Below are 174,702 nucleotides of genomic sequence, written 5' to 3'. Positions count from 1 at the left end.
CGGTCGGGGTGTAGGTGTTGCTGCCGTTCTGGGCGTAGGCGTCGGTGATCCGGTAGGTGACCGGGCTGGCGGCCTGGCCGGAGAAGCCGAGTACGGGCGTGAACGTGATCGTGGTGCCGGAGAGGACGTAGGTGCCCTCGGCGGTGGTGACCGTGTTCGCCGGCGTGGCGCCGTCGAGCAGGGTGGCCGTGCCGGATGCGGGGATGGTGACGGTGGTGGTCTGGTCGGCGGTGCCGACGCCGGTGGAGGTCAGCGCCGGCGGGGTGGGTCCGCCGGGTTTGGTGACGGTCGGGGTGTAGGTGTTGGTGCCGTTCTGGGCGTAGGCGTCGGTGACCCGGTAGGTGACCGGGCTGGCGGCCTGACCCGAGAAGCCGAGCACCGGCGTGAACGTGATCGTGGTGCCGGCCAACGTGTAGGTGCCCTCGGCCGTGGTCACGCTGGACGCCGGCGTGGACCCGTCGAGGAGGGTGGCCGCGCCGGAGGTGGGGATGGTGACCGTGGCGGTTTGCGCGGCGGTGCCGACGCCGGTGGAGGTGAGCGCCGGCGGGGTGGGTCCGCCGGGTTTGGTGACGGTGGGGGTGTAGGTGTTGGTGCCGTTCTGGGCGTAGGCGTCGGTGATCCGGTAGGTAACCGGGCTGGCGGCCTGACCGGAGAAGCCGAGCACCGGCGTAAAGGTGATCGTGGTGCCGGACAGGACATAGGTGCCCTCGGCCGTCGTCACCGTGTTCGCCGGCGTGGCGCCGTCGAGGAGGGTGGCCGCGCCGGAGGTGGGGATGGTGACGGTGGCGGTCTGGTCGGCGGTGCCGATGCCGGTGGAGGTGAGCGCCGGCGGGGTGGGGCCGGTGGGCTTGGTGACGGTGGGCGTGTAGGTGCTGGAACCGGTCTGGCCGTACTGGTCGGCGACGCGGTACGTGACCGGGGCGGCCTGACCCGAGAAGCCGAGTACCGGCGTGAACGTGATGGTGCTGCCGGACAGGGTGTAGGTGCCCTCTGACGTGGTGACGCTGGTCGCCGGTGTGGCGCCGTTCAGCAGGGTGGCGGTGCCGGACGTCGGGATGGTGATCGTCGTCGTCTGGTCGGCGGTGCCGATGCCCGTGGAGGTCAGCGCGGGCGGGGTCGGGGCCGCCGGCGGCGACGTGTAGGTGTACTGATCACCGGGCACCGTGGCCGAGGTGGCGATCGGTGTGGTCACCGTGACGTCCACGGTGCCGGTCCCGGCGGGTGCCGTGGCGGTGATCTGGGTGTTGCTGTCCACGGTGAACGACGTGACCGCCACCGCACCGAAGTGAACGGCGGTGGCGCCGGACAGGTTGGTGCCGGTGATCACGACGGTGGTGCCGCCGAGGGTGACGCCCGTCGCCGGGCTGAGCGACGTGACGGTGGGCGGGGGAGAGTTGACGACCGTTGCCGTCGCCGGTGTGCTGTCGCCGGTGGAGGTGGTGGTGTCGATCGTCGTCGAGATGAAGTGGCCGAACGCGGAGGCCGTGTAGAGGCCGTCGGGCGCCGGGATCGTCGCCTGGAACGTCAGGTTGCGCGTCGTGCCGGCCGCGACGGTCAGCGTGCCGAGGAACGTCGCCGTGGTGCCGCTGACCGTGGGATCGGTGATGGTGGAGCCGTTCCAGGCGCTGGTGCCCGCCGTGACGGAGACCGACGCGGGCAGGGTCACGGTGATGTCGTCGAGCGTGACGTCGACGGTGCCGGCGTTCTGCACCGGAACGGTGTAGGTGACCGTGCCGCCGCCGGGGAGCCCGGCCGGGGAGACGGTGAGCCCGAGCGTGGTGTTGTTGACCGGCGGGGGAATCGGGGAGAGCGCCGTGTAGGCCGTGTCGGTCTTGGTGTGCTTGATCTGGTTGCCGCTGCTGATGTGGTTCATCGGACTGACCGGCGTGCTCGTGGCCGTGGTGCCGGTGACCGCGAACGTGTACGTGGCGACGTAGTGGGTGTCGGACTGGGCGAGGCCGGTCGGGAAGAGGTTGTCGGTGATCGTGGTGCTGTTCCCACCGGTCATCACGATCGACGAGCCGACCAGCCGGAACGCCCCGGCGGGCCAGGTCGAGTACGAGGCCGGGGAGGCGGCGAACGTCGCGGGGTTGTTCATCTGCCCGGTGTCCCCGATGACCGTCACGGTCAGCCGGCCACCGAGCTGAGGCGTGCTCGGCGAGGCCGTCACGGAGGTGACCTTGTTGGCCGCCGCTTCGATGTCAGTGTCGGAGGTCAGGGAGAACGAACTGGTGCACATCGCCGCGCCGGCCAGGTCCGGGCGGGTCGTGTAGACGCTGAGCGTGTGCGTCTCGGCGCTGGTCACCTTCTCGGTGGCGGTGAGGTAGAAGAACGCCGTGGTGGAGGCGCCCGCCGCGACCCGTCCGGGATGCGCGAGCCCGCTCTCCGACGTGGCCAGCTTGATCTTCGCCGTGCCGCCGAAGCCGCCGAGCTGCACCCAGAGGTCGGAGTAGGCGGAGCCGGTGGAGTTCGCGATCCGGTAGCCGGCGTACATGCTGTTGAGCGTGGTGCCGGTCTCCAGGTAGAGCACGGGCGAGGAGACCCGGGTGACGGTGACCGTGCTCGAGCCGCACGTGGGCGGTGGCACCGCGGCGGCCGGACCGCCGGAGCAGACGAACGGCAGCGTCGCCGCCAGGACGAGGACTGCTCCGACCGAACGCAGGATCCGGCCGCCGGAGATTCGTGCCATGTGGGATATCCCGTCACATAGTGTGCAAAGAAACCCACTCAGTGTAATTTCGTGAACACGAACTGAAGTCAGTTATGGCCGGAGTGCCGCACGGCCGGCTGCTGGCCCTTCTCCACCACCACGAACTGGCCCATCATTCCCCGGTCCTCGTGGTAAAGCGTGTGGCAGTGGAACATGTACGGCGTCGCCGGATCCGCGTAGTCGGCGAACCGCGCGATGATCTCGAAACGCACTCCCGGCGTCAGGTAGATCGTGTCCTTCCAGCCCGCCAGCTGCGGCGGCGGCGCCTTACCGTCCATTGTGGACACCTGGAACTGCACGTCGTGCACGTGGAAGCTGTGCGGCTCCCCGTCGTTGCTGGTCACCTTCCACACCTCGACGCTGTCCTTCAGCACGGCCGCGTCGACCCGTTCGTGCTCCATCTTGCGGCCGTTGATGCTGTGGCCGCTGAGCGTGAACGTGCGGCGCTGCGCCGCCGTCGCCGGGTCGAGCCGCGGCACGTCGACCAGCCGCGCCGGCACCTGCGGGCGGGCGGCGAGCGTGGGAGCCGCGCGCAGTTCGAGGATGTCGAAGGAGTCGGCGCCGCCGTTGAAGCGGTCCGCGATGCCGCCGAGCCCCAGTTTCGGCGGGGTGCTGCGCAGGATCGCCCGTTCGCCGGCCCGAACGGTCACCACGATCTCGGCGCGCTCACCGGGGGAGAGCATGATCCGGTTCGTCCCGTGCGGCGCGCTCAACAGGCCGCCGTCGGTGCCCACCAGCGCGAACCGGCGGTCGTCGGCGAAGCCGAAGTCGTAGGAGCGCACGTTCGAGCCGTTGAGCAGGCGCAGCCGCACCCGCTCGGTCGTCACGTCGAGGAACGGGTCGACGGTGCCGTTCACGGCGATGGTCCCGCCGAGGATGCCCGCGCCGCTGAACGCCGGGTTGGACTCGTCCAGGCGCCCGTCGCCGTCGAGCCGCTTGTCCTGCACGATCACCGGGATGTCGTCGACGCCGTACTCGTGCGGCAGCGCGCCGACGGATGTCGCGGGGTCGTCCACGATGAACATCCCGGCGAGCCCGCGGTACACGTGCTCGGCGGTGGTCCCGTGCGGGTGCGGGTGGTACCAGAGCGTGGCGGCCGGCTGGTTCACCGTCCAGGTGGGTGACCACGTGCCGCCGGGGGCGATCGACTGGTGCGGGCCGCCGTCCATCGCGGCCGGCAGGTGCATGCCGTGCCAGTGCACGGAGGTCTCCTCGGCAAGCGCGTTCGAGACGTTGACCAGCACCTTCTCGCCGCGGGTGGCGCGCAGGGTCGGGCCGAGGTAGGAGCCGTTGAAGCCCCAGGTGGGGGCCGCGCCGCGGCCGAAGTCGTGACTGCCGGCCCCGGCGCGCAGGTCGAACACGCGGCGCCCCTCGGCGTCGACCGTGGACGCGGCGAGCGGCGGGATCGCCAGCCGGTTGCCGAACGCCACGTTGCCGACGGTCGAGACCGACTTCGCGCTCCACAGCCAGGTCACGGCCGCGGTGCCGGCACCGCAGCACAGGACTCCGAGTACGGCCAGCGTGACGAGCACGCGGCGGACGGCGGTGTTTCGCACGGTTCTGCGCTCCCCGATAGTAAGGACATCTACATGTAGCGTGTCTTCATGTCGAGCCGTCGTACATCGGGGAGCGCTCCTCGGGGCGATCCCCGAGTCGGGCCCGCACCCCGGCACGGATACTTGGCCGGTGGAGCTCGTCGACGCCTACGTCACCCGGCTCGGCCGCGCGCTGCGTGGCCCCCGCCGGGCCCGCGCCGACCTGCTCACCGAGGTGCGCGACAGCCTCGTCGACGCCGCGGAGGCGTACGGGCGCGCCGGCTACGACGCGGACGCCGCCGCCCGGCGCGCGGTCGAGGACTTCGGCGAGGTGCGCGAGATCGCGGCGGGTTATCAGGTCGAGTTGGGCATGATCCAGGCCCGCCGCACGGCCGTCGGCATCCTTCTCGCCATCGGCGGCCAGCCCCTTTTCTGGAACTACCTACGCCCCCACCTGGGCACCACGACCGCTTCGGACTCACCCGGCCCGCTGCACACGGTGATCGACGTCCTGATGGAGTGGTGCGGCACCGCCACCCTGCTGGCGGCGGCCGCCCTTCTCCTGGCGATCCGTCTCGCCGGTCACTCCACCCGGGTCACCCGCGCGGCGGGCCTCCTGGCCAATGGTGCCGGTGTGCTCTTCGCGCTGCTCGGCGCCACGATGACGCTCATCGGCCCAGGCGCCGCCGACAACGTGCTGTGGCTGGCCGTGGTGCTGCTGGTGCCGATGCTCGTGCTGATCCGATCGGGCCACCGCTGCTTGAGATCTGGGTAGACGCGGACGCGGCAGCGGAGTGGCCGGTCACGCGAAGCGGACCGGCCCGGAGCGGTGCGGCTGGGAACTACGGTCACGCCCCCGACGGACGTGCGACATGAATCTTTAGAGCGCCCCCGACGGACGTGCGACATGAATCTTTAGAACTTCTTCGACGACGACCGCGAACGATCGCCACTCCACGCGCTCGGCGGCGAGGGTTTGAGAGCCCTCCGAGGTCAACCTGTACGTCCTCCGCTTGCGGCCGCCGACGGTGGCCCATTCGCTGTGCAGGAGGCCGGCGCGTTCGAGGCGGCGTAGCGCGGGATAGAGGGTGCCGGTCGGCAGGTCGAGGGCGCCGCCGCTGGCCCGCTGCAGGGCCTCCATGATCGCGTACCCGTGCCGCGGCTCGTCCTCCAGCACGGCGAGGATCATGGCGTCGAGATGCCCACGCAGCACGTCCGGCTTCATGTAGCCAGGCTACCTACCTGACCCGCGCGGCCCACCAGCCCAACGAGAGGACGCCCGCCACCTCGGTGAGCACGAGCACGCGTTCGACCGCGCCCAGCGGGATCGCCCGCCACCAGCGCACCCCGGTGAACGGCTCCGCCACGAACGCGTACACGATCGGCGCGAACGCCAGCACCGAGAGGATCCCCAGCACCAGCGTGGCGCGGGCATGGTGGCGCCACCGCTCGTGCGTGAGCCACGGCGACCCGATCAGGACGGCGGCCACCGGCAGGCTGAGGAACGCCACCAGGCTCGCCACCCGGTGGATGTCGCCGGAGGCGCTCGGTCCCACTTGCCAGTTGTGCTTCGGCCAGTACACGACCGCCGCCAGGCTCAGGCTCCACAGCGCCAACGCCACCGAGCCCGTCGAGCCGGGCGCCAGCACGTTCGCCCTGATCAGGGCCGCCTGGATCGCCACCGAACCGGCCACCAGCAGCAGCACGCCGAGGTTGAACACCCAGCCGTTGCTCTCGTGCGCGTACTGGCTGATCGTGCGCCGCACCGGGTCGACATAGCTCGACGGCGGCGTGACGTGCAGTGCCGCGATCACGACGACGGCCAGCGCCGTGGCGACCGAACCGGAGAGGCTGAGCAGACGAGTCACAGGTGCTCCAGGAGGGCGTTCGCGACGGACTGCCGCGCCGCGTCCGCCTGCGAACGGCGCCAGTCGGGATGCGCGCGGTTCGTCAGCAATACCAGCACGATCTTGCGAGCGGGTGCCACCACCAGCGAGACCCCGGTGAAGCCGGTGTGCCCGAACGCCCCGCCGCCGGCCAGCCCACCCATGAACCACCGCTGGTCGACCTCCAGGCCGAGACCGTGCGACGAGGTGCGGTCGGGGCGGTTCTCCGGGTCGACGGCCCGGATGCCGCGGTTGACATCCGTCGTCATGAGCCTGATCGACTCGGCGTTCAGGAGGGTGGTCCCCGTGAGCGCGTGGCCGAGGAGCGCCAGGTCGTACGCCGTCCCGAACATGCCGGCGTGCGCCGCGATCCCGCCCATGGCAAGCGCGTTCGGGTCGTGCACCTCGCCGAGTCCGCGCCCCACGTCGGTGGCCACCAGCCGCGGGCTCCGCGCCGGCCGGAAGCCGGTGTCGCGCATGCCGAGCGGATCGGTGACACCGGTGCGGATGAGCTGTTCCAGCGGCTCGCCCGTGACCGTCCGCAGCAACTCCCCGAGAACGAGCAGGTTGGTGTCCGCGTAGCGGAAGACGGTGCCCGGGGTGTCGACCGGCCGGACGGCGAGGATCTTCGCCCGGCGAGCCGCCGCGTCCGGCAGGCCCGTCAGGGACACGCCGTCGGGGAGACCGCCGCTGTGTGCCAGCAGCATCCTGATCGAGACCCTCCGGTCGAACTCCCCGAGGTACTCGGCCGCCGGCGCGTCGAGGTCGATGCGGCCGCGTTCGGCCTGCTGCATGACGACCGTCGCGGTGAACACCTTGGTGATCGACGCCAGGTCGAAGATCGCGTCGGGGCGCATCGGGACGCGCCGTTCGGCGGGCAGCTCGGTCGGCCCCGGCCCGTACCGAACGGCGTCACCGACGGCCGTGTGCACGGTGATCACGCCGTCGACGACGGCCAGGACGACGGCGCCCGCGTAGGTGGGGTAGCGGGGGCGGTCGGGCGTGGGAGCGAGGTACCGGGCGGCCGCCCGGGTGACGGCGTCGGCGTAGGGGGCGGGTTCGGTGCGGAACGGGCCGGGGCCGGCGGGCGGCCGGCTCGCGGGCTGCGCCGGGCTCGCCGGCTGGGCTGCGGCCGCCTCGTCGCCGGTAGCGGGCGGGTGCTTCCGCGTGCGGTCGCGGGCGGCGCGCACCACTGCCGTCGTGCCGGCCGCGGCCGCCGCCGCCGCGCCGGTGGCTGCCGTCAGGGCCGCTCGCCTGGAGATCCGCACACCGTCCATCCTCCCGCGCCGCCGGCCCTGGGCGGTGCCGCCGATCATGGGAGGGCGGAAACGTCAGACCCGGCCGGTATAACGGGCCGCATGGAGGAACGCCATCGGATGACCTTTGACGAGGCGCTCGGCTTCGCGCTCGACCTGCCGGAGTCGACCCTGCGGGAGAGCCGCGACGGGCTCGTCAGCCTGCGGGTGCGCGATCGGGCGTTCGCGTACTGCAACGAGGGCGAGGGCGTGCTGACCCTCAAGGCGCTGCGGGAGGAGCAGGAGGCGCTGGTCGCGAGCGATCCGGAGGCGTTCGGGGAGTCGTGGGGCTCCGGCCGGTACGCCTGGGTGAGGGTGCGGCTGCGGTGCGCGTTCGCGGACGAGGTGCGCGAACTGATCACCGAAGCCTGGCGGCACTCGGCACCCCGCCGGCTGGCGGCATCCCTCGATCGGTGAGTCGTCCCGGCCGGTCCGCTCGGGTACGGTCCCGTCCGTGTCAGGTGATCCCGAAACGGCTTCCGCTTCCCCCGGACGGGGTGCCCGGCGGGCGCCCTCCCGCATGGGGGCGTTCTGGCGGGGACAGCGGCGCTGGTGGCTGCTCGGCGGTGGCGCCGCCGTCCTCGCGGCGCTCTCCGTCTCGGTCGTGATGGTGCAGACCAGCGGCGCGGCGTGTGCGGCGGCGATCCCGCAGGCGGCGGCCAAGGCCTCGGGGAAGGCGACGTTCTACGCCGCCGACGGGGGCGGGAACTGCTCGTTCGACAAGGTGAGCAGCCCGCTCGTGGTGGCGCTCGGGCCCTCGGAGTACCGGGCCGGCGCGGCCTGCGGCTCCTACCTGGATGTCAACGGCCCCAAGGGAAGCGTGCGCGTCAAGGTCACCGACCAGTGCCCGGAGTGCGCGGCCGGCCACATCGACCTGAGTCGCGAGGCGTTCGAACGCATCGGCAATCCGGTCGACGGCATCATCCCGATCACGTACACGACGGCGCGCGACCCGGCCGTTCCCGGACCGGTGACGGTGCGGGTGAAGGAGGGTTCGTCGCAGTACTGGCTGGCGCTGCGCATCGACAACCACGGCAACGCGCTCACCTCCGTCGAACTCCAGTCCGGCGGCGGCTTCCAGAAGCTCCCGCGCACCGACTTCAACTACTGGATCGACGAGAACGGCGCCGGCGGCGGGCCGTTCACGCTGCGGCTGACCGACTCGACGGGGCGCCAGACGACCGTCCCGGGCGTGAAACTTTCACCGGAGAGCGTCCAGCGGACAAATGTGAACATGTACTCGGGCGCGGCCGGGGCGGCACCCCGCGCGACGACCGCGCCACCCGCCGCAACGCCCGCCGGCAGCCCGTCCGCGCCGGCGTCGGCCTCCGCGCCGCCGACCGCCGGTGACAGCCCGGCCGCCGCCGATCCCGCGCTCGCCGCACCGCCGGCCACCGACCCGAAGCCCGCCGACCGCGACGGCGGCTGCGGCGGTTAGCCCACCTCACGCCGTCGCCGATCTTGCAGTTGTGATGGGCGCATAACGCCACCCAAGCGGGCAATCCGGGCGCCACAACTGCAAGATCGACGAGCGGAGCCGCCGGGTCGGCATAATTCCCCGCGTGTTCGTACTGCTGCCGCCGTCCGAGGGTAAGCGCGCCGCCAGCCGGGGGAAGGCGCTCGACCTCGCCGAACTCTCCGCGCCCGAGCTGAACCCGGCCCGGGAGAAGGTGCTCGACGCGCTGACCGGCATGAGCCCGGACGAGGCGCGCGCCGCGCTCGGCCTGAGCGCCGGGCAGGACGGCGAGATCGCCCGCAACGCCGCGCTGCGAACGGCCCCGGCCGCGCCTGCCGCGAAGGTCTACTCCGGCGTGCTGTACGAGGCGTTCGACCCGGCGACGCTCACCGCGGCCGCGAAGCGGTACGCCAACCGGCGGGTGCTCGTCTACTCCGCGCTCTGGGGCGTGGTGCGCCTCGGCGACCGCATCCCCGCGTACCGCTGCTCGGCCGGTGTGCGGCTGCCGGGCGTGGGCGGGCTCACGGCGTTCTGGCGGAAGCAGGATCTGGCCCCGCCGCCGGGGCTCGTGCTCGACCTGCGTTCGACCGGATACGCCGCGATGTGGCCGCCGGACGGGCGGACGGTGACCGTCCGGATCCTGCACGAGCGCGACGTGAACGGCGTCCCGCAGCGCTCCGTCGTCAGCCACTTCAACAAGGCCACCAAGGGCCGGCTGGTGCGCACCCTCGCCACGCGGAACGTGCTGCCGCGCAACCGGAAGCAGCTCGTGGAGGCGCTGCGGGACCTCGGGTACACGGTCGAGGAGACGGACGCGGGCGTCGACCTGGTGGTCACCGAGATCTGAGCGTGCTGGCCCGAAAGCCGTCGTGTGCAAGGATCGGGCCATGCATCGGGTGGTCGTGTTGGCGCTCGACGGGGTGTTCCCGTTCGAGCTGTCGATGCCGGGACGGATCTTCGACAGCGTGCCCGGCGGGGCGTACGAGGTGGTGACCTGCAGCGTCGACGGTGGGCCGGTGCGCACCTCCTCCGACTACGGGATCACCGTCGGGCACGGGCCGGAGGCGCTGGCGACCGCGGACACGGTGATCATTCCGGCCTTCTCGGTGAAGGCGCGCTGGTTCACGGGGCGGGAGCTGCCGGAGCCGGTGCGGGCGGCGTTCGACCGGATCCGACCCGGCACGCGGATCGTGTCGATCTGCACGGGGTCGTTCGTGCTGGCGGCCGCCGGGCTGCTCGCGGGGCGGCGGGCCACGACGCACTGGCGGCACACGGAGCGCTTCGCCGAGCTCTTCCCCGACGTCGAACTCGACCAGGACGTCCTGTTCGTCGACGACGGGGACGTGCTGACCTCGGCCGGGGCCGCCGCCGGCGTGGATCTGTGCCTGCACATCGTCCGGCTGGACCACGGCGCCGCCGTCGCCAACCAGGTCGCCCGCTACCTGATCGTGCCGCCGTGGCGCGACGGCGGGCAGGCGCAGTTCATCGAGCGGCCGGTACCGCCGCCGTCGACGTCCTCGACCGCCGCCACCCGCGAGTGGGCGCTGGAGCGGCTGCACGAGCCGATCGCCCTGGTCGAGTTGGCCCGCCACGCGCGCACGAGCGTGCGGACGTTCACCCGGCGGTTCCGCGAGGAGGTCGGGGTCAGCCCGGCGCAGTGGCTGATCAACCAGCGTGTGGACCTGGCCCGCCACCTGTTGGAGACCACCGACCTCGGCGTGGATCACGTGGCTCGCCGCGCGGGCTTCGGCACCGCCGCCTCGATGCGCGCCCATCTCAGGGACACGATCGGAGTGTCACCCTCCGCGTACCGCCATACCTTCAGACGCCATGTCGAACGCCATCAGGGCAGCATCACCCGCTAGGCAGCGCACGTCCGGTCGCACGCCGACGCCCTCCCAGTTCTCGCCGGTGACCGGATGCACCGAGCGACCGGTGGGGATCGTCGCCTCGAAGTGGTCGGCGAGGCGCAGGCCGATGCGGGGGTGCGCGCCGCCGCGGGTGGGTTCGCCGATCAGGGTGGCGCGCCTCATCTGCTGCAGGTCGTACGCGAGCGCCTCCCCGCCGGAGAACGTCTTCGGCCCGATCAGCACGTACAGCGGCCGTTCGGCGCCGTAGCGGGGGCCGGGCAGGTAGGCCGACGTCCACGCCTGACGGATCCGGTCGGTGGCGCGTTCGTAGATGCCGCTCAGCTCGACGGGCTCGGTGCCGGTCAGGTAACCGGCGACCAGCGCCACGGTGCCGGGCTCGCCGCCGAGGCACTCGCGCAGGTCCAGCACGAGCGCGTCGGTCCCCTTGAGCAGCGTGAACGCCGCCGCGACGGCATCGCCGACGAGCACCGACGGGAAGAGTAGCGGCCGCACGGCCAGGTAGCCGACGTTGTCCTCGCGCACCTCGACCCGGGGCAGGCCGCCGCCGTGCCGGTCGGCGAAGCGGCGCATGGTGTCCAGGTCGGTCTCCTCCTCGCCGTGGCCGGCGGGGAGCGGCGTCTCGTGGTGCAGCACGCGCAGGTGCTTGTCCCCGTTGACGGATTGGAGGTCGGCGGTGACCGCCGCGGCGAACCCGGGAGCGTCGCGCTCGGCATCCGGATACCGGCCGGCCCGCAGAACCGGACCCAGCTCGGCCGCCACCTCCGGGAACACGTAGTGCGCGTCGAGCAGTCGGATGAGTTCGCCGATCATGAAAATGCCCCTCCCGTAGTGCGTTCAGTGCACCACGGGAGGGGTTTAAGAGTCAATGACTCTTGACGCTTTATGGGTTACACGTGCGCGTGGTACCGGTCCTCGTTCGGCATCATCACCCAGAGCACCAGGTAGACGATGAACTGCGGACCGGGCAGCAGACACGACAGCAGGAACAGGAGCCGCACCGTCAGCGGGGACATCCCGAAGCGGCGGGCGAGACCGGAGCAGACCCCGGCGATCCAGCGGTTGTCACGGGGTCGGACGAGGTTGGCCATTGCTATTCACTCCCTGAGGTCTGGCTCGTTCGGCCATCGACCTGACTCAAAGTTACCCAGCCGGCCCATTCCTATCCTCAGCACGAAGGAGTAGTGCGCCCGTATCTTCAGGTGGGGGTGCTCCCTACGGGAATGCGGAGCGTGCGCCGCCGGACCAGGGCGAGCACCAGCGCCGCGACCAGCGCCACCGACACCACCAGGAACGGCGCACCCACCGCGCCCCGGTCCGCGACCGCACCCGCCACGGCCGAACCCACCGCGCTTCCCGTCTGGCCCGCGGTCATCAGCCAGCCGTACGCCTCGCCGGCGGTACCGGGCGGGGCCGCCGTCGCGACCAGTTCGTCGGTGGTGGCCAGGAACGGGGCGAGCGGCAGGCCGAAACCCAGCACCACCACGGCGAACCAGCCCAGCGAACCGATCGTCGCCAGCGGCACGGACGTCACCGCCAGGGTCGCCAGCAGGCCCACGTACGCCGTGCGCAACGGCACGCGCCGGCCACGCGCCGCCAGTACCGCCCCGCCGATCAGGCTCCCCAGCGACCAGACCGTCACGAGCACACCGGCGCGGCCCGGCTCGCCCAGCTCGTTCGCGAACGCCGGCACCAGCACCCACATCGCGCCCAACGACGTCAGGTACAGCGAGTGCACCCCGAGAATCGTGCGGATCGGCGCGGCCGCGATCGCCGAACCCCCCTTCGCCCCGTCGGGACGCTCCGGCGCGAGGCCGGACGGCACCGCCGCCACGGCGCCGAGGAGGCCCAACGCCCCGACGGCGCACGTGGCGAGCACGGCCGCCGGCGCGTCGGCCAGCGCCACGAGCCCGGTCACCCACAGCGGCCCGCCCAGATAGAGGAACTCCTGCGCGATGGCGTTGAGGCTGTACGCGCGGGTGAGGCGTTCCGGCGGCACCAGCCGGGCGATCATGCTGCGGCCGCTGCTCATCGTCGGCGGGGTGCAGAGCCCCAGCAGTGCGCACCCCACGACAAAGCCCACCGGGTGCGTCACGAACGCCAGGCCGACCTGCACCACCACGAACGGCACACCGGTCGCGGAGAGGATCGCGCGGTGCCCGTTCGACGAGAGGAGCCGACCGAAGAACGGCGCCGAGACCGCGAGGCAGACCGAGGCCGCCGCGGCGCCGGCGCCCGCCACCGCGAAGCTGTCCGTCCGGTCGTGACCGAGCAGCACGAGCAGCAGCGGCCGCATCGCGACGGGCAGGGTCGCGAGCGTGTTGGCGACGATCAGGAACGGCGTCCGCATCCGCCCTACGCTAAACGGACCGTGACCTCCACGCTGCCGAGCCGGTGCCCGTCGGCGGGGCGGCCGCGCGGCGGATGCACCCGCGCGGCGGCGAACTGCGCGGGACGGCGTTCGCGCAACAGGTCCCGCAGCGCCTCGGCGCGGCTGCGCGCCACGAGCGGGCTGTCCCCGTAGCCGACCAGCGTCACCTCGGCCACGCCGCGACCCGCCACCCGCCGGTCGAACTCCGCCACCGCCGCGTCGGCGTCGAACGACGACTCGAAGACGACGGTGAACGACACCGGGCCGTCCACAGTGGACTGTTGCTTCCGGGTGGCGCGGACCTCCGTGGCGGGCGGCGCCTTCGTGGCGGCGGCCGGCAGGCCGGCGGGCGGGGCGAGCGCGTGCTGCCGGCCGGCGCCGCTGAGGAACAGCGCCAGTGCGCACAGCAGCAGCACCAGCGCGCTGATCCCGATGCGCAGCAACCATCCCCGCAGCCGTCCGTCCGACGTGGACGGTGCCGGTTCGGGGTCGGTCAGGCCCAGCTCGCGGCCGGCCTCGCGCAGGGCGGGCAGCGCCAGCGGGTCGCGACCGCCGCGGGCCCGCAGGGCCAGCAGGCCGCCGTTCAGGGCGGTGCGCCGGCTCTCCGGCGGAACTCCGTGCGCCGCGAGCCCGTCGAGCAGAGCCGCGAGCCATCGGGCCGACGCGCGCCGGCCGGCGGCCGGGACGAGCGCGCGGCGCGCCGTCGCCCGCTGCGTCAACGCCTGTGCCGGTTCGTGCAGGTCCGTCGCGCCCAGCGCCGCCGCGTGGGCCAGCACGTCCGCGGCCGTCTCCGGAGCCATCGGGCGGGCCCGCGTCGCCGCGTCCAGCAGCAGGCGGGCGGGCTTCGGGGCGCGGCGCAGTTCGGCCAGGGCGCGCGGGCTCACCAGACCCTCCGCGTCGAGGTCGGCGACCACCACGCCCGGCCGGGGCGGGAAGAGTTCCGGCTCGGACGCGGGGGACAGGCCCAGGCGGCGCAGCCAGTCGTGGGTGGCGCCGAGGCGTTCGGGGTCGCCGAGCACGCCGCCGGGGCGGGCGAGCTCCCGCATCAGGGCCACCCGGTTGGGCCGGTGCGGCTCGAACTCCGTCAGCAACGCCGCGAGGTGTTCCGCCCAGCCGGGCCGGTCGGCCGGCGGCAGGCCGAGCACGTTGTCGGCGACCGTGCGCTGCAACGACACCAGGCCGGCCAGCGCCGCCACGCGCAGCGTCGGGACCTCGTCGCGTTCGAGGTAGCGCAGGGCGTCGGCCGGGTGGCGTTCGGCCCAGGTGGTCACCAGGTCCGGGCGGTTCTGCAGGCGGGACAGGCCGGCGGTCGTGGGCGCCGCGAGTACGCCCGCGACGTCTTCCGCGGTCAGCGAGCCGAGTTCGGTCGCGATCTCGTCCAGCAGCGCCACGAGCGTCGGCGCCGCGCTGCGCCCGATCACCTCGGCGAGGTCGTGCTGCGTGCCGGTGAGTGCGTGCCCGACCAGGTCGTCGAACGCGTTGATCCGCCGCGCGTCCTTCAGGAAGCGGTGCAGTTCCCCGGAGTCCGGGGTCGCCTCGACGGTGTGCGTCCCGTCCAACGGCTGGCCGGTCACGAGCGGCGGCGCCGTCGTGGACTCCTCCAGCGCGCAGGTCGACCAGGTCCACGCCGCGGCGACCGGGCGGGGCAGGACGCTCAGCACCGCGCGCAGCACCCCGGCGACGGCCGTGGGGGTGCCCGGCACGACAAGCAATGGGCGTTCCATCGCCAAAGCGGCGAGAACGTCGGACAGCACGCGTCGGTCCGGCTCGCCGTCCGGAAGCTTCTCCTCGGCGACGGCCCGGGCGCCCGCCACCCACACCTCGGCCGCGGGGTGTTCCTCCGGCGCGAACGCGAACCGGACCTCACCCGCCGCCCCGTACCCGGGACCGCGCCCGCGAACGGCGAAGCACCAGTGCCCGCCGAGCCCCTCGACGGCGACGTGCCGCAGGCTCCACACCGGGTGCGGAACCGTCTCGGTGGCCACCGCCGGCAGCGTCGGCGCGGCTTCCCGGAATGCTTCCGACCCCTCGGCCGGCCGCACGATGGTCAGGTCGATGTCCGTCATCTCTGCGAGGCCTTTCCGGGCCACGGAAGCGGTGATTCGGCAATCACCATAGGTGGCAACGGGTCCACCGCCGCAATGGCTGAACGGACGGAGCGCATCCGAAAGAGACGACCCGTCAGCCGATTGAAGTTCACTCCGATTCCGACGCGACATTTGCTCGGGTAATCCACGCTGCCCGAACGGGTGGGCGCTTGCGTCGTTCGGTCGAGCTGCCGAGCATGGTTGCGTGTCCTCCGGCACGGAACGGCGGCTCGTGACGTGCGACCATGGAGCGTTGACCGACGTTGATCAATAAATCCCGTTGAGGGGAGCCGGGCGTGGTCGAGGATTTCGAACCCGAAGGCACATTCGAAAATGTGTTCCTGATTTTTCTGGATTCCGCGGGTCATTCCAGCATCGTGTCAGCCAATCCCCGGGACCGGGCGGCACGCGCGTTCGACATGCTGTACGAGAAGGTCGTCGCACGCCTGACGTCGGTCGCGCGGGACCGGCGCTGCGAGCGGGCGCACGTCTGGCGCTGGGCGGGCGACGGCGGCTTCCTCGCCGTCCACGACGCCGACGAGAGCATCGCGCTCGACGTGACGCTGTCGTTCGCGTTGAAACTGCTGGAGATGGACCTGCGGCACCTGCGCGACGAGTTCGAGGACCTCGGCATCGGCGGCGAACTGCACCTGCGCCTCGCCGTGCACCGCGGCACGATCAACTACCGCGGCGTGGGCTTCGAGGGGCGCATGTACTCGCCGGACATCAACTTCGTCGCGCACCTGGAAAAGGTGGCGCCGATCGACACCGTCACCGTCTCGGAGGACGTGTACCAGGTCGCCGGCGACTTCGCCAAGCGCTTCGAACGGGCCGGATCGTTCGAGGGGCGCGACGTGTACGTGGCGGCCACCGGTCCCGGGCCGCGCCGCCCGGGTGACGCCGACCGGGCCTGGCTCGCCACGCACGGGCTCGCCGGCGCGGTGCCGATCTTCGGCCACCACGAACGCCCCAGCCAGGTCGAGAAGGCCCGCCTCGTGCGCGCCGCCGTGCACGAGATCGTCGACATCGGCAGCGCCATCCGTACCGGCGCCCGCTACCTCGTCACGACCGAACGCCCCGCGTACTTCCGCGACGCGGTGCTCGACTTCCTGGACCGTGGCGGCCGGTACCGCTGCGTGCTCATGGATCCCGACTCGGAGTCCACCCGCAACCTGTCGCTGCAACGGGGCGAGGACTTCCAGGCGAAGATCAAGGATGCGATGGTGTCGTTCCAGCGGTTCAAGGAACGCTACGGCTCCCGCGCCGACGGGCTCGAGGTGTACCAGACCGGGGCGTGCCCGACGATGGGCTGCGTGGCCGTCGACCTGGGTCAGCCGCACTCGGTCGTGCTGCTGTCGCCGTACATGACGGTGCCCGGCACGTTCGGGGCACTGGCGGAATTGGCCGAACTGCCGCACTACGTGATCGGGGTCCGGGCCGGCACGCTGTACGAGAATGTGCGGCGGATGGTGCGGGCGTTCCAGGAGGAGGACGTCACCCGGGTGATGTAAACCTTCCGTCCCGCGCGACCGAAGTTACGAAATTGCGTTCCTTGGGCCTCGGTACGTCCGTCCCGAGGCCCAATTTTTTTGCGAACCTCTTTCACCGTATATTGTCGATGTATTCGACGCCTGTGGCGCATGCCTCGATCGGCGTTGTGTCAGCGCGTCCAGCGATCATGCTCGGTGTGCAGGGGGTTCGGTGAGCGAAGTGGCCGGACGCCGGGATCCGGCAACCGAACTGCGAATGGGCCTGGTCGACGCGTTGGTCAGCCTGCCCTTTGCGAGTTCGCTCGCTGACCGGCGATTGTTGATCACGTTGATCCGGCAGGACAGTGAGAGCTTTCCGGATGTGCGGGAAAGGCCGGAAGCGCGTCTGCACATCATCGGTATCGTCATCGCCTGCCTCGAACATCCGCCGAGCCTGCGCGCGCTGCACTCGGCCCTGCGGGCGATGGCGCCGGAAGAGGCCGCCGCCCGCCGCGCCTGTCGCCTGATCGAGACTGCCAGCCTCGCCGGCCTGCTGCCGGACATCGAGATCCGGCGGGCGCGTGAACTCCTCAAGAGCGCCGCGGACCTGTCCGGGGCGGCGAGGTGGCGTTCCGTGCCGGCCGAGGTCTCGCCGAGCCTGGTCGACCGTTCGGTTGGCATCCTCCACGCGTTCGACCAACTGGTCGCCGAGCCGGCGACGCCGGCGGTGTTGCCTCCCGCGCTGCTCCTGGTGTCCCGCGCGGCCGAGGTGACCAGCGGCCCGCTCGCCGCCGCGCTGCGGCGATGGCTGCATGAGCAGCTCGACTTCCTCGGTCTCGGGGAGGCATACCACGAGCAGTCCTCCGACTCCGAAGAGCCTCCGGCGAGCGGTCGGGGGTCGCTCCCGGATGCCGAGAACCGATTCGTGGCCGGAGAGGAGGTCTCCGGCCACGAATCAGGCACAGCTGGACAAGCGAACATATCGTCACAAAGTGGCGTCGATAGGAGCGTCGTCGTGCCAGCTGGCCTCGAACGACGGGGCGCCGACGAGGAGGACCGAGATAACATGCCTTCCGCTACTTCCACAGCACGCATCGCGGACCAGCTTCCGCAGGTCTGGGGCGATGTGCCGCCCCGCAACCCCAACTTCACCGGCCGCCAGATATTGCTCGACCGGTTGCACGCCGACCTGCGCGTCGCGCGCGAGACGGCGGTTCTTCCGCAGGCCCTGCACGGCATGGGCGGCGTCGGAAAATCGCAGGTGGCGATCGAGTACGTACATCGTCACAGCCGTGAATACGACCTGATCTGGTGGATTCCGGCGGAGCAGCCCGGACAGATTCTCGCCTCTCTGACGAAACTGGCCCAGCGCCTCAACCTGGATGTCAGCCCTGAGGCCAACAGCGCCGTTCCGGCCGTTCAGGAAGCACTGAGCACCGGCAAGATCCCGTATCAGGAATGGCTCCTCGTGTTCGACAACGCGGAGTCGTTGCAGGAGGTGCGCGCGTACTTCCCGACGGGTGGCGCCGGCAAGATCCTGGTGACGTCGCGAAACCCGGAATGGCGGGCGGTGGCCCGTGCGCTCGAGGTCGATGTCTTCACCCGGGACGAGAGCAAGCGCTTCCTGACCACCCGTACGCCGGAGCTGTCCGAGCACGACGCGGACCGCCTCGCCGAAGCGCTCGGCGACCTCCCGCTCGCCGTCGAGCAGGCCGCCGCGTGGCACGCCGCCACCGGGATGCCGGTCGACGAGTACCTCCGCCTGCTGGAGGACAAGCGCATCGAACTGCTCGACGACACGTCGTCGCCGGACTACCAGATCTCCGTCGCCGCCGCGTGGAACGTGTCGCTGGACAAGCTGGAAGAGGTCAACCTGGCGGCGCTGCAACTGCTGCAGGTCTGTTCCTTCTTCGCCCCGGAGCCGATCTCCCGGGGGTTCTTCGCCGGATCGCCGCCGTCCCTGATCGCGGACCCGCTGGACGAGACGCTGCGTGACCCGATCAAGCTCGGTCGGGCGATCCGGGACATCCAGCGGTACGCGCTGGCGAGGTTCGACCACCGCAACAACACGCTGCAGATGCACCGGCTGGTACAGGCCGTCCTGGTCGGACGTCTCAACGGGCTGCAGCGTGACCAGATGCGCCGCGGCGCGCACACCTTACTGGCGAACGCCAATCCGCACAGCCCGGCCCGACGGACCCGCTGGGCCGGGTATCAAGCGGTGCGGCCGCACGCGATGGCCTCGCGGATTGTGGAGTCCGACGACCCGATCGTGCAGGAACTCGTCTACGAGATGGTCGAGTTCTTGTATCACTGGGGCGATCACGAGGGATGCCTGGAGTTCGCCGAGGAGGCCTACCGGCACCGCCTGCGGATCTTCGGCGAGGACAGCGGACAGGCGCTGCGCCTGGCGCGCTATCTCGGCTTCGTGCGGACCGTCCTCGGGCATTACCGCGAGGCGGACGAGCTGTTCCGGCGGACCCTGGCTCTCCACGTCGAGCAATTCGGTGAGGAGGACGAGGGGACGCTGGAGGCGAAGATGATGGTCGCCTACTCGCACCGCACGGCGGGCCGCTTCGCCGAGTCCCGCGAGCTGGACGAGGAGGTGTACGCGGTGTGCTGCCGCATTTTCGGCCGCGACGATCCGGTGACCCTCCGGTCGGCGAACAATCTGGGTGTCAGCTACCGGCTCACCGGCGACTTCGCGGCCGCGCGCAGACAGGACGAGGAGACCTACCAGCGCCGATGCGAGGTGCTCGGCAGCGACGACGTCGAGACACTGTCCGCTCTGCACAATCTCGCCATCGACATTCGCGAGTTGGGCCTTTACGTCGAGAGCCGCCGCCGGCAGGAGGAGACCTACCGCAGCACCGTGAGCGCGTTCGGTCTCGACAATCCGACCGCGATGCGGGCCGGGCGAAACCTGGCGGTTGCCCGACGAAAGGCGGGCGATCACACCGGTGCGCGCGCGCTCAACGAAGAAGTGAGGGAGCGGTTGCGGCGGCGCTACGGTGAGGACCACCCCGACACGATGGCCGCCACCCTCAGCCTGGCGGTCGACCTGCGCGACGACAACAAGTTGGAAGCGGCCCGCAGCTTCGGTGAGGTCACGGTCGACCGGTACCGGCGCAAACTCGGGGCGAAGCATCCCCACACGCTGTCGGCACGCGCCAATCTCGCGGTCGTTCTGCGCCTGCTGGGAGACGTCGGCGCGGCACACGATTCCAACCGTGAGATTCTCGAACTGCTGCTGGCGGCGCTGGGTCCCGACCACAACGTCACCCTGATCTGCGCGACCAACCTCGCCAGCGACCTGTTTGTGCTCAACCAGGCGCAGGAGGCGTACGAGCTCGACACCGACACCCACGGGCGTTCGGCTCGTGTCCTCGGAGCGGACCACCCGTCGACCCTGGCGGTCGCGGCCAACCTTTCCCTCGACCTGCGCGCGCTGGACCGCGAGCAGGCTGCGGAGTTGCTGTACGCGGACACCATGACACGCTTCCGCAAGACGCTGGGCGACCGGCATCCCGCGACCCTCAACGCCGCTCAGAACCTCCGGGCGGACTGCGACGTGGACCCGCTCGGGCTGTAGCGAGGGTCAGCGGTGGGCCCGGCGGTCGTCGTCGGTGAGCCACTCGGCGACCGCCACGGGCGACAGCGGTGACTCGTGCCGCAGAGCCGCGAGGTAGACGGCGCGGACCAGTTCCGGGTTGCGGATCATGGTGCGCCAGCCCCGTGGAGCAGACCGGAAAGCGGACGCGGGTCGTCGCGTCAGAGCGCGACGACCCGTTCCGAGGGTGCGTGTTCGTGCAGGAACGGCAACACGTGCAGCAGCCCACCGAGCTTGATGTGCTGGAACTCGTGCACCAGGCTGACCGCGAGCGTCACCGGATCGGACGCGGGGAAATGAGCGCGGCGCCGAATCCGTCGCCCGTCGAAGCGCTGCGCACCTCGCGGATTCGGCGGGCGGTAGTGGGCCGAGCGGGGCGAGTTCGACAAAGTGCGGAATGGGCAGTGCATGGCGCTGTGGCATGGCGCGAGAATTGTTGGACATCGGTCGCCGCGTTACGCTCGCTAGTCCGCCCGCCCCGGCGGGCCGGTCCCGATATTGTTCCGCGGCCGCTGAACCTGTACCAGTACACGTTGCACGGACGGCGCCAGCAGCTCTTCGTCGAAGGTGCGTAGAGCGGAGATCGGAAGGGTGGTGAGATCGATCAAGTCCGTCTCCAACTCGTTTGGCGATGGCTCCACGGTGCCGATTCCTCCTAGCCGGGTGTCCTCGGTGGTTGGCTGTGCACTGAGCCGATTCAGGCCGGAGCGGCGTTGCGGCAGGCCGAAGTCGAACGAGGTTGCTCCAATTTACAGGCATGAGTCTTCGGTGAACCACCCCGATCGATTCCGGAGATCATCGAGGCGGTCGTATGTTGCCGACTGAGATCACCGTCGGGCTGGTGGCGGCGCTTCCGCGCGAGTCGGCCGCCCAACGGATGACGATTTCCGATCTCGAACCGGTCCGGATTCCGGGAGATCCCAACAAATATTGGTGTGGGTCGATGCCAAGTGCGGTCGCCGATCGGCCGCACCGGGTCGTCTCCGCGCTGTTGGCCCAGGACGGCACCCGCAATGCGGCCGCGATCTGCACCGACCTGATGCGCAGCTTTCCGAACGTGCGCTGCCTGCTGATGTGCGGCATCGCCGGTGGCTTTCCCGCGCCGCACGACCCCGAACGGCACATCGGGTTGGGCGATGTGGTGACCTCCGCCGGCGGCGTCGTCGACTACGACCACGTGCGCACCGTCAACGGGCGGGACCGCATTCGACGTTCCACCGAGGGCCTGTCGAAGACGCTGCTCCGCGCGGACCGCGAGCTGGAGACCAGGGCGCTCGCCGGGGACGAGTCCTGGACCGGGGCGCTGCGCGAGTGGGAGGCACGCGCCAGCGGGGAGTTTCGGCGCCCGAACGCCCGACCGGGTGTCCCGCGCGTGCACCGGGCCGCGATCGGCAGCGCCGACCGGCTCCTGCGCGACGCCACCAAACGGGACCGCCTCGCGCGGCAGCACGGCATCCGGGCGGTCGAGATGGAGGGCTCCGGGATCGCGGTCGGCGCCGACCTGCACGGGGCGCACTGGTACATGGTGCGGGGCATCGCCGATCACTGCGACGGCAACAAGGACGACACCTGGCACGGCTACGCGTCCCTGGCCGCGGCGGCGTACACGAGCGCGCTCCTGGCCGAGGTCGTGCCGTTCGGGACGCAGGGCGCGTCGCCGTCGCCGAACGGCGGCTCCGTCGGTGGGCTGGGCGCCGTCGTCGAGGCGCTGCTGAGCCTGGCCGTCATGGAGGACGACCACCAGCGGCGCGCGGTCGTGGCGGAACTGCCCCGGCCGATCCGCACCTCGGTACCCGCGCACCAGGTGGCACGGCTGCACGTCATCGCGATCGTGCGCACCTGCGAACGGTTCGACAACGGGCGCGAGGCGCTGATCGACGCGCTGCGGGTGACCGTCGGCGACATCCCCGAACTCGACCTCGTGATTTCGGTGATCCGATCCCACTGGTCCGGGCCATAGCAGCACCGGCGTGTGTGGTCCACGATGGACGGACACGCATGGGAGGCGCGGCATTGGCGGACAGTGACATCACCACGGGTCGGCTTCTGCTGCTGGAGTACGAGCGGATCAAAGAGGAGCAGCGCAGCCGGATCACGTTCCGGGACAACACTTTTTACGCCACGCTGGCGACGATGGCGGCCGTCATCGCGGCCGTGCTGCAGGCCGGTGGAACGCCGTCGCTGCTCCTGCTGATTCCGCCCGTCTCGATCGTCCTCGGGTGGACCTATCTCATGAACGACGTCACGGTGTCGGCGATCGGACACTACATCCGTACCGAGCTGACCCCCCGGCTGACCGCGATCGTCGCCGACGATGAGGCGGTGTTCGGCTGGGAACGCGCGCACCGCGCCGACGACCGGCGGGTGTCCCGCAAGGCGCTGCAACTCGCGATCGAGTTCATGATGTTCGTCGTCGCGCCGCTGATCACGCTGGTCGTCTACTGGCTCAACGACGGGCCGCACCCCGGCCTGCTCGCGGTCTCCGTCGTGGAGGCCGTCGGGGTGCTCGTTCTCGCCGTGCAGATAGTGCTCTACGCGGACTGGTCGCGATGAGCGAGGACTTTCACCCGCGGTCGTTCCTGGCCGGGCTCGGGGCTACCGAGATGGAGGTGCTGCGCCAGGCGGGCACCCCGCGCGCGTACCGGCCGCGGGCGACGCTGGTGCACCAGGGCGACCCGTCGTCGCACGTGCTGCTGCTGCACGAGGGCTGGGTGAAGATCACGTCGACCTCCCGCAGCGGCGAGGAGGCGATCCTGGCGCTGCGGGGGCCCGGTGACGTTCTCGGAGAAATGGCGGCGATCGACGACGGTCCGCGGTCGGCGACGGTGATCGCGCTGGTCGCGGTCCGCGCCATTGTCGTTTCGGGGGAACGCTTCGTGGAGTGCCTCGCGCAGCATCCACCGGTGGCCCTGTCGCTGCTGCGCCACATCTCGGCCAACCTGCGCGAGTCCGACAGCCGGCGGCTGGAGTTCGTGTCGGCGAGCAGCTCAGGGCGGATCGCGGCGCTGCTGCTCAAGCTGGCCCGCGAGCACGGCCGGCGGCACGGCGACGCGATCGTCATCCAGCTCCCGCTCACTCAGCGCGAACTCGCCCTCACGGCGGCCACCTCGAGGGAGGTGGTAGCGCGTACGCTACGCACATTGCGGGAGCGCGACATCGTCCGCACCGAGCGTCAGCGGATCGTGGTGCTGAAGCCGACCGTCCTTAAGTCATTAACCCGCAATGTGTCATCCGACACATAGCGTGTGTGTCTGAAGACGCATCGGGCGCTCCGGTTCACGGAGACGCTGCCGGGCATGACAATCACAGTTGAGCAGGGTCGATGGCTGTTGGGCGCACCGCCCACGCCACGTCCCCTACCCCGCCGCCGGATCGGATCCGGCTTCGACTTCGATGTCGACCGCCTGCGCCTGATGGTCCTCGCCGCCCTGTTCGCCATCCTGTTCGTGATGTCGCTATGAGCCCGCGGCGTGGCGGTGCGGTGCCGCCTGGACTGAGCAGCGCAGCGACGGGGGAAGGCGGCACCGTGAGCGCCGTCGCGACATCGGGCGGAAAGCGATGAGCGCCCAGCCGATCGGGATCTTCACTGCCGCCGGGTCCTCCTCGGCCGTACGACGGAACGGGAGCGTGTCGGTGAATCGCCGGCTACCCGACCGGGCACGCGATCCGGTCGCCTGGCAGATGCTGTCCGACATCGGGCTGCGCCGCGTTCTCGCACCCGGCGCCGTCCTGTCCACCGACTCCGAACGCGGCGGCGTCGTCGTTCTCGTCGAGGACGGTGCGGTGAAGGTCGTCGGCGTCGCCGAGAACGGCAACATGGCGGTGCTCGCCGTGCGCTCCGCCGGCAGCCTCATCGGCGAACTGGCGTTCGTCACGCCGGAGCGGCACCTCACCAGCGTCATCGGGCTGCTGCCCGCGACCGTGGTGACCGTGCCGGCCGCCCGGCTGTCGGCCGCGCTGCAGACCCGCCCCACCAACGCGCTGCTCCTGCTGAACAGCGTCACCGCGCGGGTGCACGAGGCCGACCGGCGGCGCGTCGAGTACGCCTCGTACAGCGTTCCCGAGCGGATCTGCCGGGTGCTGGTGGACCTCGCGGACCAGTTCCGGTTCAACGGGGGGCTGGGCCGGACCGTGATTCCCTTGGTGCAGCAGGACTTGGCGGGACTCGCCGGCGCCTCGCGGGAGGCGACCGCGAAAGTGCTTCGCCGGCTGCGGGAAGCGGGGGCCATCCGCACCCAGCGTTCCCGCATCGTGATCCTGCGTACCGATCTGATAGTGACCGGAAGTTACCAGTAAGCGCGGGTGCTGGCGTGGCGGCCCGGAACGCCGGTAAGGTGCGCACTCGGCGCTCTAAGCAGGGGCGCGTCCATCGCGGTGCCGGTACTCTGACGGCGCCGCCTGTGGGCGGCCGCGCGCTCGTAGCTCAGTGGATAGAGCAGAGGACTTCTAATCCTAAGGTCGCAGGTTCGAATCCTGCCGGGCGCACAAATTCATAGCCTGTGGCCCGCCATCCTGTGGCGCATCGGCGGTCTCCGCTGTCCACTGTGGACTTATGAGGGTCTCGTGACGCTCCGCGAGCAGCGCCGCGACGGCTGCCGATAATTGTTCGGCCGTAAGCGCCTCCAGTGCGCTGTCCAGCCCCGGAAGGCCGTCGGCGATCCCGGCCTCCCGGAGAATTCTGAGCTCCGGTCGGCTCTGTCGTGGGTGCCCGGTCGGAAGGGACGGCCGAACGACCGGCTTCGCGGGATCTGAGCCGATTCCACGTGGACCTCACGGTCGGTGCCGCGCGCTCGGTCAGCCACCTCCGCACATGCGGTGCGGCGATGGCGGCGCCGAGAAGGAGCAGGGCGCCGAGCACCTCCGCCGCCTGCTGCGACTGTTCCGCGGGTGGCGGAGGGGTTTCGTCGGCCTTGCGCAGCGTGACGCTGCCCAGCTTGTTGGTCCCGTCCTCGCGGCCACCGCTGTCTCGTGGCGATGGCCGAGGTATCGGCCGTTCATGTGGTGTGGTGGCGGTTCTTGTAGTGGTTCGAGGCCAGGGCGGCGCCGGATGCGAGCGCGACGAGCCCGAACGCGGAGCCGACGACGAAGCTGCCGGCGGCGGAGGCCACCACGTTGGCGGCGACAGCGACGGTGAGGACGAGCCAGAGGCTTGCGCGGTAGATGTTCATGCATCAAACGATAGGGAGCGGAGTGGTCCGCATCGATCCAGTGGGCTTGCCGATCGGGGTGCAGCAGGCTGTACCTAGTCGGAGTGGTGCTCGCGGGTGGCGGTGCGGACGTGTGCGCGTTCGCCCTGTTTGCCGACGAGACTGAGGAACTCCACCGGACCCGCCCCGGTCGCCCCGAACCAGTGTGGCGTGCGGGTGTCGAACTCGACGGCCTCGCCGGGGTTCAGGATGAGGTCGTGCTGCCCGAGGACGAGCCGGAGCCGGCCGTTGAGGACGAACGCCCAGTCGTGGCCCTCATGGGTGCGAAGGTCGGGTTCGGCGTCGTCGCGTCCGGTGGGCAGGACGAACTTGTAGGCCTGAATGCCGCCGGGGCGGCGGGTCAGCGGCAGGATGGTGGCGCCGTCGCTGGTGTGGATCGGGCGCATGTTGATGCGCGGGTCGCCGGTCGGCGGTGCGTCGACGAGTTCGTCGAGGGTGACGCCGTAGGTGCGGGCGAGGGGCAGCAGCTGTTCGAGGGTGGGCAGCCGGAGGCCGGACTCGAGTCGGGACAGTGTGCTGATCGAGATGCCGGTCTGCGCGGCGAGGTCGTTCAGGGTGATGTCCCGCCGCTGGCGTAGCTGCTTGAGCCGGGGTCCTACCGCGCTGAGTGTCCGGTCCGTCGCGTCGTCCATGCCCGCCAGTTTTCCATTTGGCAAAGAACTTTGCCGTGGTGCATTCCGGTACTGATCATCGCCGCATGACGCACACGTTCGACAAAAATTACTGGGACCGGATCTGGGAGGGCGACCGGGCCGCGGCGATGGCCGCCGGTCAGCCCATTCCCCACCTCGTGCGGGAGGTCGGCGACCTGACGCCCGGGACGGCCCTCGACGCGGGCTGCGGCGCCGGCGCAGAGGCGATCTGGCTCGCCACGCGTGGCTGGCGGGTCACCGCGGCGGACATCGCCCCCGCGGCACTCGCGCACGGCGCCGAACGCGCGGCGGCCGCCGGCGTCGCCGGGATGGTGGAGTGGGTCGAGGCGGACCTGTGCGAGTGGGCGCCGCAGGCGCGCTTCGACCTGGTCACCACGCACTACGCGCACCCCGCGATGCCGCAGCTGGACTTCTACGACCGCATCGCGGCGTGGGTCGCCCCGGCGGGCACGCTGCTCATCGTCGGCCACCTGCACCACCACGAGCCGAACTCCGGGCACGGGCACGGCGGCAAGGAGCCGCCCGCCGAGGCCTCGGTGACGGCCGCCGACATCACGGCCCGACTCGACCCGCTCGAGTGGGAGGTCGTGACCGCCCAGCAGGGGCACCGGACCCTGACCGGCCCCGGCGGCCACCCGGTCCCGATCCACGACGTGGTCGTCAACGCCCGCCGCCGCTGATCCGGAGGAATCCCATGAGCATGCACGTGTCCGCGGTCGGTCCCGCCGACCCGATCATCGACGACCCACGCCGGCGCCGCGCCGTCCTCGTCGCGGTGTGCGTGGCGCTGATGGCCGTCATCGCCTCGGTGACGGGTCTGAACGTCGCGCAGGCCGAACTGGCCGTCGAGTTCGACGCCTCGCAGAGCGAGGTGCTGTGGATGATCAACCTCTACACGATGACGCTCGCCGCGCTCCTGCTGCCGCTCGGGGCGCTCGGCGACCGGCGGGGCCGCAAGCCGGTGCTGCTGATCGGCCTGACCGTCTTCGGTGTCGCGAACGCGCTCGCCGGCCTGGCCAGCTCCGCGCCGCTGATGCTCGGCTCGCGGTTCCTGGCCGGTGTCGGGGCAGCGATGATCATGCCGGTCACGCTCGCCGTGATCACCTCGACGTTCCCCGAGAAGGAACGCGCCAAGGGGATCGGCGCGTGGACCGCGGTGGCCGGCGGGGGCGGCATCCTGGGCATGTACCTGTCGGCGCTGCTGGTCGACGTGGCGACCTGGCGGTGGCTCTTCGTCCTGCCGGTCGCGCTCGTCCTGGCGTCCCTCGCGATGATCGTGCGAACCGTCCCGAACTCCCGCGCGGACGCCGAACACCGCTTCGACACCGTCGGCGCGGCGACCTCGGTCGTCGCGGTGCTCGCACTGATCTTCGTGCTCCACGAGGGCCCGGTGCACGGGTGGACCGAACCCGCCACGCTGCTCGGCCTCGTCGGCGGTGTGGCGGCCGCGATCGGGTTCGTGGCGTGGGAGCTGCGCCGGCCGGCGCCGCTGCTCGACGTGCGGCTCTTCGGCGAACGCGGCCTGGCCGTCGGGTCGCTCGCGCTGCTCGCCGTCTTCGGGGTGCAGGCCGGGATCTTCGTGGTGCTGTTCCCGTTCCTGCAGGCGGTGCTCGGCTGGTCCGCGCTGCGGGCGACGCTGGCGATGATGCCGATGGCGCTGCTGATGATGTCGGCCTCCGGCCTCGCGCCACGGTTGGCCGCCCGGATCGGCAGCCGCGCGACCATGGCCTCCGGGGTGTTCCTCGGCGGCGCGGGACTGGTCCTGATGGCGAGCCTCGTCTCCGTCGACGGCGGCTACCTCTCCGTGCTCCCCGGCATGCTCGCCATGGGGCTGGGGATGGGCCTGTCCATGACGCCCGCCACCGAGGCGATCACCGGCGCGTTGCCGCCCGAGCGTCAGGGGGTCGCGTCGGCGCTCAACGACGTGACCCGCGAGTTCGGCACCGCGCTCGGTGTCGCCCTGCTGGGGGCGGTTCTCTCAGCCGGGTACCGGAGTGCGATCGACTCCCGGCTCGGTGGCGTTCCGACCGACGTGGCCGAGACCGCCCGCGCCGGTGTCGCGAATGCGGTCGCGGGCGCCGACGGTGCCGGCCCGCGGGCCGAGGCGCTGGTGGCGGCCGCGAAGGAGTCGTTCGTCGACGGGTGGCAGCGGGCGATGTGGGCCGGAGCCGTGGTCATGGTCGTCCTCCTCGGCTACGTGCTCGTCCGCGGCGCCCGGCGGGTGCCGGTCGTGGTCGCCGGTGACAGTGCTCAGGCGAACAGCCGGGTCAGCGCGTCCGGGCGGTCCAGCGGAACGATGTGACCGCAGCGGTCCAGCGTGACGCCGCGAAGGTGGTCGGTGAGCGGTTCGAGTTGACGGTGCAGGCGGTGCGCGACGACGCCGCCGGCGACGGCGACGGTGGGGACGCGCAGCCGCGAACCGGCCACCGCGGCGCGGATCAGTTCGGTGTTGCGGTCCATCGCGCGGTAGAAGCCGAAGCCGGCGCGCAGGCGGGGCCGGCCGCGGTACGCGTCGACGAGCGCCGCGCGCAGCCCCGGGTCGGCGACGTCCCGCAGGAACCAGCCCAGGTACTCGTCCTCGCGTCCCTCGACGAGGGTCTCGGGCAGTTCCGGGACGGCGTGCAGGCCGAACCACCAGGGCGGCGCGTCGAAGCCCCCGGCGAGCCCCGGCAGGGTTCCCTCCATGAGCACCAGCCGGGTGACCCGTTCGGGATGGCGCATCGCCAGCAGGAAGGCGGTGGGAACGGCGGCGTCGATCGCGGCCACCTCGAGCGTGTCGACGTTCAGGTGATCGAGCAGGCCGATCAGGTCCGCCACGGCCGTCGCGGCGTCGAACCCGTCCCGTGCCGGCGCGCTGTCGCCGATCCCGCGCAGGTCGGGCGCGATGATCCGGCGCCCCGGCGGCCGCACACCGGCCCAGATCCGGCCGGTGTGCGGCCATCCGTGCAGGAGCAGCAGCGGCGCCCCGGTGCCGTCGACCCGCACCGCCAGTTCGGTGCCGTTGGTCGCAATCCGCATCGCTTCGGTCCCGTCGGTAGCGTGGGCAGTCGCGATACACCTTGGGAGAGCGCGCGTGGACGAACAAGAAGGCACCTCGCCGGTACCGGGTGAGCGCGGGGTAACCGGTGACCTGTTCAGCCCCGCCTGTCCGACCCGCGAACTGCTCGACCGGATCGGTGACCGCTGGACGTCGATGCTGGTGAAGGTGCTGGCCGAGGCGTATCCGGGGGAGTGCGGCTTCGCCGAACTGCGCCGCGCCGCACCCGGCATCTCCCACAAGATGCTGTCCCAGACGCTGCGCGGCCTGACGTTCGACGGACTGGTGCACCGCCGCGTCGAGCCGGCCGTGCCGCCGCGCACCTGGTACTCGCTCACCGCGCTCGGGCACACGTTGGAGGGGCCGCTGGCGCAGGTGCGCGCGTGGGCGGAGGCCAACATGCCGGCGGTGCGGGAGGCCAGGCGTCGCGCGACTGCCGAGTGACCGGGGGAACGTCGTGTTGCGGTTGGCGTTCGGCGCACGGGACCTGGCCACCATCAGGTTCGCGTTCTCGCCGCTGTGGGAACTTGTCGCCAGCGTGCGCGTGATCAAGGACCCGGCGGCGCACCCGATGCACGCCGTATGGCACGCGCAGGTGCGCGGCCGGCTCGCCGACGTGGGGCCGGACTGGCCGATGCTCTCCGATCTGGTGCCGGTGCCGACCCGGATCATGGCCGGCATCCTCACTCCGCCGCCGGCCGTCCCCGCACCCGACCTCGAACTGGAGCTCTCCTCCATGGTGGGGCTGGCGCCGGAGGACGTTCGCGGCATGCTGGACGAACTGTCCGGGCCGCGGCCGGCCTCGCTGGATCCGCTCTACGCCGATCCACCCGCCGGGCTGCGGCGGCTGGCCGGAGTCGTTCGGCGGTACTGGGAACTGATGCTGGCGCCCTACTGGCCACGGATCCTGCGACTGCTCGAGGACGACGTGCTGTACCGGGCGCGGCGGCTGATCGAGGGTGGCACCGACCGGCTCTTCGCCGACCTCGACCCGCGGGTGAACTGGCGCGACGGCGCGCTGCACGTCGTCAACGCGCACGTGTCGCGCACGGTCGACCTGGGCGGGCGGGGGCTGCTGCTCGTGCCGTCCGTGTTCGTGTGGCCACGGGTGTTCGCCCGGATGGATCCGCAGTGGCAGCCGACGCTGCGCTACCCGCCGCGCGGCGTGGGACGGGTCTGGGACCGCGACCGGCGCGACCCGCCGGAGGCGCTCGTGGCGGTGCTCGGCCGGACCCGCACGTTGTTGCTCACGCGGCTCGACTCGCCCGCCTCGACGACCGAACTCGCCCGGGCGACGGGGCTGGCGCCGGGCGGGGTGTCGCAGCATCTGACCGCGCTGCGGGCGGCCGGGTTTGTGACGGCGCACCGGCGCGGTCGTTACGTGCTGTATTCGCGCACGAGCGTATCCGAATCATTGTTGAAGCCATTTTAGAAACGCGTGTCTCACTTTTCTGCGACCGGTGTCGCAGCCTCTGACCTGCGGTTTCTTTAGAAAGAATTAGCGACTCTTCAACCTTGCTTTTCTTCCGTTCGCGCATCCGCAAATGCGCTGCACGGTGGTGGGGAAACGAATACCTCCCACGTTCAGCAAGGAGCGTTCACGATGCGGAAGCGGTATGTCCTGACGGCCGGCACAGCGGCAGCGGTCATCCTCGGCGGCGTGCTGGCCGCACCGTTCGCCTCCGCGTCCGAGGTGCCCGGCAGCAGTAGCCGCGCGAGTGCCCGCGAGGGTGCGTTCCAGCGGTGGTTGGAGTTCTGGCGGGATCGGCGGGACGACGCGGGCAACGGCGGCCAGGACAGCGGCGGCGAGACGGATCCGGGCACCGGGACCGGGACGCAGCCGGGCACCGGCGAGGAGAGCGGCGGGGGACAGGCCGCCGGCTGCACCGACGTGCACTTCGTCTTCGCGCGCGGCACCGGCGAACCGGCCGGGCTCGGCAGCGTCGGCGGCCTGCTCGACCGTGCGCTGCGCGACGCGGTCGGCGACCGTTCGTACTCCTCGCGGGCCGTGGACTATGCGGCCGCCGCCGATCAGCGCAGCGCCGGCCCGGGCGCCACCGACATGAGCAACCACATCAAGGAGGTCGCCGCCAGGTGTTCGGCGACGAAGTTCGTCATCGGCGGGTACTCGCAGGGTGCCAGCGTGACCGACATCGCGATCGGGCTGCGCGTCGGCCGCACCACCGGTGAGACGATTCCGACCGCGCTCGCCCCGCGCGTGGCGGCGGTGGTCGTGTACGGCAACCCGCTCGGCATCGGCCGCCAGACCATCGAGACGGCGAGCGAACTCTACGGGCCGAAGGCGAAGTCGTTCTGCGCCACCGGCGACCCGGTCTGCGGCGGCGGGGGCAACTTCGCGGCGCACCTGGCCTACCTGCGCAACGGCGACGTCGGCCTGGGCGCGGAGTTCGCGGCGGGCAAGCTCTAGATTTTTCTTGTGTAGCGGTTGTTGAGGCGCACGGGTTGCGGCATCGATCCGGATCCGCTTCCCTCGCAGGTGATCAATCCACCACGCACGGGGGCGCAGGGTGGGTTCATATCCTGCCGTCCCCGTGCGCCTCGACCATGGGGGACCGCACGTGATCAAGCGTTTCAGCGCGGCACTGACGGTGCTGTGCGCCGCGTTCGCCGTCTCGGCCGTGGCGGCACCCGCCGCGTCGGCCGAAACTCGGGCGCCGCGGCCGGACACACTCACGATCCCGGGCGACAACTACTACCCGGAGAGCATCTCGGCCGCCGCGGGCGGCGACCTCTACGTCGGCAGCATCGTCACCGGCGCCGTCGTTCGCTTCCGGCCGGGGGTGTGGACGTCCGAGGAGTTCCTTCCCGCGGGAACGAACATCGGCACCGCCGGCGTCCTCGTCGACGACGCGCGCAAGGTGCTCTGGACCTGCAACATCGACCTCAGCTTCCAGACGCCGACGTCGCTGCGGGCGTTCAGCCTGGCGACCGGTGAGCGGGTCGCCGAGTACGTCTTCCCGGACCGCGGCGTCTGCGCCGATCTCGCACTCGTCGGCGGTGCGGTGTTCGCCACGGACACCACGGACCCGACCGCGTCGCCGGCCCTGCCGGGGCGCATCCTGCGGCTCACCACGCCGAGCGGCACCTCCGCCAAGAACGGCACGCTGAGCGTGTGGTCGGCCGACCCGCTGCTCACCGGCGGCCAGGCGGGGCTGCAGATCAACGGCATCGCCTACGACGGGCGCGGCACGGTCTTCGTCACGAACTACAGCAGCGGCAAGCTCGTCAAGGTGCGGCTTTCCGCCGACGGTTCGGCGGGCGCGGCGGCCGTGATCCCGCTGGATCGCGCGTTCGTCAACCCGGACGGGATCCGCATGCTCGACGCGTACCGGCTGCTGGTCACGGAGAACCCGGGCCGGCTCAGCACCGTCGACGTGCGCACCGGAGTGTCCACTGTGGTCAGTGACACCGTCGACCAGCCGACGTCGGTCGTGCGGGTGGGCCGCGACCTGTGGGTCGCCGAGGGGCAGGTGCTGCGGCTGCAGCGGGGCGAGGCGCCCCGGATCCCGTTCACCGTGCGGCGGGTGCCGGCGCCGTTCGGCTGGTGAGTTCCTGAACGCGGGCGGCGGGGTGTGCGTGGGGCCGCCCCGCCGTTCGTCCGCGCGGGCCTGACCGGTCGCCCGACGCCGGCGCGACGCGGTGCCGCCAGGATGTGGCCGGTGCGCCGCGCGGTTGTCTGCCTGGTCGCGCTCGTTCTCGTGGGAACGCCCACAGCGTGCGCGGCTCCCTCCGCGCCGCCCGCGCCCGCACCACCCGCGGTGTCGGCCCCGCCGGAGGCCGGCGCGCTGGGCACCACGCAGTACCCGTCGCCGGCCGTGGTCCCGTCGTCGGGCGGCCCGGCCGCGCGGCGGTCGACGGGCTGGGAGATCACCGTCTACTACACGGCCGTCGAGCGGTTCCACGACGGGCCGGCGGAACGGGTGATCGGCTGCCCGCGCCTGGAGTGCCGGCGCGGCGACGCGGACCTGGGCACGTACCCGACCTCGTTCGTCCGGGCGGTGCACGACGAGGGCACCGGGCGCACCGCCGGCGGCCGCTATCTCAACTGGTCCTCGGACGTCGGCTACTGGCTGGACACCGCGCCGCGCGACACGGCGGGGCGGGCGTTGACGCCGTTCGAGTCGGCTGCCGCGGACCCGGGTGTGCTGGCGCGGGGCACCCGCTTCGCGATCGTCGACTGTGGACGGACGAGGATCGCCGGACCGGTCTGCGCCAAGCTGTCGGCGGCGCGGTGGACGGTCACCGACGAGTTCACCCCGGGCCTCGGCGGGAGCCGGCACCTCGACGTGTACCTCGGCGAGGAGACCGGCCCCGGGTTCACGGACTCGGACTGGTACACCACCCTGGACGGGGCGACGATCGCGATCAGTCGATGATCAGGTCCGCCACGGTCACGACCGCCAGCACCGCGCAGACGACCGCGCCGGCCCGCCGCACGACCGACGGCCGGACCCGCGCCAGCAACGCCTTGCCCAGCAACGCGGCCAGCCCGGAGACGGTCAGCAGCGCCGCCAGCGACCCCACGAACACCGAGACCGGATCCGCGTACCGGGCGGCGAGTCCGGCGGTGAACAGCTGCGACAGGTCGCCCCACTCGGCGAGGAACACGACGAGGAAGCTCACGCCGACGGCCCGCAGCCCGGTGGCGCCCTCGCGGATGCGCCCGCTGCTGAACTCCTCGGACTCGTCGCCGCCGCGCGCCTGCCGCCACAGCAGCACCGCCCCGACGGCGAAGAGAACGGCGGCCGCGGCCGTCACCGGCGTGCGGGGCAGCTGGGCGAGCAGCCCGCCCGCGGTCACGGCGAGGGCGCACTGCACGGCGAACGCCAGCGCCACCCCGATCCACGCGGTCAGCGGCCGGTAGCGCGTGGAGAGCACCAGGGTCGCCACGAACGTCTTGTCCGGCAGCTCCAGCAGTAGCAGCGGAACGAACGTGGTGGCGATGACGGCGAGATCGAACACAGTTGCCGCCTTCCCGGCGCGGAGCCGGGGAAACGCTCCTCAGGCTAACCTTACCCGGTGCGAATCCGCAGGCGAGCCACCCTTCCCGAGCCGCCCGAGCCGGGCACCGTGCTGGCGGGTGCGGCGGCCGTGGGCCTGCGTTACGGGAGCCGGCCCGTGCTCGAGGACGTTCACGTGGACGTGGTCGCGGGCGAGGTGCTGGCGCTGGTGGGGCCCAACGGTGCCGGCAAGTCCACGCTGCTGTCCGTTCTCGCCGGCGATCGTGCGCCGGACAGCGGCGCGGTGACCGTGCACGGCCGTCCCGTGGGGGAGTGGAGCGCCGCGGATCTGGCCCGGCGCCGGGCCGTGCTGCCCCAGCACCACCTGCTGTCGTTCCCGTTCCCGGTGGTGGACGTGGTGCGCATGGGGCGGGCGCCATGGGCGGGGACCCCGGCCGAGGCCGAGGACGACGCGCGGGTGGCCGCCGCCCTGGAGGCGACCGGCGTCTCCGATTTTGTCGAACGTCCGTTCCTGTCGCTCAGCGGCGGCGAACGGGCCCGGGTGGCGCTGGCCCGCGTCCTGGCGCAGCACACGGCGCTGGTGCTGCTCGACGAGCCGACGGCGGCCCTGGACCTGCGCCACCAGGAACTGGTGCTGCGCGTCGCCCGCGACCGTGCCGCCGCCGGCGCCGCCGTTCTCGTGGTGCTGCACGACCTCGGGCTCGCCGCCGCGCACGCGGATCGCGTGGCCGTGCTGGACAGCGGGCGGGTCGTCGCCGACGGCGCGCCGGCCGAGGTGTTCACGGCGGAACTGCTGTCCACTGTGTACGGTCACGCGGTCGAGGTGTTCCCGCATCCGCGCACCGGGACCCCGCTGGTGCTGCCGGTCCGCTAGGAGTCAGCCCCAGCCGCCGGCCTTGGCGCGCGTGCGGCGCAGCAGCCAGAAGAAGCACGGGCCGCCGACGAGCGCGGTCAGCACGCCGAGCGGGAGTTCCTGGTAGTCGATGATGGTGCGCGCCGCGAGGTCGCCGCCGACGAGCACGATCGCCCCGCCGAGTGCGCTCGCCGGGATGACGATGCGGTGGCCGGGCCCGGCGACGATGCGCACGAGGTGCGGCACCACCAGCCCGACGAACGCGATGATGCCGCAGAACGCCACCGCGCCGGCCGTCAGCAGGGCGGTGACGGCGATGAGCGTCATCCGGAAGCGTTCGACGTCCACGCCGAGGTGGCGCGCGGGGCGTTCGCCGAGTGCGAGCAGGTCGAGCTTGCGCGCCGCGGACATCGCGACCGCCAGTCCACAGAGGACACACGGGGCGACCACGCCGGCGGCCGCCCAGGTGGCCTGCGCGAGGCTGCCCAGGTTCCAGAACGCGATCGCGCGCACCCCGTCGTCGTCGGTGAGGAACATGAGGAGCCCGAGCAGCGCGCCGGCGGCGGCGTTGACCGCGATGCCGGTCAGCACCAGCGTGACGACCTCGGTGCGCCCGTCCGAACGGGACAGCGCGTAGACGAGCAGGGTGGTGAGCACCCCGCCGGCGAACGCCGCGGCGGCCACGCTCCACGGCCCGAGCGCCGACGCGCCGGTGACGATGGCAGTGGCGGCGCCGACGGCGGCTCCGGAGGAGACCCCGACGATGCCCGGCTCGGCGAGCGGGTTGCCGAACACGCCCTGCATGAGCGCACCCGCGCAGCCGAGCGCCATCCCGACCAGGACGGCGAGGCTCACCCGGGGGAAGCGCACGTACCAGAGGGCGTTCTCGCCCTGCGGGGCGCGCGGCATCGGCCCCAGGTCGAGCCCCATCCGGTGCAGCAGCGAGCCGAGCACCTCGGCGGGCGGCACCTTCACCTGTCCGGTGCCGGCGGCCACGAGACACAGCAGCGCGAGCCCGACCGCAAGAACCCCGAGGAGTGAAGCAGTCCACTGTGGACGGATCCGTACGTCGGTCGTCGGGGCACCTACCCGCACGAGTGCACCGCGCGCGCCAACGCCTGAACGGCCTGCCCGGTGCGGGCCCCGAAGCTCAACAGGATCCCGTCGTCCATGTCGACCACGCGGCGCGCGGCACCGGCCGGCGTCTGGGCCACCCCGGGCAGCTTGAGCAACCCGTCGACCCCGCCCACGGAGTGCAGCCCCTCGGTCATCACGAGCAGCACGTCCGGCGCGGCGTTGATGAGCCCTTCACTGGTCAGCGGCTTGAACTTGGTGATGCCGATCGCCGTTCCGGCGTCCTCGGCGCCGATCGCCTCGATCATCGCGTCCGAGCCGGCGTCCTTGCCCGCCAACAGAAAGACGCCGGCGGTGCCGCGCACGTACAGGAACGCCACGCGGGGCTTCTTGGCGGCCTTCGGCGCGCCGGACTTCGCCGAGGCGATCTCGCCCTCGACGCGCTGCACCAGTTTCTCGCCCGACGCCTGAACGCCGAGCGCTGCCGCGATCGCGCGGATGTGTCCCGAGATGGCGGGCAGCGTCTGCTTGTCGTCCACGAACACCACCGGAATGCCGGAGCGCCGCAGCTGCGCCAGCACCTCCGCCGGGCCGATGCTCCGGTCCGTGACGACGACGGTCGGGTTGAGCCGCAGGATGCCCTCGGCCGACAGGTCGTGCCCGCCCGGCGTCACCAGTGGCAGGTTCGCCGCCGCCGGGAACGTCGTCGACGTGTCGCGCCCGACCACGCGGTCGCCGAGCCCGAGGCTGAACACGATCTCCGCGATGGAGCCGTAGAGGTTGACCGGCAGGATGCGGCTCACGTCGGTGACGGTGACCTTCTCGCCGTCGGCCGAGTCGACGGTCACCGGCAGCGCGGGCGTCGCCTTCTCGTCCAGCGGGGTGACGTCCGCCCGGTCGAGCTTCGCGGTCGCGGGGCCGCACGACCCCGTTTGCGCGGCCGGTGTGCCGCCGGCGTCGGTGGTGGTGCCCGCACAACCGACCACTGTGGACAGACACAGGAGCAGGGCCGTACCCAAAGCCGTTCGACCGAATCTCATGAACGCCTCCGGCGCCGCGACAGCACCGCGGCGGTGAGTAGCAACAGGATCGCGATCCCGATCCCGGTCCACCAGCGCGACGCGGACTCGCTCACGCTGACCCGGGTGACACTGAGGTCCGGCGGCCGGGCGTCGCCGATGCTGGGGGCGGGGAGCGCGGCGCCCGGCGCGGGGACCGAGGAGGCGGGCGCGGCGCCGGCGTCGGGGACGGCCCGGGTGCTGCCGGCGGGCGCCGCGCCGGGTCGGGTCGTGGCGGCCGGCGGCACGGCGGCGCCCCCGCCCGTGCCGAAGCCGACCGGCACGCGGACGTCCTGCGAGCGGTCGCTCGTGCGGGTGTGGTCGGCGCGCGTGACGACGGCGCATTTGGCGGTGCGGCAGTCGGTGTCGGCGTTGAGCGCGGCGGTCAGCCGCAGCGTCACCCGGAACGTCCCGCCGGGCCCGTACGGCTGCGCGAGTCCCTCGCCGTAGGCGGGCGGGTGGGACGAGATCCAGTGCGAGGCACCGGTGGAACCGGACGTGTCCGCGCCGCCGCCGCACGGGCCGGGCACCTGACCCGCCCCGTTGTCCACGCAGAACGCCACGTAGATGCCCTTCTCGACGTCGTAGCCGGAGCCCTCGACGGTGACCGTCTCGCCGCCGGCGGCGAGCCCCGCGGTCTTCGAGACGGTGAGGCGTTGACCGGCGCCGCCGGTGCCGGTCGTGTCGGCGCGGGCGGTCGCGGGCAGCACGACGAAGGCCGCCGCCAGCGCGACGACCACAAGCGATCTGGCCATAGTTAGGCGAGCCTAACCTTTGCTTCGGCTCGCGCGGAAGTGGTCTACGCCGCTCTATGAGATTCGTTCAGGTAAGGCTAACCTAAGCCCGCACAACGAGAGCGGGCGTGTCGCCGCGGGGCGCCCGATAGGCCTGGACAGCCGGCGCCCGTGCGGCGACACACCCTGCCACCCGCTTCCGAAAGAGGTAAGGGATGACGCAGACCAGACTACGTGCTCTGGTGACGGGCGCGGCCACGGTCGCGCTGCTGGCGGTCGGTACACCCGCCGTCGCGGCACCGGCCACAGTGGACAGTGGATACCTGGACTGGGGCTTCAAGGCCTCGTTCCGCGCATACGTCAACAGCGGCAACGGCACGCCACCGATCGCCGCCTCGGGTGGTGCGACCATCAACAGCAACGGCACCTTCCGGTTCCCCGTCACCGGCGGCAGCTACGACGCCGACAACGGCGCCACGTCGATCACCTACGGCGGCACGGTGGTCTTCTCCCACCCGGCGCACTTCTTCAAGATCACGCTGTCGAACCCGAGCCTCGTGCTCAACGGCGCGACCCGCGTGCTCAAGGGCGACGTCGTCCTGGAGACCACCGGCGGCGGTGTCCCGCCCGTCTCGGTCGTCCAGTCCGACATCGCGACCATCGGCGCCGGAACGCCCACAGTGGACGGTTCCACCGTCACCTTCACGGCCCTGTCCGCGACCCTGACCGAGGCCGGCGCCAGCGCCTTCAACGGCTTCTACAGCGCGGGAACGGCGCTCGACGCGGTCAGCAGCGCGGTGACGCTCGCCGGCGGCACCGACCCCGGCACGCCCGGCGGCGGCACGGCCCAGCAGGAACTCGCCGTCGAGATCCCGAACGGGCCGCTGAGCCTCTCCTCGACCGGCGGCACCGTCACGCTAGCCGGCGGCTCCATCGGCGGCACCGCCGCCGGCGCCCTCAACCCGAGCACCGTCAGCGACCTGCGCGGCACGAACGCCGGCTGGAACCTCGTCGGCCAGGTCGAGGACTTCACCGGCAGCGCCGGCACCATCGGGGCGGCAAACCTCGGCTGGACGCCCACCGCCACCGCCGCGAACGGCTCCGCGGCCGTCACCCCGGGCGCCACGGCCACCGGCCTGAACACCGGACGCACGCTCTGCAAGGCGGCGGCCGGCGCGAGCGCGGGCGTCTTCACCTGCGGGGGAGAGCTGTCGCTCGCCATCCCGGCGACGGCGGCGCCCGGTGCCTACACCGCGACGCTGACGCTCACGCTGTCCTAGTAAGGGGTTGTCTCGAATGAGGGCCGGCTCAGCCGTATTACTCCTCCTGGTACTGCTGTTTCCGGCCTCGCCGGCCCTCGCCGATGACACCGGTTGGGCGGTGCAGCCCGCGGGCGGCACCGCCGGCCGCAGCCACTTCGTCTACGACCTGGTCCCGGGGCAGGTCGTGGACGACGTCGTGCGGGTCAGCAACCGCTCTTCTTCCGCGCAGACCTTCACCGTGTACGCCACCGACGCGTACACCACGGTCGACGGGGCGTTCGACCTGCTGCCCGCCTCGCGCAGGCCGACCGACGTGGGCGCGTGGATCGCGTTCGGGCAGCGGGCCTACACCGTCGAGGGCGGCGCCTCGCTCGACATCCCGTTCCGGCTGACCGTGCCGACGAACGCCGCTCCGGGCGACCACGCGGGCGGGGTGCTCGCCTCCCTGGTGACCACCCGGACCGGTGGCGACGGCCAGCGGGTGAACGTCGACCGGCGCATCGCCGCCCGGGTCTACCTACGCGTCGCGGGGGATCCGCGCCCCGCGCTGAAGGTCGAAGGGATGCGGGTCTCCTACGACAACCCGCCGCACCCGTTCTCCGGCGGCACCATGACGGTCACCTACGACCTGCGCAACACCGGCAACCTGCGGCTTTCCGGGGTGGCGCGGGTGCGGCTGACCGGGCCGTTCGGGGTGGGGCTCGGCGCGACCCGCGACATCGCCGTCCCCGAACTCCTTCCGGGCGCGCGCATCACGGTCACCGAGACGGTGCGCGGGATCGCCCCGGCCGGGTACGTGACGGCCGCGGCGACCGTTGTTGCCCGCGACGTACCGGTCACGACCTCCAAGACCTCGCTCTGGGCGGTGCCGTGGACGGTCCTCGGTGTTGCCGTGTTGCTGCTCGCGTGGGGGTGGCGCTCGTCGATCTTGCAGTTGTGGTGGTGGCTTATCGGTGGGAAGCGGCGCAAGTCGGGCGCCACAAGTGCAAGATCGCCGAAGAACCCCGCCGGCTCAGCGCGCGAACGGGCCGTTTAGCGCCGCCCACTGCAGCAGCATGATGGTCTTCGCGTCGGCAATCTCGCCCGTCTCGATCATCTTCAGCGCGTCGGGGAAGTTCAGTTCGAGGACCGTGATGTCCTCGCCGTCCTCCGTCAGGCCGCCGCCGTCCGACGTGCGCGCCGCGGGCGTGTAGGGAGCGGCGTAGAAGTGCAGGCGTTCGGTCACCGAGCCGGGGCTCATGTACACGTCGAACACGTGCTCCAGCTCGCCCACCGTGACGCCCAGTTCCTCCTCGGCCTCGCGCCGGATGGCGACCTCCGGTGCGTCCTCGTCGAGCAGGCCGGCCGCCGCCTCCACGAGCATGCCGTCGGGGTGGCCGTTGACGTAGACCGGGTACCGGAACTGGCGACCCAGCAGGACGGTGCCGCGTTCGGTGTCGTAGAGCAGGATCGTGGCGCCGTTGCCCCGGTCGTAGGTCTCCCGCTGCTCCGTGCTCCAGTGCCCGTCCGCATGCCGGTAGTCGAACGTCGTGCGCCGCAGCACGTGCCACGCGCTGGCGATCAGTTCGACGTCGCGGACGCGCACGTTCGGGTTGCCGGTGAGGTCGCGACCCACCCGGTCGAGGCCGGTGCGGCCGCGGGCGTCGGGACGGTCGAGGCCGGGCGTGCCACTCATGATCCCCACGCTATATCTTGCCCACCGCGAACGCGGCCGCCGGCGCGGTCGAGTCGTGGTAGTTCGTGTGGATGCCGCCGGCGGATCCCACGGGCGACTGGCAGACGTTGTCGGCGCCGTTGCAGTAACTGCGGATCCGGCCGTTGAACCGGGAGAGCTGGCCGGCCGGGCGGGGGAAGACGCCGTTCGTGCCCTTGGCGTAGGTGCCCGCGTTGTACGGCTCGCTCCCCCGGAAGCGCGGATCCCCGAACAGCACGACAGCACGGACCTTCGCGGCGTCGGCCGTCCCGAGGGCGGCGAGCGCGTCGCCGATGACGATGGCGCCCTGCGAGTAGCCCATGAGGATCAGGCAGCTGCCGGCCGGCTCGGCGGCGACGAGCCGCTTCACCTCGGCGACGCCCTTCGCCACGCTGCCGGTGATGTCGGCGGACGCGGGATAGTCGACGCCGGCGATCGTGAGGGGCACGTCGATCGTCGTGTGCACGTCGAAGGCGACCGTCGAGATCAGGCCTCCGGTGCCGGGTGCCTCGCCGGTGCCGCGCGCCCCGAAGAGCTTCGCCGTGCGGCAGGCGCCGTCGGCGGCCGGCGGTGCGGGCGCGGGCGTCGTCGCGGATGCCGGCGGCGAGGCGCTCGGCGAAGCGGCCGGCGACGGCAGCGGGTCCCGGCTCGGCGTCACCGGCGCGGACGGCGGGCCGGGCGAGGCGGGTCCGGCGGTGGACGGCCGGCCGTCGTCGCGAAACGACGCCACCGCCACGGTCGCCCCGACGAGCAGCACCGCCGCGACCATCCCCGCGAACACGAGGATCCGCTTGCGCGACGGGCCGGCCACGCGAACGACCTTCGCACGGCGCCCGCGGAAAGCGAAACAGGAAAGCTAGTCAGCGAAGCGGGCGACGAAGCGCTTCTGCCACGGGGTCTCCACGGCGTGCCGGTCGTACGCGGTGCGCACGAACGCCACCGCCTCCGCCGCCGGCACGCCGTCCAGCACGGCCAGACAGGCCAGCGCCGTCCCGGTGCGCCCCTTCCCGCCGAGGCACGCGAACTCCACCCGCCCGTGCGGCGCCGCCGCCAGCGCCTCGCCCAGCGCCTCCCGCAGCACCTCGGGGCTCGACGGCAGGCGGAAGTCCGGCCAGCGCACCCAGCGGCTCTCCCACTCCACCGCCGGCGGAGGCTTGCCGAGCAGATAGATGCCGAGCGTGGGCGCGACACCGTCCGGCAACGGGTGGCGCAGCCCGCGGCCCCGGACCAGCCGCCCCGAGGGGAGGCGCAGGATGCCGGGCGCGTCCGCGTCCCACAAGGCGTTCACCCGTTCGCGGTCACCGGCTCCGGTAGTCATCGCTCAATCCTGCCCGGCCCGCGGCCGACCGGCGACACCATCCTTGCGTGAGCAGCAAGGAGCGCAGCTTGCGAGCACCGCAGTCGCGAACCTCAGAAACCCTGACCCATGCCAATGGCCGCGATCGTTATCTGGACCTCCTGCGCGCGATCGCGATCCTCCGCGTGATCGTCTTCCACATGTTCACGTTCGCCTGGCTGAGCTTCGTCTTCCCGGCGATGGGCGTGATGTTCGGGCTCGGGGGGTCGCTGATGGCCGCCTCGGTGATGCGGGCACCGGGCCGTGCCGTGCGCAGCCGGGTCCGCCGCCTGCTCCCGGCGTTGTGGGTGATGGGCGCCGTCCTGATCCCCCTGATGTGGTGGCACGATCAGGAGCTCTCGGTCGAACTGGCATTCTGGCTCGTTCCCCTCGCTGAGCCGTTCGGGACCGAGTGGGTGGAACCGGCGACCACGGTGCTCTGGTACCTCGTCACCTATCTCTGGTTCGTGCTGCTGTCGCCGGTGGCCTGGTGGGCGTACCGGCGCCGGCCGCTCGCGACGCTCCTGGTGCCGCTGGTGGTGCTGGCCGCCACCCAGGTGGGGCCGTTCGAGGTGGGCGGGTTGGCCGGTGACGTCGTGGTCAACATGGCGACGTTCGGGGCGTGCTGGGTGGCCGGCTTCGCCCATCGCACCGGACAGCTGCGCCGGCTCAACGGAGTGCTGCTGGCGTTCCTGGTGCCGGCCCTGCTGGCGGCGGGTGCGGCGTGGGCGCTCACGCACGAGACCGACGAGGGCGCCAACCTCAACGAGATCCCGCTCGCGCAGGGGCTCTACTCGCTCGGGTTCGTGCTGGTGGCGTTGCGGGTGGCGCCGTCCATGGGCTGGCTGGCGCGCAACCGCCCGCTGGACGGCACCGTCACCCTCCTGAACTCCCGCGCCGTCACGATCTATCTCTGGCACAACGTGGCGATCGCGCTGGCGTTCCCCCTGGGAGACCTGATCGGCGCGTGGAACCTGGGGGATCTCGGCTACCTCGGGGTGGCCGTGGCCCTGATCGCCTTGGCGGTCCTGGTCTTCGGCTGGGTGGAGGACGTCGCCGCGCGGCGGCGGCCGGCGCTGCTACCCGTCGGCCCGCCGCGCACGGCCGGTCGTCACGCGGTGCGCACCTGAGGCAGGTCCTCGACCGCCGCGCGGGCCGCCGGCGGGGCGACCACCGGCGGGATGTACACCTGCGCGTCCGCGGCGGCCGCCAGCAGCAGCGCGAACGCCACGCTCGTCGGCCGCTGCGCGGGATCCTTGCGCAGGCTCGCCAGGCAGATGTCGACCACCTCCGGCGCCACCCCGTCGATGTCGGGCAGCGGCGCGGGCGGCCGGTGCAGGTGCGAGTCGATCAGGTCGTCGTTCGAGTCCGCCGGCCACGGCAGCAAGCCGGTGAGGCAGCGGTAGAGCACCACGCCGAGCGCGTAGATGTCGAGGGACGGCGCGGTCGGCATGCCGTCCAGCCGTTCCGGCGCCATGTAGGCGACCGTGCCGAGGATCTCGCCCTCGGGCGTGTGGTCCGGTTCCCCCGCGGTGGTGGCGATGCCGAAGTCGAGCAGCTTGGCGCCGGCCCGGGTGAGCACGACGTTGGCCGGCTTGATGTCCCGGTGCACGATGCCCCGGGTGTGCGCCGCCGCCAGCCCGGCGGCGACCTCGGCGCAGACCCGCGCGGCGAACCCCCAGTCCAGCGGCCCGCGCTGCAGGTAGTCGCTGAGCAGCGGGCCCTCGACCAGTTCCATCACCAGGTAGGCGGCGCCCTGGCCGGCGCGACGCGACGTGCCGAAGTCGTACACGGCCGCCACGTTGGGGTGCGCCAGCCGGGCGTTGTACCGGGCCTCGTTGTGCGCCCGTCGGTAGGCGACCGGGTCGGCGGAGTGCTCGGCGGTGAGCAGCTTCACGGCGACCTCGCGTTCGAGGACCGTGTCGTAGGCACGCCAGACACTGGCCATGCCACCGGTCCCGATCACCTCGTCGAGCCGGTAGCGGCCGCCCAGGGTGCGCGTCGCCGTCATCGTAAAGATCCCTACCCGGGCCCGGGCGGGTGGAAACCGCTCAGCCGGGTGAGTCACCCGGCTGCTGGTGGTGTTCGGCGAGGAACCGTTCCAGCTCGGCACCCAGTTCGTCCGCCGTCGGCAGCGACACCTCCTGCTCGGCCAGCAGGTTGGTGCCCTCCCGGCCGCGCACGTAAGCGTCGTACTGCTGCTCCAGCATCCGCACCAGCGCACCGGCGTCGTCCGCCTGCGCCACCTGCTTGTCGATCTCCCCGCGCACCACGCCGGCGGCCGCTTTGAGCTCCTCGGTCGGCAGCAGCAGCCCGCTCGCCCGCGACAGGTGGGTCAGCAGCTCCTCGGCCGCCGCCGGGAACGACGACTGCGCCAGGTAGTGCGGAACGTGCACCGCGAAGCCGAGCGCGTCGTGCCCCCGCTGCCCGAGCCGGAACTCCAGCAGGTTGGCCACGCTCGCCGGCACCTGCACCTGGGACAGCCACGGCTCGTAGCCGGCGATCAGTTCGGAACGGGTCGCGTGCGCGGTCACGCCGATCGGCCGGGTGTGCGGGACGGCCATCGGGATCGCCGTGAACCCGACGGTCAGCCGCACGTTGAAGCGTTCGATCAGGCCGCGCACGGCCTCGATGAAGCGTTCCCACTGAAGGTCCGGCTCGGGGCCGGCGAGCAGCAGGAACGGCTCGTCGGAGTCGTCGCGCAGCTGGTAGATCCCGAGCACCGGCTCGTCGTAGTGCTCCCAGTGATCCGTGACGAACGTCATGGTCGGCCGGCGGGAGCGATAGTCCACCAACTCGTCGTGGTGGAACTTCACCAGCAGCTTCGCGTCGCGCGTGCTCAGCAGGTGCTCACGCGCGAGCTGACCCGCGTTTCCCGCGTCGACGAACCCGGTCAACGCCTGCACCAGCACCGGCCGGCCCAGGTCGGGCTGCTCGCCCGTCAGCTCGTACAGCCCGTGTGGATCGAGCACCACCGGAACCTCCCGCAGTCATGTGCCTGAACGGTAAGCCGAACACCACGTGCGGCCGGCGCATTCCGTTCTTCTGCATAACAGATCGTTTTCCTTGGCTCCACCTCGTCCACAAGCACCCTCGCCGTCCACAGGTACGGCCCCGGCCGCTGGTGGCACCCCCGCCGGCGGACCAGCCTGGTCCCCGTTGAACGACGTGTGAGGAGACGAGATGTACGACACGACCGTGACGATCGTGGGCAACGCGATCACGATGCCCGAGTGGCGTCGGCTGGAGAAGACCCAGGTGCTGGTGGCGCACTTCAAGGTGGCGTCGCACTCGCGGCGCTGGGACCGGGCCACCAACCGCTGGATCGACGGCAACAGCCTGCGCGTGCGGGTCAACTGCTGGCGCCGCCTGGCCGAGGGGGTGGCCTCCTCGGTGAAGGTGGGCGATCCGGTGGTCGTGTGCGGCCGCATGTACACCCGCGACTGGACGACGGAGGACGGGCAGCACCGCGTCGCCTACGAACTGGACGCGCTCGCGATCGGGCACGACCTGTCGCGCGGCACCGGCACGTTCGAGCGCACCCGCCTGCACCTCGCCACCAGCGCGGTCGAGGACCGGGAGTCCGACGCCCGGATCAACGGCGAGCCGAGCGTCGCGGTCGACGCCCCGCGCACCGAGGAGGACCCGGACGATCCGTTCTCGGGTCCGTTCGCGGCGGTGCCCGAGGAGTCCCTCGACCTCGATGACGTTCTCGACGGGTCCGTGGGGGCACCGGACGTCGAGGACGGGCTCACCGGGGAGCAGGACCCGGATGAGTCCGAGTCGGACGATCAGGCGCCGCCGGCGGCGTCGGGACGCCGAGCCCGCGAACGGCACCCGGTGTCCGTCTGATCGGCCCGCTCGGGGGCGGGTCCGTGCGCACGGACCCGCCCCGTCCTGCGACCATTCCGTCCGGAGGTGATCCGAATGGGGCTTGCCGATGCGGCCGGACTCGCGGCAGGGGTGCTGCTCGACCGGGTCTTCGCCGACCCGCGCCGGTTCCACCCCGTGGCGGGGTTCGGGCGGGCGGCCGCCGCGCTGGAACGCCGCTGGTACGCCCCGAGCCGTCGGGCCGGCGCGCGCCACACCGCCGTGGCGGTCGGGGTCCCGGTGCTGGGGGCGCTCGCCGCGCAGCGGCTCACGCGCGGGCGGCCGGTGGCCCGGTTCGCGCTGGTGGCGGGGTGCACCTGGGCGGTGCTCGGCGGGGCCTCGCTGCGCCGCGAGGCGGGTGCGCTCGCCGCCTCCCTGGAGGACGGCCACCTCGACGCCGCCCGGCGCCGCCTGCCGCACCTGTGCGGGCGCGACCCGTCCGGGTTGGGGCCCGACGAGCTGAGCCGCGCCACCGTCGAGTCCGTGGCGGAGAACACCTCCGACGCCGTCGTGGCCCCGCTCTGGTGGGGCGCCGTCGCCGGCCTGCCGGGGCTCGTCGGATACCGGGCGGTCAACACGCTCGACGCGATGATCGGGCACCGTTCGCCGCGCTACGAACGCTTCGGCACGGCCGCCGCGCGCCTCGACGACGCCGCTAACCTCGGCCCGGCCCGGCTCACCGCCGCGCTGACCGCCCTCGTGGCGCCGTCGGTCGGCGGGTCGGCGCGCGGCGCCGTGCGGGCCTGGCTGCGCTACGGGCACCGGCACCCGAGCCCCAACTCCGGGCAGTGCGAGGCGGCCGCCGCCGGCGCGTTGGACCTGCGGCTCGGCGGCGCCAACGTCTACGCCGGACGGGTGGAGGAACGGCCCGTGCTCGGCGACGGGCGGGCGCCGGACGTGGGGGATATCCGGCGCGCGACGCGGCTCGCCGGGGCGATCGAGGCGGCCGCTCTCGTGGCGGCAGTGGGCTTCGCCCTGCGCCGCCGCTCTGTCGGGGCCGGCGCGCGGAGCGCGCGGTGAGCGCCGGGGGCGGGCTGCTCGTCGCCGGCACCACGTCCGACGCGGGCAAGAGCATGCTCACCGCCGGCATCTGCCGCTGGCTGCACCGCGAGGGCGTGCGGGTGGCGCCGTTCAAGGCACAGAACATGTCCAACAACTCCGCCGTCGTGCTCGACACCGCCCCGGACGGGACGCTGCGGGCCGGCGAGATCGGGCGGGCGCAGGCGTTGCAGGCGTACGCGTGCGGGCTGGCGCCGAGCGTGCGGTTCAATCCGGTGCTGCTCAAGCCCGGTTCGGATCGCACGAGTCAGGTGGTGCTGCTCGGCTCCGTCGTGGGCTCCGTGGACGCGCGCAACTACCGGGCGATGCGCGACCGGCTGCGCGACACCGCGTGGGCCACGCTGGCCGACCTGCGGCGCGAGTACGACGCCGTGATCTGTGAGGGCGCCGGCAGCCCGACCGAGATCAACCTCCGCGAGGGTGACTACGTCAACATGGGCCTGGCCCGGGCGGCCGACCTGCCGGTGATCGTGGTCGGCGACATCGACCGCGGGGGCGTGTTCGCCGCGCTCTACGGCACGCTCGCCCTGCTGTCGCCGGCCGATCAGGCCCTGCTCGCCGGCTTCGTGGTGAACAAGTTCCGCGGGGACGCGGGGCTCCTGCAGCCGGGGCTGGACGCGCTGGCGGAGCTGACCGGGCGGCCGTTCTACGGCGTTCTGCCCTGGGACTCACGGATCTGGCTGGACGGTGAGGACTCGCTCGCGTACGGCGGGGTCCTCGGCCGGCCCGCCCCGGCCCACGGCTCGCAGTGGCTGCGGGTGTCGGTCGTGCGGCTGCCCCGCGTCTCCAACGCCACCGACGCCGAGGCGCTGGCGGCCGAGCCCGGTGTGCTCGTGCGGCTCACCACCGAGCCGGCCGACCTCGCCGACGCCGACCTCGTCGTCATCCCGGGCAGCAAGTCCACTGTGGACGATCTGGAGTGGTTGCGCGGCAAGGGACTCGACGACGCGGTGCGCGCCCACGTGGCCGCCGGCAAGCCGCTGCTGGGCATCTGCGGCGGGTACCAGATGCTCGCGCGCAGCATCACCGACGAGGTCGAGAGCAGGCGCGGAAGTGTGCCCGGACTGGGCATCCTGCCGTCGCACATCGGCTTCGCCGCGCGCAAGACCCTGGGCCGGCCGACCGGGACGGCGTTCGGCGGGGTGCCGGTCGCCGGCTACGAGATCCACCACGGGCTGGTCACCGCGTGGGACGAGGCCGTGGAGCCGTTCGTGCGGCTGCCGGACGGCACCGGCGAGGGGGCCGTGGCCGGCAACGTCTACGGCACGCACTGGCACGGGGCGCTGGAGTCCGACGGAGTGCGGCGGGCGTTCCTGACGGCGGCGGCGCGGCAGGCCGGCCGCAGCGGCTTCGTCGTCGCGCCCGACACGCGCTTCGCGGACCTGCGGGCGGCCACCGTCGACCTGCTCGCCGACCTCGTGGCCGAACATCTCGACACCGCCGCCCTGCTCCGCCTGGTCGAGAAGGGTGCACCGGCCGGCCTGCCGACCGTCGGTCCGGGGGCGCCCCGATGAGCCACCGTCGGCCCGTCGGCCCGGGCGTCGCGGTGCGCGGCGGGTCGGGAAGGAAGCCCCGGTGAGCGCGCCGTCGGGCCGGTCCCCGGTGCCGGTGACAGCCGGCTTCGCCGACCTGGCGGCGCGGGTTCTCGCCGCGCCGCCGCGCCTGGGTCCCGTGCGGCTCGTGGCCGTGGACGGGCACGCCGGGTCCGGCAAGTCGACCTTCGCGGGGCGGGTCGCCGCCGCCGTGCGGGACACCGGCGCCACGGTCGGGCTGCTGCACACCGACGACCTGCTGGAGGGGTGGAGCGACCTCGACAGCTACTGGCCCCGGCTCGACGCGTGGGTGCTCGCCCCGTTGCGGCGCGGCGGGCCCGGGGCCTACCGCCCGTACGACTGGCACGCGCGGCGCTTCGCGGACGAGGAACGGCCGGTCCCGGTGACCGACGTGCTCGTCATCGAAGGGGTGGCGTGCGGGCGCTCGGAGTCGCGCGACGCCCTGTCCCGGTTGCTGTGGGTGGAGGCGCCCGAAGAGCTGCGGCTGCGCCGCGGAATCGCCCGCGACGGCGAGGCGATGCGCCCCGAATGGCTGCGCTGGATGGCCGCGGAGACTGTGCACTTTGCCAGAGAACGTACCCGGGAAGCCGCTGACCTGCGGATAGACGGCGCCCCCGAGGTTCCTCCGGAAAACCCTGACAGGGAATTTGCGGTGATTTCAGGGTGGTCGCCCTTGCGTCATTAGGGCACCATCCCAGGGAACGGTTCACGCGGGAGGTCGATGATGACGACGGACAGCGAAAAGCCGGTGCCGACGCGCCGTCCAATTGTGCTCACCGGGGTCAGTTCCCGGGCCTGGGAGCACCCGGCCGACCGTGGTGCCCTGACCGCACTGCGTGAGCTGCGCGGGTTCGACGAGGTGCTCAAGGTCCTCAACGGGCTGTGGAACGAGCGCGCCTGGCGGCTGGAGTTCCTCGGCGGCGCCATCAAGGTCAGCGATCGGCAGTACCCGAAGGTGTACCAGGCGTTCGCGTCGGCCGCGGCGACCCTGGACATCAAGGAGCTGCCCGAGCTGTACGTCGCACCCGACCGCCGGCTCAACGGCATGTGCATCGGCATGGCGAAGCCGTTCATCGTGATCAACCACGGTGCCGTCGAGCTGCTCGACGACGAGGAGCTCAAGGCGCTCCTCGGCCACGAGTTGGGCCACCTGATGAGCGGGCACGCGGTGTACCGCACGATGCTGACGATCCTCACCGGCTGGGTGATCAGCCTGTCGTGGCTGCCGATGGGGTCGTTCGCGCTGATGGCGGTGGTGGCCGCGCTGCGGGAGTGGTGGCGCAAGGCCGAGCTCTCCGCCGACCGCGCGGGCCTGCTGGCGTCGCAGGACCCGGGTGCCTCCACCCGCCTGCTGATGAAGCTGGCCGGCGGCGGCGACCTGTCGCAGATCGACACGACGGCGTTCCTGGAGCAGGCGGCCGAGTACGAGCGCTCCGGCGACCTGCGGGACAGCCTGATCAAGCTGCGGATGGTGATGGGGCGTTCGCACCCGCTGCCCGTGGCGCGCGCGGCCGAGCTGCGCAAGTGGATCGACTCGGGGCAGTACGGCGCGATCCTCGGCGGCGACTACCCGCGCCGCGAGGGCGACCGGGACGCCAAGTGGGGCGACGACGTGAAGGCCGCCGCGGCCTCGTACCGGGAGACGTTCGCCAACTCGCAGGACCCGCTGATCAACATGGTCCGCCGGGTCGGTGACGGCGCCGGTGGCGTGGGCGAGTGGGTCGGGGCCGGCGCCAGCCGCGTCCGGGACTGGGCGAAGGGCGGCCCGCGCCGCGACACGCCCCCGCCGCCCGGCGACACCCCGCCGCCCAGCAACAACTGACCCGACGACGTCGAGAGCGCCCCGGTAGCCGACCCGGCCGCCGGGGCGCTTTCGCGCGCGCCGAAGGTCCCGCGGTGCGGCGCGATCATGCGGAGGCCCGAGCGGAGCGCATAGCATCGGGTTTCATGACCTCATCGCTGAGCGAAGCCGACATCCGCGCCGCCATAGCCCGTGAACTGCCCCGGGTCCGCGCCGACCTGGAAGACCTCGTGCGCATCCCGAGCATCGCGTTCGACGGGTTCGACCACAGCCACGTGGAGCGCTCCGCCGAGGCCGTCGCGGCGCTGCTGCGGGACGCCGGCGTCCCCGACGTGCGCATCGTGCGACAGGGTTCCGGCCAGCCCGCCGTCATCGGTCGGCGACCCGCCCCGCCCGGGAAGCCCACGGTGCTGCTGTACGCGCACCACGACGTTCAGCCGCCGGGCGACCTGACCCAGTGGAAGAGCGAGCCGTTCGAGCCCGTCGAACGGGACGGGCGGCTGTACGGGCGGGGCACCGCCGACGACAAGGCCGGCGTGCTGGCGCACATCGCCGCGCTGCGGGCGTACGGGGACGCGCTGCCGGTGGGCGTGACGCTGTTCATCGAGGGCGAGGAGGAGTTCGGCTCCGGTTCCCTGGAGGAACTGATCAACGAGTACAAGGCGGAACTGACCGCCGACGTGATCGTGATCGCCGACTCCGGCAACTGGGACATCGGCCAGCCGGCGCTCACCACCGGGCTGCGCGGCCTGGTCAGCGTCTACGTCGACGTGCAGACCCTGGACCACGCCGTCCACAGTGGAATGTTCGGCGGTGCGGTGCCGGACGCGCTCACCGCGCTCGTGCGGCTGCTCGCGACGCTGCACGACGACGCGGGCGACGTGGCCGTCGACGGGCTCGTGCGCACGAACGCCGCACCGCTGGACTACCCCGAGGACCGGTTCCGCAAGGAGGCCGGGCTCCTCGACGGCGTGGAACTGATCGGCTCCGGCCGCATCGTCGAACGCGTCTGGACCAAGCCGTCGATCACGGTGCTCGGCATCGACGCGCCGAAGACCTCGGAGGCCCCGAACGCCCTCGTGCCGACCGCCCGCGCCAAGGTGAGCATGCGCATCGCTCCCGGCGACACGGCCGCGTCGGCGCACGAGGCGCTGCGCGTTCACCTGGAGAAGAACGCCCCCTGGGGCGCGAAGGTGACCGTGACGCTGGAGGGCGACGGCGAACCGACCTCGATCGACGCGACCGGCCCGATGTACGACGCGGCGCGGGCGGCGTTCGCCGCTGCATGGGACGGCACCGCACCGGTGGAGATGGGCGTCGGCGGGTCGATCCCGTTCATCGCCACGTTCCGCGACATGTTCCCGAATGCGGCGATCCTGGTGACCGGCGTCGAGGACCCGGACGCGCGGGCGCACGGCCCGAACGAGAGCCTGCACCTGGGCGAGTTCGCGAAGGTGTGCCTCGCCGAGGCCCTGCTCCTCAAAAAGGTTGCCGAAGCGCAATAAAACCGGAAAGGTTGCCGCCCCGCAAACAAATCACCCGCGGGGCGGCAGCTTCACCACGCTCACGAAGAACTCGTCGATCTGCCGCACCACCGCGATGAACCGGTCGAAGTCCACCGGCTTCGTCACATAGGCGTTGGCGTGCAGGCTGTAGCTGCGCACGATGTCCTCGTCGGCGCCCGACGTCGTCAGCACCACCACGGGAATGCTGCGCAGCTCCGGGTCGCCCTTGATCTCCGACAGCACCTCGCGCCCGTCCACGCGGGGCAGATTGAGGTCGAGCAGGATCAGGTCGGGGCGCACCGCGTCGGGGTACACGTCGGGGTCGCGGCGCAGGTAGGCAAGGGCGTCGACACCGTCGCTGACCACGGTCAGCCGGTTGCGCACCTTGTGCTCCTCGAACGCCTCCTTGGTCAGCTGCACGTCACCCGGGTCGTCCTCGACGAGGAGCACCTCGATCGCGGACGGCTCGGCCAGCGGGTATGCGGCGGAGTCGGTCATGTCGCTGGCTCCTCAACAAGGGGGGTGGCTGCGGGTTCCGGGGTCCGCGAAGGCGATTCGACCACCGGCAGCGTGAACCGGATCAGGGTACCTTCCCGCTCAGCCGTGTCCACCCAGACTCGACCGCCGTGGTACTCCACGATTTTCTTCACGATGGCGAGGCCGATACCCGTTCCGGCGTAGGCGTCCTTGCCGTGCAGCCGCTGGAAGATGACGAACACCTTGTCGGCGAACTCGGGCTGGATGCCGATGCCGTTGTCGGCCACGGCGATCTCCCACTCCTCGCCCTTGCGCTCCGCCGAGACGTGCACCTGCGGGGGAACGTCCTTGCGGCGGAACTTCAGGGAGTTCCCGATCAAATTGCCGAGAAGCGCGGTGAGCAACGGCTCCTCACCGCGCACGACGGGCAGCTCGTCCCGGGTCACGCTGCCGTGCACCGGCGCGCGCTGGCCCTTGAGGTCGTCGACGACCTTGTTGAGGTCGACGTCGCTGAACCCGCTCGTGACCCGCCCGATCCGGGAGAACGCCAGCAGGTCGTTGATCAGCCGCTGCATCCGCTGCGCGCCGTCGACCGCGAAGTAGATGTACTGGTCGGCGCGCTCGTCGAGCTGGCCGGCGTAGCGGCGCTGGAGCAGCTGGCAGAAGCTGGCCACCTTGCGCAGCGGCTCCTGCAGGTCGTGCGAGGCGACGTAGGCGAACTGCTCCAGGTCGCGGTTGGAGCGGGTGAGCTCCTCGGTGCGCTGTTCGAGGGTGCTGTTCATCTCCTCGACGCTGCGCCGGGCGGCGATGACCTCGTCCAGGTCGCTGGCGATCTGCGCGCGCATGCCGTTGACGTCGCGGGCGAGGCGTTCGATCTCGGGCGGCCCGGGCGCGTCGATCTCGTGTGCGTAGTCGCCCTTCGCGACCTGCCGCACCTCCGAGGCGAGCGCCAGCACCGGCCGGATCACCAGCCGGTGCAGCAGGATCGACAGGATCACGCCGGCCAGCAGCACCACGACCGCCACGGCGACGAGCAGGTAGATCAGCGTCTGCTCGGTCTCGTAGATGTCCTCACGGAGCCGGTCGCGGGTCGCGGTCACGTCCCGCTGGAAGCGGTCGATCGCCGCGGTGATCGCCGCGATCCGCTCCCGGGCGGCGGCGTCCGCGGTGCCGCGCGCCGGGTCGGGCCCGTCGCGCTGGGTCGTCGCGATGAGCGGGTCCGCCACGTCGGAACGCCATGCGGCCAACTGATCACGGATCGCGTGGAGCTGTGCGCGCAGCGCGGGCTCGTCGACGAGCCACCCGTCGGTGGTCCTGACGAGGGCGGCCTCCTCGGCGACGAACTGCTTGTACTCCTCCAGCGAACGGCCGTCGCCGCTGCCGGCGTACTGGCGCAGGCTGTTCTGCTGGCCGACGGCGACCCCGAGCAGGCGTTGCGAGTTGGAGCGCACCGGCCCGACGTGTTCGACGTAGTGCGTCACCTTGTCGCGGTTGACGGCGGCGGCACCCGCGGCCACGATCGCGATGAGGCTGAGCACCAGGGCCACGCCCACACTGACGCCGGTGATCCGGGCGCGCAGCGACCATCCCCCGAGGCGCGCCCTCACGGCGTCACCAGTAGGACCGCGACGTCGTCGGCGAGCGGGCCGCCGTTGCGCTCCTCGGCCTGTCCGAGCAGCCACGCCGGCAGCTCCGGCAGCGCGATCCGCGAACGGTCGTCACCGGCGACGATCCGGCACAGCCCGTCGACGCCCATGCGCTCCTTCGCCTCCGGCGTGGCCCAGCCCTCGATCAGCCCGTCGGTGTACATGAGCAGCGCCCAGTCCGGCCCGCCGAGCGGCACCGTCGTGGGTGGACGGTCCATGCCGGGGATCACGCCGAGCACGAGGCCCGGTTCGACGTCGCACAGGCGCACCTCGGTGCCGTTGATCACGAGCGGCGGCGGGTGGCCCGCGAGCCGGATCGAGGCGGTGCGCTCGGCCAGGTCCACGGTGACCGTGGCGACGGTGGCGAACTGCTCGTCGTTGCGGCGTTCGCTGATCAGCACCTCTTCGAGGGAGGGCAGCACGGCGGCGTCCGGCACACCGGCGAGCACCAGGGCCCGCCAGCCGACCCGTAACGCCACGCCGAGCGGTGCCTCGTCGACCCCGTGCCCGCAGACGTCGCCGACCAGCAGGTGCAGCGTGTCCGGGGAGGTCTGCACCACGTCGAAGAAGTCGCCGCCGAGCAGGGCCCGGTGCCGGCCGGGCCGGTAGACCGGGAAGATCCGCGGCCCGGCGGAACGCATCAGCGGCTTGGGCAGCAGGCCGCGTTCGAGCCGGGCTGACTCGGCCTGCCGCAGCTCGACCTCGCGCAGCCGCCGGGCGTTGTCGTCGGCGCGCTTGCGTTCGACCGCGTAGCGCAGCGCCCGGCCGAGCAGCACGCCGTCGACCTTGCCCTTGACCAGGTAGTCCTGGGCGCCCTCGCCGACGGCGGCGTTGCCGAGGTGTTCGTCCTCCAGCCCGGTGAGCACGCACACGGCGACGGTGCTGTTGGCCCGCAGCACCGCGCGCAGCCCCTCGAGGCCGTTGGTGTCGGGCAGCCCGAGGTCCAGCAGGACGCAGTGGACGTCCTCCACGGCCGCCAGCGCCGAGGCGAGATCGGTGGCCGTCGCGAGGTCTACCGGCGCGGCAGCCTCGGCGAGCAGTTCCTCGACGAGGAACGCGTCACCCGGGTCGTCCTCGACGAGCAGCACCCGCAGCCGGTCCCCCGGTCCGGGCGGCGGGGGGCGACGGAGGTTGTCGAGCGTCGACACCTCCAGCCGCGCGGCTCCCCAGCCGGCGCTCATCGTCGCTCCCACAGCATCGGGGGGCTCCTCCTCGGCCGATCGATACCCCTGTCCAACCGCGAGAATAGCGGCATAGATCGGCCGAACGGATGACCCGCGCGCCGGGCGCTACTGAACCGATAGATGCACGTGGTTGGTGTGTGCCGTGTTCGGGTCGCTGCTTCCCGCGCCGCTTGAGTAGGTGTGCCAGCCCGCGGCCGGTGTCCAGATGATGCGGTACCAGATCACGTAGAGCACACCGATGCGGTCGGCGTTCGCCACGCACCATCCGGCGAGCCGGTCTCCGTAGTTGCGGTCGTCACCGGTGGCATGGCCGCCGAAACCCTTCGGTGCGGCCGCGTAGTCGCAGGCTCTGCCCTTCGGATGTTCGAACCGGTCGCCGCCGCGCCAGCAGCTGGTGAACCGGGTGAAGCCGGCCTTGCGCGACTCGTTGAGCGCGTTGAGCATCCGCGGGGTGATGCAGTTGGTCGTGGTGGGGTCGTCGACGCTGCACTTCTCCGCCGCGAACGTGCCGTTGGCCGCGCGCGGCGCCGGGTTGGCCGTCGGGACGGGCACCGGCACGCCGTTGACCTTGCCGCCGTTGCCGACCGCGGCGAGGGCCCGCTCCGTCTCGTTCTTGCGCTTCTCCATCTCGGCGGTCTGCTGCTCCTGCAGCTTCACCTCGGCGTCCAGCGCCTTCTGCTGCTCGGCGAGGTCCTTCTGCGCCTGGCGGTACTCGCGCAGTTTCCGGTCGTCGCGCTGGGCCATGTACGCCGCTTGGCTGATCTTGTTGAGCGTCTCGTCGGAGTTGGTGTCGTTGAGCAGGCCCGAGATGACGCTCAGCCGGCTGCCGCGGTACGCCGCGTTGGCCACCACGCCGACCTGGTCGGCGAGCAGTTCCAGCTGCGCCTTGGCGAAGTCGATCTTCTTGTTGATGTCGGCCTGCCGGGCCTTGGAGGCATCGAGCTGCGCCTTGGCGTCGTTGTACGCGCGCCCGACGACGTCGAGCTGCTCCAACAGGGTCGCCGGGGCGCCGGCCTCCTCGCCGGCACCGTCGTCGCCGGGGGCCGCCCCGGCGGGTGCGGCGAGCCCCAGCACCAGGATCGCCGCGAGCGCGGTCATTACCGCGTGTAGCAAAGCGCGTGCGCGCTGTTGTCTACGGAACGTAGCGAAGTGCTGAGAAGGCGTGTGATGCCGGTGGATATCGGGGAACTCCATCGGTTGGCCAGGTCCTCCACGTTGCTCGACCGCAATTTGGGCGGGGGAAACGCCCGAAATGCGGGTGCACAGCTGTGCCGGTGGTCCGAGTCGTCGGGAGCTGCTGGCGTCGGCCCCGCACAGTCGCCCGCATGACGGCCAGCGGCCACTTTACCGGAGCGTGATGAGAACGCCAGTCCTGGAACGGAGACGATTACTTAGAGTGACCTAGTGTTCGCCGTTGGCGGCGGTGCGCACGAACGCGTCCCGCACCGCCCGGGCGCCGTCCTTGAGCCGCTCGGCGTAGCCGACGCGTTGCCAGGACTCCCAGGTCAGGTGCCCGACGGCGGTGTCGTTTCCGTCGATGGAGACGTTCAGGTCCACGCCGTCGACCACCTGCGCGGTGGCCTGTCTGCCGCGCGGCACGAGCACCGCCTTCGATGACGGATCGGCGAACCCGGCGAGGCCCCACGGCACCCGCAGCACCACGTCGTCGCCCTCGATCCGCCAGAGCGCGCGGTTGTCGAAGTCGTTCGCGAGCGGGTCCCAGCCGCCGTACCGCAGCGTGCCCACGTCCAGGAACTCCGCCGGCAGGCGCTGTCCGGTGGTGGGAATCACGAGATCGCGGTTGGTGGTCAGCTGGTAACGCGTCCAGCCGTTCAGCGCGGGCGGGCGCGTGCCGAAGCCGCCCGCGTAGTCCAGCGGCATCGGGTCGAGGTCGGAACGGATCCACGCCTCGCCGGTCCGCGCCGCCAGATCCAGGGCGAAAGCCGTCTCCGGGCTGCGCGAGGTCGCACCCGGCGGCGCGCCGGCGGCCTCACCCGGCAGCGTGTCGAACCCGATCGTGAGCCGCTTCGCGCCCGGCGCCCGGACCCGCAGGTGCACGTAGGACTCGTCGACCCGCGCCGTCACCGGGCCGAGCCGGGTCACCGCGTCGTTCACCGCGCCGGTGGCGTCCATCGCGATGAGGCCGAAGTGCTGCTCGTTGGTCAGCGGGTCGTGCCACAGCGAACGCCGTTCCGCCGGCTCCTGGTGGTTGATCGTGTTCCAGGTGAACTTGAACCACTCGTCGGTCCACGCGAAGACCAGCGCACCGGCGAGCCCGAGATCCTGGATCAGATCCATCAGTTCGGCGTCCATCGCCATCGCCTCGCGCTCGGAGTGCCCGCCCTGGTCCCGGCCGAGCGGCCCGACGTGTGCCGAGCCGATCGACGACGGCACGCCGAACTCGGTGATCATCGTCGGCATCCCGGCCCCGGCGTGGTGCCGCTTCAGCGCGTCGAGATAGCCCGCGTACGGATCACCGCGCCCCCGGTACCGAAACGCCTGCAACGCCGGCTCGTGCCGCTGGAAGTCCGGGTAGTACGGGTACGCGTGGTAGCTGGCGAACGTGCCGCCGGGCCAGGCGGGCGTCGGCAGGATGTGGTTCGCGTCGACGCCGACCAGATCCTCCTGTTCGAGCGGCTCCTCCGGGTGCCTCAGCGGGTCGGTGGTGGGCCAGTTGGCGTGCGCGATCGGCACCGACAGCCCGTGCGCGGCCTGGGCGGTGGCCAGTTCGTCGAGGCGGGCGGCGATCCAGCGCTCCGTCGGGCTCGCCTCGGGCGTCGAGCGGAAGTACTTCCCGTCGTGCGCGGGCGCGTTCGGGTTGCGCCGGTCGGTGCTGTCGACGGCGTACGGGTCCCACTCGACCCCGGCGATCCACGCCGCGAGCCACGGCGAGACGTCGGCCGTCCAGTCACCGGCGGCCCGGCCCGGCGTCACGTCGCGGTGCAGGTTGCCGTGCACCGCCTCGACCGCGTCCCGCAATTCCCGGGTGAACGCCTCCGTACCGGCTCCCTGGTACAGGTCCCGCGTCTGCACGTAGGACTCGTCCGGCAGGTAGACGCCCTGCACCAGGTAGAGCGGCCGCTCCGGACTGGCCCGGTTGTGGCGCAGCAGTTCGGAGTAGAACGCCGGCGGGTGGATCGTGTACACGCGCACCACCCGCACGCCCAGCCACGCCATCGCCGCGAACCAGCGCCGGTAGTCATCGGCGGTGCCCGGCAGTTCCCCGGGCTGGTGGCCGGGCTTGGTGCTGCCCAGGTTCACGCCGGGCAGGAACGTCACCGGCCCGCCCGCGGTGTGCAGGGCGAAGCCGTCGGCGTTCGAGGTGGCGAGGGCGGCCAGCCCGTCGACGCGCACCGGCGCCGGCGCCCACGACCGGCCCCCCGGCGGCGGAGGAACGGAGTCCAGCCGGGCGATGCCGGCGTCCGGAGCCGATTGCGGCGCCCGGTGACCAGCGGCGCCGAGCGCGGCCGTCAGCACCAGCGCCAGGGCGGCACCGATCACCCGTCGCGGGCGGGAGAGCGGACCGCCGGCGCGGCGTTCCTGCAGCATCGGCAGACTGGACATGTCACCCGTATTGTTCGGCGCGGGCGGGCCGCCGGTCCTGATTATCGAGTTGTACGGTTCTGTGCGTGAGTGACGCCGACCGGGCAACCGTCCGGTTACCGGTGCCGCCGCGGGGGCCGCTGATGCGGATGTCCACGCGGCTGTTCTACGCGTTCGGGGCGATCCTGCTGATGGCCACCGCCGTGTACCTGGACCGCGAGGGCTACCGGGACAACGCCGACGACGAGGTCTCCCTGCTCGACGCCGTGTACTACGCGTCGGTCAGCCTCTCGACGACCGGCTACGGCGACATCACCCCGGTGAGCGTCTCCGCCCGGACGGTGAACGTCCTGGTGATCCTGCCGCTGCGGCTGTTCTTCCTCGCCCTGCTGGTCGGCACGACGTTCGAGGTGCTCGGCACCCGGACCCGGGAGCAGTGGCGGCTGAACCGATGGAGGTCGAGGTTGCACGGGCACACGGTCGTCGTCGGGTACGGCACCAAGGGGCGCAGCGCGGTCAACGTTCTGCTCTCCAACGGGCTGGCGCGCAGCGGGATCGTCGTCATCGACAACCGGCCGGCCGGGGTCAAGGAGGCGACCGGTGAAGGGCTGGTGGCGGTCGTCGGCGACTCCACCCGTTCCATCGTGCTCAGAGAGGCCGGGGTGGATCGGGCGGCGCGGGTGATCGTGGCGGTCGACCGGGACGACGCCGCGATTCTGACCACGCTCACCACCCGCCAGCTCAACCCCACGGTGCCGATCTCGGTGGCGGTCCGCGAGGCGGAGAACGCCCCGCTGGCCCGGCACAGCGGCGCCGACAGCGTGGTCACCTCCTCCGAGGCGGCCGGCCGGCTGCTGGCCCACTCGCCCGCGGTCGGTCAGGTCCTCGACGACCTGCTCAACCAGGGCAAGGGCCTCGACGTGGTCGAACGCCCCGCCCGCCTCGACGAGGTCGGCCGCAAGCCCGCCGAGCTGCCGGGCCTCGTGCTCGGCGTGATGCGCGCCGGAACGTTCCTCCGCTACGCCGCGGCCGGCGAGGTCAAGCACGGCGACAGGCTGGTCATCATCCAGGGCGACCCGGGTGAGTGAGGAGTTCGTCGGCGAGTCCTTCACCGACGAGGACCTCTACGGCGAGGAGATCGTCGACCGCGCGTACGTCGACTGCACGTTCTCCGACGTCGACCTGACCGAGGCGGTCGTGCGCGGCAGCACGTTCACCGACTGCCGGTTCGGCAACGTGCGGTTCAACGCCTCCCGGCACACCGACGCGGCGTTCCTGCGCTGCGAGTTCACCCGGTGCGTGCTCTTCGAGGCGGCGTTCGACGGGTGCAAGCTGACCGGCAGCACGTTCCGGGAGTGCGGGTTGCGGCCGCTGACGGTCAGCGGCGGGGACTGGTCGTTCGTCGGGCTGGCCGGCGCCGACCTGCGCGGGGCGGCGTTCCGGGAGGTGCGGATGCGCGAGACCGACCTCGGCGGGGCCGACCTGCGCGGCACGACCCTCGCGGGCTGCGACCTCTCCGGCGCGCGCTGGCAGAAGTCCCGGCTGGAGAAGGCGGACCTGCGCGGCAGCGACCTGACCGCGCTCGACCCGACGACGGCCGAGGTGCGGGGTGCGCTGATCACCGCCGAGCAGGCCGTGGTGATCGCTCAGGCGCTGGGACTAGAGCTTCGCTAGGAACGCCCCGTGGTCGGCCTCGGTCTGGTCGGCGTACGCGACGGCGAAGCGTTCGAACGCCGTGTCGAAGCCCTCCCCGTCGGCGTCGCAGTACCCGTGCAGCACCCGCGGGTCGATCGACTGGGCGTGCGCCCGGCCGAGCACGACTCCCACCACGCGCGCGTAGTCGTCGAGCTGGTCGGCCTTGAGCAGGCTCGGGTCGATGCTGCCCTTCATGTCCCGGAACTGGCGCACCTGGTACGGCCGGCCCTCGATCGTGGTCCAGCCGAGCAGGATGTCGCTGACGGTCTGCATCCAGCGCTGGCCGTGCACGATGCGTCGGCCCTCGTGGTCGTGCCGCGGCAGGTCCAGGTGCGCGGCGAGCGCCGACTCACGGGCCTGCTTGACCTGCAGGACCAGCGCCTCGTCGCCGTTGCCGTGCAGCAGCACCACGTAGCTGCGCAGCCCGACGCTGCCGAGCCCGACGACGCGGTGCGCCACGTCGACCACCGTGTAGCGGGACAGCAGCGAACGGATCTCCTCGCTCACCGAGTCGCCGTAGTCGTCGAGGCCGGCGATCACGGCGTCGCGTTCCTTGTCGGGGACGGGCGTGAGGATCGGCGGGTCGGGCACGAAGTGCCAGGAGTCGTGCGACAGCCGCTGGGTGAACTTCGACACCACCTTCTTGCTGGTGTTCTTCTTCGCCTTCTTGCGCACCCGGTCGAACGTCTCGACGAGGTCCTTCATGTCGATCTTCTCGAGCGTCTCGATCGACGTCGTCATGCAATAGCCGTCGAAGAGCGGCATCTCGGCCAGCTCCGCAAGCGCCGCGCGGTAGCCGGTGGCGCAGTCCCGGGCGGCCTTGCGTCCGGCGTCCTCGCTCAGCCCGTTGTCGCGGGCGGCCACCGCGAGGCTGGCGACGAGGCGCTTCAGGTCCCACTCCCACGGCCCGTGCACGGTCTCGTCGAAGTCGTTCACGTCCATGATCTGGCGCCGCTCGGGGGAGGCGTACAGGCCGAAGTTGGAGGCGTGCGCGTCCCCGCAGATGTGGCCGTTCAGCCCGCTGGTCGGCGTTCCCGCGAGATCGGCGGCGAGGACCACGGCGGCCCCGCGCAGGAACGCGAACGGCGACGTGGACATCCGCTCGTAGCGCAGCGGGATCAGGTCGGCGACGCGGTCGACGTTGCTCGCGGCGACCAGGTCGTGCGGGTGCGCGCGGTCGGCGCGCGCCGCGTGGCGGGTGATCTCCTCGACCGGGACGCGCGCCCGGGCCGCGGCCCCCTCCGCCACGAGCTCCGCGGGGTCACGCCAGCCGGCGAAGAGTCGACTCATAGCCGGTCACGCTATCTCCCCTGGGCACCTGGGGTGTCGTGTAACCGGACAGGGGGATGGGTATCACATCCGTACCTGTCAACCCCCGGAGGCAAAAATGCTCGCCATCGTCGCGGCCGTCCTGTTCGGCCTCGCGCTCCTCTTCGACCTCACCAACACGTCCATCGGCGAGATCGGCTCCATGACGCTGACGTACGCGGGTCTGCTGTGCGTCGCGCTGCACCTGGCCGGTGTCGGGACCGCGTGGCGTGGGCGTACCGGGGGCTGGTCCCGCCGCCGCCGCTCGCGCGTGTAAAGAACCCCTGGCCAGACGGCCTCCCGTGGGTCAGCACGGGAGGCCGTCGTCCTGTCGTCAGGTCCTGCGGCACTCCGCGACCACCGAGTCGACCACGTCGCGCAGGTCACCGCCGCCGGCCAGGACGGCTCGCTGACGCCGCGCCGAGGTGCCGCGCGCCAGCAGGTCCGCGGTCAGCTCCCGCACGATCGCCAGGTCGCCGTTGCTCTCCAGCCCCGGTCGGACGTGTTCCAGCAGCGCCCGCACCGCATCCGCCGCCGGCACGGGACGGCCGGTCACCGGGTGCACCAGTTCGGCGTCGAGGCCCGAGCGGGCGGCCCGCCAGGTGGCGGCGCGCAGCAGCGGGTAGGCCGGACCCGGCTCGTCGACGGACTGCGCGGCGGTCACCACCAGCGCCCGGGCCAGCCCGGCGAGCAGCACCACGTCGTCGAGCAGCGGGCAGGCGTCGCTGACCCGGATCTCCAGCGTGGGATAGCGCGCCGACGGCCGGACGTCGAAGTAGATCATCCCCGCGTCGCAGATCGCGCCGGAGTCGACGAGTTCCTGGACGGCGGCGTCGTACTCGGCGGCGGAGGAGACCAGCGGTGGCGGCCCCGACGTGGGCCAGCGCGACAGCGCGACGGAACGGTACGACGCGTAGCCGGTGTCCGCCCGCCGGAACAGCGGCGAGCTGCCCGACATCGCCAGCAGCACCGGCAGCCACGGCCGCAGGTGCGCGGTGAGCCGCACGGCCAGGTCCCGGTCCGGCACACCCACCTGCACCTGGGTGGCGCAGATCTGGTGCTCGTCCACCAGCTGCCGGTACTGGTCGGCCATCCACTCGTAGCGCTCGTTGGGATAGATCGCCGCCCGGCCGGTCCCCGAGTCCGGCACCGTCGCGCAGCCGGCGACCGCCAGGCCGACCCGTTCGGCGGCGGTGCGCAGGGCCGCCCGGCGCTGTGCGAGATCCGCGCGCAGCTCGTCCAGCGAGGTACAGACCCCGGACGCGATCTCGATCATCGACAGGCGCAGCTCGGCCTCGGCGTCCGCGCCGGTCCGCCCGGTGTCCGCGGCGAGCAGGCGCCGCGCGCCCGCCACCAGTTCCCCCGTCTCGGGGTCGACCAGATGGAACTCCTCCTCGACGCCGATCGTGGCGCCGACCACAGGGTCTGTCACCGGAGAAGCGTAAGCGGCAGACGGTGTTTGCGCCCGCGTTGTGAACCCCGGTAAACGGGGCCACGCAAGCGTTGGATCACTCCGACCGGCCGCAGGTCGGGTGCCGTGTTGCCGATCGGGTCGAACGCCAGCCGGGTGTCGAAGCGCCGCGAGAGCCCCCGCCCCACGCGCAGCCGCGCGAAGGGCCGCCAGCGCCCGAACCGCGTCGCCGCCATCAGGATCGCCTCCCGCCGGCCGGTGTCGAGCGCCGCGCCGAGGAACAGCCGCCCGTGCCGGCGGGTGCGGTAGCCGGCGAGCGAACCGTAGAAGCCGTTCACGCGTCGACGCGGCAGGAACAGGTGCCGCAGCAGCGGGCGCGCACCCGACGAGGAGAGCAGCAGGTCGCGGGGACCGCGTCGGGTGTGCACCCGCACGGCCAGCCCCAGCACGTCGGGCCAGCCGCGCGGCGTCGGCGTCCCCTTGGACAGCCGCACGGTGGCCCTGTAGCGCGCCGGCCGGTCCAGCAGCCCCGCGCCGAACGGCACCTCGGGCCGGCGCACCGCCAGTTCCCCCGAGAAGGAACGACCGCGCGGATGCATCACACGCGCGTGACGGAGCCGGGCCACGGCGGCGGCCGCGGAGAAGAGCAGGCGATCGAGCACCCGCCGCTGTTACCCCGCCGGCGGCGACACGAACGCGCGCAACGCCTCGGACTGGGCGAGCCGGCTCGGCTCGTGGATGTACATCATGTGGCCGGCCTCGAAGTACTGGAACTCGATGTTCCCGCGCAGCTCGTCGGGGATCGCCAGCTTCGCGACCGTCTGCTCGGTGGCGAAGTACGGGGTGGCCCCGTCGTGATAGCCGCTGCCGATGTAGACGCGCAGGTGCGGATTGGCCCGCATGGTGGCCGCCAGCTTGTCGACGACCTGCGGGTACAGCCCCTCGAACTCCTTGAACGACCAGGGATACACGTCCCGGTTGAGCGTCTCGTAGGGCAGGTCGCTGGAGTAGTCGAGTTCGGCGCGCACGTAGTGGTTGAACGCACCCGTGAACGGCCCCAGGATCGCGTCGTACGAGGGGTCGGAGCTGAAACGTTCGCGGCCGTAGTCGGCCTCCCAGCCGAGAAACCGCCCGTCGAGACGCCCCACGGTGCGCCGGCGCGAACGGAGCAGTTCGGTGAAGAAGCGCACGTGCTCGATGCGCAGGTCGACCCGGTCGACGTAGTCGGCGGAGAGGCCGCTCAGCCGGGCCAGCGTCGCGACGGCACCGGCCCGTTCCGCCGCGGACATCCGGCTGCCGCGCGCCAACGCCCACGGGTAGTCCCGCTGCGCGAACTCCTCGGCCTCGCCCAGCACCTCCCGCAGCGGCCGGTCCCCGTGCAGCCCGTGATAGTGCGCGATCGCCGCGTACGTCGGCAGGAACAGCGGGTACGGCAGGTCGTTCTCCCCGTCGAACTCCATCGTGCCGAACTCCAGCACCGACGACAGCAGGATCAGCCCGTTGAACGCCATGCCGCGGCGTTCCTGGAGGTGGCGTGCGACGGCGACGGCCCGCAGCGTTCCGTACGACTCGCCGCAGAGGTACTTCGGCGACAGCCACCGGCCGTGCCGCGACGTCCACAGGCGGATCACCTCGGCGACGGACTCGATGTCGGCGGTGTACCCGTGGAAGTCCTTCGGCTTGCCGCCGGTGACGGTGCGGGAGTAGCCGGTCGAGATCGGGTCGATGAAGACCAGGTCGGAGTCGCGCAGCAGCGACTCGGCGTTGTCGACGAGCCCGTACGGCGGCGGCTTGAGCGCGCCCGCGTCGCCCATGTCCACCCGGCGCGGGCCGAGGATCCCCAGGTGCAGCCACACGCTCGCCGAACCCGGCCCGCCGTTGAACGCGAACGTGACCGGCCGGCGCAGCGGGTCGGCGTCGGAGGCCGTGTACGCCGTCACGAACATCTCGGCCTGCGCCTTGTGCCCGTCGAACGCCCCGTCGGTCTGCTTCTCGTAGCGCAGCACGACCCGGCCGGTGGTGGCGGTGTAGCGCAGCCCGTCGAGTTCGTGCGCGGTAGTGACGACGTCGTCGGCGGGCTCCGGCCGGTCGGCCTTCTCGGCCTGCTGCTCTTCCACCTTCTGATCTCCCACCGGCACCAGCCTAGATGTGCGCGGTGCGGCGGGCGGCTAGGGCACGCAGCGCCCGGTTGTCCAGCACGCCGTCGACGGCGAGGTCGCTGTCGCCCAGGGCCGCCTCGATCATGCCGCGCGCCAGGTCCTCGGCGCGGATGGCCAGTCCGGGCAGGACGGCGTTCACCGTGGGGAAGATCGCCCGGCGCAGGGCCGCGCCGGCCCCGTTCGGCCGGTGGTCGGGTGCGGGGTGGATGTAGCCGGGCCGCGCGATGATCAGCCGGTGCAGGCCGGCCTGGCGCAGCTGGTTCTCCGTCTCGCCCTTCACCCGCGCCCAGAGCATGCGGGAGCGGCCGCTCGTGTCGGTGCCGCCCGCGGACAGGTGGACGAACGTGTGCTCCGGGCTCCGTTCGCGCAGCACGTCGGCGGCGGCGAGCGGGTAGGTGAGCGTGACCTCCCGGTAGTACTCCTCGTCGTTGCCCCTGGCGGAGACGCCGAGGCAGAAGAAGCACGCGTCGACGCCGGTGAGCTGGTGGGCGATCTCCTCGGGGTGCGCGAAGTCGGCGCAGTGGATGTCACGCAGCTTCGGGTCGGCGAAGCCCAGCGAGCGGCGCGTGATGGCACGCACCTCGGCGATCCGTTCGTCGGCCAGGCACTCGCGGACCACCGCTGACCCCGCGGTGCCGGTCGCGCCGAACACGACCACCCGGCGTTGGCCCGTCATGAGTAGTTTTCCTTTTCCGATCGGAGACGTGGTCGTCGCACGCGCTTTCTATCACGTGCCCGCGAGAGCGCGGACGACCGTCCGTCAGCCCATCGTCCAGCGTTGACTGGTAGAGCCCTTGCAGTCGGCGATGATCAGTCGCGCGCCGGGCAGGGTCGAGTTCAGCTCGGTGTCCAGGCAGCGGTTGGACTTGGCGTTGACCCAGGTGCCGTCGGCGCGCTTCTGCCACTGCTGGCTCGCGTCGCCGGTGCACTCGGCCGTCTCGACGCGGGTGCCGCTGGCCGTGTCGCCGTCGTTCAGGGAGAGGCACCTGCCCTGCGAGGTGAGCGTGCCGCCGTTCTCCTGCCACTGCTGGTTGGCTTCGCTGCCGCAGAAGTCGAGCGCGACCCGGCCGCCGTCGCCGGACTCGACGCACCGGCCGGCGGAGTTCTTGACGGGCAGCGGCGGGCCGGGAGTAGGCGCCACGGGCGGGCCGGGGGTGAACGTCGTCCCACCGCCGCCGGGCGTCGCGGAGGTGTTGGGCCGGCGGGAACCGGACGCGGTCGCACTGCCGCCCGGGGCGATGTTGGCGGCGCCGGGGCTGGTCGGCGCGTCGGGGTCGACCGGGCCGGTGGGCAGCGCGACGGGCGGCGTCGGGTCGGGCCCGGGCGGGTCGTCGGGGTTGCCGCTCAGGTGCCACGCGGCGGCGATGACGGCGATGAACAGCATCACGACGACCGGCACGGCGACGAGCCACCAGCGCCGGTGGCGGGGCTCGTCGTCGTCGGGCAGGCTCGGCAGGAGTTCGTGGCTCTCGGCGAGGTCGCGCTGCTCGGGCGCACCGAGGTCGATGACCGGCTCGGGCCCCACCTTCGGCATGAGAACGGTGGACGCCTCGTCGGGCGCCTCGACGAACTCTTCCCCTTCGAGCGGCGCGCGTGGCGCGGGGATCCGGGGTGCGGTCGGCCCGTCACCTACCGTAGTCAACTCACCGGTTGTCGATCCCTCCGGTGACGGAAGGTAACCGGCGACCCTGAGCCTTCCCGGCAGTGCTTCGTCCCCCGCCGGTGTGATCCCGCTCTCGCGCACGGCAGCACCGTAGCGTGTGGGAGGTTCCGGATCAATTACCCCCCTCGATGTTCAGCAGGCCGCACTAGTGGCCGTCGAGCGCAGAATTCGGTAACTGCCGGATGTACTCTGCGTGAGCGTATAGGTGACGTCCCACGCGGTGCAGGTCTCCTGTTCCCGCCCCTTGGGGCCGAACCCCGGCTGCTGCTGGCTCTGGAACGTCACCCGCGCCGACACCGCCCCCGCCTGACCGGACGCGTCGGCGACCGACTGCAGGACGATCTTGCTGTCGAACGTGGTGGAGACCGCCTGCTTGAACGCGTCGACCTGCGCCCTGTCGTTGGTGTTCACCACGCCGGTCGGGTCGTACTGGGCGAGCGCCTTGTCGTAGTCGCGGTTGTTCACCGCGGCGAAGAACGTGTCGAAGGTGGTGGCCACGGCGACGGTCCCCGGATGGGTGATCCCGGCCGTGATCGTCACCAGCCCGACGCGGGCCGGGATGCCGCTCGGGGAGGGCGACGACCGCGCCGAGGGCGTCGCGGGCGCGGTGCTGACCGGCGGGGTGGCCCCCGGCTCCGTCGTGGGTCCGGTCGGGCCGGTCGTGTCCCGGCCGTCGTCCCCCAGGGCGTTGATCAGGGGGAACGCCGCCAGCGCGACCAGCGCCACCGCGAGCACCCCGACGAGGATCTTCGCGGAGGTCGGCCAGCCGCCGCTGCGGGCCGGCGGGATGTTCTCCTGGGGCGGCAAGGGCTGCGGGGCCGGTTGGGGCATCGGCTGCGGGACGTACGCGGGCGGCTGCTGCTCGTAGAACGGCCCGGGCGGCGGGATGGGCGGGAAGTTCATGCCGCCCGCCGGAGCCAGCGGGACGGTCGGCTCCTCGACCGGCGGCTGTGGCGGCTGCTCGGCCTGCGGGGCGAGGATGCCGGTGAAGAGGTCGTAGCTGCGCCGGATCTCCCCGGTCGGCGGCATCGGGTCCGGCGGCACCTCCCGCGGCGCCGCCTGCCCACCACCGCCCAGCAGCCCCTCGAACCCGGGCAGCACGTACCCGGGCGACTCCTGGAACGCCGGCCCGGTGCGCGGGGTCGTCCAGGCGGCGTCCACCTGGGCGTTCTCCGGTCGGGCGGCCGCGCAGGAGGCGCACTGTGGGTCGTCGGCCCGATTGGCGGATCCGCACCGGGTGCAGGTCCAGTCGGTCATCGTCTCCCCTTACGCCGGCGGTCGCTCCGCACGTGATTGTCCCTACTGCAGCAAACGACCCGTGGACTCCTGGTGGTCGCGCACGCACTTGGCCAGCGTGAACGACGACGTGACGACGTACAGCAGGCCGATCGCCAGGAAGCCGCGCATCCAGGCGTTCACCGGAAGATAGATCAGCCCCGCGATCATCGCGGCGACGGAGACGGCGAAGGAGACCGCGGACTGGAAGTAGAAGGCGGCGGTGGTCTTGTGCGCCACGGCCTGGGGCATCGGTGAGGTCATGGAAAGAAGCCTGCGGCCGGGCGGCCGTCGCGGCCTGAGTACGACTACCTACCAGTGGTACTCAACCGGTTAGGCTGACGCGATGACGGGTGTGGGGCTGGACGGTCTGCCGATGGCGGACGTCCTCGCCATGCTTGACCTGGACACCCAGGGCTGGGCGATCGCGCGCGCGGTGCGCGAGGACGGCCGGATCGTCGACTTCGAACTGGTCTTCCTCAACCAGGCCGGTGCACAGATTCTGGGTGGCGCCCCGGCGTCGGACATGATCGGCCGGCGCTACCGGGAGCTGTGGCCGGAGACCGTCACCGAGGACACGCTGCCGACCTACGTGCGCGTCGTCGAGGAACGCGTCCCCGCCGTTCGCACGGTCTATTACGACAAGCAGTCCATCGCCGGGCATTTCACCTTTCGGATCATGCCGTGCGGGGACGGCTTCGCCGCCTGCTTCCTGGATGTCTCCCAGCTGACGCTGCGCTCCACCGCGGAGGCGGGGGTGCGGCTGTACGACGTGCTGGACGCGGCGTTCGACGGGTTCGTGCTGCTGCGCGCCGTGCCCGGGCCGGGCGGCATCCCGTCCGACTTCGTCTGCGAGTACCTCAACCAGGTCGGCGCCAAGCTCACCGGCCTCGACGCCGAGGCGGTGATCGGTCGCCGGGTCAGCGAGATCACCCCCGGGCCGCTCGGCACCAGCATGCTGGCTCGTTACCGCCAGGTCGTGACGACCGGCACCTCCTGGCGCGACCAGGCGACCGACGGCAACGGCCAGGTGTGGGACATCAAGATCACCCGCATGGACCTCGACTTCGTGGCCGTCTCCTACCGCGACATCACCGAGCAGGTGCTCCAGCGGGACCGCATCGCCCGCAGCGAGGCGTCGGCGGTCGAGGCCGCCGAGCGCACCGCCGCCCTGCAGACCGTGACGGCCGCGTTGGCCGCCGCCAGCACGCCCGCCGAGGTCTACGCGGCCATGGGTTCCGTCGTGCGGCCCTCGGCCGGCGGCCAGGGACTGGTGGTGCTGCTGCGCGACGAGGCCCGCCTGGTGCTGCGCTACCACGCCGGCTACGAGCCCGCGATCGTCGAACGCCTCGCCGACATCCCGGTGCACCACGACTACCCCGCGGCGGAGGTCGCCCGCACCGGCCGGGCGCGGTTCATCTCCGAACTGGAGGAGTTCGTCGCCGCGCAGCCCGACCCCGAGCAGGCCATCGGCTCCGGCGGGCGGCGGTCGTGGGCGTTCCTGCCGCTGGCGGCCGCCGGTCGGGTGCTCGGCAGCATGGTCATCGGGTACCGCGACCCGCATCCGTTCAGCGAGGCGGAGAAGGACACGCTGCGGGCGTTCAGCGGGCTGTGCGCGCAGGCGCTGCAGCGGGCGCTGCTCTTCGAGGCCCAGCGGTCGATCGCCGCCGACCTGCAGCGGGCGCTGCTGCCGGCGGCGCTGCCCAACCTGCGGGGCGCCCGGCACGCGGTCCGCTACCTGCCCTGGACGCACGGTGCGGACGTCGGCGGCGACTGGTACGACGTGATCCAGCTCGGCCCCGACGCCGTGGCGGTGGTGATCGGCGACGTGGCCGGGCACAGCCCCAACGCCGCCGCCACCATGGGCCAGTTGCGCAACGCGCTGCGGGCGTACGCGGCCGAGGGCCATTCGCCGACCGGCGTGCTCGAACGGGTCAACCACCTGCTCCTGCGCGTCGAGCCGGACGCGATGGCCACCTGCTGCTACCTGGAACTGCACCTGGCGGAGGGCACCGGGACGGCCGTGCTCGCCGGGCACCCGCCGCCGGTCATGCGCGCGGACGGCGCCGCCGCCCCGATGAGGCTGCGGTCCGGGCCGCCGCTCGGGGTCCGCCGCGACGCCACCTACCTGGACACCAGCTTTCTCCTGCCGCCCGGCTGCAACCTGCTGCTTTACACCGACGGGCTGGTCGAGGACCGGCGGTACGACATCGACCAGGGCCTCGCCGACCTGTGCGACGCCGTCGCGGCGGCCCCGCTGTCCGACCCGGACGCGCTGCTCGACCACGTGCTCGCGGCCGACGTCGGCCCCTACCCGCGCAGCGACGACGTGGCCATCCTCTCCCTCAGCGTGGACGCCGGGCCGGTGCGGGACGTGCGCTCGGCGCAGCGGCGCTTCGGCGGGGACGCGGCCAGCGCGCCGGCGGCGCGGCGGTTCGCGGCCGACATCCTCAAGGCGTGGGGCGAGGGCGCGCTGATCGACAACGCCTGCCTCCTGCTCGGCGAGGTGATCACCAACGCGGTGCAGCACACCGTGGGCGACGTGGGCGTTCGGCTCGTGCTGGGGCCGCGGCAGCTGCGCGTCGAGGTCCGCGACCGCAGCGACCGCCAGCCGGACAAGCGCGCCGTGGGCGCCGAGAGCGAGACCGGCCGCGGTTTGCACATCGTCGAGGTGCTGGCGACGGACTGGGGCTTCGAGCCGCGTACCGGCGGGGGCAAGGTGGTCTGGTTCGCCCTGGAGCGCCAGTTCGGCCAGTGAGGTAACTAACCTCTGCTCAAGCCGTGCGCCGGGCTTCCGAACTGGTGCTTCGTGCTCCTGTCGCTGATCGGCCTCGTCGCCGCCTCCATCGGTACCGCGGTGTCGGTGCCGCAGATCGTCCGGCTGATACGCAGTTCGCACGCGGACGGCGTCTCCTACCCGACCGCGCTGCTGGGTGTGCTCATGGCGGGCACCTGGCTGGCCTACGGACTCGCCAGCCGCGACCCGGCCCAGATCGTCGCGAACGTCCCCGGATTGATCGGCATGGTCGTGGTCGCCGTGCTCGTGGCCCGCCGCACGTCGGCGTCGCGCCTGTGGAGCGCGCTCACCGTGGCCGGCTGGATCGGCATCGCCGGCGCCGCGTACGCGCTGGGCGGGCCGCTCGCGCTCGGGTTCTCCGCGACGGTGATCTCCATCGTCCGGCAGGCGCCACAGCTGATCATGGTACTCCAGCCCGGCCCGCTGGACGGCCTCGCACCCACCTCGTACCTGCTGGCGATCGGCAGCGCCGTCCTGTGGAGCGTCTACGGCCTCGGCACCGCCCAGCCGCCGGTGTACGGAACGGCCCTCACGACCGTCGCCATTTCCCTGGTCGTGCTGATGCGCACGCTCAGGTCGGATCCTGTGCCCGCAGCCGCGCCCGCGTGACGATGAACGCCGGGATCGTGCTGGCGATCAGCAGCGGCCCGGCCGCGTAGCAGAGCATCCCGCCGACGCGCAGGTCGACGCTCATGTTCAGCCGCGTGTACGCGGGCAGCCGCTGCGTGACGAACCACAGCGTCAGGCCGATCGCCGCGAGGCCGGGCACCAGCGCGCCGAGCAGCCACGCCGGATTGCGCAGCGCCAGCGCCAGCACCGGCAGCAGCACGGCGACGACACCGGCGAGCACGCACACCCAACCGGCCGGCTCGTCGAACCGCGGCCGCACGTCACTGACGAGCCAGTCCCCGTAGACCCGCGCGAACGGCACGAACGGCACCGCCAGCAGGATCAGCCCGCCGATGCCGCTGCCCAGGACGGCCAGCAGCGCGGCGGGGGACGGCGGCGGCGCCTGTTCCGTCGATGGCATGCCGGACAGCGTACGGGCCGGCGGGAAGCTCCCACCGGCCCGTAGCCGTCGTGTCAGCGGTTGCCGTGGATCAGGCGTTGATGACCAGGACCGTCCGGTCCGTCACCGTGCCGACCGCGTACTCGACCACCCCGACGTAGTGCTTGCCCGGGACGGCGCCGCTCCAGCTCGCCGTCACGGTCGCCGCCTTGCCCGGGGTGACCGACTGGGTCGTCGGCGTGACCGAGAGGCTGCCGCCCGAGGTGCCCGGCACCACGAACGAGTGCAGGACCGTGTCGACCTCCGGAACGCCCGGCGGCAGCGCGAACGCCACCACCCACACGTCGTAGGTGCCCGGCTCCGTCACCGAGATGCCCTCGTTGGAGGTGCCGCCCGCGCTGGTGCCCACCAGCGCGCCGTCCTTGTACAGGAACAGGTCCACGTCGGTCGCCTTGACGTGGTCGCTGTCGAACGTGGCGAACCGCGCGCCCTTACTGCCGGCGGGCACCGTGACGGTGACCTTCTTGGCACCCGGGGACTCGGCCGGCGCACCCGTGTTGAAGCCCGTCTCCGGGCCCGTCATGTGCTGGGTGTGCGTGGTCGACTCGACCAGCCCGTAGGCCTTGGTGGTCAGCGTGCCGGCCGTGGCCGAGCGGACCGACAGCGGCAGGCTGCCGCTGGCGCCCTGGAGCAGGACCTGGTTGCTGGCCGCCAGGTCGGCGCCGCGCACCGCGATCGGGCTCCGCGCGGAGTGCCCGCGCAGGTCCGACCAGGTGAGCGAGCCGAACGCCCAGGTGCCCTTCGCGGCCGTCGTCCGGGTGATCTCCACGGTGAACGAGGCGCTCTTGCGCGGCAGCACCGTCAGCGCGGACGGGGTCACCTTCACCGTGTAGCCGGCCGGGGCCTCGACCCGCGGGAAGTAGACGCTCGCCTGGTTGGTCGTGTTGGTGACCGTGCGGGTGATGGTCTGCTTTCCGGCCAGGTCGCCGACGGCGATCGAGGCGTAGTTGAGGTCGCTCGGGTCGCTCTGCGGGAGCACTCCGCAGACGTCGGTGCCGTCCTCGAAGTACTGGTGCTCGTCGATGCTGCACGAGTACTGCGTCCACTCCAGCGGCGTCGAGTCGTACACGATGCCCGGATCGAACGCCGACCCCGGACGCACGTGGCCCGAGCCGAAGTCGAACGGGTTGGCCGCCGCGCCGTCGCGCTGGATCGGCGCGCCGGTGTTGTCGACCTGGCCGGCCGTCGTCATGATCGCCGACTTGATCGCCATCGGGGACCACGTCGGGTTCTTCGACTTGAGCAGCGCCGCGATACCGGCGATGTGCGGGCTCGACATCGACGTGCCGGAGAGCGCGTTGAAGTTGTTGCCCAGGTTGCCGGCGGGGGAGACCGCCGCGATGACGTCCACGCCGGGCGCGGTGATGTCCGGCTTGAGCAGGTCACCGCCACCGGCCACCGCCGGGCCCTGCGAGGAGAACGACGCCATCGCCGGCGCCTGCGCGGTCACCTTCACGGCCGCCGCGAGCGAGGCCGTCGCGCCGGTGGTCGCCGCGTAGGCCTTGATCGCCGCGCCGTCCGTGTGGTTGACGTGCACCGACGGGACGTAGTGGAAGTCGGCGTTGAGCGAGTTCGGCGCCGGGTTGTACATGACCATGCCGACACCGCCGGCCTGCTGGACCGCGAAGCTCTTGTCGGTGCGCGCGTTGACGCCCCGCCGGCAGAGCACGATCTTGCCGGTCACCTTCGCCGGATCCAGCGAGTCGATGAAGCACAGTTCGGCCTCGGCGGGGTCGACCCCCGCCTTGCCGGCGACGGCCGCGTCGACCAGCGGGGCGGACGGCACGGCCGGGCCGATGCCGGCACCGGTGTACGTCGCGCCGTTGCCGAGCGTCACGGACTTCGACGAGGCGCGGTCGTGGGTGCTGGCCGCCACCGTCGTGGTCCACGGGCTGACGTGCGCCACGGTGCTCGCACCCGGCGTGTTGCCGGCCGAGGTCGCGACGAAGACGCCGGCCGCGGCCGCGTAGTAGAAGGCGCTGCTCACCATGTCGGTCGTCGCGCCCGAGGGGCCGCCGATCGAGTAGTTGATGACGTCGACGCCGTCGAGAACGGCCGCCTCGACCGCCGCCACCGTCTCCGCGCTGCCGCAGTTGGCGGTGCTGAAGTCCGGCAGTTCCCAGCAGATCTTGTAGGCGGCGAGACGCGCGGCCGGCGCCATACCGCTGGCCTTGCCGACCTCGACGCCGTTGATCACGGCGGCCACGTCGTTGTTGCCGGCCGCGGTGCTGGCGGTGTGCGTGCCGTGCCCGTCGAAGTCACGCGGGGAGACGAACTCCTCGTCGATGATGTCGACCGAACCGAGGTTGAAGTACCGGGCGCCGATCAGCTTGTTGTTGCAGTCGACCGGCTGCTCGTCGCCGTACTGGCACTCGCCCTGCCACTTGGCGTCGATGACGTCCTGGTCCGGACGCGGCTCCGGCAGCGGCGCGAACGACGGGTTCTCCGGCCAGATGCCGGTGTCGATGATGCCGACGACGGTGCCCTCACCGGCGTGCGACACGTCGCCGAACTGCTTCTTCCACGTGCCGGTCGCCCCGTCGAGCCCGAGGAACGCGGGCGTGCTGATCGTCTTCGTCGAGTAGACCTCGCTCTTGACGACCTTCACGACACCGGCCGTGCGGCTCAGCTTCGCGGCCTCGGACGGCGTGATCTTCGCCGCGAACCCGTTGAGGGTCGTGTCGTACGTGGCGACGGTCTTCTTCGCGTCGACCTTGGCGCCCTTGAGCGCCTCCGCACGCTTGGTCCGCAGGTGATCGCGGTACGCGGTGAAGTTCCACGCCTTGGTGTCGATCTTCGCGCCGGGCGTCGGCTTCGTGGCCGCGATGCCGGCGACCCCACCGGTGTAGCCGGCGATCGGCGCGCCCGCGAGCTGGACGATATAGATGCCCGCCTGCTCCGGTGCGGCGGCGGCCGAGCCGGGCGGGGCGAGTGCGACAAGAGTGACCGCCGTGGTGGCGATCGCGAGGAGAACCGGGCGCTTACGACCCGACCGAACTGGTAACGACACTGGCCTACCAACCTCCGTGGCATCCGGACGCCCGACAGCGTCTGTGCGGTCGGGCCGCGACCCATCCCTCGAAAGGGGCCGAAACGGGGACATCGACGGATTCCCCTAGTGAGCACGGAGCCTATGAGGGTTGCTGACCAGCGGGAAGAGATGGCGCCGAATGTGCTGGATGGTCAAGGGGCGGAACGAGGGTGCCCCGGTGCACTTAGGTCCGGATCACCGCGGCCGATGGCTGTTACGTAGCACGGGGGAGCGGTGGTGGGAGCGCGATGGATGTCCGGCAAAGGGGTCGGCTGACACTTGTCGACGGCTCCGTCGTGGCGCTCGCCGTGGTGTCGGCCCTGGCGTCGGCGTGGTTCGTGGCGAACGCCACCGGGCCGGTGGGGCCGGTGTGGCTGCTGTGGGCCGGCCCGCCGCTCGCCGCGGTCATCGGCGCGGTGCCCTGCCTGGTGGTGGCGCGACTGCCGGAGCTGCCCGGCCGGCTCGGCCAGTTCTGGTTGGCGATGGCGCTCGCTCAGGTGGCCATCGGGGCGGCGACCGTCTACCAGGCCGTGGACGCCATGCGGGTGCCGGTCGGCGAGCCGCACCCGCTCGGCCCCGGGACCGTCGTCCTGAACATGGTCGCCATGGTGGCCGTCATCGTGGGGCTGTTCCGGCTGCCGGCCGCGCGGGAGGTCACGCGTGCGTCGGTGCTGCGGTTCACCGCCGACGCCGGGATCGTGATCATCACAGTGGGCACGTTCATCTGGTACCTCCTGGAGCACGTGCTGAAGCCGGCGGACGCGTCGAGGGAGCCGACCAACTTCGGGCAGTCCGACGCACCGGTGTTGATCCTCATGGTGCTCGGCGGCCTGAGCGTCATGGCGATCCTCAAGTTGGCGCTGGTCGGGGCCGGCGGGCTGGACCCGAGGGCGCTGCGCCTGATCGTCATCGGCGCTGCGATCGCGTCGTCGGGCGCGCTGGTCGGGCCGATGTTCGAGCCGCAGCCGCACCTCGACCCGACGCAGGTCAACATGCCGGTGCTGCTGCTGTTCATGACGCTCGCCGCGCGTACCCAGCTGCGGACGGCGATCTCCGCCGCCGGGCCGGTCGCGCCGGTGGGGCCGCGTCGGCCGTTCAGCCTGCTGCCGTACCTGGCCGTCGCGGCGACCGACGGGCTGCTGCTCTACACCGTGGCGCGGGCCGAGGCGGAGTTGCCCGTCGCCGTCGCGGCCGTCGTGCTGACCGTCATCGTCGTGGTCCGGCAGATCAGTGCCTTCTATGAGAACGCCGGACTGCTGCGCCAGGTCGACGCGACCCTGCTGGACGTGCGGGAGGCGCAGCGACGGCTGGTGCATCAGGCGAGCCACGACTATCTCACCGGCCTGGCCAACCGCGTGGCGTTCGAGGAGAGGGTCCTCGACGCGGCGGCGGGTGACGTCCCGTTCATCGTCGGGCTGGTCGACCTCGACGACTTCAAGGCGGTGAACGACCGGCTCGGCCACCACGTCGGCGATCAACTCCTGGTGGAGGTGGCCGGCCGGCTGCGCGCCGAGGTGCGCGGCGGCGACGTGGTGGCGCGGCTCGGCGGCGACGAGTTCGCGATCCTCGCCTTCGCCGAGCGGGAGGCCGCGGCCGCGATCGTCGAACGCCTCGGTGCCGCACTGGACCGCCCGATCCGGGTGGCCGGCCACGACCTGCTCGTGCGGGCCAGCACGGGCTACGCCGACGGGGCCCGCGACGCCGAACCGGGCGAACTGCTGCGCCGCGCCGACGTCGCCATGTACGCCGCGAAGGAGTCGGGGAAGGGGCGCGGCGTCCGGTACGACCCGCGGCTCAACCACCGTGCGGAGAGCGACGCGCAGACCGGGGCCGAGCTGCGGATCGCGCTGGACCGAGGGGAGTTCCACCTGCTGTACCAGCCGGTGGTGGGCCTGCCCGGGGGAGAGCCGCTCGGCGCCGAGGCGCTGGTGCGGTGGCGGCATCCGCTGGGCCACCTGGTCGCGCCGGACCAGTTCATCGGCGTGGCCGAGCGGACCGGGCTGATCGTGCCGCTGGGGCGGTGGATCCTGCGCGAGGCGTGCCGGCAGGCCGCGGAGTGGCTGCGGGAGCACGGCGCCGCGCGGGAGTGGGCGGTCGGCGTGAACATCTCGGCGCGCCAGCTGCGCGAGCCCGGGTTCGCCGCGGAGGTCGCCGACGCGCTGCGGGCCGTCGAACTGCCGGCGGAACGCCTGGTCGTCGAGGTGACCGAGACGGCCGTCTTCGACAACGGCCCGGCGGTCGAGGCGCTGGCGGCGGTGTCGGCGCTGGGGGTGCGCATCGCCCTGGACGACTTCGGCACCGGCCACTCGTCGCTGGGTCTGCTGCGCACCTGCCCGGTCGACATCCTCAAGGTCGACAAGTCGTTCATCGCCACCATCACGAACGGCGGCGGCGAGGCCGTCGTGGCGAACGCGATGATCCAGATCGCCGAGGGGCTGGGCCTGCAGGCGGTCGCCGAGGGCGTGGAGACCGAGGAACAGGCCGCGATGCTGGCCCGGATGGGTTACCGCATCGGGCAGGGGTACCTGTTCGACAGGCCGCTGCCGGCCGCGGAGGCGGGGCGTCGGCTGGCCGTTCCGGTGACGGCGGGCGTTCACAGGTAGTACACAGGTTTGGTATGGGCGCCGCACAGCCCCGACCGGGAACGTGAAGGGGTGACGATGCGAGCAGAGGGTCAGGCGACCCGCGCGGACGGCAGCCCGCTGCGGGTTCTCGTGGTCGACGACGAACAGGCCCTGACGGAGTTGCTGTCGATGGCCCTGCGCTACGAGGGCTGGGAGTTGCGAACGGCCGCCGACGGCGCCTCCGCCGTGCGCACCGCGCGGGAGTTCCGCCCGGACGCGGTGGTGCTCGACGTGATGCTGCCCGACATCGACGGGCTGGAGGTGCTCCGCCGCATGCGCGCCGAACAGGCCGAGGTGCCGGTGCTGTTCCTCACGGCGCGCGATGCGGTGGAGGACCGCATCGCCGGCCTCACGGCGGGCGGCGACGACTACGTCACCAAGCCGTTCAGCCTGGAGGAGGTGGTGGCGCGGCTGCGGGGTCTGCTGCGCCGGGCCGGGATGACGGCGGCGCACACCGACGCGCTGCTCGTCGTCGGCGACCTCACGATGGACGAGGACAGCCGCGAGGTGCACCGTGGCGGCGATCCGGTGCCGCTGACGGCGACCGAGTTCGAACTGCTGCGGTACCTGATGCGCAACCCCAAGCGGGTGCTGAGCAAGGCGCAGATCCTCGACCGGGTATGGAACTACGACTTCGGCGGCCAGGCGAACGTCGTCGAGCTCTACATCTCGTACCTGCGCAAGAAGATCGATGCCGGCCGCCCACCGATGATCCACACGATGCGCGGAGCCGGCTATGTCCTCAAGCCCGCCGGCTGAACGGCGCTGGCGCCCCTCCACGTGGTCGCTGCGGACCCGGCTGCTCGCCGTCATGACGCTGCTGCTGGCCGCCGTGAGCCTCGCCATCGGCGCGGTCACGGCGGTCGCGATGCGCGACTTCCTGATCGAACAGGTCGACGGCCGGCTGGCCGACGCCAGCATGCGCAGCGGTTTCGGCGGACCCCGCCCGAACGGCGGCGGCGCCTCGGACGCCTCCGATCAGCTGGGCCGGGCCGGCAACGCGCCCGGCACCGTCCTCGTGCTGCGCCGCACCGACGGGACCGTCGTCGACGCGAAGTACATCATCCCGCACTCGGCCACCACCGCCGACGAGTCGACCACCGCCGACGTGCCGGCCGACGCCCTGGAGGTGCTGCTCGGCGTCCCGGTCGACGGCCGGGCGCGCACCGTCGACCTCGGCGAACTCGGCGAGTACCGGGTGCAGGCGATGCGCTGGGCGGGCCGCGGCAACGGCCCGGACCGGATGCCGGAACGGATCACCGTGACCGGGCTCAGCCTCGCCGAGACCAACGCCACGATCGCCAACCTGCTCCTCGTCGAGGCGCTGGTGACGCTGATCGCGCTCGCCGCCGCCCTGCTCGGCGGGCAGGTCGTGATCCGGCGCAACCTGCGGCCGCTGCGCCGCGTCGCCGCCACCGCCGGCCGCGTGGCCGAGCTGCCGTTGCACGCGGGGGACGTGGCGCTCGCCGAGCGGGTGCCGGCCGCCGACACCGACCCGCGCACCGAGGTGGGCCAGGTCGGGGCCGCGCTCAACCGGCTCCTCGGGCACGTGGACGCGGCGCTCGCCGCCCGGCACGCCAGCGAGACGCGCCTGCGGCAGTTCGCCGCGGACGCCTCCCACGAGTTGCGAACGCCCCTTGCCGCCATCCGCGGCTACGCGGAACTGGGGAGGCGGTCGGCGGCCCAGAGCCCACCCGAGGTCAACCAGGTGCTCGAACGGGTCGAAGCGGCCGCCACCCGGATGACCACCCTGGTGGAGGATCTTCTTCTGCTGGCCCGCCTGGACGCCGGCCGCCCGCTGGAACGCGACGCCGTCGACCTGTCCGCCCTCGTCGTGGAGAGCCTGAGCGACGCGCACGCGGCCGGCCCGCAGCACCGGTGGCGGCTGGACCTGCCGGACGAACCGGTCGAGGTGGTCGGCGACGACGCGCGCCTGCACCAGGTGATCGGCAATCTCCTGACGAACGCCCGCACGCACACGCCGCCCGGCACCACCGTCCAAGTAGGACTGTCCACAGTGGATGGTGCAGCGGTGGTGTCGGTCGTCGACGACGGGCCGGGGATCCCACCGGACCTGCAACCCGCCGTCTTCCAACGCTTCGCGCGCGGCGACAGCGCCCGTTCGCGTACCGCCGGCAGCACCGGCCTCGGCCTGTCCATCGTGGCGGCCGTCGTCGCGGCGCACGGCGGCACCGTGGAGGTGCGCAGCGTGCCCGGGCGCACCGAGTTCACCGTGCGGCTGCCGCTGTTCACAGACGGCGCACAGGTAGGACACACCGTCGCGATAGCCGCGGGTCCGACCGTGGAGTCATGACCGCACAGACTGACCCTGCCGCCGCGCCGGCGGCTCCGGAAGCGGCCGAGGCCTCGGACCGGACCGCTGCCGAGGCTTCCGCGCCGACGGCTCGCCGCCGGGCCGCCCGGCTCCTCCGGGGACCGGCCGACGACCCGCGCTGGATCCGGCCGGCGGTGCTGGCCCTGCTCGCCGCGACCGGCGTCTTCTACGTCTGGGGCCTCTCCGCCTCGGGCTGGGCGAACGCCTACTACGCGGCCGCGGTACAGGCCGGATCGCAGAGCTGGAAGGCGTGGTTCTTCGGCTCCTTCGACGCGGCGAACGCGATCACCGTGGACAAGACGCCGGGCGCGCTGTGGGTGATGGGCCTGTCCGCCCGCCTGTTCGGGATGAACAGCTGGAGCATGCTGGTCCCCGAGGCGCTCATGGGCGTCGCCACGGTCGGGCTGCTGTACGCGACGGTGCGGCGTTCGCTCGCCGGACGGCTCTCCCGGGGCGGGGCCGCCGCGGCGGGGCTGCTCGCCGGTGCGGTCCTCGCGACGACGCCGGTGGCCGTGCTCATGTTCCGCTTCAACAATCCGGACGCGCTGCTGGTGCTCCTGCTCGTCGCCGCCGTCTGGGCCACGCTGCGGGCCGCCGAACGTGGTTCGCTGAAGTGGCTGCTGCTGGCCGGGGCGTTCGTCGGGTTCGGCTACCTCGCCAAGATGCTGCAGGCGCTGGTCGTGCTGCCGCCGCTGGCGCTCCTGTACTTCGTCGTCGCGCCCGTCGGGGTCTGGAAGCGGGTCTGGCACCTGCTCGCCGCGGGCGGCGTGATGGTCGCCTCGGCCGGCTGGTGGGTCGCCGCCGTCGAGCTGTGGCCCGCTTCGAGCCGGCCGTACATCGGCGGTTCCCAGAACAACAGCATTGTGGAACTGACCCTGGGGTACAACGGCCTGGGCCGCCTCACGGGCAACGAGGTGGGCAGCGTCGGCGGCGGCAACGGCGGCGCGTGGGGCCAGACCGGCTGGACGCGCATGTTCGACGCCGAGATCGGCGGCCAGATCTCGTGGCTGCTGCCGGCCGCGCTGATCCTCCTGGTGGCCGGTCTGGTCGTGACCGGCCGCGCGCCGCGGACCGACCGCACCCGGGCCGGGCTCATCGTCTGGGGCGGCTGGCTGCTGGTCACCGGCGTCGTGTTCAGCCAGATGCAGGGCATCTTCCACGCCTACTACACCGTCGCTCTCGCGCCGGCGGTAGGAGCACTCGTGGGAACGGGCGCCGCGCTGCTCTGGTCGCGGCGGCACACCGTCTGGGCACCCCTGGTGCTGGCGGCCACCGTCGCCGGGTCGGCGGTGTGGGCGTACACCCTGCTGGGCCGCAGCGCCGACTGGCAGCCGTGGCTGCGCCCGACGGTGCTCGTGGGCGGGCTGGTGGCCGCCGCGGGGTTGGCGCTGACGGCGTTGCCGGGGCGGGCCCGTTCGGCGCTCGGGCGGTTCCACCTGGCGCCGCTGGCGGCCGCGGTGGCGATCGCGGCGGCGATGGCCGCACCGGTCGGGTACTCGCTGGAGACGGTGTCGGCCGGCAAGGAGGGTTCGATCGTGACGGCCGGTCCGGCGGTGGCCGGCGGCATGGGCCGCGGCGGCGGCGGGCGCTTCCCGGGCGGTGGAGCCCCGGGTGCCCCCGGCGGCCAGAACGGCTTCCCCGGCGGCCAGCGCCCCGACGGCAACGGCGGCAACGGGCAGCGTCAGGACGGCGGCCGCTTCCAGGGCCGGCCCCCGACCGGTGGCGCCCAAGCCGCCCAGCCGCCCGGCGCACAAGGCGCCCAGGGCGGCCCCGGCGGTCAGCGCGCTGGCGGCGGCATGGGCGGCCTGCTCAACGCCAGCACGCCCGACGCCGAACTCGTCGCCCTCCTCAACCAGGACGCCGACAGGTACACCTGGATCGCGGCGACGGTCGGTTCGCAGAACGCCGCCGGCATCCAGCTCGCGCTCGGCAAGCCGGTGATGTCGATCGGCGGCTTCAACGGCAGCGACCCGGCTCCGACGCTCGCCCAGTTCCAGGAGTACGTGGCGCAGGGCCGGGTGCACTACTTCATCGGCGGCGGAGGCTTCGGCGGCGGACGCCAGAACGGCGGCAGCAACGCCGGCTCCGAGATCGCCACCTGGGTAGCCGCGAGCTACCCGGCCAAGACGGTGGGCGGCCAGACCGTCTACGACCTGACCGCGAAGTAGCGCCGACGCCCGTCCACAGGCAAGGCCACGCCTGTCCACAGGCGTGGCCTCGGCCTGGACGCCGGCCGGACGGCGGCCGCACGCTGAGCCACATGCGCCACGACATCCTCGACGCGCTCGCCGAAGGCGAGGCCAGCCGCTCGACGGGCCGATCCACGCCTCGGTCCCGCCGCGGGTGCGCCGCAAGGGCGCGGCGGACCTGATCGTGCACGCTGGATCCGGTCGCCAGACAGGGCCTCCGCGTCACGCGCCTCGAACAGTCCATTGTGGACGCCTGGCCGCTGCTGCCGGCGGCGGAGCGCAGAGCGCGCCCGAGGACCGTGGCAATAGGCCTGTAAAAGGCTTCACAGGTCGTGCACAGCGGTCGTAAACGATCTCGACAGCGCCGCGCCGCACCGTCTTTCCATGACCACAGAGACGCTCCCGCGGCAGGGCCGGGCCGCGACCACCGACGTGCCCGTGCTCGACATCGTCATCCCGGTCTACAACGAGGAACGGGACCTGGCGCCCTGCGTGCAGCGCCTGCACGCCTACCTGAGCGAGCACTTCCCCTACCCCTTTCGCATCACCGTCGCCGACAACGCGAGCGTCGACGGCACCGCGGCGGTGGCGCGGGGTCTCACCGCGCGACTGCCCGGGGTCACCGCGGTGCACCTCGCGGCGAAGGGGCGGGGCCGGGCGCTCAAGGAGGCCTGGAGCGCCTCGGACGCCCCGGTTTTGGCGTACATGGACGTGGACCTGTCGACCGACCTGAAGGCGCTGCTGCCGCTGGTGGCCCCGCTGATCTCGGGGCACTCCGACCTCGCGATCGGCTCGCGACTGGCCCGCGGCTCGCAGGTGGTGCGCGGCGCGAAGCGCGAGATCCTCTCCCGGGGCTACAACCTGATCCTGCGGCGCACCCTCGCGGCGGAGTTCAGCGACGCGCAGTGCGGGTTCAAGGCGATCCGGCGGGACGCGGCCGAACGGCTGCTGCCGCAGGTGGAGGACACCGGCTGGTTCTTCGACACGGAACTGCTGGTGCTGGCGCAGCGGGCCGGACTGCGCATCCACGAGGTGCCGGTGGACTGGGTCGACGATCCGGACAGCCGCGTCGACATCGTCTCCACGGTGATCGCCGACCTCAAGGGGATCGTGCGGCTCGCGACCTCTCCCGTGTCACCGGGCGAGATCCGCGGGAGCGCGCCTGGGCTGGCGCCGCAGCTGGTGCGCTTCGCGGGCGTGGGCGTGGCGAGCACGCTCGCGTACCTGGTGCTGTTCGCGTTGCTGCGGCCGGCCCTGGGGGCCCAGGCGGCAAACCTCGCGGCGCTGCTGATCACGGCGGTGGCGAACACGGCGGCCAACCGGCGGCTGACGTTCGGGGTGCGCGGGCGGGCGGGCGCCGGCCGGCATCAGGCGCAGGGGCTGCTCATCTTCGGGTTGGGGCTGGCGCTGACGAGCGGGTCGCTCGGGCTGCTGCACGCGCTGGACCCGACGCCGGCGCGCGGCGTGGAGCTGGTGGTGCTGTGCGCGGCCAACGCCGGCGCCACCCTGGTGCGGTTCCTGCTGATGCGGGCGTGGGTCTTCCGACGGGCACCCGTCGACGGCGCGAAGCCGACCGTCGCGGGCGTGGGATCACACGTCGCAGGCGCGCGTTGACTGTTCGTATCCCTTGAAGAAGCTGTCGGTGCGCTGCTCCGGCGACCCGTGCGAGCCCTCGGCGAACCAGGGCTGGCCCGGGTCGTCGCCGACCGCCTGCAGCCCCTGGCGGAGTTCGTCGAGATCGCCGTCCTCCAGGGTCAGCCGGTCGGCCTTGACCGAGTCGCCGATGTACGCCCCGGCGAGGCAGTCCGCCTGGAGTTCCTGCTCGATCGTGTACTCGTAGCGCAGCCCGAGCCGCACCTGGATCCCGTGCGCGTACTCGTGCCCGAGCAGGAAGTACAGGAAGGCGTCGCCGACCTGCGCGTAGGCCCGCACGGCCCAGTTCACGTCGTAGGCGATGAAGTCGCCGTCGGGGCAGTAGGCGGCGTTGTTCGCCGGCACCACCTGTGCGCCGCAGGTGACCTCGCCCTCGGCACGGTAGGGGAAGACCCGCCGGATCGGCGTGAACCGCCGCCCGCCCTGGCTGAACCGGTCCGTCCAGTACGCCTCGGCCACCGCGACGGCACCCTCGATGTCGTCCTGGAACTCGTCGGCGTTCGGCCGCCGTTCGGCTTGCCCGCTGGCGGCCGGCGACGAGGGCTCGTCCGAACCGGACCCGCCCCCGACGGCACACGCGGCAGCGATGAGGGCCGCCGCGACGAGTAAACCGATTCGTGAGCGCATCGACAGCGTCATTACCCGTCCGTGGACGAAGCATGCACCGTCAGCCGATCGGGCCACCCGTCCATCGACCGGTCACCACCCGAAAGGCGAACGGCCAGGTAGGTGGCGTGGCACAGGCGAGGCGATTAGGTTCGACCTGTACCCGACAGGGGGCGGGGGGTGCCGACTCCGCACCGGTTCTGTCTAGGCTATGACGCCGGTCACGCCCGGACGGCGCGACTGGCGGCTGTTCGCTACCGTGCGACGGGTGCCGTGCCCCGTTCGGCACACGGTCAGCACCCCGAGGAGTTTGATGTCCAACTACGATCCTCCCCAGCAGCCCTGGGGTGGGCCGCCACCCCAGGATCCCTACGGGGCACCGCAGTACCCGCAGGATCCCGGCATGCAACCCGGAGGTTATCCGCCTCCGCCGCCGCCCACCTCGGCCTTCCCGGGCGGTGGCTACCAGGATCCGGGCTACCCGCCGGTCAGTGGTGCCGGCGGCGGTTACCCGCCTCCCGGCGGCGGTGGCTTCCCGCCCCCCGGTGGTGGCTTTCCCCCGCCTCCCGGCGGCGGTTTCCCGGGCGCTCCCCAGCCCCCGTCGCGCGGTAACTCGGGCAAGATCATCATCGCGATCGTCGCCGTGGTTGTGCTCGCGCTGTGTTGTGGCGGTGGCTACACGGCGTACCAGTACTCCAAGGACGACGGCAACGACAAGGCCGGCCCCGGCGCCTCCGCGTCGGCCACCCCGAGCGCGACCGGCTCGGCCGGTGCGACCAGCCGCCCCAGCGCGACCCGCACCCCGACCGCCGCGCCGACCACGGCCGGCAACGGCGGCGACGACCCGGACACGTTCGTCAAGGGCGACTGCTTCATCAACCAGGGCACGGACAGCAGCCCGGCGCTGAAGAAGGTCCCCTGCACGACGTCGGGTGCCTACGAAGTCGTCGCGAAGATCCCGGGTACGGCGGACAAGGCCCGCTGCGACGGTGCCGGAGTGGGACGCTACGACGCCTCGTACACCCACGACGAGACCTCCGGCTCGTCCAACGACTACGTGTTGTGCCTGCGCAAGCGCTGATCTGAGGCAGGAAGAACCCCGGTCCGGCGATGCCGGACCGGGGTTTCCGCGTTATTCGGAGTCCGCCTTCGGGGCCTCCGCCGGCCGCAGCCACTGCCAGGCCAGGAAGAGCAGGCCGAACACCAGCATCGCCAGGCCGGCCCACAGGTTGATCCGCAGCCCCTCCGCCTTGCTCAGGTCGGCCGTCGAGTCGAACAGCCCGCGCAGCGTGAGGATCGCGCCGTACACGACGAACAGCCCACCGATCACCCGCCGCACGTCGAAGAGCCGGGCGGCCGCGGAACGGCGTTCGGTCTCGTTGTCGGTCATGTTCGAGCCTCCTTACCAGACCGGGATGTAGAAGAGCAGCGACAGCGCGACGGCGAACAGCCCCAGCGCGATCGGGTTGCGGTACCAGGCCTCGTCGCCGGCCAGCAGGTCCTCGGTGCCCATGCCCTTGGCCCTGCCGTACACCAGCCCGTCCAGTTCCTCGACCGGCTTGGGTGCGGTCAGCGGCGTCACGACGGCCGCCACGATCGCCACGGTCACGAACGCGAGCCCGGCACCCCAGAAGCTCTGCTCCAGGTCGGAGTTGAACTTGATCACGTCACCCAGGTACAGCAGGTAGAGCGTGAGCGCGGCGAGCGAACCGGCGGCGAGCGACAGGAAGCCCGCCAGCGGCGTCATCCGCTTCCAGAACATGCCGATGATGAACGTCGCGAACAGCGGCGCGTTGAAGAGCGCGAACAGCGCCTGGATGTAGTTCATGATGTTGTCGAAGCCGGCCGCGATGAACGCCGTCCCGATGCCGATGACCACACCGGCGACCGTGGCGATGCGGCCCACCCGCAGGTAGTACCCGTCGGGCATGTCCTTCTTCACGTACTCCTGCCAGATGTCGTACGTGAAGACGGTGTTGAACCCGCTGACGTTCGCGGCCATGCCGGCCATGAACGACGCGAGCAGCCCGGTGACGGCGACGCCGAGAACGCCGTTCGGCAGCAGGTCGCGCATGAGCAGCGGGATGGCGTTGTTGTACGTGAGGTCGCCTTCCTTGGCGCCGAGCCCCTGCACGGTGATGAGCGCGATGAGGCCGGGGATCACGGTCACGACCGGGATCAGCAGCTTCGGGTAGGCCGCGATGATCGGCGTGCGGCGGGCGGCGCTCATGTTCCGCGCCGACAGCGCGCGCTGCACCTCGGCGAAGTTCGTCGTCCAGTAGCCGAACGACAGCACGAACCCGAGCCCGAACACGATGCCGATCCAGTTGGCGCCGAGCGGATTGTCCGAGCCGCCGGTGCCGGACCAGGCGTGCAGCCCGGCCTCGCCGAGCGACGTGCCCTTGACCGCGTCCATGAGGCCGCCGAAGCCGCCGACCTTCTGCAGCCCGATGACCGTGATCGGGATGAGGCCGGCGAGGATCACGAAGAACTGGAGCACCTCGTTGTAGATCGCCGACGACAGCCCGCCGAGCAGGATGTACGACAGGACGATGAACGCGCCGACCACGATGGAGACCCACTGCGGCCAGCCGAGCAGGGCCTGCATGACGAGCGCGAGCGCGAAGAGGTTCACGCCGGCGATGAGCACCTGCGCCACCGCGAACGTGATCGCGTTGAACAGGTGCGTCGGTCTGTTGAACCGCAGGCGCAGGTACTCCGGCACACTGCGGACCTTGGACCCGTAGTAGAAGGGCATCATCACGATGCCGAGGAAGACCATCGCGGGAACCGCGCCGATCCAGTAGTAGTGCAGCGTCATGTACCCGTACTGGGCTCCGTTGGCGGCCATCCCGATGATCTCGAGGGCGCCGAGGTTCGCCGAGACGAACGCGAGGCCGGTGACCCAGGCCGGCAGCGACCGGCCGGACAGGAAGAAGTCGACGCTGGTGCGGATCGCGCGTCGGGCGGCGAACCCGACTCCGAGAACCGTCACGAAGTACAGTGCGACGAGCAGATAGTCGACGGCGTCGAGGCGAAGGCGGAGACCGTCGGCGGCAAGTGTGTCCACCACGAACGGGTCCATACCCGTGGATGGAAATGGGAAACGGGGGCCGCTCCAACCGGCCGGACCCCCGTACCGGCCGGCTGGAGCCGGGTGCCTCGCGGCCGTCGCCGGCCGGGTCAGCCCCCGTGGTGAGTGGAACTCACGCGGTTATTCTTACCGTCCCAAGTGCCCGGAGTGGGCCGAATGCCCGAAAAAGTCAAGCCGCCCGCGTGGAAGCCGTCCCGACCTGTCCCACGACCGTGTCGGCGAGCGCCGCGAGAGCCGCCCGCGCCGGCCCTTCGGGCAGGACCCCCAGGTCCGCCGTCGCCCGGGCCGCGTACCGTTCCGCCTCCGCCCGTCCTTCCGACAATCCGGGGGAACGCCTCAGGAGCGTCAGCGCGGCGCGGTGCACACCGCGGCTGCCGGTCGCCCCGGCCACGACGCCCGCCATCACCGCGCGGCGCAGCCGTGCCCGCGGGCCGCGTTCGCCGGTACCGCGCAGTGCCCGCAGCACGGGTAGTGTGCGCAGCCCCTGGCGCAGGTCCGCACCGTCCGGCTTGCCCGACGCGGCGCGGTCGGCCGCGATGTCCAGCACGTCGTCGGCCAGCTGGAACGCGATGCCGAGCTGCTCGGCGTACCGGGTGAGCGCCGCGGTCGCCGCCGGGGTGGCGCCGGCCGCCAGGGCGCCCAGGTGGGCCGCGAGCCCGAAGAGCGCCGCGGTCTTGTCCGAGACGACCGCCAGGTAGTGCTGCTCCGGATCCTGGCCCGGCGCGGGACCCGCCGCCTCGCTCACCTGTCCGCGCACCAGCCGGGCCAGGGTCTCCGCCTGGGCGCGCTGCGCCTGCGGGCCGAGGCCGGCACCCAGGATCGCGGCCTTGGCCACCAGGTAGTCGCCGCCGAGAACGGCGAGCCGGTCGCCCCAGCGGGCGTTCGCGCTCGGCGCACCGCGCCGCCGGTCGGCGTTGTCCAGCACGTCGTCGTGGTACAGCGAGGCGACGTGCACCAGTTCGACCAGGGCGGCGGCCTCCAGCACGCGCCGGCCGTCCGGCTCGGGGCCGAACCGGGCCGCGAGCAGCGCCAGCGCCGGCCGCATCCGCTTGCCACCGGCGGCTATCAGGTGCCCGGCGACCGTGTCCAGCAGCACCTCGCCCGAACCGTCCACAGTGGAGCGGAGCAGTTCTTCGGTGGCGGCGCGGCGTTCGGCCAACCAGTCGGACAACTCCTCGTCGGCAACTGTCCACATAGGACTAACCCTCCCGTCCGCAGTCCGCGCAGGCACCGCGCCGGCGCAGTTTGTAGGCGTACGCGGCCACCGCCAGAGCGACTCCCCACAGCGGCCACAGCAGGTGCGGCAGCATGAGCAGGAAGCCCTGTTCCCACAGCTGCGGCGCGCCGATCAGGGCCAGCCCGCCCGCGAACACCATCGCGGCCACGTACATCGCCGGCACCACCGCGAGCGAGATCGGCACCCGCCGGCCGGCCAGCCCGAGCATCCACCGCGGGAACACCTCGCCCCACCGCTGCACCAGCCCGAGCGTGAGCACCGCACCGACCAGCGCGAACGACGCCAGCCCCACGGCCGCCCACAGCCCTTCGCCGGCACGCAGTTCGGCCACCTCCGCGCGGCTCAGCCCGAACGGGATCCCGACCGCCCAGGCGAACCGGGTCAGCGCGTACATCAGCGGAACCGCCACCGCCGCACCGACCGCCCAGCGGCTCCACCGTTCGAGGGGAACCCGGGCCGCCCGATCGTTGCGCCCGCAGTCGACGCACGCCCCCCGGGTGCGCCGCTGCCAGGCGAGAACCGTCGCCCCGATGAGAACCCCACCGATCACGCTCCACGCCTGGTTGAGCAGCCCGGCGTCGAACACCGCCCGCAGGTCCACCTCCACCCAGCCGAACGGCGCGGCGATCAGCAGCAGCGGCGCGTAGCCGGTCAGCGCGAGGAGGGACGCCCCGGGCACGACGAGCGCCAGCACCGCGGCCGACGTCCACCCGAACAGGAGAAGTGCGACCCGGGTGCCGCCCGTGAGACGTTCCATATAGGCACCCGACATCGCGACGGCGGCGACGGCGGACGCGAGCAGGAGCTGCGCGAGCAGTGGCGCCCCGACCGCGGGATCGAGGCGGCTCCACAGCGAGATGTCATCGGCGTTGTGGAACGGGTAACCCGAACCCGTCGCCGTCCAGATCAGTGCGACGAATCCGTAGGTGCCGGCCCACAGTGCGGCGATCCACCCGACGGCCGGTAGCCGGGCGGGAGCGCTTGCCAGGGTTGTCATGGCTCGACGATCGTCGGCGGGGGCACGGAAAGCGTCACGCCGGGGCGTGAACCGCCTCCCTCGCGCGGGGGAGGGCTCACCCCTGGGGAGTGATGAATCCGCTCTCGTAGGCGATCACCACGGCCTGGGTGCGATCGCGCGCGCCCAGCTTCGTGAGCACGTTTCCGACGTGGGTCTTCACCGTCTCCACGCCGACGACGAGCCGTGCGGCAATCTCCGCGTTGGACAGGCCCGCGGCGACGTGGCGCAGCACCTCGGCCTCCCGGTCGGTCAGCCGCGCGCCGCGCAACCGGGTGCCGGCCGTCCCGCCCCCGAACGTCCCCACGAGCCGGCGGATCGCCGTCGGGAACAACAGCGACTCGCCCTGCGCCACCACCCGGATCGCGTGCAGCACCTCCGCCGGACGGGCCCGTTTCAGCAGGAACCCGCTCGCCCCGGCGCGTAGCGCCTCGTAGACGTACTCGTCGTTCTCGAACGTCGTGATGACCAGCACCTTCGGCGGCGTCGCGCTGGATGCCAGCAGGTGCCGCGTCGCCTGGATCCCGTCCACCGCCGGCATCCGAACATCCATCAGCAGCACGTCCGGCCGCACCCGCGCGACCAGCGACGGTACCTCCGCACCGTCGGCCGCCTCGCCGACCACCGTCAGGTCCGGCTGCGCGTCGATGACGGCCCGCAGCCCCACCCGGATCAGCTCGTCGTCGTCGACGATCGCCACGCCCGTCACGTCTTGACCGGCAGGCTCGCGGCGACCCGCCACCGGCCGCCCTCCGGTCCCACGCTCAGCGTGCCGCCGAGCAGCGTCACCCGCTCGCGCATGCCGTCCAGCCCGCGCCCCTTCTTCGTGGAAACCTTGTGCGGCAAGGGGTTCACCACCTCGATGTCGAGGGCCACAGTGGACACTCCGATGTGGACGGTCACCGGTACCTTGCCGGCGTGGCGTAGCGCGTTGGTGAGGCTCTCCTGCACGATCCGGTACCCCTCCCGCGACGCGGCGCCCGGCAGCGCCGACATGCTGCCCTCGACGTGCGCCTCCACCGTCACCCCGGTGGCACGGGTGTCCGCCAGCAGCCGGTCGAGCTGCTCCAGGGTCCGGTGCGGCTCCGTCGCGGCCGCGGACTCGCGCAGCACGCCGAGGACGTGATCCAGGTCGTCCATCGCCGCCCGGCCCGTGTCCTCGATCGCCTGCAGAGCCCTTCGCGCGAACGCCGGATCGGTGGCGAGCAGTTCGCGTGCGGCGGCCGCCTGCAGCGTCGTGACCGTCAGGGCGTGACCGACGGAGTCGTGCAGCTCCCGCGCCAGGCGGTTGCGTTCGGCAAGCTTGGTGGCGTGCGCCTCGAGGGCGGCGATCCGTTCCGTCGCCGACGGGCCGAGCAGCACCGGCGCCATCACCGAGGCCAGCGCGCCCAGGCCCGCCACGGCGTACATCAGCGCCACGACCAGCACCACGCCCAGCGCGGCGATCAACGGCTGCGTCTCGACCGACGCCGCGATCGGCACCACGATCAGCACCCCGGACGTCACGAGCCCACCGATCGCCAGGTGCAGCGTGAACCACAGCGCGCCGCGCAGCCGCGTCTCGCGCCCCTCGGGGCCGGCGTCCGGCAGCGGCTCCGGCAGGTCCACGTCGAGCAGCCACCGGGCCGCCGCGATCTCCAGCGCACGGGTCCCCCGCAGGAACGCCGGCACCAGCCCGATCAGCCCGCTGCCGAGCATCAGCAGCAGCAACGTGACGCGCGCCGCCGCCGGATCCGCCCACGCCCGCCAGAAGAGCCCGGCGAGCAGCGCGTACGGCAGCGCCAGCACGCCGCCGAGCAGCAGGTAGACGCCGCGCCGGTAGGTCGCGCCCCGCAGCAGCGGCCCGACGATCTTCACTGGGTCATCCTCACAGGGGGTCGTTGAACCTTTCACGGTTAAGTAGCCCCTGAACTGGGGCGACGCGGCCATCGATTGCGATCTTAGAAACCCCGTCCCTACGGTCGGCGCAACCTCACCCCCAGGAGTCTGCATGAAGATCCGCGGTTACGGACGGGCCCGCCTGCTCGTCGCGGGCGCGGCCGTCCTCTCCCTGGTCGGCGCCGCCATGATCGCATTCGCCGGACCGGCCAGCGCCGCCGCCGGCTTCTACGTCTCGAACGGCAAACTGTACGAATCCAACGGTGCCGAGTTCGTCATCCGCGGCACGAGCCACGCGCACACCTGGTATCCCTCGCAGACGAGTTCGTTCGCGAACATCAAGGCCAAGGGCGCCAACAGCGTGCGCGTCGTCCTGAGCGGCGGCCGCTGGACGGCCAACACCGCCGCCGACGTCGCGAACGTCATCTCGCTCTGCAAGGCCAACCGGCTCATCTGCATCCTGGAGAACCACGACACCACCGGCTACGGCGAGCAGTCCGGCGCGGTCTCGCTCGACACCGCGGTGAACTACTGGATCGGCCTGCAGAGCGTGCTCACCGGCCAGGAGCGCTACGTCATCATCAACATCGGCAACGAGCCGTGGGGCAACGTCGGCGCGAGCGGCTGGACGAGCGCCACCACGGCCGCCATCACCCGCATGCGCAACGCCGGCTTCGACCACACTCTCATGATCGACGCCCCGAACTGGGGCCAGGACTGGGAGAACATCATGCGCACCAACGCGCGCACGGTGTGGAACAGCGACCCGGACCGGAACCTGCTCTTCTCGGTGCACATGTACGGCGTGTACGACACCGCGGCGGAAGTAACCTCGTATCTGAACTACTTCCGCTCCGAGAGCCTGCCGATCGCGGTGGGCGAGTTCGGGTTCGACCACTCCGACGGCAACCCCGACGAGGACACCATCATGGCGACCGCGCAGTCGCTCGGCATCGGCTACCTCGGCTGGAGCTGGAGCGGCAACGGCGGTGGCGTCGAGTACCTCGACCAGGTCACGAACTTCGACCCCAACCAGCTCACCTCCTGGGGCGAACGGCTCTTCAACGGCGCCAACGGAATCCGTTCCACCGCGCGGGAGGCGTCTGTCTACAGTGGACAGCAGCCGCCCTCGTCGCAGCCCCCGGTCTCGCCCTCGGCGTCCTCCTCCTCGCCCCGCCCGCCCTCCTCACCGCCCGCCTCCGCCACGGGTACCTGCTCCGTCACCTATCGCGTGACAGGCTCGTGGCCAGGTGGGTTCCAGGCCGGCGTGGCGATCGGCAACACCGGCACCTCGCCCGTGAACGGCTGGACGCTCGGCTGGACGTTCGCCAACGGGCAGACCATCACCAACATGTGGGGCGGCACCCCGTCGGTCAACGGCGGCACCGTCTCCGTCGTGAACGCCGGCTACACGGCACAGATCCCGGCCGGCGGTTCGCAGACGATCGGGTTCATCGGCGGGGCGACCGGCGGCAACACCAACCCCACCGCCTTCACCCTGAACGGCCGCGCCTGCACGGTCCTGTAGCCACTTCTTCCCTGAACGCGGGCGCCGGGCGGGACACCCCCACCGGCGCCCGCACCCCTACGCCTCGCTATGCGGCCCGGCTCATGCGGCCCGGCCGACCGGAGCCTGGATCGCCGCGGCGAGGGCGAGCGCGAAAGCGGCCGCGTTCATGGCGGCCTCGTCCGGCCTGCTGACGGAGGCCTTGGTGCCGTCGGCGTGGTCGCTCACACCCCGGATGCTGAGCACCGGCAGCGAACGGTTCAGGTGGCCGGCGCACGCCACCCCGACGGATTCCATGTCGACGGCCACAGCGTCGTTGTAATTGCGCCGCAGATGCTCGGCCAGATCCCCCGCCCGGGAGTTGACGAGGACTTCGCCGGCCGCGATCGGCTTGAAGTGCACAACCGGCGCCCGCTCGCCCCGCCACTCGAAGGTGCGCGCCACGTGCCCGGCGAGCTGCTCCAACCCGTGCGGCGCCTCGAACACCTGCGGCCGCGGCAGGAAGTCGTTGCCCTCCGCCTTCCCGCCGTGGAACGCATAGACCTTCGTGGCGACCACCACGTCGGTGAGCGCGACGGTGTCGTTGAGGGCACCGGCGGTCCCGACGAAGAACATCGCCCGCGGCTGGAACACCCACGCCGCCCGCTCCGCGATCAACGCGGCCGGCGTGTTGCCCTCGCCGGTGCGCACGATGGCGACCCAGCCGGCATCGGGGGAGGGGCGCCCGATCTCGAAGAAGGTCCCGGCGGGGTGCTGCCATGACCGCGGCTGATCCAGGTGCGCCCGCACCGCCTGATATTCAAGATCAAGAGCGGTCAGAATGACGACCGTTGGACGCCGAAGTAGCCGGTCGAGCCGCAGGGGCGGCGGTCTTCTGAGCACGGAAACCCCCTAGCCGCCCCAGCGAACGATGCAGAGCCCCGCGGGCCGTAGACGACTGGAGCCGTATATGGAATTCTCCGGAATATTCCGAGGCGGGTCAACGCGCCTCGAGTGCCAGCGTTAACCTACGTGTCAGGCTACACAAGGATTCCCCAAGTTGGCTGCGTAGGGACGGTCTTTGGGCGGTCGGCAACGAAACATTTCATTCAGAATATTCGAGGAATCATGGCCTGTGAATCAGTAGATATCGACAAAAATCACCCAGCAATGCTGGCGCTCACCCCCGTGGCGGTAACGTGTGCGGCCGGCAACTGCCCGACGATCTACGCGAGCGATCGGGGAACGTTCGTGGTGCAGGGTTACCAGGTCTCCGTGAACGAGGTTGAACACGTGCTGCCTGCCGGCGAGCAGATGGTGGAAATTCCGCAGGAGTTGCTGCTCGACGTGGTTAGAGGGCTTGAGCTAAAGGCCTAGCGCGGCATTGCTCGGTTGAGGGGGATGGGGACTGCATGGCTGACGCGCCGTTGAACGACGCAGACGACGATGAGGACTCCGTCCCTTTCGGCAGAACGATCCGCGGCCTCCGCCGGGCGAAAAGCATGACCGGTCAACAGCTCGCCGTTCGCGTGGGCCTGAGTCAGGCTCAGATTTCGAGGATCGAGACGGGTGCGGTGGTCCCGGCTGCCGACGAGGTGCGGGCCATCGCGGAGGCGCTCGACCTGTCGGACGGCGAGACCGAGAGGCTCCTTGAGCGTGCGCGCGCCACGGCATCGTGGGCGCACGAGATGCAGGTCCACAGTGGCGAGCTCTCGGCCGAGCAGGACCTGATGGCGAACCTGGAGCGCAACACCCGAATCTCCCGGGCGTTCACTCCCGGGACTCTGTTCGGGCTCCTGCAGACGGCCGAGTACGCCCGTGCCGTCTTCACCGGCCTGCAGCGGGCCGGCTTCCGCGTCGGTGATGAAAGGATGCCGGTCGCCCGAGCGGTGGCAGCTCGAATACGCCGGCAGGAGGCATTGGGCGACCACGGCAAGAAGTTCGTTTTTGTGATGCCGGAGTCCGTCCTCCAGGTGCGGGTGTGTGCGCCCGTGCACATGCTCTCGCAGCTTGAGCACCTGAGAGTGTTGGCGCGGGAGAGCAACGTGACCATCGGCATCATCCCCGAGGAGGTACAGATCGCCGTGGTCCCGGTCGACACGTTCAACCTGCTCGATGACAAGATCGTTCTGATTGATCACCTGACGACCTTCGTCACCTCGCGCAGCCAGGTCCACCTGGCGACCTACAGTCGGGTATTCAAGGCGTTGGAGGCTCAGGCTGTCACCGAGATCGACGAAATTTTGGAGAAGCACAAGGCGCGCTACATCGCGATGCTGTGAACCCGTCGGTAGTCTTCCGGATCCACGGGCTCGGCGCGTTCGATGGCGGCGGCCATGTACCCACCCCAATCCGGCCGCGACCCGTCGACATCCACAAACCCGTACTCCTTCGCCAGCCCCCACGTGGCCAACGACCTCCCCGCGAAGCGCGACACCGAAGGATCCGACGCCAACGCCACGACTGCCCGCCCCAGGTACGCCGGCGTCTCGGAGAGCGCGAAGTGCCGATCGCGCGCGACGCCGTTCCGCCACGTCGATTCGGTCACCCCGAAATGATCCAGCATCGCCTCGGACCGCAGGAATCCCGGCGTGAGCGCCAGTGCGGTCACGCCGTGCGGGGTCAGTTCGGCGGCGAGGGATTGGGCGATCCGGATGACGTCGGACTTGACGAGGTCGTAGTAGAACGAGCCACGGTATCCGGAGTCGGCCGTCCCGTCGGTCACCTCGATCACGAGGCCGGAGCCGCGCGCGACCATCAGCGGTAGCGCGTGGCGGGCCGTGACGATGTGCGTGTGCACCGCTTGGCGCAGCAGTTTGAGGCCGGTGTCCAGCGGCTGTTTCCAGATGGGCTTGTCCGGAATGGGAGCGGGTCGCCGCCCCACACGTCGTTGACCAGGATGTCCAGGCGTCCGGAGTGGTCGCCCCGGATCCGATCGACCAGCCTCCGGACCTCCTCCGGGTTTTCATGATCCGTGGGAACGGCATGAGCCCGCCCACCGGCCGCCGTCACGAGTTCCGCCGTCTCCTCGATCGTCTCGGGACGGCCCATCGGCGAACGGGCGGCGCGGGTGCTGCGCCCCGTCACGTACACGGTCGCACCGGCGGCACCCAGGGCGACGGCGATGCCGCGGCCACCGCCACGAGCGCGATTTTCCGGACAGGCTCATCGTTCCTACACGACGTACGGCTTGAGCAGGTGTGGTGAGGTCCCGACGGAGGGCGTCGGCGAGCAGTTCCGGGTCGCCGGTGAGCCGGTCGGCGGCGACGGCGGTCCGGACGAGTCCGGCCAGTTTCGAGGTTCAGAAACTTGAGATGGTGGCGAACTCGGCGGGGCTGATGTCGTTCCACGAAATGGCGAGGACGGCACGGATCAACCCCTCCACGGGATCGTCGACGGACCCCAACGCCTCCGCCATCGGCAGCGGGAACGTCTCCACCCCGGCCCGCACGAACGCCAGCAGCAGCCCGCGCTTGCTCCCGTAGCGCTGCACGAGCACACCGGTGGAGACACCGGCTCGCCACGGGAAGGTACTCGCGAACGTCGATGGAGTGGCTGTATCGTCACGACCTGTGACGGTCGACTTCCATGCCGGTGCTCCCGTCGACGGGGACCTGGACGTGCGGTGGATCCACGGCGGCGTGGCCGACCCGCCGATCCAGGTGCACCGGTTCGACCCGCACACGGTGATCCTGCGGCAGAGCAAGACGGTGCACTACGAGGGGCCGTTCCTGTATCTGTTCCTGGGCAACCAGCGTGCGCTGTTGCTCGACACCGGGGCGACCGAGGATCCGGTGGCGTTCCCGCTGCGGGAGACGGTCGACGCGGTGCTGGACGGCTGGCTGGCCATGCATCCGCGCACCGACTACGAACTGGTCGTCGCGCACACCCACGCGCACGGCGACCACGTGGCCGGCGATCCGCAGTTCGTCGGGCGGCCCGGGACGATCGTCGTCGGCACGGATCTCGACGCCGTGCAGGGGTTCTTCGGGTTCGGGTCGTGGCCGGAGGAGACGGTCCGGTTCGACCTCGGCGGGCGGGTGCTGGAGATCATCGGCTGTCCGGGGCATCACGAGACCTCCATCGCCGTGTACGACCCGTGGAGCGGCATCCTCGTCACGGGCGACACGGTGTACCGGGGACGCCTGTACGCGCCGGACTTCGCGGCGTTCGCGGCGAGCCTGTCGCGGCTGGCGGCGTTCGCGGCGGTGCGGGATGTGCGGTACGTGATGGGGTGTCACGTCGAGATGCGGCGGGACGGGTCGGACTATCCGCTCGGGGCCCGCTACCAGCCCGACGAACCGGCGCCGGAGCTGAGCGTCGAGGAACTTCTGGCGATCAGGGACGCGGCGTGGTCCATTGTGGACAGACCCGGTGTGCATCCGGCGGGCCCCGCGATCATCTACAACGGCATGACGAACTGGTCGACGTTCCGCATGCTGATGCGGGGGCGGTGGCACCAACTCCTCGGCAGGCGGCGCCGTTCCTGACACGATCGCCGGATGAGAGTGATTCTGTTCGGCGCCACCGGCATGGTCGGTCAGGGCGTGCTGCGGGAGTGCCTGCTCGATCCGGACGTGACCGAGGTGCTCAGCGTCGGGCGTAGCCCTCTCGGAAGAAGTGCTCCCCGGCTACGCGAGATCGTGCACCCGGACCTCGGCGACCTGACGGCGATCGCGGCGGAACTGACCGGGTACGACGCGTGCTTCTACTGCCTCGGCGTCTCCTCCATCGGCATGAGCGAGGCGGACTACACGCGCATCAGCCACGACCTCCCGCTGCACGCGGCGAACGTGCTCCTGCCGGCGAACCCGGGCATGACGTTCGTGTACGTGTCGGGCCAGGGCACCGACGTGAACGGTCGGCAGATGTGGGCCAGGGTGAAGGGGCGTGCCGAGGAGGCTCTTCTGGCGAGGAGTGAGAAGGCCTACATGTTCCGGCCGGGGTACATCCAGCCGATGCACGGGGTGCGGTCGAAGACGGGCTGGTACCAGGTGCCCTACACGCTGGTGCGGCCGCTGTCGCCGCTGCTCATGCGCCTTTTCCCGAACGCCGTCACCACCACCGAACGCCTCGGGCGGGCCATGCTCAACGTCGCCCGGCGGGGCGCACCGGTGCGGGTTCTCGTGCCACGGGTCATCAACGCAGAAGGTTGACCAAACAAGTATTTGCTCCTATCTTAGATGTTGAAGGTTCAAGTAGATGGGAGCGTGTCGCCGTGAACGACCTGCTGAATCCCTCGGTCCCCGGCGCCGCCTTCGACGCGTTCATGCGCGACTCGGCCCCGCAAAGCCGTTCCCGAAAGGAATGGACGCCCGAGGACGGACCGATGCCCGCGCTCTACCTGGGGCACGGCGCGCCTCCGGTCTTTGACGACGCGCACTGGATCGGCCAGCTGCACGCCTGGGCGCAGGCGCTGCCGAAGCCCAGGGCGATCCTCATCGTGAGCGCCCACTGGGAACGCGCGCCGCTCAGCGTCAGCGCGACCGGAGCCGCGACTCCGCTCGTGTACGACTTCGGCGGGTTCGCGCGGCGGTACTACGAGATGACCTATCCGACGCCCGACGCCGGCGCGCTCGCTGTCCGGGTCGCCGCCGCGATGCCCGACACCGAGCCGCTGCACGAGCACCGCCGCCGCGGCCTCGACCACGGAGCGTGGGTGCCGCTCAAGGTCATGTACCCGTACGCGGACGTGCCGGCGCTGCAGCTCAGCATGCCGACGCACGATCCGGACCGGCTGCTGCGCATCGGCGAACGGCTGCGCCCGCTCCGCGACGAGGGCGTGCTGATCATCGGCTCGGGCTTCATGACGCACGGCCTGCCGTTCCTGACCAGGGACATGATGGCCGGCAACGCGGTACCCGGCTGGTCGGCCGACTTCGACGCCTGGGCCGCCGACGCGCTCGCCCGGGGTGCGGTCGACACGCTCGCCGACGTGGCGAAGGCGCCCGGGATGCCGTACGCGCACCCGACCGTCGAGCACTACACGCCGCTGTTCATCACGCTGGGTGCGGCCACCGATCCGACCGCCGCGCCGAAGACTGTGATCGACGACTTCCAGCTGGGGCTCGCGAAGCGCTCCATCCAGGTCGCCTAGCAGAATCGGGCGCATGGTCGACGTGCGCCCGATGCGGGACGACGATGCGGAGTCCGTGCTCCGGGTCTATCAGCTGGGACTCGACGGCGGGCAGGCCAGCTTCGAGACGATCGCACCGACGTGGGAGGCGTTCGACGCCGGGCGGCTGCCGGAGCACCGGTTCGTCGCGCACGACAACGGGTCCGTCCTCGGCTGGGTCGCGGTGACCCCCGTCTCCGCGCGCGCCGTCTATGCCGGCGTGGTCGAGCACTCGATCTACGTCGACCCCGCCGCCCGAGGTCGCGGGGTCGGTCTTCTTCTGATGGAACGTCTCATCGCCTCCACCGAGGCCGCCGGCATCTGGACCATCCAGTCCGGCATCTTCCCGGAGAACGCCGTGAGCCTGGCCCTGCACCAGAAGGTGGGCTTCCGCGTCGTGGGTGTGCGCGAGCGGATCGGTCGTCACCACGGCGCCTGGCGCGACGTTGTGCTGTTGGAGCGGCGCAGCCCCTCGGTATGACGAACATACTGTCGTACCCCCGGTGAAGGGTTCCGCGCATGGAGACGGCGTTGCTCGACAAGGTACGCAAGCTGCTGGCCAAGGCGGAGGACGACGCGTGCACCCCGGCCGAGGCGGAGGCGTTCACCGCCAAGGCGGCGGAGCTGATCGCGAAGTACGGGATCGATGCGGCGCTGCTCGCCGACGCGCGGCCGGACAGCGACCGGGTGGGGGACCGGACGGTGGTGTTCGATCCACCGTTCGCGCTGGACAAGGCAAACCTGCTGGCGGCGGTGGCCGTCGCGCTGCGGTGCGGGGTCGTGCGGCGCAAGGATCTCGGGGTCGACGGGCGGCGGCGGACGCTGGTGCACCTGTTCGGCTACGGCGCCGACCTGGAGCGGGTCGACCTGTTGTGCACGTCGCTGCTGGTGCAGGCCGTGCACGCGCTCGCCGGCGAGGCGGTGCCGGCGGGGGAGAGCCCGGCGGCGTACCGGCGGTCCTGGTACGCGGGGTACACGGTCGCGATCGGGCGTCGACTCCGGCAGGCCGAGTCGTCGGCCGCGGCCTCGTCGGCTGCCGATGCGCCGGTGGCCTCGGGCCGATCCTTGGCGCTCGTGCTGGCCGATCGGGCGGCCGTGGTCGACGCCGCTCTGCGGGAGGCGTATCCGCACACGCGGGCCGGGCGCGGGCGCAGCCTGTCGGGCAGCGGCGGGCGGTCGGGTTACGACGCCGGGCAGCGGGCGGATCTGGGCGACGCCCGGGTCGGGGCCGCACGCCGCCGGGAGCTGGGCGCGTAGCGCGGGCGCGCGCGGCCGGCCTGCGGCGATCTTGCAGTTGTGGTGCCCGGTATATCCGTATTCGGCGACCTTTGTCGCCGCCACAACTGCAAGATCGGCGGGAGTCCTACTCCTCGATCTCGCCGCCGGTCGCGCGGAGGTGGGCGCGGAAGGTGTACGTCGGGTCCGTCTTGCGCCTCGCCAGGTAGTCGGCGAAGCGGGTCTGTGCGCGGAGCGTCCGGCCGTTCCTGATCCGGGTGGCCTGTGCGCGTTCGGTGTCGCGGATCGCGTGTGCGGTGTCGAGCACCTGCCGGACCCGGGCGGCGGGGACGAAGAGCACACCGTCCGCGTCGCCGAACACCACGTCGTCGGAGGTGACCTCGTGTGCGCCGAAACGCGCCGAGCGCAGGGCGTCCGGCTCGCGTTCGTCCAGGCGCACCGGCCCGGGCGGATAGCTGCCGTAGCTGAAGACCGGCAGGCCGATCTCGACCAGTTCGGGGGTGTCCCGGTGCAGGCCCCACACGGCGAGGCCGCTGACGCCGGCCGTTCCGGCCTCCAGCACCGCCAGGTCGCCCACGCACGCCTCGTCGACCCGGCCGCCGTTGTCGATCACGAGCACGTCCCCGTCCCGCGCGTGCTCGAACGCCTCCAGGAACACGTCGACGCTGCCGTAGTGGCGCACCGGCAACGCCCGCCCGGCCAGGCGTTCACCCGGTGCGACGGGCCGGATCCCCGGCGGCGCCACGCGCAGCGGCACGGCGCAACGCAGGCAGGCGTCGGCGATGAGCGGCGTGGCCAGGTCGGCGAAGTCGTTCAGCATGGCGCCATTGTCGGCACGGGCACGCGGTCGGGACACGTCCAACGGCGTTCATGTGGCCGGCCGATGACGGGTGATGAGGCGCTTGACGCCGTGTACGAGCGCGCTGATGAGGGCCGTGTTGACGAGGGTGCACGCGACGAGGTAGACGATCGCGCCGACCGGGCTGTCGACGACCGAGCCCAGCACGCCGATGAACACGAACGACGTCGGGGCCGTCACGAAGAAGAGCAACACGCCCGCGAGGTTGGCGTCGGACCCCTCGTACGTGGCGTACGACCAGACGACGAAGACCGTGGTGGCCGCCACCAGCAGCAGGTATGCCCGGGAGAACCAGTTCCCGAAGAGGAATCTCATGGGATCGATTCTCGTGACGATCGAAGATCGGTTCCTGAGTACGGGTACTCAACCCTGCTGGGCCCCCGAACGCGCGTACCGCCCCGGCGGGACACCCACGTAGTGCTGGAAGTGGCGGTGCAGATGGGACTGGTCGTGGAAGCCCACCTCGGCCGCGACCGTCGCCGGCGCCGCGCCGGCCAGCAGCAACCGCCGGGCCCGGTCGATCCGGCGGCCCGTCAGATACCGGTGCGGCGGCAGCCCGAACGCCCGCGTGAACGCGCGCACGAGCCGATCCGGCGGTGCGCCCAGCGCGTCGGCGGCCTCCCGCAGCGTCACCCCGGTGGTGGTGCGGCTGTCGAGCAGTTGGCGCAGTTCGTCGGCGAGGGCGACGGCGGACGTCGCGCGGGCCGGCGGCGCCGCGTCCTGCCGCAGGTGACGCAGGAGCCGGTCCAGCACGAGCGCGAGCCGGCTCTCCGCCTCCAACGCGTCGGCGGGTCGGGCCAACGCGCGGTGCAGCTGGGTGATCCGCCTGTGCAGGAGCGCGTCGCGCACGCTCGGCCGGTCGACCGTGGTGCCGATGAGATGCGGGTCGAGCACGTCCGGGTCGAGGTACAGCACCCGCTTGCGGAACCCGTCGACCGTTGCCGCCCGGCCGTCGTGCGGCACGTGCGGGGGCAGCAGGGTGACCATTTCGCCGGTGGTGCCGTGCGGGTGGCGTTCGAGGTCGAAGCGGACCGCGCCCTCGTCGACGACGAGCAGGGTCCAGGTGTCGTGCGTGTGGGCCGGATAGGCGTGCGCCACGAACCGCGCGTGGAACACCTCCCGCACGCCGGGTACCTCGGGCCGCCAGGCCACGACCCGTTCGCCGCTCACGCCTAAAACGTACAAGACCGCAGGTGGGGCGAACGGGCACCGTGAAGCGCGTGACCATCGTGACCCCTACCCGGTTCGACACCAAGATCGCCGTACTGCTCAGCGACGACCTGCTCACCTGGCAGCGCCTGAACGTCACCGCGTTCCTCGTCAGCGGCCTCGCCGGCACCATCCCCGAACTGCTCGGCGAGCCCTACGCCGACGCCGACGGCACCGCCTACCTGCCGATGTTCCGGCAGCCGGTGCTGGTCTTCGCGGGCAGCCGCGACCTGCTGAGCGCCGCGCACGAGCGGGCGATCGCGCGGCACCTGCCGCTCAGCGTGTTCACCGCGGATCTCTTCGCGACGGGGAACGACGTCGACAACCGCAAGGCCGTCGCGGCGGTGCGGCGGGACGCGTTGGACCTCGTCGGGCTGGGCCTGCACGGGCCGAAGAACGCCGTCGACAAGGTGCTGAAGGGCGCCACGCTGCACGGCTGAAGAGCACGCTCCGTGGTGTCGATCGCCGAAACTTTCGTGGTCATGCCCCGGATCGGGCCTGTGACCAGCTGAATTACGCTCCGTCAACAACTACGGTGTGTCAACGTCGGGCCCTAAGGAAAGCCCTGATCATCTCTGACACGCGGACCCGCCCGGAACACGGCGCCGTACGAGCCGGCAAGGGAGAAGCGGTCAGAAGGAGTCAGGAAGATGGTTCGCAGAACACACCGGATGATGATCGTCGGTGGGGTCGCGGTGGCCCTGGTGGCGCTGAGCGCGGTCACCTATTCGGCCTCGGCCGCCACGCAGCACCGGCCGGGGCGCCCCGGAGCGGGGCCCGGCGGGCCGGGCGGGCCTGGCCGGCCGGGCGTTCCGGGACGGCCGTCGGCCACCCCGGCAAAGCCCTCGGCCACCGGCGGCGCGTCGGCCACCTCGACGAAGCCGCCGACGAAGCTGGAGCCGGATCCCGCACTGGGCGAGAAGATCCTCTTCACCGCGCGGGTCGTCGACGGCGTGCAGACCTACACGTGCTCGGGCGGCAAGTACGGCGGCGCGTCGGTGCCGGAGGCGGACCTGGTGGGCCCGCGCGGCCTCGAGATCCACCACTTCGCCGGCCCGAGCTGGCAGTCCGAGGAGGACGGTTCGCTGGTCACGGCCAAGAAGGTCGACGAACGGGCGGTCGCCGGAACGATCCCGGAACTGCTCCTGGAGGTGACGAGCCACAGCGGCGCGCCGAACGGGATCATGGCGAAGGTCAAGCACATCCAGCGGTTGAAGACCTCCGGCGGCACGCCCGACCTGACGGACGAGTGCACCGACGGCGACACCGACGACCGCGACTACCGCGCGACATACGTCTTCTGGGGCTGAGCACGCGCCGCTAGGAGACCGTCACCACGACCTTTCCGGGGGAGTGGCCCTCCTCCTGGTAGTTCACGGCGTCGCGCAGCTGCTCGAAAGAAAAGCGGCGGTCGATCACCGGGGTGACCCGACCGGCCTCGATGAGGTCGTTCAGCTCCAGGAGCACCTGCTTCTTGCGCGTGCACCCGACCGCGTCCGCAACGGCCATCCGCTGCGGCACGAACGGCCCGCGCACCACCGTCTTCACCATCCGGTCGGCAGGGCTGAACCACCTGCCGCCCGGCCCACCCACCATGACGAACGTGCCGGTGCGCGTCAGCGTGCGACGCAGCGCGCCGATGGGGCGGCTGCCGGCGTTGTCGAGAACGATGTCGTAGCTCCCACCGTTCCCGAGGGAAGTGTCTTGGGTGTAGTCGATGACCCGGTCGGCGCCGAGCGAGCGGACGAGCGCGACGTTGTGCGGGCCGCAGACGCCGACCACGGCGGCGCCGAACGCCCGCGCGAGCTGGACGGCGAACGTGCCGACCCCGCCGGAGGCGCCGTTGACGAGCACGGTGTGGCCGGCCCGGATGCCGCCGGCGTCGCGCAGTCCGACGAACGCGGTCACGGCGGCCATCGGCACGGCGGCGGCCTCCTCGTGGGTGAGGTTCTTCGGCATGGGTGCCAGGAGATCCTCGGGAACGGTGACCAGCTCGCCGAAGCCGCCGCCGGTGAGCAGCCCGTACACGTTGTCGCCGGGCCGGAACCCGGTGACGTTGCGCCCCACGGACTCGACGGTGCCCGCCATGTCGCAGCCGAGGACGGGGATCGACGGCCCGCGCAGGCCGAGGCCGCTCGGCATGAGGCGGGCGATCCTGGGTTCGCCGCGCATGCCGTGCCAGTCGTACGGGTTGACGGAGGTGGCGCGGACGCGGACGAGCACCTCGTTGTCGGTGGGCGCCGGCGTGGGGATCTCTTCGAGGTGGAGCCGCTCCGCGGACCCGTACGTGCGCTGGATGTAGGCCTTCATTGATCGCTCCCTTACGTTGTAAGAATGCCTTACGACGTAAGGTAGCCTTACGACGTAAGACGAGCAATCAGAGCTGTCCCCTAGGGGAATTCAGGCGCGGAGGCGGTCCAGTCCGTCGAGGATGAGGTCGAGCCCGAACTCGAACTCCTTCTGGTCGTCGCACCAGCCCAGCGTCGAGTCCGGGTCGTCGTGCGCGATCTCCGTCAACATGCTGACGAGATGGGGGAACGCGTCGGCCATCCCGCGCAGCGCCGCCAACGACTCCTCGGTCACCGGCCCCGTGCCCGGGTCGAACAGCTCCTGCGTGAACCCGAGCGACCGGCTCCCCAGCGCGTGCAGCGCATGGTGGATCTGGTCGTGCGTGAAGCCGCCGTCGCGCAGCAGCCGGACCATGCCGTCGTTGTACCGCAGCACCGCCGGATTGGAGCTCGTCCGCGACTCGAACACCCCCGTCGCCCACGGATGGCGCAGGAACACCTCGCGCGCGGTCAGGATGCGGGTGCGCACGGCCGCCTTCCAGGCCGCGCCCTCGGACGGCAGGTCGATCTTGTCCACCAGGTCGTTGATCTCCGACGTGATGACCTCGACGACGCCGTCGAGCACCTCCTCCTTGTTGCGCACGTGGTAGTAGAGGGACATCGCCTCGGCGCCCAGGACCTCGGCCAGCCGGCGCATCGTCAGCGCGCCGAGGCCGCCCTCGTCGGCGACCCGCACGGCCGCGCGGAGCACCCGGTCCCGGGTGAGCGGTCTCTTCACGCGGCCCATTCTCCCCCGGGGTATGTCGGCCGCGTCGATCTTGCAGTTGTGGCGCGGACACCCTGCACCGAAACCGAACGTATCCGGCACCACAACTGCAAGATCGACGCACGGGGTCCGCCAGCGACGGGCGGCTCAGGCGCGGCGGGTCGCTCGCGCGAGCGGGAGTAGCACCGCCAGCATGACCGCCGCGAGCAGCGCGTACGCCGGTGCGAAGCCGTTCCGGGCGACCAGGGCCCCGAACGCCACCGCGCCGACCCCCATCCCCGCGTCGTACGCGATGTTCCACAGCATGCTCACCCGCCGGTACCCCGAGGTCGGCACGCGCGCGAACATCAGCGCCAGCGTCACGTGCTGCACCATCCCGAACCCGGCCCCGAACAGCACCGACGCCACGACCAGCGGCACCACGTCCGCCGCCCGGACCATGCCGAGCACACCCGCCGACGCCAGCGCGACGCCGGCCAGGAGCAGCGGCCGGTGGTGGCGTTCGGGCGCGCGGCTCACCGCCCACCGCGCGAACGGCGTCACGCACGACTGGATCAGCAGCGCGAGCGCGGCGAGCCGGGTACCCAACGGCAGGAACGTCGGCAGCACCCCGGCCGCCGTCGCGATCACACCGAAGGCGACGGTCAGCGCGCCGAGGCCGCCGGCCGAACCGGGTTCCGCGGCGGGCATCGGGGCGGCGGGCAGCCGCCGGACCGCGAGCGTGGCGAGCAGAGCGAGCGCGCCGGCCGTCACGAACACCGGCGCGTACCCGATGTGCTCGCTCAGCCAGACGCCGGACGGGAGAAAGACGATCGAGGGTGCGCCGGCCGCCACCCCGAAGATCCCGAGCACCTCGCCGCGACGACCGGGTGGTGCCAGTTCGGCGGCGAGGGCGGAGCCCGCCACGAAGACGACCCCGATGCCGGCGCCCCGCAGCAGACAGGCCGCCACCAGCGCGAACCCCGACGCCGTGAACGCCAATCCGACCGCCGGCGCCCCGAGCAGCAGCAGCGCCACGGTGATCACCGACCGGTAGCCGAAGCGGCCGATCAGCGCGGGCGCGGCCAATTCGGTCAGCACCGTGCCGAACATGAGCGCCGCCGTGCACAGCCCGGCCCCGCGGGTGCCCCAGCCGCCCCGGACCGCGTACTCCGGCACCACGGAAAGCAGCAGGTAGAAGCTGGCGAGGGCGCCGACGACCGTTCCGAGCAGCGCGAGGACGGGGCCGGTGAGAAGCGGTTCGCGCTTCGCGTCGGTGGAGACCATGACACGACCGTAGGAAGCCGACCGGTCCACACGTAAGGTCCGGTTGCATGACGTCGGAGTGGACCAGTTCGCCGCGCGAGGTGCTGCTGTCGATCGACCGGGACCGGCCGCTGCGGGCCCAGCTCGAGCGCGAGCTGCGCGACGCGATCCGCACCGGCCGGCTCGCCCCGGGCCAGCGGCTCCCGTCGTCCCGCGGGCTCGCCCGCGACCTCGGCATTTCTCGCGGGCTCGTGACGGAGTGTTACGCGCAGCTGCGTTCCGAGGGATACGTCGTCACCCGGGCGGGCGGCGATACGCGCGTGTCCGGCGACGCGGGTCGCAGCGCCGCGCCCGCCGTGGTCGACGCCCCGCGGCGCCGCCCGCGCATCGACTTCCGTCCCGGAGTCCCCGACCTCTCGAGCTTCCCGGCCACCGAGTGGAGCCGCGCGGTCCAGCACGTGTGCCGCCTTCTTCCGGTCGAACGACACGGGTACGGCGATCCGGCGGGCTCCGCGGTGCTGCGCACCGTGTTAGCGGGTTACCTGGGCCGGGTGCGCGCGGCGTGCGCCGGGGCGGCGTCGACGGTGATCTGTTCGGGCTACCAGCAGGGGCTGTACCTGACGCTGCACGCCCTGGCCGAACGCGGGCTGCGCACCGTCGCCGTCGAGGATCCCGGCGACGCCGAGTGCCGCGTTCTGGCGGCGGCGGTCGGGCTCGACGCGGTGCCGGTGCCGGTCGACGACGACGGCATCGACGTGTCCGCGCTGGACGCCACCGGGGCCCGGGCGGTGATCGTCACCCCGGCCCACCAGTCACCGACCGGAGTCGTGCTGACCCCGGCGCGCCGGCGGGCGTTGATCGCCTGGGCCGGTGCCCGGGACGGCGTGATCGTCGAGGACGACTACGACGCGGAGTTCCGCTACGACCGCAGTCCCGTCGGCGCGCTGCAGGGCCTCGCCCCCGAACGCGTCGTGCTGCTCGGCTCGACGAGCAAGTCGCTCGCACCCGCCCTGCGGCTCGGCTGGATGCTCTGTCCGGCGCGCCTGCTCGACGCCGTTCGGGAACGCAAGCGGCTGGTCGACCGCGGCGCGCCGGCCATCGACCAGGAGGCCCTCGCGCACCTCCTCGACACCGGCCGCTACGAACGCCACCTGCGCACCGTGCGCCGCCGGTACGCGCAACGCCGGGCCGCCCTCGTCGAGGCGCTGAACCGCCACGCCCCGCGGGTGTCGCTGCACGGGCTGGCGGCCGGGTTCCACGCCGTGGCGCGGCTGCCCGACGGCCTCGGCGAGAACGCCGTCGTCGCCGCGGCGGCGGAGCGCTCGATCGGCCTCCACGGCCTGAACGGCTTCCGCGCGGTCTCCGATCCCACGGCCCCGGCGCGTCTGGTCCTGGGGTTCGGCAACGTGACCGTCGACGACATCCACGACGGCATCGCCACGATCGCCGACCTGCTGCGACCGTCCTGAGAGGCGGCGCCCCACCGCCGGCCGGCGCTTCGGCGGCCCGCGTGCTGCGGGGCTAGGGGATCAGCAGGACCTTTCCCGCGACGGCGCGCGCCTCGATCGCCCGGTGCGCCTCGGCGGCCTCGGCGAGCGGATACTCCCGCGCGATCACCGGCCGGGCCGTGCCGGCGAACGCCCGCGCCGCCAGCCGCACCAGCTCCGCCGCCGGGAACTGCACGTCGGCGATGGTGCGCACGGCGATGCCGTCCCGCGGCGCGACGGCCGCGAAGGCGCCGCTCGCCGCGCCGTGAATCGACACCCGCCCGCCCGGCGCCACCAGTTCGAACGCCCGCTCACCGAGTGCGCCGCCGGCGCCGTCCAAGAGAACGTCGACCGGGCCGACCCGTTCCGTCCAGCCGCCGGCCGTGTAGTCGACCGCCGCGTCGGCGCCGAGGCTGCGCACCAGCGCCAGCTTCTGCGCGCCGCGCGCCGCACCCGTCACGTGCGCGCCGAGCGCCTTCGTGAGCTGGACGAGCAGCGTTCCCATGCCGCCGGCGGCCGCCAGGATCAGCACTCGGTCGCCCCGCCGGACCCCGACGCCGTCGAGGATGCCCATGGCGGTCACGCCGTCGTGGGCCAGGGCCGTCGCCTCCCTGGTGGAGAGGCCGTCGGGGATCGGCACGAGGCGTTCGACCTCGGCGCGCACCAGCTCCGCGTAGGTGCCCCTGGTACCGGGGGCGGCGACGACCCGTTTTCCGTGCCAGGGGCCGGGGCTGACCACCGTTCCCCCGGCTGCTCCGCCGGGGATGTAGGGCGGCCTGATGCCGAACCACTCGGCCAGCCCCGCGCGGATCCGGGTCTCCACATGGATCGTGTCGACGGCCTCGGCTCGCACGATCACCTCGCCTTCGGCGGGCACCGGATCGGGCAGCTCGACCGCCCGCAGCACCTCCGGACCCCCGAACCCGTCCACCTGTATCGCTCGCATGACGGCGACGCTAGGAGCTCAACCGAGGTTGAGGTCAACCGCCTTCGCGTGCGCCGGGCGGGGTCTGCCCGTGGCGGCCTCGCGGACCGCTGCCGGGAGGCGTCACGAGCAGACCGTGCCGCCGTAGTCGTTCGTCGGGTCGCGATAGACGCCGTGGATGTGCTCCACCGCGTCGCCGCCCATCGACTGCGGCGAGTACTCGATGACCAGGTGCGGGCCGGTGACCCGGAAGTACGCGGCGGTGCCGGCGGTGGTCGGCCCGTACCAGGCGAAGTGGGTGTTCGGCAGGTCCGCCCGCAGCTGTGCCTGACGGGCGACCACGTCCTCGTCGTTGGCCAGCCCGGCGTAGAGGTTGATCAGCCTGATGAGCGACTCCTGCTGCTCGGCCTCCATCCCCGAGCCGGGGAGCCCTTCCGACCGGATCGTCCGGCACTCCTGGCCGGGGCCGAGCACCAGGTCGATCGGGGTCCCGCCGAGGACGGCCTTGCTCTTGTCGGCGTCGTTGAGCGAGTTGACGAACGCGAACGCCGCGTCCTCGATGTCACCGAGCGGCCGGACGGCGTCGCCGTTCGCGGCGTAGTTCGTCGGCTGGGCGCCGATGAAGCTGGGTGTCAACGACAGGTCATCGCCCTTGATCGTGGCGTTGACCGTCACATGGTGCCCGCCGAACTGCCACTGCCACGGCGCGCTCTCCGACGGTTCGCCGATGATGCCGATCCAGTAGTACTTCTTCCCGTACCTCATTCCCTGGCCGCCACCGCCGTTCTCGCTGCCGGCCAGCGCGTCGTCGGCCGCCCACTCGGCCATCACCCGCGCGTAGCCCTCGGCGCTCAGCGTCGCCTTCATCACCGCGAGGAACGCGTCGACCTTGGCCTGGTCGAGGTTTCCGACCATCAGGCCTTTGCGCTCGAACAGCCCCTCGGGAAGATCCGACCACCGCTGCTTCTGGGCCTTGTCGTCGCGGGCGAAGAGCACGCTGCTCTTCTCACTGCCGCTCAGCTTCCCCAGGAACGCGTTCGCCGCCGCCACGATCGTCTTCGTGGCCGGGCCGCTGGTCACGGACGACGCCTTCTCGGTGTTGTCGGCATCGCTGCACGCGGCGGTCGACAGGAGCAACAGAGCGGCCGCCGAAAACGCGCCGAGGCGGGTGCGCAGGTGGTCCATAAAGCGGAGCGTATGCGCTGCATTACGTACGAACGGGGCTTTCGGGGACATCCGGCGACGGGCGTCTGTAACCTACCTGGAAACTTTCTAGGTAGGTTACGATCGGCGGATGGAGAGCAGCGACGGGGTGGAGTTGCTGCTGGACGCCGGCCTGGATCGACGGATCGTGGGCAGCGCCGAGGTGGAGATCAGTGCCGGCCGACGTCGGTGGTCCCGCCGCCAGGTGCTGCTGCTGCGGCATTCGCCGAGCCCGCACGAGATCCAGCGGGCACTCGCGGCACTCCGGCCCCACACCGACGGGCTTCTCTTCGTGGTCGCCCGCGCGGGCCGGGCGTTGAAGCAGGCGGCCCGGGAGGATCACCGCATCGCCTACGCGGCCGTCGACGACGCCGTCGTCTGTGTCGACGGCGAGCTGCACCACGCCGACGACGATCGGACCGGCCAGGTCGTACAGCCCGGTCGCGTCAGCTGGACCCGGCTGGCGATCCTCCGGGTGTTCGCCCTCAGCGCCGCCGGACCGCTGTCGCAGTCGGAGATCGCGCGCCGGATCGGCGTCTCGCACGTCGCCGTCGGCAAGCAACTGCCGCTGCTCGACGACCTGATGAAGCGCGCCGCGACCAAGTGGCGGGCGGTCGATCGCGCCGCGTGTTGGGACCGGTTCATGGCGGAGTACCCGGGCCCGCGCGGCCTGACCACGTACTGGCTGGCGGCCGACGACATCACCGCTCAGCTCGGCCGCCTCCACCGCGCAGCGCCGGACCCGCCGGTGATTTCCGGCGACCTCGCCGCCGACTTCTACGCGCCGTGGCGGCGCCCGGGCCGCGTCGTCGCCTATGTCACCGACCAGCCGCCGCTGGAGGAGCACGGGTTCGCAGCCGCCCGAGCCGTGGACGCGACGGTCGAGCTGCGGACGCCGGCCGATCCGACGGTTCCGGCCATGGCCCGCGAATGGCCGTCGACCGGCGGCGGTGCACCGCGGCGGTACGCCGATCCGTTGATCACGGCGTGGGACCTGCGGCGGTCGCCCGGCGGGGATGTCGAGTCGGCCGTGGAGCAGCTGCGTGAGCGGGCCCTGCGGGAGCCGCTGTGGACCTGAGGCGCCGCATCGCGCTCGCCGCCACCTCCTACGCGGACGACCTGTCGTTCCGGTCGCTCGCGGAGGTCAGCGAGATAACCGCCGACCAGAATGTGCGCATCATCGGCGGCCAGATGGCGTCGCTGCTGCTGGCGGCGTTCCCGGTGCCCGGGATCGGAGCCCGCCGCACGCGGGACACCGACGCGGCGATCACCACCGAACTGGCCGGCTCGGGCGTCGTTCACCAGCGGTTGCTCGATCGCGGCTACGCCGCCACCAGCGGCAACAGCTACGCGCGAGCGGTCCCCGAGCTCGCCGCCGCCGGTGCGCCCGTTCCGGAGCTCGCCGTCGACCTGCTCGTGCCGTCGCTCGACGGGCGATTCCGGCCCGAGGAGTACGGCGGACGGGCGTTCGACGCCGCACCGGGTCTGGCTCCGGTGCTGGCCGCCGACCCGATCGTGATCGACGTGAGCGCTCGGCTGCTGGACGGCGCCGTCCTGGAGTTCACGGTCCGGGTGCCGACGGTCGAGCTCGCACTCGTCGTCAAGGCGCTCTCCTACGGTTCGCGGCTGCAGGCCAGGGACGTCGAGGACATCTACCGGCTGCTGGAGATCGCCGACACGCACGCGGCCGACGAGATCGGCGGCTGGCAGTTGCGGGCGCCTTCGCTGCGGGGATCCCGCCGGGACGCGGCCGTTCAACTGAACGAACTGGCGCGGCGCACCCGACGGATGTCGGGGTCGGAGGTGCCGGCGGGTCGGCTGGCGGCGCTCGTCGTGTCGCTGGTCGGCAGGCCCGCCTGAGACCGCGGCCTCCGCACTCATCGGGGCCTCGCGATCACCGGTAGCGTCAGCCGGCTGGGTCGGGTCGGTCCGTGGAAGATCCGATTGCGCGCGACCCGGGGCTCCGTCGTGGCAGCGAGGGTGCCGCCGTTGTTGGTGTTGCGGTCGTACCGGGGGAAGTTGCTGCTGGACACCTCGAGCCGGATGCGGTGGCCGGGACGGAAGACGTTCGAGGTCACGCCCATGTCGATCGTGACCTCGACGACCCGGCCGGGCTCCAGCGGCTGTGGCCGGCTCACGGAGGCGCGGTACCGCAGCCGGCACAGGCCTTCGCAGAGGATGATGGCGCGGCCGTCCGGGAAGACGTCGACCAGTTTGCCCGTCACGTCGGTGTCGACCGCGGTCGAGGACATGTGCACGGTGAGGGCCACGTGGCCGGTGACCTCGAGCGGTTCGTCCAGTCGGTCGCCGGTGTAGCAGAGGACGTCGGCGCGACGTTCGACCGCCGCCTGATCGGCGGGGCCGGAGAACCCGCCGACGCCGAGGGTCGCTCCGCCCACGGTCGGGACCGGGTCCAGCGGATCGTAGGAGAACGAGTCGTCGACCTCGTCGGAGGCGGGGCTCCGATACAGCCGGCCGTCGCCCTCCGAGGTGTTGGCCCGTCCCGAACTGTGCAGAAAATAGTCTTCGTACCGGGTGTCGGGCAGCGGCCAGTCCTCCTCCTCGCGCCACCGGTCCAGGCCCATGACGAAGATGCGTACCCGCGCACCCGGCTCCACCTCGGTGCGACCCCGCACCCACCGGTCGAAGAACCGCAGGTGGGCCTGCGTCATCGCCGCGGCGCGCACGGACCCCGCCGGCCCGAACGAGCGGTCGGGGAAGACCCCCTGGTCGGCGCCGTCACCGTGGCCCCAGGGACCGATGATGAGCCGCTGGCCCTCTCTGGCCGCCACGCTGCCTCCGGTGCGGCGCATGGTGGTGTACGCCCGCACGACCTCTCCCGCGAACACGTCGTACCAGCCGGTCATGTTCAGCGCCGGAACGGTGATCGCCGAACTGCGATTCAACGCCGCCAGCGCCTCCCAGTAGGCGTCGTAGCCCGGGTGGGCGAGCATCTCGCCGAGCCAGGGGAGGCCCCGCAGGAGCGCGCCCCGGTCGCCGATCGACAGTGAGTTCAGGGTGTCGGCGTCGTCGAGCGCGGCGCGGATCTCCGCCGCGGCCCGCTGATCCGACGGGTCGTCGTTCCCGGTGCGCGACAGGTTCGCCGCCGCCATCCGGGCCGACCAGTTGAACAGCGTCCCCTGCGACACCCCGCCCTGAGCCGAGTACCAGGCCCGGTAGACATCCGCCGACGTCATCAGGGGAGCGATCGCCCGCAGCGCAGGCGGCGCCTCGGTTGCCGCCTGCCACTGCGGGAAACCCATGTACGACGCGCCCCACATCCCCACGCTGCCGTCGCACCAGGGCCGGGCGGCGATCCACGCGACGGTGTCGAGGGTGTCGCTCCGGTCGAAGCGATGCGGTTCCATCACTCCGGGGGAGTCCCCGGTGCCCCGCACGTCCTGGACCACGACCAGGTAGCCGTGCTCCACCAGGGCGCGGATGTCCGGCAGCTTCGGGTTGCCCAGGTGGGCGGTGGAGGTTCTGCCGTACGGGGTGCGGGCGAGGAGGACCGGCCACGGACCGGTGCCCGCCGGCTTCCACAGGTCGGTCGCCAGCGTGACACCGTCGCGCATCGGCACCGCGACGCCGGCATCTATGCACAGGCTCATTCGCTTGTCCATTTCTTCGGTACCACTAGCGGCTGATCATCCAGTGGCTGAACGCCACGTAATTGGCGGCGAACTCCTCCGGCGTCGCGGCGTCCTCCACCCGCTTGGACAGCTCGTTGACCGTGCGGTAGTGCGGAATCCGGTCCCGCTCGTAGGCGGTCAGCGCGTCGGCCACCCCGCCGGACGACGCGAGCAGCCGGGCGAGCAACAGCCCGTCCTCGACGCCCAGCGACGCACCGGCGGTGATGTGCGGAGAGAGCGCGTGCGCGGAGTCCCCGGCCAGCGCCACCCGCTGCGACACCCACCGCGGCAGCGGCGGCACCAGCATGATCTGGTTGTGCAGCACCTGCTCGTCCGGCGTCGATTCGATCAGCGCCGGCAGAGCCGGGTTCCAGCCCGTGGTGTCGAGGAACGCGGCACGTTCCGCGGCCTGCTCCTTCGGCGTACCGTGCAGCGGATCCGCGTCGAACTGGTTGACCAGCCAGTACACGGTGCCATCGGCGGTGGGCACGTACCCGCCACGGGTGCGCTTCTCGCCGAGCACGATGACGGCCCGGTCGATGGTGGTGCCCTCCGGCGGCCGGACGACCGCTCGCCACGCGTGGTGGCCGTCGTGGTTCACCGCGTCGCTGCCCGGCAGCAGCAGGGAACGGACAACCGAGTACGCGCCGTCGGCACCGACCAGGACGTCCGCCTCGACGGTCGTCCCGTCGTGGAAACGCGCCGTCACGCCGGCATCAGTCTCGTCGTAGCCCACCAGGCGCGAGTCCAGGCGGATGTTTTCCCTGCCCACCGCGTCGGCGAGCAGGTCGTTCAGCTTGGCGCGGTGCACGAGCAGATACCGGTGATCGTCGGCCGAGAACCCCGACGGCTGGATCAGCTCGCCCGCGTGGTCGCGGAAGTACATCTCGGCCGGCCGGCCGATGCCCCGCACCCGCTCACCCAGTCCCAGTTCGTCGAAGACCTCCAGGGCATTGGCCCACAGTCCGAGCCCCGCGCCCGCCGCCCGGATCTCGGGCGCCTGCTCGTGGACCACCGCCTCGATGCCCGAGCGGTGCAACGCGATGGCGCTGGTGAGCCCGACGATCCCGGCTCCGACGACTACTGCACGCATGTGTCTACCTCCTGTGTTGGCTGTTGATCACTGGTTCGGCCGCCGGCGGAGCCGGGACCGCGCGGTCGGTACCAGGCGCACGGTCACCGCGTCGCCGGCCAGAAACTCTCCGAGCCGAGGCCTGACGTCGGATTCGAAAAGCGGATCCCGATGCACCCGCTCGACGATTTCCCGTCGTTCCTGATCACTGCGGAATTGACGGATCCAGACGAAAGCGTCTTCGTCCTCCGCCTCGGTGAACGCTCCGACAACGACCATTCCGTGCGCCTCGTGCAACGGAATGACCTGCTCATCCATCCATCGGGCCAGCTCTTCGCCCCGGCCCGGCAATGCCGTCTCACGACGGATCTCATAGAACATGGCTACGCGATTCCCCGAATTCGTCGGACGACCTCCACGGCACCGGTCAGCACGAAAGCGAGTGCGAGACCGAATGCGAAGGCCAGCAATGCGTTGTCCTGAAAGAGCCAACCGCCCACATAACCCGTCAGGACGGTATAGGTGCTCCAGGCGGTCCCCCCGAGAACGGTGAACAGGAGGAAATGCCGGTAGTTGTATCGCACCATGCCGCTGGTGACGGTGACGAGGTAGCGCCCGACCGGAATGAACCTGGTGCTCACCAGGACGAAACCGCCGCGCGCTGCCAGGTGCTGGGATATCCAGTCGTGCGTCGCGCGCCGCTTGGAGCCGGGCGGAAGTCGCTTCTCGATCCTGCTGCTCAACCACCGGCCGAGCCCGTAGGGAATCTGGTCGCCGAGGAACGCGCCGACGGCTGTCGCGGCGATGACCAGCAGGACGTTTGTGGTACCCGCGGCGGCGAGGACGCCGGCGATGATGATGACCGGCTCACTCGGGATCAGCGGGAGGAACGAGTCCAGCAGCGACACCGACATGAGGACCAGGTACAACCACGGCGACCCGGCCAGCGACTCGGCCAGTTCGACCCAGGCGATCATGAGAATCCTTTCTCGGTATTGCGGAGCGGCGGCACAGTCACTCCGGTCGTGGTGTCAGCTGAGCGCACGGACCAGCAGGACCAGGCCGATGCTGGTGCCGAAGGCGACGATGAGCGCCTTCAGCAGGCGGCCGGGCAGGCGCCGCGCCAGGACCGCCCCCGCGTAGCCGCCGACGATCGTCGCCGGGGCCAGGATCAGCACGGCCGACCAGTTGACCGGGCCGAACACGGCGAAGATCAGCAGGGTGACGGCGCCCACGGTGACGGTCAGGACGTTCTTGAGGGCGATGATCTGATTGAGCGTCTCGTCGAGCACCAGGGCCAGCGCGGCGACGTACATGACGCCCAGCGCGGCACCGAAGTAGCCGCCGTAGACGGCACCGGCGAAGACGACCACCTGCAGGGTGATCGCCCGGCGGCGTGGGTCCCGGGCGCGGGACTGCCCGACCAGGCCGCGCAGCCGTTCCTGGAAGAACAGCGCCGCGGCGGCGCCCAGTACCAGGAACGGCACGAGCAGTTCGAACGTGCGAGCGGGCGTGCGCAGCAGCAGGGCGCAGCCGGCGGCCGAGCCGGCGACACAGGCCGGCAGCACCGCGGGAATGCGCCGCCACCGTCCGGCCAGATCGGCGCGGCTGCCGACCACGCTGGAGACGACACCGGGAAAGACCGAGACCGAGTTCGTGACGTTCGCCTCGACCGGCGACAGGCCGGTCACGATCAGGCTGGGGAACGTTATCAACGCGCCGCCACCGGCCAGAGCGTTGATTCCACTGGCGAGCACGCCGGCGAGAATCAGCAGGGGAATGTGTCCGAGTTCCATGGGTACCGAGATCCCGGGAAGGCCGACGGTCGGGTGCGATCGCCATTCATCGCCCCGGCCGGCCGGCAATTTCTCATTTCGCCGGAAACGCTATGTCGGGTGCCGCGCCAAAACCAGTACGCTTTGCTGAACCGGCCGTTAACCGCTACGCAATCGGGTCACGGATCCCAAATGCGTGACGGTTAACCGGCACTTCACCGATACGCATTGGATGTCATCGCCGGTGGCGGCATAACGTACCCGCATGGATTTCACCGTTCTCGCTGCGTCCGGGCGTACCGGATCGGAACTCGTCCGGCAGGCACTGCTGCGCGGCCACACCGTCACCGCCATCGCACGCGATCCGGCGCGCATCACCGTCGCGGACTCCCCGTTCCTACGCAGGGTCGCCGGCGACGTCAACGACGTCGAGAGCATCACCGACGTCATCGATTCCGATGCGGTCGTCCTCTCCGCGCTCGGCACGGATCGGGCCGGTGTTCTCACCGCGGGTGCCAAGGCGGTCCTGGCCGCCGGGCCACGGCGGCTCATCTGGCTCGGTGCGTACGGAACGGGCAGGTCCGCGCAGGCCGCGGGGGAGGCCGCGCGCAGCCTCGGCGCGATGCTGGGCGATCGCCTCGCCGACAAGGTGGCGGCCGACGACCTGGTGCTGGCCGCCGGCGGCACGGTCTTCCACGCGTGCCTGCTCAGCGACGAGCCGGAAAGTCCGGACCGGCGTACCGTCGGCCTGGCGGACGCGCCCCCGCTCGACTTCACCGACAAGGTCTCCCGCGCGACGGTCGCCGCCGCGATGCTCGACGAGGCCGAGACGCCCCACTTCTACGGCAGCGTCGCCGTGCCGCTCTCCGACTGATCGACGACCTCCGTGACCGCGGCCCGCACCTGGCCCCGCAGCCACGCGTGGGCCGGGTCGGAGTCGTGGAGCTGGTGCCAGATGCAGTTGATCGGAGCCGGCGGGAACGAGCCCGGCAACGGCCGGCTGATCATGTTGAACGCCTGGACAAGCGGGCGACTGACCAGCTCCGTCGTGGTGACCAGCATGTCGTTCTGGCTCGCCACGTGCAGGGCCATGGTGCCGGTCGTCACCGCCGCGACCACGTGACGGCGCAGGCCTTTGGCGGCGAGCACCTCGTCGATCGGCCCGGCGAGGCGGCCCCGCCGCGACACGATCACATGCGGGTACGAGGCGTACGACGGCAGATCGAGGTGCTCGGCGCAGGGATGCCCGGAACGCATCGCCACGACGATCGGATCGGTGCCCAGCGTCTCGGAACGGAACTCCGACAGCTCCGGCCGGTCCTGGCTGAGTTCGAGATCGACGTGCCCGCGCCGGAGTTCGTCCGTGTCGACGGAGTTCTCGGACAGGATCCGGAGCCGGACGCCCGGAGCCTCGTCCTGCACCCTGCGCAGCAGCGCCGGCGCCAACGTCGTGGCGAGCCCGTCGTGGCACTGCAACGTGAAGGTGCGTTCCAACCGCTCGGGATCCAGCGTGCGGCTCGGCACCAACATGTCCTGGACCTGCCTGAGCAACACGCGAACGTCATCCCGGATCGCCGTCGCGTACGGCGTCGGCACCATCGTGTGCCCCGCACGGACCAGGATGTCGTCACCGGTCAGCTTCCGGAGCCGGGCGAGGCTGCGGCTGACCGCGGGCGACGACAGATGCAGCCGCTCGGCGGCACCCATCACGCTGCCCTCATCGAGGAGGGCGTTGAGCACGACCAGCAGATTCAGGTCCAGTTGCACCCGGGTAAGGTACCGGGCCGATCATTCGCCAGAGCGGATCGACCGGTGATTCGAGGATGGTGCCCCTGGCAGGATTCGAACCTGCGCACCCGCCTCCGTAGGTTCGCACATAGATATCTCGGCAGGCTACTGACCTGCGAATCAGCGTCGGACGCACGAGAGAGGCCGTCCTTTGGCGCGTAGCTGGCGTGATCATGCTTGGCGGAGCCGCCTGGTTAAGAAACGGTTGGCTTGTGAGTTAGAGGAGGCCGTAATGGAATCCCGCTTCCTGTACTGCAGCATTCGCCTGAGGCCGGGATCCTGCCACCCGCACCCGTCCGGTTCAATGAGGGCGTGGGTGTGACATCAATGCCAGTATTGCCTGTTGGCCGTCGATCTTGCGAAAGCTATTTAGGGGCGTGATCGATTTCCACCACTTCCGCCCCGGAAAACGGAGACAAAATCTTTGAACACGCTAACGCGTGCAGAGAAAAGGGGGTCAAGCAATATCATCAAATATACTAGAGCCCAGAGTGTCGAGATTAAAATTACGAAGCTATCCAGAGGTGCCGGAGGAAGAAGTTTCGACCATTTGAGCGCTAATGTGACCGCAAGCGGGAGAATTCCGACGGCTATGGTTCTGAGGGTGTTAAGAGCTACCTTGGATTTTCCTGCCTGAACTGAGAACTCACTTGAGGGTGTAGGGAGAGAGTTTAGTTCGAGATGGCAAATGGCGCCCAGTAGTGCCACCAGCTTCACTGTTAGATCTCGATTTGTATCGTATCCGGGCAATGCTACCCATGTTTGGTATTCCCTAACGGCGAATGCCGCCTGCTGGCACCGATCTTCCATTGCTCTTCGGCCCATTTCCGCTGACGCCGGCGCCATCTTAGGAAATCCTCGGCCGATCAATACGGCGATTCTCTCAAGACTGGTCATTGAACTGGAGAGGTTCGTCGCCGCCATGGGAAGGGGGCGAGTCTCGTAGAGGTTGGCCAAGATGCTGGTTATCTCGGCTACGGTTGCAGAAACCGCCATCTTTTTTATCGGGCGCCGATCGAGAAAGAAGCGTAGGAGATTAAGCGCAGCGAATGTGTAGGAGACGGCTATCGTGCCATGTACCCCCGCTATGCCGGTGACTAGTGCCAGCCGATCTGCGGTGCTCGCGTTTGACGGTAGGATCCAGCCGCCTTCGTAGATTGACGGGCTGACCGATTGGGCGACTCCTACGAGCGCTGCGCCTGTTAGGACCATTGCAACTACTATCACCCCGTCCCGCAGCGCCAGCTTCGTTGACAGGAAGACTGAAACAATTCCCATGGCGATGCCACAAAGCAGGCCTATGGCATAGTAGTCGAGATTCCATTTGCCAAGTGAATCTAATCCATAGCTCGCCTTTTCGCTGACGGTCGCGAACAATACCATGAAAGAAATCGTCATTAATGAGGTCGAGAAGAATGGCGCGAACCATTGAAAGATGAGTCGTTCGCGGGCGATCCACCTCGCATGGGTGCGTGAAATTGCCAGGTACATGATTCGAGTCGATGCAGTTGTGTGCCAGTTGAGATTGTCGGTGAGGGTTTTGGCTATGTGGGGCCACGTGTTACATGCACTCCTGTAGTAAGATCGTGCTCGTTGCCTTCCGAGAGTCGGAGTATAGGCATGCCCTAGGGCTCTGATAATTCTGCGTGCCAAAAGTGACCCTGCGGCCAGCATGGAGTTCCCCTCCGTCGCGTTGGCGACACGAACGCGACAGGTCACTATAGTGGAGCGACTTCCATGATCGGCAAACTTGATGGGAATGTACGGCCGGCTTTTTGAGTCCACCTTCCGACCTGCTTGTCCTAGGTCGAACCCAGAGTTCGGCATCTGTCCGTTCCGCAGATGCCCTTAACTCTGGCGATGCCGACCGCACTGCGGTCAGTGGAAGCTCTCGAATTGCCTTGCGCACGGACGCATGGGTGTTCAACGGCGTCCGATTCAGAGACACGTGGGCACCGGCTGGTGGCGTACTACGGGTGCCTCTTCTAGGCAGGGATACGGCCCCGAGGAGGTGGCCAGCCTCGGCAAGCTACACCTTGGCATCCCGCGACAAGGGATGGGGAGAAATTTCCACTTTGCCGGCGTGCGGCCCCACGCCGGCGAGGAATGGACGGACAACGGCAACGAATACGACGCTCGCCAGCTCAAGCAGCGTAATGCCGGCGAGACGCGCACTGCGCCATGCCCCCGTCGACCGCGCTGTTCCACGAGTACCTGGACGAGTTCGGCACCACACCGGCCGGCCGTACGACCTGCGGCACGCTGCGGTGTCGACGTGGTTCAACGGGGGAGTGTCGCCGACCGACATCGTGGAGTGGGCCGGCCAGTCGTTGGAGGTGTTGCTCAGGATCTACGCCAAGTGCCTTGACCGGAGCATGCGCCGCAACCGCCGGCTCATCGAGGCCGCTTTGGGGCACGAATCGAGGCCGAAAACGGTGGCGTAAATATGGCGTGACTGGCCGATCATGGCCAGATCCGGCCGGACTCAACCGGACATAACGAACGCGGCCCCTGCCCGGCAATCGCCAGGTCAGAGGCCACGTTCTTGCAGCTAAACCGGTGTTTCAAGGATGGTGCCCCTGGCAGGATTCGAACCTGCGCACCCGCCTCCGGAGGGCGGTGCTCTATCCCCTGAGCTACAGGGGCCACTAGCGGAGATCTCCGCCAGAGCCGGTGAAAGCCTAGCAGAGGGGCGACCCGCGTCGCGCACGGGTTACCCCAGCACCACCACTCACACGGGATCCCCGCCCAGGTCCTTCAGCAGCAGCCGCAACTGGTCCACCTCGCCCTGCTGGGAACGCTGCATGTTCTCCGCCATCTCGACGACCTCGGCCCGATCCGTGAGGTCCAGGATGGCCCGGATCATGTGCAGCCCGCCGAGGTGGTGCCGGATCATCAGCTGGCAGAACAGGATGTCCGCGTCCTTGCCGTTGGCGGTTTCGAGGCGCTTCATCTCGTCGTCCGACGCGAGGCCGGGCATCCGGCCGTCGGACTGGAGCATGGACTTGCCGCCCGGCACCCAGGACATCGTGCCGTGCGTCGACAGCGCTTCGAGGCCCCAGTCGGCCAGCCAGGTTTCCATCACGCCGGACTGGTACTGCTGCGACGTCGCCATGTCGTAGGCCATGCGGTGCAGTGTCGCGCCGGTCGTGCTGGTGGCGTCGCCCCGGTCGTACTCCAGGAACGACATGCGCACCGCCTGGGAGTGGTGGTACGTCATGTCGCGGGCGAAGCCGGCCTCGGGGGAGTCGTCCCCGGGGGCGGTGATGTGCGGGGTGGCGTAGCCGGCCGCGTAAGCGGCGACGAGGAGCAGGACCGCGACGAGCGCGGCTCCGAAGAGCCGCGCCCGCCGGTTGTCCAGGAAGCCGAACGAGGGCATCAGCCGCCCGTCGTCCCGTTGCCGCCCTGCTGGCCGGCAGGCTGGTCGCTCTGCAGGTCGCGCGGCGTGGTGCCGGTCTCGGTGATGCCGCCGGAGCAGACGGCGCCGGCCTCGACGGTGGCGTTCTTGCGGGTGACCTTGATGAACTCGTCGATCCGCTTGTCGTTGACGTCGTTGACCTTGAGCTGGAAGCCCCAGGCCTGCAGCGACACCGCGCTGTCGAGGTCGGGCATCGGACTCATGAACGAGTATTCCTTGCCGCTGATCTTCGCCTTGAGCTTCTCGACGCCGGCCGCGTCGACCTTGCTCGGGTTGTACACGAGCCACACGGCGCCGTGTTCGAGGGCGTGAACCGCGTGCTCCTTGGCGATCGGCGCGTCGTAGACGTCGCCCATGCAGTTCATCCAGTCGGGGTTGTGCGGGCCGGCGACCGGCGGGTTCTGTGCGTAGGTCAGCGGGCCGGCCTTGTGCTGCTGCCCCTTGACCAGGGCCTTGTCGGTCTTGCGGAAGTTGCTGACGCCGTCGATGCGACCGACGCGGTCGGAGACCGTCAGGCCGGAGTCCCACACCTTGTAGCCCGCGAAGCCGATGATGCCCACCGCGACCAGGATGGTGACGGCGAAGAGCACGACCGGGCCCCAGTTGCGGCCCTGGCTCACCCGCACCGGGGTGATCGGCTTGCGGCCGCCGGTCAGGCCCGACTTGGTGGCCGGACGCGCGCCCTTCTTCGCGGGCGTGGTCCGCTTTGCGGCTGCGGCAGATTTCGAAGCGGTCGTCGACTTCCCGGCCGTCGTCGACTTCGAAGCGGGTGCCGCCTTCTTCGAGGCGGTCGCCTTCTTGGAAGCGGCGGTCTTCTTCGCGGGAGTCTCGGATTCCGAGGTATCCGTGTCCTTCGCGAGGTTAGGCTTGCCGCCCGCGACCGCCTTCGTGGCCGACGGTCGGCGAGATCCACCGCCGCTTTGCGTACTCATGCTCATAGGGCCTCGTCCAGTGGGGGTCCGTTTCGCGCGGGCACGCCAGAATCGCCCGGGCGCCGCCAAGTACCGGAGTCTACCCCCGATAGCATTGTTCAGTGACTCCCGCTGAACTCGCCGCAGCCGTTCTCGATGCCGCACGCCGGGTCGTGACGGCGCGAGGCCTCGATCCGACACTCCTGCCGGAGACGACGACGGTGGCCCGCCCGCGTCAGCCCGAGCACGGCGACTACGCCTCCAACCTGGCGCTTCAGCTCGCCAAGAAGCTCGGTGTGAAGCCCGTTGACCTGGCGCGGGAGCTCGCCGACGAGCTGGCCCGCACCGACGGCGTCAAGTCCGTCGAGGTGGCCGGGCCGGGCTTCCTGAACGTCCGGCTCGACGCGGCCGCCGCGGGAGCCCTCGCGCGCATCGTGGTCCAGCAGGGGCGGGCCTACGGCCGGAGCGAGACGCTGGCCGGCGAGAAGGTCAACCTTGAATTCGTTTCAGCGAACCCGACCGGGCCGATCCACCTGGGGCACACCCGGTGGGCGGCGGTGGGGGACAGCCTCGGCCGGCTGCTGAGCGCCGCCGGGGCCATCGTGACCCGCGAGCACTACACCAACGACGCCGGCGCCCAGATCGAGCGTTTCGGCAGGTCGGTGCTGGCGGCGGCGCGAAAGGAGCCCGCGCCGGAGGACGGTTACGCGGGGGAGTACATCACCGACATCGCAAACAAGATCCTCGAGGCGCATCCCGACGCGCTGGACAAGGGCGAGGAGTTCTTCGCCGAGGTCGGCCACAAGGCCATGCTCGCCGAGATGCGCGCCAGCCTGGAGCGGTTCGGCGTGCACTTCGACGTCTGGTTCTCCGAACGCGACCTGCACAACGGCGGCGCCGTCGAGCACGCCCTCGAAGAGCTGCGCAAGCAGGGGCACGTGTTCGACCACGAGGGTGCGGTGTGGCTGCGCACCACCGACTTCGGTGACGACAAGGACCGCGTGCTGATCCGCAGCAACGGCGAGAAGACGTACTTCGCGGCCGACTGCGCCTACTACATCAACAAGCGGGAACGCGGCTTCGACCGCTGCGTGTACCTGCTCGGCGCCGACCACCACGGCTACATCGCCCGGCTGCGCGCCGTGGCCGCCTGCGCGGGCGACGACCCGGCCCGCAACATCGAGGTGCTGATCGGCCAGCTCGTCAACCTGGTGCGGGCGGGCGAGCCGGTGCGCCTGTCCAAGCGGGCCGGCAACATCATCACGCTCGACGAGATCGTCGACGCGGTGGGCGTGGACGCGGCGCGCTACTCGCTGGCGCGTTCGTCGACGGACTCGGTGCTCACGCTCGACATCGAGGAGATCACCCGCCAGGCGCGGGAGAATCCTGTCTACTACGTGCAGTACGTGGCGGCGCGCACCGCGTCCGTCTCGCGCAACGCGGCCGACCTGGGGATCACCCGGGGCGACGACTTCGACGCGGCCCTGCTCGTTCACGAGAAGGAGTTGGACCTGCTCAAGGCGCTCGGTGACTTCCCGGCGATCGTGGCCACCGCCGCGGAGCTGCGGGAGCCGCACCGGGTCGCGCGGTACCTGGAGGACCTGGCCGGTACGTACCACAGGTTCTATGACAAGTGCCGGATCCTCCCCCAGGGTGACGAACCGGTGACCGAACTGATGCGGGCAAGGCTCTGGCTCAACGACGCGGCGCGTACCGTGATCGCCAACGGCCTCGACCTGCTGGGGGTCACCGCACCGGAACGGATGTAACAGACAAGATGCGCGCACACGAGGCGGGGGCGCTCCACGCCGACATCGGGCACCGTGGCCCGGGCTGGCTCCGTTCCCCCGCAGATGTCAACGCCCTGATGCCGGGACTGTGGCCGCGGACCGTCACCCGCGCGGACGCCGGTGCCCTCACCGTCGGTGGTCTGGACGTCCGCGAGATCGCGGCGGAGTACGGCACCCCGGCCTACGTCCTCGACGAGGCGGATCTGAGGGAACGGTGCCGCGCCTTCCGCGAGGGCTTCGCCGGCGCGGACGTGTACTACGCGGGGAAGTCGTTCCTCTGCAAGGCGGTCGTGAGGATCATCGCCGAGGAGGGGCTCAACCTCGACGTCTGCACGGGCGGCGAGCTGGCCGTCGCGCTCGCCGCGGGGATGCCGCCGGAGCGGATCGGCCTGCACGGCAACAACAAGTCGCTCTCCGAACTGCGACGGGCGCTGGACGCCGGCGTCGGCCGGATCGTCGTGGACTCGTTCGACGAGATCGAACGGCTGACCGCGCTGGCGACGGAGCGGGGCGTCCGGCCCAAGGTCATGGTGCGCGTGACGGTGGGCGTCGAGGCGCACACGCACGAGTTCATCGCGACGGCGCACGAGGACCAGAAGTTCGGGCTGTCGCTGTACGGCGGCGCGGCCGACGCGGCCGTCAAGCGCATCCTCGACGAGGGCGTGCTGGACCTGGTCGGCCTGCACTCGCACATCGGTTCGCAGATCTTCGACATCAGCGGGTTCGAGGTGTCGGCGCGGCGGCTGTTGGGCCTGCAGGCGCGCATCCGCGACGAGTACGGCGTCGAACTGCCGGAGATGGATCTCGGCGGCGGCTTCGGCATCCGGTACACGTCGCAGGACGACCCCGCCACCCCGGCCGAACTGGGCCAGGCGCTGTTCGGGCTGATGAAGCACGAGTGCTCGGCGTTCGGGCTGGCGGTGCCGGCGCTGTCGATCGAGCCGGGGCGGGCGATCGTGGGGCCGGCGGTGTTCACGCTGTACGAGGTGGGCACGGTCAAGGACGTGGACGGCATCCGGACGTACGTCTCGGTGGACGGCGGGATGAGCGACAACATCCGCACCGCCCTGTACGACGCCTCGTACAGCGCGACGGTCGCCGGACGGGCCTCCGACGCGGAGCCCGTTCTGGCCCGCGTGGTGGGAAAGCATTGCGAGTCCGGGGACATCGTCGTGAAGGATGAATTCCTGCCCGCTGACGTACAGCCGGGAGATCTTGTCGCGGTTCCCGGTACCGGTGCCTACTGCCGCAGCATGGCGAGCAACTACAACCATGTGCCGCGGCCCCCCGTGATCGCTGTCGCGGACGGGTCCGCCCGGGTGATCGTGCGGCGGGAGACCGAAGAGGATCTACTTTCTCTCGACGTGGGGTGAATCGAACGTGGCTGATCCGGTGAAGATCGCGCTGCTCGGGTGCGGCACCGTGGGTTCCTCGGTGGTGCAACTGCTGCACGAGCAGGCGGCCGACCTGACGGCCCGGGTGGGTGCCCCCCTGGAGTTGGCCGGCATCGCGGTGCGCCGCCCCGGCCGCGAACGCCCCGACCTGCCGGTCGACCCGAAACTGTTCACCGCCGACGCGTTGGGGCTGGTCAAACGCGACGACGTCGACGTGGTGATCGAGGTCGTCGGCGGCATCGAGCCGGCGCGCACGTGGCTGCTGGAGGCGCTCGGCGCGGGCAAGAGCGTCGTGACGGCCAACAAGGCTCTCCTGGCCGAGGACGGCGCGGTGCTGCACGACGCCGCCGCGCAGTCCGGGGCCGACCTGTTCTACGAGGCGTCCGTGGCGGGGGCGATCCCGCTGCTGCGGCCGTTGCGTGAGTCGCTGCACGGAGACCGCGTCACCCGCGTCACCGGCATCGTCAACGGCACCACCAACTTCATCCTGTCGGCGATGGACGCCACCGGGCAGAGCTTCACCGAGGCGCTGGAGGAGGCGACCGCGCTCGGCTACGCCGAGGCCGATCCGACGGCCGACGTGGAGGGCTTCGACGCGGCGGCCAAGGCGGCGATCCTGGCGTCGCTGGCGTTCCACACCCGGGTGACCGCCGCCGACGTGCACCGCGAGGGGATCACCGACGTGACGGCCACGGACGTGGCCAGCGCCAAGGCGATGGGGTGCGTCATCAAGCTGCTGTGCATCGCGTCGCGGGTCGACGACGCGGTCAGCGTGCGGGTGCACCCGGCGATGATCCCGCGCACGCATCCGCTGGCGGGTGTCGTGGACGCGTTCAACGCCGTCTACGTCGAGGCGGAGGCGGCCGGGCAGCTCATGTTCTACGGGCGGGGTGCCGGTGGTGCGCCGACCGCCAGCGCGGTGCTCGGCGATCTCGTCGCCGTCGCACGCAACCGGCTCACCGGCAGCCGTGCCGCGAAGGAGTCGGCCTACGCCGACCTGCGGGTCCGGCCGATCGGTGAGGAGATCACGCGATACCACGTGTGCCTGGACGTGGCGGACCGCGCGGGTGTGCTCGCCTCGGTGGCCGGGGTCTTCGCCCGGCACGGCGTCAGCATCGCGACGGTCAACCAGGCGGGACGCGGTGACGCCGCCGTCCTCGTGATCGTTACGCACCGGGCGCCCGACGCGGCGCTCGCGGCGACCGTTGCCGAACTGCGCTCGCTGGACGCCGTGAAGGCCGTCGCGAGCGTGCTGCGGGTCGAGGGAGACCAACCATGATCTGGAAAGGCCTGATCGAGGCGTACCGGGACCGGTTACCGGTCTCCGACGCCACCCCGGTGGTGACGCTGCACGAGGGCAACACGCCCCTGCTGCCGGCGCCGGAGCTGTCCCAGCGCACCGGCTGCGACGTGTACCTGAAGGTGGAGGGGGCCAACCCGACGGGGTCGTTCAAGGACCGCGGGATGACCGTCGCCGTGTCGAAGGCCGTCGAGGCGGGCAACAAGGCGATCATCTGCGCGTCGACGGGCAACACGTCGGCGTCGGCGGCCGCTTACGCGGCGCGGGCGGGCCTCACGTGCGCCGTTCTGGTGCCGACGGGCAAGATCGCGCTGGGGAAGCTGGCGCAGGCGCTGGTGCACGGCGCGCGCCTGCTCCAGGTCTCCGGCAACTTCGACGACTGTCTCGCGCTCGCGTCCAAGCTCTCCGTCGACTATCCGGTGGCGCTGGTCAACTCCGTCAACGAGTTCCGGCTGCACGGGCAGAAGACGGCGGCGTTCGAGATCGTCGAGGCGCTCGGCGACGCCCCGGACATCCACTGCCTGCCGGTCGGCAACGCGGGCAACATCACCGCCTACTGGATGGGCTACAAGGAGGATCTCGCCGCGGGCAACGCGACGCGGCTGCCGAAGATGTTCGGGTTCCAGGCGAGTGGCGCGGCGCCGATCGTGAAGGGGCACGTGGTCGAGGAGCCGTCGACCATCGCGACCGCCATCCGGATCGGCAATCCCGCCTCGTGGACCCGTGCGATCGACGCCCGTGACGAGTCGGGCGGGCAGATCCGCGCCGTCACCGACCGGGAGATCCTGAGCGCGTACCGGCTGCTGGCCCGCACCGTCGGCGCCTTCGTGGAGCTGGGCAGCGCGGCGAGCGTCGCCGGCCTGTTGCAGGCCTCGGACGAGGGGCTGCTCCCGCCGGGTTCGCGGATCGTCTGCACGGTCACGGGCCACGGCCTGAAGGACCCGGAGTGGGCGATCTCCACGGCGCCCGCGCCGGTGACCATCCAGGCCGACGTCCTGACCGCGGCGAGGGCACTCGACCTGGCCTAATGTCTGTCAGGTGTCGTCGACCGCTGCACTCCTTACCCGCAACAAGGACTTCCGCCGCCTGCTGATCGCCGACCTCGTCCTCGCCGGCGGGGACTGGTTCGTCCTGATCCCGCTGGTCACGCTCCTGCCGGAGCTGACCGGAAGCGGCTTCTGGGGCGGGCTGGTGCTCGCCGCCGACGTCGGCCTGATCGCCCTCCTGCTTCCCTACACGGGAACGGTGGCCGACCGCCTCGACCGCCGCAAGATCATGATTTCGGCGAACGTCGTGGGCATCTGCGCCGTCGCCGCACTGCTCCTGGTCCGTTCGGCCGGCACGGCATGGATCGCCGTGGCGGCCGTGGCCGTGTTCGGGATCGCCAAGGCGTTCCACAATCCGGCGGCCACCTCCGCCCTGCCGAACCTCGTCGACGAGGAAGACCTCCCCACGGCCAACGCGATCGCCGGTTCGGTCTGGGGCACGATGCTCGTCGTCGGCGCCTCGCTCGGCGGGGTGATGGCCAGCCTCGTCGGCCCGTACGTCTGCTTCCTCGTGACGCTCGCGTGCCTGATCGTGGCGGCGGCGTTCACCTGGGGGATCCGCCGGCCGATGCAGCAGCCGCGGCCGGCGGGGCCGGCGCCGCACGCGTTCCGGGCCCTGCGCGAGGCACTCGCCTACATCGGGCGCCGGCCCCGCGTGGCGGCCCTGGTGACCGTGAAGTCGGCGGTCGGGCTGGGCAACGGCGTTCTGGTGGCGTTCCCGCTGCTGTCCACGCAGGTGTACCGGGTGGGCGAGATGGGCACCGGCATGCTCTTCGCGGTCCGCGGCGCGGGTGCGGTGATCGGGCCGCTGCTGTTCCGGTTCGTGCTGAAGCGGCCGCGCTGGCTGCTGCCGGGGCTGGCCGTCTCGATGGGCGTCTACGGGCTCGCGTACCTGGGCGTGTCGCTCACGACGTTGCTGGTGGTGGCGCTGCCGCTGGTGCTCGTGGCGCACCTGGCCGGCGGCGCCAACTGGGTCATGTCGAACTTCGCCCTGCAGGCCGAGGTGCCGGACGCGTTGCGTGGGCGGGTGTTCGCCACGGACATGATGATCGCGACGCTCGCCGTCGCATTGAGCCAGCTCGTCGCGGGTCTGGTCGTCGACAGCGTCGAGCCGCAGGTCGTGGTGGCGGTCTCCGGGGCGGTGACGCTCGTGTACGGAGTCGTATGGCGGACGGTGACGACATTCGTGATGGCGCGAAGAGATACCGCTCCGCTAGCATCGTGATATCACTTTGCTAGCGGGGAGGATGTCATGGTCAGGAACGCGTCCAGAGTCTCGGGCTTTCCGGTCGTGCTGTTGATGGTGGTGCTGGTGGCGCTGGGTGGCGCGATCCCGCCCATGCTGACCGGCCTCACCGTGGAGGAACGGGTGCTCGGCACCATCCTCGTGCTGCCGCTGGCGGCGATCGTCGCGGCCGTGATCGGTTCCGGCCTCACCGTGGTCAACCCCAACGAGGCGCGCGTGATCCAGTTCTTCGGCCGCTACGTCGGCACGATCACCGAGCCCGGCTTCCACTGCACGCTGCCGCTGACCATGAAGAAGAAGCTCTCCCAGCGGGTGCACAACTTCGAGACCGACCGCCTGAAGGTCTCCGACGCCGACGGCAATCCCGTGGAGATCGCGTGCGTCGTGGTGTGGCGGGTGACGGACACGTACAAGGCGTCGTTCGGGGTCGCCGACCATGCGGACTACGTCGCCGTGCAGTCCGAGGCGGCCGTGCGGCACCTGGCCACCAGCTACCCGTACGACGCCCACGAGAGCGGCCGGGCCAGCCTGCGCGAGGGCAACGTGGTCAGCGAGGAGCTCACCAACGAGCTGCGCGAACGGGTCACGCTGGCCGGCGTCGAGGTGCTCGAGTCGCGCATCACCCACCTGGCGTACGCCCCCGAGATCGCACACGCCATGCTGGCCAGGCAACAGGCGAACGCCGTCGTGTCGGCCCGGTTCAAGATCGTGGAAGGCGCCGTCGGCATGGTCTCCAACGCCCTCGAACGCCTCCGCGACGAGGCCGTGGTCGAACTCGACGAGGAGCGCAAGGCGCAGATGGTCTCCAACCTGCTGGTCGTGCTCTGCGGCGACCGTTCCGCACAGCCCGTGGTCAACGCCGGAACGCTCTACGGCTGAGATGGCGGAGCGCAAGAAACTGCTGCTCCGGCTCGACCCGGCCGTCTACGAGGCGGTGGCCCGGTGGGCGGGCGACGACCTGCGCAGCGTCAACTCGCAGATCGAGTACGCCCTGCGGCTGGCGCTGAAGGCGGCCGGGCGCCCACCCCGTTCCCCCAAGGAGGAGGAGGGGGATCAGCGCGGCGCCGAGTCGGACGACGGCCCGGACTGAGGCGGATCGTCGAACGTCCCCCGCGGGATCGACCAGACCCCGGACATCACGCCCCACTCGCTGGACTGGGTCTGGCGGGGCGGCGTCCAACCGCCGGTAGCCGGTGCGCCCGCCGGCGGCGGCACTGGCTGGTCGACCGGCGGCACCGGCGGCGACATCGGGTACGCGACGGCCGGCTCCGGTGCGCTGCGGCCGGTGTGCGCCCCGGTCAGGATCAGCGCGACGCCGATGGCCATGAGGATGCCGCTCGCCAGCGTGCCGACGTTGGCCAGCCGCTCGACGCTCTCGGCGCCGTCATCGGCCGTGTCCTGGAAGACGACCAGCCAGAAGTACAGGTCGAACGCGGCCACCGATATCAACAGCAGGCAGCCCACGCCGAGCAGCGCGGCGGTCGTGGTGCCGAGCCCCTTCGCCCGCACCAGTGTGGAGATGCCGCCCACGAGCGCCACCAGCACCATCAGTGCCTCGATCGTGATCAGTGCCCACGGCATGTGGCGGCTCCCCGACGTCCCGGAATCGGCCGGCTCACCGTAGCCTGCCGGCACCGGGGAATAACATCCCCGGACATGGCGCTCCTCTCCACTTCCGTGCGGGTCCGCGTGCCGGCGACCAGCGCGAATCTCGGTCCCGGTTTCGACTCGCTCGGCCTCGCCCTGGACCGGTACGACGAGGTCACCGCCCGGGTGGCGCCCGGCGACGTCGTGGTCGAGGTGACCGGCGAGGGCGCCGGCCAGCTGCCCACCGGGGACGACCATCTGGTGGTCCGTGCGATGCGCGCCGCGTTCGACGCGCTGTCCGAGCCGCTTCCGGGTCTCGAGCTTTCCTGTGCGAACGCCATTCCGCAGGCGCGCGGCATGGGTTCATCGTCCGCGGCGATCGTCGCCGGACTCCTGCTGGCGCGTGAACTGGTGGTGGACGGCGCGCGACGCCTGCCCGACCCGGCGGTGCTCGCCCTCGCCAGCGCGCTCGAGGGGCACCCCGACAATGTCGCGCCCTGCCTGCTCGGCGGCTTCACGATCGCCTGGACCGAGAACGGCGAGGGCAGGGCCGTCCGGCTCGATCCGCACCCGTCGATCCGTCCTGTCGTATATGTGCCCGCGACCCGCGGCCTGACCGCCGAGGCCCGCGCCGCCCTCCCCGAACGCGTCCCGCACGGCGACGCGGCGTTCAACGCCGGGCGGGCCGCCCTGCTGGTACACGCCGTCACCAGCGACCCCGCGCTGCTCCTGACCGCCACCGAGGACCGGCTCCACCAGGACTATCGCGCCCCGGGCATGCCGCACACCGCCGAACTGGTCGCGACGCTGCGCGCGGCGGGCGTTCCGGCGGTGGTGAGCGGCGCCGGGCCGACCGTGCTGGCGTTCGTCGTCGGGGACGGCGCGCTTCCCGACGTGGGGGACACGTGGAAGGTGTGGAAATTGGGTGTGGCGGATGCGGGTGCGTCGATTGTGGCGGGTACCATGGGACACGCCGAGCGGGACCCTGTTGCCGCTGGTCGTGAGAGTTGATTACGCTCTAGACCGCAGCATCCGCTACGCGCGGCGATAGCGAGCGGGGCAGGCTACCCCGAATTTCTCCTGGCACCCCCAGAATTTTTCGGCTCACCCGCCCGGCGCTATTCGCATTCGCACCGCGCACGGTGAGGTCGCACGGGCTGGAGGCATTCCGGGTCGGCCGTCGGCTGCACATCAGTCGGCTGCAACTACGCCCGTCGTGCCGTTGGGCCGGGCGGGTACCGCGGGATCTTCCCGACCGGCATTTCATATCCGGACGGGCCCGCACCTTACGAGGGAAGGAATCCATTGAGCGACACCACCGAGGTCACGGAAGACGTGACCAGCGGCGGCGTGGCCGCCGATGCCAACGGCGGCGAGGCCGTCGCGGCGGCCGGTGCCGAGCGGACCACCCGCCGGCGGCGTACCGGTGGCGGGTTGACGTCCATGCTGCTGCCGGAGTTGCAGGGCATGGCGGCATCGCTCGGCATCTCGGGCACGGCCCGCATGCGCAAGGGCGAGCTGATCGCGGCCATCCAGGAGCGCCAGGGCGCCAACGCCGCCCGCAACGACGTCGCTGCCCTCGACACCCCCCGGTCCGAGGTGCGTGCCGACGTGGCCGACACCGCGCAGGTGGTCGAGGTTCCGGCCGCTTCGGCGCCGGTCGCCGCGGAGCGTCCGCGCCGCGCCACCCGCGCCGCCGGCCCGCCGGAGCCGCGCAACGCCACCGAGGTCAAGCCCGTCGAGGTGGCCGCGGAGCAGCTGGCGCTGGACACCCCCGCGCCGGAGGCCGCCGAGCAGTCCACCGGCCGTGCCGAGGCCGCCGAGCGTACCGAGAGCCCGGAGCGCACCGAGCGGGCCGAGCGCCCGGAGCGCAACCAGCGCCGGGAGCGCGCCGGCCGGGACCGTGGCGAGCGGCAGGAGCGCACGGAGCGCAACGACCGCGGCGACCGTGGCGACCAGGCCGACCGCAACGACCGCGAGGAGCGGGCCGAGCGCGGCGACCGCAACGACCGTGGCGACCGCGAGGAGCGCGGCGAGCGGCGCGACCGCAACGAGCGCGGTGAGCGGGGCGACCGTGGTGACCGCGGCGACCGCAACGAGCAGCGCGACGGCAGCCCCCGCGGGGACAACGCCCAGCGCGGCGCCAACGCGGACGCCGACGGTGACGACGACGGCGAGGGCGGCCGCCGCGGCCGGCGCAGCCGTTTCCGGGACCGTCGCCGGGGCCGCAACGAGCGCGGCGAGAGCGGCGGCGGTGGCCGCGAGGGCAACGAGCCGCAGGTCGCCGAGGACGACGTGCTGGTGCCGGTCGCCGGCATCCTCGACATCGTCGACAGCTACGCGTTCATCCGCACGACCGGCTACCTCGCCGGCCCCAACGACGTCTACGTCTCGCTGGCCCAGGTCAAGCGCTACGGCCTGCGCGAGGGCGACGCCGTCACCGGTGCCGTCAAGCAGGTGCGCGACGGCGAGCAGCGGCGCGACAAGTACAACCCGCTGGTCCGCCTCGACACGATCAACGGCATGGACCCCGACGAGGCCAAGCGCCGGCCGGAGTTCTACAAGCTGACGCCGCTGTACCCGCAGGAGCGGCTGCGCCTCGAGACCGAGCCGCACATCCTCACCACCCGCGTGATCGACCTCGTGATGCCGATCGGCAAGGGGCAGCGTGCGCTCATCGTGTCGCCGCCGAAGGCCGGCAAGACGATGGTGCTGCAGGCCATCGCCAACGCCATCACCCGCAACAACCCCGAGTGCCACCTGATGGTCGTGCTCGTGGACGAGCGGCCCGAAGAGGTCACCGACATGCAGCGGTCGGTGAAGGGCGAGGTGATCGCGTCGACGTTCGACCGGAAGCCGGAGGACCACACCAAGGTCGCCGAGCTCGCCGTCGAACGCGCCAAGCGGCTGGTGGAGCTGGGCCACGACGTCGTCGTGCTGCTCGACTCGATCACGCGGCTGGGCCGGGCGTACAACCTGACGGCCAAGGTCAGCGGGCGCATCCTCACCGGTGGTGTGGACTCGACGGCCCTGTACCCGCCGAAGCGGTTCCTCGGCGCCGCCCGCAACATCGAAAACGGCGGCTCCCTGACGATCCTCGCCACCGCCCTGGTGGAGACCGGTTCGACGATGGACACGGTCATCTTCGAGGAGTTCAAGGGGACGGGTAACGCGGAGCTCAAGCTCGACCGCAAGATCGCGGACAAGCGGGTGTTCCCGGCCATCGACCTCGACCCGTCGGGCACCCGCAAGGAAGAGATCCTGCTGGCGCCGGACGAGTTGGCGATCGTGCACAAGCTGCGCCGGGTGCTGCACGCGCTCGACTCGCAGGAGGGGCTCAACCTGCTGTTGGAGCGGCTGAAGAAGACCCGCACCAACATCGAGTTCCTGATGCAGATCGCGCAGACCACGCCGGGCCAGGAGTAGCCACCGGACCCGACGGGAATAGACCGGTCCGCCAGGCGCTTGGAGCGTCTGGCAGACTGGTTCGTCGGCCAGACAGGTTCCGGTTCACGCCCGAGCCGTGCGCACTGAGGATGCGGCGGTGTTGACGGCGACCCGGCGACTTACGAGAAGAGGACAGCAATGAAGCAGGGTATCCACCCGGAGTACGTGACCACCGAGGTCACCTGCTCCTGCGGCAACACCTTCACCACGCGCAGCACCGCGAAGAACGGCAGCATCCACGTCGAGACGTGCAACGTGTGCCACCCGTTCTACACCGGTAAGCAGCGCGTGCTCGACACCGCCGGCCGCGTGGCCAAGTTCCAGCAGAAGTACGCCAAGGTCCAGGCGAAGAAGACCGGCGACAAGTAGCTTCCCCGCCCGGCGCCCGTCGCCCCCGTTCACCGGGGGTGGTGGGCGCCGGAGTCGTTTCTGCGCGTTTCTTTCGATCAGGGGAGTGTCCGCCATGAGTTCCGATCGCCTGTCCACGCTGCTCGAGGAGTACGCCGAGCTGGAGAAGCGGCTCGCCGACCCGGCGATCCACGCCGACCAGACGGAGGCCCGCAGGGTGGGGCGGCGCTTCGCCGAGCTGACGCCGATCTGGAAGACCTCCACCGAGCTGGGCCAGCTCCGCGAGGACCTCGAGGCGGCACGGGAGCTGGCGGCCGAGGACGCGGCGTTCGCGGCCGAGGCGACCGACCTCGAGTCGCGCATCCCGGAGATCGAGGAGCGCCTGGCGGAACTGCTCGCGCCCCGCGACCCCAACGACGGCAAGGACGTGATCCTGGAGATCAAGGCCGGCGAGGGCGGCGAGGAGTCCGCGCTCTTCGCGGCCGACCTGTTCCGCATGTACATGCGCTACGCCGAACGCCGCGGCTGGGCCACCGAGGTGCTCGACTCCCAGGAGTCCGACCTCGGCGGGTTGAAGGATGTCTCCGTGGCGGTGAAGACGAAGGGCGTTCCCGACGGGGGGTACGGGGTCTGGTCGCGGCTGAAGTGGGAGGGCGGCGTGCACCGGGTGCAGCGCGTGCCGGCCACCGAGTCGCAGGGCCGCGTGCACACCAGCGCGGCCGGTGTGCTGGTCGTGCCGGAGGCCGAGGAGACCGAGGTCCAGATCGAGGAGAAGGACCTGCGCATCGACGTGTTCCGTTCCTCGGGGCCGGGTGGGCAGAGCGTGAACACGACCGACTCTGCGGTGCGCATCACGCACATGCCGACCGGGATCGTGGTCTCCTGCCAGAACGAGCGTTCGCAGCTGCAGAACAAGGACCGGGCGATGCGCATGCTGCGGGCCCGCCTGGCGCAGCTCGCCGAGGAGCAGGCCGCGGCCGCCGCCTCGGACGCGCGGCGGTCGCAGGTGCGCACCGTCGACCGTTCGGAGCGGATCCGCACGTACAACTTCCCGCAGAACCGGATCAGCGATCACCGGATCGGATACACCGCCTACAACCTGGATCTTTCGCTCCAGGGGGATCTCGACGGGGTGCTCGACGCGCTGACCGAGGCCGACCGCAAGGCACGCCTCGAGGGCGAGAACCAACTGACCCGGCAGTAGCCACCGAGTGTGACTCCCACGTCATCCTGGCGAAACGTGCGGCGCGCACGATGGGCCGGACGATAACGTTGGCGCGGCTGTCTACCCGAAAGGCGGGGTCATGAAACCCTCAACTCTCGTGCTGAGTGACGCCCCCCGTGCCGTCGTGGCCACCGCGGCCGACCTCATCTACCGGGTGGGCTGCACCGTCATCGGCGTCGACAAGGTCGCTACCGCGCGGGAGAACGCCTGGGCGGCCGTCTGCGAGGACCGGGAGCGCGCCGCCGAGCGTGCCGAGGTCGCCCGCCTGCTGTCCGAGCCGGCGGTCCGCCGCGGCATCTAGCCCGCCGATCCCGACCACTGCCGCCTCAAGGGCGGCGCAACCCGACCTCTGGATGCACTCAAGTGCCACCGGTCCGGACCGATCAAACACCGGTACCGGGGAGGTGAACGGTGTTGACGGAGCTCCGGCGCTGGCCGTACCTGATCGTGGCGGCGGGGCTCGCCGTCCACGCGTTGCCGGGTACGCCCGGCGATCCCGTGCTCGGGCTGCTGTACGTCGGCACCGCGGCCGTGGGACTGGCGTACGCGATCCGCGCCGCGCGGCACCCCGCACTGTCTCCCGCCGAACGCCGCCCGTGGCGCTACATCGCCGTCGTCTTCGCGCTCATGACGCCGATGGCGGCGGCCTTCGGGGCGAGCAGGGTCGACGGGCAGTACACGATATCGGTCGGGCTCGCCGTCGGTGTGCTCCTGCGGCTCACGCTCACCGGCGCGCTGGTGTGGGGGCTGCTGGCGTTCCTGAGTGAACCGTTGAGCGGTGCCGCGCGGCGCAAACTCGTCCTCGACAGCGTCACCGTCGTCGGCGGCGGGCTCATGGTGCTCTGGTACGTGCTCGTCGCCCCGGCCTTGCGGCACCATCACCACTTCGACCCGCGCACGTCGGTGGCGATGACGTTCGCCGTCGTCGACCTCGTGCTGCTGCTCGGCGCGTGCCTCGTGCTCATGCGCGGCTCCTCGGGGGTGGCGCGGCCGCTGGTTCTGCTGCTCGCCGGTGTCGTGGTCAACCTCGTCGCCGATCTCGTGCTCGGCTTCGCGCTGGTGCACGGGCTGCGCGAAGGGGCCGTTCCGGAGGCCGCCGCCCTCGCCAACTTCGTCGCGCCGGCGCTGATGATGCTCGCCGCCGTCGAGCGGTGCCGGGTCGCCGTTCTCGCCGGGCGGCGCCGTCGCGCGCTGCCGCGCTACGCGGCGTTGCCGTACCTGGCGCTGCTCCTCGGCTACGCGCTCCTCGCCGTCGCCGCCGTCCGCAGCGGGTCCGTCGTGTGGATCGGGCTCGTCGTGGGCAGTGTCGTGATGACGTTCGGGGTGGCGGCGCGGCAGGTGATCGCCCTGCGCGAGAACCACGAGCTGGTCGTCACGGACAGTTTGACGCGGCTGGCGAACCGGACCCGGCTGCGTTCCTCGCTCGATCGGGCCGCCGCCCGCTGCGCCCGGACCGGACGGCGGCTCGGCGTGCTGCTCATCGACCTGGACGGCTTCAAGCAGATGAACGACGCGTTCGGGCACGAGGCGGGCGACGAGATGCTCGTGGCGTTCGGGGCGGCGCTGCGGCGCTCGGTGCGCCCGAACGACCTGCCGGCGCGGCTCGGCGGCGACGAGTTCGCCGTCGTGCTGGCCGATCTCACCGGGATCCACGAGGCGGTGGCCGTCGCCGAGCGCGTCCTCGCCGAGTCCGGCCGTCCGGTCACGATCGCCGGCCGGACGCACCGGATCCGGGCCAGCGTCGGCATCGCGGTCGCCGACCCCGAGCGCCCGGTCCCGACGAACGAACTCCTGCACCGGGCCGACCAGGCGATGTACGCGGCCAAGCGGAACCAGACGCACGGCTGGCAGCTGTGGGGCGTCGACGGCGCCGGCGACGACGAACTGCGTGCCGACCTCGTGGTGGACGTCGAGGCAGGGCAGATCTCCGTGGTGTACCAGCCGATCGTGGACCTGCGCAGCGGCGACCTCGTCGCCGTCGAGGCCCTGGCCCGCTGGGAACATCCGGTGCGCGGCCCGGTGCCGCCGTCGACGTTCATCCCGTTGGCCGAGGAGGCCGGTGTGGTGCACGCGCTCGGCATGAGCGTGCTCGACCAGGCGACCCGGCAGGTGCGCCGGTGGCAGCAGCGGCTGCCCGAGGGGCGGGCGCTGCAGCTGAGCGTCAACCTGTCCGCGCACCAGCTGGAACGGCCGGCGCTCGCGGCCGAGGTGACGGAGGTGTTGGCGCGCACCGGGTTCGACCCGAGGCATCTCGTGGTGGAGATCCCGGAGAGCGCGGTCGCGGACGACGAGTCGGCGGCGCCGCACCTTGCCGCGCTGCGCGCGGCGGGTGCGCGGATCGCCCTCGACGACTTCGGCACGGGCTACTCATCGCTGCGCCACCTGACCCGCCTGCCGGTGGACGTGCTCAAGCTCGACCGCTGTTTCGTCGCGGAGCTGAACGGCGAGGCCGAGGGCTCGGCGGTCGCGGAGGCGGTGATCCGGCTGGCGCAGGTGCTGCGGCTGGAGACGATCGCGGAGGGGATCGAGCTGCCGGCGCAGGCGACGGAGCTGACCCTGCTCGGCTGCCGGAACGCCCAGGGCTACCACTTCGCCGCGCCGCTCCCGCCGGAGCGCGTGGACGAACTGATCGGCGCCAGCATCGAGGCCTGGCCGCACCTGCCCCCGGTGGTCCCCCCGAGGGTCGAACCGCTCGGCGTCTAGCTGGCGCGCGGGCGGGTCTTGGCGGCGAGCATGGCGTGATCGGCGGCCTCGAACGCCTCCTGCACCGTGGTGAACCCGCCGTCGCCGCCCACCCCGGCCCAGCCGATCGTGACGCTGATCGGCGTGCCCGGGACCAGCGCCTGCCAGTCCTCGCCCTTGACGGCCCCGACGATGCGGCGCGCGATCTCGTGCGCCTCGGCGCGGGACGTCGTCGGCAGCAGCACCACGAACTCGTCGCCGCCGTAGCGGGCCACGAAGTCGCCCTTGCGCATGACGCGGTTGAGGATGCCGGCGACGCGCTGCAGCACCAGGTCGCCGGAGAGGTGGCCGTGGACGGTGTTGACGGTCTTGAAGCCGTCGAGGTCGCACACGCCGAGGATCGCGGACTTGCCGTGGCCGACCAGGTCGGCGACGTACCGCTCGAGATAGCGGCGGTTGGGCAGGCCGGTGAGCGGGTCGGTGTTGGCCTCGCCCTCGTACAGCTGCACGCGGCGGTGCAGGTCCTCGTGGTCGAGGCGGGCGGCCATGCCGTCGATGAAGAGGTCGTGGAGGCGTTCCATACCGGCGCAGGCGACCCGGAAGGCCTGCCGGTCCGCCGCGTACGCCGCCGCGTGGTCGCCGGTCGCCAGGTAGGCCAGCGCGCGCAGGCGCGGCGCCTCGGCCGCCCCGAGCGTCTCGTCGGAGACGATCACGCTCTCCAGTCGCGCCGCGGCCTCGATCGGGCGCCCCGCGGCGATCGCCAGGCAGACCGCTCCGAGGGAACGGAGGTCAGCGGCGCGGCGCGACGTGCCGTTGCCCAGGAGCGCACGGCAGTCGACACCCTCCGCGGCGCGGCGGAATCCCAGGGCGGCCAGGCGGGCGGCGGCGTAGCCGTAGTTGGTCCGGTTGATCGGCCGGATCTTGTCGAACACCCCGTCGGCGATCTTCTGCTTGGCGTCCTGCACCAGGTCGCGCAGGATGCGCTGGCAGCCGTCGGTGTCGCCGCGCTGGTCCAGGGAGAGCGCGAGCCGCAGGCGGATGCCGGGCGAGACGAAGTCGGAGGCGGGCAGGCCGATCGCGTCGGCGACCTCGCGGGCCTTCTCGATGGCGGACAGGGCGTAGCCGTGGAAGCCGGTGTACGAGTAGGCGATGGCGAGGTTGTGCCAGCCCCAGGCGGCCATCGAGTCGGTCAGCTCGACGGCGTTCAACGCCTGGGCGCTGCGGACCATGTGCGTGACGCAGCGCTCCAGCGAGCCGAACCGGTACGCGGTGACGGCGGCGAGCGCGTGCAGCCGGCCGTAGCGACCGGGCTCGGGATACTGGCGGGCCGCTTCGAACGCGGCGTCGACGGCGGCGGCGTACTCGTCGGCACGGTCGAGGTTGATCAGTGCCACGAGACCGAAGATCCGGGCGTCCACCCGCACGCGAAGGTCGTCGGCGTGCACCAGCCGGCGGCTGACCGCCAGCGCCTCCTCGGCCCGGTCGTCGAACAGCATCCCCTCCACACTGGACAGGAGGGTGTCGGGTCGGGTCAGGCCGGGTCGGCCGTCGAGGGCGGGCGTCACCGGTACACACCACCTTTCGCAAGGCCGCGCGCTGAGGAGCAGGCGGGCACCGCCACCTGAGAAGCGACGATGCACCATGATTATGGGGTGTCTTCTGTGTCTGCCGACACGTCACCGAATCGGTTAATTTCACTGCGCCGGGCAATCATGAACGCGACTTCCGTTTTGTCCGGTGCCAATCTGCCGTCGGCTGGCGTCGATGCCCAGGAACTTGTGGCGTTTGTCCTTGATGTCCCGCGAACCCGACTCCACAGCGTGACGGGGCTCACTTTGTCACAGGTAGAGCGGTTGGAAACACTGCTGAAACGCCGTGCCGGGCACGAGCCGTTGCAGCACATCACGGGGCGGGCGCCGTTCCGGTACGTCGAACTCGCCGTCGGCCCCGGGGTGTTCGTGCCCCGGCCGGAGACGGAGATGCTCGTCGATCTCGGACTGGCCGCCGTCGCCGGCCTCGACGCACCGGTCGTCGTGGACCTGTGCAGCGGTTCCGGGGCGATCGCCCGTTCCGTCGCGCACGAACGGAGCACCGCCCGCGTGTACGCCGTCGAACGCGACGACGCCGCGCTCGGGTGGCTGCGACGCAACTCGGAAGGCACGTCGATAACGGTCGTCCCTGGGGACGCCACCGACCCGGACATCCTGTGCGCCGTCGACGGAACGGTCGACCTCGTGCTGTGTAACCCACCGTATGTGCCGGACGGGACTCCGGTTCCGCCGGAGGTCGCCGCGCATGATCCGGCGGTGGCGGTGTTCGGCGGAACGGACGGGCTCGACGTGATCCGCGGCATCGCCGCACGGGCCGCCGGGCTGCTGAGAGCCGGCGGCACCCTCGCGTTGGAGCACGACGAGACGCACGCCGCCGGCGTGGTCGACCTGCTGCGGGCCGGGTGCCGGTTCGACCGGATCGTCACCCACACGGACCTGGTCGGACGCCCGCGATTCGCGACCGCGGTGCGTCTGGGAGACTGATTGACCGTGAAGCGCGAGGACCGCAGCTTGCGAGGACCGCAGTCGCGAACAGGAGTGGATAGATGATGCTCTACGACTGCTCCAAATTGGAGGAGAGGGAGCGGGGGATCACCGCGGCCGTCGAGGCGGTCCAGCGCGGTGACCTGATCGTGATGCCGACCGACACCGTCTACGGGATCGGCGCGGACGCCTTCAAGTCCTGGGCGATCACCGCCCTGCAAAACGCGAAGGGTCGCGACCGCACCCAGCCAGTGCCCGTGCTCGTCGGCTCCCGCCAGACGGTCGACGGCCTGGTCTACGGCCTGCCGGCGGTGGCCCGCGACCTGATGGAGGCCTTCTGGCCGGGCGGGCTGACGATCATCGTCGAGCACGCCGCCAGCCTCCAGTGGGACCTCGGCGAGTCCGGCGGCACCGTCGGCGTGCGGATGCCGCTGCACCCCGTCGCGCTGGAGGTGCTGCGCCAGACCGGCCCGATGGGGGTCTCCAGCGCCAACAAGCACGGCCAGCCGCCGGCGCTGACCGCCGACCAGGCGCGCGAGCAGTTCGGGTACGGGGTGAGCGTGTACCTGGAGGCCGGCGAGACGCCCGACCCGGTGGCGAGCACCATCATCGACGTCACCCAGACCCGTCCGAAGCTGGTCCGGGCCGGGGCGATCCCGCTGGAGAAGCTCCGCGAGGTGGCCCCGGACATCGAGGTCCCGGAGTGAGCCGCTGCTACGGCGATCTTGCAGTTGTGGCGCCCGGCGTGCCCGAATCTGCGGTGATTCGCGCCCACCACAACTGCAAGATCGCGCGGATCTAGCGTTGTTCGGGATCTTGCATGTGTGCATGGGGAACATCTGCCGGTCGCCGATGGCGGAGCGGCTCACCGTCCTTGCCGCGCGGGAGCTCGTCGGGGATCTCGCGTCCGAACTGCTGCTCGTGCACGGGGCCGGTACCGGGGGGTGGCACGTCGGGTCGGGCATGGATCCGTCGGCCGCCCGTCAGGTCCGGGCGCGGGGTGGGGACGCGGAGCGGTTCGCGGCGCGGAAGCTCGCGTCCGACCTCATCGAGGCGTCCGACCTGATCCTCACCGCCACGGGGGAACAGCGGGAGTTCGCGCAGGAGATGCGGCCCGACGCCGCCGCGCGCACCTTCGTGCTGGGGGAGTTCGGGCGGCTGCTGCGCGACGTCGACCTCGACCCGCTGCCGGCGTTCGCGCCGACGGCCGAGGCCGTGGAGGCCCGCGGGGTCGCGCTCGTCGAGGCCGTCGCGAAGCTGCGCGGCGACCGGCCGCCGCTGCCGCAGGACGATCTCGACGACCCGTGGGGGCGCGGCGACAGCTACTTCTCCCGCGTCGCCGACGAGATCGAGGCCACCGTCGGCCCGCTCACACGCGCGCTTCTGTCTCCCTGAACCAGCCGGCGACCTCGTCCACCGGCAGCGGCCTGGCGAACAGGAAGCCCTGCCCGTAGCGGTACCCGAGCCGGCGCAGGTAGCTCGCCTGTTCGACGGTCTCGATGCCCTCGGCGACCGCGCGCAGCTTCAACGCCGCCGCCATCTGGATCACCGCCGTCGCCACGGCCGACTGCCGGTCCGCCGTCGTGACCCCCTCCACGAACGACCGGTCCAGCTTCAACACGCTCACCGGACAGGTCAGCAGCAGCCCCAGCGACGACGCCGCCGTGCCGAAGTCGTCCAGCGCCAGCCCCACGCCGAGATCGCGCAGCCGCTGCAGCACGTCCGTCACCTCGCCGCGGAGCACCGCCGTCTCGGTCACCTCCACCGTCAGCTGCCGCGCCGGCAGGCCGGTGCGCCGCAGCACACCCGCCACCTCGTCCACGAACCCCGGCTCCATCAGCTGGCGGCCGGCGACGTTGACGTTCACCACCAGGTCGGCGGCCTCGTCGAACGCGTCCCGCCACGCCGCCGCCTGCCGGCACGCCTCGGCCAGGATCCACCGGCCCAGCGGCACGATCAGCCCGGTGTACTCCGCGATCGGGATGAACTCCGCCGGCGAGACGGGGCCGCGTTCGGGGTGGTGCCAGCGGGTCAGCGCCTCCACGCCGGTCATGCGGCCCGTCACCAGGTCCACGATCGGCTGGTAGAGCAGCCGGATCTGATCGGTGCCGATCGCCTTCTCCAGCTCCGCGCCGAGGTGCGCGCGTTCGACGAGCTGTTCGCCCATCTCCGGGTGGTAGCGGCGGAACGTGCCCTTGCCCCGGTCCTTCGCGGCGTACATGGCGATGTCGGCGTCCCGGATCATCTCGTCCATGCCGGCCTCGGGCGTGCCGTGCGCGACGCCGACCGAGGCGCGCACCACCAGGGCGTGTCCGTCGACGGCCAGCGGGACGGTGAGCTCGACGAGCAGGCGTTCGGCCAGGGCGTCGGCCGCCTCCGCCGTCAGGTCGCAGGCGAGGATCGCGAACTCGTCACCGCCGAGGCGGGCCACCAGATCCAGCGGGCGCACCGTGCGGCGCAGGCGTTCGGCCACGGAGGCCAGCAGCGCGTCGCCGAACGGGTGGCCGCGGGTGTCGTTCACCGTCTTGAAGTCGTCCAGGTCGATGAGCATGAGCGCGCAGCCCCGGTCGTGTGCCTCGTCGGCGAGGACGCGCTGCGCCTCCGCGGCGAAGCCGGCCCGGTTGAACAGGCCGGTCAGCGGGTCCCGCGCCGCCTGCTGCTGCAGGTCGCGTTCGCGGCCGCGCAGTTCCAGCAGGGTCGTGTCGAGGCGCTTGATGACACCGATGTTGTCGCGGGTGTTCAGCTCCTGCCGGGTGACCATGACGACCGACACGGCGACGACGCCGAGCACCAGCACCAGGTCCCGCAGCGTCGGCCGGGGCAGCGCCATCGACGCCTGCACCAGCACCGTCGCGCATCCGGTCAGCGGGATCAGGCTCTGCCCGAAGTACGGCCGGGACACCGCCGACGCGTCGGCCCGCAGCTGCAGTTCCTGCACCCGGGGCACGAACGCCATCAGCACCGCCGGCCCGACGCACAGCGCCATCCCGGCCGCCGACGTGCCGGGCGAGCGCTCGAGGATGTCCAGCACCAGCGTGGTGAACGCCAGCCCGGCGGCCAGCAGCCCGGGAACCGCGGCGACCCGGCTGATCGGCGCGTTGCCGCTCAGGATCAGCTTCACCGTGGCGAACGCCGCCACGAGCAGCAGCGCCCCCGCGCCCGCCACGCTGAGGACGTCCTCCTCGTCGAGGACACCCGGCAGCGAGGCCAGCGACCACACGAGCAGCCCGCCCGCCATGAGGAACCCGGCCGCGTCCAGCCCGAACCGCAGCCACTCGCCGAAGGTGCGTTTCGGCGACGGGTGGCGCAGCATCGTCAGCACCACCTGGGCCATCCCGGTGAGGATCAGCGCCCACTGCACCTGGGTCCCGTCGAGCAGCGTCGCCGACGGGGCCCGCACCATCTGCACCGCCTGGTAGGCGTCGCCCACCCCGAACAGCAGGCCCGCGCTGCTGAGCGACCACCAGAAGCGGCGGGTCGCCGGGCCGAGCACCGCCATGCCGGCGACCCGGCGGGTCAGCACCACGAACGCCAGATCGCAGGCGACCCGCAGCGGCCAGACCGTGAGCAGCCGCGCGTGTTCGTCGCCGAGACCGAACCAGGCGACCGACGCCGTCGTGCACGCCGCGAGCACCAGCAGGATCGGATCGGGCCTCCTCATACCCGCACCGGGGCGGCCGCGAGGCGCTGCGTGATCTCGCCCGGGGGCAGCGGCCGGGCGAACAGGAAGCCCTGGCCCAGCCGGTATCCGAGGTGGCGCAGGTACTCCGCCTGTTCGGTGGTCTCGATGCCCTCGGCGACGGCGCGCAGCCGCAGCGCCCGCGCCATCTGGATCACCGCCGTCGCGACGGCCGCCTGCCGGTCGGTGGTGGTGACCGCCTCCACGAACGAGCGGTCCAGCTTCAGCTGGCTCACCGGGCAGGTCAGCAGCAGCCCCAGCGAGGAGGCCGCCGTGCCGAAGTCGTCCAGGGCCAGCCCCAGGCCGAGGGCGCGCAGGTCGTTCAGGACGTCGACGACGTCGCCGCCCTCGATCACGGCCGTCTCGGTGACCTCGATGGTGAGGCGGTCCGGCGGCAGGCCGGTCTCGTCCAGCAGGCCGGTCACCTCGGCGACGAAGCCCGGTTCCTCCAGCTGCCGGCCGGCGACGTTGACGCTCACGGTCAGGTGGCGGGCGTTCGGGTCGGTCGCCCGCCACTCGGCCGCCTGCCGGCACGCCTCGGCGAGGATCCACCGGCCGAGCGGCACGATCAGGCCGGTGTTCTCGGCGACCGGAATGAACTCCGCGGGCGAGACCGGGCCGCGTTCGGGATGGACCCAGCGCACGAGCGTCTCCACGCCGCGGATCCGGCCCGTGTCGAGGTCCACGATCGGTTGATAGAGCAGGTGGAACTGGTCGGTGCCGATCGCCTCGCGCAGGTGCCTCGACAGGCGGGCCGCCTCCACGATCCGTTCGCCCATCTCCGGCAGGTAGCGCTGGAACATGCCCTTGCCGCGGTCCTTGGCGGCGTACAGGGCGATGTCGGCGTTGCGGATCAGCGCGTCCGTCGAACCGGCGTGGCACGAGGTCGCGATGCCGACCGAGGCGCGCACGGCGAGTTCGTGGTCGCCGACGCGCACCGGGTGGGCGAGGTCGGCGAGAACGCGTTCGGCGAGGTGCTCGGTCTCCTCGTCGGTCAGGTCGCCGGCCAGCAGGGCGAACTCGTCCGCGCCGATGCGGGCCACGAGGTCGTCGGCGCGGGTGATGGCGCGCAGGCGTTCGGCGACGACGCGCAGGAGTGCGTCGCCGACGCCGTGCCCGAGGGTGTCGTTGACGGTCTTGAAGTCGTCGACGTCGACGAGGAGCAGCGCGTCGCGTTCGCGTCGGGCCGAGTGCTCGACGAAGCCGGCCCGGTTGAGCAGGCCGGTCAGCGGGTCGTGCGTGGACTGCTCGCGCAGTTCGCCCTCGCGGCCGCGCAACTCGTCGAGGGTGGCGTCGAGGCGCTTGATGACGGCGCTGCTGTCCCGTTCGGCGAGCAGGTAGCGGGCGATCGCCAGCACCGCGACGACGGGAACGCCGGCGAGGAGCACGATCTGCTGCGGGTCCGGGTCGTCGGGCAGCAGGAAGAACATCGACCCCACGACGATGACGCTGGTCGCGGGGAGCAGGCTCTTGGCCTGGTACGCCCGGTCGAGCGCGCCGGGATCGGCCCGTAGTTGCAGCCCCTGGATCCGCGGCGCGGCGACCAGCAGCACCGTCGGCATCAGCCGCAACACGAGCGACACGGGGTCGTCGGCCGTGCCGAGGCCGCTGGTGCGGTAGGCGAGCCCGATCCCCATCACGGCCAGCGCGCCGAACAGGGGAGCCGCGGCGCGGCGCGTGATCGGTGCCGTTCCACTGAGCACAAGCTTGATCACCGCGAACGTCGCGACAAGGACGAGCGCCGCGGCGAGAAGCCCGGTGATCATCTCGCGGCGCCCGGCCCCGATGGGCAGGCCGGCCACGGACTGCGCCAACAGCCCACCCGCCAGCAGGAACGCCGCGCAGTCCAGCCAGAACCGCAACCGCTCGGCGCCGGTGCGCGGCGGACCCGGATGCCGCAGGATCGTGACCACGATCGGCACGACCCCGCCGAAGAAGAACGCCGCCCGCAACGGCGAGTTCTCCAGCGTCGGCGGCGTCGTGTAGAGGAACGTCCGCACCGCACCCAGCAGGTCCCCGAACGCGAACCAGATCCCGGCGACGCTCAGCACCCGCCAGAACCGCCGGGTCGGCGTGTCGTGCCCGGGCAGCGCCGAGACGCGGAACGCGAGGACGGTGAAGATCGCGTCGCACACGACCTGGATCGGCAGCAGGACGTGCGATCTCACGTCCGAACCGCCGAGGTCGCTCAGGCACCACGCGCCGTACAGCACGACCAGGGCGGCGAGTCCGGTGAGCACGGGATCCGGCCGTGCCGCGACGGGAATGCGCCCCACGTACCCTCCTCCCGACGTCTGTCCGGAAGATCGGCACCGCGGTACCGCCCTTGAGGCCGACCACAGGCGATTCGCACGACGCGCGGCCCGCGCTGTTCGAGCGCGCGGCGGGATGGCGCGGCGTCGTCTGGACTGAGGAGCGCAGGGGAGCGAAGCGACCCGAAGCGACGAGGGAAGACGACGCCGGAGGCGCCATCCCGCGCTTGCGCGTGCAACAGAGTGCCGTCCCGCGCTTGCGCGGGCAACACTGTAAGGAGCTTGTCCGGTGACCGGTCGTAATTGCGCCGACCTCTTGTCAACGCGCTGAGCTGCGCGCATTCTCATCTCCCGGGCGCTGCCCGGGGCTGCGAAAGGTGGCAGCCATGGCGCGACGGGTCGGACTTGTCCTCGGTGCGGGCGGCACTCTCGGTGCCGCGTGGATGGTCGGGGCGCTCGGCGCCGTCGAGCGGCGGATCGGCCGGCCGTTACGCGGCGTGGACCTCATGGTCGGCACCAGCGCGGGCAGCATCCTCGCCGCCGCCCTCCGGTGCGGGATCACGGTCGACACCCTGGTCGCCCACCAGCGCGGCGAGGGCCTGGCCGACCTGCCGGACGCGGCGGAGTTCGCGCGGGACACGGGTCGGATGCCGCCGTTGCCGCGGTTCCGCCTCGGGTCGCCGGGCCTGCTCGCCAGCGCCGCGCGGGCGCCGCTCCAGGTTCATCCCCGGGTCGCCGCCAGTGCGCTGTTGCCGGCGGGGCGGGCGCAGCACCGGGTGCTCCACGCGTTCGTCTCGTCGCTGTCCGCCCGTTCGTCCTGGCCGCGCCGTCCCACCTGGATCATCTCGGTGAACTACGGGAGCGGCCGGCGGGTGGCCTTCGGCCGCACGGGCGCACCGGCGGCGTCGCTCGCCGACGCGGTGGTCGCATCCTGTTCCATCCCGGGCTGGCACGAGCCGAGGCTGATCGACGGCCAGCGTTACGTCGACGGCGGCGTGCGCTCGGTGACCTCGCTCGATCTGCTGTCGCGCGCCGGGCTGGACGAGGTGTACGTGCTGGCCCCGATGGCGGGCCACGACCTGGGCCGCCCGCTCAATCCCGCGTTGCGCACGGAGCGCTTCTTCCGCAACGTCATCACCTCCTGGCTCATGGCCGAGGTGCGCAAGGTCGAGGCGGCCGGCACGGCGGTGACCGTGCTGACCCCCGGCCCCGCCGACGTGGCGGCGATCGGCCTGAACCTCATGGACCCCGGCCGTCGGCTGCAGGTGCTGGAGACCTCGCTGGCCACGGCGCGGCACGCGCTCGGCGACGTGCCGCGTGCAGCCTGAAGTACCGCTTGGGTTTCGGGGCGACCGTCCCGGATCATTACTCGGTTATGACGTCGGCCTTCGTCTCTACGCGTTCCCGGTTGCACTCCCTGCGGCTGCGCCCGCGGCTGGTGCTGGCCGCGCTGGCCGCCTTCCTGGTGGCGTTCCCCCTAGTCTTTTTGGCGCTGGCGGTACGGACCGGATGGGCGCCGCTGCGGCGGATCGACCACGGCATCGCCGAGGCGGTGCACCGCGAGGTGTCCGCGCACGGCTGGGCGGTCTGGCTCGGCAAGGCCGGTGACGTGGTCCTGCACCCGTGGGTCTTCCGGGTGGCGGTCCTGGGGCTGGTGATCGCCCTGATCCGGCGCAAGGCGATCCGGCTGGCGTGGTGGGCCGGCATCACGATGGCCGTCGGCAGCGTGCTCGGCTTCACGCTGAAGCTCGCGATGGCGCGGGCCCGACCCGAGCTGGCCGATCCGGTGGCGCACGCGCCCGGCTACAGCTTCCCGTCGGGGCACGCCCTCAACAGCGCCGTCGGCGTGCTCGTGCTGCTGCTGGCCGTGCTGCCGGCGCTGCCGGGCGTGCGGACCCGGATCGCGGCGTGGGTCGCCGGGCTGACCGTGATCGCGCTGGCCGGGCTGGACCGGATCGCGCTCGGCGTGCACTACCTCAGCGACGTGGTGGCCGCGTGGGTGGTGGCGGCGGCGCTGGTGGCGGCGACGGCGGCGGCGTTCGAGACGTGGCGGCGCGACGTCGGCGCCCCGCCGCACGATCCGCTGGAGGGCGTGGACCCGGAGGACGCCCGGAGGTTGGCATGAGCGGACGCTTGCGGGAGCGAATCGTGGAGCGCTGTGCACTTGTGTCTCAGGGCGCCGGGGAGCGAAGCGAGGCGGCGGCATGAGCAACGCGCTTACGGACACGTCGGCGCACGGCACGCACCTGCGCCGGCACGTCGGACGGCTGGTCCTGAAGCGGGTGGTCGCCCCGGGTGCGCTGCTGTACCTCTTCCTGGTCGGCAGCGGGTTGGCGCTGGCGCACCCGCTGGCGCGGCTCGCCGCCGGAGAGTCCGAGGTCAACCGGGACCTCGCCGACGGCCGCACCCCGTTCTGGAACGCCGTCACGTCGGTGCTCAGCACGCTGGCCGACACCGCGTCGATCATCGGCAGCATGGCCGTCTTCGCGGTGCTGCTGCGCGTGCTCTACGGCCGCTGGGGCGAGTCGGTGACGCTCATGACGGCCGTCATCCTGCAGTCGTCGGTCTTCGTGCTCACGGCCGCCGTCGTGGACCGGAACAGGCCGGACGTGCCGCACCTCGACCCGGCCCCGCCGACGTCGAGCTTCCCGTCGGGGCACACGGGTGCGGCCACCGCCCTGTACATCGGCATCGCCGTGGTGGTGGGGTGGCGGCTGCGGCAGACGTGGATCAGGTGGGCGCTGGTGCTGGGACTGGCGGTGCTGCCGTTCCTGGTGGCGCTGTCGCGGCTCTACCGGGGCATGCACCACGTGAGCGACGTGGCGTTCGGCATGCTCAACGGCGTGCTCTGCGTGGTGATCGCGGTGTACGCGTTCCGGCCGGGGCGCGACGCCGACGGCGACTGGCCGCGGGTGCCCGTTCAGCGGCGGAGGCGGTCGGCGGGGTAGGCGGGTAGCGGTGCGCCGGCGGTGCGTTCGGCGGTGCGTGCGATATTGCGGGCCATGCCCCCGAAGATGACCGCGTGGAACGGCCACACCGCCGCCCAGTACAGGTGGCCGGCCAACCCGTGCGGCAGGAACACCGCGCGCTGGCGGTAGCGGGCGCCGTTCGGCCCCGGTTCGACCCACATCTCCAACCAGGCGCGGCCCGGCAGCCGCATCTCGGCCCGCAACCGCAGCAACTCGCCGGGCACGATCTCCTCGACCCGCCAGAAGTCCAGCGCCTCGCCGACGTAGAGCCGGTGCGGGTCGCGGCGCCCGCGCCGCAGGCCGACGCCGCCGACGAGCCGGTCCAGCCAGCCGCGCACCGACCACGCCAGCGGGAACGAGTACCAGCCGTTCTCGCCGCCGATCGCCTCGATGACCCGCCACAACCGCTCCGGGGAGGTGGCCACGGGCCGCTGCCGGTTGTCGGTGTAGAGCGTGCCGCCGGACCACTCGGGGTCGGTGGGCAGCGGCTCGGCGGCCATCGCGCCCGGCCACGTGGCGCCCGACCAGCGGGTCTCCACGTCCGAGTCGCGGATCTTCGCCAGGGCCAGCGCGACCGCCCGGTCGAAGCCGGTGAGCCCCTCCGGCGGGTCCGGCACGTACGTGGCGATGTCGTGCTCGTGGCCGGTGGCGTCGTGGATGAGGCTCGCCACCAGCGGGCGGGCGATGGCGTTCGGGACCGGGGTGACGACCCCGACCCAGTGCGCCGAGAGCGTCGGGCTGAGGAACCGCGTCGGCAGGATCACGCGCCGCGGCAGCCGGGCGACGCGCGCGTACCGCTGCATCATCTCGGCGTAGGTGAGCACGTCCGGCCCGCAGATGTCGAACGCCCGGTTCACCTCGCGCGCCGGCCAGTCGTCGTCGCTGGCCATGAAGACCAGGTAGCGCAGCACATCGCGGATGGCGATCGGCTGGATGCGGTTGTGCACCCACTTCGGCGTGATCATGATAGGGAGGCGTTCGGTCAGGTGGCGCAGCATCTCGAACGAGGCCGAGCCGGAGCCGATGATCACCGGCGCGCGCAGCACGACGGCGGGCACCTCGCCCTCCAGCAGGATCCGCGCCACCTCGTGCCGGGAGCGCAGGTGCGCCGAGCCGGCGTTGTCGTCGGGGTCGGGTCCGCCCAGGTAGACGATGCGCCGCACGCCGGCGGCCGCCGCCGCGGCGGCGACGTTCAGGGCGGCGGCCCGGTCCAGCTCCTCGAAGTCGCGCCGGCCGAGGGAGTGGACCAGGTAGTAGACGATCTCCACACCCTTGAAGGCCGCGTACAGGCTCTCCGCGTCCGTGACGTCGCCCTCGACGATCTCGACTTCCTTTGCCCAGGGAACGTCGCGGAGCTTGCCCGGCGATCGGGTGAGGCAGCGCACCCGGTGCCCCGCGTGCACCAGACGGGGCGCCAGACGCCCGCCGACATAGCCCGTTGCCCCCGTGACCAGTACCCGCACGCTCGCATCATGCCCCGCAACGGCGCGTTTCACGCCGAAACGGGTGCGTAGACTGCCGGCATGACGTTCTGGGGACCCGACTTCGACGCGCTGCGCGCGACGGATCCGGAGATCGCCGGCATCGTGGTCGACGAGTTGGACCGGCTGCGCGGCGGGCTGCAGCTGATCGCCAGCGAAAACCTGACGTCCCCGGCCGTGCTCGCGGCCCTCGGTTCGACGCTGACGAACAAGTACGCCGAGGGCTATCCGGGTCGGCGTTACTACGGCGGGTGCGCCGACGTCGACCGCGCCGAGCAGCTGGCGATCGAACGGGCGAAGGAGCTGTTCGGCGCCGCGCACGCCAACCTGCAGCCGCACTCGGGTGCCGGGGCCAACCTGGCGGCCTATGCCGCGCTGCTGATGCCCGGCGACACGGTCCTCGCGATGGAACTGCCGCACGGCGGCCACCTGACGCACGGCTCGAAGGTCAACTTCTCCGGCAAATGGTTCAACACCGTGGGGTATCCGGTCAGCCAGGACGACGAACTGATCGACTACGACCAGGTGCGCGACCTGGCCCGCACGCACCGCCCCAAGATGATCATCTGTGGCGCCACGGCGTACCCGCGGCTGATCGACTTCGCGCGGTTCCGGGCCATCGCGGACGAGGTCGGCGCGTACCTGATGGTCGACGCCGCGCACTTCATCGGGCTGGTCGCCGGTGGGGCCATCCCGTCGCCCGTTCCGCACGCCGACGTCGTCTGCTTCACCACGCACAAGGTGCTGCGCGGGCCGCGCGGCGGCATGATCCTCTGCACGTCCGAGCTGGCCGCCCGGATCGACAAGGCGGTCTTCCCGTTCACGCAGGGCGGGCCGCTGATGCACGTGATCGCAGCCAAGGCCGTGGCGCTCAAGGAGGCGATGCAGCCGGCGTTCGGGACGTACGCGAAACAGGTCATCGCCAACGCGAAGGCGCTCGCGGCCGGGCTGAAGGGGGAACACATGCGGCCGGTCTCCGGCGGCACCGACACCCACCTGGCCCTCATCGACCTGCGCGACGTCGGCGTGACCGGCCGCGAGGCGGAGGAACGCTGCGACCTGGCCCGCATCACGCTCAACAAGAACGCCATCCCGTACGACCCGCAGAAGCCGATGATCGCCTCCGGCATCCGGGTCGGCACCCCCTCGGTCACCACGCAGGGCATGAAGGAGCCGCAGATGCGCGAGATCGCCGCGCTGATCGCCCGGGCGGTGCGCGCCGACCCGTCGACCGGGCCCGGGCGGGCTGCCCTCGGCGAGGTCGCCGAACAGGTGGGCGCGCTGGTGGAGAAGTTCCCGGCCTACCCGGTGACGGCGGTGCCGGCGTGAAGGCCCGGCTGAAGTTCCTGCCCGCGGGCCTCAAGGTCAGCGCCGCGCTGGTCGTCATCGGGGTGCTGCTCGGACTCCTGGTCGACGGGGCGGCCGGGGCCGGGGGTGCGGTGCTCGGCGTGGCGCTCGTCGCGGCGAGCTTCACGGTGTCGAGCCTCGTCATCGCCTGGGCCGACTCCGTCAATCCGACGCTGGTCTTCCCGGTCGGCATGGTCACGTACATCCTGAAGATCACGGCCATCGGGTTCGGCTGCTACGCGCTGGCGAGCACCGGCTGGGCGGGGCTGCCGGCGTTCGGCGTCGCCACGATGGTCACGACGGTCGGTTGGGCCACCGCCCAGGCGTGGTGGACCTGGCACGCCAAGATTCTCTATGTGGACGCCTGACGTCGCGCATCTCCGCTGCGGGGACGACCTGCGGGACAAGCTCCGCGGCGGCGACTACTTCTGCTACGCGGACCCGGTGTGCCAGGGCCCGCTCCCCGCGACGGAACTGGTCGCCGCGCGGGCGCAGTTCGTCGCGGAGGCCTACGGAGAGCCCGCGCACGAGGTGGAGGCCCGCTTCCTCGCCGAGGAACTGGCGCTCGATCGGCTCGACAAGTACCGGATCGTGCTGCTGTGGCTCGGCGCCGACTGGTACGACCAGGCGGTGCTGGTGCGCGTGCTGGCCCGGTTCTCCGAGCAGGGTCCCACCGCGGTGGAACGCTTCCGCCTCGTGCCCATCGCCGCGGGCTGCTTCGGCGACCTCGACGCGCCGGCGCTGGAAGCCGCGGCCCGTCAGGCCCGGCCGATCGACGACGACCAGCTCGTGCTCGCCGTGTGGGCCTGGGACGGCATGCGCGCCCCGACGCCCGAGCCGTTGCAAGGGCTCCTGGATCACGGGGCGTCCGCCCTGCCGCACCTGGCGGCCGGAGTCCGCCGGCACCTCGCCGACCTGCCGTGGACCACGGACGGGCTCTCCCTGAGCGAACGCCTCTGCCTGCGCGCCGTCGCCGGTGGCGCGCACACGCTCCGGGAGATCTTCCCCGCGGTGCGGGCGGCCGACCCGGCCCCGTTCCACGGAGACTCGCAACTGAGGCCCGTGCTGCGCGACCTCTGCACGGAGGAGGACCCGGCACTCGTCCGGGACGGCGACGGCTGGCGCGCCACCGCACACGGCACCGCGATCCTGAACGGCGACGCACAGTGGCGCGGGGACGGGCGATGGCTCGGCGGGATTGAGGTCACACCGCGCCCGGCCTGGCTCTGGGACCCTGACCAGCGCCGCATTTCACGGGGTCTCGGCTGGTGAACGCCGGGTAACCGGTAGCCGAACGTTGTTCCCCGGCAACGCTGCGCAGGATTCATGTGTAAGCCGGGCGGGGGAGGCACAAGGTGGTCGCAGAGGGGTAATGTGGCCGGTTACCGGCAGGCGGCCGGACACGGTGGCACACCCCCGCGCGATGAGCACGCGGGGGTCGATGCACAACTCCCGAAACGCGCTTGATATGGTTCGCGCGTCATGACCGATGACCAGTCCCCGCGACGTGACAGTGCGCGAGGTGCTGACCAGGCATACACCGCCCTCGGATACCTGATCTCCGGAATGTTGATCTGGGGCTTCGTTGGATGGCTCGTTGATCGCTGGTTGGACCTCGGTGGCATTGCCACGGCGATCGGCGTTGTCATGGGCGTGGCACTCGGGGTCTACCTCGTCGTGAAGCGACTCGGGGCTTAGGAGGAGACAGGGGCATGGTGCGAGGACTCGCTGCGGAGGTGCCGTGGCCGCCGAGCGTGGACGACTTCTTCCTGCCCCCGATCGCCGGGCCGGACAACTGGTTCACGAAGTTCACGCTGTTCGTGTGGGTCGCGGTCGCCATCACGATCATTTTCTTCCTGGTCGCGTACCGTAATCCGAAGCTGGTGCCGACCAAGTCCCAGTGGATCGCCGAGTCGGCCTACGGCTTCGTGCGCGACGGGATCGCGAAGGACATCATCGGCGCCGAGGGCATCAAGTTCGCGCCCTATCTGGCGTCGCTGTTCCTCTTCATCGCGTTCAACAATCTCTGGGGCATCATCCCCGGCGTCCAGCTCTCGCCCAACACGCACATCGCGTTCCCGGCGTTCCTGGCGATCATTTCGTACGTCCTGTTCATCTGGGTCGGCGTGAAGCGCTTCGGCTTCGCGAAGTACATCAAGAACCAGCTGATCCCCCCGGGCGCGCCGGCATGGCTGCTGCCGCTGGTGATCCCGCTGGAGTTCGCCTCGACGTTCCTGTTCCGGCCGCTCACGCTGGCCCTGCGACTCTTCGCGAACATGTTCGCCGGCCACGTCATCCTGCTCGTGTTCACCCTCGGCGGGTTCGTCCTGCTCGGCAGCGACAACTTCGCACTGGCCGGCATCTCGATCGTCTCGTGGGCCATCGCCATCGTGATGACCATCTTCGAACTGCTGGTCGCCCTGCTCCAGGCGTACGTCTTCGTGCTGCTGACGTCGGTGTACGTGCAGACCTCGATCGCCGAAGAGCACTGATCCGCGCCCGACGCGGAAGACCCCGGTTTTCGAAACACCCACCGTTCAAGCGTCCGCGTGAGACCTTCACGCGGGATATCAGGAGGAATGGCAATGGGCACTTCTTTGCTCGCTGAAGTTAGTGGCAGCCTCGGCGCGGTCGGCTACGGCCTCGCCGCCATCGGCCCCGGCATCGGTGTCGGCCTCGTGTTCGCCGCCTACATCCAGGCCACCGCGCGCCAGCCCGAGTCGGCCGGCCTGACCCGGACCTACCTGTTCCTCGGCTTCGTGCTCATCGAGGCGCTCGCCCTGCTGGCGATCGCGTTCGGCTTCGTGTTCACCACCACCCAGGGCGCCGGTAGCTGACTTTCTTTTCCCAGGCAACGGAGGTTCACATGCCAAACAACCTCGCCGCCGTCGTGCTCGCCGCCGAGGGTGAGCACAACCCTGTCGTACCCATCTGGCAGGAGATCGTCATCGGTCTCATCGCCTTCGGGGTGCTCTGCTTCATCCTGATGAAGTTCGTCTTCCCGCGCATGGAGCAGACGTTCCAGGCCCGGGTCGACGCCATCGAGGGCGGCATCAAGCGTGCCGAGGCGGCCCAGGCCGAGGCCGGCCAGCTGCTGGAGCAGTACAAGCAGCAGCTCGCCGAGGCACGCACCGAGGCGGCCCGCATCCGGGACGAGGCACGGGCCGACGCGGCGGGCATCCGTGAGGAAGCGGCCACCCGCGCCCGGGAAGAGTCTGACCGGATCATCACGGCCGGACGCGAGGCGCTCGCCGGCGAGCGGGCGTCGATCGTGCGGGAACTGCGCAGCGAGCTCGGTGCGCTCTCGGTCGAGCTGGCGAGCCGGATCGTCGGGGAGGCCCTGGCCGACGAGGCACGCCGGCGGGGCACCGTCGAGCGGTTCCTCGACGAGCTGGGTGACGCCCCGACCGCCACCGGGAGCAAGCGGTGACCTCGTCGGTCAGCCGGGAGGCGTACGCGGCCGCGGCGGAGAACCTTTCCGCCTACGCCGCGGACACGCCTCCCGCGACGATCGCGACCACCGGCGACGAGATCCTGGCGGCGGCCGACCTGCTGCGGCGCGAGCCGCGGCTGCGCCGGGCGCTGGCCGACTCGTCGCGTGCCGCCGACGACCGCGCGGGCCTGCTCGGCGCGGTCTTCGCCGGCAAGGTCGGGGACGACGCGCTGGGCCTGCTCACCGCGCTGGTCAGGGGCCGCTGGTCGGCGCCGAGCGAGCTGCTCGACGCCGCCGAACGGCTCGGCGTCGACGCGCTCATGGTCAGCGCCGACCGGGCCGGGAAGCTGGGCGACGTCGAGGACGAGCTGTTCCGCTTCGGCCAGGTCGCCTCCGGCAACCCGGCGCTGGCGTCGGCGCTCTCCGACTCCACGGCCGACGTCGCCCGGCGCGCGACCCTCGCCGAGGAACTGCTCGCCGGCAAGGCCGACCCGGTGACGGTCCGGCTCGTGGCGCTGGCGCTGCGGGGCTTCGGAGGGCGGGGTTTCGACAGCTCGCTCGGCCGGTTGGTCGAGCTGGCCGCACAGCGGCGCGACCTGGAGGTGGCCTACGTGACCACCGCCGTGGCGCTCACCGACGACGAGGAAGCCCGTCTGGCCGCCAAGCTCGGTGCGCTGTACGGTCGACAGATCTCCCTGAAGGTGGACGTCGATCCGTCGGTGATCGGCGGGGTCAAGGTCCGCGTCGGAGCCGACCTCTACGACGGCACCATCGCCCGCCGTCTCGGCGAGGCCCGCCAGGCGTTGGTCGGCTAGCGCTATCCGTCGGCACAATATTCGCTTCTAGAGATATCCCCGATACGAGATATCCCTCCAAGAGATAGAGGAAGTTGAGGATGGCCGAGCTGACCATCTCCTCGGATGAGATCCGGGGGGCGCTTGAGCGCTATGTCTCGTCGTACACGCCGGAGATCACCCGCGAGGAGGTCGGCATCGTCTCCGATGCCGGCGACGGCATCGCCCACGTCGAGGGGCTGCCCTCGACCATGGCCAACGAGCTGCTCGAGTTCCAGGACGGCACGCTCGGCGTGGCGCTGAACCTCGACGTGCGTGAGATCGGTGTCGTGGTCCTGGGTGACTACGGCGGAATCGAGGAAGGTCAGCAGGTCAAGCGGACCGGCCGGGTGCTCTCGGTGCCGGTCGGCGACGCGTTCCTCGGCCGCGTGGTCAACCCGCTCGGCGCCCCGATCGACGGGCTCGGCGAGATCGCCAACGAGGGCCTGCGCGAGCTCGAACTGCAGGCGCCGACCGTGGTGCAGCGCCAGCCGGTGAAGCAGCCGCTGCAGACCGGGATCAAGGCCATCGACGCCATGACCCCGATCGGCCGCGGCCAGCGTCAGCTGATCATCGGCGACCGCAAGACCGGCAAGACGACGGTCGCGATCGACACGATCCTCAACCAGCTCGACAACTGGAAGTCCGGCGACCCGGAGAAGCAGGTCCGCTGCATCTACGTCGCCATCGGCCAGAAGGCCTCCACCATCGCGTCCATCAAGGGCACGCTGGAGGAGCGCGGCGCGCTGGAGTACACCACCATCGTCGCCTCGCCGGCCTCCGACCCGGCCGGCTTCAAGTACCTGGCGCCCTACGCCGGTTCGGCCATCGGGCAGCACTGGATGTACGGCGGCAAGCACGTCCTGATCATCTTCGACGACCTGTCGAAGCAGGCCGAGGCGTACCGCGCCGTGTCGCTGCTGCTGCGCCGTCCGCCGGGCCGCGAGGCCTACCCCGGTGACGTGTTCTACCTGCACTCCCGGCTGCTGGAGCGCTGCGCGAAGCTCTCCGACGACCTGGGCGGCGGCTCGATGACCGGCCTGCCGCTGATCGAGACGAAGGCCAACGACATCTCGGCCTACATCCCGACCAACGTCATCTCGATCACCGACGGCCAGATCTTCCTCGAGACCGACCTGTTCAACCAGGGCGTGCGCCCGGCGATCAACGTCGGTACCTCGGTCTCCCGCGTGGGTGGTTCGGCGCAGGTCAAGGGCATGCGCTCGGTCTCCGGCCGGCTGCGGCTGGACCTGGCGCAGTACCGCGACCTGGAGGCGTTCGCCGCGTTCGCGTCCGACCTGGACAAGGCGTCGCGTGCGCAGCTGGAGCGCGGTGCGCGCCTGGTGGAGCTGCTCAAGCAGTCCGCTTACTCGCCGTACCCGGTGGCGGAGCAGATCATCTCCGTGTGGGCCGGCACGACGGGTCAGCTGGACGAGATCCCGGTCGGCGACATCCGCCGGTTCGAGACCGAGTTCCTGGACTACGTGCGGCGCAACCGCAAGGAGCTGCTCGACGCAATCGCCAGCAGCAACCAGCTCGCCGACGACACGGCCGACGGGCTCAAGGAGGCGATCACCGCCTTCAAGCGCGAGTTCCTCGCCGCCCGCGAGTCCGCCCAGGGCCAGGAGTAACACCGTGCCCGCCCAACTTCTTCAGCTTCGCCGCCGGGTCCGGTCGGTGAAGTCGACAAAGAAGATCACCAAGGCACAGGAACTCGTGGCGACCAGCAGGATCGCGAAGGCGCAGGAGCGGGTCGCCGCCTCCCGCCCCTACGCCGAGGCGATCACCAACGTGCTGACCGCGCTCGCGTCCAACGCCAACATCGACCACCCGCTGCTCAAGCCGCGTGAGCAGGTGCGCCGTTCCGGCATCCTGCTCGTCACCAGCGACCGGGGCCTGGCGGGCGCCTACAACGCCAACGCGATCCGCACCGCGGAGCAGCTGCGGCAGCGGCTGGAGCGCGAGGGCAAGCAGGTCGCTCTCTATGCCATCGGCCGCAAGGCGGTGGGCTACTTCAAGTTCCGCGGTCGCGAGATCGTCGACAGCTGGACCGGGTTCTCCGAGCGGCCGGGCATCGATGACGCCCGCACCGTCGGGGAGGCCATCCTGGCGGCGTTCAACGCCGGCTCGGACGAGGGCGGGATCGACGAGCTGTACCTGGTCGACACGGAGTTCAAGTCGCTGCTGACCCAGGCTCCGCGGGCCCGCCTGCTGGCGCCGATGGAGGTCGAGAAGCGCACCTCCAAGGAGCCGCTGCCGGCCTACGAGTTCGAACCGGAGCCGGAGGAGCTGCTGGCCGCGCTGCTCCCCAAGTACATCAACGCCCGGCTGTACTCCGCGCTGCTGGACTCGGCGGCGAGCGAGTCGGCCTCGCGGCGGCGGGCCATGAAGAGCGCGACCGACAACGCCGACGACCTCATCAAGACGCTCACGCGCCAGATGAACTCGGCTCGACAGGCCGCGATCACCCAGGAGATCAGCGAGATTGTCGGCGGCGCGAACGCGCTTGCCGCGGCGGGAAGTGATGTGTGATGACTGCTGTACTAGAGCCTGGCACCAAGGCAGGCACGGGCCGGGTCGTCCGGGTCATCGGCCCGGTCGTCGACGCCGAGTTCCCGCGCGACGCCATGCCTCAGATCTTCAACGCGCTCAAGGTCGACGTGACGCTGGCCTCGGGCACCAAGACGCTGACCCTGGAGGTCGCCCAGCACCTGGGTGACAACATGGTCCGGGCGATCTCGATGGCACCGACCGACGGCATGGTCCGCGGTACCGAGGTGCGCGACACCGGCGAGCCGATCAGCGTGCCCGTCGGCGACGTGACCAAGGGCAAGGTCTTCAACGCCATCGGCGAGTGCCTCAACCTGGAGCCGGGCGAGAAGCTCGAGGTCACCGAGCGCTGGGGCATCCACCGCAAGGCCCCCGCCTTCGCGGACCTGGAGCCGAAGACCGAGATGCTGGAGACCGGCATCAAGGTGCTCGACCTGCTCGCCCCGTACGTCAAGGGCGGGAAGATCGGCCTGTTCGGCGGCGCCGGCGTGGGCAAGACGGTGCTCATCCAGGAGATGATCATCCGGGTCGCCAACAACTTCGGTGGTACGTCGGTGTTCGCCGGTGTCGGTGAGCGCACCCGTGAGGGCAACGACCTGATCCTGGAGATGACCGAGTCCGAGGTCATCGACAAGACCGCGCTGGTCTTCGGTCAGATGGACGAGCCGCCGGGCACCCGGCTGCGGGTCGCCCTGGCCGCGCTGACCATGGCGGAGTACTTCCGGGACGTGCAGAACCAGGAGGTGCTGCTCTTCATCGACAACATCTTCCGGTTCACCCAGGCGGGTTCGGAGGTGTCCACGCTGCTCGGCCGCATGCCCAGCGCCGTGGGTTACCAGCCGACGCTCGCCGACGAGATGGGCGAACTGCAGGAGCGGATCACCTCCGTCCGCGGTAAGGCGATCACCTCGATGCAGGCGATCTACGTGCCCGCCGACGACTACACCGACCCGGCGCCGGCGACGACGTTCGCCCACCTGGACGCGACCACCAACCTCGAGCGGTCCATCTCGGACAAGGGCATCTACCCGGCCGTGGACCCGCTGGCCTCGACCTCCCGGATCCTTTCGCCGGAGTACGTGGGCAACGAGCACTACCTGGTCGCCCAGGAGGTCAAGCGGATCCTGCAGAAGTACAAGGACCTGCAGGACATCATCGCCATCCTCGGTATGGACGAGCTGTCCGAAGAGGACAAGATCACGGTCAACCGGGCCCGCCGGGTGGAGCGCTTCCTGTCGCAGAACACCTACGCGGCCACCCAGTTCACCGGCATCGAGGGCTCCTTCGTGCCGATCAAGGAGACCGTCGAGGCGTTCAAGCGTCTCTCCGAGGGTGAGTTCGACCACTTCCCGGAGCAGGCGTTCTTCATGTGCGGTGGCATCGAGGACCTGGAGAAGAAGGCCCACGAGCTGATGCGCGACTGACGAGGTCAGCGCACGTGGCGGGGCTCTGCGGACCGGTTGTGGTCGGCCGGGCCCCGTCGCCGTTTCGTACCGTTTCCGTTCGCTCAGGTCTGTGTCAACGACCTACCCTCTCGGCCGTTCACACAGATCGCTTGGCTAGACTCGGACCACCGCTGGTAAGGAGAAGTAACGTGGCGCAGCTACAGGTCGACCTGGTAGCGGTCGAGGAGAAGGTCTGGTCCGGCACCGCCGACATGGTGATCGCCCGGACGACCGAGGGCGAGCTGGGTGTGCTGCCCGGCCACGCGCCGCTCCTGGGCCAGCTCGCCGAGCCGAGCGAGGTGCGCATCAAGAGCGACGGCCGCGAGGCCGTCTACGAGGTCACCGGCGGGTTCCTCTCGGTCTCTTCGGCGGGTGTGACCATCCTCGCGGAGTCCTGCGAGTTCTCCGACGACAAACGGTAGCGGCGGGCACCGATGGAGATTCTCGAATGGATCGGCATCGGTGTTCTTGTGCCGCTCGCGGCCCTGTTGGCGTGGTATTTCCGGCGTGCCGCCATCGCGCGGGCCGGCGGTACGACCGACATGAGCATGCGGCTGACCACCATGGTGGCCGGCCGCGGTTGGGCCCACGGGCTGGCCCGCTTCGCCGGGGACGAGCTGCGCTGGTATCGCGTGTTCAGCCTCTGGCCCCGGCCCCGGCGGGTCTTCCGCCGGCACACGGTGAGCGTGCAGGGCCGACGCCGGCCCGACGGGACGGAGCGGTTCTCCCTGCCGGGCGACTGGGTGATCGTGCGCTGCACCAGTGAAAACGGCTCCGAGCGGCGAATTACCGTAGAGCTGGCGATGGCCGAGGCCACGCTGACCGGCTTCCTGTCCTGGATCGAGGCCGCCCCACCCGGGGCGGCCTCGCGCCGTCTCGCCACCGAGCCGCCCCATTAGGCGACCGCTCGCTACGAAGCGGTGGCGGTCTTGCGGTACTTGGCGATCGACCAGGGAACGAAGACCAGCAGGATCCCGGTGATCCAGATCAGCGCCAGCGCCAGCGGGTGCTCCGCCGGGAACCCGTCGCCGCGCCCCAGCCCCTCGGGCGCGTTGCCCCACAGGTCGCGCAGCGCCAGGACGACCGCGCTCAGCGGGTTCCAGTCGGCGACCGGCTGCAGCCAATCGGGGAGCGTGTTGGTGGTGATGAACGCGTTGGACAGGAACGTCACCGGGAACATCCAGATGAGCCCCGCCGACTGCGCCACCTCGACGGTCTTGGCGGCCAGCCCGATCACCGCCGCCACCCAACTGATCGCGTAGCCGAACAGCAGCATGAGCGCGAACCCGGCCACCGCCCCGAGCACCCCGGTGTGGATGCGCCAGCCCACGAGCAGCCCGCACAGCACCATGATCACCAGAACGAGCACGTTGTTGAGCAGGTCCGACGTGGTGCGCCCGATGAGCACGGCGGCCCGTGACATCGGCAGCGAACGGAACCGGTCGATGATGCCCTTCTGCAGATCGTCCGCGAGCCCGATGGCGGTGATCCCCGAGCCGAACATGACGGTCTGCGTGAAGATGCCGGCCATCAGGTACTCGCGGTAGTTGACCCCCGGGGTGTTGATCGCACCGCCGAAGACGTACGCGAAGAGCAGCACGAACATGATGGGCTGCACGGTGGAGAAGATCAGCAGGTCCGGGATCCGCTTGATCTTGATCAGATTGCGCTTGGTGACGACCCACCCGTCCACGAACGCCCCGACAACAGCGGTCATATCTGCTCCCCGCTCAGCAATCGGCGGCGCCCTGAGGCGTCGCCTTCCTTCCGCTCCGCAAGCTCCGCTTCCTCCAGGCGACGCCGCGCCGCCGACCGCACGCTCATTTGGGGACCTCCTGGCCGGTCAGCGCCAGGAACACGTCGTCCAGCGTGGCGCGGTGGATACCGATCTCGGCGGGCTCGATGCCGGCCGCGTCGAGCCGGCGCACCACCTCGATGAGCGTGCGGGTGCTGTTGGCCACCGGGATCGAGAGCGTGCGCGCCGCGCGGTCGACCGTCGGCGGCTCGCCGCTGATCTCCTTGAGCGCGCCCTCGGCGACCGGGACCTGGTCGGCCTCGCTGACCGTCAGCTCCAGCCGCTCGCCGCCGACCTGGCGCTTGAGCTGGTCGGGTGTGCCGTGCGCGATGGCCCGGCCGTGGTCGACGACCAGGATGTCGTCGGCCAGCCGGTCGGCCTCCTCCAGGTACTGCGTGGTGAGCAGGAGCGTGGAGCCGGAGCGGACCCGCTCGGCGATGACGTCCCACATGCCGAGGCGGCTGCGCGGGTCGAGACCCGTGGTCGGCTCGTCCAGGAAGATCACCGGCGGCGAGGTGACCAGCGCGCCGGCGAGGTCGAGCCGGCGCCGCATGCCGCCGGAGTAGGTCTTGGCGGGCCGGTCGGCGGCGTCGGTCAGCTCGAAGCGCTCCAGCAGCTCGTGGGCGCGGGTGCGGGCGGTCTTGCGGCCGAGCTGGTAGAGCCGCCCCATCATCTCGAGGTTTTCGTAGCCGGTGAGGTGCTCGTCGACGGCGGCGTTCTGCCCCGAGAGGCCGATGCTGCGGCGGACCCGCTGCGGATGGGCGAGCACGTCGATGCCGGCGACCGTGACCGATCCGCTGTCGGGTCGCAGCAACGTCGTGAGGATGCGCACGCAGGTCGTCTTGCCGGCGCCGTTGGGGCCGAGGAGTCCGAGCACGGTGCCTTCGGGCACGCGCAGGTCGATGCCGTCGAGGGCTTTCACCGCGCCGTAGGTCTTGGTCAGGCCTTGCGCGACGATCGCGTCCGTCATGGGCGCCACCGTAGCGGCCCCCTGTGACACAAACGACCGGTTATCCGTCTCCCGCGACCAACTCGACCTCGAAGGAGTCGCCGTTCTCCAGGTAGGCGGCGTAGTGGTCGGGGCCGCCGGCGTACGGGTGGCGTTCGGGGAAGAGGAGCGTCCAGTCGTGAGCGGGCGCGGCCGTCACGAGACGGTCCACGTCGCCGCGGGTGCCGGCGTGCAGAGCGAGGTGGTTCAGGCCGGGGCGGCGGCGTTCGTGCGCGTCGGCGGTCAGCGCGGGCGACTGCTCCACCACGAGGTACGTCCCGCCGAGCCGCCACGAACGCCCGGCCGGCCAGTCCTGGTACTGCTGCCAGCGCAGGGCCGGCAGCAGCCAGCCCCAGCTGCGCAGCGCGCGTTCCAGAGAAGGGACCCAGAGCTCGACGTGGTGCAACCCGTCAGGCACGGGAGGCCCCGGGCACCCACTTCACGTCGCCCTCGGGATTGGCCACCCGGCAGAGGATGAACAGCAGGTCCGACAGCCGGTTGAGGTACTTCAGCGCGAGCGGGTTGGTGCCCTCGGGGTCGACCTCGGCGAGCGCCCACCCGGAACGCTCGGCCCGCCGGCACACCGTGCGCGCCACGTGCAGGAGAGCCGCCCCGGGCGTGCCGCCGGGCAGGATGAAACTGTCCAGTTTGGACAGTCCCTCGTTGAACTCGTCGCACCAGCCCTCGAGCCGCGTCACGTACTCCTCGGCGACGCGCAATTCGGGGTACTCCGACGGCTCCGGGGAGAGCGGCTTGCACAGGTCCGCACCCACGTCGAACAGGTCGTTCTGCACCACCGTCAGCACGGCCGCCACGCGTGGGGCCAGGGAGCCGAGCGCCAGCGCCACCCCGATCGCCGCGTTGCACTCGTCGACGTCGGCGTAGGCGCCGATGCGGGGATGCGTCTTCGGCACCCGCGAGAAGTCGCCCAGGCCGGTCGTGCCGTCGTCGCCGGTCTTCGTGTAGATGCGGGTGAGGTGGACACCTGACATGCGTTCACCCTAGATCCTGCGAAGATAACTCTCGTGGATCTCCTGCGCGTGGCCGGCGGCGCCCGGCTCTCCGGCGACGTGACCGTGGTCGGGGCGAAGAACTCGGCGCTCAAGCTGATGGCGGCGGCGCTGCTGGCACCGGGCCGCACGGTGCTGACCAATGTTCCGAAGATCACCGATATCGCGATCATGGCGGAGGTCGTCCGGCGACTCGGCTGCGAGGTGACGCTGACCTCCGAGGACGACATCTCCCGCGCCACCGTCGAGATCGACGTGCCCGAGGTGCCGCGGCACGAGGCCGACTACGACCTGGTCCGCCAGTTGCGCGCCTCGATCTGTGTGCTGGGGCCGCTGCTGGCCAGGTGCGGCAGCGTGCGCGTGGCGCACCCGGGCGGCGACGCCATCGGCTCGCGCGGGCTCGACATGCACGTCGCCGGGCTGCGCCGGATGGGCGCGGAGATCACCAGCGAGCACGGGTTCGTCATCGCCACCGCGGAGAAGCTGCACGGCGCCACCATCTGGCTCGACTTCCCGAGCGTGGGCGCCACGGAGAACCTGCTGATGGCGGCGGTTCTCGCCGACGGCGTCACGGAGATCGACAACGCCGCGCGGGAGCCGGAGATCGTCGACATCTGCGACATGCTCACCGCCATGGGCGCCAACATCTTCGGCGCCGGCACGTCCCAGATCGTCGTCGACGGCGTGGACGCGCTGCGCCCCGTCGCGCACCGCACGGTGGGGGACCGGATCGTGGCGGGCACGTGGGCGTTCGCGGCGGCGATGACGCGCGGCGACGTCCACGTGCACGGTGTGCCGGCCGCGCACCTGGAGATCGCGCTGGACAAGCTCGTCACGTCGGGCGCGAGCGTGGCGGCGTCCGAGGACGGGTTCCGGGTGCGGATCGACCGCCGGCCGTCCGCCGTGGACATCGTGACGCTGCCGTACCCCGGGTTCCCCACCGACCTGCTGCCGATGGCGGTGGGGCTCGCCGCGGTCAGCGAGGGCAACTCGCTCATCACCGAGAACATCTTCGACGGGCGGTTCATGTTCATCCAGGAGCTGACCCGGCTCGCGGCCGAGATCCGCACGGACGGACACCACGCCGTCGTGCGCGGGCGGGAGCGGCTCTCCGGCGCGCCCGTGACCGCCACGGACATCCGCGCCGGCGCCGGGCTCGTCGTGGCCGGTCTTTGCGCTGATGGAACGACCGATGTGGGGCACGTTCACCATATCGACCGCGGTTATCCGGACTTCGCGGCCGACCTCGTCTCCCTCGGCGCGGACGTACGCCGCATCCAAGCGCCGGACGAGCCTGTGTTCACGATGTAGCGTTCTGCAGATGTCGATCGAGGTACGGCCGGAGACGCCGGAGGACGCCGACACCGTGCGGCGGATCGTGGTGGCGGCGTTCCGACACGGGCCGGGCCCGCGGGAGATCCCACCGGGCGAGGAACCGGTCGAGGGCGGGCTGCTCGACGGCCTGCGCGCCGACCCGGGAGCGGTCGACTCGGGGTGGATCGTCGAGGCCGACGGCGAGCCCGTGGCGCACGCGCTCGTGGTCAACCTGACCGTCGGCGGCACGCCCACGCTCGGCCTCGGCATGCTGGCCACCCTGCCGGCGCACCAGAAGCGGGGCCACGGCGCCAAGGCCGTCTATGCGGTCATCGGCGCGCTGCTGGAACGCGGTGAGCCGCTGCTGATCGTCTTCGGCAGCCCGCAGTACTACGGGCGCTTCGGGTTCGTGCCGGCGCCGGTCGTGGGCATCTCGCACCCGAGCTATCCGTCGCCGTATCTGCAGGCGTTGGCGCTGCAGACACCGTTCCCCCGAGGAGAGGTGGCGTATCCGCGGCCGTACGCGGATCTCGACGCCTAAGTCACGCCTTAGACCGCGTCGCGGGCCCGGTCGTACTCGTCCGCGAAGACCAGCACCCGGACGAACCCGTCCTTGCCGGTCCCGATCGTGGCGCGGATGCTCAGCGCGGTCAGCCGGTCCCGCACGGAACGGGCGGACGGCACGTCGGCGAGCAGGGCCACCGGCCGCAGCAGCCCGAACTCCTCGGGCTCGGTGCGACGGCGCTCGGGCCGCAGCGTCGTGACGTCCGCGGCAACGGCGAGAACGGCCAATACCGCCAGTGCGAGCAGCGGGCCGACGAGGAAGATCTCCAGAGGCACCCGTGAAGTGTGCCAGGAGACGATGATCGATAACGTCGGTCGTAAGGCTGAGTGATTCGTGCAGTTCTGGTGCGGAACGGGTGCCCTGCGTTACCTACGCCCGTTCGCTAACCGCCCAGCAACTCCGAGAGGGTCACCGGCTGCAGGCCCTTCTGCTTCAGCCCCGCCAGGATCTCCGGCATCGCCTCGTCGGTGTACTGGGCGTTCCCCTCGGTGATGTGCAGGACCACGATCGAGCCGGCCTGCACGGTCGACAGCACCGCGTTGACGATCGGCTTGTACGCCGTCGCGAACGGGTCCCCGCTCACCACGTCCCACTCGATCACCGTCAGGCCGAGCGGCGCCAGGGCCTGCAGCGCCGCCTGGTCGTAGCAGCCGCCGGGGAAGCGGAAGTAGCGCGTCTGCCGCCCGCCGTACGGCTTGATCACGTCGAACGTGCGCGACACGTCGGTCGTCATCAACTGCGGCGACAGCTGCGGCAGCGTGTAGCACTTCGGCACGAAGCCCATGTGCTCGTAGGAGTGGTTCGCCACCTCGAAGATCGGGTTGCCGGTGATCCGCCGCGTCACGTCCGGGTACTGCTCGACCCACTGACCCGTCAGGAAGAACGTGGTCGGGATCTTCTCCTTCTCCAGCAGATCGAGGATCTTCAGGTTGGCGTACGAGGCGATCTTCCCCTCGGCCAGCTGCTTCTGCATGAAGTCCGTCATGTCCGCGTCGAACGTCAGCGCCACCTTGTTGCCGGTGCGCGGGCCGTGCTTGACGACCTCCGGCTTGACGCCCGTCGCGGCGGTGCCCGGCTGCCGTGTGGCACTCGGCGACGGCGCCGCCGACGAGGACGACGCGCCCGGGGCCGGCGCGGCGCCCTGGGCGGCGCTGTGTGCGGGCTCCTTGCCGGCGCAGGCGCTCAGGCCCAGGCACAACGCGGCAAGTGAGAGATAGACGGCGATGCGAGGGGCGAACACCCGCAGCAGTGTGCCAGGTGCACGCCCCTCGTGCGCATCCGCCGAATGTGTGCGCGAAGCCGCGATCACGAGATGTGATCGCCATTGGCAGAGTTCCCCCGAATGCTCTTAATAGCCTGGACGGGCGGCGAGGCGGGCCTCCCGGCGCGCCCGACGGCGGCGCATCGCCCACCAGAACACCAGGATCAGCCCCACCACGAAGACCACGACGACGATCGGCAGGATGATCGCGACCAGCGACAGCGACACCGCGACGACGTCCTCGACCACGCTCACCACCGGCGCGGCGAAGCCCACCGTGACCGCGTTGGCCCCGGCCCGGAACGCCGCCTTCATCGCGTGCACGCACAGCGAGATGACTATGCCGACCACTACCGGCACCCACTGGTTGGACGAGAAGAACTGCGCCGGATCGGAGACCGTCGTCGTCTCCGCACTCGCCGCCGCCCCGAACGCCAACCCGCCCGCCGTCGGCCGCACCACCGTCTGGAGCACGTCGTTGACGTGATCCACCGCCGGCACCTTGTCCGCGACGAACTCGATCGCCAGCAGCCCACCGAGGATCAGCAGGATGAACGGGTTCTCCAGCCACTGCCAGCTCTGCGGCAACGAGATCAGCTCGGTGTACTTCGCGAGCAGCCCGACCGTCAGCAGCGGGATGTAGGCGTTGAGCCCGGCCGATGCGGCAAGCCCGGTGCCGGTGAGTACCTCGAACATCTCACCAGCATCGCACTTCGGCGCACATCAGGCAGTCAACGCGTCCCGCAACGTATCGAGCGTGCCCGCTTCGCCGAACAGCTCCGCCCACTCGGTGTCGCTGTCGGCGATCCGATCCAGCGCGGCCACGGCCAGCTCCACCAGATCGTCCGCGACCGACAGCCCGTCCTCCTCGGCACCGAGGAACTTCGGCGCATAACCGGAGTCCACCGGAGCGCCGAACCGGGCCGCGGCCACCACGGCCGCCGCCGCGACCGCCTTCGGCTGGGCCTCGTCCTCGTCGGAATCGCCCTCGTCGGGATCGAGCGCCGCCTGGAGCGCGGCGCGAACCAGCACCACGCGCTGGTTGGGATCGGCGTCGTCCAGCTCGCTGCTGAAGTCCGCCGCGTCGTCGTTGTCGAACGGTCCTGCGTCCCAAGCACCCACGGAGTCGAATTGTGTCACCGGTGGAGAAGGTTCGCGCAAGGGATCCTCTAGGCTGCCCGGGTGCGTCTAGTGATAGCCCGGTGTTCCGTCGACTACATCGGTCGGCTCACCGCACATCTGCCCTCCGCCACCCGCCTGCTCATGGTCAAGGCCGACGGATCCGTCTCGATCCATGCCGACGACCGGGCCTACAAGCCGCTCAACTGGATGAGCCCGCCGTGCCGCGTCGAGGAGGCGCCCGGCGTGTGGCGCGTCGTCAACAAGGCCGGCGAGGAGCTGCGGATCACCCTGGAGGAGGTGCTCCACGACAGTTCGCACGAGCTGGGGATCGACCCCGGCCTGCAGAAGGACGGCGTCGAGGCACACCTGCAGGAGCTGCTCGCCGCTCAGCCCACGGTGCTCGGCGACGGGTTCACCCTGGTCCGCCGCGAGTTCCCGACCGCGATCGGGCCCGTCGACCTGCTCTGCCGCGACGCGGACAACGCCACGGTCGCCGTCGAGGTCAAGCGCCGCGGTGAGATCGACGGAGTGGAGCAGCTGACCCGTTATCTGGAACTCCTCGGGCGCGACCCGCTCCTCGCGCCGGTCCGGGGCATCTTCGCGGCGCAGGAGATCAAACCGCAGGCGCGGGTGCTCGCGGAGGACCGCGGCATCAAGTGCGTGGTGCTCGACTACAACGCCATGCGCGGGGCCAAGAGCGACGACCTGACGCTGTTCTGACGGGTGTGTTCCCCCGATAGTGTGGCCCGAACGGGGACTATCGGTTGGGGGAACCACATGTCGCTGGCAAAGGGTGCGAACACGGCCGTTCCGGCGGAGGCTGTCCGGGCCGTCCTGAGTTGGAGCTCGGGGCCGGTCGACGCCGACGCCTCCGCGCTCCTCCTGGTCGGCGGCAAGGTGCGCGACGACAGCGACTTCGTCTTCTACAACCAGCCCGCGCACGCCTCCGGCACGGTGCGCCACGAGGGGAAGCAGACCGCGCCCGGCACCGTCACCGACACGCTGCTGATCTCGCTCTCCTCGGTGGAGCCCGCCGTCGAACGGATCCTGCTGGCGGCCTCGGCCGACGGTGGGACGTTCGGGCAGGTCTCGGATCTGCGCATCCGGATCGTCGACGCGTCCAGCGGGGCGGAGATCGCGCGGTTCGACAGCGCGGGGGCCACCACGGAGACGGCGTTCATCGTGGGGGAGTTGTACCGGCGGCAGGGGGCGTGGAAGTTCCGCGCCGTCGGGCAGGGGTATGACAGCGGGCTTGCCGGGTTGGCACGGGACTTCGGGATCTCCGTCGACGACGAGCCCGCTTCTCCGCAGGCCGCACCTGTGCCGTCGCCGCAGGCTTCGTCCGGGCCTTCAGCGGCTCCGTCGGCGCCTTCCGTGCCGCCGGCTCCTTCGGTGGCGCCGGTGCCGAGTCCGCAGGCGCGGCCGACGCCTGTGCCGCAGCCTTCGGCGCCGCAGGCGCCCTTCGCCGCCCCGGTGGCGCCGGCCGCGCCCGCCTCGGGTCCGCCGGCGGCGCCCTTCACGGCCCCGCCCGGTCCGCCCTCGGCGCCTCCCGTGGCGTCGGGTCCGCCGCAGGCGCCTTACGGTCCACCCTCGGCGCCGCCGGTGGCGTCTGGGCCGGTGTCGGGTCCGCCGACGGCGCCCTTCGCAGCCCCGTCCGCCCCGCCCGTCCCGCCGGGTCCGCCTTCAGCGCCTCCCGTGGCGCCCGGGTCGCCTCAGGCGCCTTACGCGCCGCCCTCAGCGCCGCCCGGTCCGCCGGCCGCGCCCTACTCCGGTGGACCGCCCGCGCCGCAGCCGGGTCCGGCGGCCGCGCCCTACTCCGGTCCGCCGCAGGCTCCCGGCGCGCCGCAGGCGCCGGGGAGCGGGCCGGTGCGGCTGTCGAAGGTGACGCTCACCAAGCAGTCCCCGTCCGTCTCGCTCACCAAGAGCGGCGGCTCCTCCGGCACGATGCGCGTCAACCTCAACTGGACGATGCGCACGATGACGACCAAGGGGCTGTTCGGCAAGAAGACCGTGCGGCTGCCCGATCTGGACCTCGACCTGAGCGCGCTGTGGGAGTTCCAGGACGGGCGGAAGGACATCGTCCAGGCGATCGGCAACAACATGGGCTCGCTGACCGCGCCGCCGTACATCCTGCTCGATCACGATGACCGCACCGGCGCCTCGGCCGAGGGCGAGAACCTGACGATCAACCTGGATCACGCCGCCATGTTCAAGCGGATCCTGATCTTCGCCGACCTGTACCAGGGCGCCGACTCGTTCGAGGGGGTCGACTCGGCCGTCGCGACGCTGTATCCGCAGGCCGGGCCGCCGATCGAGATGCGCCTCGACGAGTGCACGATCAAGGCCCGCAGCGTCGCCATCGCCCTCATCGAGAACATCAACGGCGAACTCGTCGTGCGGCGCGAGGCGCGTTACATCCCCACGCCGCCCGGCAAGTTTCGCCAGCAGGCCGTCGACCTGGCCTACAACTGGGGCCTGACCTGGACCCCAGGCTCCAAGTAAACGATCACTTCGCGCGGCCGTGGACCGCCTGCATGATCTTGATCAGGCGGCCCGCGGTCTTGCCGGGATCGCGGTCGAACGTCGCGACCGGCAGCAGCGACGGCATCCGCCGCGAGGTGATCGACTTGACCCGGGTGAACTCCCGCAGCCCGTCCTCCCCGTGCACCCGCCCGAACCCGGAGTCGCCCACGCCGCCGAACGGCACACTCGGCACACCGGCGAACGACAGCACCGAGTTGACGGCCGTCATGCCGGAGCGCATGCGCAGGGCCAGTTCGCGGCCGCGGCGTCGGGAGAACACGGAGCCGCCCAGCCCGTAGGTGAGCGCGTTGGCGCGGGCGATGCCCTCGTCGGCGTCCTTCACCCGGTTGACGATCAGCACCGGCCCGAACGTCTCCTCGCGCACCGCCGCCGACTCCTCCGGCACGTCCACGAGGATCGTGGGCTGCACGAACGGCGCCTCGACGGCATCCGCGCCGCCCACCACGGCCTTACCCCCGGCGGCCAGCCCCTCGGCGATGTGCCGGCGGATCACGTCCACCTGGGAGGGCATCGTCACCGGGCCGATGGTCGCCTCGTCGTCGAACCCTGCGCGGAGCGGCTTCGCGCGGGCGGTCAGCCGTTCGACAAAGGAATCCGCGACGGACTCGGTCACGTAGACCCGCTCGATGCCGACGCAGGTCTGGCCGGCGTTGTACATCCCGCCCCAGAGCGCGGCGTCGGCGGCGGCGTCGAGGTCGGCATCGGCGTCGACGATCATCGCGTCCTTGCCGCCGGCCTCGATGAGCACGGGCGTCAGGGTCTCCGCGCAGGCGGCCATGACCTTCTTGGCCGTGGCCGTCGACCCGGTGAACGCCACCTTGTCCACACCGGCGCGGCACAGCGCGGCGCCGACGTCGCCGAGCCCGTGCACCACCTGGAGCACGGGCCGCTCGGGAACGGCCTCGGTCATCCGGTCGACCAGCCACTGCGCGATCGCCGGGGAGTACTCGCTGGGCTTGAAGACGACGGCGTTGCCGGCGGCGAGCGCGTACGCGATCGAACCGAGCGGCGTGTAGACGGGATAGTTCCACGGGCCGACGACGCCGATGACGCCGAGCGGGAGGTAGCCGACGACGGCCGAGTACTCGGCCTGCAGCAACGAGCCGCGCCGGCGGCGGGGCCGCAGCACCCGCGACGCGTGGCGGGCGGACCAGGCGACGTGGTCGAGCGCGGCGGAGATCTCCACGACCGCGTCGACGCGCGGCTTGCCGCACTCCAGCCGCATCAGGTCGACCAGCTCCGGCATGCGCCGCGCGACGCTGCCGCGGAACCGGTCGAGCCGCTTGCGCCGCTCGGCGAAACCGAGGCGGGACCACCACGCGACGGCCCCGCGGGCGCGCTCGACGGCGGCGGCGACGTCGGCCGGCGCGGTCAACGGGAAGCGGCCGGCCTCCTCGCCCGTCGCGGGGTTGGTGGAGATCAGGTGGCCGTCCTCGATGGCGGGGAGGCCGGGCGTGCGGGTGGCGGTCATGGGGGTGCGCCTCCTCGTCCGGGCCCTCCAGTCTAGGGAAGAGGTGAGAGAAATTCGCTGTGGATCCGCCGGGCAACGTCGGCCGGATCGGGGATCTCCCCACGCTCATAGGCCTCGATGTAGTGGGCCGCGTCGGGAAAGTCCGCGCCGCGCAGCACGGCCTGCATGCCGGTGTCCATGCGGCCCGGGTTGACGTTGACGATCCGCACGTCGGGGTGCTCCTCGGCGGCCACCAGGTGGAACATCTCCCCGCCGGCCTTGGTCGCGCAGTAGAGGCCCCAGCCCTGGATCGGCCGGGTGGCGGCGCCGGAGGAGATGAACAGGACGGTCGCCGGCCGGCCCTCCGGGCGGGCCGCGAGGAAGTCGTTGGTGATCAGCATCGGGGCGGTCTGGTTGACGGCCACGGCTCTGACCAGCTCGGACCGCGTGAGGGTCCCGATCGCGCCGATCGGCTCGACGACGGCCGCGTTCTGGATCAGGTGGGCGGACTCCGCGCCGTCCCACAGCGCCTCGAAGGCGGTCCGCACCTCGGGCGGGTCCGCGAGGTCGGCGGTGTGCAGCCGGATCCGGTCGGGCTCGCGCCGCGCCGCCTCCTCCTGCTCCGGGGCGAACCGTCGACCGATCGCGAGCACGCGGTGCCCACCCTCGACGAGCAGCGTGAACAGGGCGGCCCCGAGGCCACGGGACACTCCGGTGATCGCGAACGCGCGCATACCTCACACCCTAGGCAGCCGGTCTGACACATCCGCGGGGCGCCGCTATATTCGCTGATCGAT

169 protein-coding genes, 2 tRNA genes and 1 pseudogene are annotated in these 174,702 nt (G+C 71.4%); 91 read left to right on the top strand and 81 right to left on the bottom strand.

Annotated features, from left to right (window positions below; all coding sequences use genetic code 11):
* Both Val02_RS29255 and Val02_RS29250 read right to left on the bottom strand, forming a co-directional pair.
* Positions 1–2,689 (bottom strand): beta strand repeat-containing protein (locus Val02_RS29255; RefSeq protein WP_203902451.1); only part of this gene is annotated, 2,689 nt, incomplete at its 3' end.
* A 68-nt stretch (positions 2,690–2,757) separates the two neighbouring features.
* A complete protein-coding gene (locus tag Val02_RS29250) occupies positions 2,758–4,266 on the bottom strand; it encodes a multicopper oxidase family protein (RefSeq protein WP_203902450.1) in 1,509 nt (502 codons plus the stop codon).
* Between the two features lie 130 nt (positions 4,267–4,396).
* Between Val02_RS29250 and Val02_RS29245 the strand changes: the two genes are divergently transcribed.
* Positions 4,397–5,020: a permease prefix domain 1-containing protein gene (locus Val02_RS29245; RefSeq protein WP_203902449.1), complete on the top strand. Its 624-nt coding sequence runs from the start codon at positions 4,397–4,399 to the stop codon at positions 5,018–5,020.
* A 105-nt stretch (positions 5,021–5,125) separates the two neighbouring features.
* Here the strand turns inward: Val02_RS29245 and Val02_RS29240 are convergent, their stop codons facing one another.
* From Val02_RS29240 to Val02_RS29230, 3 genes are read right to left on the bottom strand one after another with little or no spacing between them, the layout of a single operon-like run.
* Positions 5,126–5,470, bottom strand: coding sequence for a PadR family transcriptional regulator (locus Val02_RS29240; RefSeq protein WP_203902448.1), 345 nt, complete (start codon positions 5,468–5,470; stop codon positions 5,126–5,128).
* 13 nt (positions 5,471–5,483) lie between these two features.
* A complete protein-coding gene (locus tag Val02_RS29235) occupies positions 5,484–6,113 on the bottom strand; it encodes a DUF998 domain-containing protein (RefSeq protein ID WP_203902447.1) in 630 nt (209 codons plus the stop codon).
* Positions 6,110–7,399 carry a serine hydrolase domain-containing protein gene (locus Val02_RS29230; RefSeq protein ID WP_239153419.1) on the bottom strand — a complete coding sequence of 430 codons (1,290 nt, stop codon included), beginning with the start codon at positions 7,397–7,399 and terminating at the stop codon, positions 6,110–6,112. Before Val02_RS29230 ends, Val02_RS29235 begins: the two co-directional genes overlap by 4 nt.
* Positions 7,400–7,507: 108 nt before the next feature.
* On the opposite strand from Val02_RS29230, the gene Val02_RS29225 reads away from it, so the two are divergent.
* The 4 genes from Val02_RS29225 to Val02_RS29210 all read left to right on the top strand — a co-directional run bounded on the left by Val02_RS29225 (position 7,508) and on the right by Val02_RS29210 (position 10,747).
* The gene (locus tag Val02_RS29225) at positions 7,508–7,843 is read left to right on the top strand and encodes an MmcQ/YjbR family DNA-binding protein (protein ID WP_203902446.1); all 336 of its coding nucleotides are present in this window, start codon (positions 7,508–7,510) and stop codon (positions 7,841–7,843) included.
* 37 nt (positions 7,844–7,880) lie between these two features.
* Positions 7,881–8,864, top strand: coding sequence for an expansin EXLX1 family cellulose-binding protein (locus tag Val02_RS29220; protein ID WP_239153418.1), 984 nt, complete (start codon positions 7,881–7,883; stop codon positions 8,862–8,864).
* Between the two features lie 124 nt (positions 8,865–8,988).
* Positions 8,989–9,729 (top strand): YaaA family protein, encoded by a 741-nt coding sequence (locus tag Val02_RS29215; protein ID WP_203902445.1) that lies wholly within the window; start codon positions 8,989–8,991, stop codon positions 9,727–9,729.
* A gap of 40 nt (positions 9,730–9,769) precedes the next feature.
* Entirely contained in the window at positions 9,770–10,747 is a 978-nt protein-coding gene (locus tag Val02_RS29210) for a GlxA family transcriptional regulator (protein ID WP_203902444.1), read from the top strand.
* Here Val02_RS29210 and Val02_RS29205 read toward each other — a convergent pair.
* From Val02_RS29205 to Val02_RS29190, 4 genes are all read right to left on the bottom strand, one after another.
* Complete coding sequence (locus tag Val02_RS29205; protein WP_203902443.1) at positions 10,679–11,563, bottom strand: S41 family peptidase; 885 nt, start codon at positions 11,561–11,563, stop codon at positions 10,679–10,681. The two genes, Val02_RS29210 and Val02_RS29205, sit on opposite strands and share 69 nt — an antisense overlap.
* Before the next feature lie 77 nt (positions 11,564–11,640).
* Entirely contained in the window at positions 11,641–11,841 is a 201-nt protein-coding gene (locus Val02_RS29200; RefSeq protein WP_203902442.1) for a PspC domain-containing protein, read from the bottom strand.
* A 107-nt stretch (positions 11,842–11,948) separates the two neighbouring features.
* A complete protein-coding gene (locus Val02_RS29195) occupies positions 11,949–13,100 on the bottom strand; it encodes an MFS transporter (RefSeq protein WP_203902441.1) in 1,152 nt (383 codons plus the stop codon).
* Between the two features lie 5 nt (positions 13,101–13,105).
* A complete protein-coding gene (locus Val02_RS29190; protein WP_203902440.1) occupies positions 13,106–15,187 on the bottom strand; it encodes a hypothetical protein in 2,082 nt (693 codons plus the stop codon).
* A gap of 398 nt (positions 15,188–15,585) precedes the next feature.
* Here Val02_RS29190 and Val02_RS29185 point away from each other — a divergent pair, with 398 nt between their 5' ends.
* Both Val02_RS29185 and fxsT read left to right on the top strand, forming a co-directional pair.
* Entirely contained in the window at positions 15,586–16,719 is a 1,134-nt protein-coding gene (locus Val02_RS29185; protein WP_239153417.1) for a hypothetical protein, read from the top strand.
* Positions 16,720–16,909: 190 nt separating this feature from the next.
* On the top strand, positions 16,910–20,269 hold the full coding sequence (fxsT, locus tag Val02_RS29180; RefSeq protein ID WP_203902438.1) for an FxSxx-COOH system tetratricopeptide repeat protein: 3,360 nt from the start codon (positions 16,910–16,912) through the stop codon (positions 20,267–20,269).
* Positions 20,270–20,275: 6 nt separating this feature from the next.
* On the opposite strand, the gene Val02_RS48300 is transcribed toward fxsT, so the two are convergent.
* Both Val02_RS48300 and Val02_RS29175 read right to left on the bottom strand, forming a co-directional pair.
* A complete protein-coding gene (locus Val02_RS48300) occupies positions 20,276–20,398 on the bottom strand; it encodes a hypothetical protein (RefSeq protein WP_275415623.1) in 123 nt (40 codons plus the stop codon).
* 50 nt (positions 20,399–20,448) lie between these two features.
* Entirely contained in the window at positions 20,449–20,565 is a 117-nt protein-coding gene (locus Val02_RS29175) for an HEXXH motif-containing putative peptide modification protein (RefSeq protein ID WP_203902437.1), read from the bottom strand.
* Positions 20,566–21,230: 665 nt separating this feature from the next.
* On the opposite strand from Val02_RS29175, the gene Val02_RS29170 reads away from it, so the two are divergent.
* From Val02_RS29170 to Val02_RS29145, 6 genes are all read left to right on the top strand, one after another.
* On the top strand, positions 21,231–22,247 hold the full coding sequence (locus Val02_RS29170) for an effector-associated domain 2-containing protein (protein WP_203902436.1): 1,017 nt from the start codon (positions 21,231–21,233) through the stop codon (positions 22,245–22,247).
* Between the two features lie 53 nt (positions 22,248–22,300).
* The gene (locus Val02_RS29165) at positions 22,301–22,840 is read left to right on the top strand and encodes a hypothetical protein (protein WP_203902435.1); all 540 of its coding nucleotides are present in this window, start codon (positions 22,301–22,303) and stop codon (positions 22,838–22,840) included.
* Entirely contained in the window at positions 22,837–23,529 is a 693-nt protein-coding gene (locus Val02_RS29160; RefSeq protein ID WP_239153416.1) for a Crp/Fnr family transcriptional regulator, read from the top strand. The genes Val02_RS29165 and Val02_RS29160 overlap by 4 nt, the downstream gene beginning before the upstream one ends.
* Positions 23,530–23,583: 54 nt before the next feature.
* Complete coding sequence (locus Val02_RS29155; protein WP_203902434.1) at positions 23,584–23,748, top strand: hypothetical protein; 165 nt, start codon at positions 23,584–23,586, stop codon at positions 23,746–23,748.
* 166 nt (positions 23,749–23,914) lie between these two features.
* Entirely contained in the window at positions 23,915–24,583 is a 669-nt protein-coding gene (locus Val02_RS29150; RefSeq protein WP_203902433.1) for a Crp/Fnr family transcriptional regulator, read from the top strand.
* 116 nt (positions 24,584–24,699) lie between these two features.
* Positions 24,700–24,772: transfer RNA gene (locus tag Val02_RS29145), tRNA-Arg, on the top strand.
* 509 nt (positions 24,773–25,281) lie between these two features.
* Here Val02_RS29145 and Val02_RS29140 read toward each other — a convergent pair.
* Positions 25,282–25,455: a hypothetical protein gene (locus Val02_RS29140; protein WP_203902432.1), complete on the bottom strand. Its 174-nt coding sequence runs from the start codon at positions 25,453–25,455 to the stop codon at positions 25,282–25,284.
* Between the two features lie 74 nt (positions 25,456–25,529).
* Positions 25,530–26,126 carry a helix-turn-helix domain-containing protein gene (locus Val02_RS29135; protein ID WP_203902431.1) on the bottom strand — a complete coding sequence of 199 codons (597 nt, stop codon included), beginning with the start codon at positions 26,124–26,126 and terminating at the stop codon, positions 25,530–25,532.
* Between the two features lie 65 nt (positions 26,127–26,191).
* On the opposite strand from Val02_RS29135, the gene Val02_RS29130 reads away from it, so the two are divergent.
* Complete coding sequence (locus Val02_RS29130; RefSeq protein WP_203902430.1) at positions 26,192–26,827, top strand: class I SAM-dependent methyltransferase; 636 nt, start codon at positions 26,192–26,194, stop codon at positions 26,825–26,827.
* Between the two features lie 14 nt (positions 26,828–26,841).
* The gene (locus tag Val02_RS29125) at positions 26,842–28,449 is read left to right on the top strand and encodes an MFS transporter (protein ID WP_203902429.1); all 1,608 of its coding nucleotides are present in this window, start codon (positions 26,842–26,844) and stop codon (positions 28,447–28,449) included.
* On the opposite strand, the gene Val02_RS29120 is transcribed toward Val02_RS29125, so the two are convergent.
* A complete protein-coding gene (locus tag Val02_RS29120) occupies positions 28,398–29,165 on the bottom strand; it encodes an alpha/beta fold hydrolase (protein ID WP_203902428.1) in 768 nt (255 codons plus the stop codon). The genes Val02_RS29125 and Val02_RS29120 overlap by 52 nt on opposite strands.
* A 55-nt stretch (positions 29,166–29,220) precedes the next feature.
* On the opposite strand from Val02_RS29120, the gene Val02_RS29115 reads away from it, so the two are divergent.
* From Val02_RS29115 to Val02_RS29095, 5 genes are all read left to right on the top strand, one after another.
* Positions 29,221–29,628, top strand: coding sequence for a winged helix-turn-helix transcriptional regulator (locus Val02_RS29115; RefSeq protein ID WP_239153415.1), 408 nt, complete (start codon positions 29,221–29,223; stop codon positions 29,626–29,628).
* A gap of 13 nt (positions 29,629–29,641) precedes the next feature.
* On the top strand, positions 29,642–30,616 hold the full coding sequence (locus Val02_RS29110; protein WP_203902427.1) for an ArsR/SmtB family transcription factor: 975 nt from the start codon (positions 29,642–29,644) through the stop codon (positions 30,614–30,616).
* Positions 30,617–30,787: 171 nt separating this feature from the next.
* Positions 30,788–31,612, top strand: coding sequence for a cutinase family protein (locus Val02_RS29105; RefSeq protein WP_203902426.1), 825 nt, complete (start codon positions 30,788–30,790; stop codon positions 31,610–31,612).
* A 151-nt stretch (positions 31,613–31,763) separates the two neighbouring features.
* A complete protein-coding gene (locus Val02_RS29100) occupies positions 31,764–32,753 on the top strand; it encodes an NHL repeat-containing protein (RefSeq protein ID WP_203902425.1) in 990 nt (329 codons plus the stop codon).
* A 111-nt stretch (positions 32,754–32,864) separates the two neighbouring features.
* Positions 32,865–33,581 (top strand): RlpA-like double-psi beta-barrel domain-containing protein, encoded by a 717-nt coding sequence (locus Val02_RS29095; RefSeq protein ID WP_203902424.1) that lies wholly within the window; start codon positions 32,865–32,867, stop codon positions 33,579–33,581.
* Here the strand turns inward: Val02_RS29095 and Val02_RS29090 are convergent.
* A complete protein-coding gene (locus tag Val02_RS29090) occupies positions 33,571–34,167 on the bottom strand; it encodes a TMEM165/GDT1 family protein (RefSeq protein WP_203902423.1) in 597 nt (198 codons plus the stop codon). The genes Val02_RS29095 and Val02_RS29090 overlap by 11 nt on opposite strands.
* Before the next feature lie 57 nt (positions 34,168–34,224).
* Between Val02_RS29090 and Val02_RS29085 the strand changes: the two genes are divergently transcribed.
* Complete coding sequence (locus Val02_RS29085; RefSeq protein ID WP_239153414.1) at positions 34,225–35,040, top strand: heme ABC transporter ATP-binding protein; 816 nt, start codon at positions 34,225–34,227, stop codon at positions 35,038–35,040.
* A 3-nt stretch (positions 35,041–35,043) separates the two neighbouring features.
* On the opposite strand, the gene Val02_RS29080 is transcribed toward Val02_RS29085, so the two are convergent.
* The 3 genes from Val02_RS29080 to Val02_RS29070 are packed head-to-tail and all read right to left on the bottom strand — an operon-like array spanning position 35,044 to position 37,906.
* Entirely contained in the window at positions 35,044–36,114 is a 1,071-nt protein-coding gene (locus Val02_RS29080; protein ID WP_203902422.1) for a FecCD family ABC transporter permease, read from the bottom strand.
* Entirely contained in the window at positions 36,105–37,133 is a 1,029-nt protein-coding gene (locus Val02_RS29075) for a heme/hemin ABC transporter substrate-binding protein (RefSeq protein WP_203902421.1), read from the bottom strand. The genes Val02_RS29080 and Val02_RS29075 overlap by 10 nt, the downstream gene beginning before the upstream one ends.
* The gene (locus Val02_RS29070) at positions 37,130–37,906 is read right to left on the bottom strand and encodes a neocarzinostatin apoprotein domain-containing protein (RefSeq protein ID WP_203902420.1); all 777 of its coding nucleotides are present in this window, start codon (positions 37,904–37,906) and stop codon (positions 37,130–37,132) included. The genes Val02_RS29075 and Val02_RS29070 overlap by 4 nt, the downstream gene beginning before the upstream one ends.
* A 194-nt stretch (positions 37,907–38,100) precedes the next feature.
* Here Val02_RS29070 and Val02_RS29065 point away from each other — a divergent pair, with 194 nt between their 5' ends.
* Positions 38,101–39,165: an HtaA domain-containing protein gene (locus Val02_RS29065; RefSeq protein WP_203902419.1), complete on the top strand. Its 1,065-nt coding sequence runs from the start codon at positions 38,101–38,103 to the stop codon at positions 39,163–39,165.
* Between the two features lie 16 nt (positions 39,166–39,181).
* Positions 39,182–40,183: a WxL protein peptidoglycan domain-containing protein gene (locus tag Val02_RS29060; RefSeq protein WP_203902418.1), complete on the top strand. Its 1,002-nt coding sequence runs from the start codon at positions 39,182–39,184 to the stop codon at positions 40,181–40,183.
* Here the strand turns inward: Val02_RS29060 and Val02_RS29055 are convergent.
* The 3 genes from Val02_RS29055 to Val02_RS29045 are packed head-to-tail and all read right to left on the bottom strand — an operon-like array spanning position 40,160 to position 42,158.
* Complete coding sequence (locus Val02_RS29055; RefSeq protein WP_203902417.1) at positions 40,160–40,822, bottom strand: NUDIX domain-containing protein; 663 nt, start codon at positions 40,820–40,822, stop codon at positions 40,160–40,162. The two genes, Val02_RS29060 and Val02_RS29055, sit on opposite strands and share 24 nt — an antisense overlap.
* Positions 40,823–40,832: 10 nt before the next feature.
* The gene (locus Val02_RS29050; RefSeq protein ID WP_203902416.1) at positions 40,833–41,651 is read right to left on the bottom strand and encodes a cutinase family protein; all 819 of its coding nucleotides are present in this window, start codon (positions 41,649–41,651) and stop codon (positions 40,833–40,835) included.
* A 45-nt stretch (positions 41,652–41,696) separates the two neighbouring features.
* The gene (locus Val02_RS29045) at positions 41,697–42,158 is read right to left on the bottom strand and encodes a protein-tyrosine phosphatase family protein (protein WP_203902415.1); all 462 of its coding nucleotides are present in this window, start codon (positions 42,156–42,158) and stop codon (positions 41,697–41,699) included.
* A 68-nt stretch (positions 42,159–42,226) separates the two neighbouring features.
* Between Val02_RS29045 and Val02_RS29040 the strand changes: the two genes are divergently transcribed.
* A complete protein-coding gene (locus tag Val02_RS29040) occupies positions 42,227–43,306 on the top strand; it encodes an acyltransferase family protein (RefSeq protein WP_203902414.1) in 1,080 nt (359 codons plus the stop codon).
* Here the strand turns inward: Val02_RS29040 and Val02_RS29035 are convergent.
* Together Val02_RS29035 and Val02_RS29030 are read right to left on the bottom strand one after the other, a co-directional pair.
* Positions 43,288–44,187 (bottom strand): serine/threonine-protein kinase, encoded by a 900-nt coding sequence (locus Val02_RS29035; RefSeq protein WP_203902413.1) that lies wholly within the window; start codon positions 44,185–44,187, stop codon positions 43,288–43,290. The genes Val02_RS29040 and Val02_RS29035 overlap by 19 nt on opposite strands.
* 40 nt (positions 44,188–44,227) lie before the next feature.
* A complete protein-coding gene (locus Val02_RS29030; RefSeq protein ID WP_203902468.1) occupies positions 44,228–45,148 on the bottom strand; it encodes a proteasome assembly chaperone family protein in 921 nt (306 codons plus the stop codon).
* A 211-nt stretch (positions 45,149–45,359) separates the two neighbouring features.
* On the opposite strand from Val02_RS29030, the gene Val02_RS29025 reads away from it, so the two are divergent.
* The 6 genes from Val02_RS29025 to Val02_RS29000 all read left to right on the top strand — a co-directional run bounded on the left by Val02_RS29025 (position 45,360) and on the right by Val02_RS29000 (position 51,964).
* Positions 45,360–46,028: a single-stranded DNA-binding protein gene (locus Val02_RS29025; RefSeq protein ID WP_203902412.1), complete on the top strand. Its 669-nt coding sequence runs from the start codon at positions 45,360–45,362 to the stop codon at positions 46,026–46,028.
* Positions 46,029–46,103: 75 nt separating this feature from the next.
* Positions 46,104–47,066 carry a cobalamin biosynthesis protein gene (locus Val02_RS29020; RefSeq protein ID WP_203902411.1) on the top strand — a complete coding sequence of 321 codons (963 nt, stop codon included), beginning with the start codon at positions 46,104–46,106 and terminating at the stop codon, positions 47,064–47,066.
* Positions 47,063–48,619 carry a cobyric acid synthase gene (locus tag Val02_RS29015; RefSeq protein ID WP_275415622.1) on the top strand — a complete coding sequence of 519 codons (1,557 nt, stop codon included), beginning with the start codon at positions 47,063–47,065 and terminating at the stop codon, positions 48,617–48,619. The genes Val02_RS29020 and Val02_RS29015 overlap by 4 nt, the downstream gene beginning before the upstream one ends.
* Before the next feature lie 61 nt (positions 48,620–48,680).
* Entirely contained in the window at positions 48,681–49,343 is a 663-nt protein-coding gene (locus tag Val02_RS29010) for a uridine kinase family protein (protein ID WP_203902410.1), read from the top strand.
* 36 nt (positions 49,344–49,379) lie between these two features.
* Positions 49,380–50,480, top strand: coding sequence for a M48 family metallopeptidase (locus Val02_RS29005; RefSeq protein ID WP_308440027.1), 1,101 nt, complete (start codon positions 49,380–49,382; stop codon positions 50,478–50,480).
* 137 nt (positions 50,481–50,617) lie between these two features.
* Positions 50,618–51,964: a dipeptidase gene (locus tag Val02_RS29000; RefSeq protein WP_203902465.1), complete on the top strand. Its 1,347-nt coding sequence runs from the start codon at positions 50,618–50,620 to the stop codon at positions 51,962–51,964.
* A gap of 30 nt (positions 51,965–51,994) precedes the next feature.
* Here Val02_RS29000 and Val02_RS28995 read toward each other — a convergent pair whose 3' ends face one another.
* The 5 genes from Val02_RS28995 to Val02_RS28975 all read right to left on the bottom strand — a co-directional run bounded on the left by Val02_RS28995 (position 51,995) and on the right by Val02_RS28975 (position 58,835).
* Positions 51,995–52,462 carry a response regulator gene (locus Val02_RS28995; protein WP_203902409.1) on the bottom strand — a complete coding sequence of 156 codons (468 nt, stop codon included), beginning with the start codon at positions 52,460–52,462 and terminating at the stop codon, positions 51,995–51,997.
* Positions 52,459–54,048, bottom strand: coding sequence for a sensor histidine kinase (locus Val02_RS28990; protein ID WP_203902408.1), 1,590 nt, complete (start codon positions 54,046–54,048; stop codon positions 52,459–52,461). The genes Val02_RS28995 and Val02_RS28990 overlap by 4 nt, the downstream gene beginning before the upstream one ends.
* Positions 54,045–55,268 carry a PP2C family protein-serine/threonine phosphatase gene (locus tag Val02_RS28985; protein WP_203902407.1) on the bottom strand — a complete coding sequence of 408 codons (1,224 nt, stop codon included), beginning with the start codon at positions 55,266–55,268 and terminating at the stop codon, positions 54,045–54,047. The genes Val02_RS28990 and Val02_RS28985 overlap by 4 nt, the downstream gene beginning before the upstream one ends.
* Positions 55,269–55,376: 108 nt before the next feature.
* Complete coding sequence (locus tag Val02_RS28980) at positions 55,377–56,369, bottom strand: coiled-coil domain-containing protein (RefSeq protein ID WP_203902406.1); 993 nt, start codon at positions 56,367–56,369, stop codon at positions 55,377–55,379.
* Between the two features lie 303 nt (positions 56,370–56,672).
* On the bottom strand, positions 56,673–58,835 hold the full coding sequence (locus Val02_RS28975) for a hypothetical protein (protein WP_203902405.1): 2,163 nt from the start codon (positions 58,833–58,835) through the stop codon (positions 56,673–56,675).
* Between the two features lie 65 nt (positions 58,836–58,900).
* Between Val02_RS28975 and Val02_RS28970 the strand changes: the two genes are divergently transcribed.
* Both Val02_RS28970 and Val02_RS28965 read left to right on the top strand, forming a co-directional pair.
* Entirely contained in the window at positions 58,901–59,902 is a 1,002-nt protein-coding gene (locus Val02_RS28970) for a potassium channel family protein (protein ID WP_239153413.1), read from the top strand.
* Positions 59,895–60,488 carry a pentapeptide repeat-containing protein gene (locus Val02_RS28965; RefSeq protein ID WP_203902404.1) on the top strand — a complete coding sequence of 198 codons (594 nt, stop codon included), beginning with the start codon at positions 59,895–59,897 and terminating at the stop codon, positions 60,486–60,488. Before Val02_RS28970 ends, Val02_RS28965 begins: the two co-directional genes overlap by 8 nt.
* On the opposite strand, the gene Val02_RS28960 is transcribed toward Val02_RS28965, so the two are convergent.
* Positions 60,474–61,799: a DUF2252 domain-containing protein gene (locus tag Val02_RS28960; protein ID WP_203902403.1), complete on the bottom strand. Its 1,326-nt coding sequence runs from the start codon at positions 61,797–61,799 to the stop codon at positions 60,474–60,476. The genes Val02_RS28965 and Val02_RS28960 overlap by 15 nt on opposite strands.
* A gap of 97 nt (positions 61,800–61,896) precedes the next feature.
* Between Val02_RS28960 and Val02_RS28955 the strand changes: the two genes are divergently transcribed.
* On the top strand, positions 61,897–62,094 hold the full coding sequence (locus tag Val02_RS28955; protein ID WP_203902402.1) for a hypothetical protein: 198 nt from the start codon (positions 61,897–61,899) through the stop codon (positions 62,092–62,094).
* A gap of 57 nt (positions 62,095–62,151) precedes the next feature.
* On the opposite strand, the gene Val02_RS28950 is transcribed toward Val02_RS28955, so the two are convergent.
* The 7 genes from Val02_RS28950 to Val02_RS28920 form a co-directional block, all read right to left on the bottom strand.
* Complete coding sequence (locus tag Val02_RS28950) at positions 62,152–63,249, bottom strand: carboxylate-amine ligase (protein ID WP_239153412.1); 1,098 nt, start codon at positions 63,247–63,249, stop codon at positions 62,152–62,154.
* Positions 63,246–63,890, bottom strand: coding sequence for a phosphodiesterase (locus tag Val02_RS28945; RefSeq protein WP_203902401.1), 645 nt, complete (start codon positions 63,888–63,890; stop codon positions 63,246–63,248). The genes Val02_RS28950 and Val02_RS28945 overlap by 4 nt, the downstream gene beginning before the upstream one ends.
* Before the next feature lie 9 nt (positions 63,891–63,899).
* Positions 63,900–65,360, bottom strand: a complete 1,461-nt coding sequence (locus tag Val02_RS28940; RefSeq protein ID WP_239153411.1) for a S10 family peptidase — start codon at positions 65,358–65,360, stop codon at positions 63,900–63,902.
* 10 nt (positions 65,361–65,370) lie between these two features.
* The gene (locus Val02_RS28935) at positions 65,371–66,063 is read right to left on the bottom strand and encodes an NAD(P)H-binding protein (protein WP_203902400.1); all 693 of its coding nucleotides are present in this window, start codon (positions 66,061–66,063) and stop codon (positions 65,371–65,373) included.
* Positions 66,064–66,147: 84 nt separating this feature from the next.
* Positions 66,148–67,029 (bottom strand): ricin-type beta-trefoil lectin domain protein, encoded by an 882-nt coding sequence (locus Val02_RS28930; protein ID WP_203902399.1) that lies wholly within the window; start codon positions 67,027–67,029, stop codon positions 66,148–66,150.
* Positions 67,030–67,182: 153 nt separating this feature from the next.
* On the bottom strand, positions 67,183–68,307 hold the full coding sequence (locus tag Val02_RS28925; protein WP_203902398.1) for a hypothetical protein: 1,125 nt from the start codon (positions 68,305–68,307) through the stop codon (positions 67,183–67,185).
* A gap of 42 nt (positions 68,308–68,349) precedes the next feature.
* Positions 68,350–68,589 carry a YiaA/YiaB family inner membrane protein gene (locus Val02_RS28920; RefSeq protein WP_239153410.1) on the bottom strand — a complete coding sequence of 80 codons (240 nt, stop codon included), beginning with the start codon at positions 68,587–68,589 and terminating at the stop codon, positions 68,350–68,352.
* A gap of 82 nt (positions 68,590–68,671) precedes the next feature.
* Between Val02_RS28920 and Val02_RS28915 the strand changes: the two genes are divergently transcribed.
* Positions 68,672–71,083, top strand: coding sequence for an ATP-binding SpoIIE family protein phosphatase (locus Val02_RS28915; protein WP_203902397.1), 2,412 nt, complete (start codon positions 68,672–68,674; stop codon positions 71,081–71,083).
* Positions 71,084–71,134: 51 nt separating this feature from the next.
* Entirely contained in the window at positions 71,135–71,731 is a 597-nt protein-coding gene (locus Val02_RS28910; RefSeq protein WP_203902396.1) for a SemiSWEET family transporter, read from the top strand.
* On the opposite strand, the gene Val02_RS28905 is transcribed toward Val02_RS28910, so the two are convergent.
* Positions 71,694–72,152, bottom strand: a complete 459-nt coding sequence (locus tag Val02_RS28905; protein ID WP_203902395.1) for a hypothetical protein — start codon at positions 72,150–72,152, stop codon at positions 71,694–71,696. The genes Val02_RS28910 and Val02_RS28905 overlap by 38 nt on opposite strands.
* A 70-nt stretch (positions 72,153–72,222) precedes the next feature.
* A complete protein-coding gene (locus tag Val02_RS28900) occupies positions 72,223–75,201 on the bottom strand; it encodes a S8 family serine peptidase (RefSeq protein WP_239153409.1) in 2,979 nt (992 codons plus the stop codon).
* 269 nt (positions 75,202–75,470) lie between these two features.
* On the opposite strand from Val02_RS28900, the gene Val02_RS28895 reads away from it, so the two are divergent.
* The 5 genes from Val02_RS28895 to Val02_RS28875 all read left to right on the top strand — a co-directional run bounded on the left by Val02_RS28895 (position 75,471) and on the right by Val02_RS28875 (position 83,984).
* Positions 75,471–77,825: a putative bifunctional diguanylate cyclase/phosphodiesterase gene (locus Val02_RS28895; RefSeq protein ID WP_203902393.1), complete on the top strand. Its 2,355-nt coding sequence runs from the start codon at positions 75,471–75,473 to the stop codon at positions 77,823–77,825.
* 57 nt (positions 77,826–77,882) lie between these two features.
* Positions 77,883–78,605, top strand: coding sequence for a response regulator transcription factor (locus Val02_RS28890; RefSeq protein WP_203902392.1), 723 nt, complete (start codon positions 77,883–77,885; stop codon positions 78,603–78,605).
* Entirely contained in the window at positions 78,583–80,160 is a 1,578-nt protein-coding gene (locus Val02_RS28885) for a sensor histidine kinase (protein ID WP_203902391.1), read from the top strand. The genes Val02_RS28890 and Val02_RS28885 overlap by 23 nt, the downstream gene beginning before the upstream one ends.
* Entirely contained in the window at positions 80,157–82,349 is a 2,193-nt protein-coding gene (locus Val02_RS28880) for an ArnT family glycosyltransferase (protein ID WP_203902390.1), read from the top strand. Before Val02_RS28885 ends, Val02_RS28880 begins: the two co-directional genes overlap by 4 nt.
* Positions 82,350–82,754: 405 nt before the next feature.
* Positions 82,755–83,984 carry a bifunctional glycosyltransferase family 2/GtrA family protein gene (locus tag Val02_RS28875; protein ID WP_203902389.1) on the top strand — a complete coding sequence of 410 codons (1,230 nt, stop codon included), beginning with the start codon at positions 82,755–82,757 and terminating at the stop codon, positions 83,982–83,984.
* Here the strand turns inward: Val02_RS28875 and Val02_RS28870 are convergent.
* The gene (locus Val02_RS28870; protein WP_239153408.1) at positions 83,961–84,650 is read right to left on the bottom strand and encodes a neutral zinc metallopeptidase; all 690 of its coding nucleotides are present in this window, start codon (positions 84,648–84,650) and stop codon (positions 83,961–83,963) included. The genes Val02_RS28875 and Val02_RS28870 overlap by 24 nt on opposite strands.
* A gap of 292 nt (positions 84,651–84,942) precedes the next feature.
* Here Val02_RS28870 and Val02_RS47625 point away from each other — a divergent pair, with 292 nt between their 5' ends.
* Positions 84,943–85,710 (top strand): LppU/SCO3897 family protein, encoded by a 768-nt coding sequence (locus Val02_RS47625; protein ID WP_239153421.1) that lies wholly within the window; start codon positions 84,943–84,945, stop codon positions 85,708–85,710.
* A 51-nt stretch (positions 85,711–85,761) separates the two neighbouring features.
* On the opposite strand, the gene Val02_RS28860 is transcribed toward Val02_RS47625, so the two are convergent.
* From Val02_RS28860 to Val02_RS28835, 6 genes are all read right to left on the bottom strand, one after another.
* Positions 85,762–86,019 (bottom strand): hypothetical protein, encoded by a 258-nt coding sequence (locus Val02_RS28860; RefSeq protein WP_203902387.1) that lies wholly within the window; start codon positions 86,017–86,019, stop codon positions 85,762–85,764.
* Positions 86,020–86,031: 12 nt separating this feature from the next.
* Positions 86,032–87,699 (bottom strand): sodium:solute symporter family protein, encoded by a 1,668-nt coding sequence (locus tag Val02_RS28855; protein WP_239153420.1) that lies wholly within the window; start codon positions 87,697–87,699, stop codon positions 86,032–86,034.
* A 193-nt stretch (positions 87,700–87,892) separates the two neighbouring features.
* Positions 87,893–88,918 (bottom strand): polyprenyl synthetase family protein, encoded by a 1,026-nt coding sequence (locus tag Val02_RS28850; protein WP_203902385.1) that lies wholly within the window; start codon positions 88,916–88,918, stop codon positions 87,893–87,895.
* 4 nt (positions 88,919–88,922) lie between these two features.
* Positions 88,923–89,957 carry a hypothetical protein gene (locus Val02_RS28845; protein ID WP_203902384.1) on the bottom strand — a complete coding sequence of 345 codons (1,035 nt, stop codon included), beginning with the start codon at positions 89,955–89,957 and terminating at the stop codon, positions 88,923–88,925.
* A gap of 76 nt (positions 89,958–90,033) precedes the next feature.
* The gene (locus Val02_RS28840) at positions 90,034–90,684 is read right to left on the bottom strand and encodes a response regulator transcription factor (RefSeq protein ID WP_203902383.1); all 651 of its coding nucleotides are present in this window, start codon (positions 90,682–90,684) and stop codon (positions 90,034–90,036) included.
* Complete coding sequence (locus Val02_RS28835) at positions 90,681–91,832, bottom strand: sensor histidine kinase (RefSeq protein WP_239153407.1); 1,152 nt, start codon at positions 91,830–91,832, stop codon at positions 90,681–90,683. The genes Val02_RS28840 and Val02_RS28835 overlap by 4 nt, the downstream gene beginning before the upstream one ends.
* A 133-nt stretch (positions 91,833–91,965) precedes the next feature.
* On the opposite strand from Val02_RS28835, the gene Val02_RS28830 reads away from it, so the two are divergent.
* Complete coding sequence (locus tag Val02_RS28830; protein WP_203902381.1) at positions 91,966–93,381, top strand: cellulase family glycosylhydrolase; 1,416 nt, start codon at positions 91,966–91,968, stop codon at positions 93,379–93,381.
* Between the two features lie 81 nt (positions 93,382–93,462).
* Here the strand turns inward: Val02_RS28830 and Val02_RS28825 are convergent, their stop codons facing one another.
* Positions 93,463–94,242: a 5'-methylthioadenosine/S-adenosylhomocysteine nucleosidase family protein gene (locus tag Val02_RS28825; RefSeq protein ID WP_275415621.1), complete on the bottom strand. Its 780-nt coding sequence runs from the start codon at positions 94,240–94,242 to the stop codon at positions 93,463–93,465.
* 129 nt (positions 94,243–94,371) lie between these two features.
* Here Val02_RS28825 and Val02_RS47620 point away from each other — a divergent pair, with 129 nt between their 5' ends.
* Together Val02_RS47620 and Val02_RS28815 are read left to right on the top strand one after the other, a co-directional pair.
* On the top strand, positions 94,372–94,716 hold the full coding sequence (locus Val02_RS47620) for a hypothetical protein (protein WP_239153406.1): 345 nt from the start codon (positions 94,372–94,374) through the stop codon (positions 94,714–94,716).
* Between the two features lie 35 nt (positions 94,717–94,751).
* Positions 94,752–95,621, top strand: a complete 870-nt coding sequence (locus Val02_RS28815; RefSeq protein WP_203902379.1) for a Scr1 family TA system antitoxin-like transcriptional regulator — start codon at positions 94,752–94,754, stop codon at positions 95,619–95,621.
* Here the strand turns inward: Val02_RS28815 and Val02_RS28810 are convergent.
* Positions 95,603–96,465: pseudogene (locus Val02_RS28810) on the bottom strand (SDR family oxidoreductase). The gene Val02_RS28815 and the pseudogene Val02_RS28810 overlap by 19 nt on opposite strands.
* A gap of 175 nt (positions 96,466–96,640) precedes the next feature.
* The gene (locus Val02_RS28805) at positions 96,641–96,832 is read right to left on the bottom strand and encodes a hypothetical protein (protein WP_203902378.1); all 192 of its coding nucleotides are present in this window, start codon (positions 96,830–96,832) and stop codon (positions 96,641–96,643) included.
* 79 nt (positions 96,833–96,911) lie between these two features.
* Here Val02_RS28805 and Val02_RS28800 point away from each other — a divergent pair, with 79 nt between their 5' ends.
* The 5 genes from Val02_RS28800 (at position 96,912) to Val02_RS28780 (ending at position 100,711) form a co-directional block, all read left to right on the top strand.
* Positions 96,912–97,829 (top strand): MBL fold metallo-hydrolase, encoded by a 918-nt coding sequence (locus tag Val02_RS28800; protein ID WP_203902377.1) that lies wholly within the window; start codon positions 96,912–96,914, stop codon positions 97,827–97,829.
* 12 nt (positions 97,830–97,841) lie between these two features.
* Entirely contained in the window at positions 97,842–98,495 is a 654-nt protein-coding gene (locus tag Val02_RS28795) for a Rossmann-fold NAD(P)-binding domain-containing protein (RefSeq protein ID WP_203902376.1), read from the top strand.
* A 62-nt stretch (positions 98,496–98,557) separates the two neighbouring features.
* On the top strand, positions 98,558–99,436 hold the full coding sequence (locus Val02_RS28790) for a dioxygenase family protein (protein ID WP_239153405.1): 879 nt from the start codon (positions 98,558–98,560) through the stop codon (positions 99,434–99,436).
* Between the two features lie 13 nt (positions 99,437–99,449).
* Positions 99,450–99,935 carry a GNAT family N-acetyltransferase gene (locus Val02_RS28785; RefSeq protein WP_203902375.1) on the top strand — a complete coding sequence of 162 codons (486 nt, stop codon included), beginning with the start codon at positions 99,450–99,452 and terminating at the stop codon, positions 99,933–99,935.
* Between the two features lie 38 nt (positions 99,936–99,973).
* Positions 99,974–100,711 carry a DUF2786 domain-containing protein gene (locus Val02_RS28780; protein ID WP_203902374.1) on the top strand — a complete coding sequence of 246 codons (738 nt, stop codon included), beginning with the start codon at positions 99,974–99,976 and terminating at the stop codon, positions 100,709–100,711.
* A 106-nt stretch (positions 100,712–100,817) separates the two neighbouring features.
* On the opposite strand, the gene Val02_RS28775 is transcribed toward Val02_RS28780, so the two are convergent.
* Genes Val02_RS28775 through Val02_RS28765 form a run of 3 tightly spaced genes read right to left on the bottom strand, consistent with a single transcriptional unit; the run spans position 100,818 to position 102,719 of the window.
* Entirely contained in the window at positions 100,818–101,510 is a 693-nt protein-coding gene (locus tag Val02_RS28775) for an RraA family protein (protein ID WP_203902373.1), read from the bottom strand.
* A gap of 48 nt (positions 101,511–101,558) precedes the next feature.
* Positions 101,559–101,864 (bottom strand): SCO4225 family membrane protein, encoded by a 306-nt coding sequence (locus Val02_RS28770; RefSeq protein WP_203902372.1) that lies wholly within the window; start codon positions 101,862–101,864, stop codon positions 101,559–101,561.
* Between the two features lie 48 nt (positions 101,865–101,912).
* The gene (locus Val02_RS28765) at positions 101,913–102,719 is read right to left on the bottom strand and encodes an AraC family transcriptional regulator (protein ID WP_239153404.1); all 807 of its coding nucleotides are present in this window, start codon (positions 102,717–102,719) and stop codon (positions 101,913–101,915) included.
* 50 nt (positions 102,720–102,769) lie between these two features.
* Between Val02_RS28765 and Val02_RS28760 the strand changes: the two genes are divergently transcribed.
* Both Val02_RS28760 and Val02_RS28755 read left to right on the top strand, forming a co-directional pair.
* Positions 102,770–103,198 (top strand): DUF2000 domain-containing protein, encoded by a 429-nt coding sequence (locus tag Val02_RS28760; protein WP_203902370.1) that lies wholly within the window; start codon positions 102,770–102,772, stop codon positions 103,196–103,198.
* A gap of 210 nt (positions 103,199–103,408) precedes the next feature.
* The gene (locus Val02_RS28755) at positions 103,409–104,068 is read left to right on the top strand and encodes a DUF3455 domain-containing protein (RefSeq protein ID WP_203902369.1); all 660 of its coding nucleotides are present in this window, start codon (positions 103,409–103,411) and stop codon (positions 104,066–104,068) included.
* 10 nt (positions 104,069–104,078) lie between these two features.
* On the opposite strand, the gene Val02_RS28750 is transcribed toward Val02_RS28755, so the two are convergent.
* The 3 genes from Val02_RS28750 to Val02_RS28740 all read right to left on the bottom strand — a co-directional run bounded on the left by Val02_RS28750 (position 104,079) and on the right by Val02_RS28740 (position 107,078).
* Complete coding sequence (locus Val02_RS28750; RefSeq protein WP_203902368.1) at positions 104,079–105,068, bottom strand: NAD(P)-dependent alcohol dehydrogenase; 990 nt, start codon at positions 105,066–105,068, stop codon at positions 104,079–104,081.
* A gap of 90 nt (positions 105,069–105,158) precedes the next feature.
* The gene (locus Val02_RS28745; RefSeq protein WP_203902367.1) at positions 105,159–105,833 is read right to left on the bottom strand and encodes a TetR/AcrR family transcriptional regulator C-terminal domain-containing protein; all 675 of its coding nucleotides are present in this window, start codon (positions 105,831–105,833) and stop codon (positions 105,159–105,161) included.
* Between the two features lie 126 nt (positions 105,834–105,959).
* Positions 105,960–107,078, bottom strand: a complete 1,119-nt coding sequence (locus Val02_RS28740; RefSeq protein ID WP_203902366.1) for an MFS transporter — start codon at positions 107,076–107,078, stop codon at positions 105,960–105,962.
* 47 nt (positions 107,079–107,125) lie between these two features.
* Between Val02_RS28740 and pdxR the strand changes: the two genes are divergently transcribed.
* Positions 107,126–108,526 carry a MocR-like pyridoxine biosynthesis transcription factor PdxR gene (gene pdxR / locus Val02_RS28735; protein WP_203902365.1) on the top strand — a complete coding sequence of 467 codons (1,401 nt, stop codon included), beginning with the start codon at positions 107,126–107,128 and terminating at the stop codon, positions 108,524–108,526.
* 52 nt (positions 108,527–108,578) lie between these two features.
* Here the strand turns inward: pdxR and Val02_RS28730 are convergent, their stop codons facing one another.
* Together Val02_RS28730 and Val02_RS28725 are read right to left on the bottom strand one after the other, a co-directional pair.
* The gene (locus tag Val02_RS28730) at positions 108,579–109,490 is read right to left on the bottom strand and encodes a zinc-binding dehydrogenase (protein ID WP_203902364.1); all 912 of its coding nucleotides are present in this window, start codon (positions 109,488–109,490) and stop codon (positions 108,579–108,581) included.
* Positions 109,491–109,592: 102 nt separating this feature from the next.
* Positions 109,593–110,654: a DUF3500 domain-containing protein gene (locus Val02_RS28725; RefSeq protein ID WP_203902363.1), complete on the bottom strand. Its 1,062-nt coding sequence runs from the start codon at positions 110,652–110,654 to the stop codon at positions 109,593–109,595.
* A gap of 109 nt (positions 110,655–110,763) precedes the next feature.
* Between Val02_RS28725 and Val02_RS28720 the strand changes: the two genes are divergently transcribed.
* Entirely contained in the window at positions 110,764–111,750 is a 987-nt protein-coding gene (locus Val02_RS28720) for a hypothetical protein (protein ID WP_203902362.1), read from the top strand.
* On the top strand, positions 111,741–112,532 hold the full coding sequence (locus Val02_RS28715; protein WP_203902361.1) for a hypothetical protein: 792 nt from the start codon (positions 111,741–111,743) through the stop codon (positions 112,530–112,532). Before Val02_RS28720 ends, Val02_RS28715 begins: the two co-directional genes overlap by 10 nt.
* A gap of 17 nt (positions 112,533–112,549) precedes the next feature.
* On the opposite strand, the gene Val02_RS28710 is transcribed toward Val02_RS28715, so the two are convergent.
* The 5 genes from Val02_RS28710 to Val02_RS28690 are packed head-to-tail and all read right to left on the bottom strand — an operon-like array spanning position 112,550 to position 117,172.
* Positions 112,550–114,283, bottom strand: a complete 1,734-nt coding sequence (locus Val02_RS28710; RefSeq protein WP_203902360.1) for a CocE/NonD family hydrolase — start codon at positions 114,281–114,283, stop codon at positions 112,550–112,552.
* Positions 114,284–114,308: 25 nt separating this feature from the next.
* Entirely contained in the window at positions 114,309–115,397 is a 1,089-nt protein-coding gene (locus Val02_RS28705; protein ID WP_203902359.1) for an FAD-dependent monooxygenase, read from the bottom strand.
* Between the two features lie 27 nt (positions 115,398–115,424).
* Positions 115,425–115,757, bottom strand: coding sequence for an NIPSNAP family protein (locus Val02_RS28700; protein ID WP_203902358.1), 333 nt, complete (start codon positions 115,755–115,757; stop codon positions 115,425–115,427).
* A 2-nt stretch (positions 115,758–115,759) separates the two neighbouring features.
* On the bottom strand, positions 115,760–116,353 hold the full coding sequence (locus Val02_RS28695) for a DedA family protein (RefSeq protein ID WP_203902357.1): 594 nt from the start codon (positions 116,351–116,353) through the stop codon (positions 115,760–115,762).
* 54 nt (positions 116,354–116,407) lie between these two features.
* Complete coding sequence (locus tag Val02_RS28690; protein ID WP_203902356.1) at positions 116,408–117,172, bottom strand: sulfite exporter TauE/SafE family protein; 765 nt, start codon at positions 117,170–117,172, stop codon at positions 116,408–116,410.
* A 244-nt stretch (positions 117,173–117,416) separates the two neighbouring features.
* On the opposite strand from Val02_RS28690, the gene Val02_RS28685 reads away from it, so the two are divergent.
* Positions 117,417–118,025: an NAD(P)-dependent oxidoreductase gene (locus Val02_RS28685; protein ID WP_203902355.1), complete on the top strand. Its 609-nt coding sequence runs from the start codon at positions 117,417–117,419 to the stop codon at positions 118,023–118,025.
* On the opposite strand, the gene Val02_RS28680 is transcribed toward Val02_RS28685, so the two are convergent.
* The 5 genes from Val02_RS28680 to Val02_RS28660 all read right to left on the bottom strand — a co-directional run bounded on the left by Val02_RS28680 (position 117,992) and on the right by Val02_RS28660 (position 123,358).
* Positions 117,992–118,918 (bottom strand): LysR family transcriptional regulator, encoded by a 927-nt coding sequence (locus tag Val02_RS28680; protein WP_203902354.1) that lies wholly within the window; start codon positions 118,916–118,918, stop codon positions 117,992–117,994. The genes Val02_RS28685 and Val02_RS28680 overlap by 34 nt on opposite strands.
* Before the next feature lie 390 nt (positions 118,919–119,308).
* Positions 119,309–120,430 carry a hypothetical protein gene (locus Val02_RS28675; RefSeq protein WP_203902353.1) on the bottom strand — a complete coding sequence of 374 codons (1,122 nt, stop codon included), beginning with the start codon at positions 120,428–120,430 and terminating at the stop codon, positions 119,309–119,311.
* Between the two features lie 1,080 nt (positions 120,431–121,510).
* Positions 121,511–121,585 (bottom strand) — tRNA-Arg (locus Val02_RS28670).
* 85 nt (positions 121,586–121,670) lie between these two features.
* Positions 121,671–122,318: a DUF305 domain-containing protein gene (locus Val02_RS28665; RefSeq protein WP_203902352.1), complete on the bottom strand. Its 648-nt coding sequence runs from the start codon at positions 122,316–122,318 to the stop codon at positions 121,671–121,673.
* Positions 122,318–123,358, bottom strand: coding sequence for a thioredoxin-like domain-containing protein (locus Val02_RS28660; RefSeq protein WP_239153402.1), 1,041 nt, complete (start codon positions 123,356–123,358; stop codon positions 122,318–122,320). The genes Val02_RS28665 and Val02_RS28660 overlap by 1 nt, the downstream gene beginning before the upstream one ends.
* A 32-nt stretch (positions 123,359–123,390) precedes the next feature.
* On the opposite strand from Val02_RS28660, the gene argS reads away from it, so the two are divergent.
* Genes argS through Val02_RS28625 form a run of 7 tightly spaced genes read left to right on the top strand, consistent with a single transcriptional unit; the run spans position 123,391 to position 131,134 of the window.
* Positions 123,391–125,037 carry an arginine--tRNA ligase gene (gene argS, locus Val02_RS28655; RefSeq protein WP_203902351.1) on the top strand — a complete coding sequence of 549 codons (1,647 nt, stop codon included), beginning with the start codon at positions 123,391–123,393 and terminating at the stop codon, positions 125,035–125,037.
* Positions 125,038–125,045: 8 nt separating this feature from the next.
* Complete coding sequence (lysA, locus tag Val02_RS28650; RefSeq protein WP_203902350.1) at positions 125,046–126,431, top strand: diaminopimelate decarboxylase; 1,386 nt, start codon at positions 125,046–125,048, stop codon at positions 126,429–126,431.
* Between the two features lie 7 nt (positions 126,432–126,438).
* Positions 126,439–127,731: a homoserine dehydrogenase gene (locus Val02_RS28645; RefSeq protein WP_203902349.1), complete on the top strand. Its 1,293-nt coding sequence runs from the start codon at positions 126,439–126,441 to the stop codon at positions 127,729–127,731.
* Positions 127,731–128,780: a threonine synthase gene (gene thrC, locus Val02_RS28640; protein WP_203902457.1), complete on the top strand. Its 1,050-nt coding sequence runs from the start codon at positions 127,731–127,733 to the stop codon at positions 128,778–128,780. Before Val02_RS28645 ends, thrC begins: the two co-directional genes overlap by 1 nt.
* Positions 128,781–128,790: 10 nt before the next feature.
* Positions 128,791–130,023, top strand: coding sequence for an MFS transporter (locus Val02_RS28635; RefSeq protein WP_203902348.1), 1,233 nt, complete (start codon positions 128,791–128,793; stop codon positions 130,021–130,023).
* A 27-nt stretch (positions 130,024–130,050) separates the two neighbouring features.
* Positions 130,051–130,923: an SPFH domain-containing protein gene (locus Val02_RS28630; RefSeq protein ID WP_203902347.1), complete on the top strand. Its 873-nt coding sequence runs from the start codon at positions 130,051–130,053 to the stop codon at positions 130,921–130,923.
* A gap of 1 nt (position 130,924) precedes the next feature.
* Complete coding sequence (locus Val02_RS28625) at positions 130,925–131,134, top strand: type II toxin-antitoxin system antitoxin (protein ID WP_203902474.1); 210 nt, start codon at positions 130,925–130,927, stop codon at positions 131,132–131,134.
* Here the strand turns inward: Val02_RS28625 and Val02_RS28620 are convergent.
* The gene (locus Val02_RS28620) at positions 131,098–131,625 is read right to left on the bottom strand and encodes a hypothetical protein (RefSeq protein ID WP_203902346.1); all 528 of its coding nucleotides are present in this window, start codon (positions 131,623–131,625) and stop codon (positions 131,098–131,100) included. The genes Val02_RS28625 and Val02_RS28620 overlap by 37 nt on opposite strands.
* Before the next feature lie 75 nt (positions 131,626–131,700).
* Here Val02_RS28620 and thrB point away from each other — a divergent pair, with 75 nt between their 5' ends.
* The 6 genes from thrB (at position 131,701) to Val02_RS28590 (ending at position 139,354) form a co-directional block, all read left to right on the top strand.
* Complete coding sequence (thrB, locus tag Val02_RS28615) at positions 131,701–132,642, top strand: homoserine kinase (protein WP_203902345.1); 942 nt, start codon at positions 131,701–131,703, stop codon at positions 132,640–132,642.
* A 294-nt stretch (positions 132,643–132,936) separates the two neighbouring features.
* Positions 132,937–135,057 carry a transcription termination factor Rho gene (rho, locus tag Val02_RS28610; RefSeq protein WP_203902344.1) on the top strand — a complete coding sequence of 707 codons (2,121 nt, stop codon included), beginning with the start codon at positions 132,937–132,939 and terminating at the stop codon, positions 135,055–135,057.
* Positions 135,058–135,216: 159 nt separating this feature from the next.
* Positions 135,217–135,447, top strand: coding sequence for a 50S ribosomal protein L31 (gene rpmE, locus Val02_RS28605; protein WP_203902343.1), 231 nt, complete (start codon positions 135,217–135,219; stop codon positions 135,445–135,447).
* A 94-nt stretch (positions 135,448–135,541) separates the two neighbouring features.
* Complete coding sequence (prfA, locus tag Val02_RS28600; protein ID WP_203902342.1) at positions 135,542–136,630, top strand: peptide chain release factor 1; 1,089 nt, start codon at positions 135,542–135,544, stop codon at positions 136,628–136,630.
* Positions 136,631–136,730: 100 nt separating this feature from the next.
* A complete protein-coding gene (locus Val02_RS28595) occupies positions 136,731–136,952 on the top strand; it encodes a hypothetical protein (RefSeq protein WP_203902341.1) in 222 nt (73 codons plus the stop codon).
* A 110-nt stretch (positions 136,953–137,062) separates the two neighbouring features.
* On the top strand, positions 137,063–139,354 hold the full coding sequence (locus tag Val02_RS28590; protein WP_203902340.1) for a putative bifunctional diguanylate cyclase/phosphodiesterase: 2,292 nt from the start codon (positions 137,063–137,065) through the stop codon (positions 139,352–139,354).
* On the opposite strand, the gene Val02_RS28585 is transcribed toward Val02_RS28590, so the two are convergent.
* On the bottom strand, positions 139,351–140,898 hold the full coding sequence (locus Val02_RS28585; RefSeq protein WP_239153401.1) for a GGDEF domain-containing protein: 1,548 nt from the start codon (positions 140,896–140,898) through the stop codon (positions 139,351–139,353). The two genes, Val02_RS28590 and Val02_RS28585, sit on opposite strands and share 4 nt — an antisense overlap.
* Before the next feature lie 147 nt (positions 140,899–141,045).
* Here Val02_RS28585 and prmC point away from each other — a divergent pair, with 147 nt between their 5' ends.
* The 3 genes from prmC (at position 141,046) to Val02_RS28570 (ending at position 143,262) form a co-directional block, all read left to right on the top strand.
* Positions 141,046–141,867: a peptide chain release factor N(5)-glutamine methyltransferase gene (gene prmC / locus Val02_RS28580; protein WP_203902455.1), complete on the top strand. Its 822-nt coding sequence runs from the start codon at positions 141,046–141,048 to the stop codon at positions 141,865–141,867.
* A 65-nt stretch (positions 141,868–141,932) separates the two neighbouring features.
* Positions 141,933–142,574 (top strand): L-threonylcarbamoyladenylate synthase, encoded by a 642-nt coding sequence (locus tag Val02_RS28575; protein WP_203902454.1) that lies wholly within the window; start codon positions 141,933–141,935, stop codon positions 142,572–142,574.
* A gap of 97 nt (positions 142,575–142,671) precedes the next feature.
* On the top strand, positions 142,672–143,262 hold the full coding sequence (locus Val02_RS28570; protein WP_373317960.1) for an arsenate reductase/protein-tyrosine-phosphatase family protein: 591 nt from the start codon (positions 142,672–142,674) through the stop codon (positions 143,260–143,262).
* Here the strand turns inward: Val02_RS28570 and Val02_RS28565 are convergent.
* Entirely contained in the window at positions 143,237–145,528 is a 2,292-nt protein-coding gene (locus Val02_RS28565) for a putative bifunctional diguanylate cyclase/phosphodiesterase (RefSeq protein WP_203902338.1), read from the bottom strand. The genes Val02_RS28570 and Val02_RS28565 overlap by 26 nt on opposite strands.
* A complete protein-coding gene (locus Val02_RS28560) occupies positions 145,525–147,822 on the bottom strand; it encodes a putative bifunctional diguanylate cyclase/phosphodiesterase (RefSeq protein ID WP_203902337.1) in 2,298 nt (765 codons plus the stop codon). Before Val02_RS28560 ends, Val02_RS28565 begins: the two co-directional genes overlap by 4 nt.
* A gap of 362 nt (positions 147,823–148,184) precedes the next feature.
* Here Val02_RS28560 and Val02_RS28555 point away from each other — a divergent pair, with 362 nt between their 5' ends.
* From Val02_RS28555 to Val02_RS28545, 3 genes are all read left to right on the top strand, one after another.
* Positions 148,185–149,126, top strand: coding sequence for a patatin-like phospholipase family protein (locus tag Val02_RS28555; protein ID WP_203902336.1), 942 nt, complete (start codon positions 148,185–148,187; stop codon positions 149,124–149,126).
* A gap of 47 nt (positions 149,127–149,173) precedes the next feature.
* The gene (locus Val02_RS28550) at positions 149,174–149,923 is read left to right on the top strand and encodes a phosphatase PAP2 family protein (RefSeq protein WP_203902335.1); all 750 of its coding nucleotides are present in this window, start codon (positions 149,174–149,176) and stop codon (positions 149,921–149,923) included.
* Between the two features lie 79 nt (positions 149,924–150,002).
* The gene (locus tag Val02_RS28545; protein ID WP_203902334.1) at positions 150,003–150,746 is read left to right on the top strand and encodes a phosphatase PAP2 family protein; all 744 of its coding nucleotides are present in this window, start codon (positions 150,003–150,005) and stop codon (positions 150,744–150,746) included.
* Here the strand turns inward: Val02_RS28545 and Val02_RS28540 are convergent.
* Complete coding sequence (locus Val02_RS28540) at positions 150,719–152,230, bottom strand: SDR family oxidoreductase (protein WP_203902333.1); 1,512 nt, start codon at positions 152,228–152,230, stop codon at positions 150,719–150,721. The two genes, Val02_RS28545 and Val02_RS28540, sit on opposite strands and share 28 nt — an antisense overlap.
* Before the next feature lie 60 nt (positions 152,231–152,290).
* Between Val02_RS28540 and glyA the strand changes: the two genes are divergently transcribed.
* From glyA to Val02_RS28475, 13 genes are all read left to right on the top strand, one after another.
* Positions 152,291–153,577, top strand: a complete 1,287-nt coding sequence (gene glyA, locus Val02_RS28535; RefSeq protein WP_203902332.1) for a serine hydroxymethyltransferase — start codon at positions 152,291–152,293, stop codon at positions 153,575–153,577.
* Complete coding sequence (locus Val02_RS28530; RefSeq protein ID WP_203902331.1) at positions 153,574–153,963, top strand: Cg1360 family ATP-synthase-associated protein; 390 nt, start codon at positions 153,574–153,576, stop codon at positions 153,961–153,963. Before glyA ends, Val02_RS28530 begins: the two co-directional genes overlap by 4 nt.
* Positions 153,950–154,867, top strand: coding sequence for a DUF1835 domain-containing protein (locus tag Val02_RS28525; RefSeq protein ID WP_203902330.1), 918 nt, complete (start codon positions 153,950–153,952; stop codon positions 154,865–154,867). Before Val02_RS28530 ends, Val02_RS28525 begins: the two co-directional genes overlap by 14 nt.
* A gap of 210 nt (positions 154,868–155,077) precedes the next feature.
* Complete coding sequence (locus tag Val02_RS28520; RefSeq protein ID WP_203902329.1) at positions 155,078–155,293, top strand: AtpZ/AtpI family protein; 216 nt, start codon at positions 155,078–155,080, stop codon at positions 155,291–155,293.
* A 14-nt stretch (positions 155,294–155,307) separates the two neighbouring features.
* A complete protein-coding gene (gene atpB, locus Val02_RS28515; protein ID WP_203902328.1) occupies positions 155,308–156,087 on the top strand; it encodes a F0F1 ATP synthase subunit A in 780 nt (259 codons plus the stop codon).
* 93 nt (positions 156,088–156,180) lie between these two features.
* Positions 156,181–156,432 (top strand): ATP synthase F0 subunit C, encoded by a 252-nt coding sequence (atpE, locus tag Val02_RS28510; protein WP_203902327.1) that lies wholly within the window; start codon positions 156,181–156,183, stop codon positions 156,430–156,432.
* A gap of 29 nt (positions 156,433–156,461) precedes the next feature.
* Positions 156,462–157,025, top strand: coding sequence for a F0F1 ATP synthase subunit B (locus Val02_RS28505; protein ID WP_203902326.1), 564 nt, complete (start codon positions 156,462–156,464; stop codon positions 157,023–157,025).
* Positions 157,022–157,843: a F0F1 ATP synthase subunit delta gene (locus Val02_RS28500; protein WP_203902325.1), complete on the top strand. Its 822-nt coding sequence runs from the start codon at positions 157,022–157,024 to the stop codon at positions 157,841–157,843. The genes Val02_RS28505 and Val02_RS28500 overlap by 4 nt, the downstream gene beginning before the upstream one ends.
* Before the next feature lie 80 nt (positions 157,844–157,923).
* Positions 157,924–159,492, top strand: coding sequence for a F0F1 ATP synthase subunit alpha (atpA, locus tag Val02_RS28495; RefSeq protein ID WP_203902324.1), 1,569 nt, complete (start codon positions 157,924–157,926; stop codon positions 159,490–159,492).
* A 4-nt stretch (positions 159,493–159,496) separates the two neighbouring features.
* Positions 159,497–160,393 (top strand): F0F1 ATP synthase subunit gamma, encoded by an 897-nt coding sequence (locus Val02_RS28490; protein ID WP_203902323.1) that lies wholly within the window; start codon positions 159,497–159,499, stop codon positions 160,391–160,393.
* A complete protein-coding gene (gene atpD / locus Val02_RS28485) occupies positions 160,393–161,835 on the top strand; it encodes a F0F1 ATP synthase subunit beta (RefSeq protein WP_203902322.1) in 1,443 nt (480 codons plus the stop codon). The genes Val02_RS28490 and atpD overlap by 1 nt, the downstream gene beginning before the upstream one ends.
* Before the next feature lie 170 nt (positions 161,836–162,005).
* Positions 162,006–162,278, top strand: coding sequence for a F0F1 ATP synthase subunit epsilon (locus tag Val02_RS28480; RefSeq protein WP_203902321.1), 273 nt, complete (start codon positions 162,006–162,008; stop codon positions 162,276–162,278).
* A 12-nt stretch (positions 162,279–162,290) separates the two neighbouring features.
* Complete coding sequence (locus Val02_RS28475) at positions 162,291–162,755, top strand: DUF2550 domain-containing protein (RefSeq protein WP_203902320.1); 465 nt, start codon at positions 162,291–162,293, stop codon at positions 162,753–162,755.
* Between the two features lie 11 nt (positions 162,756–162,766).
* Here the strand turns inward: Val02_RS28475 and Val02_RS28470 are convergent, their stop codons facing one another.
* From Val02_RS28470 to Val02_RS28455, 4 genes are all read right to left on the bottom strand, one after another.
* Entirely contained in the window at positions 162,767–163,573 is an 807-nt protein-coding gene (locus tag Val02_RS28470; protein ID WP_203902319.1) for an ABC transporter permease, read from the bottom strand.
* A 103-nt stretch (positions 163,574–163,676) separates the two neighbouring features.
* Positions 163,677–164,621, bottom strand: coding sequence for an ATP-binding cassette domain-containing protein (locus Val02_RS28465; RefSeq protein WP_203902318.1), 945 nt, complete (start codon positions 164,619–164,621; stop codon positions 163,677–163,679).
* A gap of 40 nt (positions 164,622–164,661) precedes the next feature.
* A complete protein-coding gene (locus Val02_RS28460; RefSeq protein WP_203902317.1) occupies positions 164,662–165,057 on the bottom strand; it encodes a VOC family protein in 396 nt (131 codons plus the stop codon).
* Positions 165,050–165,631, bottom strand: coding sequence for a cob(I)yrinic acid a,c-diamide adenosyltransferase (locus tag Val02_RS28455; protein WP_203902316.1), 582 nt, complete (start codon positions 165,629–165,631; stop codon positions 165,050–165,052). The genes Val02_RS28460 and Val02_RS28455 overlap by 8 nt, the downstream gene beginning before the upstream one ends.
* 24 nt (positions 165,632–165,655) lie before the next feature.
* Here Val02_RS28455 and murA point away from each other — a divergent pair, with 24 nt between their 5' ends.
* Both murA and Val02_RS28445 read left to right on the top strand, forming a co-directional pair.
* Entirely contained in the window at positions 165,656–166,960 is a 1,305-nt protein-coding gene (gene murA, locus Val02_RS28450; RefSeq protein WP_203902453.1) for a UDP-N-acetylglucosamine 1-carboxyvinyltransferase, read from the top strand.
* 10 nt (positions 166,961–166,970) lie between these two features.
* Complete coding sequence (locus Val02_RS28445) at positions 166,971–167,504, top strand: GNAT family N-acetyltransferase (protein WP_203902315.1); 534 nt, start codon at positions 166,971–166,973, stop codon at positions 167,502–167,504.
* Between the two features lie 8 nt (positions 167,505–167,512).
* On the opposite strand, the gene Val02_RS28440 is transcribed toward Val02_RS28445, so the two are convergent.
* The 4 genes from Val02_RS28440 to Val02_RS28425 form a co-directional block, all read right to left on the bottom strand.
* A complete protein-coding gene (locus Val02_RS28440) occupies positions 167,513–167,803 on the bottom strand; it encodes a hypothetical protein (protein WP_203902314.1) in 291 nt (96 codons plus the stop codon).
* A 107-nt stretch (positions 167,804–167,910) separates the two neighbouring features.
* Positions 167,911–168,768: a polysaccharide deacetylase family protein gene (locus tag Val02_RS28435; protein ID WP_239153400.1), complete on the bottom strand. Its 858-nt coding sequence runs from the start codon at positions 168,766–168,768 to the stop codon at positions 167,911–167,913.
* Between the two features lie 108 nt (positions 168,769–168,876).
* Positions 168,877–169,485 (bottom strand): DUF4126 domain-containing protein, encoded by a 609-nt coding sequence (locus Val02_RS28430; RefSeq protein WP_203902313.1) that lies wholly within the window; start codon positions 169,483–169,485, stop codon positions 168,877–168,879.
* Positions 169,486–169,512: 27 nt separating this feature from the next.
* The gene (locus Val02_RS28425) at positions 169,513–169,911 is read right to left on the bottom strand and encodes a DUF4259 domain-containing protein (RefSeq protein WP_203902312.1); all 399 of its coding nucleotides are present in this window, start codon (positions 169,909–169,911) and stop codon (positions 169,513–169,515) included.
* A 60-nt stretch (positions 169,912–169,971) separates the two neighbouring features.
* Between Val02_RS28425 and nucS the strand changes: the two genes are divergently transcribed.
* Positions 169,972–170,631, top strand: coding sequence for an endonuclease NucS (gene nucS, locus Val02_RS28420; protein WP_203902311.1), 660 nt, complete (start codon positions 169,972–169,974; stop codon positions 170,629–170,631).
* A gap of 57 nt (positions 170,632–170,688) precedes the next feature.
* The gene (locus tag Val02_RS48295) at positions 170,689–172,413 is read left to right on the top strand and encodes a TerD family protein (protein WP_203902310.1); all 1,725 of its coding nucleotides are present in this window, start codon (positions 170,689–170,691) and stop codon (positions 172,411–172,413) included.
* A 4-nt stretch (positions 172,414–172,417) separates the two neighbouring features.
* On the opposite strand, the gene Val02_RS28410 is transcribed toward Val02_RS48295, so the two are convergent.
* The gene (locus Val02_RS28410) at positions 172,418–173,926 is read right to left on the bottom strand and encodes an aldehyde dehydrogenase family protein (RefSeq protein WP_203902309.1); all 1,509 of its coding nucleotides are present in this window, start codon (positions 173,924–173,926) and stop codon (positions 172,418–172,420) included.
* Between the two features lie 32 nt (positions 173,927–173,958).
* The gene (locus Val02_RS28405) at positions 173,959–174,639 is read right to left on the bottom strand and encodes an SDR family NAD(P)-dependent oxidoreductase (RefSeq protein ID WP_203902308.1); all 681 of its coding nucleotides are present in this window, start codon (positions 174,637–174,639) and stop codon (positions 173,959–173,961) included.
* Positions 174,640–174,702: the final 63 nt, after the last annotated feature.

It is taken from the genome of Virgisporangium aliadipatigenens (genome assembly GCF_016863615.1).
GTDB lineage: Bacteria > Actinomycetota > Actinomycetes > Mycobacteriales > Micromonosporaceae > Virgisporangium > Virgisporangium aliadipatigenens.
The sequence above is the reverse complement of the archived record's forward strand: the minus strand, read 5'-3'. Positions and strand labels throughout refer to the sequence as shown.

Excerpts from the sequence above, each read along its gene's own strand:
- Val02_RS28960 (WP_203902403.1), bottom strand. The coding sequence starts at position 61,799 with ATGAGTCGACTCTTCGCCGGCTGGCGTGACCCCGCGGAGCTCGTGGCG.
- Val02_RS28785 (WP_203902375.1), top strand. The coding sequence starts at position 99,450 with ATGGTCGACGTGCGCCCGATGCGGGACGACGATGCGGAGTCCGTGCTC.
- Val02_RS28545 (WP_203902334.1), top strand. The coding sequence starts at position 150,003 with ATGAGCAACGCGCTTACGGACACGTCGGCGCACGGCACGCACCTGCGC.
- Val02_RS28955 (WP_203902402.1), top strand. The coding sequence starts at position 61,897 with ATGCTCGCCATCGTCGCGGCCGTCCTGTTCGGCCTCGCGCTCCTCTTC.
- Val02_RS29125 (WP_203902429.1), top strand. The coding sequence starts at position 26,842 with ATGAGCATGCACGTGTCCGCGGTCGGTCCCGCCGACCCGATCATCGAC.
- Val02_RS29060 (WP_203902418.1), top strand. The coding sequence starts at position 39,182 with ATGAGGGCCGGCTCAGCCGTATTACTCCTCCTGGTACTGCTGTTTCCG.
- Val02_RS29035 (WP_203902413.1), bottom strand. The coding sequence starts at position 44,187 with ATGACGGCGACGCGCACCCTGGGCGGCCGCTACCGGCTCGACGAGGTG.
- Val02_RS28720 (WP_203902362.1), top strand. The coding sequence starts at position 110,764 with ATGGAGAGCAGCGACGGGGTGGAGTTGCTGCTGGACGCCGGCCTGGAT.
- Val02_RS28995 (WP_203902409.1), bottom strand. The coding sequence starts at position 52,462 with ATGACCGACTCCGCCGCATACCCGCTGGCCGAGCCGTCCGCGATCGAG.
- Val02_RS28505 (WP_203902326.1), top strand. The coding sequence starts at position 156,462 with ATGCCAAACAACCTCGCCGCCGTCGTGCTCGCCGCCGAGGGTGAGCAC.
- Val02_RS29070 (WP_203902420.1), bottom strand. The coding sequence starts at position 37,906 with ATGGCCAGATCGCTTGTGGTCGTCGCGCTGGCGGCGGCCTTCGTCGTG.
- Val02_RS28405 (WP_203902308.1), bottom strand. The coding sequence starts at position 174,639 with ATGCGCGCGTTCGCGATCACCGGAGTGTCCCGTGGCCTCGGGGCCGCC.
- Val02_RS28750 (WP_203902368.1), bottom strand. The coding sequence starts at position 105,068 with ATGAAGGCCTACATCCAGCGCACGTACGGGTCCGCGGAGCGGCTCCAC.
- Val02_RS28705 (WP_203902359.1), bottom strand. The coding sequence starts at position 115,397 with ATGCGTGCAGTAGTCGTCGGAGCCGGGATCGTCGGGCTCACCAGCGCC.
- Val02_RS28795 (WP_203902376.1), top strand. The coding sequence starts at position 97,842 with ATGAGAGTGATTCTGTTCGGCGCCACCGGCATGGTCGGTCAGGGCGTG.
- thrB (WP_203902345.1), top strand. The coding sequence starts at position 131,701 with ATGGCGCTCCTCTCCACTTCCGTGCGGGTCCGCGTGCCGGCGACCAGC.
- atpA (WP_203902324.1), top strand. The coding sequence starts at position 157,924 with ATGGCCGAGCTGACCATCTCCTCGGATGAGATCCGGGGGGCGCTTGAG.
- Val02_RS28770 (WP_203902372.1), bottom strand. The coding sequence starts at position 101,864 with ATGAGATTCCTCTTCGGGAACTGGTTCTCCCGGGCATACCTGCTGCTG.
- Val02_RS28445 (WP_203902315.1), top strand. The coding sequence starts at position 166,971 with ATGTCGATCGAGGTACGGCCGGAGACGCCGGAGGACGCCGACACCGTG.
- Val02_RS29200 (WP_203902442.1), bottom strand. The coding sequence starts at position 11,841 with ATGGCCAACCTCGTCCGACCCCGTGACAACCGCTGGATCGCCGGGGTC.
- Val02_RS28665 (WP_203902352.1), bottom strand. The coding sequence starts at position 122,318 with ATGCCCTCGTTCGGCTTCCTGGACAACCGGCGGGCGCGGCTCTTCGGA.
- Val02_RS28880 (WP_203902390.1), top strand. The coding sequence starts at position 80,157 with ATGACCGCACAGACTGACCCTGCCGCCGCGCCGGCGGCTCCGGAAGCG.
- Val02_RS28695 (WP_203902357.1), bottom strand. The coding sequence starts at position 116,353 with ATGATCGCCTGGGTCGAACTGGCCGAGTCGCTGGCCGGGTCGCCGTGG.
- Val02_RS28525 (WP_203902330.1), top strand. The coding sequence starts at position 153,950 with ATGTGGACGCCTGACGTCGCGCATCTCCGCTGCGGGGACGACCTGCGG.
- prfA (WP_203902342.1), top strand. The coding sequence starts at position 135,542 with ATGAGTTCCGATCGCCTGTCCACGCTGCTCGAGGAGTACGCCGAGCTG.
- Val02_RS28905 (WP_203902395.1), bottom strand. The coding sequence starts at position 72,152 with ATGCCATCGACGGAACAGGCGCCGCCGCCGTCCCCCGCCGCGCTGCTG.
- Val02_RS29025 (WP_203902412.1), top strand. The coding sequence starts at position 45,360 with ATGTACGACACGACCGTGACGATCGTGGGCAACGCGATCACGATGCCC.
- Val02_RS28455 (WP_203902316.1), bottom strand. The coding sequence starts at position 165,631 with ATGTCAGGTGTCCACCTCACCCGCATCTACACGAAGACCGGCGACGAC.
- Val02_RS28555 (WP_203902336.1), top strand. The coding sequence starts at position 148,185 with ATGGCGCGACGGGTCGGACTTGTCCTCGGTGCGGGCGGCACTCTCGGT.
- Val02_RS28470 (WP_203902319.1), bottom strand. The coding sequence starts at position 163,573 with ATGACCGCTGTTGTCGGGGCGTTCGTGGACGGGTGGGTCGTCACCAAG.
- Val02_RS48300 (WP_275415623.1), bottom strand. The coding sequence starts at position 20,398 with ATGATCCGCAACCCGGAACTGGTCCGCGCCGTCTACCTCGCGGCTCTG.
- Val02_RS28595 (WP_203902341.1), top strand. The coding sequence starts at position 136,731 with ATGAAACCCTCAACTCTCGTGCTGAGTGACGCCCCCCGTGCCGTCGTG.
- Val02_RS28465 (WP_203902318.1), bottom strand. The coding sequence starts at position 164,621 with ATGACGGACGCGATCGTCGCGCAAGGCCTGACCAAGACCTACGGCGCG.
- glyA (WP_203902332.1), top strand. The coding sequence starts at position 152,291 with ATGACGTTCTGGGGACCCGACTTCGACGCGCTGCGCGCGACGGATCCG.
- Val02_RS29075 (WP_203902421.1), bottom strand. The coding sequence starts at position 37,133 with ATGAGATTCGGTCGAACGGCTTTGGGTACGGCCCTGCTCCTGTGTCTG.
- Val02_RS28410 (WP_203902309.1), bottom strand. The coding sequence starts at position 173,926 with ATGACCGCCACCCGCACGCCCGGCCTCCCCGCCATCGAGGACGGCCAC.
- Val02_RS28430 (WP_203902313.1), bottom strand. The coding sequence starts at position 169,485 with ATGTTCGAGGTACTCACCGGCACCGGGCTTGCCGCATCGGCCGGGCTC.
- Val02_RS28860 (WP_203902387.1), bottom strand. The coding sequence starts at position 86,019 with ATGACCGACAACGAGACCGAACGCCGTTCCGCGGCCGCCCGGCTCTTC.
- Val02_RS28740 (WP_203902366.1), bottom strand. The coding sequence starts at position 107,078 with ATGGTCTCCACCGACGCGAAGCGCGAACCGCTTCTCACCGGCCCCGTC.
- Val02_RS28725 (WP_203902363.1), bottom strand. The coding sequence starts at position 110,654 with ATGGACCACCTGCGCACCCGCCTCGGCGCGTTTTCGGCGGCCGCTCTG.
- Val02_RS29155 (WP_203902434.1), top strand. The coding sequence starts at position 23,584 with ATGACAATCACAGTTGAGCAGGGTCGATGGCTGTTGGGCGCACCGCCC.
- Val02_RS28745 (WP_203902367.1), bottom strand. The coding sequence starts at position 105,833 with ATGGGCCGCGTGAAGAGACCGCTCACCCGGGACCGGGTGCTCCGCGCG.
- Val02_RS29135 (WP_203902431.1), bottom strand. The coding sequence starts at position 26,126 with ATGGACGACGCGACGGACCGGACACTCAGCGCGGTAGGACCCCGGCTC.
- Val02_RS28780 (WP_203902374.1), top strand. The coding sequence starts at position 99,974 with ATGGAGACGGCGTTGCTCGACAAGGTACGCAAGCTGCTGGCCAAGGCG.
- Val02_RS28685 (WP_203902355.1), top strand. The coding sequence starts at position 117,417 with ATGGATTTCACCGTTCTCGCTGCGTCCGGGCGTACCGGATCGGAACTC.
- Val02_RS28830 (WP_203902381.1), top strand. The coding sequence starts at position 91,966 with ATGAAGATCCGCGGTTACGGACGGGCCCGCCTGCTCGTCGCGGGCGCG.
- Val02_RS28815 (WP_203902379.1), top strand. The coding sequence starts at position 94,752 with ATGGCTGACGCGCCGTTGAACGACGCAGACGACGATGAGGACTCCGTC.
- Val02_RS28690 (WP_203902356.1), bottom strand. The coding sequence starts at position 117,172 with ATGGAACTCGGACACATTCCCCTGCTGATTCTCGCCGGCGTGCTCGCC.
- Val02_RS28870 (WP_239153408.1), bottom strand. The coding sequence starts at position 84,650 with ATGCGCTCACGAATCGGTTTACTCGTCGCGGCGGCCCTCATCGCTGCC.
- Val02_RS28885 (WP_203902391.1), top strand. The coding sequence starts at position 78,583 with ATGTCCTCAAGCCCGCCGGCTGAACGGCGCTGGCGCCCCTCCACGTGG.
- Val02_RS47625 (WP_239153421.1), top strand. The coding sequence starts at position 84,943 with ATGTCCAACTACGATCCTCCCCAGCAGCCCTGGGGTGGGCCGCCACCC.
- atpD (WP_203902322.1), top strand. The coding sequence starts at position 160,393 with ATGACTGCTGTACTAGAGCCTGGCACCAAGGCAGGCACGGGCCGGGTC.
- Val02_RS29210 (WP_203902444.1), top strand. The coding sequence starts at position 9,770 with ATGCATCGGGTGGTCGTGTTGGCGCTCGACGGGGTGTTCCCGTTCGAG.
- Val02_RS28890 (WP_203902392.1), top strand. The coding sequence starts at position 77,883 with ATGCGAGCAGAGGGTCAGGCGACCCGCGCGGACGGCAGCCCGCTGCGG.
- Val02_RS29140 (WP_203902432.1), bottom strand. The coding sequence starts at position 25,455 with ATGAACATCTACCGCGCAAGCCTCTGGCTCGTCCTCACCGTCGCTGTC.
- atpB (WP_203902328.1), top strand. The coding sequence starts at position 155,308 with ATGGTGCGAGGACTCGCTGCGGAGGTGCCGTGGCCGCCGAGCGTGGAC.
- rpmE (WP_203902343.1), top strand. The coding sequence starts at position 135,217 with ATGAAGCAGGGTATCCACCCGGAGTACGTGACCACCGAGGTCACCTGC.
- Val02_RS28975 (WP_203902405.1), bottom strand. The coding sequence starts at position 58,835 with ATGTCCAGTCTGCCGATGCTGCAGGAACGCCGCGCCGGCGGTCCGCTC.
- Val02_RS28875 (WP_203902389.1), top strand. The coding sequence starts at position 82,755 with ATGACCACAGAGACGCTCCCGCGGCAGGGCCGGGCCGCGACCACCGAC.
- Val02_RS29225 (WP_203902446.1), top strand. The coding sequence starts at position 7,508 with ATGACCTTTGACGAGGCGCTCGGCTTCGCGCTCGACCTGCCGGAGTCG.
- Val02_RS28920 (WP_239153410.1), bottom strand. The coding sequence starts at position 68,589 with ATGACCTCACCGATGCCCCAGGCCGTGGCGCACAAGACCACCGCCGCC.
- Val02_RS28620 (WP_203902346.1), bottom strand. The coding sequence starts at position 131,625 with ATGCCGTGGGCACTGATCACGATCGAGGCACTGATGGTGCTGGTGGCG.
- Val02_RS29240 (WP_203902448.1), bottom strand. The coding sequence starts at position 5,470 with ATGAAGCCGGACGTGCTGCGTGGGCATCTCGACGCCATGATCCTCGCC.
- Val02_RS29130 (WP_203902430.1), top strand. The coding sequence starts at position 26,192 with ATGACGCACACGTTCGACAAAAATTACTGGGACCGGATCTGGGAGGGC.
- Val02_RS29055 (WP_203902417.1), bottom strand. The coding sequence starts at position 40,822 with ATGAGTGGCACGCCCGGCCTCGACCGTCCCGACGCCCGCGGCCGCACC.
- Val02_RS28730 (WP_203902364.1), bottom strand. The coding sequence starts at position 109,490 with ATGCGAGCGATACAGGTGGACGGGTTCGGGGGTCCGGAGGTGCTGCGG.
- Val02_RS28850 (WP_203902385.1), bottom strand. The coding sequence starts at position 88,918 with ATGTGGACAGTTGCCGACGAGGAGTTGTCCGACTGGTTGGCCGAACGC.
- Val02_RS28625 (WP_203902474.1), top strand. The coding sequence starts at position 130,925 with ATGGCGGAGCGCAAGAAACTGCTGCTCCGGCTCGACCCGGCCGTCTAC.
- Val02_RS29065 (WP_203902419.1), top strand. The coding sequence starts at position 38,101 with ATGACGCAGACCAGACTACGTGCTCTGGTGACGGGCGCGGCCACGGTC.
- lysA (WP_203902350.1), top strand. The coding sequence starts at position 125,046 with ATGCGCGCACACGAGGCGGGGGCGCTCCACGCCGACATCGGGCACCGT.
- Val02_RS29170 (WP_203902436.1), top strand. The coding sequence starts at position 21,231 with ATGCCAAGTGCGGTCGCCGATCGGCCGCACCGGGTCGTCTCCGCGCTG.
- Val02_RS28565 (WP_203902338.1), bottom strand. The coding sequence starts at position 145,528 with ATGAGGAGGCCCGATCCGATCCTGCTGGTGCTCGCGGCGTGCACGACG.
- Val02_RS28475 (WP_203902320.1), top strand. The coding sequence starts at position 162,291 with ATGGAGATTCTCGAATGGATCGGCATCGGTGTTCTTGTGCCGCTCGCG.
- Val02_RS28925 (WP_203902398.1), bottom strand. The coding sequence starts at position 68,307 with ATGACCGACTGGACCTGCACCCGGTGCGGATCCGCCAATCGGGCCGAC.
- Val02_RS28550 (WP_203902335.1), top strand. The coding sequence starts at position 149,174 with ATGACGTCGGCCTTCGTCTCTACGCGTTCCCGGTTGCACTCCCTGCGG.
- Val02_RS28575 (WP_203902454.1), top strand. The coding sequence starts at position 141,933 with ATGCTCTACGACTGCTCCAAATTGGAGGAGAGGGAGCGGGGGATCACC.
- Val02_RS28985 (WP_203902407.1), bottom strand. The coding sequence starts at position 55,268 with ATGAGCGCCGGCTGGGGAGCCGCGCGGCTGGAGGTGTCGACGCTCGAC.
- Val02_RS28915 (WP_203902397.1), top strand. The coding sequence starts at position 68,672 with ATGACGGGTGTGGGGCTGGACGGTCTGCCGATGGCGGACGTCCTCGCC.
- atpE (WP_203902327.1), top strand. The coding sequence starts at position 156,181 with ATGGGCACTTCTTTGCTCGCTGAAGTTAGTGGCAGCCTCGGCGCGGTC.
- Val02_RS29205 (WP_203902443.1), bottom strand. The coding sequence starts at position 11,563 with ATGATCGGCGAACTCATCCGACTGCTCGACGCGCACTACGTGTTCCCG.
- pdxR (WP_203902365.1), top strand. The coding sequence starts at position 107,126 with ATGACGTCGGAGTGGACCAGTTCGCCGCGCGAGGTGCTGCTGTCGATC.
- Val02_RS29020 (WP_203902411.1), top strand. The coding sequence starts at position 46,104 with ATGGGGCTTGCCGATGCGGCCGGACTCGCGGCAGGGGTGCTGCTCGAC.
- Val02_RS28675 (WP_203902353.1), bottom strand. The coding sequence starts at position 120,430 with ATGTACCTGGCAATTTCACGCACCCATGCGAGGTGGATCGCCCGCGAA.
- Val02_RS28755 (WP_203902369.1), top strand. The coding sequence starts at position 103,409 with ATGGTTCGCAGAACACACCGGATGATGATCGTCGGTGGGGTCGCGGTG.
- Val02_RS28845 (WP_203902384.1), bottom strand. The coding sequence starts at position 89,957 with ATGACAACCCTGGCAAGCGCTCCCGCCCGGCTACCGGCCGTCGGGTGG.
- Val02_RS28710 (WP_203902360.1), bottom strand. The coding sequence starts at position 114,283 with ATGAGCCTGTGCATAGATGCCGGCGTCGCGGTGCCGATGCGCGACGGT.
- Val02_RS29045 (WP_203902415.1), bottom strand. The coding sequence starts at position 42,158 with ATGACTACCGGAGCCGGTGACCGCGAACGGGTGAACGCCTTGTGGGAC.
- Val02_RS28980 (WP_203902406.1), bottom strand. The coding sequence starts at position 56,369 with ATGACCGCGCTCGCGGCGATCCTGGTGCTGGGGCTCGCCGCACCCGCC.
- Val02_RS28935 (WP_203902400.1), bottom strand. The coding sequence starts at position 66,063 with ATGACGGGCCAACGCCGGGTGGTCGTGTTCGGCGCGACCGGCACCGCG.
- Val02_RS28700 (WP_203902358.1), bottom strand. The coding sequence starts at position 115,757 with ATGTTCTATGAGATCCGTCGTGAGACGGCATTGCCGGGCCGGGGCGAA.
- Val02_RS29105 (WP_203902426.1), top strand. The coding sequence starts at position 30,788 with ATGCGGAAGCGGTATGTCCTGACGGCCGGCACAGCGGCAGCGGTCATC.
- Val02_RS28630 (WP_203902347.1), top strand. The coding sequence starts at position 130,051 with ATGGTCAGGAACGCGTCCAGAGTCTCGGGCTTTCCGGTCGTGCTGTTG.
- Val02_RS29195 (WP_203902441.1), bottom strand. The coding sequence starts at position 13,100 with ATGCGGACGCCGTTCCTGATCGTCGCCAACACGCTCGCGACCCTGCCC.
- Val02_RS28520 (WP_203902329.1), top strand. The coding sequence starts at position 155,078 with ATGACCGATGACCAGTCCCCGCGACGTGACAGTGCGCGAGGTGCTGAC.
- Val02_RS29005 (WP_308440027.1), top strand. The coding sequence starts at position 49,380 with ATGATGACGACGGACAGCGAAAAGCCGGTGCCGACGCGCCGTCCAATT.
- Val02_RS48295 (WP_203902310.1), top strand. The coding sequence starts at position 170,689 with ATGTCGCTGGCAAAGGGTGCGAACACGGCCGTTCCGGCGGAGGCTGTC.
- prmC (WP_203902455.1), top strand. The coding sequence starts at position 141,046 with ATGAACGCGACTTCCGTTTTGTCCGGTGCCAATCTGCCGTCGGCTGGC.
- Val02_RS29190 (WP_203902440.1), bottom strand. The coding sequence starts at position 15,187 with ATGACGGACATCGACCTGACCATCGTGCGGCCGGCCGAGGGGTCGGAA.
- Val02_RS29120 (WP_203902428.1), bottom strand. The coding sequence starts at position 29,165 with ATGCGGATTGCGACCAACGGCACCGAACTGGCGGTGCGGGTCGACGGC.
- Val02_RS28895 (WP_203902393.1), top strand. The coding sequence starts at position 75,471 with ATGGATGTCCGGCAAAGGGGTCGGCTGACACTTGTCGACGGCTCCGTC.
- Val02_RS29160 (WP_239153416.1), top strand. The coding sequence starts at position 22,837 with ATGAGCGAGGACTTTCACCCGCGGTCGTTCCTGGCCGGGCTCGGGGCT.
- Val02_RS28775 (WP_203902373.1), bottom strand. The coding sequence starts at position 101,510 with ATGCTGAACGACTTCGCCGACCTGGCCACGCCGCTCATCGCCGACGCC.